Consider the following 230,686-nt stretch of genomic DNA (forward strand, 5'->3'; position numbering starts at 1 on the left):
TCCCTGCGGCATGCGCACTCTGTTCCAGAACAAAGATCACTCGCTCCCGGACTGCCGGAACACAGTCCAAGGAAGCGAGTAGAAAAACACCTACTCAGGGGTGCCGGTGAAGAACTCGGTCGACTCGACAGAGGTCACACGCATGGGGCTCCTACGAGTACGGGTGGAACCCCATCCTGACATCGAGAGGTGGTTCGATCAACCGAACACATGGTGCCCTGATGGTTCATCCATGCAGGTCGGGGGTGGGCTCAGTACGACCGCCGGGCCTTGGCGGTGTGCTGTCCGGCGATGTGGTCGGTCAACGCCAGTGCGGCGCTGGCCCGTTGGTAGGAGAGCTGGGCGACCCGGACGTACAGGCAGTCGATGAGGAGCAGCACCGAGTGGCGGGCGCCGATGACGCCGGTCGGGAAGCTGGTCTCCGGGGTGGACGAGATGAGGCGGATGTCGGCGGCGCGGGCGAGCGGGGAACGCGGGTCGGAGGTGAGGGCGATCGTCGTCGCGCCGCGCTCCCCGGCCGTCTCGAACGGCTCGGCCGTCTCGCGGGTCGATCCGGAGTGGGAGATGCCGAGCGCGACGTCGGCCGGGGTGAGCAGGGCGGCGGAGGTGACCGCGGCGTGCACCTCGGTCCAGCCGCGTACCGAACAGCCGATCCGGAACAGCCGGGTCTCGGTCTCCTGCGCGACCGCGCCGCTGCCGCCGACGCCGTAGACGTCGATCCTGCGGGCCCGCGCCATGGCCTGCGCGGCCCGCTCGACCGCGTCCAGGTCGATCCGGTCCAGGGTCTGCTGCACGGCCCGCAGGTCCGCGGTGCCGACCACCTTCACCACGCGCTCCAGGCTGTCGTCCGGGGAGACGTCCGGACCGATCTCGGCCGTGCCCCAGTCGGAGACCTCGCCGCGGCCCCGCTCCTGCGCGAGCGCGATCAGCAGGTGCTGGTAGGAGTCGAGTCCGACGGCCCGGCAGAAACGGGTGACGGTCGCCTGGGAGGTGCCGGTGCGGCGGCCCAGCTCCGCGGCCGAACAGTGCGTGACGGCGGCCGGATCCGCCAGGATCAGCTCGCCGACCTTCCGCAGGGAGCCGGCCAGGCGCGGCAGCTCGGTTCGGATCAGCATGGTGACGTCGGTCGAGGGCATGGAGAGACCGTACCCGCCACCTTACGGGTCGTCAGTTGAACACCGGCACCGGAAGGGCAGGCCAGTGCACCGCACGCCGGGCGCGTGGTCCATCGGTCGCGTGACCGTCGAGTCCGCCAACGGGTCCGGGACCGAGCCGGTGAACGCCGAACGCGTCGCCCGCGAGGGCCTCGCCGCGCTCCACCGGTGCACCGGGTCCGCCCGCGCCGAATCCGCCTGCACCGGGTCCGCCCGCGCCGACGTCGCCCGGGCTGCCGGACGGATCCGGCGCACCGCGGGCTGACAGGGCGTCAACCCACCGGCCGGCGGCGCCCGTTCCGGGGAGGTGGGCGTTCTCGGAGCGGCGGGATCACCGCCGCGAGTCGTCCGGCGTCGACGGGGTGTCCGGGCCCGGTGCCGTGGCCGGGCCGGCGGCTGCCCTGCGCACTCGGCGGTGCCGGATCCTCGCCTGGGCCCTGGCGGCCTCGGACAGGGCAGGCTGGAGGCGGCGGGCCGCGTCGACGTGGTCCTCGGTCCAGATGATCCGGACCGCGACGGGGGTGGCCCGGCCCTCCTCGTCGCTGAGTTCGGTGCGGACGGACTCCACGAGCCGCGCGGCGCCCTCGGGCTGGAGCGGGACCGCGTCGGGGACGGAGGAACGGCCGCCGAGGCTCGCCGCGAAGCCGTGGTACCAGGCGGTGACCCGGGCCGCCGAACCGAGGACGGCATGGTGCGCGTCGGCCCGGACGGCCTGGACCCGCGCCAGGTCCTCGCCCTGCCACAGGGAGACCACGGCGTCGGCGGCGAGCCGCAGTCCGACGACCCCGGTGACCAGAGTGGTCGCGCAGGACAGCGACAAGGGCTTGGCACCGCGTTCGGCGAGATAGTTGCGGAACGCGTCGTCGAGGCGGCGCGCGGCGGCGGCAGCCACCCGGCCCTGCGGATCGGGGTCGGCGGTGCCGCGGTGGCCCAGGGCGTAGTCCACGGCGTCCGCGAGGTAGCGGGCGCTGCCGTCGTACGCCTCGGCGAGTGCCTTGTGGACGGCGCCCCGGGCGCCGCGCGGCCAGAAGAACACGGCCACCACCACGCTGACCAGGCAGCCGAGCGCGATGTCCTGGACGCGCAGCAGGGCGATATGCCAGTTCGGGTCGTGGCCGATGTTGAACAGCACCACCAGCGTGACGGTGAACGCGGCCTGCCCGGCGGCGAAGGAGATGGCGGCGGGCGCGATCCCGGCGCACAGCACGGCCACCGGGAGCACGAACCAGAGCGCGGTGCCGTGGTGGCCGATCAGATGCAGCAGCGCGGCACCGATCACCGACCCGGCGACCGTGCCGAGGACGGCGCGGACCGCGTTCTGCCCGGTGCTGAGCGCGTTGGAGCGCAGCACGGACAGGGTGCCAAGGAGCACCCAGAAGGAGTGCCCCACCCCGGTCACCCCGGCCAGGAACACGGCGATGCCGAGGCCGACGGCGCCGCGCAGGCTGTTGTGCAGCCACACCGAGTCGGGCTCAAGATGGGCGGCGGCGCGTTCCCGCGCCGCCGCGAGGGGTGCGGTCAGCGCGCCCGGCTCCCGGCCGAGCAGCCGCTCGGGCCAGCTGCGCTGCCAGGCGGTGGCCGCCAGGTCGACGTTGTCGGCGATCTGCAGCACGGCGAAGCCGAGCTCCTGGGCCCGGAAGGACACGTCGAGCGTGGCGATGAACCCGTAGACCTCGGCCGTACTGGTGCCGCCCGGGTGCTCGGCGGGCACCTGGACGGTGGAGCTGTGCTCCATCCCGGCCAGGGCCGCCCGCAGATCGTTCCCGCGGGTCCGCAGCGGACCGGTGTCCCCGGTCAGGTCCGTCAGCAGATCGCAGGCCGCCTCCAGGACGTGGGCGGCGGCGCGGCGCACGGTGTGCGCGGCCGGATCGCAGGCCGGGGGTTCGTCGGTGTAGTCGGACCGGTCGACGAGGACGGCGCACAGCCAGGTGAGCTGGTCCACCAGCCGGACCAGGGCACGCGAGGTCGCGGACAGGCCGGTCGGGCGACACGTGGTGGCGTCGAAGACGCCGCGCAGCTCCGCGCCGGTCCGGGCGGTGTGCTCCGCCCCCGCCCGGCACCGCTCGGCGTCGGACCCCGGTCCGACCGGCCCGGGCAAGGCCGCACGGATCCGCAGATACCCGGCCGCGGCCCGGCAGACGGCCGCCGCCGGGGCGCTGAGCAGGTCGGCGACGGGACGCGGCCACAGCAGGGCGACGGCGGGCAGGGCCACCGCCCCCGCCAGGCCCGCGCCGGCCAGCCGCTCGGGCAGCTGGGACAGCGGCACGGGAGCGCTGACCGGCAGCACGAAGGCCAGCAGCAGCGCCGTCGAGCTGCCGGCCAGCACCGAGCTGACCACGCCGACGAAGAGGATCACGAACCCGACCACGACGGTGGCGGCCACGGCGAGCCAGAGCCAGGGCGCGGCCAGTGTGCCCAGGCAGATCAGCACCAGCCACGCCACCGCGAGTGCCGCCTGCGCCCGCAGCCGCTCCACCATCGGCCCGGAGTAGTCCACCAGCAGCAGCATCGAGAACGAGCCGAACGCGGCATAGCTCGCCATCGTCGGGGAGTGCAGCACCTCGCCGCACAGGGCGAACAGCGCGGGCATCACCAGCGCCGTACGCCCGGCCCGCCGGGTCGCCGCGAGATCCGGGTCCTTGCCGCGCAACCACGTCACCCACCGTGGTGCCCGCCCCGACATGTCCACCTCCCGCCGGCCCCGCGGCGGGCGGCCCCGACGCCGCACCGCCCACACCACCCATATGCGGTCACCGCCGGGCCGCCCGCAACATTTACCCGGGCCGTGGAGGCAGGCCCGTGCTCAGCGCACCGGGAAGCCGAACGAGTACCCCTGTCCCTTCAGCCACGGCAGCACCTCGCGCAGGGCGGCGACCGTCTCGGAGCGGTCCCCGCCGGCGTCGTGGAAGAGGATGGTCGGCCCGTTCGGCAGCTCCTCCTTCACGGTCGCGACGATGGCGGCGGCGCCGGGGCGCTCGAAGTCCTTCGAGTCGACGTTCCAGCCCAGCGGACGCATGCCGTGGGAGGCGGCGACCTTGCGGCTGTACGGGGTGAAGGCGCCGCCCGGGGCGCGGTAGTAGAGCGGCCGTACACCCCCGGACGCCTCGGTGATCATGCGCTCGGCGTCGAGGATCTGCCGGGACTGGTAGGCCTCGGGCTTGGTGTCCATGGTGACGTCGTGGGAGACCGTGTGGTCGCAGAGCCGGTGCCCGGCCGCCACCACCGCCTTGACCAGGTCGGGGTGGGCCTGCGCCTGCGGTCCGATCATGCAGAACGTGGCCTTCGCGCCGTACTCCTCGAGCACCTGGAGCACCTTGGGGGTCCAGACCGGGTCCGGCCCGTCGTCGATGGTGATGTTCACCCCCCGGGTGCCCCGGTCCGAGGCGTGCGCGATCTCCACCGACACCGCGGCCGGAGCCGCCTTCGGGGCCGGGTGGTGGACCGAAGTCCCGGCCTGCGTCGGCGAGTTGACGGGACCAGCCTGCGCGGTCCAGAGCGAGGCGGCCACGGTCACGGCCGTGACCCCGAGCGCCGCCGCGGCCATCTGGCCGTACCATCCCCGTCCGCCGTGCCGCGCCATGTCCGCCCCGATCCTGGTCGTTGTGTCGATCTCGTGCACCCGTCAGGACGGAAGGCGGCGGGCATCGGATCCCTCCGTTACCGATCACGGACAATTCCGCGTGCGTTCTGCGACAGGCTCTCTGCGAGACCTCTAACGGCGCGGGGGACGATGGGTGTTGGCGGTCCCCGTGGAGCGGGCCGGCCGGCCGAGTTAGTGAAACTACGTTGTGCTATCATCCCGGTCGTGAGTTCGACCCGTCCCCAGCGCGCCCGCAGCGCGGCGGCCAAGCAGCAGCGCGAGCGGGAGATCCTCGACGCCGCTCGGGCCCTCGGCACCGAGCGCAGCGTCCGCGAGGTGACGCTGACGGACATCGCCGCAGCGGTCGGCATGCACAAGTCCGCGATGCTGCGGTACTTCGAGACGCGCGAGCAGATCTTCCTGAACCTCACCGCGGAGGGCTGGCAGGACTGGTCGGCGACGCTGCGCACACGGCTGGCCGAGCGGCCCGGTGCCGGACCCGACGAGGTCGCGGCCATCGTCGCGCGGTCGCTCGTGACGCGGCCGTTCTTCTGCGACCTGCTCGCCCAGGCGCCGCTGAACCTGGAACGCAACGTGTCGCTGGAGTCCGCGTACGCGTTCAAGACGGTCGCTCTCGGCGAAGTCGCCGCCCTGGCGGCGGTGTTGCGCGAGCACCTGGGGATCACCGAGACCGCTGCCACGGACGTGGTCGCCACGGCCACCAGCATGGCCGGGGCGCTCTGGCAGATGGCCGCGCCCGGCACCCGGCTCCGTGAACTCTACGAGTCGCGCCCCGAGCTGGCGCATGCCGTCGTCGACGTCGAGCCCCGGCTCGCGCGCATCCTGACCGCGCTGCTGAACGGCATGAGCGCGGACGCGACTGCGCAGTCGGCCCGTCTGCGGCGGTGACACCCGCGAGCGGACGCGGGCCCGCCGCGTCGGCATGCGGTGACGCGGCGGGCCTGTGGTCCGGTCGGACCGGGAGCGTGGATCAGGCTAGGTGGTGTGCAGGGCCTCCCTGATGGAGTCGACGGCGAGGTGCCGGGCGACGTTCGTGGCGTTCGTGTCGCGCAGGCTGTCGAGCATCATGAAGTCGTGCACCATGCCCTGGACCCGCACCGCGGTGACCGGCACGTCGGCCTCGCGCAGATGGGCCGCGTAGGCCTCGCCCTCGTCGCGCAGCACGTCGGCCTCGTCGGTGATCACCAGGGCCGGCGGCAGCCCCCTGAGGTCGTCCACGGAAGCCTGCAGCGGGGCCGCGTACCGCTCCCGGCGCTGGGCCTCGTCGCTCGTGTACTGGTCCCAGAACCAGATCATGCCGTCCCGGGTGAGGTAGTAGCCGTCGGCGAACTGCCGGTAGGACGGCGTGTCGAAGTCGGCGTCGGTCACCGGGTAGAGCAGGATCTGCGCGGCGAGGTCGATGTCGCCGCGGTCCTTGGCCATCTGGGCGAGGACGGCCGACATGTTCCCGCCGACGGAGTCCCCGCACACGACCATGCGGGTCGGGTCGAGGCCGTACTCGCTGCCGTGCTCCACGATCCACTGGGCGACGGCGTAGTTCTGCTCGATCTGGGTCGGGTACTTGGCCTCGGGCGCCCGGTCGTAGACGGGGAACACGGCCGCCGCCTGCGCCCCGGCGGCCAGCTCCCGCACGAGGCGGTCGTGGGTGTTCTCGTCCCCGAAGACCCAGCCGGCGCCGTGGATGTAGAAGATCACCGGCAACGGCCCGTTGATGCCCTCGGGCTTGATGAGGTGGGCGCGTACGGTGCCCCACTGGCCGGCGTCGATGTCGATCCAGGTCTCGTCGGCGGGGGGTTTGGCCACCCCCTCGCCCGTCTGCAGACCGGCGAGGATGTCACGCCCCTGCGGGGGCGGTACCTCGTAGATCCGCGGGTGCGGTGCGGTGGCGTCGGCGAGTTCGCGGGCCGCGGGCTCCAGGTACGGGGTGGGCGGCGGGGGCAGATCCTTCATGACGAACCTCCAGACAGTGCCGATGCCGCGACGGTGGAGTTCGGCCGGCCGCTCGTCTCCGCGGGCCGCCACCTGGCGAGAGGGGCACCGCGGGTGCGTCGGCGGCGGGGCCGGGCAGGCGGCATCGTTCTCCAGCCTGACACCGGACCGCGCGGGCGGCATCACGTGGCCGGCGCCGTACGGTAGGCCCGCCGCCACGGACCGTGGGGGCGGCCGGACGGAGGCCGCGTGCGGCGTCCGCTCCCGCCGGGCCCCGGCCGGCCAGCGCGGCCGGCTCACCTCGGCGTGGTCCGGAACGCGAGCCACCGTTCGCGATGATCGCATGGAGATGTGCCGAAGGCCTCGGGTGGACCCGGCTCCGGACCGCCCGCGCCCCCTGAAACTGTCGACTGTCAGTCGGTGGCAGCCTGTTCGAGCAGCGTGTGCGCCCAGAGCCCGAGGGAGCAGTCATGAAGTCGCGCCTCCAGTGGACCCACGGCCGCGGCGAGCATGTCGTCGTCGCGCCCAAGAGGGCGTACGCGGCCGAGATCCTGGTCAAGTTCCTCGTCCTGGTCGGCCTGCTGTACCTGCCGGTCCTGCTCTTCCACTGGGGCGAGTGGATCCCGTTCGCCGCGGCCGGCGGCTACCTGCTCTGGGAACTGAGCCGCGTCAGCGACGCCCTCGGCGAGCTCGCCGGCCTCTGGAACGAGCGGCACCGGCAGCGGGAGGAGCCGGCCGGGGCCGAGGTCCGGGACTGACCCGGCGGGTTCGCTCAGTCGTCCCCGCCGACCTCGCGGACCAGTTCGATCGCCCGCCCCAGCGTGGTGAGCCGGTCCTCCAGGGTCTCGCCGGCCGGGTACAGGCGGACGGTGTCGACGCCGGCGTCGCGCCAGACGGCGAGGCGCTCGCGCACCATGGCCTCCGTGCCGAGCAGCGTCGTACCGAGCACCATCTCGTCGGTCACCAGACCGGCCGCGCCGTCCCGGTCGCCGGCCTGCCAGCGCTCGCGCACCTCGGCGGCGACCTCGGCCCAGCCCTGGCGGCTGTAGGCGCTGTTGTAGAAGTTGGTGGACGCCGACCCCATCCCGCCGAGGCTGAAGGCGAGTTCCTTCCTGCGCCCGGCGACCATCGCGCCGAGCGCCTCCTCGTCGGCGGCGAAGGCGACCTCGGCACCCTGGCAGACGTCCAGGTCCGCACGGGTACGACCGCTGCGGGCCAGGCCCTCGTCGAGGTGGGCGAAGTAGGCGTCGGCGGCCCCCTCGGGCACGAAGCTGGTGCCCAGCCAGCCGTCGGCGACCTCTCCGGTCAGCCGCAGCATGGCGGGGGAGAGTGCGGCGAGGTAGACGGGGATGTCGTGCTCGGCGCGCATCGACAGCCGCATCGGGACGGCCTCGCCGCCGGGCAGCGGAAGCGTGAACTCGGCGCCGGAGTACGAGAGCCGGCCGCCGTCGACCACCCGCCGGACGATCTCCACCGTCTCCCGCATGCGGCGCAGCGGCCGGGCGAAGGGGACGCCGTGCAGTCCCTCGATCACCTGCGGGCCGGAGGCGCCGAGACCGAGCAGGAACCGCCCGCCGGACAGGTTGGAGAGGGTGATGGCCGTCTGGGCAACCGCCGTCGGGGTCCGGGTACCGAGCTGCATGATGCCGGAGCCGAGCAGCATCCGGTCGGTGAGCGCCGCGTAGTAGCCGAGCGCGGAGGGCGCGTCGGAGCCCCAGGCCTCGGCGACCCAGCAGACGTCCAGGCCCAGCTTCTCGGCCTCGACGACGAAGTCGGCCGTCCCGGACCAGTGTTCGCCGCCCGAGGCCTCGATCGTGGTCGCCGTCCGCATCACGCCTCCGCCCGCTTCTTGAGCTGCGCGAGGGTGGCGGTGATGCCACGCTCGAACTCCCGCAGCCGTACGAACACGATCTTCTGCTCCTTGTCGGGCATCCGGTCGATGGCGACCGACAGACCGGAACGTCCGGGACCCAGCTGCATCCACTGCGACAGCTCGGTCCCGCCGTCCTTCGGGCGGAGCCGGAACCGCCAGACCGCGGAGGGCTCGGACGGGTCCTGCACCGCCCACGCGAACACCGACTCCGGCTCGCACTCGATCACATGGGAGGTGGTCTCCCACCTCCCGAGCGCCTCGTGTTCACTGCGGCCGACGAACCTGGCGCCCACCGCGGGAGCGGCGGCCCCGTCCAGCCAGGCGACGGACCGGAGCTCCTCGCTCATGTCCGGCATCAGGCCGATGTCGCTGACCAGTGCCCACACCGTGGCCGGTGGGGCGTCGATCCAGGTCCGCACCTCGATTGTGGGTTTGTCCGCGTAGCGTGCGCCCGTCCACTCCAAGACCGTCGGCCTCCTTGCCGTACAGGTTTCCGACCTCAAGAGTTGCTAGATAAGACTTAGCCTGTCAAGAGGGCGGAGGGGGTGTCGTGATCAGTCGGCGCCGAACCGCCGGCGGATGTCCGGCCGCTGCCGGAGCCGCTCGGGATAGCCGGGTCCCATCCGCATCGACGTCTCCTCGGATCTGAGCGGCGTACGGCACTGGGCGCAGACGACCTCGGGCGTGGTGTCGTGGTCGCAGGCCTCGTGGTGGAAGACCACGGGCACGCCCCGCTCCCCGGCCAGCCACCGGTCGCCCCACGCGGACATCGCCGCCAGCACCGCGAACAGGTCCCGCCCCTTCTCCGTGAGGACGTAGTCGTAGCGCGGCGGCTCGGCCTCGTACAGCCGCTTCTCCAGGATCCGCTCGTCCACCAGGCGGCGCAGCCGGTCGGTCAACGTGTTGCGGGCGATGCCCAGTTCCTGCTGGAACTCGTCGAACCGGCGGATCCCGTAGAACGCCTCCCGCACCACCAGCGGCGTCCAGTGGTCACCCAGCAGATCGACGGTCCGCGCGATGGAGCACGGCCACTTGGCGAACGACGTCCGTTTCATGGCACCACGATAGCGAGTCTTGTGAAGAAACCCTGCTGACAGTTGCGTTCTCGGATGTGAGCGGCCCGCGCAGGCCGCAGCATGAAGCGGGGGCCGGGCCGTCCACCGGGTGGCCGTGAACCGTGGATCGAGGTGTCCGACCATGAAGATCGAGGGATCGGTCGCGCTGGTGACCGGAGCGAACCGCGGGATCGGCCTGGCGTTCTGCCGCGCCCTGCTCGCCCGGGGCGCCGCGAAGGTGTACGCGGGCGTACGGCGGCCGGAGGACTTCACCGAGCCGGGGCCGGCGCCGCTCGCCCTCGACGTCACCGACCCCGGGCAGATCGAGGCCGCCGCCCGGACGGCGTCCGACGCGACCATCGTGATCAACAACGCCGGCATCCAGGCCGGGCCGGGCCTCCTTGAGGGCTCCCTGGACGGCGCACGGCAGGAACTGGAGGTCAACTACCTGGGCACCTGGGCCGTCTCGCGGGCCTTCGCGCCGGTGCTCGCGGCCAACGGCGGCGGCGCCCTGGTGAACATGCTGTCCGTCGCGTCGTGGCGCTCGACCTGGCGGTTCCCCAGCTATGCCGCCTCGAAGGCGGCGCAGTGGTCGGTGACCAACGCGCTGCGCGTCGCCCTGCGCGAGCAGGGGACGCTGGTCGTCGGGGTGCACGTCGGCTGGGTGGACACCGACGCCACCGCGAGGGTCGACGAGCCGAAGACGGATGCGGCCGAGGTGGCCGCGCAGACCATGGACGCCATCGCCCGCGACGAGCCCGAGGTCCTCGTCGACGAGACGGCACGCCAGGTCCGGGCCGCGCTGTCCGGCCCGCTGGAGCTCCTCTACCCGACCGGCTGATCGCGCGACCCGATCGTGCGACCGTGGAGTCAGCAGACCTTCGCGACACAACGGTGAGGTGGAGCCATGCAGACCGACTTCGACGTCGTCGTCCTGGGAGCCGGGCCGGGCGGCTACGTGGCCGCGATCCGCGCCGCCCAGCTGGGCCTGCGCACGGCCGTCGTGGAGGGCCGCTTCTGGGGTGGCGTCTGTCTGAACATCGGCTGCATCCCGGCGAAGGCGCTGCTGCGCAACGCCGAGGTCGCCCAGCTGATCCTGCACGACGCGGAGAAGTTCGGCGTGAAGATCAGCGGGGAGGTGGACCTGGACTACCGTGCCGCCTACGAGCGCAGCCGCGTGGTGGCCGACGGGCGCGTCAAGGGCGTCGGCTACCTCATGCGCAAGAACAAGATCGAGCAGTTCGACGGCCAGGGCACCTTCCTCGACCCGCACACCCTCCAGGTACGCATGCAGGACGGCGAGACCAGGCTGTCCTTCCGCTCCTGCATCATCGCGACCGGCTCGACCGTGAAGCTGCTGCCCGGTACGACGCTGGGCCGGCGCGTCGTCACCTACGAGGAGCAGATCCTCTCCGACACCCTCCCGTCCAGCATCGTCATCGCGGGTGCCGGGGCCATCGGCGTCGAGTTCGCCTACCTGCTGCGCTCCTACGGCGTCGAGGTCACGCTGGTGGAGTTCCTGGACCGCATCGCCCCGCTGGAGGACGAGGAGGTCTCGGCCGAGCTGACCAGGCGCTTCAAGCGGCAGGGGATCAAGGTTCTGACCTCCACCGCGGTGCGGTCCATCGAGGAGACCGCCGACGACGTCCGCGTGACCGTCCGTTCCGGCGACTCGGAGCAGGTACTGGAGGCGGAGAAGGTCCTGCAGGCCACCGGCTTCCAGCCGCGCACGGCCGGCTACGGGCTGAACAGCACCGGGGTACGCCTCACCGAGCGCGGGGCCATCGACGTCGACGGGTACTGCCGTACCAGTCAGCCGCACATCTACGCCATCGGCGACGTCACGGCGAAGCTGATGCTCGCGCACACTGCGGAGGCGATGGGCATCGTCGCCGCGGAGAGCATCGCCGGCGCGGAGACCATGGAGCTGGACTACCGCATGATCCCGCGCGCGACGTTCTGCCAGCCCCAGATCGCCAGCTTCGGCTGGACCGAGGCCGAGGCCCGCGCCCAGGGCTTCGACGTGCGGGTGGCGAAGTTCCCCTTCACGGCCAACGCCAAGGCGCACGGCCTCGGCGACACGGTCGGGTTCGTGAAACTCGTCAGCGACGCGCGGTACGGCGAACTGATCGGCGGCCACCTGATCGGACCGGACGTGACGGAGCTGCTGCCCGAGCTGACGCTCGCCCAGAAGTGGGACCTCACGGTGCATGAACTCGCCCGGAACGTGCACGCCCACCCGACGCTGAGCGAGGCGGTCCAGGACGCCCTGCACGGGCTCGCCAGCCACATGATCAACCTCTGACCGGAGGTCCCGGCACCGGTGTCCGCCGCCGGGGGCGGTTACGACGGCGGTCGTACTATGGCTTGACCGCCCAGCAGCCGCCCCGAGGAGTCACCGTGGCCCGCCCCCGTACCGCCGCCCGCACCGTGGAGCACCCCGAGCTGTCCGAGGTCGCGCTCCAGCAGGTGCTGGAGGCGCTGGTGGACCCGGTGCGGCGCACGGTGGTGTCGCAGCTGGCCCGCGCGGGGGAGGACCTGAGCTGCGGGACGTTCGTCGCGCCCGTCTCGCTCTCGACGCTGACGCACCACTTCGCCGTGCTGCGCGAGGCCGGCGTGATCCGGCAGTACTACGTCGGGACGACGAAGATGAACACGCTGCGCACCGACGAGATGGAGCTGCGGTTCCCCGGGCTGCTCTCCGCGGTGCTGTCCGCCGCGGCGCTGGAGGAGGAGGCGGGTGCGGGCCGGACCGGCCGATGACCTTATTTCGATGGTGTTCAAAATTTGATGGCCATCGAACCTTGGGGCAGGGTGAGAGAAGACGCGCGCGGGCTCCTGAGCCCTCCGGTGTCTCCCGCCGGCCGCCCGCGGTGGACCCGTGTGCGGGGTGCCGGCGCGACGGCCGTCAGTGCCCCGGACCCGCCGCCATCCGGGCGGCCGCGTCGTGGATGAGCCGGGCGTGCAGCTCGAACAGGGCCACCAGGTCGACCGAGTCGCCGTTGACCTCGCGGTGCACGAAGAGGCCGTCGGCGCCGGCGACCGCGTACGTGGTGAGGGTGTGCACGTCGTCCTCGGTCAGGGCCGGGAAGAGGCCGGCGATGATCTCGGCGATGCGCCGGTGGGAGATGTCGCGGACCCGGAGGAAGACGGTACGGCCACGGGGCTCGATGGGGCGGCGCTCCAGCGCGAGCATCAGCCCGAGACGCAGGAAGTCCGGGGCGGCGAGGAGGGACCTGGCCACGTTCGCCGCCATCAGGACGACCCGCTCCAGCGGGGTGCCCGCGTCGTCGCCGGGCAGGTCGACGGCCTTGAGCCAGGTCTCGAAGCTGCGCTCGATGACGGCCGCGATCAGGTCGTCCTTGTCCTTGAAGTGCCAGTAGATCGAGCTGGCCGGCAGCCCGCACCTGGCGCTGACGGCCGCGATGGAGGTTCCGTCGTAGCCGCGCTCGCCGGCGATCTCGACGGTGGCGTCCAGGATGCGCCGGCGCGACTCCACTCCGTTCGCGCGCTTCCTGCGCGCCGTCTGCGGCCCGGTCATCTCTGCGCCTCTCGGGGGATCGCGGCGGCCGGGGGCGGGCCGCCTCTGCAACGACCACTCTAATTGGAGCATCCCCTGCAGCAGGAACCGCCTGCCGGTCCCGGCCGCGGCGGCGGGACCGTGTCGCCGGCCGGACGCGCCCGGGTGTCAGCCGTGGCCCACGCGGGCCTCCATCGCCGCCACCAGCCGTCGCAGCGCCTCGGTCACCCGCTCGCGGTCCTCGCCCAGGCCGTCCAGCAGGCCGATCTCCACGGAGAGCTGCCGGGGGAAGAGGTCGTCGACCGCCTTCGCGCCGGCCTCCGTGATGGTGACCAGGGCGGCACGCCGGTCGGCGGGGTTGGGGGTGCGGGCGATGAAACCGCGCTGCTCCAGCCTGCCGAGGGTCTTGCTGACCCCCGCCCTGGACAGCCCCAGCCGCTCGGCGAGGCTCCGGGCGATGAACGGCTCCGTCGCGTGCCGCAGGGGGATCAGCATGTCGACCTCGGGCGCGGTGAGCAGGGCTTCGTTTTCGAGAACCTGCACGGCGTCTCGTCGACCACCTACTCTCTCATTTTCGCCACCAACGCCGTCGCCATGCTGGCCGCCGGCGCCGCCTTCGCCCGCCTGGCCGGCCGGGGCACCCGCCTCAACACCCTGCTCTCGGCCGGGGTCGGCATCGCCCTCCTCGGCGCGCTCGCCCAGGTCCTGCTGGCGGTGACCGTGGGCGAGTCCCTCGCGGGCACCTGGAGCACCCTGTTCGTGACCGCCGGCGGCATCGGCCTGGTCTTCCCGAGCGCCATGAGCATCGGCCAGACGGTGGGCCGTACGGCACCGGGCGCGGCCTCCGCGCTCCTCGGCGGTTTCCAGTTCCTCTTCGGCGCCCTGGCCGCGCCGCTGGTGGGCGTGTTCGGGGAGGACGGCTCCCGGCCGATGGCGCTCGTCATGCTGGGCGCACTGACGGCGGCGGGGCTGGCGCTGGTGGCGCTGGCCCGCCCCTGGGAGGGGCGCGGGGAGCCGGTGCGGGCGGCGTAGCGGGCGTCACGTGGGTCGGTCTCGGCACCGCACGGCGGTCAGGATGCGTGCGGCGAGGTCACCGGCTACTTCTGGATCGTCAAGGTGCTCCGTGTGACGGGCGGCGGGACCGCGGTCTGACCGGACACGCGGGAGGTGTTCAGGATCCGTTCAGGCAGATGCTGGCAAAGTCGGTCAAAGCGACCACTCCTCCGTGGCCGCTCACGGCAGGGCGCGCGTCTCCTCGTACCACTCGCGGAGCGCGCGCCCTGTGGCACGACCGAACAGGAGCCCCCCACCTTGGACCAGTCCGAAGTCCTCACCGGCGCCGCGGCGCAGGGCAGGATCTCGTCGGCGGCGAAGAAACTCCCGGAGGTGACACTGGCGTTCTGGATCATGAAGATCGCCGCGACCACCCTCGGCGAGACCGCCGGCGACCTCTTCGCGCAGACCCTGAAGCTCGGTTACTTCCTCACCACGATCGCGCTGTTCCTGCTGTTCGTGGTGACGCTCGCCGCCCAGCTCCGGTCCCGCCGCTACCACCCGTTCTTCTACTGGACGGTCATCCTGTCCACCAGCATGGCGGGCACCACCATGTCCGACTTCATGAACCGCGACGCCGGCGCCAAGTACCTCTCGGGCGGTGCCACGTCACTCGGCTGGGGACCCCAGGGCCTCGGCCTCGGCTATCCGGTCGGCGCGGCGATCCTGATCTCGATCCTGCTGGCCGTCTTCGCGGTCTGGAAGGCGACCGGCATGACCTTCCGGATCCGGGAGATCGTCACCCTCCGCGGCGAGGCCCTGTTCTGGACGGCGATCCTCGTCTCCAACACCCTCGGCACCTCCATGGGCGACTTCCTCTCCGACAGCTCCGGCCTCGGCTACGCCGGCGGCGCGCTGCTGGTGAGCGGGGGGCTCGTCGTCCTGGCCGCGCTGATGAAGATGCCCGCGGTCCCCAACGTCCTGCTGTTCTGGATCGCGTTCGTCCTCACCCGGCCGCTCGGCGCGACCGCGGGCGACTTCCTGACCAAGCCGGCCGCCAAGGGCGGACTCGACCTCGGTACGGCCGGTTCCTCGGCCGTGCTGCTGGCCGTGCTGCTCGGCCTCATGGCCTACGCGCAGGTCCGGGAACGCCGGACCCCCTCCGGGGCCACGAACTAGGTCACCGCAAAGGGCCGCCCGGCGGCTCATCCGGCGGGCAGGTCGGCCAGGAAGCGGGCCCCCGGGGTGTACGCGGGATCGTGGGACACCTCGCCCCCGACGGACCGGGCCAGGCGCCGCGCGAGCGGCAGTCCGAGGCCCGCGCCGTCGTGCCCGTCCCCGGGATCGGCCCGGCGGCCGGGCTGGAAGAGGTCGCCCACGAACGCCTCCGGTACGCCAGGACCGTCGTCGGTGACGGTGATCCGCACCCCGCCGGGCACCGGACGCGCGGACACGGTCACCGTGGAGTGCGCGTACCGGAGCGCGTTCGCCAGCAGCGGGCTGACGATGCGTTCGAGAAGGGCGGGCCGGACCCCCGCCGACGGCTCCGGATCGGCCGCGTCGACGACGGCCTTCACCCGCTCCGGCGTCCCGAGCCGGTCGACCAGCCGCCGCAGGACCGGTACGACCGCCGTGGCCCCCGGGGCCGTGCCGGTGGTGCGTGCCTCCGCACGGGCGTCGTCCAGGAGGGTGTCGCAGATGGCGCGCATGGCCTGGGCGGCCTCGGCGATCACCTCGTGCGTGGCCCGGGTCTCGGCGCCGGAGCGCGGCCGGGCCCGCCACCAGTCCAGCTCGATGATGATCCGGGTGAGCGGGGTGCGCAGCTCGTGGGACAGCTCCCCGGTCAGCTGCCGCTCGTGCCGCAGCACGGTCCGGATGCGGTCCAGCAGCGCGTCCAGCGAGGAGCCCAGGCCGGCGAGTTCGGCCGGGTGGCCGGCGGCGCCGAAGCGCTCGTCGGAGCCCGCCGCGCTCCACTCGGTGGCCTGGTCCGTCATGGTGCGCACCGGACGCAGTGCCCGCCCGACGGCGAGGCGGGTCAGCAGGTAGGTGCACGCGAGCATGACGGAGTCCAGGACCAGGGAGCCCAGCAGCACGGCGTCCGCCGAGTTGCGGTAGGGCGCGAGATCCAGGGCGGTGACGACCGTCGCCGAGCTCCGCGGCCCGGCCACGGAGTGGGCGCAGAGCCGGACGGACCGGGGATTCCCGGCCGCCACCGTCGTACAGACACCGTCCCCCCGTAAGGCGAGCCGGGCGGCGGCCTCGGTCAGGGTGCCGCCGGCGGTCGCGGACGGGGGCTTCTCCAGGAGCCGCGCCCCGGTGTAGATCCAGACGTTGGCGTCGAGGAGCCGGTCGTTGACGGTCTCCAGGACCCGTACCCGCGAGCCGCTGGTGTCCACGGTGGTGGCGACGGCCGCCGCGCGGTTGCCCAGCTCCGCGTCCGCCTGGTGCTGGAGGTGCCGGTCCATGACGGTGTTGAACGCCACGGTCAGGACGGTCATCAGCAGGGCCGCGGTGGTCACCGCCACGAGCGAGAGCCGACCGCGCAGCGTGCGCGGGGCCATGCGGAGCAGGAGGCCCTTCCTGGCGGAAGGCGCTTCATGACACAGGGCCGTCATGACAGCCGGTGGCCGATCCCGCGCGCCGTCCCGAGGCTCAGGCCGCTGTCCGCCTCGCGCAGCTTGCGGCGCAGCCGGCTCAGGTACTGGTCCAGGGTGTTGTCGCTGACCTGGGCCCCGTCCGGCCACGCCGCCCGTACCAGGTCCCGGCGGCTCACGATGCCCCCGCCCGCGGCCACCAGCGTGGCCAGCAGCCGGAACTCCGTCGGCGACAGCTCGACCAGGATCCCGCCGACGCGCGCGCTGTGCCGGGTCGCGTCCAGGACCAGGTTCCCGGCCGTGGCCACCGCCGGCGGACCGGACCGCTTGAGGGTGGCCCGCAGCCGGGCGGCGAGTTCGGCGAGGTGGAACGGCTTGGGGAGGTAGTCGTCGGCGCCCGCGGAGAACCCGGAGAGGCGGTCGGTGAGGTGGTGGCGGGCGGTGAGGAAGATGATCGGGGCCGCGAACCCGTTGGCGCGCATCGCCTGGCACACGTCCCGGCCGTCCGCGTCCGGCAGCCCGACGTCCAGGACGACCGCGCCGATGTCGTCGCCGGCCAGCCGCAGGGCGGTGGCGCCGTCGGCGGCGGGCACGGGCTCGAAGCCCTCGTCGGCCAGTCCGCGGCGCAGCACGTCCCGCAGGGCGTGGTCGTCCTCCACCACCAGGATCTTGTGACGCATGGTCCTCCGTCGCAGCTACGGCCTTGCCGCGGCCGGGGTCGGGACGGTCACCCGCGTCCCTCTTCGGACCCGGCGGCGCGCCGGCCCCGGTACACCTCGGAGAGGACGGGGACCAGCGACACGACCACGATCAGCGCCACCAGCGGCAGCAGGTACCGGTCGACGTTCGGGATCGACGAGCCCAGCGCGTAGCCCGCGAGGGTGAGGCCGAGACTCCACACGAGTCCGCCCACGACCTGCCACTGGGTGAACGTCCGCACCGGGACCTCCAGCGCGCCCGCCATCGGGTTCAGCACGGTGCGCACCACCGGCACGAAGCGCGCCAGGACGATCGCCTTCGCGTGGCCGTACCGGTCGAGGAAGTCCTCGGCGCGCCGCACGCCCTCGTGCAGGCGCCCGGAGCGGCTGCGTGCCAGCAGGGCCCCGCCCGCCTTCCGGCCGAGCAGGTACCCGAACTGCGCCCCGGCCAGCGCGCCCACGGCCGCGGCCACGAGCAGCGGTCCCAGGGACAGGTGCAGGCTCCCCTGCGCCGAGCCGGTGCACAGCAGGCCGGCCGTGAAGAGCAGGGAGTCGCCCGGCAGGAAGAACCCGATCAGCAGCCCCGTCTCGGCGAACATCACCACCCCGACGCCCAGCACGCCGAAGGCCGACAGCAGCGAATGAGCGTCGAGCACGTTCACGGCAAGCTGTGACGCCGCGACGATCGGTGTGGTCATGAACGGGGGCCCTTTCCGGCGGACGGTCTCACCTGAACACCTGAACGACTACAACTTTGTAGACGTCGTACGGAACTCTAGACGATCGCAGCCGGGCGGCGGGGCGCCCGCGGACGCGGCAATCACCGTCGAACACACCTGCGTACCACCTGCTCGACCACCGTGACCAGGGAGTTCCCTGCGGCATTCAGGTTGCGTTCAGGCCCGGCGCGCGGATCTGAAACTCATGCACCAGAGGCGCCAAAACATTGGCAAAGACATCTGTGGCACCGGGTGCGCGGCATGTCATCGTGCCGCTCATGACCACAGAGCACCTCCTCGACGACCGCTCCCGCGTTCCCCTGCGCACCATGGCGAACAAGGTCCCGGAAGTCACCGTCTACTTCTGGATCATCAAGGTGCTCACCACCGGGATGGGCGAGACCGCGTCCGACCTGCTGGCCCGGGTCCTCGGCCCGATCCCGGCCGTCGGCCTCGGCGCTCTCGCCCTGACGGTCTCCCTGGCCGTGCAGTTCGCGGTCCGCCGGTACATCGCCTGGGTCTACTGGACCGCGGTCGTCATGGTCAGCGTCTTCGGCACGATGGCCGCCGACGTCCTGCACGTGGGTCTCGGCGTGCCCTACGCGCTGTCCACCCCGTTCTTCGTCGTCGTGCTGACCGGAGTCTTCGCCCTCTGGTACGCCGTCGAACGGACCCTGTCCATCCACGGCATCCGCACCCGCCGCCGCGAGGCCTTCTACTGGGCGACCGTCCTCGCCACCTTCGCCCTCGGCACCGCCGCCGGCGACCTGACCGCCACCGCGGGCCTCGGCTACTTCGGCTCGGTGATTCTCTTCGCCGTGGCGATCTGCGTCCCCGCGATCGCCCACCGCGGCGGTGCCCTGAACGCCGTGGCCGCCTTCTGGACGGCCTACGTCATCACCCGGCCGCTCGGCGCCTCGCTCGCCGACTGGATGGCCGTCGGCCACGGCCGGGGCGGGCTCGCCCTGGGACTGGCTCCGGTGACCCTCGCCTGGACGGCCGCCATCGTCTGCTTCGTCGGCTACCTGGCCGTCTCCCGCCGGGACACGTCGGGACTCGACCCGGCCTGACCGGCCCGGCCCCGCAGGCCCCGCGGCGTCGGCCCGGGCACCGGTGTCACGCCGGGCGGAGCCGAGAACGCGTTTTCCGCGTCTTGCTCTCCGGGGAGTCTCCGCCCGCACCGCGCCGCCTGCCCGGCGCAGCCGGTGCGGCGGAGCGCGTGGCTTCGGCTCGAGGGGAACGGACGTTGCGCCGTGGGTACAAGTGGGTGGACCGTGAACGCGTCCGGCGCTCCGCACGCGTCCGGGCAGCCGGGCTCAACTGCAGGTGAGGCGGCCGGCGTTGACCTTGGCCGTGAGGATGCGGTGGACGGAGGCGGCGACCTTGGTACGGAAGGAGGCGTCCTTCGCCAGCTGGGCCTGCACCCCCTGGACCATCGCCGGCACGGTCGACGCCTTGACCGTGAGGACCATGTCGCCACCCGCGTTGATGAACTGCACCGCCCGCTGCGCCGGGGTGTAGGCGCGGACCGCGACGGCCTGGCCGAGGTCGTCGGAGATGACGACTCCCTTGAAGCCGAACTTGGTGCGCAGCAGCGAGTTGATGACGGTCGGTGAGAACGCCGCGATGTGCTTCGAGTCGATCTTCGTGTACTTCGCCGACGAGATCATCACGAACGGCGCCCCTGCCTTGATCCCGCTCTGGAACGGCTGGAGGCTCGAACTGGACGCGGTGGTCACGGAGTCGACGACGTTCGCGGTGGTGTCGGTGTTGCCGGTCACCTGGCCGAGACCGGGGAAGTGCTTGAAGGTGGTCATCACCTTGGCCGAGTGGAAGCCCGCGGCGAAGGCCCCGGTGTGCGAGGTCACGACGGCGGGAGTGTGGCCGTACTCGCGGTAGTAGCGGCCGATGGGCGCGTTGCGGGTGCCGAGACTCGCCGGCACCACATCGGCGACCGGGGCGAGGTTGAGGTCCAGGCCCGCCGCCTTGAGCTGCCCCGCCCAGGTCGCGGCGCGGCTGCGCAGGGTGGTCGTGCTCCACGAGCCCTGGGTCAGGGCGTTGGGGATGACCGAGAAACCGGGTCCGCTGAGCACCTGGACCTGGCCGCCCTCCTGGTCGGTGGAGACGAGCAGCCCGACCCGGTGCCCGCCGACCGTGTCGGCCTGCGTACGGAAGGCGTCGACCACCTTCCTCGTCGCGGTGGTCCCGGCGGTGCTGCGTCCGGTGAGCATCACGGACCCGACGTGGTAGGTGCGCAGCGTCTGCAGGTCCGCGGTGCTCGGGCGGGTGGCGTTGACCCCGCCCATGAACAGCTGGCCGACGCGCTGGGCCTGGGTCATCTTCGCGTAGACCGTGTCGGCGCAGCTCGCGGCGGAGACCGCGGACACGGGGTGCTCGGTCGCCCCCGCGGCCGGCACGGTGCACACACCGGCGGCGAGCACGGTGGTGACGAGTCCAACAGAGGTGCGGCGCACGGCGGATCCGCCGCGCGCGCGTCGACGAACAGGTGTCCCCACGATGCGCTCCTGACTGATGCGGGTGCACGCCACGGAGACCAACGGGCCGACGGACGACATCGGACCGCATGGCCCGCGACCGGTTCATTCGCACAACACGTTACGCCGTACGGGTGCCGTCAGCACCCGGGCGGAGCCGTTGTCGCGGGCCGCGAGGGCGTCCCGCGACAACGGCTCCCTACATCCGGCCGGGGCCGGGGTCAGGAGAGGCCGAGGCTCAGGGGATGAGCCGCCACTGCTCGATGTAGCCGACGTCGATCGCGGCGTGGTCCTGGACCCGGAGCTTCCAGGTGCCGCTCAGGGGCTGCGCGGAGGCGTCGACGGTAAACGTCTGGTCGACGTTGTCGGCGGAGCCGCCGCTGCGGTTCAGCAGCGAGTAGACCGTCCCGTTCGGGCCGACCAGGTCGACCGTCAGGTCACCCCGGTAGGTGTGGATGATCTTCACGTAGACCTTGGTGGTCGACGAGGCGTTCCCCGTGCGGTCGGTGACGGTGACCGGGGACTCCACCGCGCTGCTGTTGTCGGGGATGTCGACGCGGGTGGCGTTGGCGTAGACGTAGGCCACCTCCCACGCGAAGCTCACCGTGCTGCTCGCGCCGGTGTCGTCGGTGACCGTGACGGTGACGTCGCTGGTGCCGAGGGTGGTCGGGGTGCCCGAGATCAGGCCCGTGTCACTCATCGTCAGACCGTCCGGCAGGCCGGTCGCCGTGTACGTCAGGGCCGCGCCGGAGTTGGTGGTGTAGGCGTCCGTCTGGAGGGACACCGCCTGCCCGACGCCGCTGATCTGGTCCGCCACCGGCGCGATGTTGACGCCCAGCGCGATCCGGCTGCCCACGTTGATCGCCGCCCAGGCGTCGGCCACCGCGAGGTAGGAGGGGCTGTAGGCGCCGAACAGGTCGGCCGCGGCCTGGAGGGTGGCCGTGCGGGCGCCCGCGTAGTTCGTGCTCGACGTCATGTAGGTGGTGAGTGCCCGGTACCAGACGCGCTGGGCGTTGTCGATGCCGATGCCGGTCACCGGCCGGCCGTCGTAGGTGGGGCTGTCGTAGGAGACCCCGTTCACGGTCTTCGCCCCGCTGCCCTCGGAGAGCAGGTAGAAGAAGTGGTTGGCCGGGCCCGAGGAGTAGTGGACGTCGAGGCCGCCCAGCGAGGAGCTCCAGTAGTCGCTGGACGCACCGTCCTTGCTCGGCTTGTCCATGTAACGCAGCGGGGTGCCGTTGCCGTTGATGTCTATCTTCTCGCCGACCAGGTAGTCAGGGACGTCGGCCGGCAGGTTCTCGTAGAACTCCACGGCGGCGGCGAAGATGTCGGAGGTGGCCTCGTTGAGACCGCCCGACTCGCCGGAGTAGGTGAGGCCCGCGGTGGCCGCGGTGACGCCGTGGCTCATCTCGTGGGCGGCCACGTCGAGCGCGGTGAGCGGGTGGGTGTTGCCCGAACCGTCGCCGTACGTCATGCAGAAGCAGCTGTCCTGCCAGAAGGCGTTGACGTAGTTGCTGCCGTAGTGGGCGCGGCTGTAGGCGGCGACGCCGTCGTTGCGGATGCCGTTGCGGCCGAAGACGTTCTTGTAGTAGTCCCAGGTGGCCGCCGCGCCGAAGGCGACGTCCACGCCCGCGGTCTGCCGGTTGGCCGGGGTGCCGTCGCCCCAGACATCGTTGTCGTCGGTGAAGAGCGTGCCGGTGCCGGAGGTGCCCTGGTTCAGGTCGTAGGTGCGGTGTCCGGCGCGGTCGCCGTCGACGAGCTGGTACGTCGAACCGGAGAGCGTGGTGCTGAGCGGCACGGTCCCGTTGAACTGGCCGGTGCCGGTGCCGGTTTCGACGCCCTGGTAGCGGAAGAGCTGCTTGCCGGTGTCCGCGTCGGTGATCACGTGGAGTTCGTTGGGGGTGCCGTCGTCCTGGAAGCCGCCGACCACGGACTCCCAGGCGAGGGCGGGTTTGCCGGAGGCGGCCCAGACGACCAGGCGCGGGCTGCTGTGCACCGTGGGGCGCTCGGCGCCGGCCTTCGCCGCGGTGGTGAGCGCGTGGGCCTTCGCCGTGGCCGAGGAGATCTTCGCCTTGGTGGACGGGAGCGTGAGGGTCGCCTTCGTGGCGCGCGACACCGTGAGGCGGCCGGCGCTGTCGTGCACGATCAGGTCGCCGCCGAGGACCGGCAGGCCCGCGTACGTGCGTGCGTAGCGGGTGTGGATCGTGCCGTCGGCGTCCTGGGCCACGTCCTTGACGAGCAGTTTCTCGCCGGTGCCGAGGCCGAGGGTCCGTGCGGTGTCCGGGGCCTCGGTCGCGGCGGCCTTCAGCAGTGCCGTGCGCTTGGCCGGCGAGAGCGTGGCGGGGGCCGCGCCGGCGTCCGGGGTGGCCAGGATCTTCGCGGGGGCGTGGCCGCCGGGCGCGGCCACGGCGGTGCCGTTCTGGATCCCGGCCACGAGCATGGCGCTCGCGGCTGTCAGCGCCAGGGCCACGGTGTGTCTGGCGCGACGGTGGTGACGGTCCTGCCGGAGCATGCGTTCTCCTTCTGTGGGGTGATCGGGCCCTGGTGGGGCCCGGGAGAGCGGGTCGGCCTGGTGAGGCCGTCCGGCGGCGCGGGTGGGTGGCACGGCTCGAAGCGGGTCAGGTCTTCGCTGCCGTGCGGGGTGAAGTCAGGGAACGGACAGAGGAGTTGTGTGAGACACCTGTGAGCAGGCGGTGAACTTTCGGAGAGCAGATTGACACCCGGCGGTCGCGACTGTCATGACCGCATCAGAACAACGGCTTGAACTGGCGGTTGCGAGCGGCACGTTCGGGCGCCCCGACACCGCTTTTCGGCCGCTGTGCCGACGTGGATCCCCGAGTGCGGGGGCGCGGGACAATGGGGTGCGCAACGGCGCAACGGGTCATCGGACACGCCGACTTGGGAGCGATCAGCTTGGATCTCAGGGGGGAACGGAGAGCCGGCCGGCGAGCGACGGCCGGGCATCAGAGGCCCGTACCAAGTTCGTCGAACTGCGCGGACGGCACCGCCGGAACAACGTCTTCTGATCTAGCTCTCGACCCCCGCGTCATAGCGCTCGCGGGCATCGTGGACCTCTTCGATGTGGGCCTCCGCCCAGTTCTTCACGCCCGCCAGCAGCAGGGCGAGGCTCAGGCCGAGCGGGGTGAGCTCGTAGTCCACGCGGACCGGGACGGCGGGGGTCACCGTGCGGGCGAGGATGCCGTCGCGTTCCAGGGAGCGCAGGGTCTGGGTGAGCATCTTGGGGCTGACGCCGGCGATCTTGCGGGCGAGTTCGCTGTACCGCATGGGTCCGGGGACCAGGGCGCAGACGACCAGGCTGACCCACTTGTCACTGATCCGGTCGAGCAGTTGGTTGGTGGGGCAGGCCCGGATGAACGCGTCGTACTCCACGCGCGCCTGCTCGCGCCGCTGGGCCGCCGTCGTCGTCGGCATCGCTCACCTCTGGGGGGCCTAGGCACTTCCAGGTAACTACTTACCGTCGGATAGTAACTCTTCCTAGGGTCGAAGCCAGCTGAGGAGAGACCGAAGCGGGAAAGAAAGTCGTAGAGGGAGCAACGCGTCATGCGCGCAGCAGTGGTGAACACGTTCGGCGGACCCGAGGCCGTGGAGGTCGTGGCGACGGAGCGGCCGGAGCCGGGTCCGAGCCAGGTGCGGATCAAGGTCGCGGCGGCCGCGCTGAACCCCGTGGACGCGGGAGTGCGGGCCGGCTTCTTCGGCGGTGCGGGCAAGCGGATCGGGCTCGGCTGGGACGTGGCCGGAACCGTGGACGCGGCCGGCTTCGCGACCGCCTGGAGCGTCGGCGACCAGGTGGTGGCGCTGGACCCCGGCATCGTGCGGCCGCTCGGCACGCACGCCGAATACGTCGTGGTCGAGGCGGACGCGGCGGCCACGGCCCCGGCCACGGTGGACGCCGTGCACGCGGCGACGCTGCCGCTGAACGGGCTGACCGCCGTACAGGCCCTGGACCTGCTGGAGCTGACCGAGGGACAGTCCCTCCTGGTGACCGGCGCGGCGGGCGCGGTCGGCGGCTTCGCCGTGCAACTCGCGGCCCACCGGGGGATATCGGTGACCGCACTGGCCCGCGAGACCGACGCGGAGCTCGTACGGTCCCTGGGCGCCGCGCACTTCACGGCGGGCGACGCCGAGGCCGGGACCTTCGACGCCGTACTGGACGCGGCGGTCCTGGGCGAGCCGGCCCTGGAGTGGGTGCGGGACGGGGGCGGCTACGTCGGCGTCCGGCCCGGCGGCGAGCCCGCCCCGGTGCGTGGGGTGCGGACGACCGCGGTCGCCGTGACCGCCGACGGAACACGCCTGGCGGAGCTGGCGCGACTCGTGGACGAGGGCGTACTGACCCTCAGGGTGGCCGAGACCTTCCCCCTGGACGCCGCCGCCAAGGCCCATGCCCGCCTCGCCGAGGGCGGGGTGCGCGGGCGGCTGGTGCTGGTTCCCTGACGCTGGGCGCAGGCTCGCGACGGCGCGGGCCGGCCGGTCCGAAATGGCCGACGCCGCCGCGGCCACTGCCCGCTCACACCCGAACGCCATCGCCAGCACGCCGATCGGCCCCTGGTTGTTCAGTCTGGAAACTGCCGGGGGCATAGTCGGCTGGACGGGATGATGACGCTCAAGCTGTGGTTGCGAAGCGAAGAACGACCGACCGAGCGGCGTGCCGCCATCGTGCCGGACGATGCCCGGTCGCTGGTGGCCCGGGGCATCGGCATGACCGTCGAGAGATCACCGCACCGCGTCTTCCCGCTCGCGGAATACGCCGCCGCGGGCTGCCGGATCGTTCCGCGGGGCAGCTGGTCCGAGGCCCGCCCCGAAGACGTCATCGTCGGCCTCAAGGGCGTGCCCTCCCAGCCGTGGGCGTTGCGGAACAGGCATGTGGTGTTCGCGCACGCCTACAAGGGCCAGCCCGGTGGGCGGGAACTGCTGTCCCGGTTCACGGCCGGGGGCGGTGCGCTGCTGGACATGGAGTGCCTGGTCGACGACGACGGGCGGCGGGTGGCCGCCTTCGGCTACTGGGCCGGTTATGTGGGGGCCGCGTTGGCGGTACTGCACGCGCGTCGGGTCCTGCCCGCGCTGGTGGAGCCCCTGTCCCATGGGGAACTGCAGACGCGTCTTCGTTCCTCCCGGCGTGGCCGGGACCGCCGGGAGACCGCGGTGGTCGTGGGCGCGCGCGGCCGGTGCGGCCGGGGAGCCTGCGAGGCACTGGAGACCGCGGGCATCGCCCCTGCGCGCTGGGGCCGGCAGGAGACCGCGCGGCTGGACCGCGAGGCCCTGCTGGGCCACGACATCCTGATCAACGCGATCGGTGCCGAGCACGCCGTGCCCGCGCTGCTGACGGAGCAGGACCTCGATCACCCGGCGCGCCGCCTGTCGGTGGTCGGGGACGTCACCTGCGACGTGGGTGCCCCCACCCACGCCCTGCCCGTGTACACCGAGCCCAGCACCTGGGACCGCCCCGTGCAGCGCCTGTACGGCAGGGGCCGCCCCCTGGACGTGATCGGCCTGGACAACCTGTGCTCGCTGATCCCCGTCGAGGCCAGCCGTGACTTCTCCCGCGCCCTGTGCGCCCACCTGCCGTCGCTGCCTGACGGCTCCCCGCTCTGGCAGCGGGCGCAGGAGCACTTCCTGCGCCTGTCCGCCACCTCCGACCAGCCCCACTGAGCCCCACATCACCGAGCCCCACATCACGGAGCTCCGACGGCTCCTTCCGGGAAGGCAAGGCGCATCATGAACGATCCGCACCGCGGTACCCGGGCCATGGCCGAGGTCCGCGCCAGGTTCGGCAGTGTCCACGAGCAGATAGACGGCCGGCGTTTCGCCGGGAAACTCCTCCTGTTCGTCCTGCTCGTCGTGGCCGGCGCCATCCTGGTCCGGCACGGCTCGGTCTGGAGCATCGCCTGTGGTGTGATCCTGCTGGGCCTGATGTACGCGCATGCCCTGGAACTGCAACACGAGGCCCTGCACAGCATCGGCTTCCGTGGCCGCCGGGCCAACGTCGTCGCCGGTGTGCTCCTCGGCATCCCGATGCTCACCAGCTTCTCCGCCTACCGCGCCGCCCACATGCGCCACCACCGTTATCTGGGTACCCCGGACAACCACGAGTACTTCGACTACGGCGACCAGTACGGCCACGCCGAGCGCACTCGTGCCCGTACCGTGCTCGCCTGGGTCTACCGCTTCTCCATGATCAGCCTCTACCGGCAGTTCCTCGTCGACACGGTGCGCCTGGCCTCGGGCCGCCCCGTGCCCGGCGAGAAACCGGCCACGGTCCGGGACATCCGCCGCGACCATCTGCTCATCACGGCGGTTCTCGGCACGGCCGTCACCGTCTCGGTCGCCACCGGCAGCACCTTCGCCGTGTGGGCCTGGCTCGTGCCGGTCCTGCTCGTGGCCGGCCCCGTTCACGCGGCCGTCGAACTGCCCGAGCACTACCGCTGCGAGACCGGCACCACCGACGTCTTCCGCAACACCCGCACCATCCGCTCCAACCGGCTGATGGCCTGGTACACCAACGGGAACAACTTCCACGTCGAGCACCACCTCATGCCCTCCCTGCCCATCGCCCGTCTGAGCCGACTCCACCAGATCACGGCCCCCCGCGCCCTGCACTTCCACCGGACCTACCGCGACTTCTACCGCAGCCTGCGCACCCCCCGGAGCCGGGCGCCGCTCGCCGGTCCCCAGGCGGAGTACGACACTCCGCAGTGACAGCCCCGGGCACCTCCGTACCCGGTACCGCTCAGCGCTCGGCGCTCACCGCAGCGGTGGGCGGCCGAGGGTGCGCAGCGGGTCGATGCCCGGGAACTCGGCGCGCCACAGCCGGTAGAACGCGGCCTCCTCCTCGGCGTCCCGGGACGACGCCGGAGCCTGTACGGCCGTCAGCACGTCCTTGGCTCCGGTTCCGTGGCCGAACTGGAGCTTGCCGCGTTCCAGGATCTGCGTCGGCAGCCAGCCGGCGAAGGCCTCCCGCAGGAGCTGCTTCTCCTTGACGCCCGAATGGATCATCTTGTACTCGGGCGGGACCGACAGCGCCAGGTTGATCACGTCCCGGTCCATGAAGGGCACCCGTGCCTCCAGACCGAAGGCCATCGTCGTACGGTCACACCGCTGCAGGTTCTCCCAGTGCAGTCCCTCCACCGTCTCCACGAGCCTGCCCTGCAGGGCTTCCCCGGCGGAGTAGCGCTCCTGGTGGCAGTCCGGGTATCCGGCGAACAGCTCGTCGGCGCCCTCTCCGGTCAGCACCACGCGAACGTGCCGGGAGGCGTATTCGGCCAGCAGCACGTTCGGCACCGCGCTGCGCACCAGGTGCACATCGAAGTGCTCGATCGCCCGGATGGCCCGCGGGAGTGTGTCCACCGCCTCCTGGGGCGACATCACCACCTCGTGGTGATCGGTGCCGAGGTGGTCGGCGACCACCCGTGCGGCCAGCAGGTCCGGGCTGTCCGGGGTGCCGACGGCGAAGGTCGGAAGCGGCCGGCGATGTCCGTGGCGCCGTGCGTACTCGGCCGCCACCGCGGTGACGATCGACGAGTCGAGACCGCCGGAGAGGAACACCCCGATGCCGACGTCGCTCATCATCCGGTCCTCGACCGCGGTGACGACCGTCTCGCGGACCGCCTTCAGCAGGGACTCGTCCCACCGCCCCTCCGCCGACGCCCGTCTCGCCGGGCGCACCCGGGCGGGGACCGCGTCCGCGAAGCGCACCAGGCCGCCCCGGGGGCTCCAGCAACAGCCGGGCGGGAAGCTCTCCACCAGGGGCCGGTCGGCCTCGTCGAAGGCCCGCAGCTCACTGGCGAACAGCACGCAGCCGTCCCTGCGGACCCAGTAGAGCGGCTTCACCCCGAGGGCGTCCCGGGCGGCGAGGAACGCACCCTCCTCGTCGAGATACGCGAGCGCGAACATGCCGCGCAGCCGGGTGAGCCCGACGGGGCCGTCCACCAGCAGCACCTGCAGAGCCGCCTCGCTGTCCGAACCCGTCGAGAACCGCTCGACCCCCAACTCCTCCCTGAGCCGGAGGTGGTTGTAGATCTCGCCGTTGACCACGACGAAGGACGTGCCCCCTGGCCCCGCAAGCGGCTGATGACCGCCCGGGACATCCACGACCGACAGCCGCTGATGCCCCAGCCACACGTCGCCCCGCTGTAGCTCGCCGCTGTCATCGGGCCCGCGGTGGGCAAGCCGGTCCAGCATGGCGCGGCAGAGCCGCGCATCGACGTTCCCGACCGCGGCGACGATGCCACACATGAAATGTCCTCCACCTGCTGCCCGTGAGCTGGGGCCGTCCCACCTCGTCCGCCGCCAGAGTCGCAGGTCAAACCCCCGATTCCGCGGCAGCCCGAAGCAGCCCGGGCGCTGAACCACACGCCCGGTCGAACCCGTGGCCCGTCACTTCGGGCAGGGCGTCCGTGCGCGGTACGGCCCTTCGAGGAGACGCCTCCCCGCCGGTCAGTTCGCGCGGCCGGTCGTCGCGAAGCGTCTGCGGTAGTGGGTCGGGGTGGTGCCCAGGTGGCGGGCGAAGGCGCGGCGGAGGGTCTCGTCGGTGCCCAGGCCGCTGTGCCGGGCCGCCGCGGTCACGCTGTGGCCGTCCAGGAGCAGCTGCTGGGCCCGGTCCAGGCGGACCCGCTCCACCCAGCGCGCGGGCGTGATGCCCAGCTCGGCGGTGAACAGCCGGGTCAGGTGCCGGGGGCTGACGGCGGCGGACGCGGCCATGGCGGGCACGCTGTGGTCGGCGGTCGGATCGGCGAGGACGGACGCGATCAGGGTGCGGAGCAGGTCGCTGCGGGCGGGCGGCGTGGTGATGGCCGTGGAGAACTGCGACTGGCCGCCCGGGCGTTGCAGGAACACGACCAGTTCGCGGGCGACGTCCCGCGCCACGTCCGCGCCGTGGTCGTCCTCCACCACGGCCAGGGCGAGGTCGATGCCCGCGCTGATGCCGGCCGAGGTGACGTACCGCCCGTCGCGGATGTGGATGGCGTCCGGCTCGACCCGCACCCGGGGGTAACGGCGCGCGAGGGCCGCCGCGTGCCGCCAGTGCGTGGTGGCACGCCGGCCGTCGAGCAGGCCCAGCTCGCCCAGCACGAACGCGCCCGTGCACACCGAGGCGACCCGGCGGGCCCGCTCGGCCAGGTCGCGGGCCGTGGCGAGCAGCGCGTCCTCGATCGGCCGCTCGGCGAGCCGGTCGCCGCCGGCCACCAGGACCGTGTCGACCGGGCCCGCGTCGGCCGCCCGGACCGTGCCGGTCAGCGCCGGCCCGGCGGACGTGGTGACCGTGCCGCCCTCCGGGGAGACCAGCACCAGCTCGTAGGGGTCGGCATGCCGGCCCGCCTGGTGCAGCACCTCCGAAGGACCGCTGACGTCGAGCATGGTCACCCCCTCGAAGACCACAAAGCCCACCCGATGGGTCATGTCCGAATCCGTGGTTTTCCCGGCGGCAGAGACATGGCCCAGCCTACGTCCCCCGGAGAACCCTGGACGGAGACACATCACCCCACCGGCACGGAGGCCGAGAACGATGAGCGAAGAGATCGCAGGCGTGCGGATCCCCGACACCGCCCTGGTCCGGGAGGCCACCGAGCTGGTCCGGGACGCCGCCACCCCGCTGGTGTTCGACCACTCCCGGCGGGTCTTCCTGTGGGGCTCACTGCGCGGCCGCGCCCTCGGGCTGGGCTTCGACCCCGAGCTGCTGTACGTCGGCGCGATGTTCCACGACCTGGGCCTGACCAGGAGCCTGCGCCGCACCGACCAGCGCTTCGAGATCGACGGCGCCGACGAGGCCCGCGCCTTCCTGAACGCCCACGACGTCACCGGCGAGGCCGCCGACCGGGTCTGGACGGCCATCGCCCTGCACACCACCCCGGAGATCCCGCTGCACATGGCACCCGAGATCGCCCTGGTCACCCGCGGGGTCGAGCTGGACGTGCTGGGCATCGGCTACCACGAGGTCACCGACGGGCAGCGCGCGGCGGTCGTCGCGGCGCACCCCCGGCCCGACTTCAAGAACCGGATCCTCGCCGCCTTCACCGAGGGCATCCAGGACCGCCCCGGCACCACCTTCGGCAACGTCAAGGCCGACGTACTCGCCCACTTCGTCCCCGGCTTCCGGCGCGGCGACTTCGTCGACGTCGTCCGGGACTCCGCCTGGCCCGAGTGACCCGCCCGGGCGGGGCGGCCGGATCAGTCCGCCGGCGGTCCGAGCAGCCCCTCCACGACGTCCCGGAGGGGACCCAGGAGGTCGTCGGGTGTCGCGTCGGCCAGGGGCCGCAGGCCCACGGCGGAGCGTACGACGGCGACCCCGACGCCGAGGGCGACCAGGAGCTCCGCCCGCAGCTCGGCGTCGGGTGCCGAAGACGCGCCCGACGCTTCGAGCACCTGGCGGCCGAACTCCGCCAGGGCCCGCCGGCGCAGCTCCGCCACCTGTTCGTCCCCGGAGTCCCGCAGCAGCATCAGCACCGGGTGCTCGCCGAACTCCGCCCAGGCCCCGGCCGCCAGCTGCCGGCTGAGCGCCTCGGCCAGCGCGGCCCGGTCGCGCGGGAACTCGCCGTCACCGCCCAGGAACCGGGGCGTCGACGCCAGCGCCGCCTTGAACAGGCCCTCCTTGGAGCCGAAGTACCGCTTGATGAGCGCCAGGTTGACCCCGGCGTCCGCGGCGACGTCCCGGAGCGTCGTACGGTCGTAGCCCAGCTGTGTGAACCGGGTGCGGGCGGCCAGCAGCAGGGCCTGCCGGGTCGCCGCGGCATCCCGGCGACGGGTCCCGTCGGCGGCCTGGTCGGTCACGTCGTCCGATGACACAGCGGCTCCTCTCCTCGACGCCACCCCGGACCCTTCGGCGGACCGGGGCTCCGCGAATCCGCCACGAGGTAATCATGCGTTGACATGATCCCGCAGCGCGGTCTACGTTGCCAAGTAATCACTTGATGACTAACCGGGTCGCGTGGAACCGGGTCGCGTGGAAGGAACAGAGACGGTGCCTCAGCAAGCCCTCCTCGTCATGGATGTCCAGCAGGTCGTCGCCGACCGCTTTCCCGCCCCCGATTACCTCCCACGGCTGAGCAAGGCGATCGACGCGGCCCGCGCGGGCGGCATCCCGGTGATCTACGTGGTCGTCGGCTTCCGCCCGGGCTACCCGGAGGTCAGCGCCCGCAACAAGATGTTCCGCGGCCTCGTGGGCGCCGCGCCGCGGCCGGCCGGCGACGACCGGGCCACGCAGGTCCACCCGGACGTGGCTCCCGCGCCCGGCGAGCCGGTCGTCACCAAGCGGCGGGTCAGCGCCTTCGCCGGCAGCGACCTCGACATGGTGCTGCGGGCCGGCGGGATCGATCACCTCGTCCTCACCGGCATCGCCACCAGCGGCGTCGTGCTCTCCACCCTGCGTCAGGCCGCCGACCTCGACTTCGAGCTCACCGTCCTGTCCGACGGCTGCCTCGACGCCGACCCGGAGGTGCACCGGGTGCTCACGGAGAAGGTGTTCCCGATGCAGGCGGAGGTCACGACCGTCGACGAGTGGGCGGCGGCACTCTGACGCCGGCCGTCAGGCGAGGGTGACCTCGACCGGCAGCCTCTTGATGCCGTTGACGAAGTTGGAGCGCACCCGCGGCACCTCGCCGACCAGCCGGATGCCGGCCAGCCGGGGGATCAGCTCCTCGAACATGATCCGGATCTCGGTGCGCGCGAGCAGGTTGCCCAGGCACAGGTGCGGGCTGCCCTTGCCGAAGGTGACGTGGTCGTTGTGCTGCCGGGCCACGTCGAACTCGTACGGGTCGCCGAACACCTCCTCGTCGCGGTTGCCCGAGGCGTACCACATGACGACCTTGTCACCCGCCCCGATCCGCCTGCCGCCCAGTTCGACGTCGCGGGTCGCGGTACGGCGGAAGTGGTAGACGGGGGACGCCCAGCGCAGGAACTCCTCCACCGCCGTCGGGATCAGCGACGGGTCGTCCCTGAGCCGGGCCAGCTGGCCGGGATGCTGGAGGAGGGCCAGCATCGAGTGGGTGATGGTGTGCCGGGTGGTCTCGTTGCCGGCCACCACCAGCAGCAGGAAGTAGTTGTCGAAGTCCTGCGCGGACAGCGGGACTCCGTCGCGCGGGGTGCTGTTGACCAGTTTGGAGACCAGGTCCGTGCCCTCGCCGCCGCGCCGCTGCCGGGCCAGCTCCCGGCCGTACTCGAAGACTTCCAGCGAGGCGGGGGAGCGGAACGGCAGGTCGCGGTACTTCTCGCTCTCCGCGCTGTGCAGCAGGACGTCCGCGTAGTCGGGGTCGGTGTTGCCGATGATGCGGTTGCCCCAGTCGATCAACTGCTGGTTGTCCTCGGGCGGTACGTCGAGGAGGCGGGCCAGGACGTTGATGGGGAAGTCCGCGGAGACCTCCTTGACGAAGTCGAAGGTCCCCTTGGCCAGCGCCGCGTCCAGCGTCTTCGCCGTGAGGCCGCGCAGGAAGTCGGTGTAGCTGTTGATGACCCCCGCCCCGAACTGCCGCTGGATCACGCTGCGCAGGGCGCGGTGGCGCACGCCGTCCAGCTCCAGGATCGAGGCGCGTTTGCGGATCTGGTCCTCGTCGACCTCCTCCAGGTTCACGAAGCGGGTGGAGGTGAAGGTCTCTGCGTCCCGGTCCACCCGCGCGATGTCGGCGTGCCGGGTGACGGCCCAGAAACCGGAGTTGGGCGCCTCCTCCGGCTGCCAGTGCACCGGGTCCTCGTGGCGCAGGGTGTGGAACATCCGCCAGGGCGTGACCCCGTCGGTGAAGTTGTCGAGGTTCGCGAGGTCGACATCGGCGAGAGGCATGGGCTCGACGCCGGTGGTTGTGGTCATCGTCGGTCCTTCGAAGGTCGTCACGGGTGGCCGCGGGTGGTCACAGGTGGTAGGCGTACTCGGTGAACTCCCAGTCGGTGACGTGCCGTTGGAAGCGTTCGACCTCGTTGCGCTTGTAGCAGAGGTACGACGTGGTGAAGTCCTTGCCGAGCAGCTCGGACAGGGCGGTGTCCGCCTCCAGGGCGTCCAGGGCGGCGGGCAGGTCCATCGGGAGCACGGGCGCCTTCGCTGTGTCGTACCCGTAGCCCTCCAGCGGGGCGGGTGGCTCCTCGGCGGCCAGGACGCCGAGGAGCGCGGCGGCGGTGGTCGCGGCGATCGCCAGATACGGGTTGGCGCTCGCGTCACCCAGGCGCAGTTCGAGCCGGGCGCCGGCGCCGCGCTCGGGCGGCACCCGGACCATCGCGCTGCGGTTGTCGAGGCCCCAGTCGATCAGCCAGGGGGCGAGGGTGTCCGGCCCGAAGCGCTTGTACGAGTTGACGGTCGGGTTGAGGAGCGCGGCCAGGGCGGGCGCGTGGGCGAGGAGGCCGGCCATCGCGTGCCGGGCGGTGGCGGACAGGCCGTAGGCGCCGGACGGGTCGTCGAAGGCGTTGCGGCCCTCGGCGTCCGAACCGTCGGTACAGGAGAGGTGCAGGTGGAAGCCGGAGCCGCCCGCGTCGTTGAAGGGCTTCGCCATGAAGGTGGCGAGCCGGCCCTCGCGCCGGGCCAGTTCCTTCACCGCGGCCTTGAAGCGGAACGCCCGGTCGGCGGCGGACAGGGCGCCGGAGTGCAGCAGGTTGATCTCGAACTGCCCGCCGTCGAACTCGTGGTTCCCGCCCAACGCCCCGATGCGCAGGTCGCGCACCTGTCGCAGGGTGCGCAGCAGATGGTTGTCGGGGTCGGCGCGGAGCCCGGCCGTGTAGACGACACCGGGGACGCTGCCGTAGCGCCGCCAGCCGCCGGCCGGGTCCGGTTCGCACAGGAAGTACTCCAGCTCGGGCCCGACGACCGGGCTCAGCCCGTGCTCCCGGCACCGCTCCAGGACCGACCGCAGCAGGTCGCGCGGTGACTCGGCCGCGGGCGCCCCGGTGGCCGGGTCGGTGACGTCGGCGAGGCAGGCCGCCACGCCCGGCTCCCAGGGCAGCGCGACCAGGGTGGTGAGGTCCGGCCGTACGCAGACGTCGGGCAGCCCCGCGTCCAGGCCGCCGCCGACCGGCACCACGTCCCCCTGCGGACTCGTGTGGTACACCGCCCGGCAGAAGGCCAGCCCGTGCTCCAGGGCCCGGGGCAGCTCCTCCACCAGCACGTCACGCGCCCGGTCCGTGCCGATGAGGTCCGGATAGGTCACCCGGACGACGTCGATGCCGTCGGCGACGAGCCGGTCCAGGCGCCGGCGGACTTCTGCATGGTCTTGATCGCTCACCGTTGTCTCCTTGGGCGGACGGACGTCGGGACACCACGAAGAGCCAGGTGGTGTGGGAGGTGAGGGCGGGCGGCCGGGGTGCGGTGGCAGAGGCTCCCCGCAGCGCGACGGCCTGCTGTTTGAAGCCAAACGGTAGGCAGGGGTGCACCTTGCCGCAAGAGGGCGGCGCAAAGAATTTATCCATACGGATAGGTATTGACCAGGGGGTGGCGGCTGCCTACCTTGTTTGAAGCCAAACGAGTCCGGGCCGCGGTCCGCCGCAGTCCGTTGGCAGGGCCCGGTCGGCAGGACCGGCCGGGCCCACTTCTTCTCTCCACTCCCTTCGCTTCCGCTCCCTCAGGAGGACCGGCCATGAAGGTCGTCGTCGACATGAACAAGTGCCAGGACCACGGCCAGTGCGTCTTCGCGGCCCCCGACGTCTTCTCCCTCGACGACGCCGGCCACCTGGTCCACGTCTCCGACCCGGACGACGCGCTGCGCGACGAGGTCGAGGAAGCGGCCGACGTCTGCCCGCTCCAGGCGATCCGGATCGAGGGCTGACCGTGAACGCGCGCATCGTGGTGGCCGGCGCCTCCATGGCCGGCCTGCGCGCCGCCGAGCAACTGCGCGCGGCCGGCTGGAGCGGCGCCGTCACCCTCGTCGGCGACGAACCGCACATGCCCTACAACCGGCCGCCCCTGTCCAAGGAGGTCCTGGCCGGCAGGGCGTCCTTCGAGTCCCTCGCCTTCCGGCCGCGCGCCGGCGTGTCCGACGTGGAGTGGCGGCTCGGCAGGACGGTGGTCGCCGCGCGACTGGACGAACGGACGGTACGGCTCGACGACGGCACCGAGCTGTCGTACGACGGACTCGTCGTCGCCACCGGAATGCGCCCCCGGCGCCTGGACTGCCCGGGACCCCGGGCCGGACGCCACACGGTCCGCACCCTCGACGACGCGCGGGGGCTGCGCGCGGCGCTGACCCGGCCCGGTGCCAGAGTCGTCGTGGTCGGGGCCGGGTTCATCGGCTGCGAGGTCGCCGCGACCGCGGTGGGGCTCGGCGTCGCCGGGGTGACGGTCGTCGATCCGCTGCCACTGCCGATGGCCGGGCCGCTCGGCGAACTGCTGGGCCGGGCGCTGCTGAAGCGGCACGAGGAGCGCGGGGTGCGCTTCGCGCTGGGGTCCGGGGTGGCCGGGTTCGTGGGTGACGAGCGGGTGACCGGGGTGGAGTTGAGCGACGGTTCGGTGCTGCCCGCCGATGTGGTGGTCGAGTCGGTCGGCTCGGTCGCCAACACCGAATGGCTCGACGGCAACGGGCTCGACCTGACCGACGGGGTGCTCACCGACTCCTGCCTGCGGGCCGGCGGCAGACCGGACGTGGTCGCGGTCGGAGACGTGGCCCGGTTCCCCAACGCCCGCTACGACGGTGTGCCGCGCCGGGTCGAGCACTGGTCCATCCCCACCGACACCGCCAAGCACGCGGCGCGGACGCTGGTCGGCGACACCGCCCCGGCGCCCTTCGCGCCGTTGCCCACCTTCTGGAGCGACCAGCACGACTTCCGGCTCCAGTCCTTCGGGGCGCCCGTGCTCGGCAAGGAGGACGTCCGCGTCCTCGACGGCGATCCGGCGGGGGACGTGCTCGTCGGCTACCACCACGACGGCCGGCTCGTCGGTGTCGTCGCGCTCGGCGGGCAGGCCGTCGCCGCGTCCGCCGCCCGGTACCGCGCCGAGCTGCTGAAGCAGCCCGCCCTCACTGTGTAAGGAGCCCCAAGTGGCCAGTCTCCGCGGTTACTTCCATCCGAAGACGGCGAGCGGTGTCTCGTCGCTGATTCCCGCGCCGCCGTGGCGGTACTCCGGTGACCTGCTGACCGTCGAGTACCGGACGGATCCCGCACGGGTGCGTGAACTACTGCCCGAGCCACTGGAGTTGGCCGAGGAGGATCCTGGCGCGGTGGCGCTGATCTGGGCCGACTGGCAGTCCTGCGCGGCGTCGGGGGAGGAGCTGCTGGACCCGGTGCGCTCGCAGTACAAGGAGGCCTTCGCGGTCGTGCGCTGCACGTACCGGGGGCAGACGTACTCGCGGTGTGTCCACATCTGGGTCGACAAGGACTTCGCGATCGCGCGCGGGCTGCACCAGGGGTATCCCAAGAAGTTCGGGTCGATCCACCAGACGCGGCCGCATCCGTACGGGCCCGCTCCGCGGATCGAGGCGGGGGCGCGGTTCGGGGCGACGCTGGCGGCGGCCGACCGGCGGCTGGCCCAGGTGGTGGTGACGCTGCGGGAGCCTTCGGCGACGAACGGGTTCGTCAACGGGCATCCGATGGCTCATCACCGGTGGCTGCCGTCGATCGAGAAGGGGAAGGGGCTGGCGCTGGACGAGCTGATCGAGTCGGGGGCGGCGGACTTCGAGGGCGGTCAGGCGTGGGTGGGGGACGCGGAGTTGGAGCTGTTCGAGGCGCCTACGGAGGAGCTGGCGCGGCTGGAGGTGCGGGAGCCGATCGCCGCGTACTACCGGCAGGTGGGGGTGGTGTGGGACGGCGGGCGGCTTCTTGAGTCCGGAACGTCGGGAGCCACTGCCGAGTGAGCCCGGTGGGTCCCTGCGGGTGCGTGGGGGCTGGTCGCGCAGTTCCCCGCGCCCCTGAGTGGGTGCAGTTTCCCTCTTCTGAAAAGGAGCCCAAGTCATGAGCCACAACATCAACGTCGCCGGAGTTTCCGTCGACACCCGGCACTGGATCGGTGGTGAACGTGTCGCCTCTGCCGGGACGTTCACCGACAACTCGCCCATCGACGGAAAGTCGATCGGTGAGATCGCCCGTGGCGGCCCCGCCGAAGCTCAAGCCGCCGTCGCCGCCGCCAAGGCGGCCTTCCCGTCCTGGGCCGCCACCCCCCGTGCCGAGCGCGCACGCCTTCTCCATGCCGTCGCCGACGGGGTCGAGAAGCGGATCGAAGAGCTCGCGATCGTCGAGACCACGGACAACGGCGCGCTGCTGCGGTCCCACCGCCGGGGGGTCATGCCCCGCGTCGCGCACAACTTCCGGTTCTTCGCGGACTGGCTGCTGACGCTGGAGCACGACGACTTCGAGACCCGCGGGCACACCAACCGCGTCAGCTGGGACCCCGCCGGGCCCTGTGTGCTGATCACCCCGTGGAACGCCCCGCTCATGCTGGCCACCTGGAAGGTCGCCCCGGCCCTCGCCGCCGGGAACACGGTCGTCCTCAAGCCCGCGGAGTGGTCCCCGCTCACCGCCTCCCTGCTCGCCGACATCGCGGCCGAGGCCGGGCTGCCGGCCGGTGTCCTCAACGTCGTGCAGGGGTACGGCGCCGAGATCGGCGATGCGCTCACGTCCCATCCGGACGTGCGCCGGATCAGCTTCACCGGGTCCGTGCCGACGGCCAGGCGCATCGCCGCCTCGGCCGCCGCCAACCTGACGCCCCTGAGCCTCGAACTCGGCGGCAAGTCACCCCTGTTGGTGTTCGCAGACGCCGATCTCGACCTGGCCGTCGACCTCGCCGTGGAGCAGTACGACAACGCCGGGCAGGTCTGCCTGGCGGGTACCCGGCTGCTGGTGGAGGAGTCGGTCGTCGAGGAGTTCACCCGGCGGTTCGTGGCGAGGGCCACCGCGCTGCGGCAGGGCGATCCGCGCGACGAGGCCACCGACATCGGGCCCAACATCCACCCCCGTCAGCTGGAGAAGATCGACGGGTTCGTGCGGCGGGCGGTCGGCGCGGGGGCGCGTGCCGTGATCGGCGGGCACCGCCAGGACGGACAGTTCTACGAGCCCACGCTCCTCACCGACGTCGCACAGGACAGCGAGATCGTGCAGGAGGAGGTCTTCGGGCCCGTCCTCACCCTGCAGACCTTCGCCGGCGAGGAGGAGGGGGTCCGGCTCGCGAACGACACGAGGTTCGGGCTCGCGGCCACCCTCGTCACCGGCGACCCCGAGCGCGCCGTGCGGGTCACCGCGCGGCTGGTCGCCGGCACCGTGTGGGTCAACTGCTTCTTCGTGCGGGACCTCCAGGCGCCGTTCGGCGGCTCCCGGCTCTCCGGGGTCGGGCGCGAGGGCGGCACCTGGAGCTTCGACTTCTACTGCGACCTGAAGAACACCGTCACCGCACCGAAGGGCTGGAACGACCATGGGTGAGATCGTCGGGGCGGGCCTCCTCGCCCACGTCCCCACCATCGTGCTGCCGGAGGCCGAGCGGCTGGAGCTCAACGGGGGCAAGGAGATCACCCTCGTCACCGGCCTCCGGCAACTCCGGGCGGACGTCTTCGAGCGGGACGACTACGACACCGTCGTCGTACTCGACTCGCACTGGGCGACCACCGTCGAGTTCGTGGTCACGGCCCAGCGGCGCAGGGCGGGACTGTTCACCTCCGAGGAACTGCCGCGCGGGATGTGCCGGATGCCGTACGACTTTCCCGGCGACCCCGAACTCGCCCGCAACATCGAGAGGTTCGCCGACAAGCACGGCACCTGGATCACCGCGATCGACGACGAGTACCTGCCGGTCTACTACGCCACGATCAACCTCTGGAAGTTCCTCGGCGAGGGCCTGCCCGACAAGCGGTGGGTGAGCATCGGGGTGTGCCAGACCGGGGACATGGAGGACCATCTGCGGCTCGGGCGGGCACTCGCCGACGGCATCGCGGCCACCGAGGGGCGGCGGGTCCTGCTCATCGCCTCCGGTGCCCTCTCGCACACCTTCTGGCCGCTGCGCGAGCTGCGTGACCACGAGGCCAGTGACCCGGTGCACATCCGCACGCCCGAGGCGCGGGAGGCGGACCACGAACGCATCGGGTGGTTCAAGGAGGGCCGGCACGACAAGGTCCTCGACACCATGGACGCGTTCTGGAAGGTCAAGCCCGAGGCGAGGTTCTCGCACTACCTGATGATGGCCGGCGCCCTCGGCGAACAGGGCTGCGTGGCCGGGGCCCGCCAGTACGGCGAGTACGAGAACTCCGTCGGCACCGGCCAGGTCCACCTCTGGTTCGACCGGCCCGCGGACGGCTGGACCGGCACCGGCACACCCGCCCCGCGCACCCCGCACAGCCGCCACTAGGAGCACCCATGCCCGAGTACCGCCGCATCCTCCTCGACGGCGCCGCCGTCCAGGTCACCGTCGACGGGGACGAACTCGTCGCCGGGGACGGGCGCCGCGTCAGGACCGAGGACGCGAGGCATCTGCCGCCGGTCGTCCCCTCCAAGGTGATCGCCGTCCACCTCAACCACCGCAGCCGGGTCGAGGAGTTCCGGATCGGGCTGCCCGACACCCCGACCTACTTCCACAAGCCGACCTCCGCCCTCAACTCACACCGGGGTGCCGTCGTCCGGCCCGAGGGCTGCAAGTGGCTCAACTACGAGGGTGAGGTCGCCATCGTCATCGGGAGGACCGCGCGGAACGTCTCCCCGGCGGAGGCGGGGGAGTACATCGCCGGGTACACGGTCGCCAACGACTACGGGCTGCACGACTTCCGGGACACCGACGCCGGGTCCATGCTGCGGGTCAAGGGGTCGGACACGCTGTGCCCGCTGGGCCCCGGCCTGGTCACCGACTGGGACTTCCACGGCAAGCGGCTGCGCACGTACGTCAACGGCGAGGTCGTCCAGGACGGCTCCACCGACGAGATGAAGTGGGACATGCACTATCTCGTCGCCGACATCGCCCGCACGATCACCCTGTACCCCGGTGACGTGCTGCTCTCCGGCACCCCGGCCAACTCGCGGCCCGTGCGGCCCGGCGACGTCGTCGAGGTCGAGGTGGAGGGGCTCGGGCGGCTCACCAACCACATCGTCACCGGGCCCACCCCGATCCGCACCGACGTCGGCGCGCAACCCACCGAGTCCGAGGAGGTGCTGTCCACCGCGCTGGGCGGGGACTGGGAGTTCCGTGGCATCCGCGCGCCCCGCAGGTAGCCGCCACGGCAGGCGCCGGGAACCGGCGGGTAGGGTCGCGGCCATGACCGAATCCGCCGAGACCCCGCACCGGCCCGACGACCGGCCGCACGAGCGGCCGGAGGACCGGTCCGACGACCGGTCGCGCAGGCGGCTCGGGTACGGCGAGGGGCGCGAGGCGCTGCTGAAGGCCGCCGTCCGGGTCGTCGGCGCGCGGGGACTGCGGCACCTCACCTACCGTGCCGTGGCCGAGGAGGCCGGGGTCACCCACGGCCTGGTCGTCCACCACTTCGGCTCCCGGGACGCGCTGATCGAGGAGTCCCTCGCCTACGCCGTACGCCTCAGCCTGAGCAGCAGCCTGCTGGAGCCCGGCACCGGGGAGCCCGAGGACTTCGTGGCCGGTCTGACGGACATGGTCGAGGACGACGCGGACGGCCAGGCGTACCAGTACGAGCTGCTCCTGGAGGCCCGCCGCCGGCCCGAGCTGCTCCCGCAGGTCCGCGCCCTGTACGACGAGTACTTCGGCGCCTCCCAGCGCGAACTGGCCCGCATCCTGCCCGGCGGCGCGAGCCCCGCCTTCAACCGGCTGGTCTTCGCCGCGCTGGACGGTCTGGTGCTGCACCAGCTCACCGGCATAGGCGACCGCGCCGACACCGAGGCCGCCCTGGCCGAGCTGCGTTCCCTGCTGCGCGCCCTGGGCGAGCGGTCGCCGGACGGTCGCGCCTGAGCGTGCCCGGCCCGGAACCCCCTGTCGCGGTCGCGCCGGGGGGTTCGCCATGCCCTGGGCACGGCGGTTTCCCCGGCGTAAATTCCCCCTCCCACCCCCTTGCCAGATGGATAGTTCCGGCCCACCATGAGGCAACTCGTTTGGCTCAAAACGAAAACTCTCCCTTCCCCTCAGCAGGTGATCCGAGTGGACAGTCAGACGGTCGACGCCTCTCCGCAGGCCGGAGCGGGCGACCAGCCCGCGGCCACCCTCAAACGCAACGCCCTGGGTGTCCTGGGCATCCTCTTCTTCGTCCTGTCCGCCCAGGCACCGCTCACCGGCATCGCGGGCGCCGTCCCGATCGCGGTCGCCGTCGGCAACGGCGCCGGGGCCCCGGCCGCCTACGCCCTCGCCGGAGCGGTGATCCTGCTGTTCTCGGTGGGCTTCGTGGCCATGGGCCGGCACGTCGTCAACGCCGGCGCCTTCTACACGTACATCGGCAAGGGACTCGGCCGGACGACCGGCAGCGGCAGCGCCGCCGTCGCCCTGTTCGCCTACTGCACGGTCCAGGCCGCGATGTACGGCCTGTACGGCGCCACCGTCAGCGGGCTCGTCGAGCACTACTCCGGCGCGCACATCGCCTGGTGGGTCTGGGCCCTGGTGACCATGGCCGTGGTCCAAATGCTCGGCGCCGCCGGGATCGAACTGGGCGCCAAGGTCCTCGCCGTGTTCGTGCTCTCCGAGTTCAGCATCCTGCTCGCCTTCGCCGTGATCACCTTCGTCAAGGGCGGCGGACCCGAAGGACTCGACTTCGGCGGTACGTTCGCGCCGCACGCGGTGCTCCAGGGCGCGCCCGGCGTGGCCCTGATGTTCGCCGTCGCCTCGATGTTCGGCTTCGAGGCCACCGCCATCTACGGAGAGGAGGCCCGCGAACCGCGCAGGACCGTCCCCCGCGCCACCTACCTCTCGGTCGCCGTGGTCACCGGCTTCTTCGCCTTCGTCTCCTGGATGCTGGTCTCCTCGTACGGCCCCTCGAAGGTCACCGCCGCCGCGGGCAAGGCCCTCGCGGGCGGCGACTCCACCGTCTTCGTCTTCGCGCCCATCGCCGACCAGTTCGGCGGCTGGGTGAACGACGTCCTGCCGATCCTGCTCGCCACCTCCCTCTTCGCCGGCATCCTCGCCTTCCACAACTCCGCCAACCGCTACCTGTTCTCGCTCAGTCGCGAAGGCCTGCTGCCGGGCCGCCTGCGCACCCTCAACCACCGGCACTCGCCGCGGGCCGCGGGCCTGGTGCAGACGGCGATCGCCGTACTCCTGGTGATGCCCTTCGCCCTCGCCGGCAAGGACCCCGTCCTCACCCTCTTCTCCTGGTTCAGCGGCGTCGGGGTCCTCGCCTGCATGCTGCTGTACTTCCTGACCTCGGTCTCGGTGATCGTCTTCTTCCGCCGCGAACGCCTCGATACCCGGCTCTGGAACACACGGATCGCCCCGGCCCTCGGCGCCCTCGGCATCGCCGCCATGATCTGGGTCATCCTCGCCAACTTCACGACCCTCATCGGCGGCGCCACCACCACGGCCGTCTGGCTCGTCCTCGCCGTCCCCGCCGTCCTGCTCCTCGGGGCGGGCACCGCACGCCTCGTCCACCGCCGCTGACCCACCCCGCCGGGCCCGGCCCCGCACGGCCGGGCCCCCACCCATCGATGGGGAACCCCATGCTCGACCTCACCCCCGACGAACTGACCGGCCGGGCCAAGGCCCTCGACCTGCCCGCACACCACCACATCGACGGCATCGACGAACCCGGCGGAGGAGCAACCTTCGCCGTCGTCTCGCCCCGGGACGGACAACTCCTCGCCCAGGTCGCCGACGCGGGACAGGCCGAGGTCGACCACGCCGTGGCCGCCGCCCGCCGCGCCTTCGACGCCGGGCCCTGGCCGCGCATGGCACCCGCCGAGCGCGGCCGGATCCTGCTGCGCCTCGCCGACCTCCTCGAAGAGCGGCGGGAGGAACTCGCCCTCACCATCACCCTCGAGATGGGCAAGCCGATCACCGAGGCGTACGCCGTCGAACTGCGCGCCGCCATCAGCACCTTCCGCTGGTACGGGCAGCTGGCCGACAAGCTCACCGACGAGTCCCCGCACACCCCCTCCGACGCCCTCGCCCTGGTCACCCGCGAGCCGACCGGCGTCGTCGGGGCGGTGGTCCCCTGGAACTTCCCCCTCACCCTGGCGAGCTGGAAGGTGGCCCCGGCGCTCGCGGCCGGCTGCACGGTCGTCCTGAAGCCGTCCGAGTCCTCCCCGCTCTCCGCCCTGCTCCTCGGCCGCATCGGCACCGAGGCCGGACTCCCGCCGGGCGTGCTGAACGTCGTCACCGGCGACGGGCCGACGGCCGGACGGGCCCTCGGCCTCCACCCGGACGTCGACGTGCTGGCCTTCACCGGCTCCACCGCCGTCGGACGCCACTTCCTGCGCTACTCCGCCGACTCCAACCTCAAGCGGGTCTGGCTGGAGCTGGGCGGCAAGTCGCCCAACATCATCCTCCCGGACGCCCCCGACCTGGACCGGGCCGCCGCCACCGCCGCCTGGGGGATCTTCTTCAACCAGGGCGAGATGTGCACCGCGCCCTCCCGGCTCCTGGTCCACTCCTCGATCGCCGAACGGGTGACGGACGCCGTCGTGCGCCGCGCCGAGGAACTCCGCGTCGGCGACCCGCTCGACCCGGCGACCGAGATGGGCGCGCTGGCCGGGGAGGCGCATCTGGAGCGCGTGCAGGGGCATGTCGACGCCGGACGCGCGCAGGGGGCCCGGCTGCGCACGGGGGGCGGGCGCACCCTGGCGGACACCGGCGGCAGCTATCTGCAACCGACCGTCTTCGACCGGGTCGACCCGGGTATGCGGCTGGCCCGCGAGGAGATCTTCGGTCCGGTGCTCTCCGTCCTCGCCTTCGACGACCCGGACGAGGCGGTCCGGCTCGCCAACGCCACCGAGTACGGGCTCGCGGCCGGCCTGTGGACCTCCGACCTGTCCACCGCGCACCGGGTCTCCCGCGCCCTGAAGGCAGGCACGGTCTGGGTGAACTGCTACGAGGAGGGCGACCTCACCGTGCCCTTCGGCGGGATGAAGCAGTCCGGCAACGGGCGGGACAAGTCCGCGCACGCGATCGACAAGTACACCGAACTCAAGACCACCTGGATCCAGCTGTGACCCGTCCGCACCGCGGGCACCGCCCGCTCATCGCGGTGCCCGCCCGGTTCTCCGCCACCACCTCGGCCCTGCGCTTCGCCGCCGAGGTCAACGCCCGGGCCCTGATCGAGGCCGTCTGGCGGGCCGGCGGCGAACCCGCGAGCATCCACCCCGCCGACACCGACGTGGCAGGGCGGCTCGCCCGCTTCGACGGGGTGCTGCTGCCCGGCGGCGGCGACCTCGCCCCGTACCGCTACGGCGCCACCGACACCCACGACAGCGTCTACGACGTCGACGACCTCCAGGACAGCTTCGACCTCCAAGTCGCCCGCCACGCACTGGAGTCGGGGCTGCCGCTGCTGGCGATCTGCCGGGGACTGCAAGCCGTGAACGTGGCGCTGGGCGGAACCCTGGAACAGGACATGGGCGGCCCGGACCGCACCCACCGGCACCTGCGCCACCCGGTCACCGTCCGTCCCGGGTCGCGTGTCGAACAGGCGCTGGGGGAGGAGAAGGCGGACGCCTCCTGCTACCACCACCAGCGGGTCGACCGCCTCGGCACCGGCCTCACCGTCACGGCGACCGCGGCGGACGGCACGGTCGAGGGACTCGAACTCACCGACGGGCGGGGCTGGTTCACCGCCGTGCAGTGGCATCCCGAGGACACCGCGCACGAGGACCCGGTGCAGCAGCGGCTCTTCGACGCGCTGGTGCGAGCCGCCGCCTGATCACGCCTTCGGACGGCGCCCGCTGCGGCGCGGCGCGGGCTCGGCGCCGTCGAGCAGCTCCCGCCGCCGCTCCTCGCCGTGGTCCTCGACCTGGAGCACGACCCGCCGCAGCAGCTCCGCGAGGGTCCGGCACTCGGCGTCGCTGAGCCCGGAGGTCACGAAGGCCTCCTCCGCGTTGAACTCCGGGAACACCCGCTGCATCAGCTCCTCGCCCTGCTCGGTGAGGCTGAGCAGCACCAGGCGGCCGTCGTCCGGGTGCCCGGTACGGCCGAGCAGCCCGCGCGACTCCAGGGTGCGGGCCACACCGGTGAGGGTGCCCTTGGAGATCCCGGCCTCCTCCGCCACGTGCCGGGTCTCCGACTCGCCCCACACCCAGACGACCCACAGCACCACGAACGCGGTCCAGGTGAGGTCCGAGCCGCGCAGCACGGAGTTCTCCAGGTGCTGGCGCACGGCGGAGGCGGCCCGGTGGACGTTGGCGACGGCCGCCATCTGGTCCCGGCGGACCGGGATCCCGCCGAGCTTCGCCGAGGCGAGCTTCTCCGCTTCGGTGATGGACCGGTGACCGGGCACGGGTGGCTCCTTCTCGACTCTCGTTCGGCCTCAAATTGTACGGAACGAGGCCTGCCGTCAGCGCGTGGCCGGGTGGGGCAGGTCGTGGGCCTCCAGGCTGATCAGCTGCTCCGCCGTCGGGGCGGTGAGCTCGGCGACGCGCTGGGCCTGGCGCTCGGTCATCTCCTGGAAGATCTGGCGGGCCGAGCGGCCGTTGCCGAACCCCTCGCCCCGGGGCATCGTCTGGAAGAGCGAGAACAGTTCGGTGCGGGCCGTGGGGGTGAGTTCGTAGCGGTGCCGCCCCGCCTGGAACTCGACGATCGACACCAGTTCGCCCGGCTCGTAGTCCTCGAAGAGCAGGGTGCGGCCGAACCGGGAGGCGAGGCCGGGGTTGGAGCCGATGAAGCGGTGCATGTCGCCGGGGTAGCCGGCGGCGATGACCACCACGTCGTCGCGGTGGTCCTCCATCAGCTTCACCAGGGTCGCCACGGCCTCGGTGCCGAAGTCGTTGCCCGCGAAGGCCGGGGCCAGGGAGTAGGCCTCGTCGATGAAGAGCACACCGCCGAGCGCCCGGGTGAAGGCGGCGGTGGTCTTCGGGCCGGTGTGGCCGACGTACTCGCCGACGAGCGCGGTCCGGTCGACCTCGATCAGGTGGCCCCGGCGGAGCAGGCCGAGTGCCTTGAGGAGGCGGCCGTAGAGGCGGGCGACCGTGGTCTTGCCGGTGCCGGGGTTGCCGGCGAACACCAGGTGGCGGCTGAGCGGCGGGGCCGGCAGCCCGGCCTCCTCGCGGCGGCGGACCGTCTGCATCAGCTTGACCAGGGAGCCGACGTCCTGCTTCACGCGGTCCAGGCCGACCAGTTCGTGGAGTTCGCCGAGCAGGTCCTCCAGGTTCTCCTCCTCCGGCTCGTCGGAGTCGTCCGCGGTCCTGGCGGCGGAAGACGCGGAGGAGCCGGCCCCCGGCCTGCCGTTGGCCGGGGTCGCGGCCGGGGTGCCGAAGGTCAGCGGGGTGCCGTCGGCCGTGCAGTCCTCCAGGACCGGCTCGGCGCCCTCGTCGGTGCCCAGCGCCTCCGCGCACTCCCGGATCCGGCAGTGCCGGAAGACCGGGTCGGCGCCCTTGGCGACATGCAGGGCGGGGAAGCCCGCCCGGGTGACCTCGACCGCGGTGAACGTGCCGCCCGCGCCCTCGGCCAGGAACACCCCGTTCTTGCCCGGCCGGTCGATGTGCAGCCCGGTCACCTCGGGCCTGGCACCGGTCCACACGACGGCGCCGGAGCCCGCGCAGTCCTCCACCCGGCCGCCCGCCACCGTCGCCTGGGCGCCCTCGTCGACCACCAGACCGGCCGCCCCCGCACCGCTGATCCGGATCCCGGCGAGGGAGACGGCGGCGCCCTTGGCGACCTGCACGCCGATCTCCTTCGTCCCGGTCACCGTGGTCTCCGCGACCGTGCTGCCGGCGGGGGAGCCGATGCCGATCCCGGCCGTGGATCCCGCGACCCGGCAGCCGGTGAGCGTGGCCACCGCCCGCTCCAGGACACTGACCCCGGTCATGGCGACGTCGGTGATCCCGCAGTCGGTCAGCTCGATCCGGGCCTCACCGGTGGCGTGCACCCCGTGCTCGGAGCCGCCCCGCACCCGGCAGTCGGCGAGCCGCCCGACGGCCGTACCGGCCAGGTGCACCGCGCTGAAGGCGCTGCGGTCGATCCGGCAGTCGGCCAGGTCGGCCTCGGCCGAGCCCGTCACCAGGAGCCCGTTGGCCCCCGCGTCGGCCACCGAACACCCCGAGGCGCTCAGCCGCGCGGTCTCCTGCACGACCAGCCCGCTGGCGGCGGCGCCCCGGATCCGGCAGTCGGTCAGCTCGGCCCGCGCCGAACCGGTCAGATGCACCCCCGCCGCCCCGGCCGTCTCGATCCGCGACTCCCCGGCCGTGGCCTCCGTCGAGTCCTCCAGGAGCAGCCCCGCCCGGCCGCTGCCGGCCAGCACCGAGTCGGTCAGCCGCAGCCGGGACCGGCCGCGCAGCCGCATCCCGGACCCGGTCGTCCGCTCCAGCCGCAGCCGTACCGCGTCCAGGCTCGCGGTGCCGGACAGCACCACACCCGTGCCGTCGACGCCGGTCACCGCCGTGTCCTCCAGGCGGGCCCGGACACCGCCCGCCAGGTGCAGACCGGCCAGCCTGGCCCCCTCCAGACGGCAGCGGCGCAGCACGACGGCGGTCGTGCCGCCCTCCTCGTCCTCCGGGCCCTTCACCTGGACCCGGCCGCCTTCCACCGAGCACTCCTCCAGGACCAGCCCGGCGCCCGACGACACACTCACCGCGGGCAGACCCGCGTCCGAGCCCCACACCGTGATGTTGTGCAGGGCGCAGTCCGGCCCGTCCACGGTCACCGCGGCCGCCTCACCGGGCGGCGCCGCGATCACCACGCTGCCCCGGCCGTGCTCCGCCGTGAGCACGACCGCGCGGTCCAGGACCAGGCTCTCGGTCCAGGTGCCGGGGGCGATCACCACCAGATCGCCGGGCGACGCGGCGCGTATCGCCTCGCCGATGGTCCGGTAGGCGCCCCGGCCGCCCTGCCCCTTGGGCGCCACGGTGTGACGGGTGGTCATCTGCGTTCCTCAGTCCTCGGTGCTCGCCGCTGCCCGGTCACGGTGCCTGGTAGTACGTCGGGTTGATGCTCGCACGATACGTACTGGTCAGGTACAGCGACTGGATCGTCTTCTCGAAGATCTTGAAGGGTAGCTGGATCCAGAAGTCGGCGAAGCCCTGGCGGTGGAAGAGCCGGCTGCCCGCGCTCATCACGAACACGTTCTTGACCAGGCCGGTGGTGGCCGCCGTGGTGACCGAGGCGGCGGCGTTGATCCCGCCCTCCCAGACCGCGTCGCCGCCGTGCAGCTTCACCGTCTGCCCGTCCGCGTTGGTCACGCCCCACACGGCCGCGTTCATGCTGCCGTTGACCCAGCCGGACAGCGCACTGCTCAGGACACCGAACGAGAAGTCGTACGTACCGCCCCGCCAGCGGGTCGGCGTCTCGTTGCCCGCCCACTCGTTGACCCAGGTCTTGTCGTGGTTGAGCGGACGGCGGGTCCACGGCTTGCCGCCGTCGACGTTGGCGATGCCCGCCTTGAACTGGCCGAGCTTCTCGAACCCGAGGGCCCGGTTCTCGTGCACCGCCGTGCTCAGACCGGTCTTGACGGTCGCGCCGACCGCCGCGTTGGCGAACGACTTCAGCGCGTCCTTGCCGGTGAACGGCTTGTTCTGGACGGCGGCCACGATCCCGTTGACGGCCAGGTTCGCGCCGAACTCCAGGATGAACTCCTGGCCGAACTCCAGCGCCGCCTTCTTCGCCACCGACTGCCAGTACGGCTCGTAACGCGCCTCGCGCAGCGCCGCGTCGCCGTCCGGCAGCAGTGTGCCGGACCACGGCATGCGCTGGGCCTCACGGGTGGTACGGCCCCAGCCGCGGATCTCGGTCAGCGCGCCGCGGAAGTCGTACTCGTTGCCGGTCAGCCGCATCCGGCCGAAGCTGTCCCGCTCGAACACCAGGCCGTTGTCGGTGCGCTGGCCGATCAGATCGCCGTTCCTGCTGTAGCGGTTCCACTGGCCGCGCCAGGCGTCGGTCTCCAGGAACCCGCCCCCGTCGGCCTTGCGCTCCCGCACCACACTGCCGTGGTCGAACTCCTTCCAGACCGAACCGGCCGGGGTGTTCTGCGTGACGGTCGTGCTGTACGCCCGCACCCGCAGCGGACCGCCGTTGTGCAGTGGGGTCTCGCGCAGCACGGTCGGCGCCGCCTGACCCGGCACGCGCAGCTCGTCACGGAAGTGGCGGGCGCCGTCCGTCCACCGGTCCTGCCAGGCACGGCCGTCCCACCAGCGGCGGACCTGCTCGCCGTTGCCCACGGCGACGGGCGTGCCGTTGCGTTCGTGGGCACTGACGCGCCAGTCGCCCTGGTTGTCCCGCCAGGCGTCGACGTACCGGCCGGAGTCCAGCATCCGGCGCTCGCGGACCAGGTTCCCGTTGCCGTCGTAGTCCCGGTAGGAGTCGTCCCAGGGCAGCCGCGAGTCGTTCGAGCCACGGAAGAACTCCCGCCGCCCGCTGCCGAGTTCGGCGCCCTGGGCGTCCAGCTCACGCCAGGTCCAGCGGCCCGAGTCGGCGCGGCCGGAGCCCTCGACCACCCGCCCGGCGGTGCCGTCCGGGTTGGCGTGGCTCTGCCCGACGAGGTTGCCGTGCGGATCCCGGTCCACCCACGTGCGGTCACCGGTGAACTCCCGCACGACCCCGTTCGGGCGGCCCTCGCGGGCGGTCCGGGTGACACCGCCCGCGTCCTGGTAGACGTCCTGCCAGAGCCTGCCCTCCGCGTCGTTCGCGAGCGGTTGGCGATAACCCCTCAGGTCACCGGCCTGCCACGGGTGGTCGCCCGGGTCGGCCGGAGGGTGACCGGGGCGCGCCGCGTGATCGCCGACCTTCAGGGACGTGCCGTCGTACAGCTTGCCGCTGAAGCGCGCGAACGTGCCGTCGGCCGCCAGGTCCAGGGCGCTGCCGTCCATCCCGACGTACCGCACCCCGGAGGTGGTGGCACCGTCGCCCGCCTCCTTCGTCCAGGTGAACAACTGGTAGGTGTCGTCGGCCCGGACATGGGCGTACGGCGGCCGGACGTGCTCCGCGCCGGCCAGCCAGCGGGTGCGGACCAGAGTGGGCGGGCGCTGCTCGCGCCAGCGGTCGGTGGTCAGGAAGCCGTCGCCGAAGGCCTCGTGCTTGCCGACCTCCTTGCCGTGCGGGGAGTGCCGCTCCCAGGTGGCCCGGAGGGAGCCGTCGGCCGGGTTCAAGGCGTGTTCCTGGTACTGGCCGGCCCGCTCGGGCCATTCGGCCATGCCCCACTGCCGCTGGGCGATCCGGCCGTCCGCGGTGCGGTCGGTCCAGCCGCTCCCGACGTGCTCCCGGGTCCGCGGGCCCGAGGCGATCACCCTGCCGTCGCCGTCGTAACGGTGCCAGGTCCAGGCGCCGTTGCCGTCGTCGACGCCCAGGGTGTGGCCGGTGCGGCCGTTGAACTTCTGCAGCCCGTCGCGGTACTCGCGCACCGTGCGGCCCCAGCCGTCGGTGTCGCGCCAGCCGGTACCCGCCGTGTCGTAGCGCCGGCTGCCCGTGCCGACCGGAGTGCCGGTGTCGTCCCAGCGCACCCAGTGGGTACGGGGGTTGGTGCGGGCGAAGTCGATCGTGTCGGTCCGCCGGAAGGAGTCGACCACACCTCCCGGGGCACCGGGCAGCACCCGGCGCTCGAAGACCGGCACCTGCTTCTTGGTCGAACTGAGCAGCTTGACGTGGCCGCCCGCCGCGCCGGACAGGTCGGCGGTGCCGTGCTGGAAGGACCCGGTCGCCACCGGCGCACCGGACCTGGTGGTCCGCTCCCAGGTGTTCGTGGTGTGGTCGACGACGTACCGGTAGTCCGTCCGCCGCCCGTTGTCCAGCACGTTGAAGCCCTGCCGGGCCACGCTGCCGTCGGCGGCCAGGTGCACGAACTCGCCGTGCCGCGGGCTGGTCAGGTCGTTGAACCCGATCCGCGTGGTGCCGTCGGGCCGCCGGACGGCGTCCCAGTGCGCGAGCCGGCCGCCCGCCGCGTCCTCCAGCCAGGCGCCGGGGTGCTGCGCGGTCGGCGGCTCCACGACGAGGCGGCGTCCGCCGTGGCCCACGGGCAGCGGGGTGCCGGTGGCCGCGACGGCGCCCTGGCCGTCGTACCGGGTGAACGTCCCGTCGGCCAGGGTGGTTTGATGTCCACCCCCGGGCAGCTGGACCGTCTCCTGGACGAACCGCCCGGTGTTCTGGTCGAAGACCTGCCGGCCGCCACCCGGGCGGGCGATCTCGATGCGGCCGGCCGGGTCGAGGGTGACCGCCCGCGCCGGGTCCGCCGCGAAGGCGTCGTCCAGCCAGCGCGGAGCCGCGCCGACCGGCCGGTCGAGATGGCCGGCCGGTACACCGTCCCGTCCGGTCAGCCGCAGCCCGTCGCCCGCGAGGTCGCCGTTGGGCGCGAAGGTGCGGTGACCGGTGTCGTGGACCGTGCGGAAACCGCCGTCGTCCGGGAGCGCCGTGACGGTGTCGGGCAGCCGGTTGCCGTCGGCGTCGGTGAGACGGTGGCCGCCGACGCCGTCGGGCTCCGCGAACCGGGCGCCGCGCGGCCCGCCGGCCGGGTCCGCCAGCGCGGTCGAGGTGCTCACCGGACGGCCCTGGACGTCGTACAGCACGGATTCCCCGGTGACGTCGTGGATCGTGCGCGGCCGGTTGCCGCCGACCGCGACGACCCGCTCGGGCAGCGGCTGCCCCGCCGCGTCGGTGAGACGGTGACCGCCCGTGCCGTCCGGTACGACGACCCGGCCGCCGCGCGCGTTCGCCGCCGGGTCGAACAGCGCGAGGCCGGTGTCCCGGTAGCGGCCGTCGGCCGTGAACCTGCTGGTGGCGCCGCTCGTCCCGTCGGTCACCCGGAAGCCGGCGCCGTCGGGCAGCGCGGTGACCGTCTGGGGCTGCCGGGCACCGGACGGGTCGGTCAGCGTGAAGCGGCCCGGGCCGTCGTCGGCCAGGAACCGCTCCCCGCGCGCGCCCCGCGGATCGGCCAGCGAGACACCGGTCTCCTGGAGGCGGCCCCGGCCGTCGTGGCGTACGGACACCCCGGTCGTCTCGTCCGTGACCCTGACGCCGTTCCCGTCGCCCAGGTCCTGCACCCGCAGGTCGAGACGGTCGCCCGCGAGGTCGGTGACATGGACGTCGGCGCCGTCGGTGACCCGCACCCGGTCGGTCCCGGCGGGGACGCCGTCCCGGCCGGTGAGCTGGACGCCCTCGTCGAGCCGCAGGCCCAGGGCGTCCACGCGCCGGGTGACGCCGGTGTCGAGATGGGTGATCCGCGCGGCGTCGCCGGGCAGCGGGAACGCGGTCAGCCGATCCGCTCCGGGGCCGTTCACGGTCAGGGCCTGGCGCGTACCGTGGCCGTTGATGTCCGTGTGCAGGCGCAGCCCGGTCGGCCGGCCGTCGGCCCCGCGCAGCGGCATCTCGTAGGCCGTCCGGTCGCCGTTCGCGGTGTAGGTCTCGACGGTGTCCGACTGTGTGTTCCGGACGTCGAAACCGCCGTCCGGCCGGGCGACGACCGTGCGCGTCGGGTCCGGGTGCGACTGCTGGTCGACCACCCGCAGCGTCACCGTGCCGTCCTGGCCCACGCTCCGCTCTACGGTCAGGCCGTTCGGCCCGCTCACACCCGAGTTGTTCAGATCGACCCGATGGACCGCGGGCGGGGCGGTGTCGGGCAGCGTGTCGTGCGTGCCCGCGCCGAGCGTCGCGCCCCGGCGGGTGGCGTCCCTCTCGATCTCGCCGATCCGGGCCTCGATCTCGGTCGGCCGGACACCGAGGTCCTCAAGGTTCGTGTAGGCGGTACGGAACCGCTCCCGGGCGGAGACCAGTTCGTGGTTCAGCTGCACGTCGAATTCGCTGACACCCCGCGAGGTACTGGCTCCGCCCGGGGCGCCGCGCAACTCCTCGACCCGGTTCAGTTCGACCCGGGCGGACGACAGCTCGACCCAGGCCTCGCGGAACGGCCGGCCGTCACCGCCCAGCAGCGCGTCGAACCGCGCCGAATCCTGCGCCCACGGGGTCTCCCCGGGCCGGTGGGTGGGCGCGGTGAGGGTGGTGTCACCGGTGCTCCGGAACGGCGGCGGGGTGCCGTCCAGCAGGCTCAGGGCGTCGTTCTGCCGCTGGGCCTGCGCGGACCGGTCCATGCCGTCGAGCATCGTCTGGAGCCTGGTCTGCGTGTGCGGGGTCGTGCCGCCGGCGGCGAGCGCGGTACGGACGTGGCCGGCCAGCCCGTCCCCGTCGCCGCCGAGCCGCCGGAAGTCGTCGAGCAGCCGGTAGGCGTCCGCCTCGGCCCGCACCTGGTGCAGCAGCTGTGCGACGCCGTCCCTGCGGACCGAGTCCGGGCGGTCCCGCAGGAAGCGCTGGGCGGCTTCGGCCAGGTTATCGAGGGCCTCGGCCCGCCCAGCCAACCGGTCGGCGGGGACGCGGTGGAAGGCGTCGAGAGCACCGTCGACGTAACGGATCTGCGAGCGGGCGCGGATGCCGTTCTCGCGGTACGTGCTACGGCGGAAGGCGGCCCGGTCGAGGAGGTCGGCCGCGGCCGGGTGAGCGGTGCCGGGCGCGGTCGTTCCGGTGGTGTCGCCGGTCCGCCGGGGCGGCCCGAGCATGTCGTCCAGGACGGAGTCACCGAGCCGGGTGCCGTCCCGCGGGGGCACCGGGGAGAAGTCGCCGCCGTCGCCGTGGTGGGGCCCGGCCGGGTGGACGTCGTCGAGGTGCGTCGCGGCCTTGTCGGTTTCGGTGGGGTGGGGCGGGGTGGTGTCGGTGTCCGCGAGGCGGGGTGTGCGCGTGTCGGTGTCCGCGAGGTGCGCTGTCGTGGTGTCGGAGAGGTGCTGCGGCGCGCTCTTCGCGTCGAGGGGATGCGCGGCGGCGGCGTGGTCCGAGGAGTGCGAGACGGTGGTGTCGCCCTCCTTGACCGGCGGCGGGGCCGCCTCAGCGTCGACGGGATGCGGTGCCGGCGATTGCGTGTCGGTGCCGTGCGGCGCCGGGGACTTGACGTCCAGGTCGTGGGGTGCCGGGGACAGGGTGTCCGTGCCGGTGTGGTGCGGCGCCGGCGAGCCGGTGTCGAGGTCGTGCGGCGCCGGGAGGGTGGTGTCCGGGCTGTGGGTCGGGAAGCCGTCGTCGGTGAGGGCGGGGGCCTTGGTGTCGGGGCCCGACCGGCTGTGGGGAAGCTGGGGTCGGGCGTGGGCCGGGGCCGAGTGGACGTCGGTCGCAGCGGACACGGACGGCGCCGACGTCCTGGTCTCCGCGCCCGGCGGCAGGAACAGCGCGCGGCCCTTGTCCGTGAGGTGGAGGCCGTCGGCGTCACCGCGGACCAGCCCTTCGCCGGCGAGGTTCTTGAACGCCTTGCCGAAGGCGGTCCTGCCCAGGTCCACGGCCGCCGTGGTCTGCGCGCCGACCCTGGAGTCCGGGAGGGCCCGGAAGCCGTCCGAGTTGGCGAGTGCGCGGACCATCTTCTTCATATGGTCGGTGATTCCCGTTACCGCGTTCAGCGCGTTCTCGGCCGCCTGCGGCAGCGCGTTGAGGTTGGGGCCGTTCATCGGGGCGGCCGACGAGGAGGCCGCGGCGCCCTGGCTCCGGCCAGGCCTCGGCTGTGTCTTCACCGCGTCGGTGTCGGGCTGGCCCTTGAGGGCGCCGATACGACCGTTGATGTCGTCGAGGAGTTTCGTCCGCTCGTCGAGCAGCCCCTTCGCCATGTCCTTGCGGGCGCCCTGGGCGATGTCGTGGAACTCCTGGGTCAGTTTGACCGCCTGTTCGGCCAGGGGCTGCGCCTTGTTGAGGTTGTAGCGCTGCGCCTTCCTGTTGCCGCTGGAGACGGCGTTGTCGGCCTGGCGCACCTTGTCGGACGCCTCGTCGAACGCCTTGCCCGCGGCCCGCGCGGCCGGGTCCACCGTGCCGTCGGCGAGATAGCGACCGTCTCCCTCCGCGTCGTGGACCTGGAGCGGCTTCGGCCACCGGGACTCGACCTGGCTGGAGAACGGGTTGATCGGCAGCCCGGAGCCGAACTTGGCCTCGGGCCGGTACAGCTTGGAGACGACCGCGCCCATCTTCTCCACGTCGACCGGACCCTGGACGAGTTTGAGGACGTCGTCCTTGAATCCGCCGCCGATCCGGTGCACCTCACGCACCACGGACAGGGCCAGCGCCTCCTGGACGTGCGCGCCGTGGAAGACCTCCTGTTCGAAGGAGACCGTGCTGGACTCGGCGCCGCCCGGATACTCGTACGTCCAGCGGGCCCGCTTGCCCATCTCCTCGAAACCGTCGTCGTACTTGGCGCTGCGGACGGTGTCCTCGCCGAACTTCAGGTCACGCATCGCCTCGCGGTCCAGCGGGTGCAGCTGGTCGTGCAGCGACACCCAACCGCCCCGCTCCTCAAGGACCTTGGCGTCGAAGACGAGGGTGGTCGGCCCGTACCGGGTCGCCATCGGCTTGTCGCCGGCCTCCATCCGGAAGAAGACGAAGTCGTCGTTGCCGAGGTTGGAGGTGTTCTTCCCCGAACTCTTGCCGGAGGCCATGAACCTGATGCCCCGTCGGGTCAGGTCGCCCTGCGAGGACATCACACCGCTGTTGGCGATGGCGTGGTAGGCGGGCGTCGCGTGCTTGACGCGGTAGGGCAGGTTCTCCAGGCTGGTCAGCAGCTTCTCGAACTGTGCGCGCTCCGCCGGCGGCAGGCTGTCCAGCACCTCGCGGACGTCCTGGCGGAGCTGCGTGATGTTGCGTTCGGACAGCTCCTGCACGAAGTGCGTCTTCTGCGCGTCGGAGAGCTTCTCGAAGTCCTCGAACTCGGGGAAGACCTTCTTCCACTGCTCCTGCGAGCCGGGCAGTTCGGCCCTCCACTGGTTCCCGGTGTGCACCTCGGCGTACGCCTTGTTGCTGCGAAGGTGGCGGGCGACCTCCGGCATGTCGCGCTGGAGGCGGGAGATCGAGAACTCCGTGCCGTGGAAGCCCTTCAGGGCGATGGAGTCGCCGGGCCTCGCGGCCTTGACGGCGTCGTCGACCTTCCTGGCGAGCTCGTGGGCCACGGTGGAGACGGGGGAGTGTTCGTTGCGGAGGGTGTAGACACCGCCCAGCCCGGCGGCGTCCTTGACGAAACCCTTGAGGGAGGCGTCGAGGTCGTCGGCCGCCTTGTCGAGGGTCCGGGCGAGGCCCTGGAGCTCCAGCGGGGCCTTCTTGCCCGACGTGACCAGGTTCTCCAGCCGCTGGGTGAGCCCGCGCAGTTCGAGCGACTGCTGCTCGATCTCCTTGCCGGTCTTGATGAAATGGTCCGCGCCGGCGGTCTCGGGCGCGTGCCGGGCCTGGGCGTCCAGACTCAGGGCGTGCCGCTGGAACCGCAGGGCCCGCTGGATGTCACCGGCGCCGGCGAACTGGTCGACCAGCAGGTTGAGGTCACGCTGGGAGAGCCGGCCGTCGGTCAGCGCCTGCGTCATGTCCTCGTCCAGGCGGACCGCGATCCGGGACGCCTCGTCGTTCGCCTTGTCCAGGGCCGCCTGCATGGCCGGGCGCTGGTTGGCACCGGCGTTGGCGAGGTTGTTCTCGGCCTGCTGCACGCCGCGCTGGGCCTCGGTGTGCTCGCCGAGGGACTTGGACAGCTGCTGCGGAGGCGTCAGCGGGGCGGCGGCCTCCGTCTCACTGTGGAGGCCCGGAGCGGAGTGCGCGGGCGGGGGAGTCGCGTCGTCGGCGGGCAGGGACGTGCCGCCGAGCGCGCGGGGCCGCTCGTTCAGGCTGAGCTGACGCAGGTCGGAGAGCTGGGCCTCCATCCGCACCGGATCGATGCCGAGCTCGGCCAGCCGCCCGTGGGTGGCGTCGTACTGCTGCCGGGCGGTGTCGACGTTCTCGCGGGCGTGGATCTCGGCGGCGGTCGGGCCCTTGGAGCTGCCCGCGTGGCCGTTGTGCGGCAGCAGGTCCTCGGCCCGGCCCAGGTCGTAGCGCGCCTGGACGTGGTCCCGCCAGGCCTCGCGACGGGCCTGCCGCAGCGGGTCGTCCGCGTGGCCGAACAACGCGTCGACGCGCTGCCCGTCCCGGAACCAGGCCTCCTCGATCTGGGCCGGCGTGAGCCGCGGTCCCCGCCCCGGCAGCTCCTTGCCCCAGGACGTCGGGGTCGGCAGGGAACTGACCGTGCCCCCGTGGAGTTCGGGCGTGCCGCCGTGCGGGGCCTGGACCGCCGGCGGGTGGTCGCCGGGCACCCGGACGATGTCGGGGTCCTTCAGGAGCTGGTCGAGGCCGTCGGAGTGGGCGGCGGCCGGCGCGGCGTCGAAGGCGTCGCCGCCGTGGCCGGCGGAGCCGGACGGCATGTCGATCGTGAAGCCCTGTTTCTCGACCGTGTCCGCGAAGTCGACGCTCGCCCCGCTCAGGTAGGGGGCGCTCGTCCTGTCGGTGACGACCTTGACCCCGTCGAAGTCGTTCCCGACGTGGCCGAGGACGGACTCGTCGAACTGCAGCTTGTACTTGCCCGCCGAGGACGAGGACGAGGCGGAGGTGGAGGGCGGGGCCGAGGATCCGGCGCCCCGCTCCGGCAGGTGCTCCGGAGCGTGCCCGGACGTGCCGGTGGCCGAGCCGGCCAGGCCCTTGTCGGCGTCGGTGTGGGCGGGCGTGCCCGCGAAGGCGGGGCTGTCGGTGGCGCGGGCGCTGCGGCCGGTGTCGACGAGGTCGAGGGCCGAGCGGCTGTGGTCGCCGCCGGTGCCCGGGCGCCCGGAGCCGCCGACGGGCCCGGGAGCCGGCTGGTGGGGGCCGGCGGTGACGGTGAGCCGGTCGGAGGTGATCGGGTTCGCCGGGCTCGTCGTCAGCCGGTCCGGGGAGACCGGGGGGATCGTGAGCCGGTCCGGCGTCCCCGGCGCCGGGGACGGCGAGCCGTGCGGCAGCCGCTCCGCCGGGCTGCCGGGGCGTGGGGAGCCCGGCTGGTGGACGAGTTCGTCGAGGTGGAGGCGGGTCTGGTTGGCGTTGAGGGCGCTGGTGGTGCGGTCGGCGAGGGCGTCGCCGGTGCCGGGCGACACCGGGGAGTGCGGGGTGTTGTGGCGGGTGCCGGCGAGCAGGTCGAAGGCCGAGACCCCGGTGTCGACATGGCCCGGCCCGCCGTGCCCGAGGCCGGCCGGCGAGGGGTGGGCGACGGTCGTGGGGCCGGTGAGCAGGCTGTGCGGCGCCGTCACGTCGTGCGGGGCGCCGGGCGCCGGGGCCGAGTCGAGCGCCCTGTGGGCGATGTTCGTGCCCGGCGTGCCGGTCAGCGTGGTGGGGGCGGCGCCGATGCCCGGGGTGCCCGGCGCGTGCACGGTGCCCACGCCCGGGGTGCCGGTGAACGCGGAGTGCAGGGTGCCCGCGGTCGGGTTGGCGGTCGACAGGTCGCCGAGTGTGGCCGCGACCGGCGGCGGCGCGGAGTGGGTGCCGGTGAGGACGGTGCTGCCCGGCACATGGGTGGCGTTGTGCGCGCCGCCCGGCAGCAGCACGTCCGCGTGCGAGGTGAGGTTCGCGGGCGCCGGGGGCAGCCCGGTGAGCGTGGTGTGGGCGCCCCCGGAGACGGCGGTGACCGGGCTGTTGGTGATGCCGTGGGTGGCGCCCGGGACACCGGCGGAGGCGGGTACGTGCAGGCCGGACGCGGTGGTGACGGTCGGTGTGGCGCCGGCGCTCACCCCGAGCTCCGAATGGCCGCCCAGCGCCCCGAAGTTCTCCACGCGCACGGTGCCCAGCTGCACATGCGGCATGTCGACCAGCGCGTCCACCGTGCGCGCCGCGTGGACGCCGAAGTTGCCGCGGTGGGCGATCGCGCCCACGTCACCCAGGTTCAGCGACGGCGGACGCAGCGTCGAGGTGACGTCCAGATGCGTGCTCGGGATGTTCAGGTCGAGGTTGCGGATGCCGCCCGGCCCCGAACCCGCCCCGAACCGCACCTCGTTCAGCTGGATGCGGGGCATGTCGACCAGGGCGTCGACGGTGCGCGGGTCGACCGGGACCGAGCTGATCGTACGGCCGATGCCGCTGGTGATCGGGGCGCCGAAGACGTGCCGGCCGAGCACACCGCGGTCGAAGAGGCTGATCCGCAGGGCGCGCGCGAAGCCGTACTCGCCGATCTCCGCCGCGTCCACCGGCAGGAGGATCCGCAGCCACTTGGTGCCGCCGAACTCCTGGCCCACCCAGGTCTTGGTCGCCTGCCAGCCCCGGGAGAGCGTCTCCGGCAGCCCGCGCACGAACCCGGGGATCGCCTTGAAGCCCTGCACGACCGTCAGGCCGAGGGAGTTGACCCCGTGGCTGATGACGTTGGGCAGGTTGTGGATGCCGTCCAGCACCCACAGGCCGCCCTTGAAGACCCAGGTGCTGCCGAGCCGCACCAGGTCCTTGAGGCCGAGCAGCAGGGTGGTGGGGCGGAAGCCGTTGGTGAACAGGTTGCGCAGGGCCTGGAAGGTGCCCCGGGCGATGTTGGCGAAGCCCTTCGCGAAGGCCGTCGTACCGACGCTCTTGATGATCTGGAAGATCGGCAGCGCCTTGGTGGTGGGCGCCAGGATGCCCAGTCCGGCGAGGAAGAGGTCGAGGAAGCTGGCGTTGCCGTTGGCGAAGTCGACGATCGTCTTGATGAACAGGGTCAGGTTGACGCCGAGGGCGAGCAGCGCGATCGGGCCGCCGAAGATCAGCGCCGGCACGATCAGGATGATCGCCAGCCACTGGAACGCCTCCCAGAAGATCTGGCACTCCGAGATCGGCAGCTGGATGTTGGAGACGCCCGAGATGCTGCCCGCCGCGGCGGAGGCACCCTCGCCGTGCTCGGTGCCGGCCTGCCGGGCCGTGGCGGCGTAGGTCTCCCGGTCCGGGTCGTCCTCGGAGAGACCGCGGCCCGAGTTGAGCGCGCCGTCGGCCCGGGACTGGAGGTCGACCAGCTTGTCCGCCCAGGTGCTCAGCGCCGTCGCCGCGCTCTCGAAGGACTGCGCCACGTCCTCGATGTGCCCGCGCAGCCGGTCGTTGACCTTGCCGCGCAGGGCGTCCGCGGCCTCGCCGACGAAGACGCTGTCACCGGCGGTGTTCATCACCGCGTCGATCGCCGTGCTGATGCGCCGGGCCTCGGAACCCAGGTGGTTGAGCTCGGTGGACAGCGTCCGGATCTGGTCCGGCTCACCCGGAGTGGGGTCGCTGTCCAGCCCGATCGCGTTCCAGTCGGTCGGGCGTGGCATACGGGTTCCTCCCGGAAGCTGCGGGGCTCGGGGCGGTCGACTCCCCAACTGACCACGCCACAGCCATCCATGCGGTTCACGTGACCTGGGTTACAGCCGCCGTACCGGGTGAACCGGCGGGGCGCGTGCGGCGTGGTCCAACTGACCGGAGTCACGACTGGGAGGCCCACGCATGGCCGATGGCCTGAAAATCGAATACAACGTGCTCAACGACGCCAAACGGGACCTGGAGAACCTGGCCGGCGACATCGGTCCGCTTCTCGACAACAGCACGTTCTCCCGGCTGGGCCAGACGGACTACGACGGATACACCTCCGGCGAGGCCCTGACGGTCCTCGGCGACCAGTCCCTGGCCGACGCGCTCTCGGGCTTCTACTCCAACGCCAGCAGCACCATGTCCCACGCGGACAAGGGCCTCAAGGAACTGGCGGGCGCCTTCGGCTCGGTGGGCGAGGCGTTCCTGTCGTTCGACTCCGAACTCGCCCAGGGCATGGGCATCACAGGCAGCAACCTCGGCCTGCAGAACTACTTCCGGGACAAGGAACTGTGGGACTACAAGCAGTCCCACCTCGACCAGTGCGTGCCGGGCCCTGACGGCACGATGCCGGACTTCTGCTCCGCCACCGACCCCGGCGACCCGCCGCTGGACCAGACGATCACCACCGACCGCGGCAGCGTCCACACGCATCTCACGCTCGACGACCAGCACCACGTGATCAAGGAGGAGTCGACCGTCACCTACGACGGCAAGACGTACACCTCGGTCACCAACTACTCCAGCGACGGCAACCACTACACCACGGACACCTCGTACCCGGACGGCAGCACCGTGCACTCGGAGACCAACCTCAACTCCGACGGCAGCGGCACGATGGTGACCACCGGCAGTGACGGCGACACCACCCAGTACACCCGTGGTCCCAAGGACGCCAACGGCAACCAGCCGGACTGGCAGCAGGTGGGTGGCACCACCGATGACGACGACTGACGACTGACGACCCAACAGGAACGGACAGGAACCCCATGGCCAGCTACAACGGCATCAACCTCGACTACCACAAGATCGAGGAGGTCGTGAGCCTGCTGCACGACGCCCACGAGAACCTGCTGCCGGTGCTCAGCAACCTGCGCAACCGGGTCAACACCCTCGTCGACGACGGCATGGTCTTCCAGCAGTCCAGCGAGGTCATCCGCACGACCTACAACAACTTCGACACCAGCCTGCTGGCCGCCGTGAAGGGCATCAACGACTTCTCCGAGATGTTCAACGGCATCAAGGAGAACGCCATCCAGTTCGACCAGGGCATCAGCAGCAGCCTGCAGAACAACTCGTAACACCCGTAATACCCGTAATACCCGTACGCCAGAAGGGGCCTTCCCGGGAAGTCCGGGAAGGCCCCTTCTCGTGCCGTGCGGCGGGGGTCAGGCCCGCAGCGGGGTGAGCGGCACCTGGAGGGCGAGCAGCCCACCACCCGGACCGGCCGTCCACGCCCGGCCCGGGTGCGTCGTCGCCCGGACCACGCTCGGCATCAGCCGTACGCCGACCAGGTCGCCCTCGGTGAGGTTCTTCGGCGCCAGCAGCAGCCCGCGCCGGGCCCGCCGGGCCGCGAGCGTCCAGCCGCTCATCCCGCTCTGGAAGCCCTCCGCCGAAGCCGCGTAGACCAGACCCAGGCCCCGGTCGCGGCCCGAGACGGCGATCTCCTTGAGGAGCTTGTCCGCCGCCGAGCCGGTGAGCAGGTCGGCGTCGTCGATCACCACCGCCTTCGGCCCCGGCAGCGCGTCGAGCGCCGCCTGCACGGTGTCCGCCGACGGGTCGTTCTCGGTGAGCACGGTGGCCGTGGCATGCCGCTCCAGGGCACGCAGCGGCGACTCGCGCGGGGTGAGCACGACCAGCGAGGTACCGCCGGCCAGCAGGGACACCGCGATCGACGCGAGGGCGTTGCTGCGCCCCGACCCGGCCGGGCCGAACACGCCGAACGCCGAGGCGGAACCCGCCAGGTCCGTGCCGACGGGGCCGCCCTCGTCGCCGCCGACGCCGAGCAGTCCCCACATCGGCCGCCGGTCGCTCCGCGCGACCTTCTCGTAGGCCTCGGCGAACTCCACCGAGCGCGGCAGCACCGCGACCTGGAACGGCCGCCGGGCGTCCGGGACCTGCGCGTCCCGCTTGCGGGCGGCCTCGCCGATCGCGCGCAGCGCCTCCGCCTGCTCGGTGCCGCCGCCGGCCGCCAGCTGCGCCACCTGGGTCTCGGTGCCGCTGAGGACGTGCCAGCCCCGGCCCGGCGGGATGTCGGCGGGGATCTTGTTCGGCATCATGCCGACCGCCTGGTAGTCGCTGCGGTCGCCCTGCCGCAGCAGCAGCTTGTGGTCGTTGTGCGCGGCCATCCGCCCGCCCAGCAGGGAGCGTTCGGAGGTCGCGACGACATGGATGCCGGCGGCGGCACCCTCGCGGATGAGCCGGGTCACCTCCTGCACCAGCTGGCCGTGGTCATGCTCGTCGATGATGACCGAGAGCGAGTCCCAGCCGTCGATGAACAGCATGATGTGCGCGGGCCGCTGGGCCTTCGGCAGCAGCTTGCGCAGCTCGGCGATGCCGGTCGCGCTGTGCGTCTGCGCCAGGTCCTGCCGCTCGGTCAGTTCCCGGTTCAGGCGGTGCAGCATCCGGCCCAGCCGCTCCAGGTCGTGCCGGGAGACCACGCCACCGCAGTGCGGCAGCGCACCGAGCGCGGTGAGCCCGCCGCCGCCCGCGTCGATGCCGTAGATGTGCACGTCGGCGGTGCTCGCCGCGCGCGCCGCCGACCCGGCGATGGTCCGCAGCACCTGGGTACGGCCCGAGCGCGGGGCGCCGATCACGTACAGGTGCCCGAAGGTGGCCAGGTCGGCCACGGCGACGCGGCGCTGCTGGAGCTGCGGCACGTCCTCCAGGGCGTACGGGATCACCAGCCGGCCCTCGCGGGTGGCGCCGAGCTCGTCCAGGTCGTCCAGGGTCAGCTCGCGCCGGAGCGGGGGCAGCCAGGGGCTGGGCTGCGGGGTGAAGTCGTCCAGCAGGTCGGCCGCGGTGCGGATCTCCTCGACGAGCACCTGGAGGTCGGTCGGGGCCGGGCCCTGCGCGGCGGCGGTGGTCACCGTCCGCGTGTCGGCGGGGAGTTCGGCGGGGCGGCCGAGCGCGTCCCAGCCCACGTCCACCGCGCGCACCGGCTTGCGGGGACCTGCCTCCGGCTCGGCCGCGGCGGCGGGGGTCTCCCGGGGCCGCTCGGCGCCCACCCAGGCGGTCTGGAACGGGTCGGCCCGCTTCGGCCCGCGCCGGACCAGGGCCCGCCCGGGGGTGCCGGAGGAGATGTCGACGGCGTCCTTGACGTCGATGATGTCCTGGCTCTCGGTCATGTCGGTGACCCGCAGCGCGATCCGCAGGTTGGTGTTGGCGCGGATGTCACCGGTGACCACACCGGCCGGGCGCTGCGTGGCCAGGATCAGGTGGATGCCGAGCGAACGGCCGCGCTGCGCGATGCTGATCAACCCGGGCACGAAGTCCGGGACTTCACGGACCAGGGTGGCGAACTCGTCGATCACCAGCAGCAGTCGGGGCAGCGGGGCCAGCGACGGATCGGCGGCCCGCTTGGCCCGGTACTCCGGGTGGTCCTTGGCGTCGGCTGCGGCCAGCACCTGCTCCCGGCGCCGCAGTTCGGCACCGAGCGACTCCAGGGCCCGCTCCACGAGGTGGGCGTCGAGGTCGGTGACCATGCCGAGGGTGTGCGGCAGGCCGGCGCACTCCTTGAACGCGCTGCCGCCCTTGTAGTCGACCAGCACGAAGGTGAGTTCGTCGGGCCGGTTGGCGGCGGCCAGGGAGGCCACGAACGTCTGCAGCAGCTCCGACTTGCCGGAACCCGTCGTACCGGCGACCAGGCCGTGCGGGCCGTCCTGCACCAGGTCCAGGGAGAGCGGCCCGTCGAAGCCGGTGCCGATGAGGAAGGACGTGGAGGCGGGGTCGGCCTGCCAGCGGTTCAGCAGGGCCTGCGCGTTGGGCGGCTCCTGGTCGAGGAGGTCCAACAGCCGCACCCGCTGCGGCAGTCCGGCGTCGTGCTCGGGGCTGACGTCCCGGATCGGGGCCAGCGCGCGGGCCAGCTGCTCGCACCACTCGGGGGAGACCCGGTCGGCGCGCACCGCGGGCAGGTCCGGCGCACCGGGCCGCCGTACGGTCAGCCGGCCGTCGGCGGCGAGCACGACACCCGTGCTCTCCTCGGGCAGCAGCCGCTCCTGCTCGTCCAGGCAGATGCTGAAGATCCGCACCTGTGGCCCTTCCTTCAGCACCTGCACCATGCCGGGCACGTCCCGCAGCCGCCGTGCCCCGTCCGCGATCACCAGCACGTCGGGATCGGCGAAGACCACGTCCCGTTCGTTGCCGGCCTGCCGGCGGCGCGACTGCACCTGGGAGACCAGCTCGCTGATCCGGGCGGACGTGGACTCCGGGTCGTTGCCGATCAGCACCACGGGACCACCGGCCGTACCGGGCCGCAGATGCGGCAGCCAGCGCGTCCACGCCCAGTCCGCGACCCGGTCCGGCTCGGTCAGCACGACGATCCGCAGGTCGCGCGGGCTGTGCAGGACACCGGCCTGCGCCACCAGCCAGCGGGCCAGCGGCTGCACCTCGGCGGCCGGACCCGCGACGCCCACCACGCCGTGCGCGGTGATGTCGACGCCGATCGGCGTGTCGGGGATGTTCCAGCGGATCGAGCGGTGGTTCTCGTCCCGCGCCGGATCCTCCAGCTCCCGCACCGACGGCTGGTCCACCGTGCCCAGGCGCAGCACCAGATGGTCCGGGTCACGGCGCCGCCGCTCCCAGAGCCGGCCGCCGGGACCGGTCGCGATCAGGGCCACCGACGCCGGGTCAGGGCCGGTCTTGTCCCGGACCCGCCGCTCGCCCACCACCGCGTCCCGGACCTGCTCCTCCAGGACGTCACGGCGCCGCTCGTAGGCCGCCTCCGACTCCAGGAACTGCTTGCGGGCGGCCCGCCGGCCGGTCGCCCAGTTCGACAGCATCATCATCGGGCTGAGGAACAGGAACACCAGGAAGTAGTACGACTTGAAGATGCTGACCATGAACAGGCCGAGGACGATCGGGGAGATCATCATCACGGTCGGGAACGGCCGCTTCTGCGGCGGCGACGGCGGCTGCGGCAGCCGGACCCGCTCGGCGTCCAGGTGCGGGGCGATCCGCGGCGGCCGGTTGTAGTCCACGCCGTAGCCGTCGGCGGATTCTGTGACGGCGGCGTCCGGCTCCACCGGCCCGGTCATCCGCAGCAGTACCGGACCCACCGTCAGGTCCTCACCGGCCGGCCACGGCACCGGGCCGGGACCCGCCGGGCGTTCGCGGGGCGGCTGCGGGCGGGGGCGGCGCAGCTGGGTGATGGCGTCGTCGGGCGGCGGCGAGGCGAGCCGGGCCCGCACGGCGGCCTCGGGGTCGCTGTCGATGCGCTGCCAGGCCGCGGTGCCGTCCGCGCCGACGGTCACCCACAGCCCGTTCTCCGGCACGCCGTCGGCGGCGTCCAGGCGCAGGGCGCACAGCGGGTCGGTGCCGATCTCGTGGCTGCCGGGGCCGAGCCGCCAGGTGCGCCCGGCGCCGGGCCCGGAGACGAGGTGTACCTCGGCGAGGACCCCGTCCCGCCCGTCGTGGTCCTGGATCCGGACCAGGTCGGCCGGGCGGGCCGGGCCGCCGAGCCCGACAAGACCGCCGTCCCGGATCCCGCTGCCGGACACCGGCGCGCCGGGATCGAGCCGGTGGTCACCGGCGTAGAGGTTCCGGGCCCGCGGCGCACCGGCCGCCGCCCAGTCCGCGCCGCCGGTCGCGGCGGCCTCGTCCTGGCTCAGGGCGGCGGCGAGATCGCCGACGGTGGCGTTCGAGGGCAGCCGGACCTGGTGGTCGCGGCGCTGTCCGTCCGTGGCGTCCACGGTGGTGATGGTGAGGTTCACGGCTCCCAGCCGGGCATTCGTTCGTACGGGAAGGGGACGGGTACGGCGGTCGGGGGGCACACCCGCCGACGGGTACGGCGGCTACGGGACACGACCGCCGACGGTTAAGGCGGCTCCGGGACGCGCCCGCCGACGGATTCGGCGGTCACGGCGTCATGGCGTCACGGCGCCTGGGGCGAGGTCGCGGAGACCCCGGCCGCCTCGGAGGTGCTCGGTTCCGCGAAGTCGTCGTCGCTCTCGGAGGCCGCGGCCCGAACGGGCACCGGCACGGCGGCCGGCTCGGGCACGGCGGCCGGCCGGGTCGCGGAGACCCCGGTCGGCCCGGCGGCGGGGGCCGCGCCCGCGTCGAGGTCCGGCTCGTGCGGCAGCAGGTCGGGGTCGGCCGCGGACACGGCGTCCGCCGGACCCGCGGGCTCGTCGTGCGGGAGTTCCGGGCCCGGCGGCAGCGCGGCCAGCGTCCGGGCCACGGCCCGCGACAGCGGCAGCACGTCGACCCGGGCCGCGGCGGGGGCGCCGTGCACCGTGAGCACCGCGTCCGGGGCGATCTCCAGCAGCCGGGCCCGGCCCCGGGCCACGCCCAGGCTCAGCAGCCGGACACCGGACGGCAGCGGGTGTTCCAAGGGGTCGGCGCAGACCGCGACCTCGATGCCGGGCTGCCCGACGGCCGCCGCGGCCGGCATCCCCGGGTGCCGCGGGTGCACCCCGGCGGCGATGGCGACCCGGCCCTCCGGCAGCCGGGCGTCCAGCTGCGCGGCGAGTGCCTGGAGCACCGCGCGGGCCGAACGGGCGGCGCGCGACGGGCCGTACACGGACAGCGCGGGCGGTCCGGAACGCACGTCGAGCAGCACGGCGTGGCCCATGTCGTGGCCCACGCACACCAGCAGTGGCACGGCGGACTCCACGCCGTCGTCCGTCAGGTCGGCACGGTCGATCCACCACAGCCGCGGGTCGCTCTCGTCCGCCGCCCAGGGCTCCGGCGGCTCGCGCAGCGCGTCGCCGTCCGCCGCGACCAGCACGGCCATCCACTCCGGGCCCGCCAGCACGCCGTAGGGCCGGACCCCGGGCCGGACGGCCGCGGCCAGCGCCGTGGCGCGCTCGGCGTCGGCCCAGACGGCCGGGTCGCGCAGCAGCCGCACCAGCAGGCGCAGACCGCGCCGGTAGCGCAGCTCCGTGCGGACCGGGCCGGTGAACGCCTTCACGGTCAGGCCGATCTCGCGCCCGAGCCGGCGCCACAGGGCCTTCCAGCCGCCGCCGCGCCGGACCAGCCAGTGTGTGACGGCGAGGACCAGCACCAGGACGCCGACGAGGCCGAGCAGGGTGGTGATGGTGTCGGAGGTCATGAGGTCGTCTCTCCCCGGAGATGCTCGGTCCCGGCCGGGCGGCAGCCGTGTGCGTCGAGGGTGGCGCGCAGCGCGCGGATGCCGTGATGGGTACGGGACTTGACCGTGCCCGGGGGCAGCCCGAGCTGGCGGGCCACTTCGGCGCCGGGCTGGCCCAGCAGATGGACGCGGGCGACGGCCTCCCGGTGCGCGGGAGCGAGCGTGCGCAGGGCGGAGACCAGCACCCGCCGGTCACCGACCTGTTCGGCGTGGTCGGGCACCGGTGCGGGGGCGGCGCCGCCGAAGTCCGCCGCCGTGATCCCCACCGGGATGCTCCGGTCCCGGCGCCGGCCGTCGACCACGAGGTTGCGGGCCACCCGGAACAGCCACATCCGGATGGGCCGGTCCCGCCAGTCCAGCCGGCCGGCCGACTGCCAGGCCCGCAACAGGGTCTCCTGGACGACGTCCTCCGCGCCGTGGGGATCGCGCCCCATCATGCCGGTCACGAAGCGGCGCAGGCTGTCGCGCTCCGCGAGGAGGAGGCCGAGCGTCCGGTCCGCGCTGTCGGCGTGGTCATGGTCGAGGCTCACGGCCTCCGCCTTCCGGTGTCGGTGGTGCTGTTGTGCTGTCCTGCCGTGTTGCTCTGTGTCACTGCGCATCGTGTCAGGCACGAACGCTAGCGCGAATAAGCCCAGTTCCCGAAGTCGCACCCGTCCGCTACTTAACAGATTTGTCACAGACAACTCCGCTTAGGTGTACGGAAGGTGACGTTCGGCCGGATCTTCGTCAACGGGTGGGCGGATCAGTGCCGTGCCGTGGTTACTGTTCCTGTGCCCCACCTGTTCCGGGCGTTCCGAGACCCTCGCCAGACCTTCAGGAGACGACGTGCCGCCCCTTCGCAAACCCCGGCCCCCGGCGGAACGGCCCGGTACCCCGGCGGGACGTTTCAGCGACACCTTCGCCCGCCGTCCCGCCATGCCCCGCCGCGGGCTGGTGCCGGGCGCGCGGGTGTGGGCGACCGTCGGCGCTGCGGCCGGGCTCACCGTCGTCGTGGCCCTCGCCGTACCGCTGCTGAGCCGGGTGGACCTCTTCCCCGACCCGGACACCACCCCGGCCTCCGTGGTGGCGGCGGGGGAGCCGACGCCGCTGTCCGCCACCGGGGAGTCCGGGTCCCCGTCGCCGTCCTCGTCCCCGACGCCCTCGCACACCCCCTCCCACAAGACCGGCAAGACCACCTCCGGCGGTTCCGGGGCGGCCGGCGGCACGGGCACCGGTTCGACCGGTCAGCAGTCGGGAGGCGGCTCCGCCGGCTCCGGTTCGGACTCGGGCTCGGGCTCGGGTTCGGACTCGGGTTCGGACTCGAACTCCGGCTCCACGTCGTCCGGTTCGAAGTCCGGCGGCTCCAAGTCCTCCTCGTCGGGCACGTCCTCGTCCGGCGGCTCCGCGTCGGGAAGCAGCGGTACGAAGGCCCCCACCGTCCCCGGCGTGAAGCTCGTCGGCACCGGATCCGGCCGGTGCATAGACGTCACCGGCGCGGGCGGGGACGGCACCCGGCTGGAGATCCTGGACTGCTCGGGCGCCGCCAAGCAGAAGTGGGTCTTCCAGTCCGACGGCACCATCCGCTCGCTCGGCCTGTGCATGGACCTGGCCTGGGGCAACACCGCCAACGGCACCGCGATCCAGGTCGCCCGGTGCAGCGGCAACCGCGCCCAGCTGTTCTACCTCAGCGCGCAGGGCGACCTGGTCAGCGCCCTGGCCGACAAGTGCGTCGACGCCACCGACAACGCCACGGCCAACGGCACCAAGCTCCAGCTGTGGACCTGCTCCGGCACACCCAACCAGAAGTGGCACAAGAGCTGACCTCGGCCGGTCATCTGGTCCAGTAGCGGAGGTTGCGGAAGCGGGCCTCCGCACGGCCTGAACCGTGGTTGTAGACGCCGTTCTTGAAGTAGCGGGTCGCCGGGCCCCGGTCGTCGACGGTCAGGGCGAGGGAGTCGTCCAGGTAGACCTTGACGGTCCCGGTCCCGGTGCTCGCCTGATGGGCGATCTTGACGTTGAACCAGGTGTCGTACGCGTCCGTCCTGAGCACCGTGCCGTCGTAGCGCCGCACGGTGCCGCCGCCGGTGTCGTAGACGTCGAGCATGATGTCCGTGGCCGGGGTGCCCGAGGGGTGGACGCTCCGCAGGATCTGCACGAAGGTCGCGCCGTCGGTGCCGGACGGCAGATAGACGTCGGCGTCCCACATGTGGTCGCCCGTGCTGTAGTCGACCTTCCAGCGCATCTCCGTGCGCGGGTCGGTGTCGCTGCCCTCCTCGAACGGCTCGTCGGTGGCGTACACCCACATCCGCTCGACGCCACCGCTGGAGCTGTGCCGGTCGCTCAGATCGAGGTTCCAGGGCTTCTGCCAGCCGTAGGTGAACGAGGTCTGGGTCCACCCGTCGGTCGGGGCCGTGGCCGCGGCGGCCACGGCATCGGTCAGCGGAAGGGCGACCAAGGCTCCGGTGCCGGCTCGTAAGAAGGATCTCCGGTTCATCGACTGTCCTTTCCCGTGGAGGAGTCGCGAGAGAGTGACGCGACCGCAGGCAACTCCAATACATCGGAGGAGTCAAGGACCTGGGTAAAGGTTATTGATGTGAACGCTGAGCTCAAGCCCATCTGACGACCCAACTCGGCGTGATCGTTGCCGTGTTGGGGATATTGACAGGTGCAAGCCGGGTCCCTAGGTTCCGCGATACACCCGATGTATCGATGATCCGTCAGGCCTGGAGGACGATGATGACCTCGCACCCGGAGCAACGTTCGCAGGTACCCCGCAGAGCCGTGCTCGGCACCGCCCTCGGCGGAGCGGCGGCCGTGACCCTGCCCGGAACCGCCCACGCGACGTCTGCGGAACCGGCCGCCCAGGGAGCCCGCCACCCCTGGAAGCTGCGCGACACCATGACCACCGACGGCGCATGGGACCGATTCCTGCGCGGCCAGGACCTGCTGTGGAGCAGGCTGCCGACCCTCTGGTACGAGGGGCCGTTCCTCGGCGACGGGCTGCTCGGCAGCATGATCTACCAGGAGCCGGGCGCCAACCAGATCCGGCTGACCGTCCAGCACGGCCGGGTCCAGGACCACCGCCCGGAGTTCGGCAGCGGCTGGGGCACCGCCCGGCTGCCCGTCGGACACCTCACCCTCGAACCGGCCGGCACCATCACCGCCGTCGACTGGCGCCTCAGCCTGTGGAACGCCGAACTCACCGGCACCGTCACCACCACCGCCGGCACCCTCACCCTCGCCGCCCTCATCCACGACGAGGTCCTCGCCGTCCGCGCCACCGCCGCCGGCGGCGAGCGCGTCACCTGGACCTTCCACCCCGAGGAGGCCATCAGCCCCCGCAAGATCCAGGAGGCACCGCCGGCCGGCTACACCGCCAACCCGCCCTGGACCACCGGGACCACGGCCGACGGCACCGAGCAGGTCCTCCAACCTCTCACCGGCGGCGGCCAGACGGCCACCTCCTACCGCCGCAGCGGCGACGACCTGCTGCTGAGCGTCGGGCACAGCTTCCCCTCGGACAGCGCCGCCGAGGCGGACTCCCGGCGGCACCTGCGGAGTGCTATGTCATACAGCACACTCAGGCGCCGCCACACCCGCTGGTGGCACGCCTTCTACCGCAAGAGCTTCGTCTCGTTCCCCGACCAGCGCCTGCAGAGCTTCCACTGGATCCAGCTCTACAAGGTCGCCTCCGCCAGCCGCGCCGACGGCCCGGTCATGGCCACCTCCGGGCCCTGGCTGGAACCCACCCCCTGGCCCGCCGTCTGGTGGAACCTCAACGTCCAGCTCGAGTACTGGCTGATCCACGCCTTCAACCACCCGGAACTGGACTCCCTCGCGACCACCCTGCGCCAGAACCAGGAACAGCTCACCGCCAACGTGCCCGCCGCCTACCGCACGGACAGCTCCGGCATCGGCCGCAGCTCCGACATGTTCACCAACCGCGAGGTGGGACGCCCCGGCACCGGCGCCGAGACCGGCGACCTCACCTGGGCCCTGCACAACGTGTGGCTGTCCTACCGCCACTCCATGGACAGGTCCCTGCTGCGCGACACGATCTACCCGCTGCTGCGCCGCACGATCAACTACTACTGGCACTTCCTCACCCCGGGCAGCGACGGCAGACTGCACCTGCCGAGCACGCTCTCGCCCGAGTACCCGGTCGTCCCGCCGCAGGACACCAACTACGACCTCGCCCTGATCCGCTGGGGCTGCCAGACCCTCCTCGACTCCGCCGAACTGCTCGGCGTCGACGACGAGTTGAAGCCACGCTGGCAGGAGATACTGACCCGCCTCACCCCGTACCCGGTCGATGCCAACGGCTTCATGATCGGCGGCGACACCCCGTACGACCAGTCCCACCGCCACTACTCGCACCTGCTGATGGTGTACCCGCTGTACCTCGTCAACTGGGACCAGCCCGAGAACCGCGACCTGATCACGAAGTCCGTGGTCCGCTGGCACGCGCTGACCGGAGCCCACCGCGGCTACAGCTACACCGGGGCCGCCTCGATGTATGCGATGACCGGCGACGGCGACACCGCCATCGGCTACCTGCGGAAGTTCTTCGACCCCACGACCCGCTACCCCTGCCGGGCCAACACCCACTACACCGAGGCCGGTCCGGTCATCGAGACCCCGCTGTCCGCCTCGCAGTCCCTGCACGACATGTTCTGCCAGAGCTGGGGCGGGATCATCCGCGTCTTCCCCGCCGTCCCGACCGCCTGGGCCGACCTCACCCTGCACGACTTCCGCACCCAGGGCGCCTTCCTGGTCAGCGCGGTACGGAAGGCCGGCAGCACCCGCTTCATCCGGATCCGCAGCCTGGCCGGCGAGCCGCTCAGGCTCCGGCACGGCCTGACCGGCCGGCTCACCGTCCTGCTCGACGACGGCACCCCGGCCCGCACCCACGACCTCGGCGACGGCACCCTCGCCATCGACCTGCCCCGCGACCGCGAGGTCCTCGTGTACTCCGGCTCCCGCCCCGACCTCGTCATCGCCCCCGTCGCCGTCAGCGAACCGGGCGCGGCGTGGGGACTGCCGTAACCACCGACCCCACCGACCGGAAGGCAGCGTTCTCATGGCCGTTCCCCGCACCAGAACCATGGCCGCCGCGCTCTGTACCGGGCTGGCGGCCACCCTCCTCGCCACCGCGACCGGGCCCGCACGGGCCGAGCAGCCGAAGCCGCACACCTGGACCGTGACCGAGGCGGCGCACGCGCCCCGCGCCCGGATAGCCCTCGACGACACCACCGGCACCCTCAGCCTCTCGGTCACCCGCGAAGGCCGTACGGTCATCGAGCCGTCGCCCGTCGGCATCCTCACCCAACAGGCCGACCTCTCCCAGGGGTTGCGCTTCCTGCACCGCAAGGACCGCACGGTCGAGGAGCACTACCGGGCGAAGTCCGGCAAGCGCCTGGACCGCCGGGTACGCATGAACGAGACCCGGCTGTCCTTCGCCACCGCCGCCGGCGCCCGCCTCGACCTCGTGGTGCGCGCCGCCGCCGACGGCATCGCCTACCGGTACGTCCTGCCCGCCGGGTACGGCGACGTCCTCGGCGAGACCTCCGCGTTCAACCTGCCGGCGGACGCGGGCGCCTGGCTCAGCACCTACCGGGTCGACAACGAGGGCCAGTTCAACCAGTACACCGCCGCGACCGCCCCCACCGGCGAGTACTCGGACCAGGCCCTCTTCGCCACCGACGGCGGGTACACACTGCTCGCCGAGTCCGACCTCACCAGCGGCTACTCCGGCGCCCGGCTCGCCCACACCCAGGGCACCGGCACCTACCGCGTCCGGCTCGCCGACAGCCAGGTGCACACCGACGGGTCCCTGACCACCCCCTGGCGGGCGATGATCACCGGCGACCTCGCCACCGTCACCCGGTCCACCTTCACCGACGACCTCGCCCCCGCCTCCAAGGTCGCCGACACCTCCTGGATCCGCCCCGGCACCGTGCTCTGGACCTGGCTGGCCGGCGGCCGCACCGCGGGCCAGAGCCTCGACGCGCAGAAGGCGTACGTCGACTACGCGGCCGAGCGGCACTGGCCCTACGAGGCCGTCGACGCAGGCTGGTACTTCAAGACCGACGCCTGGGACACCACCGACCCCGACTGGCAGACCGACAGCTGGATGCCTCAACTCGTCGACTACGCACGGGCCAAGGGCGTCGGGATCGTCGTCTGGATCCACCAGCGCGACCTCGACACACCCGAGGAACGCGCCCAGTGGCTGCCCACCCTGGAACGCTGGGGCGTCAAGGGCGTCAAGATCGACTTCATGAACTCCGAGGCCCAGTCCATGCTCCAGTGGTACGACGCCATCCTCCCGGAGACCGCCGCGCACCACCTCATGGTCGACTTCCACGGCGCCACGCTGCCCAAGGGCATCCAGCGCACCTGGCCCCAGGTGATGAGCATGGAGGCCGTCGGCGGCGAGGAGAAGCGCACCAACACCGCCGCCCACCTCACGACCCTGCCCTTCACCCGCAACGTCATCGGCTCCATGGACTTCACCCCCGGCGGCTTCCAGCGCGTCGGGATGCGCCCGAACTCGGACGCGGCCGAGGTCGGGCTCACCGTCGCCTACGAGTCGGGGCTCCAGATGTTCGCGGGCACCCCCGAGTCGTACGACCAACGGCCCCTGGCCCGGGCCTTCCTCGACCAGGAGCCCGCCGCCTGGGACGACACCCGGCTGCTGGCCGGCAGCCCCGGACAGGAGGCCGTGCTCGCCCGCCGCAGCGGGGACCGCTGGTTCCTCGGCGGGGTCTACGCCGGTGCCGCCCACACCGCCACCGTGCCCCTGACCGTCGGCCCGGGCCGGTGGCTGGTGCAGACGATCAAGGATGGCACCGATGGCGCCGACGGCGCCGACGGCCTCGTCCAGGACAGTCAAGTCGTGCGCGCCGGTGCCGAGTTGAGCATCGACGTCGTCGACAACGGCGGCTTCGCCGGGATCGCCTGCCGCTGGCACCCGGGCATCACCACCTGCTACCGCTGAGCGCGCACCGCCGCCCGGCGGGCACCGAGCAACAGCCTGAGGGTGCCCGCCGTGGACGGTGACGCCGAACCCCGCAGCACGCCCGTGCCGCGGGCCAGTACCGCCTCGGCGGTCATCAGCTCGATCTCGACGAGGGCGCTCACCATCGGCCGGTGCGGCGCCGGCATGAGGGGCAGCACCTCCCGCCCCGACCGCAGATCGGTCCGGGCCGTCTCGACCTCGTGCTCCACCAGGGAGCGCAGCCCGGCGGAGGCCCGGCCCGCTTCCAGGTCCTCCACCGTGACCGAGAAACGCTTCAAGGTCTCCGCCGGGATGCCCAGATGCCCCTCCCGCAGGTCCTCGGCGAGGTCGTTGACGAAGTCCAGCCGCTGGCTGCCGTCGATGAGGGTGCGGCAACCCGCCCGGAACCGCCCGTCGGTGTCGCTCTCGGGCCCCAGCGGCCCGGCGATCGGCAGGAAGGCGGGCAGCGAGTAGGCGTCCACATAGGCCTGGTAGTCGGTCTCGGTGGCGAAGCCCTCGAACGCCAACTCCGCGGCGGCGGTGGCCAGATACGACTCCACGGCCGCCCGGTGCCGCGGGTACGCGGAGACGGTGTGCAGCAGGGTGCGGATCAGCGGATCGTCACTGGTCCCGGTCTCCAGCGCGGCGCGCACCCGCCGTTCCCAGGCGGCCCAGGCCACCGCCCGCTCCGGCTTCGGGCCGCTGTCCAGGAGAGTGTCCCCGTGGTGCATCACGGCGGTCGCGGCCACCACATGGGGCAGCACGGCGGGCGGCAGCAGCACCCGGCAGGCCAGGTAGGCGCTGCGCCGGTACTGCCGCACCGCCCGCCGCTGGACGCCGTAGTCCAGGCGCAGTTCCGGGTCCGTGATGCCCGCCGCGGTCAGGGTCTTGTTCCACGCGCTCACGAGAAGATCGTAGAGGTACGTCCGGACCGCCGGGCCCGGCCCCCGAGGGGCTCAGGAAAGGGACTTGAGGAAGTCCAGCAGCGCCGCGTTCACCTCGTCCGGCCGCTCCTGCTGGGTCCAGTGCCCGCAACCCGCCAGCTCCAGCGGCTCGCGCACCAGGTTGGGCATCAACTCGGGCAGCCGGGCGATGAGTTCGGGTGTGCCGGGGAACGCCGGGACCAGGTCGCGGTCGCCGTAGACGTACAGCGCGGGCGGGGTGACGACGGCGCCCTGCCAGGGGGCGGTCAGTTCCCAGTTGCGATCGAGGTTGCGATACCAGTTGAGGGCCCCGGTGAAGCCGTGGGCGAAACTCTCGGTGAGCGCGTCGAGGTCCGCATCGGTGAACCACCGCGGCAGGATCTCCGGATCCGGCATGTCCGCGAGCCAGCCGCGCTCGGGGTCGACCAGGGGCTGCCGGATCTCACCGGTGCCCGCGCCCTCCCCGGACGCCATGGTGAAGAACTTCCGCAGCGTGGTGCGCGGGTCGCGGCCGAACTCGGCGTCGGCGACACCCGGGCGGTCGAAGTAGTTCCAGTAGAAGCGCCCGCCGAACCTCCGGTCCATCGTCTCCAGCGGCGGCTGCGCACCGCGGAACGGCGGCGGCACGCTCAGCCCGGCCACCCCGCGCACCAGGTCGGGGCGGAACAGCGCGGTGTGCCAGGCGACCGGCGCGCCCCAGTCGTGCCCGACGACGAACGCCCGCTCCTCACCCAGCTCCCGGATCAGCCCGACGACGTCACCGACCAGGTGGAAGATGCTGTACGCCTCGACGTCCGCCGGATGGTCACTGCTGCCGTACCCGCGCTGGTCGGGGGCGACCACGTGGTAGCCGGCCGCGGCCAGCGGGCCGAACTGGTGCTGCCAGGAGTGCCAGGACTCGGGGAAGCCGTGCAGCAGCACGACCAGCGGGCCGGAACCCTCCTCGGCGATGTGCAGCCGGATCCCGTTCACGTCGACCATTCGATGCTGAACCATGTGCACGAGCGTACGCGCAACGATCTTCGGCTACCCGTCCTGACCGGCTCCGGCTCCGGCTCCGGAGGCGGGGGAACCGGAGGCCGGGGAGACGTCCGGAGCCGGCGGACGCGCGGGAGGCCGGTGGCCCCGCCCGGCGGCGACGGCGGCGTCGAAGGCGTGCGTCGCTTCGGGCGTGGTGCCCGGCAGCAGGAACGACCGGGCCCGCTCCTCGAAGCGCCGGTCGGTCACGGTCTGGCGGGTGTGGTGCTGGGCGAGGTGCTCCGCCCAGGACCCGACGAGGTAGTTCTCGATGAACCGGCCGGGCTCGGTGGCGTCCTCGTAAAGCCCCCAGGTGAGCGCCCCGGTACGGCGCCGGGAGCGGGCCACGTTCTCCATCGCCCCGGCGAAGGCCACCCGGTCGTCGGGGGAGACGTGGTAGACGACCGAGACGAGGACCGGACCGTCGGCCGGTCCCGGCTCGTAGACCAGGGGCGGGGTCGGCCAGTGGTCGGACGGCGTCGGGTCTATCCGCGCGGCGTCGTACAGCGGCCACAGCGGGACGGTGGCGGCGGTGACCACGAGCAGCCCCGCCGCCACGAGCAGGGCCGTGCCGAGCCCCGCGCCCTGGGCCAGCCCGCCCCAGAGCGGGGCCGCGAGGGCCTGGCCGCCCTGGAAGACCAGCAGGTAGACGGCGAGCCCGCGGGCCCGCACCCAGCCGGGCAGCCGGGTCTGGGTCGCGGCGTTCAGCGTGGACAGGACCGCGATCCAGGCCACCCCGGCGGGCAGCAGCGCGACCACGACCACCCACGTGACGTGGACCGTGGCAAGGACGGCCAGGACCGCGCCGAAGACGACGGCACCGGCGGCCAGGACACCGTTGGCGCCGAGCAGCCGCTGCAGCCGGGGCAGCAGGAACGCGCCGCCCACCGCACCGAACCCGACGGCGGCCAGCAGCAGACCGTATCCGCCGGAGCCCAGGTGCAGCGAGTCGCCGGCGACCAGCGGCAGCAGCGACCACACGGCGGCGGCCCCCGGGATGAACAGCGCGGTGCGCAGCAGCACGCGCCGGACCCCGGGCGCGTTCCACACGTAACGGCGGGCCGCGTACAGGGCGGTGAAGAAGCCCTCGCCCTCGGCGGCCGGGACGGACGCGCCCGCCGGACGCTTCCACAGCAGCAGTACGGCCGCGATGCCCAGGTAGGACAGCGCGTTGAAGGCGAACGTCCACCCCGCGCCGGCCGCCGCGACCAGCACACCGCCGACGGCCGGTCCGATGGCGCGGGCCAGGTTCATGTTGACCGCGCCCAGCGCGGAGGCCTGGCCGAGCTGGGCGCGCCCCACGAGTTCGGGCTGGATCGCCTGCCAGGCCGGGCCCATCAGGGCGGTGCCGCAGCCCAGCAGGAACGTCAGCGCGAGCAGCGCACCCGGGGCCAGCGCGCCGGCGAAGGCCAGCACGGCGAGGACCGCCGCCACCGCGCACATGGCGACCTGGGCGACGACGAGCAGGCCGCGCCGGTCGAACCGGTCGGCGAGCACTCCCGACGGCAGCGCCAGCAGCACGACCGGCAGGCTGGACGCGGTCTGCACGAGCGTGACCAGAGTCGCCCCGTGGCCGAGCAGCAGCCACTGCGCGCCGACCGTCTGCATCCAGGTGCCGGTGTTCGAGACGAACTGCGCGATCCACAGGGCCCGGAACACCGGCAGCGCCAGCGGCGCCCAGGCCGAACCGGGCGTCGGGGAACCACCGCCGACGTCGTCCTTCGTGGTGACTGCCATGCCGCCGCTCCCCGAGAGGTGGATGCCGGGCCGGACACCCCGGTCCCCGCCTTCCCCGCTGTTCCCAAGCGGCTTTCTTACGCGCCGGACCCGCACCCCCGCAAGCCGAGGCCGCGCCCCGGGACGGATCTGCCGGCCGGGATCTGCCAGGCTGGATCTGCCAGGCTGGATCTGTCGGCCTGGATCTGCCAGGCGGATCGATTGACCGGAATCCAGCGGCGGGAGAGATTGACGCCATGGAGCTGCGGCATCTGAAGTACTTCCTGGCGGTCGCGGAGACCCGCAACTTCACCCAGGCCGCGGCCCGCTGCTACGTGGCCCAGTCCGCGCTGAGCCAGCAGATCGCCCGGCTGGAGAACGACGTCGGCGCCCCGCTGTTCCACCGCACGAGCCGGTCGGTACGGCTGACCGCCGCCGGTGAGCTGCTGGAACCGCTGGCCCGGCGCATCCTGGCGGACGTCGACAACGCCCGGGCCGCCCTCGACGCCCTCGCCGGGCTGCGCCGGGGCCGGCTGCGGCTGGGCCTGGTGCAGTCGACGGTCGTGTCCGTCGACATGGTCGAGGTGGTGGCCGAGTACCGCGCCCGCCACCCCGGCATCGACCTGCGGGTGTCCAACGCGCCCAGCATCCGGATGGCCGCCGCGGTCCTCGCCGGCACCCTCGATGTCGCGGTGGTCAGCATGGCCGCCCGGGAGGTGCCGGAGGGCCTGGACCACCGGGTGCTCGGCAGCGCCCCGCTGGTCGCCGTCGTGCCCCGGGAGCACGCCCTCGCCGACCGGGAGGCCGTCGACCTCGCCGACCTGCGGGACAGCCACCCGCTGATCCAGTTCTCCCGCGGCAGCGGGCTGCGCCGGCAGGTCGAGGCGGCCTTCGCCCGGGCCGGCGTGGAGGCGGGCCAGGACTTCGAGGTCGGACTGATCCACGACATGATCCGGCTCGCCGTACGCGGAGTGGGCGTCACCGTCGTCCCCCGCTCCTCCGTCGTCGGCCCCGGTTCCCTGCTCGGCCTCGACACCGCCGACGAACTGCCCCGCGGCGCCCGGATGCTGCGTCTCGTGGACGAGGAGGCCATGCACCACAGCTGCGTGGTCTACGACGGCACCCGCCTGACGCCGGCCGCCGCGGCCTTCCTCGACGTGATCGACCTGCAGTTCGGCGGCCGATCGGGCTGAGCGATCGGTGCGAGCGATCGGTGCGACCGGATCCATATGTTGGACTGCACGACCGGACCGGCCGGACGCTGGACGGGACGCACCCCACCGGGCGCGTCGCCGCTCCCGACCCGAAGGGACCACCATGCCGATCATGGACGCGGTCCGGCCCCTGGCAAGAGACGTGCGGGCCACCGTGCTGCCCGACCCGGCCGACCGCCACGGCCCGCTGCCGCCGGTGATGCTCGCCCTCACCGTGGTCACCGGCCTCGTGGACTCCTTCAGCTACCTGACGCTCGGCCATGTCTTCGTCGCCAACATGACCGGCAACGTCGTCTTCTCCGGCTTCGCGCTGGCGGGCGCCGCCGGCTTCTCCCTGGCCGCCTCGCTGGCCGCGCTCGCCGCCTTCGCGGCGGGCGCCCTGCTGGGCGGCCGGACCGCCCACCGGCGCCGGGCCCACCGGGGCCGCGTCCTGCACCTGGCGCTCGTCCTGGAGACCGTCCTGGTCCTGGCGGCCTACGCCGTCGCCCGGTACCAGGCCCCGCTGCACGCGGCCGGAACCCGCTACCCGCTGATCGCCCTCCTCGGCCTCGCCATGGGCATCCAGAACGCGACCGCCCGCGCACTCGCCGTGCCGGACCTGACCACCACCGTCCTGACCATGACCATCACCGGCCTCGCCGCCGACAGCAGGGCCGCCGGCGGCCCCGGAGGGAAGAGCGGCCGCCGCGCCCTGTCGGTCCTGGCGATGTTCGCCGGAGCCCTCGTCGGCACCTTCGCCGTCCGCCACGGCGACCCCTCCCTGCCGCTGCTGCTCGCCACCGTCCTCCTTGTCGGCTGCACCCTGAACGCGTTCACCCTGACCCGCTCGGACGCGAGCTGGACCGACCCGCTGTGACCCGGGCCGGCCGGCTCCCGCCGTGCTCAGAACGGGTAGTGCGCCCGCTGGGTCGCGAGGGTCACCCAGCGCGTGTTGGAGAACGCCTCGATGCCCCACCGGCCGCCGAACCGGCCGTACCCGGAGGCCTTGATCCCGCCGAAGGGGGCATGCGGCTCGTCGGCCACGGACTGGTCGTTGATGTGGACGATCCCGGTACGGACCCGGCGCGCGACCGCCAGCCCGTGCGTCGCGTTCTCGGTGATGATGCCGCAGGTCAGCCCGTTGTCCGTGTCGTTGGCGAGGGCGATCGCGGTGGCGTCGTCGGTGAACGTCTCGACGACGCCGAGCGGTCCGAAGGCCTCCGCGTAGTACAGCTCGGCGTCCTTGGGGACGTCGGCGAGGACGGTCGCCGGATGCACCGCGCCCTCCGGCCGTCCGCCCCCGGTGAGCACGGTGGCGCCCTTTGCGACGGCGTCTGCCACCAGCCCGGCCACGCGCTCCGCGGCGGAGGCGGTGACCAGCGGGCCCACCACTGTGCGCGGGTCGCCCGGATCACCGGCCGGGAGGGCGGCGACCTTGGCGCTGAGCTTGCGGGTGAACTCCTCGGCGAGCGAGTCGTGGACGAGGATGCGGTCGCCGGACATGCAGATCTGCCCGGAGTTCATGAACATGCTGAAGGTGACGGCGTCCACCGCGTAGTCCACGTCGGCGTCCGCGAGGACGAGTACCGCGTTCTTGCCGCCCAGCTCCAGCACCGCCGGCTTGAGGTGCCGTGCCGCGTGGGTGCCGATGATCCGCCCGACGCCGGTGGAGCCGGTGAAGTTCACCGCCCGTACCCGCGGGTCGGCGATCAGCGCCTCCGCGATGCCGGCCGCGTCCTCGGGGGCGTTGGTGACCACGTTCAGCACCCCGTCGGGCAGGCCGGCCTCGCGGAGCACGTCCGCGACCAGCAGCCCGCAGGCGATCGGCGCGTCCTCGCTGGGCTTGACGACGACCGTGTTGCCGGCCGCGAGCGGCGCCGCCACCGCCCGGACGCCGAGGATGACCGGGGCGTTCCACGGGGCGAACGCCGCCACCACCCCGAGCGGCTCCCGTACCGCGAGCCCCAGCGCGCCCTCCTCCTGGGCGCTGAGCACCTCACCCCGCGGCGCGGTGATCGCGGCCGCGGCCTCGCGCAGGATGTTCGCCGCGAGACCCACGTTGAAGCCGGCCCACGGCCGGGTGCCGCCGACCTCCTGGGCCATCAGGTCGGCGACCTGCTCCGCGCGTGACTCCAGCAGGTCGGCGGCCTTCAGAAAGATCGCGCGGCGGGCGAAGGGAGCGAGCGCGGCCCAGGCCTCGAAGGCCGCGTCGGCGGCGTCCACGGCGCGGGTCACGTCCTCGGGCCCGGCCGCGGCGACCGTGGCGTAGACCTCGCCGGTGTAGGGGGCGATGTCCTCGGTGGTACGGCCGGACAGTGCGGGGACGTCCTTGCCGCCGATCAGAAGTTCGCGAATGAGGGGCATGGGCGCAACCGTAGGCACCGCATGTTTATGGTTCAAGCATTCGCGCTCTACTTCTCGACGGCCGCCACCCGGGTGGGCCGCCCCAGCGCCCAGAACAGGACACCGAGGAGCATGAACCCGACGAGCGGGATCAGCTCCGTCAGCAGGTACTTCCCGCGCTCGGCGTGGGTCCAGCCGTCCGGCGCGTACTCGGCGCCGAACCAGTGGTCGCCGGCCCCGGGCGCGACCAGCTGCACGCTGGCGAAGAGGATCAGCAGGGTGAGGACCCCGCTGATGACCCAGGGGAACGGGGCCCGGTAGGGGCGGGGCGTGTCCGGGTACTTGCGGCGCAGGAACGGCAGCGCCGGGAAGATGCCCAGGTAGCTGACGAGGGTGGTCGACACGGCGAGGCCGAGGACCGCGCCGAAGAGCTTGGCCGCGCTGCCGTTGGTCAGCTGGTGGGCCAGGATCAGGACGCCGGTGGAGACCAGGCCGCTGAGGATGTTCACCCGGACCGGGGTGCCGAACCGGCTGGAGATCACGCCGAGGAAGCGGGGCGCGGCGCCGTCGTAGCCGGAGACGGCCAGGGCGCGGTCCGAGCCCATGATCCAGGTGACGCCGGAGGACAGCACCGTGAGGATGAACATGATCGCGGCGAGGTCGCCGAGCACGGTGCCGAAGCCGCTGAGCGTGGGCGTGCCGTCGGCGGCGACGTGCCCGCCGTACACCGTGAAGACCTGCCGGATCGCGTCCACGAAACCGCCGAGGCCGGTGATCGCCTTCACCGGCAGGACGAGCAGGATGCCGAGGATCGGCAGCGCGTAGAGGAGGACGGAGAGGACGGCGCTGCGGAAGATGCCGTAGGGGACGTCCTTCTGCGCGTTCGTCATCTCGTCGCCCGCCGTGTTGGGCAGCTCGAAACCGACGTAGTTGAACATCAGGACCGGTACCAGGCCGACGAATCCGGCGTAGGTCGGCGAGAAGTCGCCGATGCCGAAGCCGTGCAGACCGTGCTGGATCCCGTACACCACGACCGTGACGGTGAACAGGCCGAGCAGCACGAACCGGCTCCAGGCGCCGATGGTCGGGATCCACTTGCCGACGTCGAAGGAGAGGATCGCGGCGAGCACGCCCACCCAGACGAAGACGACGGTGAAGACGTAGAAGGCGGGGGTGCTCAGCTCCTTCCCGTCGTTGAAGAAGGTGGTGTACGCCGTGACGGCGGAGACCGCGAGGGTGCCGCCCAGCCACACCGGGTTGGTGATCCAGTACAGGAAGTTGTTGACGGCACCGGCCAGCCGCCCGAAGGCCCGGCTGGTCCAGATGTAGGGGCCGCCCTCGTCGGGGAAGGCCGCCCCGAGCTCGGCGATCAGCAGCGCGGACGGCACGAAGAACACCACGGCGAGCACGATCAGCCAGGTGAACGCCTCCGCCCCGGACGAGGCCACGGCACCGATGGTGTCCACCCCGACGATGGTGCACAGCAGGAAGAACAGGATGTCGAAGCGGCCGAAGTGCTTGCGCAGCTTCTGCCGCTCCGCCTGGGCGGCGGCCGGTGCGTCGACCGGTTCGGGTGCGAGTGGGGCAGCGGTCACCGGGAGCTCCAGCGTGCTCGGGAGGGGCGCGATTCGGCCATGGTCCACGGCCCCGCACAACCGCACAAGCGCTCGGACCCAAGTCGTGACCATCGCTCCCGGCACTCACAGCCGCCGGAAATCTCCCGGAAACCGAGGCCCGGGTCACCTGCTCCCGATATCTTGCCGCCTTCGCAGCCTGCCGACGGACCCGGGCGAGCCGGGGGGCGCCGGGCCGGATAGGACCGCGCGAGGTGCCGCTCCGGGTACCGCGCTGCCCGGACGGCTCGACGTTCGTTGAGGGGACTAGGGGACTAGGGGTCTAGGGGTCTAGGGGACTAGGGGACTAGGGGACTAGGGGCGGATTCCCGCGGTCAGGCGGCGGTCATTCAGTTCTACGGTCTGCCAGTGCCGGGCCTGCTGCCGGGCGAGGTCCGCACGCCAGAGGTCCGGCCCTCCGTCACAGGGGTGGCGGGCCGGACCTCCGGGCGGGGCGTCAGTTGGTGTACACGGCCGGGGAGCCGCTGACGCTGCTGTCGACGACCGGTGCGTAGGCGGCCGTGAAGTATCCGCTTGCCGCGCACAGGGACGAACCGGACGCCTTGGTGAAGGCCTGGTTGGTGAAGGTCAGGCTGTTGGCGGTGTTGGAGCTCACCGCGGAGAGAGTGGACGCCCGGTAGACGCAGTTGACGGTGCCCAGCAGGGTCGAGAGGACCACCGTGGTCTGGATGGTGCTGCCCGAGGCCGGGGTCACGGTCACGGTGCCGCCCGAGGCGGCGGACGTGGTGTAGGGCAGGTTGTTGACGGTGACGCTCTGCACGCCGGTGACGCCGAGGACGTTGCTGGTGCAGCCGCTGAAGGTCTGGGCGGTCGCGGACTCGGTCGCGGTGCCCGGGGCGGCGGGGTTCGACGTCACCGTGGCGGACAGCGACGAGCCGGTGCAGGTGATGCCGCTGGAGCCGCCGCTGGCCGTGGCGAGGGTGGCCTTGGTGCCGCTCGCCAGCGACGCGGTGAGTACGTCGCCCACGGAGACCGCGTTGCCGCCGGCGCTGCCGTAGGTGAGCACGGAGCCGGCCGCCGATACCGAGGCGGCCGGAAGGAGGGTCAGGGCGGACAGAGCGGCGCTGACGGCTAAGGCGGAGACACCGATTCTGCGCATGCGGGATTCCTCTTTCGGGCGTGCGGGTGGTATGAGGGAAGGGCGCCCGTCCCGGACATGTAGAAGGACGGGCGCCCGGGCATGGCGGTCCCTGGTAACGGACTGCCGGACCGGTGCGCGTTGCTGATGGCTGATCCGGCGTCAGGGACGCCGGTGCACTTGTTGGCGCCTTGCGGGTGCGTGACACTGACGGCTCCAGCAGGTCGTCCACCGCAGGTCCGCGTGAGAAGAAAACCTGTGAAGGTTGTAAACCTGACGAGTATTCAACGTCAAGGCATGACACGTGACGTCGTGAGAAGGGGCCTGGAATGGCAGCAGGTTCGCCGGTGCCGCCGCCGCTGGTGTTGCCCGGTACCCGCAGGGCGCGCGACCCGGAGCGCTCGCTGCGGCGGGGTCCGCGCCGCACCTCGCCGGAGGCCGTCGCCGCCAACCAACGGGACCGGCTGCTCGACGGGTTCGTCCGCACCGTCGCCCAGGTCGGCTACGCCGGAACCCGGGTCAGCGACATCTGCCAGGCCGCCGGCGTGACCAGGCCGGTCTTCTACGAGCTCTTCAAGGGCAAGGAGGACGTCTTCCTCGCCGCTCACCACCACGGCACCTCGCTGGTTTTCGCCGCGATGGAGGAAGCCCGTGCGCAGGCCCGCGACTGGCCGGGGCAGATGCGCGCCGGCCTCGGCGCACTGCTGGTGATCCTCGCCGAGGCACCCGCGTTCGCGGCGATGGCGATCGTCGAGATCGACGCGGTGGGCCCCGCCGGACGAGAGGCCCGCGAACACCTGCTGACCCGCTTCCGGGACTACTTCACCGACCTGCCCGACCTCGAACTGCCCATTCCCGAGGAGGAGTTGGTGGACACGGTGGTCGGCGGCGTGTACTCCGCGATCTACCGCCGCATAGCCACCGGCCGGACCGCCGAACTGCCCGCACTCCTGCCGGGCCTGGCCTTCTCCGTACTCGCCCCGTTCCTGGGCCCGGAACGTGCCGCCGCCTGCCTGGCCGCCCCGCCCCCTGCCACGGGCCCCCTGCCGTCCTGCCTGAACCCGGAGCCCTGAGCCGGACACACCCACGCCGACCGAGCCGCCGAGGCGGCCCGTGCCCGGACCTAGAGGAACGGCGTCCCGGCGTCGAGCCCGGCCAGCACCCTGCCGTACAACTCCAGGTTGGCGGCGGGATTGACGAACGAATGCAGGTTCAGGGCGTTGAGGTCCCGCACGATCCGCTGGATCGGCACCTCCCGGTGCAGGGAAGAGGCACCCGAAGCGGACCCGACCAGGTCGGCGGCCTCCTTGCACAACCGCGCCAGATACCCGCACTGCGCCCTGATCCGGGACCGCTCCTGGGCCGTGTAGGGCTCTCCGTCGGCCACCCGGGATTCGATCAGCCCCACGAAGTCGGCGGCGAGCAGTTCCGCGGAGGAGACCTTCATCGCGGCCTCGGCGAGCTGGAGATGGGTCACCGGGGCCTCGTGCTGGCGCTCGTAGAAGGTGTACGTGATCCCGCGCCGATGGATGCGTTCGCCGAACTCCGTCAGAGCGGCCCGTGCCAGACCGAGGGCGTTCGCGGCCGTCCAGGCGCAGAACAGCATCAGCACCGGCATGTGGTAGAAGGGGTCCGCGCTCGCGCGCTGCGACGGAAACGTGCCCGCCAGCAGCGGCCCGACCGGCAGTACGCGATGGGCGGGTACGTGAACCTCCTGCGCGACGACGGTGTTGCTGCCGCTCCCGGCCAGGCCGGAGGCGTCCCAGTCGTCCAGGACCTTGAGATCGGTCATGGGGATCGCCAGCCACAGCATCTCCGGCGGCCCCTGTCCGGTGTCGGCCGACGCGGTCAGCAGATGCCAGTCGGCGTCCTGACAGCCGGTCGCGAACGGAGAGGTCCCGCTCACCACGTAACCGCCGTCCACCGCGACGGCCTTCGAGCCGGGGATGAGCGTGCCACCCACCCGTACATCGGGACGGGTGAAGATCTCGTCCTGTGCCCTGTCGGGGAACAGGGCCGCGATGAACGCGCACCCGGCCTGGATCAACGCCATGAACCCGGCCGACCCGCACGCGGCGGAGACCTCGCTCAGCGCGTCGACCTGCGTCCGCAGCGGGCTCTGGTAACCCCCGTGGCGGCGGGGGACGTTCATACGGAGAATCCCGGCGTCCGTGAGAGCCTCGACGACCTCCTCGGCGACTCGCCCCTGCCGCTCCGCGTGCAAGGCGTTTGAGCGGATGAGGGGTTGGAGCGCACGTACGCGTTCGACGAGATCGGTGTCCGAGCGAGGTGCTGACGAACCGGTCAAGTGACGACCTCCGCTCTCGGGGCCCAACAGGAACCCTCACCGTCGCGCCGATCCCGTCCACTGTCAACGCACCCTCGGAGCAACGTAGTTGAGCCGCCCCGCAGCCCCGCGACACCGCGAGCCGCCGCCGACCGGTGGGTGGCGGGAACCCTGTGCCCTGCGGTACATGGCGTCAGGTCGCGGCGGGCGGCAGGGGTGGGAGGCGGGTGTCGTAGAGCCAGGCGCGCAGCAGGGGCTCCGCTGTCGCGGGCATCGAGCGTGCGGCGTGGGCGATGAAGGTCGCGGTGTCGGCGCTGCTGCCGCGGTGGGCACGGTGCCAGCCGCGCAGCATCGAGAAGAACCGTTCGTCGCCCGCCGTCAGACGCAGAGCGTGCAGGGTGCACGCGCCGCCGGAGTAGACGCGGTCGTCGAAGAGACGGTCCGGTCCGGGGTCGGCGATCCGCAGGCCGTCGTGCCTCCTGTCCATGGTGTGCCAGGCCGCCCTGGCGATGGTGTCGGCGGAGTCCTCGCCGATGTGCTCCGACCACAGCCACTCCCCGTAGGTGGCGAAGCCCTCGTTGAGCCAGATGTCCCGCCAGTCCCGCAGGCTCACGCTGTTTCCGTACCACTGGTGGACGAGTTCGTGTGCGACGAGCGTCTCCCACGTCCGGTCGCCGTCTATGTGGTTGCGGCCGAAGACGGACGCCGTCTGGTTCTCGACGGGCTCGTCCAGATCGGCGTCCACCACGACCGCGCCGTACGTCTCGAAGGGGTACGGACCGAACCAGCCGGTGAAGGTCTCCACCATCTCGGGCTGACGGGCCAGGTCGTACGCGGCCTCCCGGGAGATGCGCGCGGGGTAGGCGTCGCGGCCGGTGACCCGGCGGCCGGTCGCCGTGTCGCGGGCCTGCCAGGTCCGCCGGGCGAACCGGCCGGTGTACAGCGCGGCGAGATAGGGGGCCATGGGACCGGGGTGATGGTACGTCCAGCACTCGCTCGAACCCGTGCCCCCGCGGTGCAGGAGCGTGCCGTTGGCGATGACCTGGTGGCCGCGGGGCACGGTCACCCGCAAGGTGAACTCGGCCTTGTCGTCCGGCCGGTCGTTGCACGGGAACCACGACGGGGCGCCGAGCGGCTGCGCGGCCACCAGAGTGCCGTCGTACGGGTCGCCGGTGCGGTCCCAGCCGATGAGGCCGAACGGCGTGCGCACCGGGCCCGGCCGGCCGCCGTAGCCGATCTCCAGGGTGAACGGCGTGCCCGCCCTGATCGGCCGCGGTGCGGGCAGCACCAGCTTGCGCCCCTTGCGGTACGGGCGCGTGGGGATCCCGTCGACCAGGGCGTCGTGCACGCTCAGCCCGGCGAGGTCGAGGTGGACCTGCCGCAGCGTCCGCGCGGCCACCGCGCGGATGTGCGCCCGGCCGTCGAGCGTGGCGGCGGCCGGGTCGTACGTCAGGCGCAGGTCGTAGGCGAGAGTGCGGTGGCCGTCGGTGCCGTGGCCGGCGAAGTAGCGCTCGGCCTCGCGGGACGGGCTGTCCATGGCCGTCGCCGCCAGGGGAGCGAGCGCCGCACCGCGCAGCAGCGCACGCCGGCTGCACCACGTCATGCCGCATCCCCTTCGCCGAAACCGGTCATGGTGCCGGTCGTGGTGCCCGTCATGGTGCCGGTCGCGGGGACCCCGGCGATGGGGTTGCCCGTCCAGCGTGTGCCCTCGGGCACCGTCTCACCGCGCATCACGAGGGAGGCCGCGCCGATGGACGCGCCGGCGCCGACCGTGGTGCCGGGCAGGGCGATGCTGTGCGGGCCGAGTGAGGCCCCGGCGCCCAGGCGCACGGTGTCCATCCGCATGATCCGGTCGTGGAACAGATGGGTCTGCAGAACACATCCGCGGTTGACGCTGACCCCGTCGCCGAGGCTGACCAGATCGGTCTCCGGCAGCCAGTACGTCTCGCACCACACCCCGCGGCCGACACGCGCCCCCAGCGAGCGCAGCCACCAGTTCAGCGCGGGCGTGCCGAGGTGCGCACCCGCTCCCCACGGCACGGCCAGCGTCTCCACGAACGTGTCGAACAACTCGTTGCGCCACACGAAAGACGACCACAGGGGCCGCTCGACCGCCTGGAAGCGCCCCACGAGCAGCCACTTGACGCCGGTCGTGATCAGGCAGGCCAGCACCGACGCGGCGAGCAGCAAGGGAACGCCGGCCACCGCGGCCAGGAGAAGTCCGCCCCGGTCCAGGGCCTCCTGCCCGGTCAGGAACAGGCACTCGGCCAGGAGCGTGCCCACCATCATCGGGAGCAGTCGGCACACCTCCACGGCCGCGCGGGCCGCCACCAGCCGACGGGGCGGAGCGAACGTCAGTGCGGGGTCGGCGCTGTCCGGAACGCGCGGCAACGGCATCACCGGCCGGCCGATCCAGGACATGCCCGGCCTGCCGTCGGCCGGCGCGTCGGACAGCACACCCACCAGCGCCCGGTCGGGGACGTCGCGGCCGGGCGCGACGATGCCCGAGTTCCCCGCGAACGCCCGCGCCCCGATGCGCACCGGGCCCAACAGCAGCCATCCGTCGCGCAGTTCGAACGGCGCGACGAGTGTGTCGTCGGCGAGGAAGGCCCCGTCGTCCACGCGGAGCAGGGACGGCAGCGGCAGGACGGTGGAGATCTCGGTGCCGCGGCCGACGCGTGCGCCGAGCAGCCGCAGCCAGTACGGCGTGGCCAGACTCGCGTAGAGGGGGAACAGGCTGCCGCGAGCGCCGTCGAGCATCCGGGTCACCAGCCACGCCCGCCAGGCTACGCCCCCGTCCGCGGGGTACAGGCCGGGCCTGATCGAGCGGCTCAGCAGCCGCACCGCGACCGCGGTGACGAGTATCCCGCACACCGTGGTCAGGACCGTGAACAGCGGCGCGGCGACGAGCAGATGCCCGGCCGCCTCCGGCAGCGTCGGCGTGTCCCGCACCAGCAGCCAGGCGGCGAACAGCGCGGGGGCCGCCGCGAGCAGGGACAGCAGGGGAAGCAGGGCGAGGGAGAGCGCGTAGGCCGACCGCCAGGCACGCGAGCGGTGCGCAGGCCGCGCGGGCCGGCCGACGCCCGCGAGGTGTTGCGCGGGCTCGGCCGGCCGGGCCGGCGAGCCGGTCCATACCCGGCCGTCGGGGATCCGGCCGTCGAGGCAGCTGCCGGCGGCCAGTTCCGCACCGCGTCCCACCACGGCGCCCGGCAGCAGGGTGCTGCGGTGGCCCACCCGGGCGCCCGCGCCGACGGTGACGGCGCCGATGTGCAGCGTGTCGCCGTCGAGCCACCACCCTGCGATGTCCGCCCCGGGCTCGATGCCGCATCCGTCGCCCAGTTCGGCCAGGCCCGTCACCGGGGGCATGGCGTGCAGTCGTACGTCCCGTCCGGTCCGGCAGCCGAGGATCCGGGCGTAGCGAACGGCCCACGGGGTGCCGAGCAGGGCGGGGACACCGAACGCGGCCACTGCCCGTTCCGCGGTCCACAGCCGCAGGTGGACCCGTCCGCCGCGCGGATGGTCCCCCGGGCTGATCGAGCCGGTCAGCGTACGGGCGAGGCCGGCGCCGATGAGGCAGCGCAGCGGCGCGCTGAAGAGCACCGCCCAGCCCACCAGGACCAGCCACCACGACGTGTGCGGGGCCCAGCGGTGCGGTGCGACCCAGCCGAGCACGTCGTCCGCCACCGCCAGGCCGACCAGCCCGCGCAGCGCGGTGATTCCGTAACCGGCCTGGACGACGGCGAACTGGACGACAGCGGTCCGCCGGGGCAGCGGCCTGACGGGGCGTACCTCCCGTACGGACCCGGCCAGCGAGTCGAGATGGTCCGCCATGTTCCGCAGCACGGGGTGCCGGTAGAGGTCGGCGACGGAGAGACCCGGATAGCCCCCGCGCAGCATCGAGGCCATCCGGGCGGCGGTCAGGCTGCTCCCGCCGAGTTCCACGAAGTGGCTGTCGGGGCCGGGCCGCAGGCCCAGCAACTGCTCCCAGACGTCCGCCAGCCGAGCGGCCGTGCCGTGCACCGGCTCCGTGGTGTCACCGTGGCCGGCGTCGGCCAGGGGCACCGGCCAGGGCAGCGCCTCGCGGTCGACCTTGCCCGACGCACGCGTGGGCAGGGCCGTCACCTCGGCCAGGACCGGTACCAGGGGCGCGGGCAGCCGTTCGCCGAGCAGCGCCCTGGCCTTGGCAGCCTCGAAGGCGCGGCCGCCGTCGGCCGCCTGCTGCGGAACGACGTAACCGACCAGCACCTGGGCACCGGCCGCGGTCGACCGAACGGCCGCGGCCGCTCCCCGCACGCCCGGCAGGGCAAGGAGGGCCGCGTCGATCTCGCCGAGTTCGACACGGCGCCCGCCGAGCTTGACCTGGTCGTCGATGCGCCCGAGGAAGACCAGTCCCTCGGCGTCGGCGCGCACCAGGTCGCCCGAGCGGTAGGCGCGCGGCGTGTCCAGCGCGGAGCATGGCCGGAAGCGCTCCGCGTCCTTGAGGGGGTCCAGGTAGCGCGCTGTTCCGGCGCCGCCGATGACCAGTTCGCCCCGCTCGCCGTGGACCACCGGCTGCCCGGCCTCGTTCACCACGGCTAACTCCCAGCCTGCCAGCGGCAGTCCGATGCGCACGGGTTGCCCAGGCCGCAGCGGGGCGGCACAGGCCACGACGGTGGTCTCCGTGGGGCCGTAGGTGTTCCACATCTCCGGGCCGTGACCGGCGAACCGTTCGACTAGGCCGGGAGGGCACGCCTCGCCGCCGAGGATCAGCAACCGGACCCGGTCCAGGGCCTCCTGGGGCCACATGGCCAGCAGGGTGGGGACGGTGGAGACGACGGTGATCCCGTGTTCCACGAGCCAGGGGGCCAACTCGTGGCCGGCCCGTACCAGGGCACGGTCGGCCGGCACGAGGCACGCACCGGAACGCCACGCGAGCCACATCTCCTCGCAGGAGGCGTCGAAGGCGACGGACAGCCCCGCCAGTACCCGGTCGCCGGGGCCGAGCGGACGGTCACGCAGGAACAACACCGCCTCGGCGTCCACGAAGGCGGCGGCGGAACGGTGGGTGACGGCCACGCCCTTCGGCGCGCCGGTCGAGCCGGACGTGAAGATGATCCACGCGTCGTCGCCGGGAGCGGGCACGGCTCCGGTCACCAGTCCCGCCACTGCTCCGGACGGCGGCACGAGGCCGACGGGCGGCAGGTGCGGACCCATCACGTGGCACACTCCGGCCTCGCGGAACACCGTGACGGCACGCTCTTCGGGGTCGTCGGCGTCGACCGGGACGTAGGCCGCCCCGCAGAACAGCACGGCGAGGATCGACAGATAGAGCTCGGCGCCGCCCGACGGCACCCGGATGCCGACCCGGTCGCCGGGGCCGATTCCCCGCTCCGTGAGGTGCCGGCCGCGTCGGCTGATCTCGGCGCACAGTGCGAGGTACGACAGCACCTCGGTGCCGGTGTCCAGGGCGGGTGCGTCCGGGTGCAGGGCGGCGGTGGCCCGCAGGACGTCGACGAGGGTACGGGGTGACGCGGCCGGGGAGGAGCGGAAGAGGGCCCGCTCCCCGGCGGGCTCGGGGGACGGTTCCGGGGTATCGAGTGCGGTCGATGTCAAGGTCGTGCCTCGTGCTTCCTGTACCGCGGGCTGCAAGCCCATTACAGGCTGTCAGAGGGCTGTGTGCGGCGAGGCGTTCGCCAACTCCGGGCAATTGATTGACTGCCCGTCCATGGGACGAAAATGACGAACCGTAGACCCTGAAGGTTCGATTCGCTCACCTTGCCCACGCTCTTTTCGAGTTCGGGAAGAACCGGACGAGAAAATGGTTCGTTTTCCCGTGGGAGTTCTTTCGGGACCGCAAAGGAAAAGGGATGGGGTGCGGTCACTTGGCCCCCCACGGGCCACCTGTGACCGGCATCCGGGCAGCCGTCGGGCCTTCCCCGGGCCTTCCCCGGGCCTTCCCCGGGCCTTCCCCAGGCTTTCCCCGGTCTTCCCGGGGACTTCTCCGGCGTGGCTCTTCTCGTACTGTTCGATTAATGAGGTGCGCTCATGATGTCGAGCCCGGAACCCGCCTTCGTCGATCACGGCGAAAAAGGCATTTCGCAAGCTCGCTCGCCGCGCCCGACCGAGACTGCGGCTACCGGCGTAAGAGGCGAACGCAATGTCGACGGGTCCGACGGTCGGCCGCGACTCCGTGCCCGCCTCGTGGGTGTGCTCGGCGGAGTCGGCACCGGTCCGGCGTACCGGCGTACGACGCCCGCGACGCCGGTGCGGGGTGTTACCGGTGCGTGTCCCGAGGTTAATTTCTGCGCCCGACGGGTTGGCTGGAAGTCGTCTCCTGGTTATCGTTCACGAACTCCACTCAATCGTTCCGTTGAACGAATAGCGAGAGAGACGGTCGGTCCATGCCCGACATCCACCTCCCGGGGCGCCTCCCGGGGCGCCGCTCGGTGCTCGCCGCGGGCGCGGCCGCGACGGCCTCGCTCGGCGCGTCCTGGCTGCTCACCGGCTGTACGGGGGCAGCCGCCGCCCCCGACCTGACGGCTGCCGCCCTGAAGGGCACCCCCGACCCCGGCGGCACCCTGCGCATCGCCCGGCCGCCGGCCTCCGACGCCGAGACCCTCGATCCGGCGAGCTCCCTGTCGGCGTACGAATACCTCGGCGCCCTCTACAACCGGCTGGTCCGCGTCGGCGCGGACGGCGAACTCGCCCCGGACCTCGCCGAGTCCTGGGAGTCCGACGCCAAGGCCCGCGCCTGGACCTTCCGGCTCCGCAAGGACGTCACCTTCCACGACGGCCGGGCCTTCACCGCCGCCGACGCCGCTTACACACTGCGGCACATCCTCGACAAGGCCACGGCCTCACCCCAGGCCGCCGTCCTCGCCCCGCTCGTCGACCCGAGCACCCTGCGCACTCCGGACGCCCACACCCTCGTCGTCCCCCTGAAGACCCCGAACGCCGAGTTCCCGAGCCTGCTCACGCACTACAACTGCTACGTCATCCCCGACGGCAGCGCCAAGGGCATCGGCCGCACCGGCATCGGCACCGGCCCCTTCAAGCTGGAGTCCTTCGCTCCGGCGGGCCCCGGCCGGGTCACCGCGAACAAGGACCACTGGGCAGGCCGCCCGGTCCTGGACGCCATCGCCTTCTACTCGGTCGCCGACATGTCCGCCCGCTCCAACGCCCTGCTCGCCGGACAGGTGGACCTGCTCTCCCAGACCAACCTCGACTTCGCCACCGCCCGGGTGGTCGCCGCCTCCGACCGGGCCACCGTCGCCCGGGTGAAGGACGCGCAGTGGTACGTGCTGCCGATGCTCACCACCGAGAAGCCCTTCACGGACGTCCGCGTCCGGCAGGCGATGAAGCTCGCCTACGACCCCGAGCACGTCGTGAAGGTGGCGTTGCAGGGCGCGGGCACCGCCGGGTGGGACAACCCCGTACCGCCGAGCGACCCCGCCCACATCTCCGCCCACCCCGCGCACGACCCCGAGAAGGCCCGCCACCTCCTCAAGCAGGCCGGACAGGAGGGGCTGAGCATCGACCTCTACACCTCTTCCTACGACCCCCTGTTCACGCCGATGGCCCTCGCCTACCAGGACTCCGCCAAGCGGGCCGGTATCCGGATCCGGGTGAAGACGGCCGCCGCGGACTCGTACTACACGCAGATCTGGATGAAGAAGCCGCTGATGGCCACCTACTGGTTCACCGGCAGGCCCGTCGACCAGCTGTTCACCCAGATCTTCCGCAGCGGCTCCTCCTATAACGAGACCGCCTGGTCCGACAAGGAGTTCGATGCCGTCCTGGACCGCGCCCGCGCCGAGACCGACGACGCGTTGCGCCGTGAACTGTACGGCGAGGCGCAGACGTTGGTGATCGAGCGGGGCGGGTCGATGACCCCGATGTTCGCGGACCGGCTCGTCGGCATCTCCCGGAAGGTCCGCGGCTACGCCGAGCACGGCTTCGAGTTCGACTACCTCGGCATCGGCGTGAAGGGGGCCTGAGCATGCTGTCGTTCACCCTGCGCCGGCTGGCCTCGGCCGTCGGCACGCTGTTCCTCTCCTCCGTCCTCGTCTTCCTCGCGGTGCAGGCCCTCCCCGGTGACGTGGCCACCCAGATCCTCGGCAAGGACGCCACCCCCGACGCCGTGGCCGCCCTGCGCGAGCAGCTCGGTCTCGACCGGCCCGCCTGGGAACGCTACTTCGACTGGATCAAGGGCGCCCTGCACGGCGACTTCGGCACCTCCCTCGTCTCCGGCAAGGGCGTCGGCGGCCAAGTCGCCCTGTACCTCGGCAATTCGGCGCTCATCGCCGTCGTCACCGTGCTGTTCGCGGTGACCGGGTCGATCGTCCTCGGCGTCCTCGCAGGGCTGTACCGGGACCGCTGGCCCGACCACCTCATCTCCACCGTCAGCCTGGTCGGCATGAGTGTCCCCGAGTTCGTGGTCGCCACCGTCCTGGTGCTGGTCTTCTCGGTCGCGCTGCCCTGGTTCCCGGCCGTCGTCCTTTACGGCCCCGAGGCGAGCGTCGGCCAACTCCTGCCCGCTGTATGGCTGCCCGCGCTCGCGCTCGCCGTGGTGATGGCCGCCTACATCGTGCGGATGGCCCGCACCTCCGTCATCGACGTGATGGCCGGCGAGTACGTCACCACCGCCCGCCTCAAGGGCCTGTCCACCTGGCGGATCGTCACCCGGCACGCGCTGCCCAGCGCCCTGCTGCCCACCCTGCACGTGATCGCCCTCAACGTCGCCTGGCTCGCGGGCGGGGTCGCGGTCGTCGAGAACGTCTTCAACTACCCCGGCATCGGAAAGCTGATGCTCTCCTCCGTACAGAACCGGGACCTGCCCGTCATCCAGGCCATCGCCCTCGTCAGCGCCGTGATCTACGTCGTCTGCAACCTCGCCGCCGACCTCGGCGCCATGGCCCTCAACCCCAGGCTCCGCACCCGAGGGAGGACCCGGTGACCGCACTCGACACCGCCCCGGCCACCGCCGGCGGGGCCCCGGCGGCCCCGCACGCGGCCGTCCGCGCCTGGCGCGGCCTGCGCTCGTCCCGCACCGCCCTCGTCGGCCTCGCCGTCGTCGCCGTGCACATCCTCGTGGCGCTGCTCGCCCCGCTGCTCACCTCCTACGACCCGATCGCCAACGACGCCTCGCACGCCCTGCTCGGCCCGAGCTGGGAGCACTGGGCCGGCACCGACCAGTACGGCCGCGACGTACTCGCCCGGGTGCTCTACGGCGGCCGGTACGGGCTCGGCGTCTCGGTCGCCGCCACCCTGATCACCGTCGCCCTCGGCACGGTCGTCGGCTGTGCCGCCGCCCTGCGCGGCGGCTGGTTCGACGACCTGCTCGGCCGGGTGCTCGACGCGATCCTGTCCGTGCCGTCGATCCTGGCCCTGCTCGTCATCGTCACCGCGCTCGGCACCGGGCCCGCGGTGATCGTCCTGGCCATCGCCGTCGTCTACGTCCCGCAGGTCGTCCGCGTGGTGCGCGGCGCCGCGCTGGCCGTGGTCCCCATGGACTACGTGACCGCCGCCCGGGCCCGGGGCGAGAGCACCTGGGCGATCCTGCGCCGGGAGGTGCTGCCGAACATCACCGACGTGGTCTGCGTGGAGTTCGCGATGCGCGCCTCCTGGGTGGTGCTGCTGATCTCCTCGCTGTCCTTCCTCGGCTTCGGCGCCGACCCGCCCACCCCCGACTGGGGGTTGATGGTCGCCGAGAACCGCACCGCCATCACCGTCGTCCCGATGGCGAGCCTTGCTCCGATCATCGCCCTGGCCACTCTCGTGGTCGGGCTCAACCTCGCGGCCGACGGCCTCTCCAAGGCGTGGGGCGTGGACCGGATCAGGGAGGGTTCCTGATGACCTCTGTCGTTTCCGTCGACTCCCTCTCCGTCGCCTACCGTTCCGGTGGCCGCGAGGTGCCGGTCGTGCACGAGGTGTCCCTGGAGGTGGAGCCGGGCCGTACCCTCGCCCTCGTCGGCGAGTCCGGCAGCGGCAAGTCCACCGTCGCCGCCACCCTGCTGGGCCATCTGCGGCACGGGTCCCGCGTCACCGGCGGCACCGTCCACGTGGACGGGCGGGACGTGTTCGCGCTGCCCGCACGGGAGTTGCGGCTGCTGCGCGGCGGGACCGTCGCCATGGTCGGCCAGAACGCCGGACGGGCGCTGACCCCGACCATGCGCATCGGGCGGCAGATCGAGGAGGCGGGCGGCGAGGTCCCGGTCGTCGACCTGCTCGACCAGGTCCGGCTGCCCCGCCCCGCCGAACTCGCCCGCCGCTACCCGCACGAACTCTCCGGCGGCCAGCAGCAGCGTGTCGCCATCGCCATGGCCATCGCCGCCCGCCCCAAGGTCCTCGTCCTCGACGAACCCACCACCGGCCTGGACGTCATCACCCAGCGCAGCGTCCTCGACCTGATCGCCGCCCTGCGCGACGAACTCGGCCTGGCCGCCGTCCTGGTGAGCCACGACCTCGGCGTCGTCGCGCACATGGCCGACGAGGTGTGCGTCCTGAACACGGGCCGGGTGGTGGAGTCGGCGGCCACCCGCCGGCTGTTCACCGCACCCCAGGACCCCTACACCAAGCGGCTGTTGGCGAGCGTGCCGCGCCTGGACGACGCCGGGCTCGCGGTCGTGGACGAGGCGGGGGAGCGGACGGTCCGCGCCAAGGTCGCCGTCGCCGACGGCGCGCCGGTCGCCGTCGCCGCGCACGACGTGACCATCGACTACGGCAGCACCCGTGCCGTGCACGGCGTGTCCTTCGACGTCCGCCGGGGCGAAGTCCTCGCCCTCGTCGGGGAGTCGGGCAGCGGGAAGTCCACGCTGGCCTGGACGCTGGCCGGGCTGCGCGCCCCCTCCGGCGGCACCATGACCCACGAGGACGGTGACCTGGCCCGCCCGGCGCCGAAGCGCCCGCTCTCGCTGCGGCGCCGGGTCCAGCTGGTCTTCCAGAACGCCGACACCTCCCTCAACCCCCGCCGCTCCGTCGGTGACGCGGTCCGCCGCCCGCTGCGCTTCTTCGGCACCGCGACCGGCCGTACCGAGGCCGCCGAGCAGGCCCGCCGGCTCATCGCCGACGTACGCCTGGACCCGGCCCTCGCCGACCGGCTGCCTGCCCAGCTCTCCGGCGGCCAGCGCCAACGCATCGGCATCGCACGGGCGTTGGCCGGAGAACCGGACGTCCTGATCGCCGACGAGATCACCACCGCCCTGGACGTCTCCGTCCAGGCCGAGGTGCTCCGCCTCCTGGACGACCTGCGCCGGGAACGCGACCTGGCCTGCCTGTTCATCAGCCACGACCTCGCCGTGGTGCGCGGCATCGCCGACCGGGTCGTCGTCCTGCGGCACGGGGTCGTGGTGGAGGAGGGGCCCACCGAGGCCGTCTTCGGCGCGCCCGGCCATCCCTACACCCGCCGGCTGATGGCCGCCGCCCTCGAACCCGACCCCGACGCACCGCCCCTCACCGACGACGCCCCCGACTGGGCGGACGCGACCGACGCGGACGCCGTCTGGACCGACCTCGGCGACGGTCACCGCGTCCGCCGCTGGACGCCCCTCAACACCCCCGTGGCCGAAGGAGTTTCGTGAAGTACCGCGAACAGTTCGAGCGCCAGGTCGTCCGCGAGGACGTCTGGATCCCCACCCGGGACGGCGCCACCCGGCTGCACGCACGGATCTGGCGGCCCGTGGACGCCGAGACCGACCCCGTACCCGCGCTGCTCGAATACCTCCCGTACCGCAAGAGCGACTGGACCGCGCCCCGCGACGCCCAGCGCCACCCCTGGTACGCCGGACACGGCTACGCCTCCGTCCGCGTCGACATCCGCGGCCACGGCGACAGCGAGGGCACCCCCGGCGACGAGTACGACGCGCGGGAACTCGCCGACGGCGTCGACGTCGTCAACTGGCTGGCCGCGCAGCCCTGGTGCACCGGCAAGGTCGGCATGTTCGGCATCTCCTGGGGCGGCTTCAACTCCCTCCAGATAGCCGCCCTCGCCCCCGAACCGCTCAAGGCCATCGTCACCGTCTGCTCCACCGACGACCGCTACGACAACGACGTCCACTACACCGGCGGCGCCGTCCTCGGCATCGACATGCTCGCCTGGGCCGGCACCATGCTCGCCTTCGCCTCCCGCCCGCCGGACCCGGCGAGCGTCGGCGCCGACCGCTGGCTGCCCATGTGGCAGGAACGCCTCGCTGCCCTCGCACCCTTCCTGCACACCTGGCTCGACCACCAGGAACGAGACGCCTACTGGAAGCACGGCAGCGTCTGCGAGGACTACGGTGCCATCGACGCCGCCGTCCTCGCGGTCGGCGGCTGGCACGACCCGTACCGCGACACCGTGCTCCGCCTCGTCGAGCACCTCCCGGCCGACCGCGTCCGCGGCCTCATCGGTCCCTGGTCCCACCAGTACCCCGACCGGGGGCTGCCGCCCGGCCCGGCGATCGGCTTCCTCCAGGAGACCCTGCGCTGGTGGGACCAGCACCTCAAGGGCGCCGACACCGGGGTGATGCGCGAACCGCTGCTCCGCGCCTGGATCAACGACCCGGTCCCGCCCGCCACTTCGTACGACGTGATGCCCGGCCGCTGGGTGGGCGACGACAACTGGCCCTCCCCGAGGACCACCTGGAGCGAGCGCGCCCTCGCCCCCGGAAGCGAGCCGGTCCTCGTCCGCTCTCCGCTCCACACCGGTCTCGACGCCGGCCGTTTCTTCCCCTTCGGCAACGCCAGCGACCTGCCGCCCGACCAGCGCGAGGAGGACGGCCGTTCGGTCTGCTTCGACTCCGGACCCCTCGCCGAACGCGTCGAGATCCTCGGCAGGCCCCGCGTCCGACTGCGCCTGGACAGCGCCACCCCGCGCGCCAACGTGATCGTCCGGCTCTGCGACGTCGCTCCCGACGGCTCCTCGACGCTGGTCACCCGAGGGGTGCTCAACCTCCTCAGCCGGCACGGCCGGGACCGGACGGTGGAGTGGACCCCGGGCACGTACGAGGACGTCGAGATCGAACTCACCGGCATCGGCTACGCCTTCCCGCCCGGCCACCGCGTCCGGGTCGCCGTCTCCGACGCCTACTGGCCGTGGGTGTGGCCGCACGGCGAGCGCGGCGAACTGCGGGTCGTACCCGCCGACAGCGCCGTACTCCTGCCCGTACGGGCGGCCGGAGAGGAACCGCCGATCGCCTTCGAGGAGCCGGAACAGGCGCCACCGCTCCCGGTGACCTACGACCGGCCCGCCGAGCCCCGTCCCGAACGGCTGGTCACGCACGACGTCGCGGCGGGGGAGTGGACCCTGGAGGTCGACCCCAACTACGGGGGATCACGGACGTACCCGGACGGGCTCCGCTACGAGGAGAGCGCCCGGGAGACGTACCGTGTCCGCGGCGACGACCCGCTGTCGGCGAGCGCCGTGTCCGAGTGGCGGATCCGGTTGCGGCGCGGCGACGAGTACGACGCTGAGATCATGGCGCGTACGGAGCTGCGCGCCTCGGCGGCGGACTTCGTCATGGACAGCCGCATCGAGGCACGGGCGAACGGAGAGACAGTGGTCAAGCGGTCCTGGCACCACACCAGCGCGAGGACGTCGGGATGACCGCCGGCAAGCCGCAGCGCGCCGCGAAGCCGCCGCGCCGGGCCGTCGCCGCCGCCGACCGCACCCGCCAGCCCACCGAGGTACGCCGACGGCTGATCGTCGAGGCGGCCATCCCGCTGATCGCCGAGCGCGGCTACGCCTCGGTGGGCGTCCGGGACGTGGCCGCCGCGGCCGGGGTCTCCGTCGGCACGGTCACCTATCACTTCGGCAGTGTCCAGGAGATCCTGTCCGAGGCGATGGTGCTGCACATCGAGCGCTACTACGCGGAGCTCAGCGAGGCCGCCGAGCAGGCGGGCAGCGGCGCCGAGGCGCTGCGGCTGCTCGTCGACGCCCTCTTCACCGAGGACACCGACCGGCACTGGCGGATGTGGTTCGACTACTGGCACGCCGGCGAACCGGCCACCGACGAGGCCTTCGCCCGCGGCCAGGCCGACCGCTACTCCGCCTGGCACCGGCAGATCCGCGCCCTGGCCCAACGGGGCGTCACGGACGGCGAGTTCGACGGCGACGACCTCGACGGCTTCACCGTCCGCTTCGCCGCCCTCGCCGACGGCCTCGCCCTCCAACGCCTGCGCCAGTCACCGCCGCTCAGCACCGAGGACGCCCGCCGCCACCTGAACCGGCTGGTGGAGACGGAACTCGCGGTGCGGACGGACCGCGGCTGACCGCAACGCTGACGGCAGACGGCCGGTGCGCTGCCGACGGGGCAGCGGCCGATGGCCGGGGCCCCGCGCGCCGTGCCGCCCGGGGCCCGCCCGCCGATCCGCCGTACCGCTCAGGCCACCGTGCGGATCAGCTTCTTGTTGGTGAACTCCTCGATGCCGAGACGGCCGAGCTCCCGGCCGAAGCCGGAGCGCTTCACGCCGCCGAAGGGCAGCTCGGCGCCCTCCGCGCCGACACCGTTCACGAAGACCATGCCGGCCTCGATGCGGTCGGCGACCCGCGTGGCCTGCTCCGGGTCGGTGGTGAAGACATAGGAACCGAGGCCGTAGGGGGTGTCGTTGGCGATCCGTACGGCGTCGGTCTCGTCGGCGGCCGGGAAGACCATGGCGACCGGTCCGAACAGCTCCTGGCGGGCCGCCGTGTGCTCGGTGGTGAGGCCGGTGAGGACGCCCGCCGGGAAGTAGGCGCCCTGCCGCTCAGTGGAGCCGTGGAGGGTGGCGCCCTCCGCGACCGCCTGGCCGACCTGCCGGGCGAGGGTCTCGGCGGCGGCCGCCGAGGAGAGCGGGGCGCCGGTGGCGGAGTCGAGGAGCCGGGCCGTGAACTTCTCCACGAACGCGTCGTACAGGTCCGCCACGACCACGAACCGCTTGGCGGCGTTGCAGGCCTGGCCGGTGTTGTCGAGGCGGGCGGCGACCGCGGCCTCGACGACGGAGTCCAGGTCGTCCGTGGACAGCACCACGAACGGGTCCGAGCCGCCGAGCTCCAGCACGACCTTCTTCAGGTGCCGGCCGGCGATCTCGGCGACGGCGGCCCCGGCCCGCTCGGAGCCGGTGAGCGAGACACCGTGCACCCGGGGGTCGGCGATCACGTCGGCGATCTGCTCGTTGGTGGCGTACACGTTGACGTACGCGCCCGCCGGGAAGCCGGCCTCGGCGAACAGCCGCTCCAGCAGCGCCGCCGTGGCGGGACACTGCGGGGCGTGCTTGAGGACGATGGTGTTGCCCACGGCCAGGTTGGGGGCCGCGAACCGGGCGACCTGGTAGGCCGGGAAGTTCCACGGCATGATGCCGAGCAGGACACCGACCGGACCGCGCCGCACCACGGCGGTGCCGGGGCCGGAGGTGACGTCGAGCACCTCGTCGGCGAGGAACTCCTCGGCGTGGTCGGCGTAGTAGTGGTAGATGTCGACGCAGAAGCCGACCTCGCCCTCCGCCTCGGCGAGCGGCTTGCCCATCTCCCGCACGATGCTCGCGGCGAGTTCGCCGCTGTGCTCGGCGTGCAGGTCGCCCAGGCGGCGCAGCAGCGCGGCACGTTCGGCCACGGAGCTGGACCGGCCCCAGGCGCCGGCGGCGTGCGCGGCGTCGAGGGCCGCGGCGATCTCGGCGTCGGTGGCGGTCGGGTAGGTCTCGACGATCTCGCCGGTGGCCGGGTCGGTGACCGCGTACATGGTGCCTCCAAGTGGCAGGGGATGAGAGGGGGGAAGGAAGCTGGTCAGGGTTGGAGGACGGTCTGCCGGAGGCGACGATCACCGCCCGCATCCACGTGGGGCCCGCGGAGACGGCCCAGCTCACCGGCACCGGTGGGGGAGTCGTTCACGTGGGTCTCCTGACGGTGCTGCGCCGGCCGGGGTCCGCGGCGAGCGGTGGTCTCGGGCGGACATCGGCGCCGCTGTGAGCGTCGGTTTCCGGTCGATCCCACTTATTGGGCATGCGACCAATTGCTTTATTGGTCGCCCACTCAATAACATTAGTCGTATGACGTCAAGAGCCCCCGGCAAGCGTGTCCGCAAGGCGCCCGCCGAACGCCGCGGCGAGATCGTCGCCACGGCGTCGCGGATCGGGCTCACCGAAGGCCTGGAGTGCGTCACCCTGCGCCGGGTCGCCGACGAGCTCGGAGTCCAGCCCGGACTCGTCGGCCACTACTTCCCCGCGGCGGACGAGCTGGTGGCCGAGGCGTTCACCCACGCCACGATGAAGGAACTCGACAGCCTGCTGCCGCCCGAGCCGGGCGACCCCCTACCGGCCTTCCGGAGGTTCTTCGGCCTCACGTCGAGCACCGATTTCGACGACGTGAGCAAGCTCTGGCTCAACGCACGGCACCTGTCGCGCTACCGTCCGGTACTGTGCGAGCACGTGACGAAGCAGGAACTGCTGTGGTGCCGGCGCCTGGAGGAGCTCATCGCCGCCGGGGCCGCGGCCGGGGTCTTCGTCTGCGCGGATCCCTGGGGAGCCGCCACCCGCGTCCTTGTCGCGATCGACGGCGCCAGCGCGTACATCAACACCAGCGCCGACCACCGCAGGGCCCCCACGGAGGACATGCCGCGCACCGTGGCCGAGTCCGAACTCGGCCTGCGACGCGGCCTGCTGCTCACCGACTGAGCTCTCCCGCCGGCGAAAGCCGCTCGGCGCAGAGCCCGTTCAGGGGTCGGGGGCGGGCGGGCCCCGCTCAGCAGTCGGGTGCCGATCGGCGGCGCGGTCGTTTCACGCCTGGAACTCCGTCAGGTCGATGGAGTGAACGCGGAGGGGGTGGCCGTACACCGGGTGCACCGTCTCTCGCTCGGGAGCCATGCCGAGCTTGCGGATGACGTTCTCGGAGGCGCTGTCCCCCACCCGGGTGATGCTGATGACGCGGTCGAGGCCGCGGTCCTGGAGGGCGAACTCCAGCGTGGCGTGGGCGGCTTCGGACGCGTATCCCTGGCCCCAGAACTGTGAGCCGAACCGCCAGCCGACCGCTACGGCGGGCATCACCTCCGGCAGGAAGCCGGGCACGGACAGACCGGTGAATCCCGCGAGCTCACCCGAGGCCAGCAGTTCGACGGCGAAGAGTCCGAAGCCTTCCTCGTCCCACTCCTCCTCCCACTCTTCGATGGCCGTGGCCGTGTCCTCCAGGTCGCGCACCGAGCCGTCGTCGACCCACCGCATGACGCGCGGGTCCGCGTTGATGTCGGCCATCGGCGCGAGGTCGTCGTCGTACCAGCGACGAAGGAGCAGGCGGGGGGTGCGGATCTCGGTCATGGCGCCCATCCTGCCGAAGAAGAGGGCCGGGCCGGAAATCCGGTGCCCCGCAGTCGACCGGCTCGCCTCCGCGCCTGGTCCGCGAGGGTATGGACCGTTTGACGTGCTTATTGTGTTTTGTGTCCCGTTCTTGCGCAGGTGTGTGGGCTCGCAGGTGAGGAGGGGCCGTGAACGCGGTCGTGAAGAGCGTGCGGATACCCGTGGCAGAGGTGTGGCTCGATGCCGACGTGACCGTTCCCGAGGGGGCCGAGGGGGTCGTGCTGTTCGCGCACGGCAGTGGCAGCAGCCGGCACAGCCCCCGCAACCGCTTCGTCGCCGGTGAACTGCAGGCGGCCGGGATCGGCACCGTCCTCGCCGACCTGCTCACCCCCGAGGAGGAGCGGGCCGACGCGGCCACAGGGGCGCTGCGCTTCGACATCGGGCTGCTCGCCGCCCGCCTGACCGGCCTCACCGACTGGCTCCGGGAGTACCGGCCCGCCGCGGGCCTCGGGTGCGGGCTGTTCGGCGCCAGCACGGGTGCGGCCGCCGCGCTCGTCGCCGCCGCCGCGCGCCCGGAGACGGTCCGCGCGGTCGTCGGCCGGGGCGGACGGCCGGATCTGGCCGCGGACGCGCTGGCGTCCGTCCGTGCGCCGACGCTCCTGATCGTCGGCGGACGAGACCGCGAGGTCCTGCGGCTCAACCGGGCGGCGGCGCGGCGGATCCCCGGCGAGACCCGCCTCGAAGTCGTCCCCGGCGCGACCCACCTGTTCGAGGAGCCCGGCACCCTGGAACGCGTCGCCAGCCTGGCCCGCGACTGGTTCACCCGCCGGCTGCCGGTCTGACGCCGCTCAGGGCGTCGAGGGGCGGATCCTGAGGAGGGCAGGCGTGCGGACATGCGTCGATCCGTCTATTGGACAGGTGTATAAAAGAGCTGTCCGGAGTGACCGCGCACCGGCGAGACGCAGGAGGGCAGTGCGCTGAACGAGCGGATCGATCCGCGTGTCACCCGCACGGTCCACGCCTTCGAGGAGGCCGTCGTGGCACTGGCCTCGGCGCGTCCCGTCTCGCAGATCACCGTCGCCGAGCTCGCGGACCGGGCCGGCGTCACCCGGGCGACCTTCTACAACCGCTACAGCACCCCGCTGGACCCGCTCATCCAGGTGCTCCACGACGACCTGGAACGCGGCCACCGCCGGGAGGAGGAGCTGCGGGCCCGGGGCGGGCACTCCGACCGGGAACTGCTCCGCCTCGCCACGGCAGAGGTCGCCGACCACGTCGAACGGTTCCTGGACATCTACCGCAACTCCCTCGCCGACCCCGCGGACAGCGGTGTCTACGAGGCACTCGTACGGCACTTCGGCGACTACACCCTGGCGTTCCTGGCCCGCGGCGAGCAGCCCGGCCGCCCCGGCGCCGACCGCAAGGTCGTCGCCCGGTTCATGGCCCACGGGTTCGCCGGGGCCGTCAAGGCCTGGCTCGACGACCCGTCCGTGACCAAGGACGACCTGGTCGACGCGGCCGTGGCCTGCGCCCCCGCCTGGTGGACGTCCGGCCCCGCGCCGGACGCCGCCTCCCAGCAACGGAGATCCTCGTGAACGTCGTCGTGTTCGGTGCGTCCGGCATGGTCGGACAGGGCGTCCTGCGCGCCTGCCTCCTGGACCCCACGGTCGGCAGCGTCCTGGTGGTGGGCCGCCGCCCGCTCGGCATCACCCACCCGAAGCTGACCGAGGTCCTCCACGACGACTTCACCGACCTGTCCGCCCTCGCCGACCGGCTGACCGGCCTGGACGCCTGCTTCTACTGCCTCGGTGTGTCCTCCGCGGGCATGAGCGAGGCCGAATACACCCGCGTGACCCACGACTTCACGCTCGCCGCGGCCCGCGCGGTGCTCGCCGCGAGTCCCGGCCCGACCTTCGTCTACGTCTCAGGCGAGGGCACCGACAGCACCGAACAGGGCCGCACCATGTGGGCCCGGGTGAAGGGCCGCACGGAGAACGCGCTGCTCGCCCTCCCGGTGAACGCGTACATGTTCCGTCCCGGCTACATCCAGCCCCGGCACGGCGCGGTCTCCCGGACCCGCTCCTACCGCGTCATGTACACCCTCACCTCCTGGCTCTACCCCCTGCTGCACCGCCTCGTCCCCGCCCACAGCACGACCACCGAACACCTGGGCCGCGCCATGCTGGCGGTGACCCGCCCGGGCGTGACCGAGAGCCGGGTGCTGTACAGCAAGGACATCAACCGCCTGGGCGCCTGACGGCCACCTCAAACGCCGCGTCCCGCGGACGACACGGCTCCGCGCGCGGCGACGACCATGACCACCAGCGCCGCGAGGGTGAGAGCGGCGCCGGTGTACAGCGGCGCCGCGTAGCCGAGGCCCGCGGTGATGGCCAGGCCGCCGAGCCAGGCGCCGAGGGCGTTGCCGACGTTGGACGCGGACACGTTGGCGCTCGCGGCCAGCGCCGCGCCCCCGGCCGCGTCGGTCACCCGGGTGATCATGCCGGGTACGGCGGCGAACCCGGTCACCCCCAGCAGGAACACCAGCAGCACGGAAGCGGGGGCGCTGCCGGCCAGCAGACCGAACACGGCCAGGGTGACGGTCAGTCCGAGCAGTGCGAGAACCAGCGCGCGGTCCCGGTCGCGGTCCGCCGCCCGCCCGCCGATCACGTTCCCGACGACCAGGCCGACGCCGTACACCATCAGCAGCCAGGCGACGTCGGCCGAGGAGAACCCGGCGACCTCGGTGAAGGTGTAGGCGAGGTAGCTGAACGCGCCGAACATCCCGCCGTAGCCGAGCGCGGTGGCGGTGAGGGTGAGCCACACCTGCGCGGACCGGAACGCCCGCAGCTGCTCCCGCAGGCCGCCGCCCGCCGCGTCCCCCGGCACCGCACCGGCTCCGGCGGGCACGAGGGCGATGATGCCGGCCAGCGCGAGCACGCCGATCGCGGTGACGGCCCAGAACGCCGCCCGCCATCCCCAGCGTTCGCCGACCAGCGCGCCGAACGGCACACCCAGCACGTTCGCGAGCGTCAGCCCGGCGAACATGACGGCCACCGCGCGGGACTTCCGCTCCGGCGCGACCAGGCTCCGGGCGACGAGGGAGCCGACGCCGAAGAACGAGCCGTGGCAGAGGGCGGCGACGATCCGCCCGAGCAGCAGCACGCCGTACGTGGGCGCGACCGCGGACAGCAGGTTGCCGGCGACGAACAGCACCACCAGGCCGACCAGGACCCGCTTGCGCGGCAGCCGTGCCGTCGCCGCGGTGAGCGCGATCGCGCCGACGGCGACACTCAGCGCGTACCCGGAGACCAGCCGCCCCGCGGTCGCCTCCGACACCGCGAAACCCGACGCCACCTGCGGCAGCAGCCCGGCTATCAGGAACTCGGTCAGCCCGATGCCGAACCCGCCCAGTGCCAGCGCGACAAGCCCGCCCGGCATCCGCCCCCGCACCGGCACGCGCCTCTCCTCGACCACGGATTCACCCATGCACCGACCCTTGCCGCCGACGGATGCGCCGTCCATGGACAAAGACCGGCGCCCCTTGGACACAGCGTGAGCGACGTCGTGTGCCGCACCCGCGACGGCGGCTGCGTCACCGTTCTCGGCAACGGCAACGGCACCCACAGCAGGGTCCGGGTCACCGTCGGCGGTCGGAGCTTCGTCACGACCGTACCGGCGGGCTCCTACGCCACCCACCGCCGGCAGGGCCGGGCGTAGGGCTGACCCCCGGGGTGACGGCAGGCCTGCCGGATGGTGACGGCCCGGTCCGACCGCAAAGCTGAACGGAGCCGCGGAACACGCGCAGTCGGCGTGGTCGGCCCGGTCCGCGCAGCCAAGGAGGCCTGTCTTGCTCACCCGCCGTACCGCTCTGCTGTCGGCCGTCGCCGCCACCGCCCTGTCCGCCGTCTCCGCGCGCACCGCCTCCACCGAGCCGCGCGCGGCAGGCCCGGTGCGGCTGACCCTGCCCGAACCCGGCGGACCGTATCCGGTCGGGACGACTGCCCTGCGCCTCGTCGACACCGCACGCGCCGATCCCTGGATCACCGCACAGCCGTACCGGGAGCTGATGATCAGCATCCGGTACCCGGCCCGGGACACCGGCGGCCACCCCCGGGCACCGCAGATGCTGCCGGGGGAGGCCGCCGGCTTCGCCGCCGTCAACAACCTCACCGGCGTGCCCGCCGACCAGGTCGACTGGGCCGCCACCCGCACCCACGCGCACGCAGACGCCCCCGTCGACCGGGACCGCGGCCCCCACCCGGTCGTCTGCTACTCACCCGGCACCGGCGACCCGCGCTCCCTCGGCACCACCCTCTGCGACGACCTCGCCTCCCGCGGCTACGTCGTGGTGATGCTCGACCACACCTACGACGCCACGGCCGTCCAGTTCCCCGACGGCAGGGTCGAACGCACGGTGCTGCCCGCCGAGTTCGACAAGGCCTACCCGGACAAGAGGCGCATCGCGGCGCTCCTGAAGAAGACGGTCGACGTACGGGTGGCCGACACCCGCTTCCTGCTCGACGAGCTGCCGCGCGCGCTGCCCCGTGACCTGCACGGCGTGCTCGACCTGGACCGCGTCGGCATGTTCGGCCACTCGGCAGGAGGCTTCACCGCACTCCAGACCATGCACGACGACCGGCGCATCGCGGCCGGCGCCAACCTGGACGGCGTCGTCGCGTACGTCCAGAACGACGACGAGTCCGGCCACCTCTCCACCGTCGCCGCCGACGGCCTCGACCGGCCCTTCCTGCTGATCGGCAAGGACGGCAACGACCTGAGCACGGTCCCGTCCTGGAACGCCCTGTGGCGGCACAGCCGGGGCCCGCGCGAGGGCCTGACCCTGTGCGGCGCCGAACACGCCACGTTCACCGACGAGGAGGCGATGATCCCGCAGCTCGCCCGCCGGCTGGGCCTGCCCCGCGAGACGGTCGAGCTGAACATCGGCACCATCGCCCCGGCCCGCGCGATCCCCGCCGAACGACTCTGCCTCGCCTCCTTCTTCGACCGCCGGCTGCGCGGCCGGAAGGCAGCGGACCCGTCGGCCTCCGTGCCCGAGGTGCGTCCCTTCGGCCGGTGATCGGCGCTCCGCCCGGGGCCGCCGGTGTCACCCCGGGAGCCAGGACAGACCGTCCTCGGTGACCCCGAGCCTGCCGGCGCCGGACGGCGACGGGACCGGGCCGTCCAGCGGGGCGCCGTACAGGGCCTGCTCCTGGAGGTCGTTGCCGGTGCGGAAGGTCTCCGCGACGACCCGGGTGGCCAGCAGCGGGTTCGTGCGGTCGCCGGTCCCGGCCAACCGGCCCACCGCGCCTTCCAGTTCGGCCGCCGACCCGCTCCACCGGACACCGAGGCCGCCGGCGCCCGGAATCCCGGTGTCACCCGACGCCACACCCCCGGCCAGCTCGGCGAAGGCGGCGGCCTCGCCGACGTCCACCCGGGTGATCTTCTTCGCCGACCAGAAGTACGAGTCCTCGTCCCGCTCCATGTCGTAGAACGCGACGAGGAACTCGTAGAACACCCCGTACTCCCGGCGGTAACGCGCCTCGAACTCGGCGAAACCGCGTCCCTCCGGCACGGTGCCCTCCAGGGCCGCGTTCACCGCGCGGGCCGCCAGCAGGGCGCCGTAGGTGGCCAGATGGACGCCCGAGGAGAGCACCGGGTCCACGAAGCAGGCGGCGTCGCCGACCAGCGCCATGCCCGGGACCCACAGGGACGTCTTCCAGTACGAGTAGTCCTTGCGCACCCGGACCCGGTCGTACGGCGGCTCCGTCGCGACCGGTACGTCCGTGAGCAGCCGGCCGACCTCGGGGCAGGCCTTGATCATGTCCTGCCACGCGGCACGCGGGTCGTTCTGGACCGCCGCGTAGTGCTCGGGCGAGACGACGGCACCGACACCGGTCAGGTCGTCGCGCAGCGGGATGTACCAGAGCCAGCCGGCGTCGAACGCGGCGCAGAGGATGTTGCCCTCGTTCGGCGCCGGCAGGCGCCGGCCGCCCGCGTAGTAGCCGAACACGGCGAGGTTGCGGAAGAAGTCCGAGTACACCCGTGCCCCGCCCACCCGGCCGTGGATCCGGCTGGTGTTGCCGGACGCGTCGACGACGAACCGGGCGTGCGCGGTGCGCGGGGTGCCGTCGGGGTCGCTGTACTCGACACCGCGCACCCGCTCGCCCACGGTCAGCACCCGGCGCACCGGACTGCGCTCCCGTACCTCGGCGCCGGCCCGTTCGGCGTTGCGCAGCAGGATCTCGTCGAACCGGGAGCGCTCCACCTGGAAGGCGGTCGCGGTGGGCTCCGGCAGCCGTGGTGTCGTCGCGAAGGAGAACTGCCAGGGCTCCGGATCCCGGCCCCAGCGCAGGGTCCCGCCCCGCTTGAGGGTGAACCCGGCCGCCGCGACCTCGTCGGCGACACCGAGGAGGCGGCACAGGCCGTGGACGGTGGCGGGCAGCAGCGACTCGCCGATCTGGTACCGCGGGAAGGCCTCCCGCTCCAGCACGAGTACCCGGTGCCCGCGCCGGGCCACGGCCGTCGCGGCGGTCGCCCCGGCCGGCCCGCCGCCGACGACGATCAGGTCGTACTCCCCGCACGCCCCGTACGCGTTGTCCCGGTGCCGCTCGTCTCGCGAAGTCATCAGGGAACCCCTTTTCCGAACAGGCCGGCGTGGTCACTTGGACGGGTGGTCGGGAACGGCCGCCGCGGTGCCGGCCTCCGTTCCCGGCAGGGCGCCCGCGTCGAGCAGTACCCCGTGGACGTGGTCGGTCAGCTCGGGCAGCGTCGGGTACTCCAGTACGACGGTCGGTGACAGGCGGACCCGGGTGAACGCGCTGAGCCGGTTGCGGACCTGTACGGCGGACAGGGAGTCGAAGCCGAGCTCGCTGAAGGCGCGTTCGACGGGGAGGTCGGCCGGGTCCGTGAAGCCCAGGACGGCCGCGATCTCGACGCGGATCAACTCGGCCAGCAGGGGGAGACGTCCGGGTGCCGCGACGGCGGCGAGCCGCTCCCGCCAGGCACCGGGCGTCCGTGCGGCGCCGTCCGGGGGCGCCGCGTCGACCGCGGCCGGGCCGCGCACCGACAGGTCGGCGAGGACGGCCGGCGCGCCGGGCCCCGCCGCGGCCGGCAGGTCCAGTGGCAGCGGCACCAGCACCGGTTCCGGACGGCGCATCGCGGCGTCCAGGAGGGCGATGCCCTCCCGCTCGCCGACGGGCAGCACCCCGCCCTCCCGCAGCCGGTCCGGCGCCACCCGGCCCGCCATGCCCGGCGCGCCCGCCGTGTCCCACGGCCCCCAGGCCAGCGACTGCGCGGGCAGGCCGCGGGCCACCCGGTACCGGGCCAACGCGTCGAGGAACCCGTTCGCCGCGGCGTAGTTCGACTGCCCCGGCCTGCCGAGCACACCCGCGGCCGAGGAGTAGAGCACGAAGGCGGCCAGACCGAGGTCCTTCGTCGCCTCGTGCAGATGCCAGGCACCGTCCGCCTTCGGCGCGAGCACGGCACCGAGCCGTTCGGGCGTCATGGCGTCCGCCACGCCGTCGTCCACCACCCCGGCCAGATGGAAGACCGCGGTGAGCGGCGGCCGGCAGGACGCGACCAGCGCGTCCACGGACGCCCGGTCGCCCACGTCACACGCCACCACGCCCACGTCGGCGGCCAGTTCCCCCGCCCAGTCCGGGACCTTCCCGGTCCGGCCGGCCAGCACCAGACGCCGGACCCCGCGCTCGGCGACCAGGTAGCGGGCCAGACTCGCCGCGAGCGCGCCGGTGCCGCCCGTGATGAGCACGGTCCCTTCGGGATCCAGTTCGACGGGCTCCCCGGTCGGCGGGCCGGCGAGGGCCAGCCGGGGCGCCACGGCGACCCCGTCGCGCAGGGCCACCTCCGGCTCTCCGGTGCGCAGGGCCGCCACCAGGTCCGCCGACGTCGCCGCGGCGCCGCCCTGCCGGTCGACCAGCACGATCCGGCCGGGATGCTCCGACCCGGCACTGCGGACCAGCCCGGCGACGGCGGCCTCGGCCAGGTCGGGGACGTCTCCGGTGGCGTTCCCGGTGAGCACCACCAGCCGGCCCGGCCGTGCGTCCGCGGTCCAGGCGCGCACCCGCTCCAGCACGACGCCGAGCAGCCCGCGCACCCGCTCGGGCAGGGGCGTGTCCGGGGGCAGCGCGGCGGCCGACCGTGCCACGTCGAGCACCTCGTACTCCGGGCTCGCGGGGTCGATGGGCGGCATGGTGCCGGTCGGTGACGTGGCGCCGACCGGGGGCATGCTGCCGACCGGGGGCATGGTGCTGACCGCGGGTGCGGCGTCGACCGGTGGCACGGTGCCGACCGAGGGCACGGTGCCGATTGGGGGTACCGGACGCCAGACGAGACGGTAGGTCTCGGCCGCGGGGCGCGTCGGCGCCGGGATCGGCCGGGTGACGACGGACTCCACGGCGGCCAGCGGCTGCCCGGTCCCGTCGGTGAGGGTGACGCTGAACTCGTCCGGGCCCAGTCGTCGTACGACCGCGCGCCCCGCGGCGGCACCGGTGGCGTGCACCGTCACCCCGGAGCAGGCGACCGGCGCCCTCGGCTCACCCGGCTCCTCGGCGAGCAGCGCGGCGTGCAGTGCCGCGTCGAACAGGGCCGGGTGCAGGGTGTACGAGCGCGCGGTCACCGCCTCCCCGGGTGGCAGCGTCAGTTCCGCGAAGGTCTCGCCGTCCCGGCGCCACAGCGCGGTCACCGCGCGGAACGCGGGCCCGTAGCCGTGGCCGTGGGCGGCGAGGCGCCGGTAGTCGACGGCGATCGGTTCCGCGTCCACCGGTGGCCAGGCGTCGGACGTGTCCGCGGGCGGTGCCTCGGCCGGGGCGGTCGTGGCGGTGGCGTGCCGGGTCCACGGTCCCGGCGTGTCCGCCGGCCTCGCCCAGACGGTCACCGGCCGTCCGCCCGTCCCGTCCGGTGCCCCGGCCACCACCTGCACCTGCGTCTCCTGCCCCGGCGCGAGGACGAGCGGTGCGTGCAGGGCCAGTTCGGCCAGCCGCACCGGCCCGGCGGAGCCGTCGGCCCGGGCCGCCAGCTCGGCGAAGGCGGTCGCGGGCACCACCACCCGGCCGCCGATCACGTGGTCGGCCAGCCAGGGATGCCGGTCGGCGGACAGCACGGCGGTGTGCCGGATCGCGGGCCCGTCGGCATCGGGCACCGCCTCGCCCAGCAGCGGATGGCCGGACCCGCTCGGCAGCGGGTGGCCGGACGCGGTGGGCAGCGCATGGCCGGACCCGGTCGGCCGCGGGGCGGCGTCCAGCCAGTAGCGCTGCCGCCGGAAGGGATGCGTGGGCAGCGGGCGCCGCCGGGCACCGGACCCGGCGTACACCGACCGCCAGTCCACCTCCGCGCCCCGCACGTGCAACGCGGCCAGTGTCTCCACCGTCGTCCGGGCGTCGGCGCACGTTGCGAACACCGCTCCCGCGTCCGGCCCGACGCACTCCTCGGCCGCCACGCCGAGCGCGGCGGACGGCCCGGCCTCGACGAAGGCCGTGACGCCCTCTCCGGCGAGTACTCCCACCGCGTCGGCGAACCGGACCGTCTCGCGCGCCTGCCGCACCCAGTGTTCCGCGGTGGCGAGCGCGTCCGTCTCCGCGCGTCCGGTGAGCGTGGACACGACCGGCACGGGCGGCCGCCGGTAGGTCACCGACTCGGCGACCGCACGGTACTCGGCCAGCACCGGGTCAAGGAGCGGCGAGTGGAAGGCATGGCTGACCCGCAGCCGGCGCTGCGGCCCTCCCACGGCGGCGGCCACCGCCGTCACCGCGTCCTCGGGCCCGGAGAGCACGACCGACCTAGGCCCGTTGACCGCCGCGACCGCGACGGACCGCCCGGGCACCTGGTCCAGCAGCGGCGTCACCTCGGCCGGCGACGCCCGCACCGCGATCATCGCGCCGCCGGCCGGCAGGGCCGCCATCAGCCGGCCGCGCGCGGCGACCAGCCGTACCGCGTCGGCGCGGGAGAACACCCCGGCGACATGCGCGGCGGCCAGTTCGCCGACCGAGTGCCCGACCAGACGGTCCGGCCGTACGCCGAAGCCGGCGAGGAGCGTGTGCAGGGCCACCGCGTAGGCGAAGAGCGCGGGTTGCGCGTAGTCGGTGCGGTCCAGCAGGTCCGGGTCGTCGACCGCCGCCGGCAGGGGGCGGTCCAGCCATGGGGCGAACTCCTCGCACAGGCGGGTGAACGCCGCGTCGAAGGCCGGGAACGCCGCCCGCAGGTCGCGGCCCATTCCCGGGCGCTGGGCTCCCTGGCCGGGGAAGAGAAGGGCCACCTTCGGGCGGGCGCGCGCGGTGCCCCGCAGCAGCGCCGGACCGTCGCCGCCGGCGGCCAGGTCGCGCACCCCGTCGAGCAGGCCCGCGGCGTCCGGGGCCAGGACGGCCGCCCGGTGGGTCAGCGGCGCCCGGGTCGTGGCCAGCGAGAACGCGACGTCCAGGGCGTCCGTGTCCGCCCGTACGCCGGCCAGTTCCGCCGCCAGCCTCGCCGCATGCGCGCGCATCCCGGCCTCGTCACCGCCGCCGACCAGCCAGGGCATCACCGGCAGCCGGGAGGCCCGCGGCGCGGCCGTCGCCGTACCTCCGGACGCGTCGGCGTCCGGCGGCTCCTCGATGATCACGTGGGCGTTGGTGCCGCCGATTCCGAACGACGAGACCGCCGCCCGGCGCGGACGGTCGCGGCGCGGCCACGGGCGGGCCCGGTCGAGCAGCCGTACCGCACCGCCGGACCAGTCGACGTGCGGCGACGGCCGCTCCGCGTACAGCGAGGCGGGCAGCTCGTCGTGGTGCATCGCCTCGATCATCTTGATCAGGCCCGCCATCCCCGACGCCGCCTGCGTGTGCCCCAGGTTCGACTTCACCGAGCCCAGCCAGAGCGGGTCGGCCGGGTCACGGCGCTGTCCGTAGGTCGCGAGCAGGGCGCCCGCCTCGATCGGGTCGCCGAGCGCGGTGCCGGTGCCGTGCCCCTCGACCGCGTCGACGTCCGTCCCGTCCAGCCCCGCGTCGGCCAGCGCCCGCCGGATCAGGTCCCGCTGGGCCGCGCCGCTGGGGGCGGTCAGGCCGTTCGACGCGCCGTCCGAGTTGACGGCGGAACCGCGCAGCACCGCCAGCACCGGATGGCCGTTGCGGCGGGCGTCCGACAGCCGTTCCAGCAGCACCAGACCGACGCCCTCGGCCCACGCCGTACCGTCCGCGCCCGCGGCGAACGACCGGCAGCGCCCGTCCGGCGACAGCCCGCGCAGCCGGCTGAACACGATGAACGGCTGCGGGGTCGACAGCACCGTCACCCCGCCCGCCAGCGCCAGCGAACACTCCCCGGCCCGCAGCGACCTGGCCGCCAGGTCCAGCGCCACCAGCGAGGACGAACACGCCGTGTCCAGCGTCAGCGCGGGGCCGCGCAGCCCGAGGGTGTACGCGATCCGGCCGGACGCCACGCTCGGCGACGAACCGATGCCGAGCTGGGCCTCCAGCTCGCCGTGCGCCCCTCCGCGGCCGTACCCGTCGGCGTGCATCAGGCCGACGAACACGCCGGTGTCGGTGCCGCGCAGCTCCGGCGCCGGGACACCCGCCCGTTCGAAGGTCTCCCAGGCGACCTCCAGCAGCAGCCGCTGCTGGGGATCGGCGGCCAGCGCCTCGCGGGGCGACATCCCGAAGAACAGCGGGTCGAAGTCCGCGACCCCGTCGAGGAACCCGCCACGGCGGGTGTACGTCGTCCCGGGCCGGTCGGGGTCGGGATGGTGCAGCGACGCGAGGTCCCAGCCCCGGTCACCCGGGAACTCACCGGTGGCGTCCCGCCCTTCGGCCACCAGCCGCCACAAGTCCTCCGGGGAACCCACACCCCCCGGAAAGCGGCACCCGGCCGCCACGATCGCCACAGCCTCGGCCCCCGCCCCGCGCCCCGCCCCGCCACGGGCCGCCGCGCCCCGTGCGGGCTCGGTGGTCGTGTCCGGCCCGGGTCCGGCGGTCGTGTCCCGTACGGGCTCGGTTGTCCGGTCCGGTTCGGGCTCGGCGGTCGTGTCCGGCCCGGGTCCGGCCGTCGCGCCCCGTGCGGTCCCGGTTGTCCGGTCCGGCTCGGGCTCGGCCGCCCCGTCCCGCGCGGTTCCGGCGGTCCCGTCCCGCATGGCTCCGGGCGCCGTCGTCTGCCAGGCGGGCCCTGCGGTCCCCTCCCGTGTGGCCCCGGCCGTCCCGTCCTGTGTGGCCCCGGCCGTCCTGTCCGGCCCGGGCCCGCTCGTCACGTCCGGCGGGGACCCCGCCGCCCCGTGCAGCAGGGTGTCCAGGTGGATGGCGACCGCGGTCGGGCTCGGGTGGTCCCAGACCAGCGTGGCCGGGAGGCGCAGCCCGGTGCGGGTGGTGAGCCGGTGCCACAGGGTCATGGCGTCCAGTGACGTCAGGCCGAGATCGGCGAACGCCGTGCCCGGATCGGCTGCACCGCCCCGGATCGCCGCCGTCTCCCCGCACACCAGGTCGGTCAGGGCGGCCCGCCGCTCACCGGGCGTCCGCCCCGCCAGTTCGGCCAGCCCCGGATCGGCCGGGCGGTCGGTGAGGGCCCCGCGCAGCAGGGCCCGGCGCGGCTTGCCGCCGGAGGTGCGCGGTACCGCCGGGATCAGCAGCACCTCCTCGGGCACCTTGTGCGCGGAGAGCACCGCCGCGCAGCCGCGCAGCAACGGCACCGGATCGAGGTCCGGGCGGTCCGGGACCACGAACGCCACCGGTACCTCGCCGAGCAGCGGATGGGCCCGCCCGACCACGGCCGCGTCCCGCACCCCCGGCAGGCCGCACAGCACCCGCTCCACCTCGGCCGGGTCGACGTTCTCGCCGCCGCGCACGATGCGGTCGCCGGCCCGGCCGGTGACGGTCAGGAACCCGTGCTCGTCGAGCCGGCCCAGGTCACCCGTGCGGTACCAGCCGTCGCGCAGCGCGGTGGCGGTCTCCTCGGGCCGGGCGTGGTAGCCGAGCATGACACCGGGGCCGCGGACCCAGATCTCGCCGTCCGGTCCGGCGCCCTCCACCGGGGCGATCCGGACCTCCATGCCGGGCAGCGGCGCCCCGCTGCTGCCGCGCGCCCGGGGCCCGGCGGGCGACTCCACGGCGATCTTGCCGCAGGTCTCGGTGCTGCCGTAGCCGTCCAGCAGCGGGGCACCGAACCGTGCCTCGGCCTCCTCGCGCAGCGCCGGGTCGCTGGGCGCGCCGGCGGTGACGCACAGCCGCAGCGAGGGCACCGCGCCCAGTCCGGCGTCCAGCAGCTGCCGGTAGGTGACCGGTACCCCGGCGAGGACGGTCGGCGCGTACTCCTCGGCCAGCCGGACCAGGGCCGCCGGCTCCCGGGCCGCGGTGATCCGGGCGCTCGCCCCGGCCATGGTGGTGCCGAGGACGCAGAGCGAGTGGGCGTACGCGTGCGTGAGGGGCAGCGGCCACAGGACGCGGTCCGCCGCCGACAGCCCGAGCCGGGGCAGATAGCAGGCGGCCGAGGACCACAGCGCCGACCGCTGGCTGGAGACCGCGGCCCTGGCGGTGCCGGAGGTCCCGGAGGTGTAGAGCAGCCAGGCCGGCTCGTCCAGGCCGAGGTCGTCGGGGGGAGCGGACGACGGCCGCGCGGCCAGCGCCTCCCAGGCGGCCGCGCCGACGGGCACCGGCCCCTCGCCGGTGACCAGCAGCCGGACGGGCTGCCCTGCCGTCAGCCGCGTGATCCGTGGCAGGTTGCGCCGGTCGGTGACCAGCACGGCCGGACCGCAGTCGGTCAGCAGCCCGGCGAGCTCGGCGTCCGTGGCGCGGGCACTCAGCGGCACCCCGACCGCACCGGCCCGGACCGTGGCGAGCAGCCCCTCGACCAGCTCCACGCCGTCGCCCAGGCAGAAGGCCACCCGGGCCGCGCGCCCCACCCCCAGCCCGGCCGCCAACCGGCCGGTCCTGCGCTCCAGCTCGGCCCAGCCCACCGTCCGCCGGTCGTCGGCGAAGGCGACCTTCCCGCCATGCCGCACGGAGTTCTCGACGAGCAACTCCGCAACGGGCCGCACGGCCACCGCGCGCTCCACTCCCACCAGGCCCCCCCTTGGTGCAACGACCTTGCCGGCCACCCCTGTTGGCGACCCTACGGACGACCGCACCGCGGACGTACGCGGCTCGCTGGGCCGGGCGTTCTCCCAGTAGGAGGGCCCCGCGGGGGCCGGGGTTGCAACGCCTGCGCGACCGGCGTTTTCTGGATGTATCCGATGGTGAAACAAGAGCGCCCAGGGTTGCGGCACGGACCGGGGGCTCTGTCCCGGCTGTCTGCCACGGCCAGGCCTCGGTCCGCGTGGTCCGCCGTAGCCCGGTGTTCGACGCGGAGGTGAGCCTGGTGAAAGCCGTCGTCTACGAGAAGCCCTTCTCTGTCACGATCAGGGATGTCGACGATCCGCGGATCCAGCACCCGAACGACGTTCTGGTACGGGTCACGTCGACCGCCATCTGCGGATCCGACCTGCACATGTACGAGGGGCGTACGGCTGCCGAGGCGGGGATCGTCTTCGGGCACGAGAACCTCGGCATCGTCGAGGAGACCGGCTCCGGCGTGACCTCGCTGTCCGAGGGCGACCGGGTGGTCATGCCCTTCAACGTCGCCTGCGGTTTCTGCAAGAACTGCCTGGCCGGCAAGACCGGCTTCTGCCTCACGGTCAATCCGGGCTTCGCCGGCGGAGCCTACGGCTATGTGGCCATGGGTCCCTACAAGGGCGGCCAGGCGGAGCTGCTGCGCGTGCCGTTCGCCGACTTCAACTGCCTGAAGCTGCCGCCGGGCAACGAGTTCGAGACCGACTTCGTGCTGCTCGCCGACATCTTCCCGACCGGCTACCACGGCTGTGAGCTGGCCCGGGTGTCCCCGGGCGAGAGCGTCGCCGTCTTCGGAGCCGGCCCGGTCGGGCTGATGGCCGCGTACTCCGCGCTGCTGCGGGGTGCGGCCAAGGTGTTCTCGGTCGACCGCGTGCCCGAGCGGCTCGCCAAGGCCGAGCAGATCGGGGCGATACCGATCGACTTCACCCAGGGCGACCCGGCCGAACAGATCAAGGCACAGACCCGGGGCGAGGGCACGGACAAGGGCGTCGACGCCGTCGGCTACCAGGCCCAGTCGCACGACGCGAGCCACGAGGAGCCCGCCGTCGTCCTGAACACCCTCGTCGAGACGGTACGGCCGACCGGCATGCTCGGCGTACCGGGGCTGTACGTGCCCTCCGACCCGGGCGGACCCGACGAGCACGCCAAGCACGGCCAGCTGCTGGTGTCCATCGGCCGGATGTTCGAGAAGGGGCAGCAGATGGGCACCGGGCAGTGCAACGTCAAGCAGTACAACCGCCAGTTGCGCGACCTGATCATCGCGGGGCGGGCCAAGCCCAGCTTCGTGGTCTCCCACGAACTGCCGCTCGAGGACGCACCCGGCGCCTACGAGAAGTTCGACCAGCGGATCGAGGGCTACACCAAGGTCGTCCTGCACCCTGGGCACGCTCTCGCGGCGTAGCACCGACCTGGCGGGAGAGGGGCCCGAGGCCAGCCCTGCGGCTTCCCCCGGACCCCTCCCGCCCCTTCCCGTTCCCGTACCCGACCGCGACCGGGCTCGCTTCGTCAGCCGCGGCGCCCCGCCGGCGTGTTCCGGTCCTCCCCGGCCGCCGGCGTGTCGCCGTCGGGTTCCGGGCCCGTGACCGCCGCCGGCTCCGCCCGGTCGGCGTGGCCCGGCCACCAGGCCGCGTGGCCGATCAGCGCCGTGAGGCTCGGGGTGAAGAACATCGCCATGACGAAGGCGGCCACCGCGATACCGAAGGAGACCGCGAAACCCATCTCCGTGAGCAGCGCGTTGCCCGCCAGCATCATCGTGGCGAAGGTCGCCGCCAGGATGAAGCCCGCCGCGGCCACGGTCGGCCCGGCGTGCCGCAGCGCCATGCCGGCCGCCTCGCGCGGGTCCCGGCCCTCGCGGGCCTCCTCGCGGAGCCGGGCGATCATGAGGATGTTGTAGTCCGTGCCGATGGCGACCACGAACAGATACATGATCACCGGGAGCATGAACATCAGACCCGGCTTGTTCTGCGCGTCCTGGAAGATCCAGACCGTGGCACCGAGCGTCGAGCCGAAGCCGAGCCCGACCGAGGCGATCAGGTACCAGGGAGCGACCACGCTGCGCAGCAGCAGCCCCAGGATCACCATGATCAGCAGAGCGGCGACGGGGAACACCGTCCGGTAGTCGTGGTTGACCGCCGAGTCGATGTCCTTGTAGATCGACGACATGCCGCCGACCAGCGCCTCGGTCCCCCCGGGGGCATCGGCGTGCGCGACGTCCCGCACCCGGCCGACGGCGTCTATCGCCTTGTCCGTGGACGCCTCGTACTTGAGGGTGACGGTGAAGTCCGCCGTGGTACCGGCCTTGTTCACCTGGGCCATCCGGGCGCTCGCCACGCCGTCCACGGCCCCCAGCTTCGACGCGTACGCGTCGAAGGAGGACGTGTCCAGCGGCTTGCCGTCGGTGCTGGAGAGGTAGACGTCGGTGGGCGCGGCGGCACCGGCCGAGTACGCCTTCTGCATCTGGTCCTGGACGACCATGGACTCCTTGGTCTTGGGCATCGAGCCCGAGGCCAGGTCGAACGTGGCGTGGTAGCCCAGGGTGCCCAGCGACAGCACGACCAGGACCAGTCCCGAGGCCGCCGCGGTCAGCCCCGGACGGCGCCGCACACCCCGGCCCAGGGCAGCGAACCGGGCGTTCGTCGGCTCCTGCTGCCAGGACTTGGACGGCCAGAACACCTTCGGGCCGATCAGCGAGACCACGGCCGGGATCAGCGTCAGCCCCGCGATCAGGGTGACCGAGACCGCGATGGCCAGGGCCGGGCCCATCTGCTTCAGGAAGCCCAGCGTGGAGAGCACCAGCGCGAGGAAGGCGATGATGACGGCGCCGGCCGCGGAGGCGATCGCCTCGCCGACCCGGCCGACCGCGTTGACCATGGCCTCCTTGGGTTCGTCGCCGCCGCGCAGCCGTTCGCGGTAGCGGAACATCAGGAACAGGAAGTAGTCCGTGCCCACGCCGAACAGCACGACGATCAGGATCGACGACACGGAACTGTTGGCCTGCAGGTCGAACAGCTTGGTGGCGTACGCGATCAGCCCGTTGGCGATGGCCGACACCACGCCGATCACCACCAGGGGCAGGAACGCCAGGATCGGCGCCCGGAAGATGATCAGCAGCGTGACCAGGATGATCACGAAGGTGCCGATGCCGATCAGCGCCTCACCGCGCTTGGACGAGTCCTGCTGGTCGAGGGCCTGCGCGGCCGAACCGCCCAGCTTGACCTCCAGACCGGTGCCCTTGGCCAGTTGCTTGACGTCGTCGCGCAACACCTTGGCCGCGTCGGCCTGTACGGGCTGACCGGCCTTCTTGCTGTCCATCTGCACCAGGATCAGGTCGTACCTGCCGTCCTTCGACGGCTGGCCGGGGACGACCTTCTGCACCTGGTCGATGTGCTTGCCGCCCAGTTCGGTGGCGAACCGGGCGACGTCCTTCTTGTCCGCGGCGGTGAGCTTGCCGCCGTCGGTGCGCTGGTACAGCGCGATCGCGGACGGGGTGAAGGCGCTGGGGAACGCCTTCGCCTGGAGATCGGCGGCCTTGATGGACTCGTAACTCTTGGGCAGGAAGCTGCTCTCGTCGCTGTTCGAGGGCAGGCTCGGGGCGGTGGCGACGATCGCCACCGCCGCGATCAGCCATGCCACGATCGTCCAGACTGGATGTCGGACGACGGCACTGCCAATTCGTCGGAACATGCGGAAGGTCCTCCTGGGTAGGAAGATCACCGCAGCCCGGGGAGCGGACCCTGGCATCGGCGACCCCGACCGGCCCGCATCCGACGAGCCGGTCGACTGGTTGTCTTGACGCCATATGTTAGGGATCAGCTGTGAAGATCGGTCCAGTGGGTTTTCCGCGGCGCCCGTAACTGCGCCTTTCCGGACGTCTCTTCCCGAGGTGTCCTCCGGGCGTTTTGCGGACGTTCGCAGGCGGCCCCGTCGTCTGTACGGCGGCGGCCCGGTCGGCGACCATCGAAGACGTGATCGCCGCACCGCCGCCCGTCACCGAAAGGCCGAACCATGCCGACGACCGGTCAATGGCAGCTGCGGGCCGCGTTCGCGGCGCGGCTGTCGGAGATGTACGGGCGGGAGGTGCCCGCCTACACGACGCTGGTGGACGTCTCCCGCGAGGTCAACGAGGACGTGCTGCGCGCCCGCGGCGCCGACGCCGAACGCCTCGGCTCCATCGGCCGGGTCACCGCCGAGCGGCACGGCGCCATCCGCGTCGGCACACCGCGTGAACTGCGCCAGGTCGCCCGTGTCTTCGGCGCCCTCGGCATGCACCCGGTCGGCTTCTACGACCTGCGGGAGGCCGCGGCCAGCGCCGTCCCCGTCGTCTCCACCGCCTTCCGCCCGGTCGACGGCGAGGAACTCGCCCGCAACCCCTTCCGCGTCTTCACCTCCCTGCTCACCCCGGCCGACCCCCGGTTCTTCGACGCGGACCTGCGCGCCCGCCTGGAGACCTTCCTCGCCGCCCGCGAACTCTTCCCGCCGGAGCTGCTCACGCTGGCCGACCGCGCCGCGGCCGACCGCGGACTGCCGGCGCAGGACGCCGAACGCTTCCTGCAACTGGCCGTGCACGCCTTCGAGTTGTCGGCCGAACCGGTGGACCGCGCCTGGTACCGGACCCTGGAGAAGGTGTCCGCCGTCGCGGCCGACATCGGAGGCGTGCGCAGCACCCACATCAACCACCTCACCCCGCGCGTCCTGGACATCGACGAGCTGTACCGCCGTATGACCGACCGCGGCATCGAGATGATCGACACCATCCAGGGCCCGCCGGCCTGGCCGGGCCCCGACGTCCTGCTGCGCCAGACCTCCTTCCGCGCCCTGGCCGAACCCCGCGCGATGCGCACCGAGGACGGCAGCGTGGTCAGCGGCGCCCTGCGGGTCCGCTTCGGCGAGGTCGAGGCCCGCGGCATCGCCCTCACCCGGACGGGACGCGCCCGGTACGACGAACTCCTCGGCCGCGTCGACGAACAGGCGGCCCGGCACCCCGAGGCGGCCCGCGGCGACCTCGCACGCGCCGTGTGGGAGCGGCACCTGCCCGGCAGCGAGGAGGAACTCGCGGCCCAGGGGCTGGCGTACTTCACCTACCGCGTCGCCGACGACCGGCCGCTCGACGGCCGCACCCCGCCCACCGGCATCGCCGAACTGGTGCGGCAGGGCTGGGTGCGCGCCGAACCCGTCGTCTACGAGGACTTCCTGCCCCGCTCGGCCGCCGGCATCTTCCAGTCCAACCTCGGCGCCGAGGGCACCCGCGACAACAGCCGGGAGGGCACCGCCTACGACGCCGACTGGCTCTCCGGAGCCGTCGGACGCGAGGTCCTGGACCCCTTCGCCCTCTACGAGCAGCAGCAGAACCGCTCCCTCGCCCGGGCCGCCCGGACCCTCGGCCTGACCGACCCCATCCGCTGACCCCTCACCCCCTCGGAGGACCAGGATGACCAGCACCGCGCTGCCCACCACGGACGAGTTGCGCGCCCGCGCCCGGGCCTGCCTGCGGAACATCGGTGCGGAGGCCGCCGAGGGCGACGACTTCCCGGCCCGCACCCCCGTCACCGGCGAGCACCTCCTCGGCCTGCGGGCCGCCACCGCCGCCGACGTCGACGAAGCCCTCTCGGCCGCCCGTGCCGCCTTCCTGACCTGGCGCACCACCCCGGCCCCGCGCCGCGGTGACCTGGTCCGCCGCCTCGGTGAACTGCTGCGCGAGCACAAGGGCGACCTGGCCGACCTCGTCACCGTCGAGGCCGGCAAGATCCGCTCCGAGGCGCTCGGCGAGGTCCAGGAGATGATCGACATCTGCGACTTCGCGGTCGGCCTGTCCCGCCAGCTGTACGGCCGTACCATCGCCTCCGAACGCCCCGGCCACCGCCTGGCCGAGACCTGGCACCCGCTCGGCGTGGTCGGTGTCGTCTCGGCCTTCAACTTCCCCGTGGCCGTCTGGTCCTGGAACACCGCCGTCGCCCTGGTCTGCGGCGACACCGTGGTCTGGAAGCCCTCGGAACTCACCCCGCTGACCGCCCTGGCCTGCCACCACCTCCTGGCCCGCGCCGTCGAGGAGACCGGCGCCCCGCGCGACGTCCACCGCCTGCTGCTCGGCGACCGCACGGTCGGCGAGCGGCTCGTCGACGACCCGCGGGTGGCCCTCGTCAGCGCCACCGGCTCCACCCGGATGGGCCGCGAGGTCGGCCCGCGCGTCGCCGCCCGCTTCGGCCGCAGCCTGCTGGAACTCGGCGGCAACAACGCCGCGATCGTCGCCCCCTCCGCCGACCTCGACCTCGCCGTCCAGAGCATCGTCTTCGCCGCGGCGGGCACGGCCGGCCAGCGCTGCACCACCCTGCGCAGGCTCATCGTCCACCGCTCCGTCGCCGACACCCTCGCCGAGCGCCTGACCGCCGTCTACGCCAGGCTCCCCGTCGGCAACCCGTTCGACGCCGCGACCCTGGTCGGCCCGCTCATCACCACCGGGGCCCTCGACCGCATGCGGCACGCCCTCAGCCGTGTCCAGGCCGAGGGCGGCAAGGTGCTGGCCGGCGGCAACCGGCGGCTGGCCGAGGCGGCACCCGCGGCGGCCTATACCGAGCCGGTCCTGGTCCGCGTCGACGAACAGACCGACGTCGTACGGGAGGAGACCTTCGCACCCATCCTGTACGTCCTCGCCTACGACACCCTCGACGAGGCGATCGCCCTCCACAACGACGTCCCGCAGGGCCTGTCCTCCAGCATCTTCACCCGCGACCAGCAGGAGGCCGAGCTCTTCCTCTCCGCCGCCGGCTCCGACTGCGGCATCGCCAACGTCAACATCGGCACCTCCGGGGCCGAGATCGGCGGCGCCTTCGGCGGCGAGAAGGACACCGGCGGCGGCCGGGAGTCCGGCTCCGACGCCTGGAAGGCGTACATGCGCTCCGCCACCAACACGGTCAACTACTCCGGCGCACTCACCCTGGCCCAGGGCGTCAGCTTCCTCTGACCCCGGAGCCGCGCCGTGCCGGCCGTCACTTCCCGGGGAGCTGCCGCGCGGTACCCTCACCACGCCCCTCAGGGCAGCGGTTCGCCGGATGCCTCGGCGTCCGGATCGCCGTGACCGTCCCCGGTCGGCCCGGCCGCTGCCTCGGGCAGCAGGAAGGCGGTGAGCGCGGCCGTGTCGTCCTGCAACTGGTCGTGGCTGTAGGCCAGCAGGTCCTGGTGGAGCCGTTCCAGCAGCTCCGGAGGCGGCATCGGACCCCACGAACGCAGCCGCTGGAGCAGCGGGTAGAAGTCGCCGGCGGGATCCCGGGTCTCCGTGACCCCGTCCGTGTACAGGAGCAGCTGGTCGCCGGGGCCGAAGGAGTAGGTCTCGGTGCGGTAGGGATCCCCGACGAGCATGCCGAGGTTCAGCGGTGGACCCGGCCGTCCCCGGTCCAGTTCGCTCACCTCGCCGGGGCGGATGAGCAGCGGGGGCGGATGGCCGCAGTTGAGGATGCGGACGATCCGCTCGCCCTCGGGGATCTCGGCGAAGGCGGCGGTCACGAACCGCTCGCCCAGCTCGGTCCCGCCCAGCCAGTCGGCCCGGCGGCTCATGCTGGTGTCCACCCGCTCCACCAGCGCACGCAGGTCGGGTTCGTCGTGGGCGGCCTCACGGAACGCGCCGAGCATCGCCGCCGCGGTCTCCACCGCGAGCAGCCCCTTGCCCCGCACGTCCCCGATGAGCAGCCGTACCCCGTACGCGGTGGGGACCGCCTCGAAGAGGTCGCCGCCGATGCGTGCCTCCGCGGCGGCCGACAGGTAGAAGCTTTCGAGGAGCAGGTTCCCGATCCGGTGCGGGACCGGTCTGAGCAGGACGCGTTGCGCGATCTCGGCCACGAACCGGACATCGGCCAGGGTGCGTTCACGGCGGATCCGGTGCGCCGCCAGAATCGTGCCGAGCGCGCCCACCAGGGCCGTGCACGCGTAGGCGGCCACGTAGTGCCGTTCCCAGACGTAGCCGACGGAGCGCCCCGCGCAGCACGGGGTTCCGGCCAGTAAAAGTTCGAGGCCGATGGCGAAGGCGGTGGCGACGGCGACGACGACGGGCGGGTGCGCGAAGGCGGTCACCAGGGGCAGGGCGATCAGTACGAAGCTCACCGGCCACTGCACCGGGGTCACCGGTTCGATCAGCAGTACGGCGGCCACGTACAGGACCGGCAGCCAGCGCATCCACGCGGGGGGCGCGGGCAGTGGAGGGTTGGGACCGTCGTACCTCACCCGGGACTCCTGGCATACGAATCTAGACAAGACACCCAGCCTCCCGGGCCGCCGCCCGCAATGCCGGTGATTGCTCCACTCAGCGGCATGTTACGAACCCCGCGGCAGCATTCGGGCCACCCATCGAAACATTCGAGGATTCGATCGTCCTTCAATTGATCTCTGGTGTGCCTCACTTCGATGCCGGCGATCTTCGATGTGTTCCATGCGCGCTCTAACAGCAAAGACGGTCGACCTGGTGAACCGAAGGTTTCGAAATAACTACCGAAACTGTTGACAGGTGACATGCGCAGACCAACACTCCCGACCAGGCCACACCCGCACAGGCCACACGAGGAGGCATCCCATGAACCCGCTCGACCACGCCCTGAGCCGCAGGAGTGCCGGCGCCCTGCTGCTGGGCGCCGCCGCCGGACTGGCCCTGCCCGGCACCGCCCACGCCGCCACGGTCGTCACCACGAACCAGACCGGCACCAACAACGGCTACTACTACTCGTTCTGGACCGACGCGCAGGGCACGGTCTCCATGACCCTCGGCTCCGGCGGCAACTACGCCACCAGCTGGAGCAACACCGGCAACTTCGTCTGCGGCAAGGGCTGGAGCACCGGCGCCCGCCGCAATGTCACCTACTCCGGCAGCTTCAGCCCCTCCGGCAACGGCTACCTGTCCCTCTACGGCTGGACCTCCAACCCGCTCGTCGAGTACTACATCGTCGACAACTGGGGCACCTACCGGCCCACCGGAACCTACAAGGGCAGCGTCACCAGCGACGGCGGCACCTACGACATCTACCTGACGACGCGGTACAACGCCCCGTCCGTCGAGGGCACCAAGACCTTCAACCAGTACTGGAGCGTCCGCCAGTCCAAGCGGACCGGCGGGACCATCACCACCGGCAACCACTTCGACGCCTGGGCCCGGGCCGGCATGTCCCTCGGCAGCTTCAGCTACTACCAGCTCCTCGCGACCGAGGGCTACCAGAGCAGCGGCAGCTCGAACATCACGGTGGCGTGATGAGCGCCGCAGTGGAACGCCCCTTACGACCCCTGGTCGCGACCGCCGCCGCCGTCGCGCTGGCCGCCGCGGGCACCCTCGCCGCCGGCGCCGTCCCGGCCCACTCCGCCACCTGCGCCGGCTACGTCGGCCTCACCTTCGACGACGGGCCGTCCACCGCCCACACACCGGGCCTGCTCAGCGCCCTGAAGGCGAACGGACTGCGGGCCACCATGTTCAACGAGGGCCAGTACGCGGCGGCCTACCCCGCCCAGGTCAAGGCGCAGGTCGGCGCGGGCATGTGGGTCGGCAACCACAGCTACACCCACCCGCACCTCACCCAGGAGACCCAGGCGCAGATCGACTCGGAGATCTCCCGCACCCAGTCGGCCGTCGCGGCGGCCGGCGGCGGGACACCGGTCCTGTTCCGGCCCCCCTACGGCGAGACCAACGCCACCGTGCGGGCGGTCGAGGCCAAGTACGGGCTCACCGAGATCATCTGGGACGTCGACTCCCAGGACTGGAACGGCGCGAGCACCGACGCGATCGTGCAGGCCGTCTCCCGGCTCACCGGCGGCCAGATCATCCTCATGCACGAGTGGCCGGCCAACACCCTGGCCGCGATCCCGCGCATCGCACAGACCCTCGCGGTCAAGGGACTCTGCTCCGGGCGGATCTCCCCGCAGACCGGCCGCGCGGTCGCACCCTGAGACGGCGGTGGCACGAGTGGCGCGGCGGCTCGTCAACCGCCGCGCCATCCTCACGACTTCGGATGAACGGGCATCGCCCGCCCGCACCGCGTCGATAGGTTCGCGACCGTGGACTACTACGACCTGGGCAGTCACGGCCGGCGCGTGACGACTTCGTCCGCCGCAGCGCAGACCTGGTTCGACCGGGGGCTGAACTGGACCTACGCCTTCAACCACGAGGAGGCCGTCCGCTGTTTCGAGGCGGCCGGCGCGGCAGACCCGGACTGTGCCATGGCCGACTGGGGCCTCGCCTACGCCCTCGGCCCCAACTACAACAAACCCTGGGAGTTCTTCGACCCGGACGACCTGGCGCACACGGTGCGGCGGACCCATGCCGCCGTGGAACGCGCCCACGCCAAGGCCGCGCACGCGACCCCCGTCGAACGCGCCCTGATCGAGGCGCTGCGCGCCCGCTACCCGCAGTCCGCGGCCCCGGACGCGGCGGCCTGCTCGGTGTGGAACACCGGCTACGCCGACAGCCTGCGCACCGCCTACGCACTGGCGCCCGACGACCTCGACGTCGCGGCCCTCTACGCGGACGCCCTGATGAACCTCACCCCCTGGCAGCTCTGGGACATCCGTACCGGCCGGCCGGCCGACGGGGCCCGCACGCAGGAGGCGAAGGCCGTGCTGGAGCGGGCCCTCGCGACCGAGGCCGGCACCCGGCACCCCGGGCTGCTGCACCTCTACATCCACCTCATGGAGATGTCGCCCACGCCCGAGACCGCCCTCCCGGTCGCCGACCGGCTGCGCGACCTCGTGCCCGACGCCGGACACCTCCAGCACATGCCCTCGCACCTGGAGGTCCTCTGCGGCGACTACCGGCGCGTCGTCGCCGACAACGCCGCGGCCGTCGCCGCCGACGAGAAGTACCTCGCCCGCGCCGGCGCGATGAACTTCTACACCCTCTACCGCTGCCACAACCTGCACTTCGGGATCTACGGCGCGATGTTCCAGGGCCGCCTCCAGGACGCCCTCGCCACGGCCGAACGGCTCGAAGCCGCCGTACCGGAGGAACTGCTGCGGGTGCAGAGCCCGCCGATGGCCGACTGGCTGGAGGGGTTCCTGGCGATGCGGGTGCACGTCCTGGTCCGCTTCGGCCGCTGGGACGACATCCTGCGCCTGCCGCTGCCCGCCGACCCCGGGCTGTACTGCGTGAGCACCGCGATGCTGCACTACGCGCGCGGTGTCGCCCACGCGGCCACCTGCCGGATCGCCGAGGCCGAGACCGACCGGGCCCGCTTCCGCGACGCGGTCGCCGCCGTCCCGGAGACCCGCATGCTGTTCAACAACACCTGCGCCGACATCCTGACGATCGCCTCCGCCATGCTCGACGGCGAACTCGCCTACCGCAAGGGCGACTTCGACACGGCCTTCACCGAGCTGCGCCGGTCCGTCGACCTGGACGACAAGCTCCCGTACGACGAGCCCTGGGGCTGGATGCAGCCCACCCGGCACGCCTACGGCGCCCTGCTCCTCGAACGCGGCCGGATCGCCGAGGCCGAGGCGGTCTACCGGGCCGACCTCGGGCTGGACGACACCCTGCCCCGGCCGTTGCAGCATCCGGGGAACGTCTGGGCGCTGCACGGCTTCCACGAGTGCCTGCGGCGGCTGGGGCGGGACGGCGAGGCGCGGATCGTGGCCCAGCAGCTGAAGCTGGCGGTCGCTTGCGCGGATGTGCCGATCAGGGCGTCGTGCTTCTGTCGGGCGGAGTGCTGCGGGGGGTAGCGGGCGCCGCGGTCTGCCGTCGTTCGTCCGCGGCGCCGTCGTGGCTGGTCGCGCAGTTCCTCCCCCAGCCTTCGGCCGGGGGACCCCCAGCGCCCCTTCGGGGCACAGGTCGTTGTCAGAGGGCCCTGGCTATCAGGAGGGCCACGTCGTCGTGGTCGTCGGGGTGGCGGAGGCCGTGCAGGAGGAGGTCGCAGGTTTCCTCCAGGGGGCGGTGGGGCTCGTCGAGGAAGCCGAGGAGGACGTCGAGGCGGTCGTCGATGGGGTGGCGGCGGGTCTCGACCAGGCCGTCGGTGTACAGGACCAGCAGGTCACCCGCGTCGAAGCGGACGGTCGTCGTCTCGAAGGGAATGCCGCCGACCCCGAGCGGGGCGGCGGCCGGCAGCTCCAGCAGGGCCGGTGGCCGGTCGCAGTGCACCAGGGCGGGCGGCATGTGGCCCGCGTTGGCGATCTCGCAGGTTCTGGAGTGCGGGTCGTACACCGCGTACAGGCAGGTGACGATGTAGTGCTCCAGGTCGCAGGTGATCCGGTCCAGGTGCCGGAGCACCGCGTCCGGGGGCAGCTCCAGGTCGGCGTAGGCGCAGGTGGCGGTGCGCAGCCGGCCCATGGTGGCGGCCGCGTCGATGCCGTTGCCCATCACGTCGCCGACGACCAGCGCCGTCCTGTCCTGCGACAGCGGGATCACGTCGTACCAGTCGCCGCCCACCTCGCTCGTCGCCTGCGCCGGTTCGTAGCGGGAGGCCAGCTCCAGGCCGGTGTGCTCGGGCGGATGGTCGGGCAGGAGGCTGCGCTGGAGGGTGAGGGCGGTGTTGCGGACGCTCTGGAACCAGCGGGCGTTGTCGATGGCCACGGCGGCCCGCCCGGCCAGCTCGGTGGCGAGGACGACGTCGTCCTCGTCGAAGGGGAGCGGATTGCGGGTCCGCTTGAGGTCGAGGGCGCCGAGCACCTCGCCGTGCGCGATCAGCGGCACCGCGAGATACGAGTGCACGCCCGCCTCCTCCAGCAGGGCACCGCCCTCCGGGCTGCGGGCGATGCGCGGCAGGTCGTGCTTGCCGACCCGCGGGACCAGCACCGGGCGGGCGGAGTGCACGCACAGCGTGACCAGCCGGTCGCCGTCGTAGGAGGCGAGGTCACCGGGCGTGTCGGCGGCCCGCAGGGCGACCGTGGGATGAGCGGCCTTGAGGGCGAGGGCCCGGAACAGTTCCGGGCCGTTGTCGGGGCGGCGCGAGCGGCGCAGGGCCAGCGCCGCGTCCAGCACGTCCACCGCGACCACGTCCGCGAGCACCGGGGTGGCGATCTCGGCCAGTTCGTGCGCGGTGCGCTCCACCTCCAGCGAGGTGCCCACCCGGGCCGAGGCGTCGGCGATCAGGGCGAGGCGGCGCCGGGCCCGGTCGGCCTCGGCCGCCGCGCGGTGCCGTTCCGTCACGTCGACCACCGAGATCGCGGCGCCCAGGACCCGGCCACCGGAGTCCTCGAGCCGGTAGAACGACAGCGACCAGGCGTGCTCCTGCTCCGGATCGGCGGGCGGACGGCCCACGTGGTACTGGTCGAGCAGCGGCGTGCCCGTGGTGAGCACCTGGCGCAGCGCCGACTCCACGGTGTCGATGTCGGGCAGCGGCAGCGTCTCCCGCAGATGGCGGCCGATGTGCTCCTCGGCCGGGACGCCGTCGATCCGCTCCAGCGCCGGATTCACCAGCAGATAGCGCAGATCGGGATCGAGCAGGGCCAGACCGATCGGGGACTGGTTGATCAGCCGCTCGCACAGCGCCAGGTCGGTCTCTAGGCGCTGGAGCAGGTTGTGGTCGGCGACGATGCCCAGGGCGTAGACGTCGCCGTGATCGTCCAGCAGCCGCATGGTGCGGAACTCCATCAGCCGGCTGCTGCCGTCCTTGTGCCGCACCGGGAAGGCGCCGGCCCAGCTGTGCCCGCTCTCCAGCACGTCCGCGAAGACCTTCACCGCGGCCTTCAGATGCTCCGGCTGAATGAGCAGCCGCGCCGCGTTCCTGCGCAGGGCCTCCTCGGACGTGTAGCCGAAGAGTTCCTCGGCCTGCGGGGTCCAGAACACGATCCGGCCCTGCGAGTCCAGCGCCACCGCGGCCACGCTCAGCAGATCCAGCAGGCCGGTCGGACGCGGTCCGCCGGGGCCGTACTCCTCACCGCCGGAGCCGTCGGCGCCACCGGTCCGCAGGGAACCCACAGCCATCCCTCAACCACCTCCACCGGCCGCCGGGCCGATGCCGATGCCGCTGCTACGGCCCTTCCATGCTGCCCCGGCTCGCGGCTCACCCCAACTCCAGACCGGGTACCCCGGTCCGCGCCGGTCTCACGCACCGTGTCCGGCCACGCGGTCCCGCGCCCGTCAGGGGCCGTGCGCAACGGGTGGACAAGCAGGAACATGGGGGTACGTACAGGATGTAGCCAATGGATTCTCCGCGAGAAGATTTCGAGGTGCCGACCACCGTGGGGCCGCACGAGCTCCTGGACGCCTCCAGCGACGCCGCGGCGGTGCTGTCGGCAGCGGGCGACGTGATCGGCTGGACCCGTGGCGCCGAGGCACTGCTCGGCCATCCGGCCGCCGCCGTGCTCGGGCACCCCGCGGCGCGGCTGCTCGCCATGCGCGTCGACCCGGCCCGGGCCGCCGGCGTCGCCGAGCGCTGCCGCTCGGGCATGGGATGGAGCGGCCTCGTCCCGGTACGGCACCTCGACGGCCGCAGCGTCGTCGTCGACCTGCGGGTCTCCGCGTCCTTCCCGATCGGCGGCGCCGAGTGCTTCCTGGTCTCGGCGCGGGAGCAGCGCCCGCAGTGGACGGTGGGCCAGTCCGTCCTCGACGGGTTCCTCACCCGGTCGCCGATCGGTATGGCCGTGATGGACCTGGAGCTGCGGTACGTCTGGCTGAACGACACCCTGGAGCAGTTCGGCGGGGTCCCCCGCGAGCAGCGCCTGGGACGCAGGCTGAGCGAGCTGCTGCCCGGACTGCAGGGGACCACCATCGAGGGCCTGATGCGCAAGGTGCTGACGACCCGGGAGCCGGTCACCGAATACGAGTACATCGGCTGGAGCTGGTCGGATCCGCACCGCCAGCGCGCCTACTCGACGTCGTTCTTCCCGCTCGTCGACCCCGACGACTCGGTGACCGGCGTCTGCTACATGGTCTCCGACGTGACCGAACGCTGGAACGCGCGGCAGCTGCTGTCGATGGTCAACGAGGCCGGCACCCGCATCGGCACCACCCTCGACGTGCTGCGCACCGCCCAGGAACTCGCCGACTTCGCCGTCCCGCGCTTCGCCGACTTCGTCATCGTCGACCTCCTGGAACCCGTCCTCAGCAACGAGGGACACGGCGCCTGGCTGCCCGACGCGGGCCCGGCCCCCGCCCAGGCGGTGATGCGGCGCGCCGCGCTGCGTTCGGTCCGCGAGGGCAGCCCCGAGGCCGTGGCGCGGATCGGCGACCGGGTCGACTTCCTGCCCCCGCCGCACGGCGTCGGCCTGCTCATCGACGGCGAGCCGGTCCTCATCCCCGAACTCGACCCGGACGACCATCTGTGGATCACCGAACAGCCCGCGCGGGCCGACCGAATCCGGGAGTTCGGACTGCACACCCTGATCTCGGTGCCGATGCGGGCGCGCAACACCGTTCTGGGCCTCACCACCTTCGCCCGCTCGCTCAACCCGCTCTCCTTCGCACCCGACGACGTCCTGCTCGCCCAGGAACTGGTCGCGCGCGCCGCCCTCTGCGTCGACAACGCCCGCCGCTACACCAGGGAGCACACGGCCGCCGTCACCCTCCAGCGCAGTCTGCTGCCCCAGGCGCTGACCGGCGGCACGGCCCTGGACGTGGCCTCCTCCTATCTGCCGGCCGACGCGACGGACGGTGTCGGCGGCGACTGGTTCGACGTGATCCCGCTCTCCGGCGCCCGGGTCGGGCTGGTCGTCGGCGACGTCGTCGGGCACGGCCTCGCCGCGGCGGCGAGCATGGGCCGGCTGCGCACCGCCGTGCAGACCCTCGCCGACATGGACATGCCCCCGGACGAACTCCTCGCCCACCTCGACGACCTGGTGCTGCGGCTGGGGGAGGAGGGGACCGCGAGCGGGCCGGCGGAGGGCGGTGTGGACACGTTCGTCGGGGCGACCTGCCTGTACGCCGTCTACGACCCGGTGACCCGGCGGTGCGCGATGGCCCGCGCCGGGCACCCGCCACCGGTGGTCGTCTCGCCCGACGGGCACGTCCACTTCCCCGAGATCCCCGCCGGACCGCCGCTCGGGCTCGGCGGCATGGCCTTCGAGGCCACCGAGATCGAACTGGCCGAGGGCAGCCTGTTCGGCCTCTACACCGACGGCCTCATCGAAGGCGCCGACCAGGACGTCGAACTGGGCATGGCCCGGCTCCGCGGCGCGCTGTCCGTCCCCGGCGCCGATCTCGACACCCTGTGCACGTCGGCCGTCCAGCAGCTGGTCCCCGTTCCCCAGCCCGACGACATCGCCCTGCTGCTGGCCCGCACCCACGCCCTGGGCGCCGACCACGTCGTCTCCTGGGAGGTGCCGGTCGACCCGGCCGCCGTCGCCGACGTCCGCGCCGAGGCGGTCCGCCAGGTGGTCGCGTGGGGCTACGACGAACTGGCGACGACCACCGAACTCATCGTCAGCGAACTGGTCACCAACGCCATCCGCTACGCCGAACCGCCCATCCGGCTACGGCTGTTGCGTGACGCCTGGCTGACCTGCGAGGTCGCCGACGGCAGCAGCACCGCGCCCCGGCTGCGGCACGCCCGGAGCACCGACGAGGGCGGCCGGGGCCTCTTCCTGGTGGCCCAGCTCGCCCACCGGTGGGGCGCCCGCTACACCGGGGAAGGCAAGATCATCTGGGCCGAGCAGGAGATTCCCGGGGCGTGACCGGGCGTATACCGACCGTCCTTGCCCCCCTGTCGAATTCGCACGTATGGCCGTACGCTGTCAATTCACAAGGATTCGGCAGCAATTGGGGGAGCCGCCATGTCCGGGGACGGCGTGTACGGTCCGCAGCAGGAACCACCGCACCAGGGCCCGCAGAACCACGGCTTCCCGGGCCGGGGCCTGCCGAACCAGGGCTTCCCCGGCCCGGGTTTCCCGGCTCCGGGCCCGTTCGTGCCGCCCATGCCGTCGGCTCCGCCGCCCGCGCCGCCGGACCCCCTGCGCGCCACCGCCGTCGCCCTGCTCAACCTGAGCGGCCTCGGCCTCGGCTACCTGCTCCTGCGAAGATGGATCCCGATGGCCGTGTGCCTGGCGGCCACCGTCGTCCTGCTGCTCGTGGCCCTGCCCGCGGACGCCGACGGCGTGCCCGGCACCGCGCTCGTCCTGTACGCCGTTCTCCTCCTGGCGGCCGCCGTCCACGGCTGGTTCGTCGGACTGCGCACCCGCCTGGTGTGGCCGGGACAGCGGCCCGTCGCGCTCGTGCTGGGCGTCGTCCTGCTCGCCGTCCCGGTGGGCGGCGCGCTCTGGTACGACAGCGCCCGGCACGAAGCCGTCGAACGCGCCCTCCTCGCCCGTCTCGACCGCGCCGACCGGCAGGTCGACGCGGCCTCAGGACAGGACTTCGGCACCGCCAAGTCCGGCTACCGGGACGCCCTGGCCGTCTACCGCGACCTCGCCGTCCACCACTCCGGCTCGCGCGCCGCCGCCCAGGTCCCCGACCGCCTGAAGACCTACTACACGACGGTCGCTGCGGCCTACAGCCACCGCGACTACTGCTCCGCCGTCGAACCGCTCCGGTTCCTGCGGACCGTGCCCGACTCCATGCCGAAGGACCAGCTCGGCACGCTCGCCCACTGGCCCGACGACCGGCTGGCCACCTCGCTCTACGAGTGCGGCGCGCAGGGCCTCGCCACCGGCGGGACCGACTGGACCGGCCGGTTCGGCGACCTGCTGAGCACCTTCCCCGACTCCGGCCAGGCCGCCAAGGTCGTACCCGCCGTGGACGCCGCGGAGAAGAAGGCGGCGAAGGCGGTCTCCGGGAAGGATCCCTGCGGCGCCGTCAAGCAGCTGGGCACCCTGAACACGCAGATCACCCAGCTGTCGAACGGGTCGGGCGCCGAGGCCGACGGTCTCGGCAAGGTCGCCGGCCGCGCCGAGCGCAGCGGGAACGCCGGGGAGTACCAGTGCGGCGTCAAGCAGTACCGGGACGGCGACTACGCGCAGGCGCAGGAGACCATGCAGCAGTTCGTCTCCGACAACCCGCACGACGGCAACCGCGACCGCGCCCGCAAGATCGCCATCGGCGCCGAGGTCGCCCAGACCCTCCCCGCCGCCGGCAAGAAGCTGCCCACCACCGCCTCCGGCGGCGGCATCTCCGTGACCGTCAAGAACGACAGCCCCGACGACATCACCGTCCTGTACACGGGCCCGGTCACCGGCAGCTTCACCCTGAAGGCGTGTGGCAGTTGCAAGGCGTACTCGTTCGCCAGCCCGCTCATCAGCGGCTGGGAGCCGTGCAGCGACAGCGGCAAGAACTACCCGCAGCACACGATCAGCCTCCCGCCCGGCACCACGTACTTCGTGCACAAGCCGAAGAACGACAGCACCGCCAGCCCGGGCTCCGACACCGCCAAGCTGCGCTACGGCTACATCTACACCGAGTGCGCGTACACGACGCAGACGCTGGGGTCCACGTACTGAGCGGGGTGCGAGGCTGTCGGACCGGCCAACTAAGCTCCCGCGCATGAACGACGAGGGCAGGGACGACCCCGCGAGACGGGTCGTCGACGGGCGGTTCGAGCTGGTGGCACGGCTCGGTGGCGGCGGCATGGGCACGGTGTGGCGGGCCACCGACCTGGTGCTGCGGCGCAGCGTCGCCGTGAAGGAGGTACGCCCGTCCGACCCCGGGCTCGCCGAGTGGGACCCGGAGGCCGCGCGGCTGCTGCGGGAACGGGTGCTGCGGGAGGCCCGCGCCCTGGCCCGGGTCGACCACCCCAACGTGGTGACGATCCATCACATCGTCGACGGCGGCCCGGGGACCTACCCGTGGATCGTCATGGAACTGGTGACCGGCGGCTCGCTGGCCGACCGGCTCGCCGCCGGCCCGATGAACCCGGTCGAGGCCGCGCGCATCGGCCGCGAGGTGCTGGCCGCGCTCCGCGCCGCCCACGAGGCCGGCATCGAACACCGCGACGTCAAACCGGCCAACGTCCTGCTGCGTCCCGACGGGCGCCCCGTGCTCACCGACTTCGGCATCGCCGCCGTCCGCGAGTCGACCGCGCTCACCGCCACCGGTTCGGTCATCGGCACCCCCGACTACATGGCGCCGGAACGCGTCTCCGGCAAGGACGGCGGGTCGGCCGCGGACCTGTGGTCGCTCGCGATGATGCTGTACGTCGCCGTCGAGGGCCACCATCCGCTGCGCCGGGGCACCACCCTCGCCACGCTCGCCGCGGTCCTCGCCGAGGACGTCCCGCCGCCGGTCCAGGCCGGGCCCCTCACCGACGTCCTCACCCGCGTCCTCGTCCGCGACCCGGCGGCCCGCCCCGACGCCGCCGCGCTGGAGCGGATGCTGGCCCGCGCCGCCCGGCAGACCGAGACCCCGACGTCCTTCCCGCTGCAACCCCCGGCCGCACCGCCGCAGGATGCCGGGCCGCAGGACATGCGGCCCCGGACCACGGCGCCCATGTCCCCAGGCCCGGCCCCGCGCCGCCGCCGGGCACTGCTCCTGCTGCCCGTGGCCGCGGTGGCCCTGGCCGGCACGCTGACGTGGACGCTGCTGCCGGACTCGGGCGACCAGGCCTCCGGGGCCACGGACTCCGGCACCGGCCCGGCCACGACCTCGCCCTCGGCCCGGAGCACCGGCTCACCCACGGCCGCGGAGCAGACCGCCACGTCCGACCTGCTGACCCCGCAGGGCATCCGCACCGCCGTCGCGGCCTTGGAGAAGGCGACCGGCCGGGACCGCTTCGGCAAGCTCACCGTGTACCCCGAGTACGTCATCGCCTACCTGATGGTGAAGGGCAGCGACACCGCGTACGACATGTACACCTACCGCTCAGGACAGGGCGTGCAGAAGGACATCATCTCGGGCAGCCTGACCGGCGACGACAGGCCCGTCAGCGTCGACGGCTTCGACTGGGGCAAGGTCCCCTCGCTGCTGGTCCAGGCCCGCAAGCAGCTCAAGGTGCCCGATCCCGACAGCCGTTACCTCGTCGTCGTCCTGCCCGGCAACGCCTTCGGCGACCCCGCCGGCATGTCCGTGTACCTCAGCAACAAGTACAACCAGGGCGGCTACCTCCAGACGGACAGCAAGGGCAAGGTCGTCAAGGTGATGCCGTACGACGGCTGAGCGGACCGCGGTGAACGCCCGCGGTGGACTCACCCCGTGAGGGTCCGCACCGGCGCTCCGGCCTGCCACGCCGCGATGTCCTCGACCGCGTCCCGGTAGAACACCTCGTACAGATCCCGGCTGACATAGCCGATGTGCGGGGTCACCACGGCGTTCGGCAGGGACCGCAGCGGGTGGTCCGACGGCAGCGGCTCGCGGTCGAAGACGTCCAGCGCCGCGGAGGCGATACCGCCCTCGGTGAGCGCCCTGATCAGCGCCGCCTCCTCCACCACGGGCCCGCGTGAGGTGTTCACGAGGATCGCGGTCGGCTTCATGAGGTCCAGCTCGCGGGCCCCGACCAGACCCCGGGTGCGCTCACTGAGCACGACGTGGACGCTCAGCACGTCCGAGCGCTCGAACAACTCGTCCCGTGCCACGTAGCTCACCCCTTTCGCCTGCGCGTCCGCCGGCGTCAGGTGCTGGCTCCAGGCGATGCACCGCATCCCGAAGGCGCGTCCCACCTCCGTCACCGCCGTCCCCAGCCGGCCGAGGCCCAGCACGCCCAGCGTGGCGCCCCGCAGGCTCACCCCCAGGCCCTCCTGCCAGCCGCCCCGCCGTACCGAGTCCACCTGCTGCGGGATCAGCCGCGCCGCGGACAGGATCAGCCCCCAGGTGAGTTCGGTCGTCGGGTGGGAGAAGTACCCGGTCCCGCAGACCGTGATCCCCAGCCGGCGTGCGGCGTCCACATCGATCGCCGCGTTGACCGGTCCGGTCGTGACCAGCAGCTTCAGGTGCGGCAGCCGGTCCAGGGCCGACGCGGGAAAAGGGGTCCGCTCACGCATGGCCACGACCACCTCGAAACCGGCGAGCGCGGCCACGACTTCGTCCTCGCCGTCGAGGGGCTCCGAGAAGACCCGTACGTCGGCGCGGAGCGACGCCCAGTCCGCCAGACCCAGCGCCACACCCTGGTAGTCGTCCAGGATCGCGATCCGCATCCGCATTCCTCTCGCTCTCGGCCCCGCTCCTCAGGGTGTCACCCGAGCCGCCGGGTCAGGCCGTCCCGGCGCGGGCCGGCGGCCCCAGCCCGCTCACGACGGCCCGGAGGGACTCGGGGCCCCGGCTGTTGACGATGACCACCTCATGGCCGCGGCGGACGGCCTGCCCGGCGACCGCCCGGCCCACCTCGCCCGCGCCGAGGACACCGATGGTGCCGTGCGTGGCCATGCCGCTCATCCTCCGTCTCCGAGGTCCACGTGCCGTTCAGACGTAACGGACGTCGCTCAGATCGATACTGACCATGAGGTGATCGTGGTCGGGCCGTCCGTCCGGCTGGCGCAGATACGCGCGGCGCCTGGTGGGGAACCTGATCCCGTCCGCCTCCCGGATGTCGTGGACGTACTGTGCGGCCGCGAAGCCTCCGGCGATGTCGACGTGGTAGTCGTGGCGCCTGAGCAGGCGGTCGTCCCCGAAGTAGAAGTGCTGGACCGTGCTGTGGCTGGCGACGTCCTCGGGGAAGGTGACCCGCAGACAGCGCCAGCGTTCGGTCGGCGACTCGTCCCAGGGGTCGGCCTCCGCCACGCGCATGCCGGGCATCAGGGTGAAGAAGGGCGTGGTCAGGTACGTCCACAGGGCGTACCCGTTGAAGTAGGCGCGGTCCAGCGGATCCCAGGGAGTCTCCAGGGTGTGTCCGGCGAACGCCGTGCGCGGAGTGAGGCGTTCGGCCACGACCGTGCCGTCCGTGCGTTCGATCGCGATGCGGCCGGGGGTGAAGTCCGTCCGCTGGCCGGGGGCTCCGAAGGGACGCACGGACGCGTGTTCGTCGTGCAGGGCGACGGTCATCCGCCGCGGCTGGAGGTCCCGCGGCAGGCCCTTGGCCGCGAAGAGCTCCCCGTCGCTGACGATCGTGGCGGTCACGGTGCTCAGCCGGTCCCAGCGTGCGGCGCCGCCGTGGGCCTCCAGAACCTCCGTGAGCAGGTCGGTCATGTCTCCTCCAGCGATGTCCGGGGCGCGTACATGCGCCCGAACCGCACAGGCGGGTGCAGCTTCCGCAGGGCACCTCCGGGAGACGCCGTCATGTCCACGGTGCTGCACCCGGCCGCCCACGGCATCCCGTGCGGTCCGTGGTCCGCGGTCGCCCCGACCCCGCGCGCCGTCCCGCACCGGCGTTCACACCCGTCACGCGCACGTGGCCTGCACCATCGACTTGGTCTGCACCATTGACATGTACGCGCGCCGGGGCCTTCAATGCGGCTCACCCGCATATGTATCCGACGGTCACGTATGAGGAAGGCCCCCGCATGAACACCCCCCACCCGCACCTCACCTGGCCCCGCACCCTGTTAAGACTCCTCGCCCTGGTCGCCGTCGTGCTCGGCGTCCAGACCGGCCCCGCCCACGACGCCCGCGCCGCCACCACGATCAACGTGATCGCCTTCTACGACGGCACCTACGACGCGGCCCACATCAGCTTCGACCACGAGGCCAACACCTGGTTCCCGCAGACCGGCGCCCAGAACGGCTTCACCTACACCGCGACCACCGACTGGAGCCGGCTCAACGCCTCCACCCTGGCCGGCTACCAGGTCGTCATGTTCCTCGACAACTACCCCCACACCGCCTCCCAGCAGGCCGCCTTCCAGACCTACATGGCGAACGGCGGCGGGTTCATCGGATTCCACGTCTCGGCGTACAACGACGACACCAGCGACTGGCCCTGGTACCACAACACCTTCCTCGGCACCGGCACCTTCAAGAGCAACTCCTGGGGGCCGACCCAGGAGACCCTGCAGATCGACGACCCCTCGCACCCGGCGACCGCGAACCTCCCGTCCACCATCACGTCCTCGGTGAGCGAGTGGTACAGCTGGCAGAACGACCTGCGGCAGAACCCCGCCATCGACATCCTCGCCTCGATGGCCCCGTCCACCTTCCCGATCGGCACCGACCCCAACCAGACCTGGTACAGCGGCTACTACCCGATCGTCTGGTCCAACCGCAACTACAAGATGGTCTACAACAACTTCGGCCACAACGCGATGGACTACTCGACCAACACCACGCTGTCCTCGACGTTCGCGAGCGCCCAGCAGAACCAGCTCCTGCTCCAGGAGATCAAGTGGGCGGCCGGCCAGTCCGGCCCGGTCACCCCGCCCACCGGCGCCACCGGACCGATCCACGGGTACGGCGGCAAGTGCGTGGACGTCGCGGGCGCCGCCACCGCCAACGGCACCGCCGTACAGCTCTACGACTGCAACGGCACCGCCGCCCAGAACTGGACGGTCTCCGGCACCGGCACGCTCACCGCGCTCGGCAAGTGCATGGACGTGACCGGGGCCGGCACCGCCAACGGCACCAAGGTCCAGCTGTACGACTGCAACGGTTCCGGCTCGCAGGTCTGGCAGGCGGGCTCGAACGGCTCGCTGGTCAACCCGCAGTCGGGCAAGTGCCTCGACGCCACCGGACCTAGCTCGGCCAACGGCACCCGGCTCCAGATCTGGTCCTGCTCGGGAGCCGCCAACCAGAACTGGACCCTCCCGTCCTGACCCACCCGACACCCCGGTGCGACGCGGGCATGCCGACACCCGGCATGCCCGCGTCCGCGGAAAGCGGCGGCAGGCGTCAGCGCCGTTCACCTTAGGTTGCGGGTCCAAGGGCATCTCCGCAGGCGGCACGTCGGTATACGGTCCGAAGCGCTCGCCCCGACAGAAGTGGCTCACGTCAACGGAGATTCCGGCCGAACCCGCCGCGCAGGCGCCGCGCGGACGGCAACCGGGACCGACCTGACGCGGCTCCCGCTGTCGGCCCGGCGGCAGAGCCGCGGTGCACCGGTCGATCGGGAGTCGACAGGTCACCCCAGCGCCGCCCCCGGACGTCGCCCTGTCACTCCACTGCCCCGAGGTGCCCTGTGGCCATGCCTTCTCCTGCCTCGTCCCCGTCGTCCGCGCCGCCCGACACCGGTACCGGCGGCCGGCACATCACGGCCACCGTCGTGCTGGCCTGCCTCGGCGTGTTCGTCTCCTACCTGCCGGTCGTCGGCGTCTCCGTCGCGCTGCCGGTCATGCAACAGGCCCTCGACGCCTCCACCGAGGGCCTGCAGTGGATCACCGACGCCTTCATCCTGCCGACCGCGGCACTGCTCCTGACCTGCGGCATGGTCGGCGACCTGTACGGCCGCAAGAAGACGTATCTCGCGGGGCTCGCGCTGTTCTGCATCGGCTGCCTCGTCTGCCTGACCGCCGGCAGCGTCGTGCAGGTCTGCGTGGGCCAGGCCCTCACCGGCGTCGGTACCGCCGCGCTGCTGCCCGCCACGCTCGCCCTGATCGGCCACGTCATCCCCGACCCCCGCAAACGCGCTCGCGCGATAGCCCTCTGGACGGCCGCCCTCGGCCTCGGGCTGACCCTCGGCCCGGTGGTCAACGGCGTGATCGTCGCGCACACGAGCTGGCGGTGGATCTTCCTGCCCTCGCTGGTCCTCGCCGTGGTCACGGCCGTGATCGGCGCTGTCGTCCTCACCGACTCCCGCGCCGAGCGCGAGCGCCACCTGGACATCCCCGGCCAGCTGCTGGCCGTCGTCGCCGTCACCGGCCTCGTCTACGGCGTCATCGAGGGCGGCAGCGCCGGCTGGTCCTCGGCCCAGGTCGTGATCGCCCTGGTGGCCGCCGCCCTCGGCGCGGCCGGCTTCGTCCTCGTGGAACTCCGCTCCGCCTGCCCGATGCTCGACATGCGCCTGTTCACGTCGCGGGCGTTCTCCGGCGCGGCGCTCGTCATGGCCGTCACCCTGTTCGCCCAGGTCGGCCTGGTCTTCGCGCTCAGCGAGTACTTCGGGCTCGTCCACCACGCCTCGACGCTGGACATCGGCATCCGGCTCATCGCCATCAACGGCTTCACCGTGGTCCTCGGCCCGCTGGTCGGGCGGCTGATGAACCGGGCCACGCCCGGACTGCTCCTGGTCACCGGCCTGGTCGTCGGCGGCATCGGCGCGCTCCTCATGAACGCCTTCCAGGCCGACACCGGCACCGGCGAGGCCGCCCTGATCATCGGCGTCCTCGGCATCGGCATCGCGCTCGCCATGGCGCCGATCACCACCATCGCCATGGACGCCCTGCCGCACCGGCTCGCGGGCACCGCCGCCGCGGCCAACAGCGCGCTCCGCCAGATCGGCAGCGCCCTCGGCCCCGCCGTCTTCGGCGTCGTCCTCACCCACCGCACCCTGGCCACCCTGCCCGGCCACCTCGCCTCGTCCGGGCTGAGCCCCGCCGACCAGGGCCAGGTGAGCGGCCTGGTGTCCAACGTCGGCATCCAGGCGGGCGCCTTCCTGCACCTGAAGACCCCGGCGAGCACCGGACAGGCGCAGGCCGCCTACGGCGCGAGCTTCACCGACGCCCTGCACACCTGTGCCCTCGTAGGCGGCATCGGGATGCTGGTGGCCGCGGTGATCGCCGCGGTCCTCATCGGGATCCGCCCGGCACGCGCCCCGCAGGCGGCGCCGGAGGCGGCGGTGCACCCGGCCGGCGCCACCGGCTGAACCACGGAGCGGAGCGGTCGGCCACCGCACGGTGACCGACCGCTCCGCTCTTCGACATCCGTCAGCGCGCGAGCAGTTCGAGCGTGTCGATCACCCGGTTCGAGAAGCCCCACTCGTTGTCGTACCAGGCGACCACCTTGACGTGGCGGCCGTCGACCCGGGTCAGGGCCGAGTCGAAGATCGACGAGGCCGGGTTGCCGGTGATGTCCGAGGACACCAGCGGGTCCTCCGAGTACTCCAGGACGCCCGCGAGCGGCCCCTCGGCCGCCGTGCGGTAGGCGGCCAGCACCTCGTCGCGCGTCACGTCACGGGACACGGTCGTGTTGAGCTCGACGATCGAGCCCACCGGCACCGGCACCCGGATCGAGTCGCCCGACAGCTTGCCGTCGAGGTTCGGCAGCACCAGACCGATCGCCTTGGCGGCGCCCGTCGTGGTCGGCACGATGTTGACCCCGGCGGCACGGGCGCGCCGGGGGTCGCGGTGCGGGCCGTCCTGCAGGTTCTGCTCCTGCGTGTAGGCGTGCACCGTGGTCATGAACCCGTGCTCGATACCGGCGAGTTCGTCGAGGACGGCGGCCAGCGGCGCGAGCGCGTTGGTCGTGCACGAGGCGTTGGAGACGATCGTGTGCAGCTCCGCGTCGTAGGCGTCCGTGTTCACGCCGTACGCCAGTGTGACGTCCGCGCCGTCCGCCGGCGCGCTGACCAGCACCTTCCGGGCGCCCGCGTCGAGGTGGGCGCGGGCGGCCTTCGCCGAGGTGAAGCGGCCGGTCGACTCCAGCACGATGTCCACGCCGAGTTCGGCCCACGGCAGCTGCGCCGGCTCGCGCTCGGCGAGGACCTTGATGCGGCGGCCGTCGACGACGAGGACGTCCCCGTCGACGCTCACCGGGCGCCCGAGGCGGCCGGCCGTGGAGTCGAAGGCGAGCAGCCGCGCGAGGGCTGTCGGCTCCGTGAGGTCGTTGACGGCGACGATCTCCAGGTCGCTGTCCCGCTCCAGCAGGGCGCGCAGCACGTTGCGTCCGATGCGGCCGAATCCGTTGACGGCGATACGAGTCATGAATGGTGTCCCTTCGCTACGCCACCAGGTTCGCGGCCCGCCCGCGGCCGGGACAGCGGCGAGAACGCCACGGTTCGAAAGGATCCCGCCAGGCGTCACCCGGGCGGCCCTACTCGCCCTTGGTGAAGGTGCGCCGGTAGTCGCTCGGCGTCGTGCCGAGGATCCGCTGGAAGTGCAGCCGCAGGTTCGCGCCGGTGCCGAGGCCGACGTCGCCGGCGATCTGCTCGACGCTCCGCTCCGACCGTTCGAGGAGCTCCCGGGCCAGGTCGATCCGGGCGCGCATCACCCACTGCATCGGCGTGTACCCGGTGTCCTCCACGAACCGTCGCGAGAACGTCCGCGCCGACACCCCCGCGTGCCGCGCGAGCACGTCGAGGGTGAGCGGTTCGCCGAGCCGGTGCAGCGCCCACTCGCGGGTCGCGGCGAACCGCTCCCCGAGCGGCTCGGGCACGCTGCGCGGCACGTACTGGGCCTGGCCGCCGCTGCGGTAGGGGGCCGCCACCAGCCGCCGGGCCGCGTGGTTGGAGGCGGCGACGCCCAGGTCGCCACGGAGGATGTGCAGGCACAGGTCGATCCCGGAGGCCGCGCCGGCCGACGTCAGCACGCTGCCCTCGTCGACGAAGAGCACGTTCTCGTCCACCTTGACCAGCGGATGCTTCTCGGCGAGGGCGCGCGTGTAGTGCCAGTGCGTGGTGGCGCGCCTGCCGTCGAGCAGCCCGGTCGCGGCCAGCGCGAAGGCCCCCGTCGAGATCGCGGCCAGCCGTGCGCCCCGCCCGTGCGCGCCGAGCAGCGCGTCGACGACGGCCGGCGGCGGGTCGTCCCGGTCCGGGAACCGGTACCCGGGCACGAACACGATCTCCGCCCACTCCAGCGCGTCCAGGCCGTCGGCGACGTGGTACGACAGCCCGTCGCCGCCGGTGACCAGACCGGGTGCCGCACCGCACACCCGTACCTCGTACGGCATGCTCGCCCGGGTCGTGAACACCTGCGCCGGGATGCCGACGTCGAGGGGTTTCGCCCCCTCCAGCACAAGGACGGCGACGCGATGCAGACGGACCGGAGACACATCGGACAGGGTACGAGGCCCCGGCCGCGGCCCTCGGTGCGGGCGGGCACCCGTTCGGGTGCATGCCCGTGGTCGGTGACGGCGGCCGGCCGCCGGGGCCCGATGATGGAGCCATGCCTGGAGCGGACGCAGAGGTGCCGGTGCTGATCGTCGGCGGGGGGCCGGTCGGGCTCACCGCGCGGGCGCTGCTGGGCCGCTGGGGGGTGCCGTCCTTGCTGGTCGAGAAGCACCGGGAGCTGTCCCCGTTCCCCCGGTCCCGGCTGGTCAACGTGCGGTCCATGGAGATCTTCCGCCGGCTCGGGGTCGCCGAAAGGATCACGGCGGACGCGTTCGCACGCGAGTACGGGCGGGTGCGCTTCCGGGACACCCTGTGCGACCCGGACTTCGCCAGCGCCGCCATGGTCGGGGTCCGCGCCGTCGTCGCCGAGAGCCCGGTCGTCGGGGTGGTCACCTCGCAGGACCGGCTGGAGCCCACCCTGCTGGCCGCCGCCGGGGGAGAGGTGCGGTTCGGCACCGAACTGGTCGGCCTGGAGGAGGACGCGGAGGGTGTCGTCGCGGCGCTCGCCGACGGCGAGAACGGCGTGCGGACCCGTGTCCGGGCCCGGTACGTGGTCGCCGCCGACGGCGCGAACTCCACCGTCCGCGAGCGGCTGGGCATCCCCGCCTCCGGTCCCGGAGCGCTCGGCGACTACACCACCGTCGTGTTCGACGCCGACCTGGGCCGCTGGTGCGCGCACCAGCCCGCCGGGGTCTACTTCACCGCGTTCGGCACCTTCACCCCGCTCTACCCGGAGGGCGGCTGGGCCTGGTTCGGCGCCACGCCCGAAGGCAACGGGCAGACCGACTGGTCCGCCCGCGTCTCGCACGCCCTGGGTCCCGGTGCCGGCGTCCGTGCCGACGTGGTCCGGGTCCAGCACTGGTCGATGACCGCGCATGTCGCCGAGAGCTTCCGGCGGGGCCGGGTCCTGCTGGCGGGCGACGCCGCGCACGCGGTCCCGCCGATCGGCGGCCTCGGCATGAACGCCGGTGTCGCGGACGCGCACAACCTGTCCTGGAAACTGGCCGGCGTGCTGCGGGGCTGGGCCGGACCCGCCCTGCTGGACACGTACGAGACGGAGCGCCGGCCGGTGGCCGACGAGACCCTCCGCCAGGCGGTCGCCAACACCCGGCTGCTGCTCCAGGTGCAGGACCTGCGCAAGGAGCAGTTGCGCAGCGGCTCCCCGGCGCCGGTCGAACTGCCCTGGTCGGAGCGGTACTTCGCGCAGCTCGGCCTGGTGCTCGGTACGGCGTACGAGTCGGCAGCCGTCCTCGGCGCCGGCGCCGGCCATGGCAACGGCGACGGCCGGCCGGAGGCCCCCGGGACCGAGTACGTGCCCACCGCGCGGCCGGGCCACCGCATGCCCCACCACTGGCTCGCCCCGGGCCGCTCCACGCTCGACGCGCTCGGCGAGTGGTTCACCGTGCTCACCCCGGACCCCGGGCGCTGGCGGCGGCACACCGCCGGACCCTGGCCGGTGCGCGTCGAGCCGATGCCCGGCGAACCCGCGGGACGGTACGGCCTGAGTCCGCACGGCGGTGCGCTTCTCGTCCGCCCCGACGGCCACATCGCCGCCCGCTGGGACGGGCCCCCGCAGGCCGGCTCGGCGCTGCGCGACGCCCTGACCGCGGTCACGTCGTGCGCGGCGGGGCGGTGCTCTCCCTGACCACCAGGCGGGCCGGGACGAGGTCGGTGCCGGGACGGGAGTCGTCGCCGGTGCGCAGCTGGCGCAGGACACCCTCCACACAGCGGCGGCCGACCTCGGCGAAGTCCTGGTGGACGGTGGTGAGGGGCGGGATGAAGAAGGCCGTGTCCGGGGTGTCGTCGAAGCCGACCACACTGATGTCCGCGGGCACGGACCGGCCCCGCTCGTGGAAGGCCCGCAGCACACCCAGGGCCATCTGGTCGTTGGCCGCGAACACGGCCGTGCACTCCGGCTCCTCGGCGAGCGCGAGCCCCGCCGCGTAACCGGACTCGGCCGACCAGTCGCCGCGCAGCGGCCCCGGGACCGGGCACCCCGCCTCCGCCAGCACCGCCTCCCAGGCCTGGGCCCGGCGCTGGGCCGCGTACGAGGACCCGGGCCCTGCCACATGCCACACCGTGCGGTGCCCCAGGTCCAGCAGGTGCCGCACGGCCCTGCGCGCGCCGTCGGCCTGGTCGGTGTCGACCACGCCGTAGCGGTCCCCGGCGTCCGAGTCCACGACCACCACGTGGACGCCGGGCGGCAGGTGCACGGTGGCGGCGTCGAGCAGATGGATCTCCATGATGACGATGACGGCGTCCACCGCCAGCTCGCCCATCCGCGTGAATGCGCCCAGCACGTTGTCCTGCGTGGCCACGTCGATGGGGATGAGGGTGATCGCGTAGCCCTCGGCCGCGGCATGCGTGGCGATTGCCTCGACCGTGCGGCTGCTGCCCGTGGAGGAGAGGCTGAACAGGATCACGCCGATGGTGTTGAACCGCCCGTAACGCAGGGCGCGGGCCGCGCTGTTGGGCCGGTAGCCGAGCTCCCGCATCGCGGCCAGCACCTGCTCCCGGGTGGAACCGACCACCCCGGGATGCCCGTTGGAGACGCGCGAGACCGTCTGCGAGGAGACCCCGGCGAGTTCGGCGACGTCGGCCATGGAGACACGCTGCTTGCGGCGCCCGCCGGGCACCCCGGAACCGTCCCGCCGCGCCCCGCCCGCGGCCGGCGCGACCGGCTGCTCCGGCTCGTTCAGGACCATCGCCCCACCCCTCAATTCTCCTTCATGCACGGGAAGTCGGGACCGGGAATCTTGACGGCCGCAGGAGCGGGTGCCACGATTCCGACGCTTTCGAGTTTACGTAAACATCGCCTCGTGACCAGCCCCGACGGAGATCCCGTGGGCATGGTCGCGGAGTGGATGTTCACGTGAACATGCCGCGTCGATGTTTACGTGAACACGTGCGTGGGCCCACTGGCCCACGCGTCGAGCCGCCGTCTTCCGAAAGGTCACGTTGATGCGCAGGACCCCCGCCAGAACCCGTATCGCCCCCCGCACCCGTGCCGCCCTCGCGGCGGTCGCGATCGCCGCGGTCGGCGCCACGACCCTCACCGGCAGCCCCGCCTCCGCCGCCGTACCGGGCCACGGCACCAGCCAGTTCAAGGGCGTCAACTGGGCCGACCCGCGCGACAACTACGCCGACGACCCGGTGGTCCTCTCCGGCCTGTCGCTCTCCGACAGCTACGCCCAGACCTACGCCAAGGCGACCCGGGTGATCGCGGCCTTCCGCGCCAACCTCGGGGCCAACACCGTACGGCTGCCCATCAACCCGTACACGGTGAACGGCTCCTACTGGAAGTCCTACCGCGGGGTCATCGACGCGGCCTCCGCGCAGGGCTTCAAGGTGATCGTCTCCTACTGGGAGGGCACCGGCGCCGACAAGGACGGCTTCATCGACGACGAGGCCACCTACTGGCCCATGTGGAACACGGTCGTCAAGGCCTACCGGCACGACCCGCACGTCTACTTCGAGCCGATGAACGAGCCGCACGGCTACACCGACGCCGAGTGGGCCGACCTCGCGGCGAAGTGGCTGGCCACCTACCCGTCCGTCCCGCACGACCGGGTCTTCGTCAGCGGCGCCGGCTACAACGACCATGTCACCACCGTCTGCGCCGACCCGCGGCTGAAGGGCACCTACCTCTCCCTGCACCACTACGGCTTCTGGAAGAGCTACGCCACCTACGACCAGTGGGTGTCCGACCTGAAGGAGCGGCTCGGCGACTGCGCGAACCGCACGGTCGCCGACGAGTTCGGCGCCCCGATGACGACAGGCCTGGACTACGACAAGCCCGCTCCCGACGACAACTCCGTCAACTTCATCCAGGCCGACACCGACACCTTCCGCAAGCTCGGCATGGGCTCGGTCTACTGGCCGGGCCTGCGCACCGACGACACCTACTCGATCCAGAAGCTCATCGGCGACGCCTCCCGCCCCTGGCTGGCCACCACCAACCAGTCCGGCGCCGACCGCCTCGCCTGGGCCTGGGGCCGCGGCAGGCCGGTCAACGGCTGACCGCCACCGGGGCGGCCGCGGCGCCCACGAGCACCGCGGCCGTGGCCGCGCCCCGATAGGGGCGCGGGGAACTGCGCGACCAGCCACGACGGCGCCGCGGACACATGACTGCGGCACTCCAGCGGAGCGGCTAGGGCTGCAGACGCAGCACATACGTCAGCCCCGGACCACGGGAGAGCCGCGTCTCACCGTTCACGGTGAACCCCGTCCGGGCGAGGACGGCCCGGGACGCCGCGTTGCGGAGGTCGGCGGCGGCCCGCAGGGTGGTCAGCCCGTAGGTGTTGACGGCGCGTCGGCACACCTGGCGTACGCCCCACGTGGCGAGCCCCCGCCCGGCCGCCCGCTCCGCGATCCGGTACCCCAGGTCGGCGCCGCCGTCCGCGACGTCCACCAGGTTGACCCGCCCCAGCACCTCGCCCGCCGGGTCGACCAGCACATGGAAGTAGCAGGTCCCGGCCTCCTGCTCGGCCAGCCGCGCCCGGTGCACCTCGTCGAACCGGGCGAAGTAGTCGTCACCGCGGTCCGGGATGGCCGCCGCGAAATAGGCGCGGTTCGCCGATTCGAAGGCGAGCAGCGCCGCGGCGTGGTCGGCGCGGAGCAACTGGAGTTCTGGCATGGGAAGGACGGTAGGCACTCCGGCCGTCCGCCCGCCAACGCATTAGTCCCCGCGCAGGTCCTTCACCCGGCGCAGCTTGCCGAGCGAGCGCTCCAGCGTCTCCGGTTCGACGACCGCGACCTCCACGGTGATGCCGACGCCGTCCTTGATGCCCTGGGCGATCGTCCTCGTGGCGGCCGTACGGTCGTCGAGGGTGGCGTCGGGCCGCGCCTCGACCTGGACCGTCATGTGGTCCATGCGTCCGCGCCGGCTGATCTGGATCTGGAAGTGCGGGGCCACCCCCGGCGTCCGCAGCACGATCTCCTCCACCTGGCTGGGGAAGACGTTGACCCCCCGAAGGATGATCATGTCGTCGGACCGGCCGGTGATCTTCTCGATCCGGCGGAACCCGGGACGCGCCGTGCCGGGCAGCAGCCGGGTCAGGTCCCTGGTGCGGTAGCGGATGACGGGCAGCGCCTCCTTCGTCAGTGAGGTGAAGACCAGTTCGCCGCTCTCGCCCTCCGCCAGCACCTCGTCGGTCAGCGGATCCACGACCTCCGGGTAGAAGTGGTCCTCCCAGACGTGCAGCCCGTCCTTGGTCTCCACGCACTCCTGCGCGACCCCGGGGCCGATGACCTCGGACAGCCCGTAGATGTCGACCGCGTGGATGTCCAGGCGCTCCTCGATCTCGCGGCGCATCTCCTCGGTCCACGGCTCCGCGCCGAAGATGCCGACCTTCAGGGAGGTGGAGCGCGGGTCGACGCCCTGGCGCTCGAACTCGTCCAGCAGGGTCAGCATGTAGGACGGCGTGACCATGATGATCTCGGGCCGGAAGTCCTGGATGATGTGCACCTGGCGAGCGGTCATGCCGCCGGAGGCGGGGATCACCGTGCAGCCGGCGCGTTCGGCGCCGTAGTGGGCGCCCAGGCCGCCGGTGAACAGGCCGTAGCCGTAGGAGACATGGACCTTGTGCCCCGGGCGGCCACCGGCGGCCCGGATGGAACGGGCGACGACGTCCGCCCACATGGACAGGTCGTTGTCGGTGTAGCCGACCACGGTGGGCCGGCCGGTGGTACCGCTGGAGGCGTGCACGCGCCGCACCTCGGACATCGGCACGGCGAACATGCCGAAGGGGTAGGTGTCCCGCAGGTCCGCCTTGGTCGTGAAGGGGAAGCGGGCGAGGTCCGCGAGGGTGCGGCAGTCGTCCGGACCCACGCCGGCCGCGTCGAACTTCTTGCGGTACAGCTCCACGTTGTCGTACGCGTGCCGCAGCGTCGTGCGCAGCCTGGTGAGCTGGAGCGCCCGGACCTCCTCGCGGGACATCCGCTCGGCCTCGTCGAGCAGGGCCTCGGGGAGCGGCTCCCCCCGGCGGGTGCCCCTCGGCCCGGGCGCGATCACTTCGCTGCTCATTGCGGCTCCTGATTCTGCGTGCGGAGGGTGCGACTACGGCCGCGGAACTCCGCGATCACCTCGTCGCCGCGCACGACACTCACGTCGTAGACACCGCTGCGGCCGAACCGGACGCGCTCCCGCGCGCTGGCGACCAGCACGTCGCCCTCGTAGGCGGGCGCGACGAAGTCGATGTCGGCCCCGGCGGCGACGGTCACCGGCCCGTGGCTGTTGCAGGCGCAGGCGAACGCCGTGTCGGCGAGCAGGAAGACGTGCCCGCCGTGGGCGATGCGGTGTCCGTTGACCTGCGAGGCGGTCACGGTCATCCGGAGCACGGCCGTCCCCTCGCCGTGCTCCAGCAACTCGATCCCGAGCCGCCGGGACGCCTCGTCCGCGGCGAACATCGTCTCGACGGGGCCAGGTGTCGTCCCGGGTACCTGGGTCGTCATTTCCACCACCTTGTGACCCGACCGAACATTCGGTTAGCGTGCGGCGTGGTCAAGTAATCCAGCAACACACCTGCATGTCAAGAGGTGGAGCGCAGGCCGCGGACGTGCCCGCGCCACCCCGTCCGACACCCCTTCGCCACCGGCCGCCACGCCGTCCCGCAGCCGCGGCGGACCGCGCATCCCGAAGCCGAGGAGACCGCCCGATGTCCGACGTCTACCTGATCGACGGGGCCCGCACCCCGCAGGGCCGCTACGGCGGAGCCCTGGCCGCCGTACGCCCCGACGACCTCGCCGCCCTCGTCGTCGGCGAGGCCGTCCGGCGCTCCGGCGTCCCCGGCGAAGCCGTGGACGAGGTCGTCCTGGGAGCCGCCAACCAGGCGGGCGAGGACAACCGGGACGTGGCCCGCATGGCGGTGCTGCTCGCCGGGCTGCCGCACACCGTGCCCGGCTACACCGTCAACCGCCTGTGCGCCTCGGGCCTCACGGCCGTCGCCTCGGCCGCCCAGACGATCCGCGCCGGCGAGGCGGAGCTCGTGGTCGCCGGGGGAGTGGAGTCCATGACCCGGGCGCCCTGGGTCATGGAGAAGCCCGGTACCCCGTGGGCCAAGCCCGGGCAGGTGCACGACACCGCCCTGGGCTGGCGGTTCACCAACCCGTGCTTCACCGCCGCCGACCGCGAAGTGCCCGCGGACGCCGGACCCGGGGCGGTCAGGCTCACGCTGTCCATGGGCGAGACCGCGGAGGAGGTCGCCGCTCTGGACGGCATCACCCGCGCCGACTCCGACGCCTTCGCCCTGCGCAGCCACCAGCGGGCGGTGGCCGCCCGGGAGGCGGGCCGCTTCGACCGCGAGATCGTCCCCGTGCCGGTGCGCGACGGCGAGGTCACCCGGGACGAGGGCCCCCGCCCCTCCACCACCCTGGAGAAGCTGGGCTCCCTGCGCACCGTCTTCCGCGCGGACGGCATCGTCACGGCGGGCTCCTCCTCACCCCTGTCCGACGGCGCCGCCGCCCTCGTGGTCGCGAGCGCCGAGGCGGTGGAGCGGTACGGTCTCACCCCGCGCGCCCGGATCGTCGCCTCGGCCTCCGCCGGTGTCCAGCCCAACCTCATGGGTCTTGGCCCGGTCCCCGCCACCGAGAAGGCCCTGGCCCGCGCCGGCTGGCAGACCGGCGACCTGGACGCCGTGGAGCTCAACGAGGCGTTCGCCGCCCAGGCGCTGGCGGTGATCCGCCGCCTCAAGCTCGACGGGGACAAGGTCAACGCCGACGGCGGCGCCATCGCCCTCGGCCATCCGCTCGGCTGCTCCGGCGCCCGCATCCTGCTCACCCTGCTCGGCCGCCTCGAACGCGAGAACGGCCGCCGCGGCCTGGCCACGCTCTGCGTCGGCGTGGGCCAGGGCGTCGCCCTCCTCGTGGAGCGGGTGTGACCACTTCACCGTCGTACGACACCCTGCTGGTAGAGGAGCGGACCGACCTGGTCGTCGTCACCCTCCACCGGACCCGCTCCTCGGCCACCGCCCCGCGGCTGACGAAGCTCTTCGCCGACTCGCCCGGCGCCCACCCGGTCGCCGACGACCTGGCACAGACCGTGCCCCTTGAGGGGTAGGGCAAGAAGGGCCGCATGACACGTCTCCTGGAGCGGAGGAGCCGCGCATGACCTCGGCACCGGCACCCGGGACCGGCGCGGTCGTCGTCGTCGGCGGCCGGCCGCTTGCCGGGGTCCGTCGGGCCGGTCCGGGTACTGATCGGCGCAGACCCTTGCCAGACCGGGGAGGGCGCCCCTTATGATGAACCGAACGAATGGTCGGTTGGGAGATGGTGGAGATGACTGAAGCGGCCGGAAGGGACGCCGGGCCCGATCTGGAGTCCCACTTCGAGGCGACGATCGCGCGTGACCAGCGGATCGAGCCGCGCGACTGGATGCCGGAGGGCTACCGCAAGACGTTGATCCGGCAGATCGCCCAGCACGCGCACTCGGAGATCATCGGCATGCAGCCGGAAGGCGACTGGATCACCAGGGCGCCCTCGCTGCGCCGCAAGGCGATCCTGTTCGCCAAGGTCCAGGACGAGGCCGGCCACGGCCTGTACCTGTACTCGGCCGCCGAGACCCTGGGCGCCGACCGCGCGGACCTCACCGAGCGCCTGATCGAAGGCCGCCAGAAGTACTCGTCCATCTTCAACTACCCGACGCTCGGCTACGCGGACGTCGGCGTCATCGGCTGGTTCGTGGACGGCGCGGCCATCTGCAACCAGGTGCCGCTGTGCCGCAGCTCGTACGGCCCCTACGCCCGCGCGATGGTGCGGATCTGCAAGGAGGAGTCCTTCCACCAGCGGCAGGGCTACGAACTGCTGATGACCATGATGCGCGGCACCGACGCCCAGCGGGAGATGGTGCAGGACGCCGTGGACCGCTGGTGGTGGCCCTCCCTGATGATGTTCGGCCCGCCGGACGACGAATCGCCCAACTCCGCCCGTTCGATGGCCTGGAAGATCAAGCGGCACAGCAACGACGAACTGCGCCAGCGCTTCGTGGACATGACCATGCCGCAGGCCGCCAAGCTCGGCGTGACCCTGCCCGACCCCGAGCTGCGCTGGAACGAGGAGCGCGGCCACCACGACTTCGGCACCCCCGACTGGGCCGAGCTCAAGGACGTCATCAGCGGCAACGGCCCCTGCAACGCGGAGCGCGTCGAGCGCCGGCGGGCCGCCCACGAGGAAGGCGCCTGGGTGCGTGCGGCCGCCGGTGCCCACGCCGCCAAGCAGGCCGCCCGAGCCCGCGAGGAGGCGGTGGCATGAGCGACACCGGGAACTGGCCCCTGTACGAGATCTTCGTCCGCGGCAAGCGCGGCCTCAACCACGTCCACGTCGGCTCGCTGCACGCGGCCGACGACCAGATGGCCCTCACCCACGCCCGCGACCTGTACACCCGGCGCAACGAGGGCGTCAGCATCTGGGCCGTGCGCTCCGAGCACATCGCCGCCTCCAGCCGGGACGAGAAGGACCCCTTCTTCGACCCCAGCGCCGACAAGGTCTACCGCCACCCGACCTTCTACGACATCCCCGACGATGTCCCGCACATCTAGGAGCCGGAGATGAGCGACGACCACGTCTACCTGAGCCTGGCCGAGGGCCACGACGACAGCGACGCCCGCTGGGCCTTCGGCACCGGCTTCGAGGACCCGCTGTACGGCGTCGACACCTCCGTGCCCGAGGGCGTCGACGCCGCCGCACTGGCCGCCCGCTGCCTGGCGCTCGGCGACGACGCCCTGGTGCTGGCCCAGCGGCTCGCCGAATGGATCACCCGCGCCCCCGAGCTGGAGGAGGAGGTGGCACTGGCCAACATCGGGCTCGACCTGCTGGGCCAGGCCCGCCTGCTCTACTCCCGCGCCGGCCAGACCGACGGCACCGGCCGCACGGAGGACGCCTACGCCTACTTCCGGGACGCCGCCGACTTCCGCAACGTACGCCTCGCCGAACTCCCCAACGGCGACTTCGCCTTCTCCGTCCTGCGGCTCCTGGTGTTCGCGAGCTGGCGGCTCGCCCACTTCACCGCACTGGCCTCCGCGCCCGACCCGGTCCTCGCGGCCATCGCGGCCAAGGGCGTCAAGGAGCTCACCTACCACCGGCAGTACGCCGCCGAGTGGGTCGTACGCCTCGGCGACGGCACGGAGGAGTCCCACGCCCGGATGCTGACCGCCCTGGAGGCGCAGGCCCCGTACTGGGAGGAGCTGTTCGCCGCCCACGACGTGCGCGACGCGGTGCTGGCCGACCTCCACCAGGTCCTCGACGCCGCCGGACTCCCCATGCCGAGCGCCCCGCCGCTGCCCGGCCAGGGCCGCGACGGCGAGCACACCGGCCACCTGGCCCCGCTCCTCGCCGAGTTGCAGAGCGTGGCCCGCGCCCACCCGGAGGCGACATGGTGACCGTTCTGACCGACGCCCGGCGGGCCCGGCACATCGCCGAACAGGTGCCCGACCCGGAACTCCCCATGCTCACCCTCGCCGACCTCGGCGTGCTGCGGGACGTCACCGTCGAGCCCGACGGCACGGTGGTCGCCGACCTCACCCCGACCTACTCCGGCTGCCCCGCCATGGCCGAGATGCGCGCCGGAGTCGCCGCCCGGCTGCGGGCCGCCGGCTTCGGCCGCGTGGAGATCCGCACGGTCCTCGACCCGCCCTGGACCAGCGACTGGATCACCCCCGAAGGCCGGCGCAAGCTCGCCGACCACGGCATCGCGCCGCCCCACGCCGCGCCCCGGCGTCCCGCGGGCCCCGTCCCGCTGGACCTGTCGCCGACCCGGCGCACGGTTCCGTGTCCCCGCTGCGGATCGTCCGCCACCGAGGAGACCTCCCGGTTCGCGGCCACCTCCTGCAAGGCGCTGTGGCGCTGCCTCAGCTGCCGGGAGCCGTTCGAGTACGTCAAGGAGATCTGATGGCAGAGCTGACGGCACCGACCGCCGGTGCCCCCGCGACGACAGCACGCCGACGCCGCCCTGCCTTCCACCCCCTGCGCGTCGCCGCCGTCCAGCCCCTGTGCGAGGACGCGGTGGCGGTCGCCTTCGACATCCCCGCCGCCCTCGCGGAGGAGTTCGCGTTCGGCCCCGGCCAGTCGCTCACCCTCCGCCGCGAGGTCGACGGGCGCGACGAGCGGCGCTCCTACTCGATCTGCTCGCCGGCCGGCACCGCGCCCCGCATCGGCGTCCGCGAGGTGCCCGGCGGACTCTTCTCCTCCTGGCTGGTCCACGAGGTGCGCCCGGGCGACACCGTCGAGGTGATGGCCCCCACCGGAGCCTTCACCCCCGACCTCACGGTCCCCGGCCACCACGTGCTCATCGCGGCCGGCTCGGGCATCACCCCCATGATGTCCATCGCCGAGTCGGTCCTCGCCGCCGACGACCGCTCGACGGTGACGCTGTTCTACGGCAACCGCCGCACCGACACCGTGATGTTCGCCGACGAACTCGCCGACCTGAAGGACGAGTACCGCACCCGCTTCCACCTCGCCCACGTCCTCTCCCGCGAGCCCCGGGAGGCCGAACTCCTCTCCGGCCGCCTCGACGGCGACCGCCTCGGCGCGCTCGTCGACGGCCTGGTCGACGTCGAGGGCGCCGACCACTGGTGGCTGTGCGGCCCGCACGGTATGGTCCTCGACGCGCAGAAGGTGCTCGCCGGACTGGGTGTCCCGGCCGGCCGGATCCACCAGGAACTCTTCTTCGCGGACGAGCCGATCGAGCCCGTCCGCCACGAGGACGCGGCGGCGACCGGCCCCGCCAGCGAGGTCACCGTCACCCTGGACGGCCGCTCCACCACCGCCCGCCTCCCGCGCGAGCGCACCATCCTCGACTCCGCCGCCCGCGTCCGCCCCGACCTCCCCTTCGCCTGCAAGGGAGGCGTCTGCGGGACCTGTCGCGCGCGCATCACGGACGGCGAGGCGGACATGCGCCGCAACTACGCCCTGGAGCCCGCCGAGGTCGACGCCGGGTACGTCCTGACCTGCCAGTCCTACCCGGTCTCCGAGTCGCTGACAGTCGACTACGACAGCTGACCGGCCCGGCGGGCCACGCTCCCTGGGGGGCGTGGAAATCCCTCGCGCCCCGCACGGGCGGCCCGTCGACCTCCGCCCGAGCACGGCCGGCCGGCTGACCGTGAGCGAGTACACCGAGGCGGCCCGCCAGGTCGACGCCGGCCTGACCCTCGCCCAGGTCACCGATGACTGGAGCGTCGGCGGCGAGCGGGGCGAGGAGATCCTCGCCGGCGCCGCCCGTGACCGACGACCGCCTGGACACCATCTGCTTCTCGCAGTACGCCGCCCGGTCAGGAACCGCCGCGCTCGCGCGGGATCCTCTGCCCGGCCTCGACCGCCACCGGCAGCCGGTTCTCGGCCGGTGGCAGCGGGCAGGTGGCCAGGTCCGTGTAGGCGCACGGCAGGTTCGCGGCGCGGTTGAAGTCCAGGACCACCGTGCCGTCGGCGGCGGGCGGGCCGACGGACAGGGAGCGGTTGGCGGCGTAGGTGGTGACCCCGGAGGTCGCGTCGGTGAACAGCACCATCAGCGCGCCCGGACCGTGTCCGGGGAACGCGGTCAGGGACAGGTGCCGCCCCGCCAGCTCGAACTCGATCCGGCCCGGGGCGTCGTAGACGTGCTCAAGGCCCTCCACCGCGGCGCCCACCGTGGTCGGCCGCGGCTCGTCGAAGGGGACGTACCGGCCTGCCACGGCCCAGCGCGGGTCGGGGGCGTAGGCGGGGGTTCCCGTGAAGGCGGTGCGCAGTGGAGCGTCCGGGTGCCGGGGGCGCACGATGTCGTTCCCGCCGCGCTTGGCGATCTCGATGACCGCGTCGCCCCAGACCGCTTCGACACCGCTGCGCTCGGCCAGCACACCGAAGCGGTGCTCACCCCGCACCGGCACCCCCTCGACGACCAGCTCCTCGCCGTCGTCCAGGGCGACGACCACTCCGTCCGGGCCGGTGCGCCATGCGCCCGGGGCGTCGGGGAAGCGCTGCGGCCGGTCGTCGAGCCAGTGCAGACCGGTGATGGCCAGGAACCCGTGCGGGGCGGAGATCCGTGCCTCCTGCGCGCGGTACCAGTCCTGCCAGCTCTCGATGAAGACCTGGAGATCCGTCGTGGTGGCCTCAGTCGTCATGCGTCGTCCTCTTTCCTCGGTCGAGGCTCTGCAACAGCCATGTCCGTCAGAACGGGGGCGGACGAACCCGCATTCCGGACCGTGTGTGACAGCTTCTTGGCAGTCGTGTGTCACGGGAGCCCGGACCGAGGAACCGGGTGGTGCGTCGGTGATCGCCGCGGAGGTGTTCCTATCGGTCAGAGTGGGTTGACGCGGTACATCGGGAAGTACGATCCGATCTTTCCGTTCGCGTAGTCGTCGGCCAGGTCGGGTACCCGGTCGAAGTCGTAGACGACGGTCGAACCCTCGGGTGTCATCCAGCCGTCGGCCTCCATGAAGTCCCGGATACGCGGCGAGTCGGGCAGCCGCCACACGTGTGTGTTCACATGGATGTGCCGGGCGATGGATTCGGCGCCCCGCAGATGCGACAGGCGCATTCCGGCCTTCCAGCCGCACGTGGCGACGACCCCCTCCCGGGCCAGGGCGTTGAGGGTGACGTCGTACAGGGGCTCGCCGATGTTGTCCACGAAGATCGCGACGCCGTGGCCGTCGCTCAGGTCCTTGACCGTGTCGATAAAGGCCGCGACGGATGCACGGCGCCGCCGGTGACGGTCCCGGTCGGACCGTTCCTGCCTGGTGGGCAGCGAGAGGTCGGGAAACCGGCGGCGGTCCACCGGAGTGATGCCGTGGTCGTGGAGGAAGGCGACACGTTCGTCCGATCCCGCTGCCATCGCCACCCGGAATCCGGCCCGCTTGGCCAGCATCAGCTCGGCGAAGGCCACGCCACCGCCCCACCCGAACACCAGATGGTTGGCGGGATCGTCGTCGGCGACCTGAGTGCGCCAGCACCCGTACGCCTTGCTCCAGTTGTCCCAGGCGGTGAAGTACCGCCCGTACGCGGCCCACTGCGGCAGCGAGTGCGCCGTGGCCTCGGGGATCGGCAGGAGCAGCCGTACGTCCATCTTCGAGTGTCTGGCCAGCAGGCCGATGGTGCGGGGGCAGTCGTAGGCGTAGGCCAGTTCGGCGTAGTCGAAGCGGTCCAGCTTGCCGAACGGCAGGAGCAGGCACAGATCCCCTTCCCCGACCCGGGCGTGCCTGCTCTCCGGGTGGACCTTGAGCACGCGCACCACACCGAGGTTGCCGAGGACCACCGCGTCCTCGCCGCGACTGCTGCACACGTCGATCGGTGAACGGGCGAGCGCATGGTCCATGTTGGCCTCCCAGGAGCCGAGGATCGGCTCCACCAGCGCCTCGCCCTCCTCCAGCGGGCCGAAGACGAACCGGTCACGGTGCAGTGCGCCGCCGGGTCCGCCCGCGTGCGGGCCGGTCGTGGCACCGGACCGCAGGACCCAGGCCTCCGTCGAGTAGATGACAACCTCCTGTGTTCGAGCGGGCGTCGGATACGGTCAGGAGGCCGCGGCGGACGGCACCCGGTAGTCGAGCGAGACGGCGCCCCAGGCTTCGCCTGCTCCGTAGGCCACGGCTCCGAGCCGTCCCGAGGGAGGCAGCGAGCCGGCCTGCAACTCCTCGGCGAACGCCAGCGGTATCGAGGCGGACGACGTGTTCCCGGAGTTCTCGATCCGGTTGACGAAGGGCACGCCGAGAGGGGAGGCGAAGCCGCGGATCTGTTCCAGGATGCGTCCGTTGGCCTGGTGGCCGACCAGGACGGTCGGCGCCGGACCATGGTCGAACAGGTACCGCGCCGACTCCGACATCCGGCGCACGGCGCGGTCGTACACCTGCATCCCGTCCAGACGGATGCCGCCCGCGTCGGTCTCCCGCATGAGCGCCTCCTGGGCGCCGTCGCAGCCGGAGGTCTGGCGAAAGCCCGCGAACTCGGCACGGTCCTCCAGCAGCACGGCCGCCGCGCCGTCGCCGAAGAGGCACGCCGTCTGCCGGTCCGTGCGGTCCACCATCCGGGACATGGCCTCCACCGAGCACACCAGGACCGACCGCGCCTGGCCGGCCTCGCAGAGCGAGGCCCCGGTGACCAGCCCGTACACGAAGCCGCAGCAGGCCGCGTTCATGTCGAGGGCGAGCAGCGCGGGCCCCAGCCCGGCGAGTTGCGCCACCTTCGGTGCGATCCCCGGGATGCGCTGCCGCGACGAGGTGCTGACGACGATCAGGGCGTCGACCGACGAAGGGTCGTCCATCCTGGTCACGATCGGCGCGCAGGCCTCCGCCGCCACCTCCGCCAGCGGGGTCTCCTCCGGCAGCCAGGAACGAGCGGAGATACCGCTGCGGCGCCGGATCCACTCGTCCGTGAGACCGATCGACGCGAAGTGGTCGTTGTCGATCCGCCGGCCCGGTTTCGCGGTGGCGATGTCGACGATGCCCGCGCTCATCCCTCGCTCGCCAACTTCATGAAATAGGCGCTGAAGTCGTTGAGGAACGCGAAGCCCGCCGTCTCCCTCAGGTCCCCCTTGACCTGCAGTTCACGTTCCAGCTGCTGGTGCAGCTCGACGAGGTCGAGGGAGTCGAGGTCGAAGTCGGCGACCGGGCGGGCGAGGTCGGCCGGGCCCAGGGAGGGCTCGCGCTCGCGCAGTTTGGCCAGCATGACGTCCGCGATACGGCTTTCGACATCGCTCATGTTCGTTCTCCGTCCACATGACTGGATCCCTGGATGCCGGGGTGCGCGGCGGCTAGTCGGCCGCCAGCCGGTACAGCACCTCACCGGACCGGAGGATCGCGCCGGCCTGCGCGGCGAGGGCCGTGACCCGGCCGCCGCGTTCCGCCACGATCTCCGTGCTCGCCTTGTCGGTCTCGACGACCGCGATGACGTCCCCGCGCTCGACGTGGTCGCCGACAGCGGCGACCCACTCGATGAGCAGAGCCTCGCCGAGACCGTGCCCGAAGCCGGGAACGCACATGTCCGCGGCGGAGTCGCTCACTTCGTCATCACCAACACCTCGTCCTTGATCTCCTGCACATCGATCAGGTAGTCCTTCTCGAAGTTCGCCGGGGGGTACGCGCGACGGCCGGGCGCGAGCCGGCGCACCGGGCCGCGCAGCGTGTCGAAGCCGTACTCGGCCACCGAGGCGGCGATCTCCGCACCGATACCGACGTCCTTGACCCCCTCGTGCACGACCAGCAGCCGGCCGGTGCGGGCGACGGAGCCCAGCACGGTCTCCATGTCGAGCGGAGCCACCCAGCGCAGGTCCACCACCTCGACGTCGACATCGGGGGCAAGCGCGTGGGCCGCCTCCAGCACCTCGTGGGTGATGGCGCCGAACGTGGCGATCGTCAGGTCCCCGCCGCGCCGTACGATCCGGGCCGCGGTCGGCGATCTCGGCGGCTCGGGGTCCCGGACGGGTGAACTCCGCCGGAAATACAGGCGGATCGGTTCGTACACGACGACGGGCGAGCCGAGGGTCACCGCGTGCCTCAGGATCTGGTCGGCGTCCTCGCCGGTGGACGGACAGGCCACCGAGATCCCCGGGAAACGGGCGAAGAGCGCCTCGTTCGACTCGCTGTGGTGCTCGACGCCCCGGAACCCGCCGCCGGTCGGGATGCGGACCACCAGGCTGGGGCTGACCTGCCCGTTCCACCGGTAGCCGACGCGGGCCGCCTGGGTCACCAGTTGGTTCACCGCGGGATAGGTGAACCCGTCGAACTGGATCTCGCAGACCGGCACCAGCCCGCTCAGCGCCATGCCGACGGCCTGGCCGACGATGGTGGACTCGGCCAGCAGGGAGTCGCGCACCCTGTCCTCGCCGAAGCGCTCGCGCAGGCCCCGGGTCACCCGGAACACCCCGCCCAGGCGTCCGATGTCCTCACCGAGCAGCAGAAGTCTCGGATCCTTGTCGAGCAGGTCGGCGAGGGTCGCGTTGATCGACTCCGCCAGGCCGGCGGACGGTACCGCACTCAACACGCGTACTCCTTGATCAACTGCTCGCGCAGCTCCCGCAGTTCCCTGTCCACGGCGTCGAGCCACGCGGTGTCCACGACGCCCAGGTCGCTCAGCCGGGCGGCATAGGCGGCCACCGGGTCCGCGGCCCTGGTCCGCCTGATGTCGTCGCGACTGCGGTACACCTCCTGGGCGTCGGAGGTCGAGTGACCGTTGATACGCCCCACCTGGATCTCGACGAGGAAGGGCGCCCGCTCCTCGCGGACCCGGGCGACGGCCCGGGAGCAGGCGGAGAAGACCGATTCCGGATCCCGGCCCTGCACCAACGCGGACTCGATGCCGAACCCCCCGGCCCGCTCGGCCACCGAGGTGCGCATCTGTTCCGCGGCCGGCTTCGAGATGGCCCAGCCGTTGTTCTGACAGACGAACAGTACGGATGCGGACTCGACGGCGGCGAGATTCATCGCCTCCGACATGTCGCCCTCGCTGGTGGCGCCGTCGCCCACGTACACGACGACCAGGTCCTCGCGGCCCTGCAACCGTTGTCCGACCGAGTAGCCGACGGCGTGCAGCGTCTGTGCGGCGAGGACGAGGGTGTAGGGGAAGAACCGCATGCGGTGCGGGTCCCACCCACAGTACGTACGGCCCGCCCACTGCGCGAACAACTCGACCGCCGTGACACCCCGCAGGAGCGCGACCGCGTGCTCGCGGTAACTGGGGAACACGGTCGGCTCGGGTCCCACGGCGAGGGCGGAGCCGACCTGCGCCGCCTCCTGCCCCCGGCAGGACGGCCAGAGGTCGAGTGCGCCCTGCTTCTGGAGCTGGTGGGCTTCCTCGTCGATGCCTCTCGACACCAGCATGTGTCGCAACAGCAGTCGTCGGGTGTCGTCGTCCGGCCCCGACTCGTACTCGGATTCTGACTCAAAGGCCATTGATCACCAGTCGCAGGTCTGTCGATGGGCTTTCTGTCAACGTGTATGTGCCAACGTGTATATCGGCCGTGCGCGTCTGGACGCCTCGGCGGAAGAAGACCGACTGAGCCCGAATTAGAGCCGATGCATTCACGAGCCGCTGATCGGCCATGGTGGCACAGAACCCCAGACGGATACAGGTCCCGATGGAAGGCCCGAGTTCCGTGATTCTTTCGCCGTTGTGGCATTGACGGCCCGGTCCTGCGGTCCCCTACCGTGGGATCAGCGTTCCAGGGGGCCTGCGGATGCCGGGTGTCCCGTCGACAGGACAACGCCGATCGGCGAACCTGCCCGGTCCCGGTGATTTCCCATTCCGCGTAGCCCTGTTTTCTCCTCCCGTGTCAGCCCGAGACCGTAAAGGACGGTGCCAGTGAGCACGAACCCCTTCGACGACGAGAACGGCCGCTTCTTCGTCGTGGTCAACGACGAGGAGCAGCATTCCCTGTGGCCGGTGTTCGCCGATGTGCCCGCGGGCTGGCGGGTGGTCTTCGGCGAGGCGGCCAGAGCAGAATGCCTGGAGTACGTCGAACGGAACTGGACCGACCTACGCCCCAGGACCCTGCGGGAGGCCATGGCGGCGGACTGAGCGCCCGGTGGACCGGCACGGTGATGCGGGCGAAGTGCGAGGAGGGCGTTCCGCGCAGCGCGATGCGGTGCTGCCCTTCGCGGGGTACCGGGCGCAGGTGCAGAAGTCGGGGATGACGTTCCCGCAGGACCTTTCGCAGCAGTCGTGGGAGCGCATCGGAGAGGGCCTGCGCGAGCTCGCGAACTCCTCGGTGTGGTGGCTCGCCGACTGGTTGATCTTCGGGGAGACCGCCTACGGTGTGCGGCGCTACCGTGAGGCGATCGACAGGACGGGGCTCGACCACCAGACCCTGCGCAACTACGCCTGGGTGGCCCGGCGCTTCGAGCACCGGCGCAGGCGGGACTGTCTCAGCTTCGCCCACCACGCCGAGGTGACCCGGCTGTCGCCGCCCGAGCAGGACTACTGGCTGCGCCGGGCCGAACAGCAGAAGTGGTCGCGCAACGAACTCCGCAGAGCGGTCCGGGCCGGCCTGGCCGAGCAGCGTTCCCCCACCGGCGACGACGGGCACGAGGCTCGCCGGCCGGACGGGCCGGACGGGCCGGACGGGCCGGACGGGCCGGGAGGCGCCGCAGCGCTCCGGCGCGGGGTCGCCACGCTCACGATCGAACTGTCCGTAGGCCAACTGGACCACTATTCGAGGGTGGCCGCCGCACACGGCCTTCCTGTCGCCACATGGGTGAGCCAGGTGCTCGCCGCCGCCGACCGGCATCCCGCTTAGAGCACCTTGCCGAGCGGTGCCCGTCCTGGGCGGCGGCCGGGTGACGCGCCCGACCGGACACCCGTCACATCGGAGTCAGCTGATGATCCTTGCGGGAAAGCGGGTGGCCCTGCCCTCGACGCCCGTCGTCCACAAGCAGTTCGAGGCGCATGCCCGGGCGGCCCCCGACGCCGTCGCCGTGGTCTGTGCCGGACGGCGGGTGACCTACGGAGAACTGGACGCGCAGGCCAATCGGTTCGCGCACTTCCTCGTCGGGCGCGGGCACGGCCGGGGCGCGAAGGTCGGCATCTGCCTCGACTACTCGGTCGACATGGTCGTCGCCGTCCTCGGCACGCTGAAGGCGGGCGCGGCCTATGTGCCGTTCGACCCGTCCTACCCCGCGGGCAGGCTCCGGCTGCTACTCGGACAGATCCCCGGGCTCGGCCTGATCGTGGCCTCGCCGGCGACGGCCGGCCTCGTCGGCTCGGCGACCGCCGAGGTCGTCGGGTTCGAGGAGCTGTCCGGTCACCTCGCGGGGCTCTCCACGGCCGCTCCCGACGTCCCGGTCACCGGCGACGACGTGTGCTACGCGGTCTTCACCTCGGGATCGACCGGTATGCCGAAGGTGACCGCCGTACGCCACGAGGGCTGGTACAACCTGTTGAACTGGCTGACGGCCGAGTTCGGTCTGCACTCCGGTTCGCACAACCTGGTCGTCAGCGCGTTCGGGTTCGACCTCTCCCAGCGCAGCCTGATGACGCCCTTGTTCTGCGGCGCCACCCAGTACCTGATGGCGAGTCGCAACTTCGACGCCGCGATGGCCTACCGCATGCTGACCGAGCACGGGATACGTACCGTGCACTGCGCTTCCAGCACGCTGTACCTGCTGGTGGACTGGGAGAGCGCGCGCGGTGGCGAGGCGCTCGCCCGGCTCGACCACGTCCTGTTCGGCGGCGAGCCGCTGCACGCCGAGCGGATCGCGGACTGGGCACGACGCGAGGGAAACGCCTGCACGCTCCTGCACCAGTACGGCGTCGCCGAGTGCACGGACGTCGCGACGTCGTACGACCTGGCCGGCCACTGGTCCGCCGGACACGACATCGCACCGGTCGGCAGGCCGCTCTTCAACACCGACATCCACATCCTCGACGAGCGGATGCGCGGTGTCGGGGCGGGCGAGTACGGCGAGATCTGCATCTCCGGGGCCAGCGTCGGCGCCGGCTACCTCAACGGCACGGGACCCGAGTCCGCACGGTTCACGACCGTCCTGGCCGACGACGGCACGCCGCGCAGGCTGTACCGCACGGGCGACCGCGGCCACGTGAACGAGGCCGGTGACCTCGTCGTCGCCGGCCGCATGGACGCGCAGGTGAAGGTGCGGGGCATGCGCATCGACCCCGCCGACGTCGAGCGCGCGCTCGGCAGGCTGCCCGGGGTCCGGCAGGCCGCCGTCATCGTCGCTCACACCGACTCCGGCGAGGCCGAACTGGTCGCGTTCGTCGTCCCGGCGGGGCACGGGCTCGCGGAGCACGACATACGCGCCCGCCTCCTGGAGACCCTGCCGCGGAACATGGTTCCGGCCAGGTGCCTCAACATCCCGCGGATTCCACTGAGTCCGCATGGAAAAGCGGACCGCGCGGCACTGGCCGAGGAATTCAGAATGCAGTACGCCGGCAGCGGGCGGACGTCATAGCCGACGGACCTTGATTACGAACGAAAGGGCTGTGATGATTGCCGAAAGCGTGCGCGCCATCTGGTGCCGGGAACTCCAGCGCGACGACATCTCGCTCGACGACAATTTCTTCGCCCTGGGCGGCCAGTCCGTGATCATGGCCACCATTCAGCGGCATCTCATCGAGGAACTGGGCGTCGAAGTCCCTATGGACCAGATGTTCCTCAATCCCACGGTGGCGTCGATTTCCGCGTACATCGAATCCACGGGTGCGATAACCCAGCAGTAAGAGGGGGCCATGTACGACGTAGTTGTGACAGGTGCGCGTTGCGCGGGTTCGCCGGCGGCCATGCTGTTCGCGCGACAGGGATACCGGGTCCTGCTCCTGGAGAAGGCGCGGTTCCCGCAGGACACCCTTTCCTCGCACTACATCCACCAGCCCGGCGTGGCGCTGCTCGACCGGTGGGGGCTGCTCGACGAACTGCGCACCGCGGGCTGCACCCCGATCGACCACCAGAGCTTCGAGGCCCCCGGAGTCCGGCTGGACGGCTTCTCCCTGCCGGTCGACGGCCACCGGACCACCTACGCGCCCCGGCGGTTCGTGCTCGACCCGATCCTCGCGCGCGGTGCCGTGGCATCCGGCGCGGAGTTCCGGGAGGGCTGCACGGTCAACGACCTGCTCTTCGAGGACGACCGGGTCGTCGGGGTGCGGTACACGACACCCGGCGGCGCCGAGGCGACGGAACGCGCACGGCTGGTCGTCGGCGCGGACGGCATGCGATCCCTGGTGGCCCGCAAGACCGGCGCGCCCAACGTCATCCAGCACCCGCGGCTTACCTGCACCTACTACACCTACTGGTCCGGCGTACCCGCGCACTTCGAGTTGTACGAACGACCGGGGCGCTGGATCGGCGTCATCCCCACCAACGACGACCTCAAACTGATCATGGCGTACTTCCCGCAGGAGGAGTTCGCCCAGGTCCGCACGGGGGTGGCGGACGCCTTCCTCGAAGCCGTCCGCACCACGACTCCCGAGTTGTACGAGCGGCTGTCCGCGGGCCGGAGGGTGGAGCAGTTCTACGGCACCGGGCGCCAGGAGAACTATTTCCGCAAGGCTCATGGGCCCGGCTGGGTGCTGCTCGGCGACGCGGCGCACCACAAGGACTCCATCACCGCCCGGGGGATCACCGACGCCTTCATCCAGGCCCAGTTGCTCACCCGGCACATCGGCGACGGACTGCACGACGACGCCGCGCTCAACGCGGCGCTGAAGCGGTACGAGACCGACCTGGTCGACACCTTCCTCACCTTCTACCAGGGCGCCCTCAACGTGGCCGAACTCAGGCCGGAGGGCCAGACGGAAATGCTGCGGAGCCTGGTCGGTCACCAGCACCTGATCGACCGGTACTTCTCGACCCTGTCGGGCGCGTGCACCTTCGACGACTTCTACAACGAAGAGCTCCTGGCGGTACTCGATCAGAGCTGAGTGGCGGATCGCTCCCCGGTGGTTCCGCCGATTTGGAGACAGATGATGATCCCGTTGTCGTTCGCGCAACGCCGGCTCTGGTTCGTGGACCGGTTCGAAGGCCCCTCACCGACCTACAACGCCGCCTTCGCCCTGCACCTCACCGGTGAGCTGGACGTGGCCGCGCTGGAGTCGGCGCTGCGCGACGTCGTCGACCGGCACGAGATCCTCCGCACGGTGATCGTCGAGGACACCGACGGCGTCCCGCACCAGCAGGTACTGCCGTCCGGGCAGACTCCGTCCGGCCTCAGGGTCGTCGACGTCGGCGAGGACGACCTGGCGGCGGCGGTCGACGAGGCCGCCACCGAGCCCTTCGACCTGGCGGCCGACGTTCCGGTCCGCGCCCGGCTGCTGCGCCGCGGACCGCGTGCGCACACCCTGGCGCTGGTGGTGCACCACATAGCCATGGACGGCGAGTCCCTCGGCCTGCTCCTCCGGGACCTCGCCACGGCGTACTCGGCCCGCAGGCAGGGCGCCGCCCCGGCATGGCAGCCGCTCCCGGTGCAGTACGCGGACTACACGCTGTGGCAGCGGGACGTCCTCGGCGACGAGTCCGAGCCGGGAAGCCTCGCGGCGGGGCAACTCGCCTACTGGGGTGAGACCCTGGCCGGCCTGGCGCAGCCGCTGAACATGCCGACGGACCGCCCGCGCCCGAGAGCCATGAGCCACCGCGGCGACCAGGTCGCGCTGTCGATCGACCCCGACCTGCTGGGAGCCGTGGCGAAGCTGGCCACCGAGCAGGACACCACCGTCTCGATGATCATGCACGCGGCGCTGTCGGTGGTCCTGCACCACCTCGGCTGCGGCGACGACATCCCGCTCGGCGCGCCGATCGTGGGCCGCACCGACGAGAGCCTGCGTGACCTCGTCGGGTTCTTCGCCAACACCTGGGTGCTGCGCGTCGACCTCTCGGGGAACCCGACCTTCGGCCAACTGCTCCGGCGGGTACGGGACCGGGCCCTCGCCGCCTACGACAACCAGGACATGCCGTTCGAGCGGCTGGTGGAGCTCCTCAACCCGGACCGGTCCACCGCCTACCACCCCTTCTTCCAGGTGATGCTCGCCTGGCAGGAACCCCTGGGGAACCTCGAACTCACCGGCCTGGACGTCGAGGCGGAGGCGGTCGCCACCGGCACCGCGAAGTTCGACCTGTTCTTCAACATGGTCCCGAACGGGTCGGGCGGGGCCGCAGGGCACCTGGAGTACGCCACCGACCTGTTCGACAGAACCACGGTCGAGACGCTCGCGGACCGGTTCGTGCGGGTCCTGGGCCGGCTGGTGGCCGACCCGGGGCGCCGGATCGGTGCCGTCGACGTGCTGGACGCGGCGGAGCGGGACCGGCTGCTCGCCCGTTTCGACGAGAACGCCACCGACGTGTCCCCGCTGACGATCCCGAAGCTGTTCGAGAGCCAGGCGGCCAGGACACCGGACGCCGCGGCGGTCGTCTGCGAGGACCTGACCCTCACCTACCGGGAGCTCGACGACCGGGCGAACGCCGTCGCGTGGGAACTGGTCCGGCGTGGCGCCGGACCCGAGGACCTCGTGGTGCTGGCGCTGCCGCGCACGGCGGATCTGGTGGCCGGGCTGCTCGGGATCCTCAAGTCCGGGGCCGGATACCTGCCGATGGACCCGCAGTACCTCGGCGGCCGGGCCGGGAGCGTGCTGTCCGAGGCCCGCCCGCGCTTCGCGGTCACCTCCGCCGCGACCTGGCAGAACATGCCGGCGAACGGCATCTCCACGGTCGACCTCGATCGGCGCGCGGACTGGGACACGCCGGCCGGGGCGCCGGACGACGCGGGCCGGGTCTCCCCGCTGGGCCCGGACAACCTGGCCTACGTGATGTACACGTCCGGCTCCACGGGCAAGCCGAAGGGCGCGGCGATCACCCACCGCAACGTCGTCAACGGAGTGCGGGAGCTGGCCAAGGTCCTCGACGCCCGGCCCGGCCTGCGGATGCTGGCCGGCACCTCGGTGAACTTCGACGTCTCCGTCTTCGAACTGCTGACCACCCTGTCCACCGGCGGCACGGCCGAGGTGGTGGAGAGCACGCTGGCGCTCGGCGAACGGGAGGGCTGGGACGGCCATGTCATCAGCGCCGTTCCCTCGGTGCTCGCGGAACTGGTCGGTCACCTGGAGAAGGCGCCTGCCGTGCACACGGTCGTCTTCGCGGGCGATGTGCTCCCCGCCCGCCTCGTACGCCAGGTGCGTGCGGCCCTTCCCGGCGCGCAGATCGTGAACGCCTACGGGCAGAGCGAGAGCTTCTACGCCACCACGTTCTCCCTCGCGGCGTCCGAGGAGTGGACCGACCACGACGTCGCCCCCATCGGCACCCCGCTGGGCAACATGCGGGCCTACGTGCTGGGGCCGGGGCTCGCCCCGGTGCCGCAGGGCGTGATCGGTGAGCTGTACGTGGTCGGCACCTGCCTCGGCCGCGGCTACCACGGCCGCCCGGACCTGACGGCCGAGCGCTACGTGGCGAACCCCTACGGACCCGCGGGCGAGCGGATGTACCGCACGGGCGACCTGGCGCGTTGGAACGCGCGTGGCCGGCTGGAGTGCCTCGGCAGGAGCGACGGCCAGGTGAAGGTGCGCGGCTTCCGCATCGAGACCGCCGAGGTCGAAGCGGCGATAGCCCGGCACCCCGGCATCAGCGAGGCCGTGGTGATCAGCCGGGAGGCACCCCCGGGAGGGCGGCGGCTCGTCGCCTACGTGGTGCACACCGGTGCCGGCGCCGTCGGCGCCGACGGAGCCGGCGGGATCGGCGACGTGGACGTGCAGTCCGGTGCCTCGGCCGCCGAACTGCGCAGGTTCGTCGCCGACCGGCTGCCCGACTACATGGTGCCGTCGGCCTTCGTGGTCCTCGGCCGGATGCCGCTCGGCCCGACGGGCAAGCTGGACCGCTCGGCACTGCCGGAACCGGAGTTCACGGGCGAGACCTACCGGGCGCCGCGCACGGCGGCCGAGGAGGTCGTCACCGCCGCCTACGCGGACGTGCTCGGCGTGGAACGGGTCGGCGTCGACGACGACTTCTTCGCGCTGGGCGGGGACAGCCTGCGGTCCATCCAGGTGGTGGCGCGGGCCCGGGGCCGGGGACTGGAACTCACCACGCGGGAGATCTTCGAATGCCGTACGGCGGCCCGGCTGGCCGAGACGGCCGCCGCCCGCCGGGACCGGGCACCCGCGCTCGCGGAGGACGAGGACGGTGGCATCGGCCCGATGCCGCTGCCGCCCGTGGCACGGCAGGTGTTCGAGCACGGCCGGGGGACGGCCCGGTTCGCCATGGCGATGACGCTGGAACTGCCGACCGGCGTCGACGAGAGCGCACTGGCCGCGACCCTGGACGCTCTGATCGACCGGCACGACCTGCTGCGCGCCCGGCTGGTGGGCGGCGAGGACCCCACCCTCGTCGTGCGTGCGCGGGGCACCGTACGGGCGAGGGACCTGATCCACCGCGTCGACTGCGACGGCGCATGGGACGACCCGTCCCTGCTGCGGGCGGCGAAGACGCGGCTGGACGAAGCGGTCGGGCGACTCGCCCCGGAAGCCGGGACCATGGCGGATGCCGTCTGGTTCGCCGCGCGGTCGGGTGCCGGCCGGCTGCTCCTGGTACTGCACCACCTGGTGGTGGACGGTGTCTCCTGGCGCATCCTCATGGCGGACCTCGCCGAGGCATGGCAGCAGGTCCGGTCCGGCCGCACCCCCGCGCTCCCCGCGGTCCGTACATCGGCCCGCCGCTGGGTGTCGGAGCTGGAGAAGGAGGCGCTCTCCGAGCAGCGCGCGGCGGAACTCGTGTTCTGGCAGGACATGCTCGCCGCGCCGAACCCCCCGCTGGGCTCAAGGCCGTTCGACCCCTGTGCGGACGTGTGGTCCACGGTCGACACCGTGCGGCTGGAACTGCCCGCGGAGGTCACCGAAGCCGTGCTGACCAGCCTCCCTGCGGCCTTCAAGGGCACCGGCACCGACGTGCTGCTCGCCGCGCTGGCCCTGGCGGTGGGCCGGTGGCGTGGCGTGGACGGCTCGACCCTGGTCCGGCTGGAGGGACACGGCCGCGAGGAGGCCGTCGTCCCCGGTGCCGACCTCTCCCGCACCGTCGGGTGGTTCACCAGCATGCATCCGGTCCGGATCGACGTGCGCGGGGTCGACCTCGACGAGGTGCTGGCGGGCGGCCCCGCGGCCGGAGGGGCCGTCAAGCTCGTCAAGGAACAACTGCGCGGCGTCCCGGACAAGGGCCTGGGATTCGGACTGCTGCGGTACCTCAACCCGGACACGGCCCCGCGGCTCGCCGGGTGTCCGGCGCCGCAGATCGGCTTCAACTACCTGGGCCGGATCTCCGGCGCCGACGTGCCCGAGCACCTGCGCGCGGACGGCTGGGGACCGGCGTCCTGGTCCGCCGAACTCGCCCCCGCACCCGACCCGGACCAGCCCGCCCTGTCCGCCCTGGAAGTCAGCGCGGTCGCCACCGAAACCGCCGAAGGCACCCGGTTGCAGGCGGCCTTCATGTTCCCCACCGGCGTGCTCTCCCGCGAGCGGACCTCCGAACTGGCCGCGCTCTGGGCCGAGGTGCTGCACGGCATGGCCGCGTACGCCGCGCGGCCGGAGACCGGCGGCCTGACGCCCTCCGACGCCCCGCTGATCCGGGTGCGGCAGGACGAGATCGAGAGCTGGGAACGGCGCTACGGCCGGCTCGCCGAGATCTGGCCGCAGGCCCCGGGTCAGTCCGGGATCCTCTTCGAGGCCGCGCTCGCCGACGGCTCCTTCGACGTCTACCACATGCAGTTCGTGCTGCACCTGTCCGGGCACGTGGACCCGGCGCGCATGCGGTCGGCCGGGCAGGCACTGCTCGACCGGTACCCCAATCTCCGCTCGGCGTTCGTCACCGGAGCCGACGGCGACCCGGTGCAGGTCGTCGCGGAACACGTCACGATGCCCTGGCGGCATGTCGACCTGAGGGGCCTGACCGAAGCCGAACAGGACGCCGCACTCGACGCGTACCTCGCCGAGGACCGGACCGACCAACTCGACCCCGTCAGGCCGCCCCTGATGCGGCTGGCTCTGCTCACTTCCGGGCCGCAGCGGGCGAGACTCGTCATCACGGCGCATCACGCCCTGTTCGACGGCTGGTCGTCACCGTCGGTGATCACGGACCTCGTCCGGCTGTACTCCGGGACCCGCGAGCTTCCTCCGGTCCGGAACTACGGCGACTACCTGGCCTGGCTCTCCGCGCAGGACCGGGCGGCCTCGGCCGGCCGGTGGGCCGCGGAACTCGCCGGATTCGACCAGCCGACCCTGGTGGCCCCGCACGCGTCGCTCCAGGGGACGGCGTCCGCCATCGGCCGGGTCGAGGTACCGCTGTCGATCGACCGGGGACGCGCCCTCGCCCGGCGCGCCGCCGAACTCGGGGTCACGCTCAACACCCTGCTGCAGGGCGCGTGGGCGATCCTGCTCTCGAAGCTGACCGGACAGCAGGACGTGGTCTTCGGAGCCGCCGTCAACGGCCGCCCGGCGGAGCTGCCCGGCTCGGACGAAATGGTCGGCCTGTTCATCAACACCCTGCCGATCAGGGTGCCCTGCCCACCGGACCAGCGGGTGGCAGACCTGGTCACCGCGTTGCAGCAGAGGCAGACCGCGCTGCTCGACCACAACTACTACGGGCTGGCCGACATCCAGCGCGGCGTCGGACTGCCCGCCCTGTTCGACACGATCGTCGTCTTCCAGTCCTACCCGATCGACCGCGAGGGCATCACCGACGCGAACACCTCGGCGGGACTCACGATCGACGGCATCCGGCCGTTCGCAGGCTCCCACTACCCACTCACCCTCAACTCCTCCGACCCCTACCTGCGGCTCTCCCTCGACTACCAGAACAACCTCTACGACCGGGCCTCGGCGGAGACGATCGCCACCCGGCTGGTCCGGGTGCTGGAGCAGCTGATCGCCGACCCGGCGCTGCCGGTCGGCGCCGTCGACGTCCTGGCGGCCGAGGAGCGGGACCGGCTCCTGCGGGGGGCCAACGACACGGCGTGTGCGGTGGCGGCGGAGACGTTGCCGGAGGCGTTCGAGGCGCAGGTGGTGCGGGATCCGGACCGGGTCGCGGTGGTCGGTGAGCACGAGGTGCTGTCGTACGGGGAGTTCAACGGGCGGGCGAACCGGCTGGCGCACTGGCTGGTGGAGCGTGGTGCCGGTCCGGAGTCGATCGTGGCGGTGAGGATCCCGCGGTCGGTGGACCTGATGGTGGCGGTCTATGCGGTGGTCAAGGCGGGTGCGTCGTATCTGCCGGTGGACACGGACCTGCCGGAGGAGCGGGTGCGGCAGGTCCTGGACCGGGCGAGGCCGTTGTTGGTGCTGGACGAGGTGCTCCCGGACGTGTCGGCGTGTCCGGAGACGAATCCGGTGCGTGTGCTGTCGCCGGACAACGCCGCCTACGTCATCTACACCTCAGGTTCGACGGGCGGTCCGAAGGGCGTCCAGGTGTCGCACCGGTCGATCATGAACCGGATCAAGTGGGGTCTGGCGCACTTCGACGTCACGGTCGAGGACCGGATGCTGCTGAGCACGTCGGCTAGCTTCGACGTGTCGGTGCCGGAGCTGTTCGCCCCCTTGCAGGTGGGGGCGGCGGTGGTGGTGGCGCGTGCGGACGGGCGCAAGGACCCGGCCTATCTGGCCGAGTTGATCCGGCGGGAGGGGGTGACCGGTGCGGACTTCGTGCCGTCGCTGCTGGAAGCCTTCGTCGCGGAGCCCGCGGCCGCCCGGTGTACCACCCTGCGCTGGATCGAAGTCGCGGGCGAGGCGTTCCCGGCCGCCCTGGCCAACAAGGTCGTCGGCCTGCTGCCGGACTGCGAGGTCCACAACCTGTACGGTCCGACCGAGGCGGCCGTCGAGGTCACGGGCTGGCAGCACGTGCCCGGCGCGGACCGCGTGCCGATCGGCAGGCCGGTCTGGAACACCCAGGTGTACGTACTGGACGCGGCACTGCGCCCGGTCGCGCCCGGAGTCACCGGGGAGCTGTACCTCGCCGGCAGCGGGCTGGCGAGGGGCTACCTCGGACAGAGCGGGCTCACCGCGAACCGCTTCGTGGCCGGCCCGTTCGGCGAGCCGGGCTCCCGGATGTACCGCACCGGGGACCTGGTGCGCTGGAGCGAGGACGGCCAGGTCGAGTACCTCGGCCGCACCGACTTCCAGGTCAAGGTCCGCGGGTTCCGCATCGAACTGGGCGAGATCGAGCAGGTGCTGACCGGGCATCCGGCGGTGGCCCAGGCGGCGGTCCTGGTGCGCGAGAACCAGAACGGCGACCAGCGGCTCGTGGCCTACGTGGTGCCGGCCGGCGGGCCGGACCGGGCCGAACCCGGCTCCGGGGCCCTGACGGACCTGGTCCGCGAGCACCTGCCGGAGTACATGGTGCCCGCGGTGATCGTGCCGATCGCCGCACTCCCGAGGACACCGAGCGGGAAACTCGACCGCTCCGCGCTCCCCGACCCCGGCCGTGCCGAGGCCGCCCTCGGAGGCGGCCCGCGCAACCACAAGGAGGAAGTCCTCTGCCGGCTGTTCGCCGACCTGCTCGACGTGGACGAGATCGGCATCGACGTCGACTTCTTCAGCCACGGCGGGCATTCGCTGCTGGCCACCCGGCTGATCGGCCGCATACGCAACGAGCTCGGCGTCGACGTGAAGGTCACGACGGTGTTCGCCAATCCGACCGTCGCCCAGTTGGCGGCCCGGCTCGGGGAGCCGGCCACGTCGAAACGTCCCCAGCTGCGCCAGATGACCGTCGAGGAGTCGCGTCGATGATCCCGTTGTCCTTCGCCCAGACCCGGCTGTGGTTCCTCTACCGCCTGGAGGGACCGACCCCCACCTACAACATCCCGTTCGTGCTGCGTCTGGAGGGCGAGCTGGACACGGCCGCGCTGGCCTCGGCGGTGAGTGATGTCGCGACGCGCCACGAGAGTCTGCGCACCCTGATCGTGGAGAGCTCGGACGGCACACCGGAGCAGCGGGTCCTGCCGCCCGAGGAGGCGGTGATCCGGTTCGGGGTGACCGACGTGGCCGCGGACGCGGTGGACACCGCGCTGCAGGAGGCCGTGTGCGAGGGCTTCGCCCTGGACCGGGAACTCCCCCTGCGGACGGTCGTGTTCCGGGTGTCACCGCAGGAGCACGTGCTGGTGTTCGTGTTCCATCACATCGCCGCGGACGGGGCGTCGATGGCGCCGTTCCTGCGGGACCTGGTGTCGGCGTACGCGGCTCGCCGGCAGGGGGACGCTCCGGTGTGGGAGCCGCTGCCGGTGCAGTACAAGGACTACACGCTGTGGCAACGGCAGTTGCTCGGGGACGAGGAGGATCCGGAGAGCGTCGCCGCCGAGCAGCTCGACCACTGGCGGCGGGAGCTGGCGGACGTGCCGCAGCCGGTGCAGCTGCCGCTGGACCGGCCGCGGCCGACGGCGGTCGACCACCGAGGCGGCGACGTGTCGTTCGAGCTGGAACCCGAACTGCTCTCCGGACTCCAGAAACTGGCCGTCGACCGAGGCGCCACGGCGCCGATGGTGGCCCAGGCCGCGCTCGCGGTGCTGATGCACCACCTGGGCGCCGGCGACGACCTGACGATCGGCAGCCCCATCGAGGGCCGCGCCGACGAGCAACTCGACGATCTGATCGGGTTCTTCGCCAACACCTGGGTGCTGCGCGTCGACCTGTCGCGGAACCCGTCCTTCGGCGACCTGCTGGACCAGGTGCGGGGCAAGGCCCTGGCGGCCTACGACAACCAGGACATGCCGTTCGAGCGTCTGGTGGGGCTGCTCAACCCGGAGCGCTCCACCTCGTACTCACCGCTGTTCCAGGTGATGCTGGCCTGGCAGTTCGCCTGGACGGGGATCGACATCCCGGGGCTGCGGGTCACCCCCGTCGGGACGGGCACCGACACGGCGAAGTTCGACCTGTTCTTCAACATCATTCCGGACGCGGCGTCGGGACGGGCGTACGGCCGGCTCGAATACGCGACGGAACTGTTCGACCACGCCACCGCCGTGAGCTTCGCCGACCGCTTCGTCCGGGTGCTGCGGCAGGTGGTCGCCGATCCCGGGACGCGGCTCGGCGGGGTGGACGTGCTCGCAGACGCAGAGCGGGACTGGCTGGCACAGCTGAACGAGACCGCCGCCCCGGCGCAGGTCGCGACACTGCCGGAGCTGGTCACCGCCCAGGCGCTGCGCACCCCGGACGCGACGGCCGTCGTCGCCGGGCGGACCGAGCTGTCCTACGGGCAGTTGAACGCCCGCGCCGGCCGGCTCGCCGCCGTGCTGCGCGAGCGTGGCGTGGGACCGGACACGGTGGTGGCCGTGGCGTTGCCACGCTCGGCGGACCTGGTGGTCGCGCAGCTCGGGGTGCTCAAGGCGGGCGGCGCCTACCTGCCCATCGATCCGGACCATCCGGCCGCCCGCGTCGACCTCCTGCTCACCACGGCCGAACCGGTCCTGGTGCTGACCGATCCCGCCACGGCGGCGGCCCTCCCGGAGTGCCGGCAGCCGGTACTCCACCTGGACGACCTGCACCTCGACGCCCTCGACACCGGCGCGGGCCCCGCGGCCGAGGCCGCGGACACCCCGGTCAGGCCGGACAACCTCGCCTACCTGATGTACACCTCCGGCTCCACGGGCAGACCCAAGGGCGTCGCGATGACCCACGCCACGGTGGCCAACGGCGTGTGCTACTCGCGGAGCATGGCGCAACTGGAGCCGGGGGCGCGGATGCTGGCCGCGACCTCGGTGAACTTCGACGTCTCGGTGTTCGAGATCTTCACCGCGCTCACCGCAGGAGCCAGTGTCGAGATCGTCCGCGACGTGCTCGAACTCGCCGAACGGGACAGCTGGTCGGGAACCACCGTCTGCGCCGTCCCGGCGGTCTTCACCGCACTGATCGCGCCGATCCTCGCCAAGGAGCCGGGCGCCCTCGACCTCGACCTGCGCACCGCGATCCTCGGTGGCGACCCGCTCACGGCCGACGTGGTCCAGCAGGTGCACCAGGCGTTCCCGGACGTCCGTGTCGTGCACGCGTACGGACAGACCGAGAGCTTCTACGTCTCCAGCTTCCCGGTCCCGCAGCAGTCCGCCGCGACCGGCGTGACACCGATCGGCAGACCGCTCGCCAACATGCGCACCTACGTGCTGGGACCGGAGCTGACCCCGGTGCCGCCGGGAGTGATCGGCGAACTGTACGTGGCCGGTCATCTCGCCCGCGGCTACCACCGCGGCGGCGGGGCCACCGCGGAACGGTTCGTCGCCTGCCCCTTCGGGCCCGCCGGCGCCCGCATGTACCGCACCGGGGACCTGGCGAGATGGGACGAGAACGGTCAGCTGAAGTACGAGGGGCGGGCCGACACCCAGGTCAAGGTGAACGGGATCCGCGTAGAGCCCACCGAGATCGAGATGGCCCTCGCCCGGCATCCGGCGGTCGGCCAGGCAGTGGTCACGGCCCGGCGGGACCACACCGGCAGTACACGGCTCGTCGGCTACGTGACGCCGGCGGACGGCGCCACGGACGGCATCGCGGACGGCGGCAGCGACCGGCAGGGCGCTGTGCCGGTGGCTGAGCTGCGGCGGTTCGTGGCCGAGCGGATGCCGGACTACATGGTGCCCGCCCTGCTCGTGGTGCTGGACCGGCTGCCTCGCACCACGACCGGAAAGCTGGACCGGGCGGCCCTGCCGGAGCCGGAGTTCGCCGGTACCGCCTACCGGGCGCCCCGCAGCGCCGCGGAGCGGGTCCTTGCCGAGGTGTACACCGATGTCCTGGACGGCCGGCGGATCGGGGTCGACGACGACTTCTTCGCGAGCGGCGGGGACAGCATCCGCTCCATCCAGGTGGTGGCGCGGGCCAAGGCACGCGCTGTCGTGGTCAGCACGCGGGAGATCTTCGAACAGCGCACGGTCGCCCGGCTCGCGGAACTGGTCGAGGGACGGGCCGAGTCCGAGCGGGTGACGCTGGCCGAGCTGCCCGGAGGCGGCGTCGGCCGGGCGCCGCTGCCGCCGGCGGCGGCGCATGTGCTGGCCCTCGGCGGTGGCATCGGCCGGTTCTGCATGTCCGCGATGCTGACGCTGCCGACGGACATCGACCGTGCGGGACTGGTCGCGACGCTGCAGGCGGTCCTGGACCGGCACGACGTGCTGCGCGCCCGGCTGGACCGGACCGGCCCCGGCCTGTTGATGGGACCGGTGGGCAGCGTGGACGCCGGTGCGCTGGTGCGGGAGGTCGTGCAGGGCACCGCGGACGTGACGGCGGAACTGGACGCGGCCGCCGGCCGGCTGGATCCGGACGCGGGCGTGATGGCCCAGTTCGTATGGTTCAACCCGGACCCGGACCCGGACCCGGACCCGGGGCCGGAGGCCGGGCGGCTGCTGATCGTGGTGCACCATCTGGTGGTCGACGGGGTCTCCTGGCGGATCCTCGTGCCGGACCTGGCCTCCGCCTGGCAGCGGGTCCGTGCGGGTCTGTCCCCGGAACCGCCCGCGGCGGGAACCTCGCTGCGGCGCTGGGCGCACGCCCTGGCCGACGACGCCGTCAGCCCGGAGCGGGAGGCCGAGCTGCCGGTCTGGGAGGAGATCCTGGCCGGAGCCGAACCCGTCCTGGGGACACGGGAGCTGGACCGGGCACGGGATGTGGCGGCCACCGTGGACACCGTACGGGTCGAGGTGCCCCCGGAGGTCACCGAGGGACTGCTGAACACGGTGCCCGCGGTGTTCCGCGGCGGCGCCGACGACGGGTTGCTGGCCGGCCTCGCCCTGGCACTGGCCCGTTGGCGCCGGACGCGGGGGGTGACCGGGTCCGCGGCTCTGGTCCGGCTGGAGGGGCACGGCCGCCAGGAGCATGTGGTGCCGGGCGCGGACCTGTCCGGTTCGGTCGGATGGTTCACCGCCACGTTCCCGGTGCGCCTGGACGTGGCCGGGATCGACGTGGCGGAGGCGTTCGCCGGCGGACCGGCCGCCGGACGGGCGGTCAAGGCGGTCAAGGAGCAACTGAGGGCGGTCCCGGACAACGGCCTGGGCCACGGACTGCTGCGCCACCTCAACGCCCGGACCGCGCCGGTCCTGGCCTCGGCGCGCGAACCGCAGATCGGGTTCAACTACCTGGGCCGCACCTCCGGCGCCGACCTCCCGGACGAACTGCGCGGGCTGGGCTGGACCCCGGACACCGACCACCGGGACCTGAGCGCTGTCCCCGATGCCGACATGCCGGTGCTGTCCGCACTGGAGATCAACACGGTGGCCACCGCGGCCCCCGGCGGCGGCGAGCGGCTGACCGCCTACTTCGGCTTCCCCACCGGCGTGCTCTCCCGTGCCGAGGTCGGCGAGCTCGCCGACCTGTGGGTCGAGGCGCTGACCGGCCTGGCCCGGCACGCGGCGACGGCCGACGCCGGCGGACTGACCCCGAGCGACGCCCCCCTGGTCGGCGTAGGGCAGGAGGAGATCGACGGCTGGGAGGACCGCTTCGGCAGACTGGCCAAGGTGTGGCCGGCGACACCGGCGCAGTCCGGGATCCACTTCCACACGATGCTGGCCGGTGAATCGGCGTACGACCCCTACCACGTGCAGCTGGCCTTCCAGCTGTCCCGTGCGGTCGACCCGGAGCGGATGCGCCGGGCCGGGCAGGCACTCCTGGACCGCTACGCCTGCCTCCGCGCGGCGTTCGTCGACCGGGCGGACGGCGAGGTGGTGCAGGTCGTGCCGGAGCGGGTGACCCTGCCCTGGCAGCACCTGGATCTGACCTCCGCCGACGAGCCCGGGCGGACCGAGGCCTTCGAGCGGTTCCTGGCGCGGGACCGGGCCGTCCACTTCGACGCGGGCACCCCACCGCTCTTCAGGCTCTCGCTCGTCGTCGTCGAACCCGACCGACCCGAACTCGTGCTGACCGCTCACCACACGCTGTTCGACGGCTGGTCCACCCCCGTGCTGATGCGGGACCTGCTGCTGCTCTACGCGTCCGGGGGTGACCCGGCCGGTCTGCCCGCCACCCGTGACTACGACGACTTCCTCTCCTGGCTCGCCCGCCAGGACCAGGAGGCGTCCGCACGGGTGTGGGCGGCCGAACTCGACGGGATCGAGGAGCCGACCCTGCTCGCTCCCGGCGCCGCGGGCACCGAGGCCGAAGGCCGTGACCAGGTCGACATCACGCTCCCCGCCGACGACGCAAGCGCACTGCGCCGCCGCGCCGCCGAGCTGGGCGTCACCGTCAACAGCCTGGTCCAGGGCGCCTGGGCGCTGCTGCTGGGGCGGCTGACGGGCCGGCAGGACGTGGTGTTCGGCGCCACGGTCTCCGGGCGGCCGCCCGCGGTGCCGGACGTCGAGTCGATGGTCGGGATGTTCATCAACACCGTCCCCGTACGGGTCTCGTACACGCCGGGGGACACCGTCGCCGAGGTCCTCACCCGGCTGCAGAGCCGGCAGGCCGCCCTCGCGGAGCACTACTCCTACGGACTCGCCGAGATCCAGAAGTCCGTCGGACTGCAGTCCCTCTTCGACACGCTGGTCGTCTTCGAGTCGTACCCCATCGACCGGGAGGGCCTCAGCGCGGCAAGTGCCGCCGCCGACGGGATCACCTTCACCGGCTTCCGCCCCTCCGCGGGCAACCACTACCCGCTGTGCCTGGCGGCGGCGGTGGACCCGCACCTCGAACTCGTCCTCCAGTACACCCCGGAGGTCTTCGACCGCGCCACGGTGGAGCTGTACGCGGCCCGGCTCGTCCGTGTCCTGCGGCAGCTGGCCGCCGACCCGGAGCTGAGGGTCGCGCAGCTCGACGTCCTGGACCCGGCAGAACGCGACCTGCTGCTGGGCCGGTTCGACGCCCCGGCCGCGGAGGCCACGATCACCGCCCGGGTCGCGGCACAGGCGGCCCGGACCCCGGACGCGCTCGCCGTGGTCGGCCCGGACGAGTCGCTCACGTATTCCGAACTGGACGCCCGGGCGGAGCGGTTCGCGGCCACGCTGGCCGGGCACGGGGTGGGCCCGGAGGCCGTGGTGAGCACCGTCCTGCCGCGCACCGCGACCGCGGTCGCGGTGCTCCTGGGCATACTCAAGGCGGGCGGGGCCTACCTGCCCGTCGACCCCGCCTTCGCCGCCACCCGCCTCCCGCACATCCTCCCCGGCGCCCGGCCCCACCTGGTCCTGACCGACGCGGACACCCGCGCTCTCGTCCCCGCCACGGACATCCCGGTGCTCGTGCTCGACGGTGCCGGCTTCCGGACCCCGACGCCCACCGCCCAGGACGCCACGGAAGCGGCGCCACGACCGGCCGCCCGCCCCGAGAACCTCGCGTACGTCGTGTACACCTCCGGCTCCACGGGCGTGCCCAAGGGGGTGAGCGTCACCCACGCCACCGTCGTCAACGCCGTGGACGCGCTCGTCGCGCACGCCGGCATGGAGTCCGGGCGACGCGTGCTGCTCGCCGCCTCGTTCGGCTTCGACGTCGCCACCTTCGAACTGTTCTCCGCCCTCACCACGGGCGGCAGCGTCGAGATCGTGCCCGACGTGCTGGAACTGGCCGAACGGGACACCTGGGACATCGACGTCGTCTGCTCGGTGCCGTCGGCGTTCACCGAACTCGTCGACCAGCTCGGCGAGCGCATCACGCCCACCGCGCTGAACATCTCCGGGGAGGTGCTGACCCCGGCCCTCGCGGACCGCGTGCGGACGCTCTGGCCGCGGGCTCACGTCATCAACAGCTACGGCCCCAGCGAGACCTTCTACGCCACCGCCCACCTCCTGCGCCCCGACCGGTCCTACCCCGACGGCGTGCCCATCGGCCGCCCCTTCCCCGGAGTGCGTGCCTACGTCCTCGGGCCGGGTCTGACGCTGTCGCCTCCGGGCACACCGGGCGAGCTCTACCTGGCCGGGGCCGGACGCGGCTACCAGGGCCGCCCCGACATGACCGCGGACCGCTTCGTCGCCGACCCCTACGGGCCACCCGGCTCCCGCATGTACCGCACCGGCGACCTCGTCAGCGTCTCTCCCGACGGCGACCTGCACCACCTGGGCCGTATCGACACCCAGGTCAAGATCCGGGGCTACCGCGTCGAACCCGGCGAGGTCGAAGCCGCCCTGACGGCTCATCCGGGGGTGGCCCAGGCGGCCGTCGTCATCCGCCAGTCGGGCACCACCCGCTATCTGGCCGCCTACCTCGTCCCGGCCCCCGCGCAGACCGTCCCGGACCCCGCCGACCTGCGCACCCACCTGGCGGAGCGGCTGCCCGACTACATGATCCCCGCCGCCTACGTGCCGCTCGACCGGCTGCCGCTGTCGCCCAACGGCAAGCTCGACCACAAGGCCCTGCCCACCCCCGGCCTCACCCCCGCCACCCACTTCCGCGCCCCCGGCACGCCCCGCGAGGAAGCCCTGGCCGGACTGTTCGCCGAGGTGCTCGGCGTCGAACGGGTCGGCGTCGACGACGGCTTCTTCGCCCTCGGCGGGCATTCCCTGCTCGCCACCCGGCTGATCACCCGTGCCCGCGCCGAGCTGGGCATCGAGATCCCCATCCGCAAGATCTTCGACCTGCCGACAGTGGCCGCGCTCGCCGCGTGGTCGGAGGAATCGGCTGTTCCGCTTCGTCCCGGTCTGCGCAAGATGCTCGTAGAGGAGTGAACCCAGTGATTCCGCTGTCGTACGCACAACGCCGCATGTGGCTCACGTACCAACTGGAGGGTGGCGCGGAGACCTACAACATCTCCCCGACCTTCCGTCTGACGGGGCCACTGGACCAGCCGGCCCTCGTCGCGGCGATCCGGGACGTGGTCGACCGGCACGAGATTCTGCGCACCGTGTACGTGACGAACGAGGACGACGAGCCCCGCCAGCGGATCCTGCCCTCGGCGGAGGCGGCGGTCCGGGTGCCGGTCGTCGACGTGGCGCCCGAGGACCTCTCCGGCGCGGTCGACGAGGTCATCGCCCACCACTTCGACCTGGCGACCGAGCTCCCGTTGCGGGCCACCCTGTTCCGCTGTGCCCCCCAGGAACACCTGCTGGTCCTGCTCATCCACCACATCGCCTCGGACGGCGTCTCGGGCGGTGTGCTGGCACGGGACCTGACCGCCGCGTACACCGCGCGCCTGGACGGCCGGGCGCCGGACTGGGAACCGCTCTCCGTGCAGTACAAGGACTACGCGCTGTGGCAGCGCGAGCTGCTCGGCGACCCGGCGGACCCGAGCAGCCTGGCCGGCGTCCAGACCGCGTACTGGCGCGCAGAGCTGGAGGGCGTACCGCAGCCGCTCACCCTGCCTCTGGACCGCCCCCGGCCCCCGGAGCGGAGCCTGGACGGCGACACGGTCGGCCTCGTGGTGGAACCCGAGGTGGCGGCCGGACTGCAACGGCTGGCCGACGAGCGCGGAATGACCATGTCGATGGTCCTGCAGGCCGCGCTCGCGGTACTGCTGCGCAAGCTCGGCGCCGAGGACGACGTGACGATCGGCAACCCGATCGCCGGCCGGACCGACGAAGCGCTGGCCGACCTGGTCGGTGTCTTCGTCAACACCCAGGTGCTGCGGGTCGACCTCTCCGGCGACCCGACGTTCACCGATCTGCTCGCCCAGGTGCGGGACAAGGCGCTGGCGGCCTACGAGCACCAGGACGTGCCGTTCGAGATGCTGGTCGAGGAGCTCAACCCCGAGCGGTCCGCGGCGTACCAGCCGCTGTTCCAGGTGACCTTCGCCTGGCAGAACTTCGCCAAACAGGACTTCGAACTCCCGGGCCTCAAGGTGGAGTTCGAGCAGCACCTGGTGTCGGCCGCGATGTTCGACCTGTTCTTCAGCATGGCCATGGACGAGAGGGGCGCGCTGCGCGGCGACGTCATGTACGCGACCCAGCTGTTCGACCGTGACACGGTCGAGGCCGTCGCCGCCCGGTTCGCGCGGGTGCTGGAGCAGCTGGCCGCCGACCCGCTGTCACCGGTCAGCAGGATCGAGGCGCTCTCTGAGGCGGAGCGGGACTGGGTGGTACGGGGACTGAACGACACGGCGTGTGCGGTGGCGGCGGAGACGTTGCCGGAGGCGTTCGAGGCGCAGGTGGTGCGGGATCCGGACCGGGTCGCGGTGGTCGGTGAGCACGAGGTGCTGTCGTACGGGGAGTTCAACGGGCGGGCGAACCGGCTGGCGCACTGGCTGGTGGAGCGGGGTGCCGGTCCGGAGTCGATCGTGGCGGTGAGGATCCCGCGGTCGGTGGACCTGATGGTGGCGGTCTATGCGGTGGTCAAGGCGGGTGCGTCGTATCTGCCGGTGGACACGGACCTGCCGGAGGAGCGGGTGCGGCAGGTCCTGGACCGGGCGAGGCCGTTGTTGGTGCTGGACGAGGTGCTCCCGGACGTGTCGGCGTGTCCGGAGACGAATCCGGTGCGTGTGCTGTCGCCGGACAACGCCGCCTACGAGATGTACACCTCGGGTTCGACGGGCGGTCCGAAGGGCGTCCAGGTGTCGCACCGGTCGATCATGAACCGGATCAAGTGGGGTCTGGCGCACTTCGACGTCACGGTCGAGGACCGGATCCTGTTGAGCACCTCGGCGAGCTTCGACGCGTCGGTGCCGGAGCTGTTCGCCCCCTTGCAGGTGGGGGCGGCGGTGGTGGTGGCGCGTGCGGACGGGCGCAAGGACCCGGCCTACCTGGCCGAGTTGATCCGGCGGGAGGGGGTGACCGGTGCGGACTTCGTGCCGTCGCTGCTGGAAGCCTTCGTCGCGGAGCCCGCGGCCGCCCGGTGCACCACCCTGCGCTGGATCGAAGTCGCGGCCGAACCCTTCCCCGCCTCGCTGGCCAACCGCTTCGTCGACCTGCTGCCCGGCTGCTCCGCCAACAACCTCTACGGTCCGACCGAGGCGACCGTCGAGGTCACGGGCTGGCAGCACGTGCCCGGCGCGGACCGCGTGCCGATCGGCAGGCCGATCTGGAACACCCAGGTGTACGTACTGGACGCGACACTGCGCCCGGTCGCGCCCGGAGTCACCGGGGAGCTCTACCTCGCAGGAGCCTGCCTGGCCCGGGGCTACCTCGGGCAGACCGGGCTCACCTCGGAGCGGTTCGTGGCGTGCCCGTTCGGCGAGCCGGGCTCCCGGATGTACCGCACCGGGGACCTGGTGCGCTGGAGCAAGGACGGCCAGGTCGAGTACCTCGGCCGCACCGACTTCCAGGTGAAGATCCGCGGACTGCGCATCGAACTGGGCGAGATCGAGCAGGTGCTGACCGGGCATCCGGCGGTGGCCCAGGCGGCGGTCCTGGTGCGCGAGAACCAGAACGGCGACCAGCGGCTCGTGGCCTACGTGGTGCCCGATCCCGAGACCGCGGTCGCCGACGCCGACGTACAGGTGGACGAGTGGCGGCAGGTGCACGACGACACCTATGCCAAGTCCGCCGACGAGGCGCTGGGCGAGGACTTCGAGCTGTGGAAGTCGGCATACGACGGCGAGCCGATTCCCCGTGAGCAGATGCTGGAGTGGCGGGACGCGGCCGTCGCCCGGATCCTGGAGTTCGCGCCGCGCCGGCTGCTGGAGATCGGCGCGGGCGCCGGCCTGCTGCTGTCGGAGATCGCCGGTGCGGTCGACCAGTACCGGGGCACCGACATCTCGGCGACCGTGGTGGACCGCGTCCGGGCCCAGGCCGACGAGGCCGGGTACGGCGACCGGGTCCGGCTCGATGTCCAGGCGGCCGACGACGTCTCGGGACTGCCCGAGGGCGGCTTCGACACCGTGGTGCTCAACTCCGTGGTGCACTACTTCCCGAGCGTCGAGTACCTGGACGAGGTGCTGCGCAAGGTCATGGGCCTCCTCGCGCCGGGCGGCCGTGTCGTCATCGGCGACGTCCGCAACGCGACCACCCTGCGCCTGCTGCTGACCGGGGTGCAGCGTGCGGCACGGCCGCACGCCTCGCAGGAGGAGCTGCGGGCGATGGTGGACCAGGCGGTCCTCGCCGAACGAGAGCTGGTGGTCGCTCCCGAGTGGTTCGGCGAGTGGGCGGCGGAGCACGGCGCCGGGTGCGACATCCGGCTGAAGACGGGCCGCGCGCACAACGAACTGACCCGGCACCGCTACGAGGTCGTCCTCCACAAGGACCCGGCCGGCCTCCTCGACCTGGCGGACGTGCCGGCCGTGCAGTGGGGCCGGGAGGCGTCCGACCTCGCCGCACTGGACGGCCGTGTGGAGGGGGCCTGCGGACCGTTGCGGGTGACCGGGATACCGAACGCGCGGCTGGTGGAGGAGGCCGCCGCCGCGACGTCCGCGGGCGTGCTGAGCGGGGCGGCCCCGGCGGGCCGGCCGCTCGATCCGGAGGACCTGGCCACATGGGCGCGCCGGCGCGGCCTGGACGCGGTCCTCACCTGGTCGGGTGAGAGCGTCCAGGGCTTCGACGCGGTGCTGCTGCCCGCCCTCCCGGCCGGCCGGACGGCGGTGACGGGAGGGTTCGTGCCCGGTGGCGTGGCCGGCCGGACGCGGGCCAACGCCCCCGCTCTCGCCAAGTCGATCGGCCCGCTCACGGTCGAACTGCCCCAGTACCTCCGCGAGCGGCTCCCGGACTACATGGTCCCGGCCGCGGTGGTGCCGCTTCCCGAACTGCCGTTGACCCCGGCCGGAAAACTCGACCGGCGAGCACTGCCGGCGGAGTCCACGACCACCACGAGCAGCGGAGCGCCGCGCAACGCGCACGAGGAGAAGCTCTGTGCCCTCTTCGGCGAGCTGCTGGGCGTGGAGAACGTCGGTATCGACGACGACTTCTTCCTGCTCGGCGGGCACTCACTCCTGGCCACCCGGCTCAGCGCCCGCATCCGCAAGCAGTTCGGTGTCGACATGCCCGTCCGGACGATCGTCCGCTACCCGACGGTGGCCGAGCTGGGCTCGCTGGTGCTCATGGGCGGCATCCCCGACGACCACCTCGACTCGTTCGCCGTGGTGCTGCCGCTGCACCGGGACCCCGGCACCGGGAAGGCGCCCGTGTGGTTCTTCCACGGTGGCGGCGGTCTCGGCTGGGCCTTCTTCACCTTCGCGCCGTACGTGCCGGACCGGCCGGCCTACGCACTGCAGTCCCGGGGTTCCGGCGGGGTGGACGAACCGGCCGGATCGGTACCGGAGATGATCGACGACTACCTCACCCAGATCCTGCGGACCCAGCCCGAGGGCCCCTACAACCTGGTCGGCTGGTCCTACGGCGGCCCGCTCGCCCACGCGGTGGCGGAGGCCCTGGACCGGCAGGGTCACGAGGTCGGCCTGCTGGCGATCCTCGACTCGAAGTCGGCGGGCGGGTTCCGCAACCTCTCGGGGACGGTGCCGGCGGTCTACCGCAAGGAGGTCGAGGACGTCTTCGGCCAGTTCATGAACACCGCCAACATGGACCTCTTCCTGGAGACCATGTCGAAGGTGGGGGCCAACAACCTCGCCAAGATGGAGGAGTTCAGCTCGCCGGTCTACCGCGGCGACATGCTGTACTTCAACGCCAGGCTGGACAAGGACGACGAGGGCTCCTGGGCCCCCGACTGGCGGCCCCACGTCCTCGGCTCCATCGAGGAGTACGACGTGGACGCCACCCACCACGACCTGCACATGCCCAAGCCCGCCGGCCAGATCATGAAGGTCATCGCGCGCAGACTGGCGCAGGGGTGACCGGGGTTGGCCGAGGTGACTGAAACCGGCACCGCCGGGGACGGCCGGGACCGGACCGCGCTGGTGTGCGTGCCGTTCGCGGGAGCGGGGCCCTCGTTCTTCCACCCCTGGCGGGCGCTGTCCGCCGGACGGTGGCGCGTGGTCCCGGTCGAACTGCCCGGCAGGGAACGGCGGATTCTGCAGACCCCGTACCGGAACGTCGTCGAGGCGGCGGAGAAGTCGGTCGACGACGTCACGGCGGAGCTCGGCGAGGGGACGCGGGCCGTGCTGTTCGGGCACAGCCTGGGCGCCGTGCTCGCCTACGAACTGGTGCATCTGCTGAGCAGCCGCGGCGTTCCCGTCGAACGGCTGGTGGTCAGCGGTTCGCCGGGACCGTGGACACAGCGGGCGCGCAGGGCGACGGGACTTGCGGACGACGAGTTCCTCGCCCGGGTCGAGGAGTTCGCGGGGTTCCGGCACGAGGCCCTCGACCACCCGGAGATGCGTGAACTGATTCTGCCGGTGCTGCAAGCGGACTGCGAAATGCACGAGAACTACGTTCCGAGCACCGACGAACCGGTGTCGGTGCCGATCTGCTCCCTTCGGGGCACTTTCGACGGTCTGGTCAGCGCGGACCAGGCGCAGGAGTGGCGGAAGGCGACCACGGCCGAATTCACCAGTGCGGAGATCCCGGGCGATCACATGTATCTGGTCGATCACGCCCGGGAGGTGCTGGACCTGATAGCGGCGGAATCCTCCCGCGATCGATAGTGCGCCGAGAGGACTCCGGCCGAAGAGAAGACTGCGTTCGTCACAAACGTCAAGGAGACGACGATTATGGCTGATCCGGTTGTGAGCCTGCTGGATCCTGAATTCGAGGACGATCCCATAGGCGCCTTCGCGCGGCTGCGTGAGATGGCTCCACTCGTTCCCGTCGGATTTCCCGGCGGGCCGCCCGTCTGGCTGATCACGCGCAGCGAGGAGTTCAAGGCCGCGTGGAGCGACCCGCGGCTCGTCACCAATGTCAGCAATGTGCCGGGCCACCAGGGGCCCAGCATCGCGGACCAGGCGCTCACGTCCCTGGATGTCCCGGCGGAGCTGCTGCGCTATTTCACGTCCAACCTGATGCTCCAGGACGGCAAGGAGCACGCCCGGCTGCGCCGGCTCGTGGCCCCCGCGTTCAGCGTCCGGCGTATCAAGGCGCTGCGGCCGCGCATCGAGGAGATCTCCACCCAACTCGTCGAGGCGTTCGCCGAGCGGGGATCCGGTGACCTCCTCAAGGAGTACGCCACCCCGCTGACCGGTGCCGTCATCTGCGAGCTCGTCGGCATCGACAGGGACGACCAGCCGCAGATACGGCAGTGGATGGACGAGTACGCCAACATCGACGCGGACTTCACCACCAGTGCCAAGGGTTTGTTCGACTACACCCGGAAACTCATCGCGCGCCGTCGGGCCGAGCCCGCGGACGACATGATCTCCACCCTGGTGCGGACGACGGACGCGGACGGCGGCCACCTGAACGAGGACGAGATCATCTCGATGGTGGGCGTGCTGGTCAACGGCGGATACCACTCGACGGCCCACTTCATTCCGAACGCGGTGCTCACGCTCCTGGAGAACCCGGACCAGCTGGCTCTGCTGCGCGCCAGGCCGGAGGCCCTGCCGCACGCCATCGACGAGCTGATGCGGATCGCGAACCCGATCCCGAGCGCCGGACCGCGGTACGCGTCCGAGGACATGGAGCTCGCCGGCGTCCCGATCTGCAAGGGCGACGCCGTGACGGGCTCGCTCCAGTCGGTCAACTACGACCCCCGGGTCTTCGCCGAACCCGACCGGTGCCAGGTGGAGCGGGTGCTCAAGCGCGGTGAGGGGCACCTCGCCTTCGGCGCGGGTCCGCACCGCTGCATCGGCGCGGCGCTCGCCGAACTGGAGGGCGAGGTCGCCATCGACCACCTGTTCCTCCAGCGGGAGACTCTCGAACTGGCCGTCAAGAGAAGCGAGTTGAGGTATCGCGAGATCATTCCCGGCGGGGCACGGCTGTTCTCCGCGTTCCCCGTGCGCCTGTGAGGGCCGGCCCTGCGGGTACATACGGGCGCCCCCGAACACGATGTGTTCGGGGGCGCCCGTATGTGTGTGGTTCCGACGGCCGCGGCCGCGATCAGCGTTTCACGGTGCCTTCGCGCAGCCGGTCGATCATGTGCCGGGTCGAGTCGATCGGGCTCTCCTCGGGAAGCTCCCGGGAACGCGGCGGCAGCGCCGCGTTGAGCACGGCCACCTTGTCGCTCCACGCCTCCTGCCCGGCGAAGGGAACCGTCTCGCCGTCCTGCCAGGCGGGGAACGGACGGTAGCTGTTGCGGCCGTCGGCGTCCGAGCCGCGTACGAGCAGCGGGTCGAGGTAGATGCCCTCGCTGTGGATCCGCGTCGTCGTCGCGATGTAGCCGATGTCGAGACCGCAGCGTCGCTTGGCGGAGGTGTTCGCCTCCGAGCAGTGCAGCAGCCGCGGATGGTGGATCGAGACGTCGCCCGGCTGCAGTTCGATGTCCACGACGCCGCGCTTCTCCGCCCACTCCCGCACCAGGGTCTCGTCGGAGGAGGAGAACAGCATGTTGGGTTCGTCGGTGCGCACCGACGGTTTGTGCAGGGGCAGTTCGTGACTCCCCGGGATCATGCGCAGGCAGCCGTTCTCCGCAGTGCTCTCGTCGACGGCGAGCCACACGGTGAGCGCTTCCATCGGGCTCAGCGTCCAGTACGCGCCGTCCTGGTGCCACAGCACGGGCTGCCCGTCGTACGGGGGCTTGCAGATGTAGTGGGCGGTGAAGCACGCCACGTCGGGACCGAGGAAGAACTCCGCGATGTCCACCAGCCGGGGCTCCGACACCAGACGCGCCCAGAAGGCGTCGTTGCGGATCAGCGGATGATGGAAGTGTTCGGGGCGCAGCTCCGGGTACTTACGGGTGAGCCAGTCGACGTGGGCGCGCGCCTCGTCCAGGAGATCCGGTGGCACGACGTTGCGGATGATGGAGAAACCCTGTTCGGCGTATTCCGCCGCGGCCCTCTCCAGAACGCCATCGCCAAGTGTGTTCATGCGTCGGCTCCTTCTCAGGTCTGCCAGGTGCTTGCCGTGCGGAACGAGTTGGTGGAGCCGCCACGGCTAATCGTCTGCCGGCCCCTGGAATTCGGCTTCATATGCGGGGAGGTGGCCGAACCCGGGTGTCGACGCGGCAGGTCTGACGATGGACACGATTCCAGTGGCTCGTCTGGCTCCGGAAGCGACGCTCACGCCGAACCGCGATTCGGAGGAGCCGGCCGCCGACCGCCCAGGACGTCAAGCCCTGGGCTATTTCCGCGTTTCCTCGGCAGTTCAATACTCTGCCCGGCGCGCAGGGGAGTGTCAATCGTGGGCCTGCCGTCGGCATATCCGGGTCCACCGGAGAAGTGCCGCCTTGATTCGGCCCTGTTTACGACGCGGTGGTCCGGTGGAAGACAGAGAGGAGCATGCGTGACGTGACACCGTTGCTGCCGACTCGATGCGCCCGTCGATTTCCGCCGACACCAGGGCGGTTTCTTGGCGATCATTCCGCCCTGTCCCGCTGACGGGACAGTCACGGTTGTGCGACGTCCGACGGTGCCACTCCGAAATCGGTTCTCAAATTATGGACATCCGACCCGGTGAGGGGAGCAGGCCGTGCCCCGGCGATATCTCATGTGCCGCCCGCTGTACTTCGACGTCACCTACTCGATCAATCCGTGGATGGACCCGGACCGCCCGACATCCATACAGGCCGGACTGGCCCAGTGGAAAGGGCTGTTCGACACCATCGTGGGTCTGGGCCACGACGTACGCCTGATCGAGCCCGTACCGGCCCTGCCCGACATGGTCTTCGCCGCGAACGGAGCGATCACCGTGGGCGGCAAGGCGCTCGTCGCCCGGTTCCGGCATCCCCAGCGCAGGCACGAGTCCGCGGCCTATCTGGAGTGGTTCCGCCTCGCCGGCTGGTCCACGGTCCGGCAGGCGGAGTACGTCAACGAGGGCGAGGGCGACTTCCTCTTCACCGGCGGGGAGATTCTGGCCGGTACCGGCTTCCGTTCGGAGTCGCGGGCCCACGACGAGGTGCGGGAGTTCTTCGGGTGCCCCGTGATCGGTCTGACCCTCGTCGATCCCCGGTTCTACCACCTCGACACCGCACTGGCGGTGCTGGGGAACGGCGACATCATGTACTACCCGGGTGCGTTCTCCGCAGAGAGCAGGACGGCGCTCGCCGACCGGTTCCCGGACGCGATCCTCGCCGAGGAGGCCGATGCCGCCGTGTTCGGGCTCAACGCGCTGTCCGACGGCCGCAACGTCGTTCTTCCCCGCGCGGCCGGCCGCCTGGCCGCGCGCCTGCGCGAACGCGGCTACCACCCCGTCGGCGCCGACCTGACCGAGCTGCTGAAGGCCGGCGGCAGCGTCAAGTGCTGCACCCTCGAACTCCGGGACTGAGACGCGCGGTCACGCATGCGCCGGGGGCGGCGTGCGCCGGTGGTGCCGGTGCACGCCGCCCCCGGGGGAAAGGGCGGGTCGCGGGGGAGGTCCGCTCGCCGCCTACTTCGGATCGCGGTTGAACAGCGACTTGGACCAGTAGTAGCCGAGGACGGTGAGCGCCAGGCACCAGGCGATGGCGATCCACCAGTTGTGTCCGATGGCAGTGCCGAGGAGCAGGCCGCGCAGGGTCTCGATGGCCGGCGTGAACGGCTGGTACTCGGCGATCGGCCGGAACCAGCCCGGCATCGCGTCGAGGGGGACGAACGCGCTGGAGATGAGCGGCAGCACGATCAGCGGCATCGCGCTGTTGCTGGCGGCCTCGGCGTTGGGACTGCTCAGGCCCATACCGACCGCGATCCAGGTGAACGCGAGCGCGACCAGCGCGAGCAGGCCGAACGCCGCCAGCCACTCCAGGACGGTGGCGTCGGTGGAGCGGAATCCGATGGCCACGCCCACGGCGCCGACGAGGACCACGCTCAGGATCGACTGCAGCACGCTGCCGATCACGTGCCCGATGAGGATGGAGCCGCGGTGGATCGCCATGGTGCGGAAGCGGGCGATGATGCCCTCGGTCATGTCGGTCGCCACGGAGACGGCGGTGCCGATGGTGGTGGAGCCGATGGTCATCAGCAGGAGCCCCGGAACGATGTACGCGATGTACACGGAACGGTCCGGACCGCCGCCGCTGATGCCCGCGCTCATGGTGTCGCCGAAGATGTACACGAAGAGCAGCAACAGCATGATCGGGGTGAGCAGGAGGTTCAGGGTGAGTGACGGATAGCGCCGGGCGTGGAGGAGGTTGCGCCGCAGCATCGTGGAGGAGTCCCGCACGGCGAGGGAGAGCTGGGACGGGCGGGCGGTGGCCGGGGCGCTCATCGGGAGTTCTCCTTGGACTGGCCGAGCATGTTCATGCCGCCGGTGAGGGCGAAGAAGACGTCGTCGAGGTCGGGGGTGTGCACGGTCAGTTCGTCTGCCACGACGGCCGAGGCGTCCAGCCAGTCGAGGATGGCGCGCAGCTCGCGCTGGCTGCCGCCGCTCGGGATCTGCAGGGTCATCGACTCGTCGTCGTGGGAGGCCTCCTTGAGCGCGGAGACCGCGTTGCGGTACGCGACCGGGTCGTTGAAGCGGAGCCGTACGTGACCGCCCGGGACGAGGCGCTTGAGCTCGCCGGCGGTACCCTCGGCGGCGATCTTGCCGTCGTGGAGCACCGCGATGCGGTCGGCGAGCTGGTCGGCCTCCTCCAGGTACTGGGTGGTGAGGAAGACGGTGGTGCCGCCGGAGACCAGCTCGCGGATGATCTGCCACATGGTGTGGCGGGAGCGCGGGTCGAGTCCGGTGGTCGGCTCGTCGAGGAAGATGATCCGCGGGCGGCCGACCAGGGTCATGGCGATGTCGAGGCGGCGCTTCATGCCGCCGGAGTAGGTGGAGGCGGGCTTCTTCGCGGCCTCGGTGAGGTCGAACCGCTCCAGTAATTCGGCACTGACCTGCCGTCCCTCGCTCTTGGAGAGGTGGTGCAGGTCGGCCATGAGGAGCATGTTCTCCTCGCCGGTGATCAGCCCGTCCACCGCGGAGAACTGGCCGGTGACCCCGATCGCGGCGCGCACGGCATGGGCGTCGGCCGCGATGTCGTGGCCCCCGACCTGGGCCTGCCCCCCGTCGGCGGAGATGAGGGTGGAGAGGATGTTCACGGTGGTGGTCTTGCCGGAGCCGTTGGGCCCGAGCAGTGCGAACACGCTCCCGGCCGGGACGCGCAGGTCGATGCCGTCGAGCACGGTCTTGTCGCCGAACGACTTGCGCAGGCCGACGGCCGAGATGGCGGCAGGCTGGAGTGGATCTTCACCCTGCCTGGGAGTGGGCACGGCAGAAGAAGACATGGATCCTCCTGTGCTGAGGATGGAGGCGGATGGGGGAATCTGAAGCGGCGAAGCCGGTGCTGCTGATGAGGAAGATCAGGACTTGGCGCGGCGGATGTCGATGTTGCCCCAGGTGGTCCGCACCCGCACCGAGACGGTCTCCTCGCTCTCCTCGGGAGTCTCGGACGCGTCGAGGGTGTTGCGTACCTGCCCCTTGGTGGTCCTGACGTCGAGCCAGGCGGCGGTGCCCTTGCGGACGCCGATCTCGACATTGCCGTTTGAGGTGTCCAACTGGACGCTCCCGCGCGCGACTTCGGCGATGCGGACGACTCCGTTGGTGGTGGTGCCGGTGATCGACGCCTCCGCGCGTCCGATGTCGACGCTGCCGTTGGCGCTGTTCACGCGCAGTTCGCCGGTGACGGTGCCGACCGTCGTGGTCCCGTGCGAGTTCTTCAGGACGGCGGGGCCGTCGACGAGGCTCACGCGCACGTTGCCGGTGCTGCTGGTGATCTCGGCCGGGCCCTCGACCCGGTCCACGGTGGTCGAGCCGTGCTGTGCCTTCAGCTGCAGCGGGCCGGTGGTGTCGAGGCGGACGTCGCCGGCCTCGGTCTTGACCACGACCTCACCGAGCCGGCCCTCGCCGATCACGGTGGTGCCGGCGCCGGTCACGTCGATGTTCGAGCCCGTGGGCAGTTCCACCGTGATGTCGACACTGCCGCCGCGCCCGAGCACGTTGGCCTTGGGCGTGGTGACGGTCAGGACGCCGCTCGCGAAGGCGACCTCGGTCTGGTCGGCCGCTCGTGTGTCGAGGTCCCGCTTCTGGTCGCGGGGCCGGACCTCGACCGCGGTGTCGGTGCGGTCGCCCGTGGTGAACTGGATGGAGCCGGCGTACACGTAGGCGGTGACCGAAATCGGTTCCGAAGTGTCGAAAGAAGGCATGGCTGTACCGTCCTCATGGGTCCGTGGGGCGTCTCCGCAGGCGGGACGCGGTGGGTGAAGTGCTGTGCGGTACGGGTGGGCCGGTCGCGACTAGCGCACCCAGCCCGTGAAGCTCTGGCCGACAGTGCGGGCGCGCTGTGCGACGGGCGGCTGGGTACCACCGTCGACCGCGGCCGACACCGCTCGCACGAGCCATGCGTTGACGGACAGCCCCTCGCGGCTCGCGGCCTCCTCGGCACGCGTCTTGAGGTAGGCCGGCAGTCGCAGGTTGACGCGGGCGGTGCCACCCTCGTCGCCCTCCGCGGGGGCCGGTGCCGGTGCCGGCGGCTCGGCGGGCTGGGCGGGCTCCGCGGGGGTTTCGACGGGGGGCCGGGTCACCACGAAATCGGGGTCCAGGCCGCGCAGCCGTACGTCGACCGAGCCGGGGGCGAGTTCACGGGTGATCTCGTCCATCGCGGCGGAGAGCACGTTGAGCAGGGTCAGGCGGGTCGCCGACTCCAACGGAGCGGTGAGGCGCTCGGCCAGCTCGCGAGCTTCTTCCCCGCCGGCATCGGCGGCCACCGCGAGTTCGCGCCGCAGTGTGTCGACATACGGAGTGAGGTCCATGACGCCATGATGGCACCACAGTGATGCCATACGCAAGGCCGAATGGTGCCGCCGTGCCGCCGGTGGCCTTGGGGACCTTCTGAGCTGCGTAAACGTGGAGATGGGAACCCGATTGCGGGACGTGTCGGGCGCGCCGTGTCGTCCGGTCGAGTGCGGCATGGCGTCTTGTGATGCCAGGTGGTGTCAGGTGGCGCCGCATGGTGCCATCGGTGGCGCCATGCGGCGCCGGACGTGCCCTCCCTCGTGGACACAGCGCGAGAAGGTGCCCCTGCGCGGCAGGGGCACCTTCTCGCGACGGCCCGCTACCCGACCTTGGGTGCGGAGTCCAGTTGCACGGCGACGGACAGATAGCTCGATGCGAAGGAGAAGTAGCGGAACTCGACGTCGAACGCGTCGACGAACTCGGTGAAGGCCCGGTACTCGTGCCGGCGCCAGCCGGGGTAGCTGAGGAACTCGTCGAAGACGATCACCGACCCCGGCCGCAGCCGCGGGGCGAGTCCGAACAGTACCGTGCGCGCGCTGGAGTACAGGTCCGAGTCGATGTGCACGAGGGCGACCGGCTCGTCCGTGCCGGCCAGGTACGTCGGCAGCGTGTCCTCGAACAGGCCGACGTGCAGCTTCGCGTTGGACGGGAGGCGGGCCGGCACCTTCCCCGCCGTGCTGTAGGTGCCGCTCGGACTGTCGTGGGTCCAGTCCTCGGGGAGCCCTCTGAACGAGTCGAACCCGTGCACGGTCCGATCGCTGAACTCGTCGCAGAGGATGGCCAGGGTCTGCCCGCCCATGACGCCGAACTCGAGCACGTCGCCGTCCAGCATCAGCGAGAAGCAGGCGTGCCGCAGAAGGCTCTCGCGGTCCCCGAGGTTCTGCGCCGACGCGAAGTGCTCCTCCATGAAGCGGGCGGCATCGATGACCGACACGAATTTCGCCATGCGCGCGTAGTCGGTCAGCAGGCTTGTGATGTCCATGCCACCCAGGTTCGGCAGCAGACCACTGAGCTCCGGTAGTACCGGCCGTAGTCCTTCGGCGATGCCGTCGTCCATGTTCCTCCTCGACTCGATGTCCCGAACAGGGCGTCTCCGCGGTCGGCCCGCGGACCGCAGTCCTCGGGCCGGACCGTGCCGCTCACCAGTCGAAAACCTCTCCGTCCGCCCGCTTCTCGACGCAGTACCTGCGGAACGCCTCGGCCTTCGCCACCACGCCGGCGTCTCCGGTACGCCGTGCGGCCTCCTCGTACCAGTCGAATGTCTCGACAGCGTGCGCGCGCCGCTCGAAGTGCAGCGCGGCGAATCGGCGGAATCCCGAGCGCATGGTGTCCGGAGTCATCTCCTGACCGGAGGCGATGAGTTCTTCGAGCTCCGCCTGCGTCGCTTCGGGCCGCTCGATGACGCGGATCGGCGCGGTCGCCGGAATGTCGCCGCGGACGGCGACGGGTTCCTCGGCGTCCGAGAAGTCGAGGCAGAGGGAGAGCCTGGCGGTCCGGGAGGAACTGGACGCGGAATGAGGGGCCGTCGTGTGTATCTTCCACACCTCGCCGCGGCGGAGGTGATAGACGATGTCGTCCTCGGAGTGCAGCGACTCCTCGCTGGTACGCAGCGGAATCTGCAGCCGGGTGCCTGCCTTTGCCCATTCGAGGAAGTCCACGTGCGGGGCCATGAGCCCGTCACGGAGGCTGAAGATGCGCACCCATTGCAACCGGTCGAGGGAAAAGTGCTCGGTTACCAGGGACATGATGTTCGGCAGTTGTGTGCCCAGTTCGGTCAGGGTCAGCCGGGCGTCATGGGGGCGGAAGGCTATGTCCGATTCGGCGCCGCTGCCATTGGCCAGCACATGGCACGACCACGACCCGAAGGTGAGCGCGTCGTATTCGCCACCGTATTCGTGGCGGTCGACGACGGACAACTCGGAGGCCAGGTCGTAGGAGTCGATGGGCAGCACGGCGAGCCGTTGCGACTTGAGCAACGAGATCCCCTTCAATGCGTGGTTGTTTGACACGCCCGGAACCTGCTGAGCGTTCGTCCGGATCGTCACCGTAATTCTTCGGTGGTGTGCTGGCAACGGCAATGCGGGTTTTGGCCGGAGAATGCGATACCGACTGGCGCGGACGCTCGACCGGGCCGCGGAGACGGGTTCGGCATGGTGCCGGCGATCGGGTTTCGGCGGCGTCGGAAGAGTGCATTGTTGTCCTGTCGGCGGGACATCCGATGCGGTGGGACGCCCTCACTTGCCCACCTTGCAGCGGGTTTCGGGCTCCGGATCCGTGGGGTAGGGTCCGACCCCGTGGAGCACTCCGACGCGGAACCGCGCGGAATTCTCGGTCGAGCTCCGGATTCCGTTTGTTCCCGATCGCGCGGCCGCTTTCCGGTTCGTCAACCATGACACCGCCGTACAAAGGCTTCGGTGTGCGTACCCGTTCGCTGGAGAAGGAAAGGCAGGCAATGGAATTGGGGCCGCAGATCCCGCTCGTACAGGAGGTCTCCGAGCTGTGGGGGGAGTTCCTCGGCGGTTGCGAGGTCGGGGCGGACGACGACTTCTTCGCGCTCGGCGGAAATTCACTGATCGGGATCCGGATCATCGACCGGGTGCTCCAGGACTACGGCGTCGCACTGTCCGTACGCGCCTTCTACCTCGCGCAGACCCCCGCCCGGGTCGCCGAACTGATCGCTCAGGGAAGGGAACAGCCGTGAGGTTGACCCCGGACCCGGGGACCGACGTCGACCTCGGTCGCGTCGACCTGTTCGACCTGGACCTCTACACGTTCGGCGACCCGCACGCGATCTGGACCGTGATGCGGGCGAAGGCGCCCCTGCACCACCAGGTCCTGCCGGACGGCAGGGAGTTCTGGTCAGTGACACGCTACGCCGACGTCTGTCGCGTTCTCGGTGACCATCGGGAGTTCACCTCCGAGCGCGGCACGGTGGTCACCCACCTCGGGACCGACGACGTCGCCGCGGGCAGACTGATGACGTCCACCGACCCGCCGCGGCACACCCAGGTCCGCAGGGCGATCGGTACCAGGCTCACGGCCCGGGCGGTCGCCCCCTGGGAGGACCGGATCCGGCAGGCGATCGTCCGTTTCCTCGAACCCGCTGTCGACGGCGGAGTCTGGGATCTGGCCGAGCAGGCGCTGCGGCTGCCCGCACTCGTCACGGGCCCGCTGCTGGGGATCCCGGAACGGGACTGGGACGAACTCGTGCAGCTGACCGCGATGGTGACGGCCCCCTCGGACCCGAACTTCCAGCACGGCAGCGAGGCCGCGACACTGGCCATCTCCCACCACGAGCTCGTCACCTACGTCACCGAGTGGGTCAGGAGGCGACGGGCGACCGGAGAAGAGGACGGGAGCCTGCTCGACCACCTCATGAGCGTGCGCGCGGGAGACGCGCCGTTGACCGACGAGGAGATCGCCCTCGACGGATACAGCATCCTCCTGGGCGCCAACGTCACGACGCCGCACACCGTCTCCGGCACGGTGCACGCCCTCATCGAGCGGCCCGAGCAGTTCGACAAGGCGCGGTCCGATCCGTCACTCGTCCCCAACCTGGTCGAGGAAGGGCTGCGCTGGACGTCGGCCGCCTGCAACTTCATGCGGTACGCGGTGCACGACACCGCCGTCGGCGGGGGTACGGTCCCGGCCGGCGGGGCGGTCGTCGCGTGGATCGGGTCGGCGAACCGGGACGAGTCCCAGTTCCCCGATCCGCACGAGTTCGACATCGCGCGCGGCAGCGCGAAACGCCAGGTCGCGTTCGGGTTCGGGCCGCACTTCTGCATCGGGGCGCCGCTGGCCAGGCTGACCCTGCGCGTCTTCTTCGAGGAGCTGCTCCGGCGGTTCGGACCGATCGACCTCGCCGGGGCACCGCAGCACCTGCGGTCGTACTTCATCGCCGGCATGACCCACCTCCCCGTCGTCGCCCAGAAACGAAGGACGTCATGACAACCGGCCCCATCGCCGCCGCGTCGCCGTGGTTCGTCCGGCAGCCGTCCACGGAGCACTCCGCCCGGATCTTCTGCTTCCCCTTCTCCGGGGCCGGGGCCTCGGCCTTCAGCGCATGGCCTGCCGAGATCGACGACATCGAGGTGTGTCCGGTGCAGTTCCCCGGCCGCGAGAACCGGCTGGGGCATCCCCACTACGGCACCTACGAGAACCTCGCCGCCGAGCTGGCCGACACCCTGAAGCCCTTCCTCGACCGGCCGTTCGCGTTCTTCGGGCACTGCGCGGGCGCGCTGCCCGCGTTCGAGACCGTAGTGCGCCTCGACGACCTCGGTCTGCCCGGGCCGCACCACCTGTTCGTGTCGGGACAGCCGGCACCGCACGACGCCTCCCACGACCGGATGCTCACCATGACGGAGTCCGAACTGCGCGCCGAGGTCGAGACGTTCGTCCGGGACCGGGGGATCGACCCCCGGCCCGACATGATCGACATGGGACTGTCCGTGCTGCTCCGCGATCATGCCGCGGCGCGTGCCTACCGGCGGGCGGAGCCGGTCGCCGTGCGCTGCTCCATCACCGTGCTGCACTGGCGGGACGACCCGGACGTGAGCCTCGATCTCCTCCAGGGATGGCGTCGGTACTCGGACGCCGTCGACTTCCAGGCCGTCGACGGCGGCCACCACGACTTCGCGGGAGCGCCCGACGCGTTGCTGCGGTCGCTGACCCGTTGGCGCTGAGCTCGGTGCGGCCCGCAGCAGCCATGTGCCGAGGAGACCGAAGGAGGGTCGCATGAGCGGCGCAACCGCCGGCATCGCCGTCGTAGGCATGTCGTGCCGTTTCCCGGGCGTGCCCGACCTGACCGGGTTCTGGCGCCTGCTCCGGGAGGGGAGGTCGACCGTCGGAAGGCTTCCCGCACACCGGGCGGTCTCCTCGACCCTCGCCTCCCACCCGGATGCCGCCACCCTGACATCGGGTTCGTTCTTCGACCACATCGACGGGTTCGACGCGCAGTTCTTCGGAACGGATCCGGTCGAGGCGACCGCGATGGACCCCGTGCAACGGCTGGGCCTCGAACTCGCCTGGGAGGCCGTCGAGGACGCACGCATCCCGGCGAGCGCACTCGCGGGCCAGGAGATCGATGTCCTGGTCGGTGCCGCGCCCTCCGGCTACGACCTGCTGCGCAGGCTCTCCGGCAGCGACCGGGACGACCACTACGCCGCGCTCGGTTCCAGCGGCACACTGATCGCCAACCGGATCTCCGCTCTGTTCGACGTCCGCGGCATGAGTCTCTGCGCGGACTCCGGTCAGTCCTCGTCCCTGGTGTCCTTGGCGCTGGCCTGCGAACGGATCCGCGGCGGCGGCGCCGGCATGGCGATCGTGGGCGGCGTGCACCTGATCGCCGACCCGGAGGCGGGCGCGGGACTGGCGAACCTGGGCGCCCTCTCGCCCGACGGCCGCTGCTTCGCCTTCGACGACCGGGCCAGTGGTTTCGTCCGCGGTGAGGGCGGGGCGTTCGCCCTCCTGAAACGACTCGACCTCGCCGCGGCGGACGGCGATCACATCTACGCGGTGGTCCGCGGCTGGGGCGTGGGCAACAGCGGTGCGACCTCCCGGATGCCGGATCCCAGCCCCGGTGCGCAGGCGGCGACGGTGCTGTCCGCCCTCGAACGCGCGGCTGTTCCGTTCGAGAGCGTCGACTACGTCGAAGCCCATGGCACCGGCACGCGGCTCGGCGACCCGGCCGAGATAGCCGGCCTGCGCGAGGTGTTCCGTGCAACCGGCCGGAGCAGACCGCTGCCGATCGGCTCGGTCAAGACGAACGTCGGGCACCTGGAGCCGGCCGCGGGAATCGTCGGCTTCGTGAAGGCGGCACTCTGCCTGGACCGCGCTCATCTGGTACCGAGCCTGAACTACCGGTCACCCAACCCCGCCGTCCCGGACTTCCGGAAGGACTTCGAGGTCGTTCGCACCGCGCGGTCCTGGACCGGCACGCGGGGCCGCCCGCGACGGGCGGGCGTCTCGGCCTTCGGGATGGGCGGCACCAACGCGCACGTGATCCTCGAAGAGGCCCCCCGGGAGCAGCCGCCCGCATCGTCGCGAGCCCGGGACGCGGATCCGGTCCCGGTCGGCCTCCGCGGGCCACTGCCCTGGCTGCTGTCGGCGCGTTCGGAGTCCGCGCTGCGGGCCCAGGCCGCGCGGCTGCACGCGTTCGTGACGGCGGACGACGCGCCCCCGGCGGCAGCCGTCGGGTATGCCCTGGCATCGACGAGGTCGTCGTTCGAGCACCGGGCGGTCCTGCTGGACGGCGGCGACGGAGCGCCGGCCGGACTGGACGCGCTCGCGACGGGCGCGAGTTCGGCCCGTGTGATCCGCGGAGTGGCCGGGGGTCCGGTGGGTCCGGTGGTCTTCGTCTTCCCCGGCCAGGGCTCGCAGTGGCCCGGCATGGGCAGCCGGCTGTACGCCGAGTCACCTGTCTTCGCACGCGGGATCGACGAGTGCGCGAAGGCCCTGGCGCCCTGGGTGGACTGGTGGCTGCCGGACGTGCTGACCGGTGCGGACCCGGCCGTCCCGCCGGACCGGGTGGACGTCGTACAGCCGGTGCTGTTCGCCGTGATGGTGTCACTGGCGCGGGTCTGGCGGTCGCTGGGCGTGGTCCCCGAGATCGTGGTCGGGCACTCGCAGGGCGAGCTCGCCGCGGCGTGCGTGTCGGGTGCGCTCACCCTCGCCGACGCGGCCCGGGTCGTCGCCCTGCGCAGCCGTGCCCTGACCGAACTGGCCGCTCTGGGCGGTGGGATGAGCGCGGTGTCCGCCCCTCCCGGCTGGGTGCGGGACCGGTTGGGCCCGTGGTCCGGGCGGCTGTCCCTGGCCGCGGTCAACGGTCCGGCGTCCGTGGTGATCTCCGGCGACGGCGAAGCGCTCGACGGCTTCGCCGGGCAGGCGGCGGGTGACGGAGTCCGGGTCCGACGGGTCAAGGTGGACTACGCCTCGCACTCGCACCACGTGGAACGCATCCGCGAACGCCTGCTCGCGGACCTCTCGGGGGTCTCGCCCGGAGCGACGGCGGTGCGGTTCCACTCCACCGTCACCGGTGGCCTGCTCGACCCGCAGGCACTCACCGGCGGTTACTGGTACGACAACCTCCGCTCGATGGTGCGTTTCGGTGAGACCGTCGAGCAGCTGATGCGCGAGCGGGGCGGCGCGTTCGTGGAAGTCGGCCCGCATCCGGTGCTCACCGTCGCGATGGCGGAGACGGCCGACGCCCTGGGCGCCTCGCCGCCGGTGGTGGGCACCCTGCACAAGGACGACGGGAGCGCGGGCGCGATCGTGGCGTCGCTGGCCGAACTGCATGTGCGGGGTGTACCGGTGGACTGGGCGGCGCTGTCCGCGCCGGACCGGCCGCGCCGGATCGGCCTGCCGACCTACCCGTTCCAGCGCCGCCGGTACTGGCTGACGGCACCCGGCGACGCGGTCCTCGACGACGCGGTCCCCGGCGGCTCCGGATCGGTGGAACCGGGTTCGCAACGGTCCGTTCTGCGTCTTGTCTGCGCCGAAACGGCGGCCGTGCTCGGTGAGAAGGGCGCGGACCCGACCGGTGCCGATCTCGCGGCCAGGTCCGCCGAGACCTTCAGGGATCTCGGCTTCGACTCGTCGATGGCCGTCCGGCTCCGCAACCGGCTCGCCACGGCGGCGGGAGTGCGCCTCCCGGCCACCGTCGCGTTCTCCTACCCGACGCCGCAGACCCTCGCCCGCCACCTCTTCTCGCTCCTGGAGCCGAAGACGGCCGACGCGCCGAACCCGGTCGGTCCGGAAAGTCGCAGTGACGAAGAATTGTACGAATTGATCGATCGTGGCTACGTGTAGCACCACCCGCACCGTCCAAGTAACCGTTCCGGGAGGCCCTGGTGGAGGACGTCGACAAGCTCCGGTCCTACCTGCGACGCGCTGTCGGCGACGCGCGGGCCCTGCGCGAGCGGGTTCGCGAACTCGAAGAGGGGGCGCGCGAACCCGTCGCGATCGTCGGTGCGGGCTGCCGCTTCCCCGGTGGGGCGACGTCACCCGAAGGACTGTGGGACCTCGTGTCCGACGGCGTGGACGCGACAGGCGGGTTCCCGCTCGACCGCGGGTGGGACGTGGCGGCGCTGTACGACCCGGACCCCGCGGCGCGCGGGAAGACGTACACGCGATCAGGCGGATTCCTGCCCGGCCTCGCCGAGTTCGACGCGTCGTTCTTCGGCATCAGCCCGCGCGAGGCGCTCGCCATGGACCCCCAGCAGCGGCTGATGCTGGAGACGTCGTGGGAGGCGCTGGAACGGGCCGGCATCGACCCGGCCCTGCTGCGGGGTTCGGCGACCGGGGTGTTCACCGGGATCTACGGGGTCGACTACGGCCCGCGGATGGGCGGCGGCGCGGCCGGGGAGACGGAGGGTTTCTCCCTCGCGGGCACGTACACCAGCGTGGCCTCGGGCCGCGTGGCGTACGTGCTCGGACTGCAGGGTCCGGCGCTGTCGGTGGACACGGCGTGCTCCTCGTCGCTGGTCGCCGTCCACCAGGCGGTGCGGTCCCTGCGGTCCGGTGAGTGCGGGCTGGCACTGGCCGGCGGGGTGTCCGCGCTGCCGACTCCGGGGCTGTTCGTGGAAGCCGCCCGGCAGCGGGGCCTGTCCGCGGACGGACGGTGCAAGTCGTTCGCGGCGGCGGCCGACGGAACCGGCTGGGGCGAGGGCGCCGGCGTGCTGGTGCTGGAGCGGCTGTCGGACGCGCGGCGCAACGGGCGGCGGATCTGGGCGGTGATCCGGGGCTCGGCGGTCAACCAGGACGGGGCGTCCAACGGCCTGACCGCACCCAGCGAGCCGGCGCAGCAGCGGGTGGTCCGGGCGGCCCTGGCCGATGCCGGACTGTCACCCGCCGACGTGGACGCGGTGGAGGCACACGGCACCGGTACGAAACTGGGTGACCCCATCGAGGCACAGGCGCTGCTGGCCACCTACGGTCAGGACCGGGACCCCGGCAGCCCGCTGTGGCTGGGCTCGCTGAAGTCGAACATCGGTCACACCCAGGCCGCCGCGGGCGTGGGCGGCGTCATCAAGATGGTCATGGCCCTGCGCCACGGGGTGCTGCCCCGGACCCTTCACGTGGACCGTCCGACCCCGCACGTGGACTGGTCGGCCGGGACGGTGGCGCTGCTGACCGAACCCCGCGACTGGCCGGGCACACCGCAACGGCCGCGGCGCGCGGGAGTCTCGTCCTTCGGGGTCAGCGGCACGAACGCGCACGTCATCCTGGAGCAGGCGCCCGGCTCCGAGGGGGAGCAGGGGGAGCAGGGGGAGGAGGGGGAGGAGACCGCCGTTCCTCCCGGCACGGGCACCGCGACCGGCCCGGTGCCGTGGGTCCTGTCGGCCCGGTCGCCGCAGGCGTTGCGCGCGCAGGCACTCCGGCTGCGGGACCACATGGCGGCGGCCCCGGACCTGCCCGTCGCGCAGGTGGGCTATTCGCTGACGGCGACGCGCGCGCTGTTCGACCACCGCCAGGTGGTGATCGGCGCGGACCGCGACGAGTTGCTCGCCGGCCTGGCCGCGGCGGCGCACGACGGGGGGCACCGCCCCGGCGTGGTCTCCGGCCTCGCCGGACCGGTGGACAGAACGGTGTTCGTGTTCCCGGGCCAGGGGTCGCAGTGGGCCGGGATGGGACGGGAACTCTGGCAGTCGTGCCCGGTGTTCACCGAGCAGATGCGCGCGTGTGCGGAGGCGCTCGCGCCGTGGGTGGACTGGTCGGTCGTCGACACCGTGTCCGGGGGACCGAAGGCGGCCGGCCTGGACCGGATCGACGTGGTCCAGCCACTGCTCTTCGCGGTGATGGTGTCGCTCGCGCGGGTGTGGGGTTCGCTCGGAGTGACACCGGACGCGGTGATCGGCCACTCCCAGGGGGAGATCGCCGCGGCCTGTGTCGCGGGTGCGCTGACTCTGCGGGACGCGGCCAGAATCGTGGCCCTTCGGTCGCGGATGCTCGCCACGGTCGTCCACGACGGCGGCATGGCCGGGATCGTGGCGCCCGAGGACCGGGTCCGGGAGCTGCTGCGGCCCTGGGAACATCGGGTCGCGGTCGCCGCGGTCAACGGCCCGTACTCGACGACGGTCTCGGGTGAGACCTCGGCGGTCAGGGAACTGGTCGCGGCCTGCGAGTCCCAGGGCATCCGTGCGCGGTGGATCCCGGCGAGCGTTCCCGGACACTCGCCGCTGATGGACCGGTTCAAGGACCGGCTCCGGGACGAGCTGGGCGGGATCACCCCCGCGGCAACGGCGGTGACGTTCTACTCGACGGTGACCGGCGGACCGATCGACACCGAGGAGCTGGACGCGGCCTACTGGTTCCGCAACATGCGGGAACCCGTGCAGTTCGAGGCCGCCATGCGGCACCTCGTCGAACCGGAGCGCTGCGCGTTCATCGAGGTCAGTCCGCACCCGCTGCTCACGATCAACATCCAGGAGATGCTCGACGCCGCCCCCGGTGCCGCCGGGGTGGTGGTGGGATCGCTGCGTCGCGGCGACGGCGGACCGGCGCGGCTGTACCGTTCGGCGGCCGAGGCCTTCGTGGCGGGCGTGCCGGTGTCCTGGGAGGCGGCCTTCCCGGGCTGGGAGGGCCGCTGGGCCGAGTTGCCCACGTACCCGTTCCAGCGGCAGCGCTACTGGCTGGACACCCCGTTCGAGACGACCACCGAGAGCACCTCGGAGCATCCGCTCCTCGACGCCGTGATCGACCTTCCCGATGACGGGGAACACGGTGCACTGGTGGGCAGCGGACACCTGTCGCTGCGGCGCCGGCCGTGGCTGGCGGACCACGTGGTCCACGGAGCCTTCCTGGTGCCGGGAACCGTGCTCGTGGAGCTCGCGGTGTGGGCGGCCCGGAAGGCGGGCTGCGACGTCGTCGAGGAACTCACGCTGGAGACGCCGCTGGTGCTGTCCCGGACGGCGGACCGCGAGATCCGCGTCGTGATCGACGGCAGGCGGGCGATCAGCGTGCACTCCCGGGCCGAGGGCGAGCCCGAGTGGACGCGGAACGCCGTCGGGGCCGCCGGATCGGACCGCACGGGGACCGGCCTGGACCGAGATCCGGCCGCGTGGCCGCCGGCAGGGGCCGCCGCGGTGCCCTGCGAGGACGCCTACGCCAGGCTGACCGCCCTCGGATTCGGCCACGGCCCCCTGTTCCGCGGTCTGCGGCATCTGTGGCGCCACGGGGACGTCCTGTACGCGGAGGCGGAGCTTCCCGAGCACCACGACGCGGATCCGGGCCGGTACGGGTGCCACCCGGCCCTGCTCCACACGGCGTTGCTCCCGGCCGCCCTGGGGCGCGCTGCCGGCGCCTCCGAGCCCGACGGACGGCTGCCGTACCGCTGGACCGGCATCCGCCTGTACCCCGCCGAGCCGACCGTCCTGCGCGCCCGGCTCGCGCCCGCGGGTGAGAACGCGCTGTCCGTGACCCTCGCGGACCAGAACGGAAACCCCGTCGGCGGCGTCGAGTCGCTGAGCCTGGGCCCCGTGGACGTGGACAGGCTCACCGAGCTGGGCCTGGACCGCCGGGACTCGCTCTTCCACGTGGAGTGGACGCCCCTCACGGCCGCCGCCGGACAGGCCGTGCCCCCGCACGCGGTGATCGAGCCGACCGGCACGGCCACCGCTCTCTCACCAGGGGCCCCGGCGGTCTTCGCCGACTTCGCCGCACTCGCCTCGTCCGCAGAGCCGATACCCGCGCTCGTCGTCCTCCGCGCCGAACCCCCGGATGCCGACGACCGCGACGACACACCCACCGCCGTCGAGCGCAGTCTCCACCACGTGCTGCGCCGGACGCAGGAGTGGCTTGCCGACGACCGGTTCGCCGGGTCACGGCTGGTCGTCGTGACCCGCCACGCGATCCACGACGACGGGACTTCCCGCACGGATCCGGCGGGGGCCGCGGTCTGGGGATTCGTGCGCACCGCACAGACCGAGAACCCGGGCCGGTTCACCCTCGTCGACACCGACGGCCGGCCTGCCTCATGGGCAGGCGTTCCCGCGGCGGCGGCAACCGGCGCACCCCAGATCAGGATCCGGGCCGGTGCGCCTGCCACCCCCCGGCTGACCGCTGCGCGCATGCCCCGCGGCCGGGCGGAGGGCGTCGCCGCACCGGAGTCCGGGACGGTGCTCGTCACCGGCGGCACCGGCGGACTGGGGACGCTGCTGGCCCGGCATCTCGTCGAGCGGCACGGGGTGCGCCGACTGCTCCTGGCCGGTCGACGCGGGCCGGCGGCTCCGACGGCCACCGGGCTGCGGGAGGAGCTGACCGCGGCGGGGGCCCGGGTCGAGATCGTGGCGTGCGACGTCACCGACCGGCAGTCGGTCGCCGAGCTGATCGCCTCGGTGCCGGACGAACACCCGCTCACGATGGTGATCCACTGCGCCGCCGCGCTGGACGACGGGGTGGTCGAGTCGCTCACCGAGGCGAGCGTCGACGCGGTACTGGCGCCGAAGGCGCGCGGTGCCTGGCACCTGCACGAGCTGACCAGGCACCTGGACCTGTCCGAGTTCGTGCTGTTCTCCTCGGTCGCGAGCGTGCTCGGCACGGCGGGACAGGCCAACTACGCGGCGGCCAACGCGTTCCTCGACGCACTGGCGGAGAACCGCAGGGCCGCCGGGCTGCCCGCCCGCTCGCTGTGCTGGGGCTACTGGGCGGAACGCGGCGAGCTCGGCGCCGGCCTCGGCGACGCGGACATCGACCGCCTGCGACGACAGGGCATCCACCCGATGACGTCGGACGAGGGACTGGCGCTCTTCGACGCGGCGCTCACCCGGCCCGAGCCCGTGCTGGTACCGGCACGTCTGAACACGGGGGCGCTGGGCGCGCCATGGGCCGGGCGGCAGGGTTCACCGCTTCCGTCCGGTCCGAACGGAGCCCCTCCCAGCGGCTCCGGCGGTCCGGGAGGCCGCGAGACCACCGGCGCCCGACTCGCCCAGCAGGCCAGATCCGTGCCTCCGGCCGACGCCGAGGCCCTGCTGCTGACCGCCGTCCGGGAGCAGACCGCGATCGTCCTCGGCCAGACGGCGGCCGGACGCGTCGGGCCCGGCACGGCATTCAGGGATCTGGGAGTCGATTCGCTCATGGCCCTGGAACTGCGCAACAAGCTGGCGGACCTGACCGGACTGCAACTGCCCGCCACCCTCGCGTTCGACCACCCGAACCCGACCGCGCTGGCCCGCTTCCTGAACACGCGGGTCAACCCCGACCCCGGTGGTGACGCGGAGTCGGCGGTCGGCCGCCTGGTCGAGGAGATCGAAGGACTGGGCGCCCGGCTGGAGAAGGCGTTCACCGAACTGGCGGACGAGGACAAGGCCGTCCTCACCACACTGCTCGGCGAGCTGCCGGGCCGTGTCCGTCCGCCGGCCGACGCCGGATCACCGGCCGGCCTGCGCGACCGGATCAGTGCGGCGTCGGCCGGCGAGCTCCTCTCGCTGCTGGACGAAGAACTCGGCTAGGGGAGAGCGATGACGAACGACGACGACGCCGGACTTCTCGACTATCTCAAGCGGACCTCGATCGAACTGTTCGATACCCGTCGGCGGCTCGAAGAGCTGACGGCGGCGACCGCCGAGCCCGTCGCGGTGGTGGGGGCCGCCTGCCGTTTTCCGGGCGGGGCGACGTCCCCGGAGGCGCTGTGGGAGCTGGTGCGGGCGGGCAGGGACGCGGTGTCCGGCTTCCCGGAGGACCGGAACTGGGACCTGCGGGCGCTGTACGACCCGGATCCGGACCGGCCGGGGACCTGTTACACGCGCTCAGGCGGCTTCGTGCACGACGCCGGCGACTTCGACGCCGAGTTCTTCGGGATCCACCCACGAGAGGCACTGGCGGCCGACCCCCAGCACCGGTTGCTGCTGGAGACCTCGTGGGAGTCGCTCGAACGGGCCGGCATCGACCCGCACAGCCTGCGCGCCACCGCCACCGGCGTCTTCGCCGGTCTGGCGTACTTCGGATACGGGAACCACCACGTCACCCCCGAGGCCATCGCGGGCTACGGGCAGACGGGTTCCCTGCTGAGCGTGGCGTCCGGGCGCGTGGCGTACGCGCTGGGCCTGGAGGGCCCCGCGGTCTCGCTGGACACGGCGTGCTCGTCGTCCCTGGTGGCGGTGCACCAGGCGGTGCAGTCCCTGCGGCAGGGCGAGTGCACGCTGGCCCTGGCCGGAGGCGTCACCGTCATGGCGACGACACAGGTGTTCCGGGAGATGTCCCGGCAGCGGGGCCTGGCGGCGGACGGCCGATGCAAGGCGTTCGCCGACGCGGCCGACGGCACCGGCTTCTCCGAGGGGGCCGGGGTCCTGGTGCTGGAGCGGCTGTCGGACGCGCGGCGCAACGGGCGGCGGATCTGGGCGGTGATCCGGGGCTCGGCGGTCAACCAGGACGGGGCGTCCAACGGCCTGACCGCGCCGAGCGGACCGGCACAACAGCGGGTGATCCGGGCGGCGTTGGAGAACGCCCGGGTGCGGGCGAGCGACGTCGACGTGGTGGAGGCACACGGGACCGGGACGACCCTCGGCGATCCGATCGAGGCGCAGGCGCTGCTGGCGACCTACGGCCAGGACCGGGATCCCGACCGGCCACTGTGGCTCGGATCCCTGAAGTCCAACATCGGTCACGCGCAGGCGGCGGCGGGTGTCGGCGGGCTGATCAAGATGATCATGGCGATGCGGCACCGGACGATGCCCAGGACGCTGCACGTGGACCGCCCGACCACCCGTGTGGACTGGTCGGCCGGGGCGGTGGAACTGCTGACCGGGGCGATGAAGTGGCCGAGTGCCCCGGGACGGCCCCGACGCGCGGGCGTGTCCGCCTTCGGGGCCAGCGGCACCAACGCGCACGTGATCCTGGAGGAGGCGCCCGCGGCGGAGACGGCGGCCGGCGTCGGCGGGCCGGTGCCGGGCGGGCTGGTGTCCTGGGCGGTGTCGGCTCGGTCGGAGGCGGCGCTGCGGGAGCAGGCCGCGAAGCTGCGCGACTTCGCGGTCGACACGGAGGCCGACCTCGCGGACGTCGGGTGGTCGCTGGTGTCGGCCCGGGCCGGGTTCGAGCACCGCGCGGTGGTCCTGGGCCGGGGCCGGGAGGAGCTGCTGGACGGTCTGGCCGCGCTGGGTGAGGGAGCGGAGTCCGCCGGGGTGGTGCGCGGTGTCGCGCGAGACCTGGGCGGCACGGTCTTCATGTTCCCCGGGCAGGGGGCGCGGTGGGCCGGTGTGGGACGGCGCTTGTACGACGCCTTCCCCGTCTTCGCGCAGAGCGTCGACGACGTGTGCGAGCGTTTCGACACCCACCTGCCCTTCGCCCTGAAGCCCCTCCTGCTCGCCGACGAGCTCGCACAGGCCGAGGCGCGGCGCACCGACATCGCGCAGCCGGCGCTGTTCGCCCTGCAGGTCGGCCTGTACCGGCTCATGGAGCACTACTGCGGCCGGCCGGATCACCTGATCGGCCACTCGGTGGGCGAGATAGCCGCCGCCCATGTGTCCGGCGCCCTCGACCTGGAGAGTGCGACCAGGCTGGTGGCCGCCCGCGGCCAGATCATGCAGACGGTCACCGAACCCGGTGCCATGCTGTCGGTGCGTGCCACCGAAGCACACGTGAACGCCCTGCTCGGCCCGTACGACCGCATCGGGGTCGCCGCCGTGAACGGCCCGGAGTCCGTGGTGGTCTCCGGCAGCCGCGACGAGATCGTCGCCCTCCGGGAGCGGCTCGCCGCCGAAGGCGTCCCGGCGAAACCGCTCGACGTCGACCACGCGTTCCACTCCCCGCTCATGGACACGATCCTGGACGAGTTCACCGAGGCGGTCGGCGACCTCCCCGCCGGCCGCACGACGATCCCGGTCGTGTCGACGAGACTGGGCCGCGAGGCCACGCCCGCGGAACTCACCTCCGTGTCGCACTGGGCGCACCACGTCCGTGAGCCCGTCCTCTTCTCCGCCGCGGTGGAGCACGCCCGAGCGGCCGGCGCCGACGTCTTCCTCGAACTGGGACCGGGATCGTCCCTCGCGGGCATCGCCAAGGAGATGTTCGCCCGGTTGGGGGCGGACGACGCCGTGGTCCTGTCGGCGTCGCGCCGCGACCGTGACCCCGTGCGGACGGTGGTGAGCGCGCTGGCCCGGTTCCATGTCCGTGGCGGCGCCGTGGACTGGGCCGCCTGGTTCGGAGCCCGCAGCAGGGTCGACCTGCCGACGTACGCGTTCCAGCGGCACCGGTACTGGCTGGACCTCCTCGCCGGCACGGACCGGGCCGGCGTGGCCGCGGCCGGGCTGACGGCCCCCGGGCATCCGCTGCTCGGCGCCGTCGTGGACCACCCCGGCACCGACGAGGTGGCGTTCACCGGTCTGTGGTCCGTGCGGACCCATGAGTGGCTGGCCGACCACGCCGTGTTCGGCGCGGCCGTCGTACCCGCGACGGCCCATCTCGACCTGGCGCTGTGGGCGGGCGGCCACGTGGGGTGCGAGGCCGTCGAGGAGCTGACCCTGGAAGCACCCCTGACCCTGCCCGCGACGAGCGAGGTGCGGGTGCGGGTCGTCGTCGGAGTCCCGGACACGACAGGACGCCGCTCCCTGGTCGTGCACTCGCACCCGGGGGAGGACGGCCGAACCGCCGACGGCTGGACCCGGCACGCGAGCGGGTACCTGGCACCCGGCGCCGCGCGGACCGGGGACACACCCTCCCTCGGGGTATGGCCACCTGCCGCGGCGGAGCGGGTCGGCATCGACGACCTCTACGAGACCTTCGCCGAGGCGGGTTTCGACTACGGGCCTGCCTTCCGCGGGCTGCGCGAGGTGTGGCGGCGCGGCGACGACCTCTTCGCGACGGCCACGCTGCCGCCGACCGCCGACGGCACGGCCGACGACGGCACGGCCGACGACGGGTTCGCCCTGCATCCGGTCCTGTTCGACTCCGTCCTGCACGCGGTGGTGGCCGGCGGCGTCGTCGACACGGCGGACGGCCGGGGTTGGCTGCCCTTCTCCTGGTCCGGGGTGGAACAGGTCGGGCCGTGCGGGGCCACCGTGCGGATCAGGATCTCCCCGGCCGGCGAGGACGCGGTGTCCGTGGCGGTAGCCGACGAGCACGGCCGGCCGGTCGCCCAGGTCGGAGCGCTGACGTTCCGGCCGGTGAACGCCGGACAACTGCGCGCGCTGCGCGGCGGACCGGAGCAGCCGCTGTACGAACTGGGCTGGCAGCCGGTCCAGATGAGCCGGTCGGAGTCCGGCGCCGGGCGGTGGGCCCTGCTCGGCGCCGAACACGGCCTGGCCGCGCGACTTGGCGACGCGGTGGGCGAGCAAGTGCCGGTCCACGCTTCCATGGACGAGGTCCTCACCGGCGAAGCGCCCCCGTACGTCGTCCTCTGCCTGGACGACTTCGTCACATCCGGCCCCGATCTGCTCGGCACGGTCGAGGGCGCGGACGCGCGGGTACTGGACTGGATCCAGCGGTTCCTCGCCGCGCAGCGGCTCGCCGGAACCACCCTCGTGGTGCTCACCCGGCTGGCGCTCGACACCGGTGGCGGCGAGAGAACCGAAAGCCTGGCCGGCGCCTCGGTGTGGGGCTTGGTCCGGTCCGCGCAGACCGAACACCCCGGCAGGTTCCGGCTGGTGGACATCGACGACGCCAAGGAGTCGTGGGCAGGAGTCCCGGGCGCGCTCGCGTTCGGCGAGGACCAGCTGGCCCTGCGCCACGGCACGTGCCTCGCCCCCCGCATGACCCCGGCCGCACCCGTGGACAACCGGATCGAGCCACCCGCGGCCGGTGCCCACCGGCTGGGCATCCTGCGCAGGGGAACGCTGGAGAACCTGACGTGGCTGCCCTGTCCCGAGGTTGCGGAGCCTTTGTCGAGCGGGCAGGTCCGCATCGCCGTGCACGCCGCAGGGCTCAACTTCCGGGACATCACGATCGCCCTGGGACTGGTGGAGCGGACGGGCATCGACGCCGGCCTGGGCAGCGAGGGCGCCGGAAGCGTGCTGGAGGTGGCGGACGACGTCACCGATCTGGCGCCGGGCGACCGCGTGATGGGCATCTTCCCGGGCGCCTTCGGCGCTGTGGCCGTCGCCGACCGGCGTCTGCTCAGGCCCGTACCCGACGGATGGAGCTACGCCGAGGCCGCCTCCGTTCCGGGCGCCTTTCTCACCGCCTACTACGCGCTCTTCCACCTGAAGCGACTCGAAAAGGGACAGCGGATTCTCGTGCACGCCGCGGCGGGCGGCGTCGGGACGGCCGCCGTTCAGCTGGCGAGACACGTCGGTGCCGAGGTGTACGGCACCGCGAGCCCCGCCAAGTGGCCCGCCCTGCGCCGGCTGGGTCTGGACGACCGGCACCTGGCCTCGTCGCGGAGCCTCGACTTCGAGCAGAGGTTCCTGGAGTCCTCCGGCGGCCACGGCGTGGACGTGGTGCTGAACTCCCTTGCGCACGGCTTCGTCGACGCCTCGCTGAGGCTGCTGCCCGAGGGCGGGAGCTTCATCGAGATGGGCAAGACGGACATCAGGGACCACCGGCAGGTCGCGGCCGACCACCCGGGAGTCGACTACCGGGCCTTCGACCTCTACGACGCGGGCCCGGACCTGATCGGGCAGATGTTCCGGGACGTCATGGAACTCTTCGCCGACGGACGGGTACGGCTGAACCCGATCGCCGTCCGGAACGTCCGCGACGCGCGCAAGGCGTTTCGCGAGATGAGCCAGGGCCGCCATGTCGGGAAGATCGTCCTCGACCTGGGCAGCGGCTTCGGCGGCGGCACCGTCCTGGTCACCGGCGGGACCGGGGGAGTGGGTTCGGTCGTGGCGCGCCATCTCGTCGCCGAACACGGGGTACGGAGCCTGGTGCTGGCGAGCCGTCGGGGCATGTCCGCCGACGGAGCACCCGAACTGGTCGCGGACCTGGAGGGGGCGGGAGCGACCGTCGGGGTCGTGGCTTGCGACGTCGCCGACCGGGCCGCCGTGGCGGACCTGCTGGCGAGCATGCCCCCCGGGTACCCGCTGACGGCGGTCGTGCACGCGGCGGGCGCGCTGGCGGACGGTACGGTCGAGTCGCTGACGGGCGAGAGCCTCGGCCGCGCGCTGCGCGCCAAGGTCGGCGGCGCGGTCAACCTGCACGAGCTGACCCGGGATCGTCCGCTGTCGGCGTTCGTCCTGTTCTCCGCGCTGGCCGGCACGCTCGGGACCGGAGGGCAGGCGAACTACGCCGCCGCGAACGGGTTCCTGGACGGCCTGGCGGCACTGCGCAGGGCGTCAGGACTGGTCGGCATGTCGCTCTGCTGGGGCTGGTGGGAGCAGCGCAGCGGCATGACCGGGCACCTGGACCATGCCGACCTCGCACGGGTGCGGCGGATGGGCGTCGCCGAGATGCCCACGTCCGAGGCCCTGGGCCTCTTCGACTCGGCGTGCGTGCTCGACAAACCCGTGCTCATCCCCGCCCGGATGGACCTCCCCACGCTGCGGAAGAGGACCGGCGGCGACCTGCCGGACATCCTGAGCGGCCTCACCGGAGGCGGCCGCCGACGCCCCGACCGCCCGCGCGGGGCCCGGGGCGGCGGAGCCCTCGGCCTGCCCGCCCGGCTGGCGGGCCTGTCCGAGGGCGAGGCGGAGGCGGCCGTGCTGGAGTGGGTCCGGGAGCAGGCCGCCGTCGTGCTCGGGCACTCCTCCAGCGCGGCCGTCGACGCCGACCAGCCGTTCACCCAGCTCGGATTCGACTCGCTGACCTCTGTCGAACTGTGCAACCGGCTGGCCTCCTCGACCGGGCTGCGGCTGCCGTCCACCCTCGTCTTCAGCTACCCCACCCCACGCGAGCTGGGCGCACACATCTGCGACCGGCTGCGGCCGGAACGGACCACGGGCCCCGACGACGACGCGGAGATCCGGGAAGCGCTGCGGAACGTCTCGATCGACAGGCTACGGAGCGCGGGTGTCCTGGAACTGGTCCTGGCGTGCGCCGCCCCGGCCGGGGCGCAGCCCGACGGACAGCCGGCGGCCCCGTCGGCCGCCGGTGGCGAACTGGCCGCGATGGACCTGGACGCACTGGTCGATCTGGCGCTGGACGAGAGGGGCGAGTGACATGGAAACCTCCGCGGATCACCCGGCGGACGGCCGGGACCGGGTCGAACGGGCGCTGCGCACGGTGTTGCGGGAGCGGGACCGCCTCCGGCAGGAGGTCGACGCGCTGAAGTCCGGCCGCGGCGAGCCGATCGCCCTGGTGGGCATGGCGTGTCGCTTCCCGGCGGGGGTGGCGTCGCCCGAGGATCTGTGGGAGCTGGTCCGCGGCGGCGTGGACGCCGTGGACGAGTTCCCGGCGGATCGCGGCTGGCCGGACCTGTACGACCCGGATCCCGACACCGTCGGCGGTTCCTATGTACGGCACGGCGGTTTCCTGACCGACGTGGCCGGCTTCGACGCCGACTTCTTCGGCATCAGTCCGCGTGAGGCGTTGGCCATGGACCCGCAACAGCGCCTGCTGCTGGAGACGTCGTGGGAGGCCCTCGAACGGGCGGGCATCGTTCCCGCCGCCGTGCGCGGTGCCGACGTCGGTGTCTTCGTCGGGGTGAGCTCCTCCGAGTACGGGTCCCGCTTCCTGGAGGGGAGCAAGAGCGAACTGGAGGGCTACCTGCTGCACGGCAGCGCTCCGAGTGTCGCCTCCGGGCGGGTGGCATACGAACTGGGTCTCACCGGACCTGCGGTGTCGGTGGACACGGCGTGCTCGTCGTCGCTGGTGGCCCTGCACATGGCGATGCGGTCGCTGCACTCGGGCGAGTGCTCGCTCGCGCTGGCGGGCGGTGTGTCGGTGATGTCGACGCCCGCGATCTTCGTGGAGTTCTCCCGGCAGCGCGGCCTCTCGGCCGACGGCAGGTGCAAGTCCTTCGCGGACGGTGCCGACGGTACCGGGTGGGCCGAGGGGGTCGGCATGCTGCTGCTGGAGCGGCTCTCCGACGCCCGTCGCAACGGCCACCCCGTACTGGCCGTCGTCCGCGGCTCCGCGGTGAACCAGGACGGCGCCAGCAACGGCCTGACCGCACCCAACGGCCTCGCCCAGGAGAAGGTGATCAGGAAGGCGTTGGCGAGCGCGGGCGTGGCCGCCGCGGAGGTGGACGTGGTCGAGGCCCACGGCACCGGAACCGTGCTGGGGGATCCGATCGAGGCGGGCGCCCTGCTCGCGGCCTACGGGCAGGACCGGGCCGAGGGCAGGCCCCTGTGGCTGGGATCCCTGAAGTCGAACATAGGTCATGCCCAGGCGGCGGCCGGGGTCGGCGGGATCATCAAGACGGTGATGGCCATGCGTCACGGCTTCCTGCCGCGGACGCTGCACGCGCAGGTGCCCTCACACCATGTGGACTGGTCCACCGGTGCGCTCCGGTTGCTGGTGGAGGGGCGTGTGTGGGAGAGGGCGGACGGACCGCGCCGGGCCGGAGTGTCGTCGTTCGGCGTCAGCGGTACCAACGCGCACGTGATTCTGGAGGAGGCGCCCGAGGAGGACGCGGCACAGCCGGCGGGGGCCGCGGTCGTGGGGCGGGTTCCGGGCGGGGTGGTGCCGTGGGTGCTGTCGGGGCGGTCGGAGGAGGCGCTGCGGGCGCAGGCGGTGCGGCTGCGGGATCACGTGGCCGGTGGGGCGGCGGATGTCGCGGACGTGGGCTGGTCGTTGGTGTCGGAGCGGTCGGGGTTCGAGCATCGCGCCGTGGTGCTGGGCGGGGGCCGGGAGGAGTTGCTCGGTGGTCTGACGGCGCTGGGCACGGGTGCGGAGTCGGCCGGGGTGGTGCGGGGGGTCGCCCGGGATCTGGGCGGCACGGTCTTCATGTTTCCGGGGCAGGGGTCGCAGTGGGCGGGTATGGGGCGGCAGTTGTACGAGACCTTCCCCGTCTTCGCCCGGAGCCTGGACGCGTGCGCGGATGCCCTGGCCGAGTGGGTCGACTGGTCGCTTCTCGATGTGGTGCGCGGTGCCGAGGGCGCGCCGACCCTGGAGCGGGTGGACGTGGTGCAGCCGGCGCTGTTCGCGGTGATGGTGTCCCTGGCCGGGCTGTGGCGTTCGTGGGGTGTGGAACCGGCCGCGGTGGTGGGGCACAGCCAGGGCGAGATAGCCGCCGCCCACGTGTGCGGTGCGCTGTCGCTGCGGGACGCGGCGCGGGTCGTGGCGCTCCGCAGCAAGGCTCTGGAGACCTTGATCGGGCACGGTGGGATGGCATCGGTCGCGGAGTCGGCGGACGTGGTGGCGGCACATCTCGCTCCGTGGCAGGACCGGCTGAGCGTCGCCGTCGTCAACGGACCCCGCTCGGTCGTGGTCTCCGGGGAGACGGACGCACTCGACGAATTCGTCGCGAAGATGAAAGCCGAGGGGACGCAGGCCCGCAGGATATCGGTTGACTACGCCTCGCATTCGGTCCAGGTGGACCGGGTCCGCGACCAGGTCGTCGGACTGCTCTCCGAGGTGAGTCCGAAGACGTCGGAACTTCCCTTCTATTCGACTCTGTACGGCGCGACAACCGACACCGCGGAGCTGACCGGTGAATACTGGTACAACAACCTGCGGGAAAAGGTTCTCTTCGAGTCCTCGGTCCGGCGACTGACCGAGGACGGCTTCCGGGTGTTCATCGAGATGAGCCCGCATCCCGTTCTGACGCTGCCGGTGCAGGAAATGGTCGAGGAATTGGACGACGCCGTGGTCCTCTCCTCGTCACGACGGGACCGGGGGGAATCCGAGTCCGTGGTCGGCTCACTGGCCCAACTGCACACCCAGGGCGGGCACGTGGACTGGCACGCCGTGTTCGGGGACCGCAGCAGGGTGGAACTGCCGACCTACGCGTTCCAGCGGCGCCGCCACTGGCTGAACTCCGCGCGCACCGCGGTCGACGTGGAGGCACCCGCGGCGGAGCCGCCCCCGGACGGCGATCACCTCGTTCCGCTGCGGGACAGGATCACCGCCCTTCCCGACGGGGAGCGGGACACACTCGTGCTGGACCACGTGCTCGAAAGGGTCGCCGTCGTCCTCGGGCACCCCTCCGCACAAGCCGTCGACCCCGACCGCGAGTTCAAGGACCTCGGATTCGACTCGCTGCTGTCGGTGCAGCTGAGCAAACGCCTGGCCGCGTCGACCGGACTCAGGCTGAGGGCGAATCTGGTGTTACGGTACCCGTCCCCGAGAAGGGTCGCCGCGTACATCGTGTCCTCGATGACCGAAGGCGATTCGCGGTGATCCCACCGCATGCCGGCCGCCTTTCCGTCCCGCAGGGCCGTCCCGTCGACGGGACACCGTGAGTTCCTGATCGGGGTGTCCGGCACCCGCACCCTGTTGTCTTGACCGGGCGTGCCGCACCTGTGAGGGTGGAATTGATCTATGAATTCCCATGGAATCCGCGCCAGTCTGCTGAGGAGATGATCCGTGTGCGTTCGCTCGGTACGTCGTCTGCGCAAAAAGGGTTGTGGCTGGCGCAGAAAATGTCCCCCGACACGCTGAACCACGCGCTGTTCATGTGGGATGTGGACGGAGAGCTGGACGCCGCGGTGATGGATTCCGCATTCCGTCATGTTCTGGCGGAGGCCGAGGTACTGCGTGTCAACTTCGTCGACGAAGACGGCGAACTGCGCCAGGTGCCCCGGGAGCTGGGGCCCTGGCGCCCGTTCTTCATGGATCTCAGCGACTCGGCCGACCCGGAGGAGGCGGCCCGCGGCGCGCTGGCCGACATCGTGGGGCAGCCGTTCGACCTCGAGAACGATCTGCTGCTCAGACTGGGCGTGGTCAGGCTCTCGGCGGCCCGCTCTCTCGTCGTGATCGGCTACCACCACCTCGTCTCGGACGGGTACGGCGCGGGCGGCCTGCTGTCGCGGCGCCTCGCCGAGGTCTACACGGCGCTGGCGCGGGGCTCGCAGGTACCGGAACTGCCGCATCCATGGGATGCCGAGTCGTTCGCCGCCCAGGCGACCGAGTACCGCGCCTCGCAGACGTTCGCCGACGACCTGGAGTTCTGGCGCACCTACCTGGCCGACGCGCCCGCGCCCGCGCGGATTCCGGGCGTCGCCCTGTCCGAGGCGCTGCGCTCCGCGCTCTCCGAACCGGTGAGCGACGCCGACCGCTGGTCGCGGTTGGCCGACTCCATCGGCATGACGAGCCGGACCCTGAGCGTTCCGCGTGCCGAGGCGGACGCGTGGACGGAGACCGCGAAGTCCATGGGCGTGTGGACGGCGTCGCTGTTGGCCGCCGCGGCGGCGGTGTTCTTCCGGCACCGTTGCGACCGTCCGGAGTTCCTGCTCTCCCTGGCCGTGGCCAACCGGGCCGGGGCGGCGGGCAGGACGCCCGGTCTGGCGGTGAACGTGGTGCCGGTACGGGCGAAGGTTCCGCTCGACGCGGCCTTCACCGAGATCGCCGACGCGATCGTCGACGAGACGTACGAGGTCTTCGACCACACCGCCTGCCACTACTCGGACATCCAGCGCGCGAGCGGAACCGTCCTGAGCGGCCGCAGTGGATTCGGCGTCGTCCTGAACGTCGTCGAGTTCGCGGAACAGCTCCGTTTCGCCGGCAGCCCGGCGCGTCACCTCGGGGCGACGATCGGCGCCTTCGACGAGCTGTCGATCGGCGTCTATACCGACGGGAGTGCCGACAGCGACCTGTTCATCCGTCTCGACGCCCCCGCGGGCCTCTACTCTGGCGCGGAGCTGCGTGTCGTCGGAGAGGACCTGATCGCGTACATCCGGGCCGTGACGGCCGCGGTCTCCCGGCCGGTCGGCGCGCTCGACGCGCCGGCCGGCGCCGGCCGGGAGCAGGTGCTGTCGGTGTCCGGCGACACGCGGGCTCAGGTGCCGGGGCTGACGGTACCGGAGCTGACGGTGCCGGAGCTGTTCGCCCGCCAGGCGGAACGGGATCCCGAGGCCGTCGCGGTGGTCACAGGCGATTCCGCCGTCACCTACCGGGAGCTGGACACGCGGTCGAGTCGCCTGGCCGAGACGCTGCGCCGGCGGTACGGCGTCGGAACCGAGACGGTCGTGGCGGTGGCGATGCCGCGGTCGGTGGACCTCGCCGTCGCGCTGCTCGGGGTGGTGAAGGCCGGCGGGGCCTACCTGCCGGTCGACCCCGGGTCCCCCGCGGACCGGATCCGGCCGGTGGCCGCAGACTCCGGAGTCCGCATGCTGCTCACGGACGCGCCGACCGCCGAACGGCTCTCGGCCGATCTGGACGTGCCGACGGTTCTGTTCGACGATCTCCGGTCGCGGACCGCCGACGGTGACGGTGACGCTGCCGGGGAGACGCGGCTCTCCTTGCGCGGTGACGGTCTGCTGGCCGTGATGTACGGCTGCGACCCAAGCGGTGCGGTCACCGGAGTGGCCGTCACCCACCGGAACATGGAGCGCTTCGTCATGGATCGCCAGTGGCGCGAGGGCGGCCGTGGCACCGTGCTGTGGCACTCGCCGCCCACCTCCGATGCGCTCCCTCTCGAACTGTGGGTGCCGCTGCTGAACGGCGGCCGGGTGCTCCTGGCTCCCGAGGGTGAGCCGGACGGCGATGCGCTCAGCGGGTTCCGGGCAGAGCCCGAGTGCACCACGGTGTGGCTGCCCGCGGCGCTGTTCTCGGCCGTCGCGGCGGAACGCCCCGCCGGCGTAGCCGGGTTGCGCGAGGTCTGGACCGGCGGCGACCACGTCTCCGCGACCGCGGTACGGCGGGTGCGCGAGGCCTGTCCCGAGCTGACGGTCGTGCACGCTCACGGTCCCGCGGAGACGACCGTGTTCGCCGCCGCCCACCGCCTGGCTCCGGGCACACCGTCGCCCCACGCGGGCGCGGTCGGCCGCCCGATGGACGGCACCGCCCTCTACGTGCTGGGGCCGGGCCTGGCGCCGGTCCCCGTGGGTGTGACCGGCGAGCTGTACGTCGCCGGCGCAGGTGTGGCGCGTGGCCGCCCCGGGCGCCCCGGAGCGACCGCGGAGCGGTTCGTCGCCTGTCCGTTCGGTCCGCCCGGCGGGCTGATGTACCGAACGGGGGACCGGGTGCGCCGGGGTGCCGACGGCGTCGTCGAGTACGTGGGCCGAGCCGGCACCCCGACGGAGATACGCGGTGTCCGGGTCGAACCGGCCGAGATCGAGGAGGTGCTGTCCGGGTACCCGGGACTGGCACAGTCGGTGGTGGTCGGCAGCGGGGACGACGTCGGTCAGCAGCGGCTGGTGGCGTACGCGGTCCCGGCCGGAGGCGCCGGGCAAGCGGCCGGCCTCGCGGACGGACTGCGCCGCTTCGCCGCGGAGCGGCTGCCGGAGTTCATGGTGCCGTCGGTGTTCGTCGTGCTGGACCGTCTGCCGGTCACCCCCGCAGGGAGGGTGGACCGGGCCGCACTGCCGGATCCCGCGTTCGACGACGGACGGTACCGGGCACCGCGCAACCGGACCGAGCAGGTCCTGGCCGACGCGTTCGCCGACGCGCTCGAACTGGACCGGGTGGGCATCGACGACGACTTCTTCGACCTGGGCGGCAACTCGGTGCGCGCGATCAGGCTGGTGGGGCTCATCCGCGCGGAGCTGAACCTCGAGGTGTCCATCCGTACCTTGTTCGCGGCACGCACCATCGCCGGCCTCTCGGACCGCCACCAGGGGTTCGCCCGGTCCGACAGGCCGGCCCTCGGCAGGAGGACGAAGGACGGCGAACTCCTCTGAGAACGGAATTACGTGTGTATTCGTGTCCCGCTGACGGGACACGAATACACCGGCCGAAAACGGCGTACTTGAACGGTTCACAGCGCCGGGTCTAGGTTGACCGGACGACCGATGGAAATGTCAGCTCGCCCGGACGTGGGCCATTCTTGGAGCGGATGATTACCGGTCGGAGACAGGAACGCGCACCGCGCACCGTGCAGCCATGCCAGCGGGAGAATTCTGTATGAGGAATCGTGAGCACGAGATCTACGATGTGGTCGGCATCGGGTTCGGTCCCTCCAACCTGTCGCTCGCCATCGCCCTGGAAGAGTATGCGGCGAGCGGTCCGGGCAACGAGATGAGCGCCGTCTTCTTCGAGCGCCAGAGCTCTTTCGGCTGGCACCGCAACATGCTGCTGCCGTCCGCGACCATGCAGATATCCTTCCTCAAGGATCTGGTCACCTTCCGCAATCCGACGTCGAGTTTCAGCTTCATCGCCTTCCTGCACGCGTCGGGCCGGCTTCCGCGGTTCGTCAACAACCAGGACTTCTTTCCCACCCGCCAGGAGTTCCACCAGTACCTCGAGTGGGCGCAGGCACGGGTCGCCGACCGCGTCGTGTACGGCTCGGAGGTGACGTCGATCCGGCAGCCGTCGAGTACCGCCACCTCTCCGGACCGGCTGCTGCTGGAGGTGACGGATGCCACCGGCCGGGCCGGCCGCGTGATCGAGGCGCGGAACGTGGTGATCTCGACGGGTCTGGTACCGAGCATGCCCGCGGGGACCGAGCGCGACGAGCGGGTCTGGCACAGTTCCGAGTTCCTGGAGAAGTACCGCCGTACCGACCCGCGGGAACTGCGCCGGGTCGCGGTGGCCGGAGCGGGCCAGAGCGCCGCCGAGATCACCAGGTTCCTGTACGACGACCTGCCGCACGCCCAGGTGTTCGCGGCCGTCCCGTCCTACGGGTACTCCGTCGCCGACGACACCCCGTTCGCCAACCAGATCTTCGACCCCGGAGCCGTCGACGACTACTACTTCGGCACCGAGCAGACGCGGGGGGCGTTCTGGCGCTACCACCGCAACACGAACTACTCGGTCGTCGACGGCGACGTGATCAGGGAGCTGTACCGCAGGTCGTACGACGAGGACGTGCACGGCGTCAGCCGCCTGGAGTTCCTCAACCTGACCATGGTCACCGGGGTGAAACGGGTCGGCACCGAGACCCGCGTCTCGCTGCAGTCGGGCCCTGACGCCGAGGTACGCGAGCTCAACGTCGACGTACTCGTCTGCGCGACGGGCTACGACGCGATGGAGCCCACGGGCCTGCTCGGCGATCTGGACCGGTTCTGCCTGCGTGACGAGGCGGGCCGCTACCGGGTGGAGCGCGACTACCGCATCGTCACCTCCCCCGAGTCGCGGTGCGGCATCTATCTCCAGGGCGGCACCGAGCACACCCACGGTCTGACCTCCTCGCTGCTGTCGAACATCGCGGTGCGAAGCGGCGAGATCGTCGACTCCATCGTCGCCCGGCGCACGGCGTGAGACGCCGAGGGAAGGCGATAGAAGACGAGAGAAAGGGAGCCCCTCGATGAGCAGTGCGGTGGAAGAGCGGTGGGTGCGCCGCTACCGCGACGACGACCGGTGCGAGACGAAGCTCGTCTGCTTCCCCGCCGCCGGCGCCGGGGCGAGCGCATACCGCACGTGGGCCGGGCGCCTGTCGTCGGACGTCGGCGTGCTCGCCGTCCGGTACCCGGGCCGGGAGGACCGGTTCGGTGATCCGTTCCCGCCACGGCTGGAGGCCCTGGCGGACGACATCGCCGACGCGCTCCAGGAGCTGACCCGGCACCGCCTGGTGCTGTTCGGGCACAGCATGGGTGCCTCACTGGCGCACGAGGTCGCGCTGCGCTTCCAGGAGCGGGGGTGCCCGCCGGCCGCCCTGTGCGTGTCCGGGAGGCGGCCCACCCATGCGCTGGCCGGCCGTCAGATGATCTCGGGCACGGACGAGGAGATCATCGCGCATGTCGTGAGCTTCGACGCGAGTCGCGCGGCGGTCTTCGCGGACCCGGACCTGCGGGAGATCGTCCTGCCCGCGGTCCGTGCGGACTACCACCTGGTCGACGACTACGCCGGTGGTCGCCGGCCGCTGCTCGACTGCCCGGTCTACGGCTACACCGGTGACAGCGACTCCGAGGTGACACCGGAACAGATGCGCAGGTGGGCGGAACTGACGCGCGATTCCTTTCGGCTCAGAGTGCTGCCCGGCGGGCATTTCTACCTGAGAGCAGAGGAGCCCGGACTCCTGGCGGATTTGAGCGCGGTATTGGGCGACCTCAAACTCCGCGCCGAAGTCGTCTGATATTCGGCCTTCGGGACCGTGCAAGACCCCTGCGGGAGTTATTCTCGCCGGACACTCGTGCTAGGCTCCTTTTGACGGTCATGGAATTCGCGAGGGATTCGCGGCACAAACTGCGCCGTGGCAGCACGAGTGATTGCCGGACGTGCTGAAAATCCGGGGCAAGGAAAATTCGACGGAACACCTGTGCACGGAACACCTGTGCCCGGAAATCCGCGGCTGATTGAGCAGTGCCACGTTGACGAACTCACCCGCAGCCCGCCCGTATCGCCCAGGCGGCAGATCGGCGGTCTCATGAGCGACCTCGGCCCAGGGATGGCAGATGGCAAGTAAATCGACAGCGCTGACCGCGCCCGGCCTGCTCCCCCCGCTGTGGGGCGGGCCGGCGGATCCGCCGTGCCTGCTCGAGGCACTGGCCATGACCGCTGCCACTCGGCAGGACGACATCGCGGTCCGTGACAACGACCGCGAACTGACCTACGGCGATCTGACCCTCTGGATCAGGAACATCGCCGCGGTCCTGGTGGAACAGGGAGTCCGCCCGGGCGACCGAGTGGCGATCACCGGTGTACGCAGTGCCGCGATCGTCTCGGCGATGCTCGCCACGGTGCACATCGGCGCCACGTACGTGCCGCTGGACGCCGAGTACCCGGTGAAGCGACTGGAGTACATGAAGACCGACAGCGGGGCCAAGGTGCTGCTGTTCGCCGACCACGAGCCCGAGTTCGCGGTCGGCGTGCCGTCCCTGCGCATACCACCGGCTCCCGGCCGGCCGGCCGCGGTCACGCCCGGCGACGGGTCCATGCCCCGGCACCCGTGCCGACCCGACCTCCCCGTCTACATCATCTACACCTCCGGGTCCACAGGCCTGCCCAAAGGGGTCGCGCTGCCGCACCGTTCCATCGACAACATGGCGGCATGGCAGCGGAGTCACTCGGTGCGGCCGGACCTGCGCACCGCCCAGTTCACCCCGCTCAACTTCGATGTCTGGTTCCAGGAGGTCCTCGGCACACTGTGCGGCGGCGGAACACTGGTGATCATGCCCGAGCCGCTGCGCCGTGACCCGATCGCGTTGCTCGACTGGCTGGCGGACAACCGGATCGAGCGCCTGTTCCTGCCGTACGTGGCGTTGAACATGCTCACCGTCGCCGCTGCCGCCGCCGATTCACTCGACGGTCTCGCGCTCCGGGAGGTCAACCTCGGTGGCGAGCAGCTCGTCTGCACCCCGGCGGTCCGGGACTTCTTCGACCGCTTGCCGGAGTGCCGGCTGAACATCCATTACGGGCAGAGCGAGTCCGCCATGGTCACCGCCTACACGCTGCCGGACCGGCCGGAGAACTGGCCGACACTGCCACCGATCGGACGTCCGCTGCCGGGCTGTGAGCTGATCGTCGATCCGGTCGACCGGAGCGAGCCCGACGTGGGGGAGCTCCTGGTGGCCGGCCGGCCCCTGTCGCTCGGGTACCTCAACCAGCCGCGCCTCAACGCGGCACGGTACGTCCCCCTGGACCGCACGGTTCACGGCCACAACCGGGCCTTCCGTACCGGAGACCTGGTGCGTGTCGAGGACGACGTCATCCACTACGTCGGACGTGCCGACAACGAGGTGAAGATCCGCGGAGTGCGGGTGAACCCGCTGGAGGTGGACGCCTGCCTGCTGGAGCAGCCGGGTGTCACGGAAGCCGTGTGCGTTCCGATCGAGGTGACCGAGGGGTCCCGCCAGCTGCGGGCCGCCGTCACCGTCGACGCGGAGCAGGCCGCCTTCGACGCGGGCCGGGCCCTGGCCGCCCTGACCGAGCTGTTGCCCGGTCCGTCCGTACCCGTCTCCGTCACGGTACTGCCGGAACTGCCCCGGACACCCAGCGGCAAGGCGGACCGCAAGGCCGTCGCACGGACGCTCGCGGGAATGTACCTGCACGGCCAGGAGTACCCGGGCCGCTGACCCGGGGGAGTGACCCCGGCCGTACGACCCCCGCGGTCCTCGGCCACGACCACGCCGTCCGACGGACGCATGAACGCATGGGCGACCCGGGCAGGACGGTGTCCGCCCGAGCAGGCGAGCCGAGTGTGGCCAGGACGCCACCGCAGACAGGGGTATCAAATGGTAGGCGACTTCGAGACGCAGACGGAAAGTCGGCTGGCGACGATCTGGGCCGACGTCCTCAAGCTGGACAAGGTCGGGCGAGACCAGGACTTCTTCGGCCTCGGCGGGGATTCGCTGCTGGCCACCAAGGTGGTGCTCGAAGCCCGCCGGGTCTGGAACATCGACTTCACGGTGCGGGTGCTCATCGACACACCCGTCCTCGCCGAACTGGCGGCACGCATCGACATGTGGGCGGATCGCGACGCCGGCCCGTCCGCGTCCTGAAAGGCCTGCGACCGGCCTGCACACTCGCACGGATCGACGACACAGCGGCTCAGAACTCGGGGCGGGAGGTCCACCATGCTCATCGAAAGCATCCCGACAAGGACCGGGAACGGCAACCAGGAGCGTAGAAAGGTCGTACTCGTCGAGATTCCCACCTACGAGAACATCCTGCCGCTGGCGTCCGGCTACATCCAGGCGTGCGCGCAGGAGGACATCGAGGTGGGGGCCTCCCATGCCTTCGAAATAGTCTCGTACCCGGTGACCGACGACCGGCACAAGCTGCTGGAGGAACTGGCCGGGAAGTACGCGGATGTCTACACGTTCAGTTGCTACATCTGGAACATGAGGCTGGTCAGCTGGCTGCTGAAGGAACTGCGCGAGCGCCAGCCGGACGCCCATTACCTGCTGGGCGGCCCGCAGGTCATGAACCACGCCGCGACCTATCTGGCGGATGCCCCGGCCAACGTCTACGTGTGCAACGGCGAGGGGGAGCGGACGTCGGTGGAGCTGTTCAGGCAGCTCAACAGCGCGACGCCCGACCTGCACAAGGTCCCCGGCATCAGCTTCTGGTCCGGCGGCGAGCTCGTCACCACGGAAGCCGCGCCGCGGATCAGCAATCTCATGGAGATTCCCTCCCCCTTCCTCACCGGCGTCTTCGACGGCCGCGAGTTCAGCATGGGGATCCTGGAGACGAACCGCGGGTGTCCCTTCCGCTGCACGTTCTGCTACTGGGGCGCGGCCACCAACTCGAAGGTCATCAAGTTCGAGGAGGAACGGATCAGGGCCGAGCTGGACTGGATCGCCCGGAACGGCCTCTCCGGACTCTTCATCGCCGACGCCAACTGGGGGCAGTCGCCCCGCGACGTGGCGATGACCGAGCACATCGTCGAGCGCAAGAAGGAGTTCGGCTACCCGCTCGTCGTGTACATGGCCGCCACGAAGAACCGGCCCGAACGCATGGCCCAGATCACCGAGATATTCGTGCGCGGCGACCTGATGGTGACTCAGCCCATCTCGCTCCAGACGCTGAATCCCGAGGCCCTCAAGCTCATCGATCGGTCCAACATCCGTGAAGAGACCTTCGTCGAACTGCAGCGCACGCTCAGGGAAAAGCAGATCAGTTCCTACGTGGAACTGATCTGGCCCCTCCCGGGCGAGACCTCCGAGTCGTTCCAGGACGGGTTGACGAAGCTGTGCCGGTCCTATGCCGACACCGTCATCGTCTACCCGCAGCTGCTCCTGCACAACACGCCCATGTACCACCAGGTGGAGGAGTACGGCCTGACCACGGAGCCGGTGCCGAGCGACGTCTCCGAGGCGGAGGTCGTGGTCGCCACGAACTGGGTGACCAAGGAGGAGTGCCGCGACGCGTACTGGCTGTACAACGCGATGCACACCACCTACAACATGCGCGGTCTCTTCCTGCTCTCCGGCTACCTCGACGCGGCCGGCGTCATCTCCTACGGCGACCTGTTCGCCGACGTCGCGCGCTACCTCCGGCAACGGACGGAGTCCGAGGTGCTCCGGCTGATCAGCACGTCACTGGCCGATCTGACCAACTACGACGTGCTGCTCAGCGGCAAGATCGGACACATGATCCTCAGCACCCACCGTGAGGAGTTCGACGCGCTGCTGGCCGACTACGTCACCGCCCAGGAGTGGTGGTCCGACCCGATGGCCCGGCAGGCGTTCGAGATGGACCTGATCGCACGGCCCTACATCTACCGGGAACCGGTGAGCGTGCCCAGGTACGAGTTCACCGAGATCACCGTGCACGGGCTGGGTGACGCCGAGACCTTCATCGTGGACGTCTCCCCTGAGCTGGCGGGGCTGCTGGCGGAGCGCGAGATGCTCGACGCCGACGCCCTCACCGATGCCGGATCCGGCCGGGTCACCCTGCACGTCAACCACCACGCCCGGCAGAAGATGCCCTACATGCCGCAGCGGAGCCTGGAGCACAACGCGAACTACTGCCACGGCACCGTGTTGCGCTTCCGCGAGATCCTGCCCTTCGTCGAGGTCCACCCGCCCCACGTCGCGCAGACTCCGGCCGCCGACTGACCGTCCCGCAGACCTGGGAGAGGACGCCACTCCGTGCAGTTGTCCCGATCCGGAACCAAGATGGCCAGTCTGTCCGGCCTACGGCTCATCATGGAGGACATCGCCACCACCACCGGCTCCGCCGACGGAAGGGAGTGGCTCAACCTCGGCATAGGAAATCCGGCGGCCATACCCGAGGTCATGGACACCTGGCACCGGCTGACGGCCGAGGCGCTGGTCGCCGGTTTCGGGGAGGTCAGCTGCAGGTACGGGCCGTCCCGCGGACTGCCGGAACTCGTCGAGGCGATCGCCGACTACTTCAACAGGCACTACGGCTGGGGCATCGGGCCGGGCAACATCGTCGTGGGGCCCGGCAGCCAGATGCTCTGCTTCGTCGCCGCGGCCCTCTTCACCGGAGCCGGTGCG

Annotated in this window: 156 protein-coding genes and 1 pseudogene (1 of these 157 cut by a window edge); 90 read left to right on the plus strand and 67 right to left on the minus strand. The window is 72.3% G+C overall.

What is annotated here, in order from left to right:
* Positions 1–251: 251 nt before the first annotated feature.
* Positions 252–1,136 carry a MurR/RpiR family transcriptional regulator gene (locus ACGF5O_RS26435; RefSeq protein ID WP_393812348.1) on the minus strand — a complete coding sequence of 295 codons (885 nt, stop codon included), beginning with the start codon at positions 1,134–1,136 and terminating at the stop codon, positions 252–254.
* A gap of 100 nt (positions 1,137–1,236) precedes the next feature.
* Between ACGF5O_RS26435 and ACGF5O_RS26440 the strand changes: the two genes are divergently transcribed.
* Positions 1,237–1,419 carry a hypothetical protein gene (locus ACGF5O_RS26440; RefSeq protein WP_393812349.1) on the plus strand — a complete coding sequence of 61 codons (183 nt, stop codon included), beginning with the start codon at positions 1,237–1,239 and terminating at the stop codon, positions 1,417–1,419.
* Positions 1,420–1,485: 66 nt separating this feature from the next.
* On the opposite strand, the gene ACGF5O_RS26445 is transcribed toward ACGF5O_RS26440, so the two are convergent.
* Together ACGF5O_RS26445 and ACGF5O_RS26450 are read right to left on the minus strand one after the other, a co-directional pair.
* The gene (locus ACGF5O_RS26445) at positions 1,486–3,813 is read right to left on the minus strand and encodes an FUSC family protein (protein WP_393812350.1); all 2,328 of its coding nucleotides are present in this window, start codon (positions 3,811–3,813) and stop codon (positions 1,486–1,488) included.
* Between the two features lie 144 nt (positions 3,814–3,957).
* Positions 3,958–4,734: a polysaccharide deacetylase family protein gene (locus ACGF5O_RS26450; RefSeq protein WP_393812706.1), complete on the minus strand. Its 777-nt coding sequence runs from the start codon at positions 4,732–4,734 to the stop codon at positions 3,958–3,960.
* A gap of 225 nt (positions 4,735–4,959) precedes the next feature.
* Between ACGF5O_RS26450 and ACGF5O_RS26455 the strand changes: the two genes are divergently transcribed.
* The gene (locus ACGF5O_RS26455; RefSeq protein ID WP_393812351.1) at positions 4,960–5,643 is read left to right on the plus strand and encodes a TetR/AcrR family transcriptional regulator; all 684 of its coding nucleotides are present in this window, start codon (positions 4,960–4,962) and stop codon (positions 5,641–5,643) included.
* 87 nt (positions 5,644–5,730) lie between these two features.
* Here ACGF5O_RS26455 and ACGF5O_RS26460 read toward each other — a convergent pair whose 3' ends face one another.
* A complete protein-coding gene (locus ACGF5O_RS26460) occupies positions 5,731–6,705 on the minus strand; it encodes an alpha/beta hydrolase (protein WP_393812352.1) in 975 nt (324 codons plus the stop codon).
* 449 nt (positions 6,706–7,154) lie between these two features.
* On the opposite strand from ACGF5O_RS26460, the gene ACGF5O_RS26465 reads away from it, so the two are divergent.
* Positions 7,155–7,442 (plus strand): hypothetical protein, encoded by a 288-nt coding sequence (locus ACGF5O_RS26465; RefSeq protein ID WP_393812353.1) that lies wholly within the window; start codon positions 7,155–7,157, stop codon positions 7,440–7,442.
* Between the two features lie 14 nt (positions 7,443–7,456).
* On the opposite strand, the gene ACGF5O_RS26470 is transcribed toward ACGF5O_RS26465, so the two are convergent.
* The 3 genes from ACGF5O_RS26470 to ACGF5O_RS26480 form a co-directional block, all read right to left on the minus strand.
* A complete protein-coding gene (locus ACGF5O_RS26470) occupies positions 7,457–8,515 on the minus strand; it encodes an LLM class flavin-dependent oxidoreductase (protein WP_393812354.1) in 1,059 nt (352 codons plus the stop codon).
* Positions 8,515–9,021, minus strand: a complete 507-nt coding sequence (locus tag ACGF5O_RS26475; protein ID WP_393812355.1) for an SRPBCC family protein — start codon at positions 9,019–9,021, stop codon at positions 8,515–8,517. The genes ACGF5O_RS26470 and ACGF5O_RS26475 overlap by 1 nt, the downstream gene beginning before the upstream one ends.
* Before the next feature lie 90 nt (positions 9,022–9,111).
* Positions 9,112–9,612 (minus strand): winged helix-turn-helix transcriptional regulator, encoded by a 501-nt coding sequence (locus ACGF5O_RS26480; protein ID WP_393812356.1) that lies wholly within the window; start codon positions 9,610–9,612, stop codon positions 9,112–9,114.
* A 142-nt stretch (positions 9,613–9,754) separates the two neighbouring features.
* On the opposite strand from ACGF5O_RS26480, the gene ACGF5O_RS26485 reads away from it, so the two are divergent.
* The 3 genes from ACGF5O_RS26485 (at position 9,755) to ACGF5O_RS26495 (ending at position 12,375) form a co-directional block, all read left to right on the plus strand.
* Complete coding sequence (locus ACGF5O_RS26485) at positions 9,755–10,453, plus strand: SDR family oxidoreductase (RefSeq protein ID WP_393812357.1); 699 nt, start codon at positions 9,755–9,757, stop codon at positions 10,451–10,453.
* A gap of 66 nt (positions 10,454–10,519) precedes the next feature.
* Positions 10,520–11,917: a dihydrolipoyl dehydrogenase gene (lpdA, locus tag ACGF5O_RS26490; protein ID WP_393812358.1), complete on the plus strand. Its 1,398-nt coding sequence runs from the start codon at positions 10,520–10,522 to the stop codon at positions 11,915–11,917.
* Positions 11,918–12,012: 95 nt separating this feature from the next.
* The gene (locus ACGF5O_RS26495) at positions 12,013–12,375 is read left to right on the plus strand and encodes an ArsR/SmtB family transcription factor (RefSeq protein ID WP_393812359.1); all 363 of its coding nucleotides are present in this window, start codon (positions 12,013–12,015) and stop codon (positions 12,373–12,375) included.
* Between the two features lie 145 nt (positions 12,376–12,520).
* On the opposite strand, the gene ACGF5O_RS26500 is transcribed toward ACGF5O_RS26495, so the two are convergent.
* A complete protein-coding gene (locus ACGF5O_RS26500; RefSeq protein WP_393812360.1) occupies positions 12,521–13,153 on the minus strand; it encodes a TetR/AcrR family transcriptional regulator in 633 nt (210 codons plus the stop codon).
* Positions 13,154–13,300: 147 nt separating this feature from the next.
* Positions 13,301–13,675 (minus strand): MarR family winged helix-turn-helix transcriptional regulator, encoded by a 375-nt coding sequence (locus tag ACGF5O_RS26505; RefSeq protein ID WP_393812361.1) that lies wholly within the window; start codon positions 13,673–13,675, stop codon positions 13,301–13,303.
* Between the two features lie 51 nt (positions 13,676–13,726).
* Between ACGF5O_RS26505 and ACGF5O_RS26510 the strand changes: the two genes are divergently transcribed.
* Positions 13,727–14,164, plus strand: coding sequence for a hypothetical protein (locus ACGF5O_RS26510; RefSeq protein ID WP_393812362.1), 438 nt, complete (start codon positions 13,727–13,729; stop codon positions 14,162–14,164).
* Positions 14,165–14,443: 279 nt separating this feature from the next.
* Entirely contained in the window at positions 14,444–15,304 is an 861-nt protein-coding gene (locus ACGF5O_RS26515) for a hypothetical protein (RefSeq protein WP_393812363.1), read from the plus strand.
* A 26-nt stretch (positions 15,305–15,330) separates the two neighbouring features.
* On the opposite strand, the gene ACGF5O_RS26520 is transcribed toward ACGF5O_RS26515, so the two are convergent.
* From ACGF5O_RS26520 to ACGF5O_RS26530, 3 genes are read right to left on the minus strand one after another with little or no spacing between them, the layout of a single operon-like run.
* Positions 15,331–16,740 (minus strand): sensor histidine kinase, encoded by a 1,410-nt coding sequence (locus ACGF5O_RS26520; protein ID WP_393812364.1) that lies wholly within the window; start codon positions 16,738–16,740, stop codon positions 15,331–15,333.
* Entirely contained in the window at positions 16,737–17,399 is a 663-nt protein-coding gene (locus ACGF5O_RS26525) for a response regulator transcription factor (RefSeq protein WP_393812365.1), read from the minus strand. The genes ACGF5O_RS26520 and ACGF5O_RS26525 overlap by 4 nt, the downstream gene beginning before the upstream one ends.
* A 47-nt stretch (positions 17,400–17,446) precedes the next feature.
* Positions 17,447–18,115, minus strand: a complete 669-nt coding sequence (locus ACGF5O_RS26530) for a DedA family protein (RefSeq protein WP_393812366.1) — start codon at positions 18,113–18,115, stop codon at positions 17,447–17,449.
* A 299-nt stretch (positions 18,116–18,414) separates the two neighbouring features.
* Between ACGF5O_RS26530 and ACGF5O_RS26535 the strand changes: the two genes are divergently transcribed.
* Complete coding sequence (locus tag ACGF5O_RS26535; protein WP_393812367.1) at positions 18,415–19,206, plus strand: hypothetical protein; 792 nt, start codon at positions 18,415–18,417, stop codon at positions 19,204–19,206.
* A gap of 246 nt (positions 19,207–19,452) precedes the next feature.
* On the opposite strand, the gene ACGF5O_RS26540 is transcribed toward ACGF5O_RS26535, so the two are convergent.
* The 3 genes from ACGF5O_RS26540 to ACGF5O_RS26550 all read right to left on the minus strand — a co-directional run bounded on the left by ACGF5O_RS26540 (position 19,453) and on the right by ACGF5O_RS26550 (position 24,060).
* Complete coding sequence (locus ACGF5O_RS26540; RefSeq protein WP_393812368.1) at positions 19,453–20,610, minus strand: glycoside hydrolase family 3 N-terminal domain-containing protein; 1,158 nt, start codon at positions 20,608–20,610, stop codon at positions 19,453–19,455.
* Positions 20,611–20,869: 259 nt separating this feature from the next.
* Complete coding sequence (locus ACGF5O_RS26545; RefSeq protein WP_393812369.1) at positions 20,870–23,140, minus strand: M4 family metallopeptidase; 2,271 nt, start codon at positions 23,138–23,140, stop codon at positions 20,870–20,872.
* Between the two features lie 515 nt (positions 23,141–23,655).
* The gene (locus tag ACGF5O_RS26550) at positions 23,656–24,060 is read right to left on the minus strand and encodes a winged helix-turn-helix transcriptional regulator (protein ID WP_393812370.1); all 405 of its coding nucleotides are present in this window, start codon (positions 24,058–24,060) and stop codon (positions 23,656–23,658) included.
* A 129-nt stretch (positions 24,061–24,189) separates the two neighbouring features.
* Here ACGF5O_RS26550 and ACGF5O_RS26555 point away from each other — a divergent pair, with 129 nt between their 5' ends.
* The 3 genes from ACGF5O_RS26555 to ACGF5O_RS26565 all read left to right on the plus strand — a co-directional run bounded on the left by ACGF5O_RS26555 (position 24,190) and on the right by ACGF5O_RS26565 (position 27,342).
* Complete coding sequence (locus tag ACGF5O_RS26555; protein ID WP_393812371.1) at positions 24,190–25,080, plus strand: NADP-dependent oxidoreductase; 891 nt, start codon at positions 24,190–24,192, stop codon at positions 25,078–25,080.
* 159 nt (positions 25,081–25,239) lie between these two features.
* Complete coding sequence (locus tag ACGF5O_RS26560; RefSeq protein ID WP_393812372.1) at positions 25,240–26,295, plus strand: saccharopine dehydrogenase; 1,056 nt, start codon at positions 25,240–25,242, stop codon at positions 26,293–26,295.
* Between the two features lie 66 nt (positions 26,296–26,361).
* The gene (locus tag ACGF5O_RS26565; protein WP_393812373.1) at positions 26,362–27,342 is read left to right on the plus strand and encodes a fatty acid desaturase family protein; all 981 of its coding nucleotides are present in this window, start codon (positions 26,362–26,364) and stop codon (positions 27,340–27,342) included.
* Between the two features lie 45 nt (positions 27,343–27,387).
* Here the strand turns inward: ACGF5O_RS26565 and asnB are convergent, their stop codons facing one another.
* Together asnB and ACGF5O_RS26575 are read right to left on the minus strand one after the other, a co-directional pair.
* Entirely contained in the window at positions 27,388–28,878 is a 1,491-nt protein-coding gene (gene asnB, locus ACGF5O_RS26570) for an asparagine synthase (glutamine-hydrolyzing) (protein ID WP_393812374.1), read from the minus strand.
* Between the two features lie 201 nt (positions 28,879–29,079).
* On the minus strand, positions 29,080–30,039 hold the full coding sequence (locus tag ACGF5O_RS26575) for a GlxA family transcriptional regulator (protein ID WP_393812375.1): 960 nt from the start codon (positions 30,037–30,039) through the stop codon (positions 29,080–29,082).
* A 106-nt stretch (positions 30,040–30,145) separates the two neighbouring features.
* Between ACGF5O_RS26575 and ACGF5O_RS26580 the strand changes: the two genes are divergently transcribed.
* Positions 30,146–30,784 carry an HD domain-containing protein gene (locus tag ACGF5O_RS26580; protein WP_393812376.1) on the plus strand — a complete coding sequence of 213 codons (639 nt, stop codon included), beginning with the start codon at positions 30,146–30,148 and terminating at the stop codon, positions 30,782–30,784.
* A 23-nt stretch (positions 30,785–30,807) separates the two neighbouring features.
* Here the strand turns inward: ACGF5O_RS26580 and ACGF5O_RS26585 are convergent, their stop codons facing one another.
* Positions 30,808–31,422 (minus strand): TetR/AcrR family transcriptional regulator, encoded by a 615-nt coding sequence (locus ACGF5O_RS26585; RefSeq protein WP_393812377.1) that lies wholly within the window; start codon positions 31,420–31,422, stop codon positions 30,808–30,810.
* 175 nt (positions 31,423–31,597) lie between these two features.
* On the opposite strand from ACGF5O_RS26585, the gene ACGF5O_RS26590 reads away from it, so the two are divergent.
* Positions 31,598–32,152 carry a cysteine hydrolase family protein gene (locus ACGF5O_RS26590; RefSeq protein WP_393812378.1) on the plus strand — a complete coding sequence of 185 codons (555 nt, stop codon included), beginning with the start codon at positions 31,598–31,600 and terminating at the stop codon, positions 32,150–32,152.
* A gap of 9 nt (positions 32,153–32,161) precedes the next feature.
* Here the strand turns inward: ACGF5O_RS26590 and ACGF5O_RS26595 are convergent, their stop codons facing one another.
* Positions 32,162–33,436, minus strand: coding sequence for a cytochrome P450 (locus tag ACGF5O_RS26595; RefSeq protein ID WP_393812379.1), 1,275 nt, complete (start codon positions 33,434–33,436; stop codon positions 32,162–32,164).
* A 40-nt stretch (positions 33,437–33,476) separates the two neighbouring features.
* Entirely contained in the window at positions 33,477–34,835 is a 1,359-nt protein-coding gene (locus ACGF5O_RS26600) for a glutamine synthetase family protein (protein ID WP_393812380.1), read from the minus strand.
* A gap of 351 nt (positions 34,836–35,186) precedes the next feature.
* On the opposite strand from ACGF5O_RS26600, the gene ACGF5O_RS26605 reads away from it, so the two are divergent.
* From ACGF5O_RS26605 to ACGF5O_RS26650, 10 genes are all read left to right on the plus strand, one after another.
* Positions 35,187–35,375: a ferredoxin gene (locus ACGF5O_RS26605; RefSeq protein ID WP_046730411.1), complete on the plus strand. Its 189-nt coding sequence runs from the start codon at positions 35,187–35,189 to the stop codon at positions 35,373–35,375.
* Positions 35,376–35,377: 2 nt separating this feature from the next.
* Positions 35,378–36,571 (plus strand): NAD(P)/FAD-dependent oxidoreductase, encoded by a 1,194-nt coding sequence (locus ACGF5O_RS26610; protein WP_393812381.1) that lies wholly within the window; start codon positions 35,378–35,380, stop codon positions 36,569–36,571.
* A 10-nt stretch (positions 36,572–36,581) separates the two neighbouring features.
* Complete coding sequence (locus tag ACGF5O_RS26615) at positions 36,582–37,394, plus strand: acetoacetate decarboxylase family protein (RefSeq protein WP_393812382.1); 813 nt, start codon at positions 36,582–36,584, stop codon at positions 37,392–37,394.
* Between the two features lie 97 nt (positions 37,395–37,491).
* Complete coding sequence (locus tag ACGF5O_RS26620) at positions 37,492–38,952, plus strand: aldehyde dehydrogenase (protein WP_393812383.1); 1,461 nt, start codon at positions 37,492–37,494, stop codon at positions 38,950–38,952.
* Positions 38,945–39,871 (plus strand): 3,4-dihydroxyphenylacetate 2,3-dioxygenase, encoded by a 927-nt coding sequence (locus tag ACGF5O_RS26625; RefSeq protein WP_393812384.1) that lies wholly within the window; start codon positions 38,945–38,947, stop codon positions 39,869–39,871. The genes ACGF5O_RS26620 and ACGF5O_RS26625 overlap by 8 nt, the downstream gene beginning before the upstream one ends.
* A gap of 8 nt (positions 39,872–39,879) precedes the next feature.
* Positions 39,880–40,725 (plus strand): fumarylacetoacetate hydrolase family protein, encoded by an 846-nt coding sequence (locus tag ACGF5O_RS26630; RefSeq protein ID WP_393812385.1) that lies wholly within the window; start codon positions 39,880–39,882, stop codon positions 40,723–40,725.
* Between the two features lie 43 nt (positions 40,726–40,768).
* Positions 40,769–41,431 (plus strand): TetR family transcriptional regulator, encoded by a 663-nt coding sequence (locus ACGF5O_RS26635; RefSeq protein ID WP_362597051.1) that lies wholly within the window; start codon positions 40,769–40,771, stop codon positions 41,429–41,431.
* A gap of 186 nt (positions 41,432–41,617) precedes the next feature.
* Positions 41,618–43,063, plus strand: a complete 1,446-nt coding sequence (locus ACGF5O_RS26640; RefSeq protein ID WP_393812386.1) for an APC family permease — start codon at positions 41,618–41,620, stop codon at positions 43,061–43,063.
* A gap of 59 nt (positions 43,064–43,122) precedes the next feature.
* Positions 43,123–44,613: an aldehyde dehydrogenase gene (locus ACGF5O_RS26645; protein ID WP_393812387.1), complete on the plus strand. Its 1,491-nt coding sequence runs from the start codon at positions 43,123–43,125 to the stop codon at positions 44,611–44,613.
* Positions 44,610–45,320 carry a gamma-glutamyl-gamma-aminobutyrate hydrolase family protein gene (locus ACGF5O_RS26650; RefSeq protein ID WP_393812388.1) on the plus strand — a complete coding sequence of 237 codons (711 nt, stop codon included), beginning with the start codon at positions 44,610–44,612 and terminating at the stop codon, positions 45,318–45,320. The genes ACGF5O_RS26645 and ACGF5O_RS26650 overlap by 4 nt, the downstream gene beginning before the upstream one ends.
* On the opposite strand, the gene ACGF5O_RS26655 is transcribed toward ACGF5O_RS26650, so the two are convergent.
* From ACGF5O_RS26655 to ACGF5O_RS26665, 3 genes are read right to left on the minus strand one after another with little or no spacing between them, the layout of a single operon-like run.
* Positions 45,321–45,893, minus strand: coding sequence for a MarR family winged helix-turn-helix transcriptional regulator (locus tag ACGF5O_RS26655; protein ID WP_393812389.1), 573 nt, complete (start codon positions 45,891–45,893; stop codon positions 45,321–45,323). It abuts the gene before it with no gap.
* A gap of 57 nt (positions 45,894–45,950) precedes the next feature.
* Positions 45,951–48,473 (minus strand): right-handed parallel beta-helix repeat-containing protein, encoded by a 2,523-nt coding sequence (locus ACGF5O_RS26660; protein WP_393812390.1) that lies wholly within the window; start codon positions 48,471–48,473, stop codon positions 45,951–45,953.
* Between the two features lie 37 nt (positions 48,474–48,510).
* Positions 48,511–60,621: a hypothetical protein gene (locus ACGF5O_RS26665; RefSeq protein WP_393812721.1), complete on the minus strand. Its 12,111-nt coding sequence runs from the start codon at positions 60,619–60,621 to the stop codon at positions 48,511–48,513.
* A gap of 172 nt (positions 60,622–60,793) precedes the next feature.
* Between ACGF5O_RS26665 and ACGF5O_RS26670 the strand changes: the two genes are divergently transcribed.
* Complete coding sequence (locus ACGF5O_RS26670) at positions 60,794–61,609, plus strand: hypothetical protein (RefSeq protein WP_362597034.1); 816 nt, start codon at positions 60,794–60,796, stop codon at positions 61,607–61,609.
* A 35-nt stretch (positions 61,610–61,644) separates the two neighbouring features.
* The gene (locus ACGF5O_RS26675) at positions 61,645–61,956 is read left to right on the plus strand and encodes a hypothetical protein (protein WP_046730425.1); all 312 of its coding nucleotides are present in this window, start codon (positions 61,645–61,647) and stop codon (positions 61,954–61,956) included.
* An 87-nt stretch (positions 61,957–62,043) separates the two neighbouring features.
* On the opposite strand, the gene ACGF5O_RS26680 is transcribed toward ACGF5O_RS26675, so the two are convergent.
* The 3 genes from ACGF5O_RS26680 to ACGF5O_RS26690 form a co-directional block, all read right to left on the minus strand.
* Entirely contained in the window at positions 62,044–66,585 is a 4,542-nt protein-coding gene (locus ACGF5O_RS26680) for an FtsK/SpoIIIE domain-containing protein (RefSeq protein WP_393812391.1), read from the minus strand.
* A 161-nt stretch (positions 66,586–66,746) separates the two neighbouring features.
* Positions 66,747–67,925 (minus strand): hypothetical protein, encoded by a 1,179-nt coding sequence (locus ACGF5O_RS26685; protein WP_393812392.1) that lies wholly within the window; start codon positions 67,923–67,925, stop codon positions 66,747–66,749.
* Complete coding sequence (locus ACGF5O_RS26690; protein ID WP_393812393.1) at positions 67,922–68,494, minus strand: sigma-70 family RNA polymerase sigma factor; 573 nt, start codon at positions 68,492–68,494, stop codon at positions 67,922–67,924. Before ACGF5O_RS26690 ends, ACGF5O_RS26685 begins: the two co-directional genes overlap by 4 nt.
* A gap of 295 nt (positions 68,495–68,789) precedes the next feature.
* Here ACGF5O_RS26690 and ACGF5O_RS26695 point away from each other — a divergent pair, with 295 nt between their 5' ends.
* A complete protein-coding gene (locus ACGF5O_RS26695) occupies positions 68,790–69,764 on the plus strand; it encodes a ricin-type beta-trefoil lectin domain protein (RefSeq protein WP_393812394.1) in 975 nt (324 codons plus the stop codon).
* 10 nt (positions 69,765–69,774) lie between these two features.
* Here ACGF5O_RS26695 and ACGF5O_RS26700 read toward each other — a convergent pair whose 3' ends face one another.
* On the minus strand, positions 69,775–70,437 hold the full coding sequence (locus ACGF5O_RS26700) for a polysaccharide lyase family 7 protein (RefSeq protein ID WP_393812395.1): 663 nt from the start codon (positions 70,435–70,437) through the stop codon (positions 69,775–69,777).
* A 242-nt stretch (positions 70,438–70,679) separates the two neighbouring features.
* Here ACGF5O_RS26700 and ACGF5O_RS26705 point away from each other — a divergent pair, with 242 nt between their 5' ends.
* Both ACGF5O_RS26705 and ACGF5O_RS26710 read left to right on the plus strand, forming a co-directional pair.
* Entirely contained in the window at positions 70,680–72,989 is a 2,310-nt protein-coding gene (locus ACGF5O_RS26705) for a Tat pathway signal sequence domain protein (protein WP_393812707.1), read from the plus strand.
* Between the two features lie 34 nt (positions 72,990–73,023).
* Positions 73,024–74,943, plus strand: a complete 1,920-nt coding sequence (locus tag ACGF5O_RS26710) for a glycoside hydrolase family 97 catalytic domain-containing protein (RefSeq protein WP_393812396.1) — start codon at positions 73,024–73,026, stop codon at positions 74,941–74,943.
* Here the strand turns inward: ACGF5O_RS26710 and ACGF5O_RS26715 are convergent.
* Genes ACGF5O_RS26715 through ACGF5O_RS26725 form a run of 3 tightly spaced genes read right to left on the minus strand, consistent with a single transcriptional unit; the run spans position 74,934 to position 78,620 of the window.
* The gene (locus tag ACGF5O_RS26715) at positions 74,934–75,848 is read right to left on the minus strand and encodes a squalene/phytoene synthase family protein (RefSeq protein WP_393812397.1); all 915 of its coding nucleotides are present in this window, start codon (positions 75,846–75,848) and stop codon (positions 74,934–74,936) included. The two genes, ACGF5O_RS26710 and ACGF5O_RS26715, sit on opposite strands and share 10 nt — an antisense overlap.
* A 51-nt stretch (positions 75,849–75,899) precedes the next feature.
* Entirely contained in the window at positions 75,900–76,862 is a 963-nt protein-coding gene (locus ACGF5O_RS26720) for an alpha/beta fold hydrolase (protein WP_393812398.1), read from the minus strand.
* Positions 76,863–76,892: 30 nt separating this feature from the next.
* Positions 76,893–78,620, minus strand: a complete 1,728-nt coding sequence (locus ACGF5O_RS26725; protein WP_393812399.1) for an MFS transporter — start codon at positions 78,618–78,620, stop codon at positions 76,893–76,895.
* A 236-nt stretch (positions 78,621–78,856) separates the two neighbouring features.
* On the opposite strand from ACGF5O_RS26725, the gene ACGF5O_RS26730 reads away from it, so the two are divergent.
* Positions 78,857–79,792, plus strand: coding sequence for a LysR family transcriptional regulator (locus ACGF5O_RS26730; RefSeq protein WP_393812400.1), 936 nt, complete (start codon positions 78,857–78,859; stop codon positions 79,790–79,792).
* Between the two features lie 124 nt (positions 79,793–79,916).
* Positions 79,917–80,669, plus strand: coding sequence for a YoaK family protein (locus ACGF5O_RS26735; protein ID WP_393812401.1), 753 nt, complete (start codon positions 79,917–79,919; stop codon positions 80,667–80,669).
* A 26-nt stretch (positions 80,670–80,695) separates the two neighbouring features.
* Here ACGF5O_RS26735 and ACGF5O_RS26740 read toward each other — a convergent pair whose 3' ends face one another.
* From ACGF5O_RS26740 to ACGF5O_RS26750, 3 genes are all read right to left on the minus strand, one after another.
* Positions 80,696–82,156, minus strand: a complete 1,461-nt coding sequence (locus ACGF5O_RS26740; protein WP_393812402.1) for an aldehyde dehydrogenase family protein — start codon at positions 82,154–82,156, stop codon at positions 80,696–80,698.
* Between the two features lie 47 nt (positions 82,157–82,203).
* Positions 82,204–83,730, minus strand: coding sequence for an APC family permease (locus ACGF5O_RS26745; protein WP_393812403.1), 1,527 nt, complete (start codon positions 83,728–83,730; stop codon positions 82,204–82,206).
* 475 nt (positions 83,731–84,205) lie between these two features.
* Positions 84,206–84,868, minus strand: a complete 663-nt coding sequence (locus ACGF5O_RS26750; RefSeq protein ID WP_393812404.1) for a Tat pathway signal sequence domain protein — start codon at positions 84,866–84,868, stop codon at positions 84,206–84,208.
* Positions 84,869–85,176: 308 nt separating this feature from the next.
* On the opposite strand from ACGF5O_RS26750, the gene ACGF5O_RS26755 reads away from it, so the two are divergent.
* Positions 85,177–85,920: a TetR/AcrR family transcriptional regulator gene (locus ACGF5O_RS26755; protein WP_393812405.1), complete on the plus strand. Its 744-nt coding sequence runs from the start codon at positions 85,177–85,179 to the stop codon at positions 85,918–85,920.
* A gap of 50 nt (positions 85,921–85,970) precedes the next feature.
* On the opposite strand, the gene ACGF5O_RS26760 is transcribed toward ACGF5O_RS26755, so the two are convergent.
* From ACGF5O_RS26760 to ACGF5O_RS26770, 3 genes are all read right to left on the minus strand, one after another.
* The gene (locus ACGF5O_RS26760) at positions 85,971–87,182 is read right to left on the minus strand and encodes an acyl-CoA dehydrogenase family protein (RefSeq protein WP_393812406.1); all 1,212 of its coding nucleotides are present in this window, start codon (positions 87,180–87,182) and stop codon (positions 85,971–85,973) included.
* Positions 87,183–87,327: 145 nt separating this feature from the next.
* Positions 87,328–88,737, minus strand: a complete 1,410-nt coding sequence (locus ACGF5O_RS26765) for a M1 family metallopeptidase (RefSeq protein WP_393812407.1) — start codon at positions 88,735–88,737, stop codon at positions 87,328–87,330.
* Entirely contained in the window at positions 88,734–92,768 is a 4,035-nt protein-coding gene (locus ACGF5O_RS26770; RefSeq protein ID WP_393812408.1) for a Pls/PosA family non-ribosomal peptide synthetase, read from the minus strand. Before ACGF5O_RS26770 ends, ACGF5O_RS26765 begins: the two co-directional genes overlap by 4 nt.
* A 746-nt stretch (positions 92,769–93,514) precedes the next feature.
* On the opposite strand from ACGF5O_RS26770, the gene ACGF5O_RS26775 reads away from it, so the two are divergent.
* Genes ACGF5O_RS26775 through ACGF5O_RS26800 form a run of 6 tightly spaced genes read left to right on the plus strand, consistent with a single transcriptional unit; the run spans position 93,515 to position 101,360 of the window.
* Positions 93,515–95,110, plus strand: a complete 1,596-nt coding sequence (locus ACGF5O_RS26775) for an ABC transporter substrate-binding protein (protein ID WP_393812409.1) — start codon at positions 93,515–93,517, stop codon at positions 95,108–95,110.
* Positions 95,111–95,112: 2 nt separating this feature from the next.
* Complete coding sequence (locus ACGF5O_RS26780; RefSeq protein ID WP_393812410.1) at positions 95,113–96,069, plus strand: ABC transporter permease; 957 nt, start codon at positions 95,113–95,115, stop codon at positions 96,067–96,069.
* Positions 96,066–96,965 (plus strand): ABC transporter permease, encoded by a 900-nt coding sequence (locus ACGF5O_RS26785; RefSeq protein ID WP_393812411.1) that lies wholly within the window; start codon positions 96,066–96,068, stop codon positions 96,963–96,965. The genes ACGF5O_RS26780 and ACGF5O_RS26785 overlap by 4 nt, the downstream gene beginning before the upstream one ends.
* Positions 96,965–98,692 carry a dipeptide ABC transporter ATP-binding protein gene (locus ACGF5O_RS26790; protein ID WP_393812412.1) on the plus strand — a complete coding sequence of 576 codons (1,728 nt, stop codon included), beginning with the start codon at positions 96,965–96,967 and terminating at the stop codon, positions 98,690–98,692. Before ACGF5O_RS26785 ends, ACGF5O_RS26790 begins: the two co-directional genes overlap by 1 nt.
* The gene (locus ACGF5O_RS26795) at positions 98,689–100,695 is read left to right on the plus strand and encodes a CocE/NonD family hydrolase (protein ID WP_393812413.1); all 2,007 of its coding nucleotides are present in this window, start codon (positions 98,689–98,691) and stop codon (positions 100,693–100,695) included. Before ACGF5O_RS26790 ends, ACGF5O_RS26795 begins: the two co-directional genes overlap by 4 nt.
* Positions 100,692–101,360 carry a TetR/AcrR family transcriptional regulator gene (locus ACGF5O_RS26800; RefSeq protein WP_393812414.1) on the plus strand — a complete coding sequence of 223 codons (669 nt, stop codon included), beginning with the start codon at positions 100,692–100,694 and terminating at the stop codon, positions 101,358–101,360. Before ACGF5O_RS26795 ends, ACGF5O_RS26800 begins: the two co-directional genes overlap by 4 nt.
* A gap of 110 nt (positions 101,361–101,470) precedes the next feature.
* Here the strand turns inward: ACGF5O_RS26800 and ACGF5O_RS26805 are convergent, their stop codons facing one another.
* On the minus strand, positions 101,471–102,805 hold the full coding sequence (locus ACGF5O_RS26805) for an NAD-dependent succinate-semialdehyde dehydrogenase (RefSeq protein ID WP_393812415.1): 1,335 nt from the start codon (positions 102,803–102,805) through the stop codon (positions 101,471–101,473).
* A gap of 50 nt (positions 102,806–102,855) precedes the next feature.
* On the opposite strand from ACGF5O_RS26805, the gene ACGF5O_RS26810 reads away from it, so the two are divergent.
* Together ACGF5O_RS26810 and ACGF5O_RS26815 are read left to right on the plus strand one after the other, a co-directional pair.
* Positions 102,856–103,032 carry a hypothetical protein gene (locus ACGF5O_RS26810; RefSeq protein WP_393812416.1) on the plus strand — a complete coding sequence of 59 codons (177 nt, stop codon included), beginning with the start codon at positions 102,856–102,858 and terminating at the stop codon, positions 103,030–103,032.
* An 80-nt stretch (positions 103,033–103,112) separates the two neighbouring features.
* A complete protein-coding gene (locus ACGF5O_RS26815) occupies positions 103,113–103,736 on the plus strand; it encodes a TetR/AcrR family transcriptional regulator (RefSeq protein WP_393812417.1) in 624 nt (207 codons plus the stop codon).
* Between the two features lie 102 nt (positions 103,737–103,838).
* On the opposite strand, the gene ACGF5O_RS26820 is transcribed toward ACGF5O_RS26815, so the two are convergent.
* Entirely contained in the window at positions 103,839–104,372 is a 534-nt protein-coding gene (locus ACGF5O_RS26820) for a GNAT family N-acetyltransferase (protein ID WP_393812418.1), read from the minus strand.
* Between the two features lie 167 nt (positions 104,373–104,539).
* On the opposite strand from ACGF5O_RS26820, the gene ACGF5O_RS26825 reads away from it, so the two are divergent.
* The 3 genes from ACGF5O_RS26825 (at position 104,540) to ACGF5O_RS26835 (ending at position 106,608) form a co-directional block, all read left to right on the plus strand.
* Positions 104,540–105,193 (plus strand): dienelactone hydrolase family protein, encoded by a 654-nt coding sequence (locus ACGF5O_RS26825; RefSeq protein WP_393812419.1) that lies wholly within the window; start codon positions 104,540–104,542, stop codon positions 105,191–105,193.
* Between the two features lie 195 nt (positions 105,194–105,388).
* Complete coding sequence (locus tag ACGF5O_RS26830; protein WP_393812420.1) at positions 105,389–105,946, plus strand: TetR/AcrR family transcriptional regulator; 558 nt, start codon at positions 105,389–105,391, stop codon at positions 105,944–105,946.
* Positions 105,943–106,608, plus strand: a complete 666-nt coding sequence (locus ACGF5O_RS26835) for an epimerase (RefSeq protein WP_393812421.1) — start codon at positions 105,943–105,945, stop codon at positions 106,606–106,608. Before ACGF5O_RS26830 ends, ACGF5O_RS26835 begins: the two co-directional genes overlap by 4 nt.
* Before the next feature lie 8 nt (positions 106,609–106,616).
* On the opposite strand, the gene ACGF5O_RS26840 is transcribed toward ACGF5O_RS26835, so the two are convergent.
* Positions 106,617–107,789: an MFS transporter gene (locus ACGF5O_RS26840; protein WP_393812708.1), complete on the minus strand. Its 1,173-nt coding sequence runs from the start codon at positions 107,787–107,789 to the stop codon at positions 106,617–106,619.
* 114 nt (positions 107,790–107,903) lie between these two features.
* Between ACGF5O_RS26840 and ACGF5O_RS26845 the strand changes: the two genes are divergently transcribed.
* Together ACGF5O_RS26845 and ACGF5O_RS26850 are read left to right on the plus strand one after the other, a co-directional pair.
* A complete protein-coding gene (locus tag ACGF5O_RS26845) occupies positions 107,904–108,068 on the plus strand; it encodes a hypothetical protein (protein WP_393812422.1) in 165 nt (54 codons plus the stop codon).
* Between the two features lie 130 nt (positions 108,069–108,198).
* Positions 108,199–109,428 carry an alpha/beta hydrolase family protein gene (locus ACGF5O_RS26850; RefSeq protein ID WP_393812423.1) on the plus strand — a complete coding sequence of 410 codons (1,230 nt, stop codon included), beginning with the start codon at positions 108,199–108,201 and terminating at the stop codon, positions 109,426–109,428.
* Positions 109,429–109,455: 27 nt separating this feature from the next.
* Here ACGF5O_RS26850 and ACGF5O_RS26855 read toward each other — a convergent pair whose 3' ends face one another.
* A complete protein-coding gene (locus tag ACGF5O_RS26855) occupies positions 109,456–110,976 on the minus strand; it encodes a tryptophan 7-halogenase (protein WP_393812424.1) in 1,521 nt (506 codons plus the stop codon).
* Positions 110,977–111,009: 33 nt separating this feature from the next.
* Positions 111,010–118,380, minus strand: a complete 7,371-nt coding sequence (locus ACGF5O_RS26860; protein ID WP_393812425.1) for an SDR family NAD(P)-dependent oxidoreductase — start codon at positions 118,378–118,380, stop codon at positions 111,010–111,012.
* A gap of 296 nt (positions 118,381–118,676) precedes the next feature.
* On the opposite strand from ACGF5O_RS26860, the gene ACGF5O_RS26865 reads away from it, so the two are divergent.
* On the plus strand, positions 118,677–119,828 hold the full coding sequence (locus ACGF5O_RS26865; RefSeq protein ID WP_362597151.1) for a glutathione-independent formaldehyde dehydrogenase: 1,152 nt from the start codon (positions 118,677–118,679) through the stop codon (positions 119,826–119,828).
* A gap of 104 nt (positions 119,829–119,932) precedes the next feature.
* Here ACGF5O_RS26865 and ACGF5O_RS26870 read toward each other — a convergent pair whose 3' ends face one another.
* Positions 119,933–122,110, minus strand: coding sequence for an MMPL family transporter (locus tag ACGF5O_RS26870; protein WP_393812426.1), 2,178 nt, complete (start codon positions 122,108–122,110; stop codon positions 119,933–119,935).
* A 321-nt stretch (positions 122,111–122,431) separates the two neighbouring features.
* Between ACGF5O_RS26870 and ACGF5O_RS26875 the strand changes: the two genes are divergently transcribed.
* Both ACGF5O_RS26875 and ACGF5O_RS26880 read left to right on the plus strand, forming a co-directional pair.
* Positions 122,432–123,829, plus strand: a complete 1,398-nt coding sequence (locus tag ACGF5O_RS26875; protein WP_393812427.1) for a 2-oxoadipate dioxygenase/decarboxylase family protein — start codon at positions 122,432–122,434, stop codon at positions 123,827–123,829.
* A 25-nt stretch (positions 123,830–123,854) separates the two neighbouring features.
* Entirely contained in the window at positions 123,855–125,384 is a 1,530-nt protein-coding gene (locus tag ACGF5O_RS26880; RefSeq protein ID WP_393812428.1) for an aldehyde dehydrogenase family protein, read from the plus strand.
* Between the two features lie 68 nt (positions 125,385–125,452).
* Here ACGF5O_RS26880 and ACGF5O_RS26885 read toward each other — a convergent pair whose 3' ends face one another.
* Positions 125,453–126,589, minus strand: coding sequence for a PP2C family protein-serine/threonine phosphatase (locus ACGF5O_RS26885; RefSeq protein WP_393812709.1), 1,137 nt, complete (start codon positions 126,587–126,589; stop codon positions 125,453–125,455).
* A gap of 394 nt (positions 126,590–126,983) precedes the next feature.
* Between ACGF5O_RS26885 and ACGF5O_RS26890 the strand changes: the two genes are divergently transcribed.
* From ACGF5O_RS26890 to ACGF5O_RS26900, 3 genes and pseudogenes are all read left to right on the plus strand, one after another.
* The gene (locus tag ACGF5O_RS26890; RefSeq protein WP_393812429.1) at positions 126,984–127,652 is read left to right on the plus strand and encodes a glycoside hydrolase family 11 protein; all 669 of its coding nucleotides are present in this window, start codon (positions 126,984–126,986) and stop codon (positions 127,650–127,652) included.
* A pseudogene (locus ACGF5O_RS26895) lies at positions 127,652–128,338 on the plus strand (polysaccharide deacetylase family protein); the annotation flags it as partial. The gene ACGF5O_RS26890 and the pseudogene ACGF5O_RS26895, both read left to right, overlap by 1 nt.
* 111 nt (positions 128,339–128,449) lie before the next feature.
* Positions 128,450–130,108 (plus strand): hypothetical protein, encoded by a 1,659-nt coding sequence (locus ACGF5O_RS26900; RefSeq protein WP_393812430.1) that lies wholly within the window; start codon positions 128,450–128,452, stop codon positions 130,106–130,108.
* A 115-nt stretch (positions 130,109–130,223) separates the two neighbouring features.
* Here the strand turns inward: ACGF5O_RS26900 and ACGF5O_RS26905 are convergent, their stop codons facing one another.
* Complete coding sequence (locus ACGF5O_RS26905) at positions 130,224–132,308, minus strand: SpoIIE family protein phosphatase (RefSeq protein ID WP_393812431.1); 2,085 nt, start codon at positions 132,306–132,308, stop codon at positions 130,224–130,226.
* A 218-nt stretch (positions 132,309–132,526) separates the two neighbouring features.
* On the opposite strand from ACGF5O_RS26905, the gene ACGF5O_RS26910 reads away from it, so the two are divergent.
* The 3 genes from ACGF5O_RS26910 to ACGF5O_RS26920 all read left to right on the plus strand — a co-directional run bounded on the left by ACGF5O_RS26910 (position 132,527) and on the right by ACGF5O_RS26920 (position 138,404).
* Positions 132,527–134,995 carry a SpoIIE family protein phosphatase gene (locus ACGF5O_RS26910; protein WP_393812432.1) on the plus strand — a complete coding sequence of 823 codons (2,469 nt, stop codon included), beginning with the start codon at positions 132,527–132,529 and terminating at the stop codon, positions 134,993–134,995.
* Between the two features lie 240 nt (positions 134,996–135,235).
* Positions 135,236–136,753, plus strand: coding sequence for a hypothetical protein (locus tag ACGF5O_RS26915; RefSeq protein ID WP_393812710.1), 1,518 nt, complete (start codon positions 135,236–135,238; stop codon positions 136,751–136,753).
* 43 nt (positions 136,754–136,796) lie between these two features.
* Positions 136,797–138,404, plus strand: coding sequence for a serine/threonine-protein kinase (locus ACGF5O_RS26920; protein ID WP_393812433.1), 1,608 nt, complete (start codon positions 136,797–136,799; stop codon positions 138,402–138,404).
* A gap of 29 nt (positions 138,405–138,433) precedes the next feature.
* Here the strand turns inward: ACGF5O_RS26920 and ACGF5O_RS26925 are convergent, their stop codons facing one another.
* Genes ACGF5O_RS26925 through ACGF5O_RS26935 form a run of 3 tightly spaced genes read right to left on the minus strand, consistent with a single transcriptional unit; the run spans position 138,434 to position 140,366 of the window.
* A complete protein-coding gene (locus ACGF5O_RS26925; RefSeq protein WP_393812434.1) occupies positions 138,434–139,378 on the minus strand; it encodes a D-2-hydroxyacid dehydrogenase family protein in 945 nt (314 codons plus the stop codon).
* A 55-nt stretch (positions 139,379–139,433) separates the two neighbouring features.
* Positions 139,434–139,607 (minus strand): NAD(P)-binding domain-containing protein, encoded by a 174-nt coding sequence (locus ACGF5O_RS26930; protein WP_393812435.1) that lies wholly within the window; start codon positions 139,605–139,607, stop codon positions 139,434–139,436.
* Between the two features lie 36 nt (positions 139,608–139,643).
* Complete coding sequence (locus ACGF5O_RS26935) at positions 139,644–140,366, minus strand: hypothetical protein (protein WP_393812436.1); 723 nt, start codon at positions 140,364–140,366, stop codon at positions 139,644–139,646.
* Between the two features lie 314 nt (positions 140,367–140,680).
* On the opposite strand from ACGF5O_RS26935, the gene ACGF5O_RS26940 reads away from it, so the two are divergent.
* Together ACGF5O_RS26940 and ACGF5O_RS26945 are read left to right on the plus strand one after the other, a co-directional pair.
* The gene (locus tag ACGF5O_RS26940; protein WP_393812437.1) at positions 140,681–141,925 is read left to right on the plus strand and encodes a ThuA domain-containing protein; all 1,245 of its coding nucleotides are present in this window, start codon (positions 140,681–140,683) and stop codon (positions 141,923–141,925) included.
* A 368-nt stretch (positions 141,926–142,293) separates the two neighbouring features.
* Positions 142,294–143,907 (plus strand): MFS transporter, encoded by a 1,614-nt coding sequence (locus ACGF5O_RS26945; RefSeq protein WP_393812438.1) that lies wholly within the window; start codon positions 142,294–142,296, stop codon positions 143,905–143,907.
* A gap of 61 nt (positions 143,908–143,968) precedes the next feature.
* Here ACGF5O_RS26945 and gap read toward each other — a convergent pair whose 3' ends face one another.
* Positions 143,969–144,964, minus strand: coding sequence for a type I glyceraldehyde-3-phosphate dehydrogenase (gene gap / locus ACGF5O_RS26950; protein ID WP_393812439.1), 996 nt, complete (start codon positions 144,962–144,964; stop codon positions 143,969–143,971).
* Between the two features lie 109 nt (positions 144,965–145,073).
* Positions 145,074–146,030, minus strand: coding sequence for a GlxA family transcriptional regulator (locus tag ACGF5O_RS26955; protein ID WP_393812440.1), 957 nt, complete (start codon positions 146,028–146,030; stop codon positions 145,074–145,076).
* Between the two features lie 113 nt (positions 146,031–146,143).
* Here ACGF5O_RS26955 and ACGF5O_RS26960 point away from each other — a divergent pair, with 113 nt between their 5' ends.
* Positions 146,144–147,733 carry an FAD-dependent monooxygenase gene (locus tag ACGF5O_RS26960; RefSeq protein ID WP_393812441.1) on the plus strand — a complete coding sequence of 530 codons (1,590 nt, stop codon included), beginning with the start codon at positions 146,144–146,146 and terminating at the stop codon, positions 147,731–147,733.
* Here the strand turns inward: ACGF5O_RS26960 and ACGF5O_RS26965 are convergent.
* On the minus strand, positions 147,699–148,793 hold the full coding sequence (locus ACGF5O_RS26965) for a LacI family DNA-binding transcriptional regulator (protein WP_393812442.1): 1,095 nt from the start codon (positions 148,791–148,793) through the stop codon (positions 147,699–147,701). The two genes, ACGF5O_RS26960 and ACGF5O_RS26965, sit on opposite strands and share 35 nt — an antisense overlap.
* Positions 148,794–149,049: 256 nt before the next feature.
* Between ACGF5O_RS26965 and ACGF5O_RS26970 the strand changes: the two genes are divergently transcribed.
* Positions 149,050–150,108 (plus strand): glycoside hydrolase family 5 protein, encoded by a 1,059-nt coding sequence (locus ACGF5O_RS26970; RefSeq protein WP_393812443.1) that lies wholly within the window; start codon positions 149,050–149,052, stop codon positions 150,106–150,108.
* Between the two features lie 130 nt (positions 150,109–150,238).
* On the opposite strand, the gene ACGF5O_RS26975 is transcribed toward ACGF5O_RS26970, so the two are convergent.
* Genes ACGF5O_RS26975 through paaI form a run of 3 tightly spaced genes read right to left on the minus strand, consistent with a single transcriptional unit; the run spans position 150,239 to position 152,541 of the window.
* The gene (locus ACGF5O_RS26975) at positions 150,239–150,724 is read right to left on the minus strand and encodes a GNAT family N-acetyltransferase (RefSeq protein WP_393812444.1); all 486 of its coding nucleotides are present in this window, start codon (positions 150,722–150,724) and stop codon (positions 150,239–150,241) included.
* A gap of 42 nt (positions 150,725–150,766) precedes the next feature.
* Complete coding sequence (paaK, locus tag ACGF5O_RS26980; protein ID WP_393812445.1) at positions 150,767–152,113, minus strand: phenylacetate--CoA ligase PaaK; 1,347 nt, start codon at positions 152,111–152,113, stop codon at positions 150,767–150,769.
* Positions 152,110–152,541, minus strand: a complete 432-nt coding sequence (gene paaI / locus ACGF5O_RS26985) for a hydroxyphenylacetyl-CoA thioesterase PaaI (protein WP_393812446.1) — start codon at positions 152,539–152,541, stop codon at positions 152,110–152,112. Before paaI ends, paaK begins: the two co-directional genes overlap by 4 nt.
* A 203-nt stretch (positions 152,542–152,744) precedes the next feature.
* On the opposite strand from paaI, the gene ACGF5O_RS26990 reads away from it, so the two are divergent.
* The 7 genes from ACGF5O_RS26990 to paaE all read left to right on the plus strand — a co-directional run bounded on the left by ACGF5O_RS26990 (position 152,745) and on the right by paaE (position 158,082).
* Positions 152,745–153,965 (plus strand): thiolase family protein, encoded by a 1,221-nt coding sequence (locus ACGF5O_RS26990; RefSeq protein WP_393812447.1) that lies wholly within the window; start codon positions 152,745–152,747, stop codon positions 153,963–153,965.
* Positions 153,962–154,144: a hypothetical protein gene (locus ACGF5O_RS26995; protein ID WP_393812448.1), complete on the plus strand. Its 183-nt coding sequence runs from the start codon at positions 153,962–153,964 to the stop codon at positions 154,142–154,144. Before ACGF5O_RS26990 ends, ACGF5O_RS26995 begins: the two co-directional genes overlap by 4 nt.
* A gap of 218 nt (positions 154,145–154,362) precedes the next feature.
* Positions 154,363–155,334: a 1,2-phenylacetyl-CoA epoxidase subunit PaaA gene (gene paaA / locus ACGF5O_RS27000; protein WP_393812449.1), complete on the plus strand. Its 972-nt coding sequence runs from the start codon at positions 154,363–154,365 to the stop codon at positions 155,332–155,334.
* On the plus strand, positions 155,331–155,621 hold the full coding sequence (paaB, locus tag ACGF5O_RS27005; protein WP_393812450.1) for a 1,2-phenylacetyl-CoA epoxidase subunit PaaB: 291 nt from the start codon (positions 155,331–155,333) through the stop codon (positions 155,619–155,621). Before paaA ends, paaB begins: the two co-directional genes overlap by 4 nt.
* A gap of 9 nt (positions 155,622–155,630) precedes the next feature.
* Entirely contained in the window at positions 155,631–156,461 is an 831-nt protein-coding gene (paaC, locus tag ACGF5O_RS27010; RefSeq protein ID WP_393812451.1) for a 1,2-phenylacetyl-CoA epoxidase subunit PaaC, read from the plus strand.
* A complete protein-coding gene (paaD, locus tag ACGF5O_RS27015) occupies positions 156,455–156,970 on the plus strand; it encodes a 1,2-phenylacetyl-CoA epoxidase subunit PaaD (protein ID WP_393812452.1) in 516 nt (171 codons plus the stop codon). The genes paaC and paaD overlap by 7 nt, the downstream gene beginning before the upstream one ends.
* A complete protein-coding gene (gene paaE, locus ACGF5O_RS27020) occupies positions 156,970–158,082 on the plus strand; it encodes a 1,2-phenylacetyl-CoA epoxidase subunit PaaE (protein ID WP_393812453.1) in 1,113 nt (370 codons plus the stop codon). The genes paaD and paaE overlap by 1 nt, the downstream gene beginning before the upstream one ends.
* Before the next feature lie 269 nt (positions 158,083–158,351).
* On the opposite strand, the gene ACGF5O_RS27025 is transcribed toward paaE, so the two are convergent.
* The 7 genes from ACGF5O_RS27025 to ACGF5O_RS27055 form a co-directional block, all read right to left on the minus strand.
* Positions 158,352–159,176, minus strand: a complete 825-nt coding sequence (locus ACGF5O_RS27025) for a DUF1684 domain-containing protein (RefSeq protein WP_393812454.1) — start codon at positions 159,174–159,176, stop codon at positions 158,352–158,354.
* 176 nt (positions 159,177–159,352) lie between these two features.
* Complete coding sequence (locus ACGF5O_RS27030) at positions 159,353–160,399, minus strand: zinc-binding alcohol dehydrogenase family protein (RefSeq protein ID WP_393812455.1); 1,047 nt, start codon at positions 160,397–160,399, stop codon at positions 159,353–159,355.
* Positions 160,400–160,561: 162 nt separating this feature from the next.
* Positions 160,562–161,500, minus strand: a complete 939-nt coding sequence (locus tag ACGF5O_RS27035; protein WP_393812456.1) for a ketoacyl-ACP synthase III — start codon at positions 161,498–161,500, stop codon at positions 160,562–160,564.
* The gene (locus ACGF5O_RS27040; RefSeq protein WP_393812457.1) at positions 161,497–161,745 is read right to left on the minus strand and encodes a phosphopantetheine-binding protein; all 249 of its coding nucleotides are present in this window, start codon (positions 161,743–161,745) and stop codon (positions 161,497–161,499) included. Before ACGF5O_RS27040 ends, ACGF5O_RS27035 begins: the two co-directional genes overlap by 4 nt.
* 52 nt (positions 161,746–161,797) lie before the next feature.
* Complete coding sequence (locus ACGF5O_RS27045) at positions 161,798–162,046, minus strand: biotin/lipoyl-containing protein (RefSeq protein WP_393812458.1); 249 nt, start codon at positions 162,044–162,046, stop codon at positions 161,798–161,800.
* Entirely contained in the window at positions 162,043–163,026 is a 984-nt protein-coding gene (locus ACGF5O_RS27050) for an alpha-ketoacid dehydrogenase subunit beta (RefSeq protein ID WP_393812459.1), read from the minus strand. Before ACGF5O_RS27050 ends, ACGF5O_RS27045 begins: the two co-directional genes overlap by 4 nt.
* Positions 163,020–163,862 (minus strand): thiamine pyrophosphate-dependent dehydrogenase E1 component subunit alpha, encoded by an 843-nt coding sequence (locus ACGF5O_RS27055; RefSeq protein ID WP_393812460.1) that lies wholly within the window; start codon positions 163,860–163,862, stop codon positions 163,020–163,022. Before ACGF5O_RS27055 ends, ACGF5O_RS27050 begins: the two co-directional genes overlap by 7 nt.
* Positions 163,863–164,343: 481 nt before the next feature.
* Between ACGF5O_RS27055 and ACGF5O_RS27060 the strand changes: the two genes are divergently transcribed.
* The 10 genes from ACGF5O_RS27060 (at position 164,344) to ACGF5O_RS27105 (ending at position 191,098) form a co-directional block, all read left to right on the plus strand.
* A complete protein-coding gene (locus ACGF5O_RS27060) occupies positions 164,344–164,559 on the plus strand; it encodes an MbtH family protein (protein ID WP_393812461.1) in 216 nt (71 codons plus the stop codon).
* A 112-nt stretch (positions 164,560–164,671) separates the two neighbouring features.
* Positions 164,672–165,277, plus strand: a complete 606-nt coding sequence (locus tag ACGF5O_RS27065; protein WP_393812462.1) for an LmbU family transcriptional regulator — start codon at positions 164,672–164,674, stop codon at positions 165,275–165,277.
* 82 nt (positions 165,278–165,359) lie between these two features.
* A complete protein-coding gene (locus ACGF5O_RS27070; protein WP_393812463.1) occupies positions 165,360–166,949 on the plus strand; it encodes an amino acid adenylation domain-containing protein in 1,590 nt (529 codons plus the stop codon).
* A gap of 34 nt (positions 166,950–166,983) precedes the next feature.
* Entirely contained in the window at positions 166,984–167,217 is a 234-nt protein-coding gene (locus ACGF5O_RS27075; RefSeq protein WP_362587699.1) for an acyl carrier protein, read from the plus strand.
* 9 nt (positions 167,218–167,226) lie between these two features.
* Complete coding sequence (locus tag ACGF5O_RS27080; RefSeq protein WP_393812464.1) at positions 167,227–168,414, plus strand: NAD(P)/FAD-dependent oxidoreductase; 1,188 nt, start codon at positions 167,227–167,229, stop codon at positions 168,412–168,414.
* Positions 168,415–168,456: 42 nt separating this feature from the next.
* Positions 168,457–176,238, plus strand: a complete 7,782-nt coding sequence (locus ACGF5O_RS27085; protein WP_393812465.1) for an amino acid adenylation domain-containing protein — start codon at positions 168,457–168,459, stop codon at positions 176,236–176,238.
* Positions 176,235–184,064: an amino acid adenylation domain-containing protein gene (locus ACGF5O_RS27090; protein WP_393812466.1), complete on the plus strand. Its 7,830-nt coding sequence runs from the start codon at positions 176,235–176,237 to the stop codon at positions 184,062–184,064. The genes ACGF5O_RS27085 and ACGF5O_RS27090 overlap by 4 nt, the downstream gene beginning before the upstream one ends.
* Before the next feature lie 5 nt (positions 184,065–184,069).
* On the plus strand, positions 184,070–189,049 hold the full coding sequence (locus ACGF5O_RS27095; RefSeq protein WP_393812467.1) for an amino acid adenylation domain-containing protein: 4,980 nt from the start codon (positions 184,070–184,072) through the stop codon (positions 189,047–189,049).
* Positions 189,050–189,064: 15 nt separating this feature from the next.
* Entirely contained in the window at positions 189,065–189,799 is a 735-nt protein-coding gene (locus ACGF5O_RS27100; protein WP_393812468.1) for a thioesterase II family protein, read from the plus strand.
* A 66-nt stretch (positions 189,800–189,865) separates the two neighbouring features.
* Positions 189,866–191,098, plus strand: coding sequence for a cytochrome P450 (locus tag ACGF5O_RS27105; RefSeq protein ID WP_393812469.1), 1,233 nt, complete (start codon positions 189,866–189,868; stop codon positions 191,096–191,098).
* Between the two features lie 91 nt (positions 191,099–191,189).
* On the opposite strand, the gene ACGF5O_RS27110 is transcribed toward ACGF5O_RS27105, so the two are convergent.
* Positions 191,190–192,116 carry a phytanoyl-CoA dioxygenase family protein gene (locus ACGF5O_RS27110; protein ID WP_393812470.1) on the minus strand — a complete coding sequence of 309 codons (927 nt, stop codon included), beginning with the start codon at positions 192,114–192,116 and terminating at the stop codon, positions 191,190–191,192.
* Between the two features lie 600 nt (positions 192,117–192,716).
* On the opposite strand from ACGF5O_RS27110, the gene ddaH reads away from it, so the two are divergent.
* Complete coding sequence (ddaH, locus tag ACGF5O_RS27115) at positions 192,717–193,511, plus strand: dimethylargininase (protein WP_393812471.1); 795 nt, start codon at positions 192,717–192,719, stop codon at positions 193,509–193,511.
* A 102-nt stretch (positions 193,512–193,613) separates the two neighbouring features.
* Here ddaH and ACGF5O_RS27120 read toward each other — a convergent pair whose 3' ends face one another.
* The 6 genes from ACGF5O_RS27120 to ACGF5O_RS27145 all read right to left on the minus strand — a co-directional run bounded on the left by ACGF5O_RS27120 (position 193,614) and on the right by ACGF5O_RS27145 (position 198,979).
* Positions 193,614–194,429 (minus strand): ABC transporter permease, encoded by an 816-nt coding sequence (locus ACGF5O_RS27120; protein WP_362587726.1) that lies wholly within the window; start codon positions 194,427–194,429, stop codon positions 193,614–193,616.
* A complete protein-coding gene (locus ACGF5O_RS27125; protein WP_393812472.1) occupies positions 194,426–195,427 on the minus strand; it encodes an ATP-binding cassette domain-containing protein in 1,002 nt (333 codons plus the stop codon). Before ACGF5O_RS27125 ends, ACGF5O_RS27120 begins: the two co-directional genes overlap by 4 nt.
* A 75-nt stretch (positions 195,428–195,502) precedes the next feature.
* On the minus strand, positions 195,503–196,345 hold the full coding sequence (locus ACGF5O_RS27130) for a DUF4097 domain-containing protein (RefSeq protein ID WP_393812473.1): 843 nt from the start codon (positions 196,343–196,345) through the stop codon (positions 195,503–195,505).
* Positions 196,346–196,435: 90 nt separating this feature from the next.
* Complete coding sequence (locus ACGF5O_RS27135; protein WP_393812474.1) at positions 196,436–196,951, minus strand: hypothetical protein; 516 nt, start codon at positions 196,949–196,951, stop codon at positions 196,436–196,438.
* Between the two features lie 302 nt (positions 196,952–197,253).
* Positions 197,254–197,916: a TylF/MycF/NovP-related O-methyltransferase gene (locus ACGF5O_RS27140; RefSeq protein ID WP_393812475.1), complete on the minus strand. Its 663-nt coding sequence runs from the start codon at positions 197,914–197,916 to the stop codon at positions 197,254–197,256.
* A 157-nt stretch (positions 197,917–198,073) separates the two neighbouring features.
* The gene (locus ACGF5O_RS27145; protein ID WP_393812476.1) at positions 198,074–198,979 is read right to left on the minus strand and encodes a putative nonproteinogenic amino acid hydroxylase; all 906 of its coding nucleotides are present in this window, start codon (positions 198,977–198,979) and stop codon (positions 198,074–198,076) included.
* Between the two features lie 407 nt (positions 198,980–199,386).
* Here ACGF5O_RS27145 and ACGF5O_RS27150 point away from each other — a divergent pair, with 407 nt between their 5' ends.
* From ACGF5O_RS27150 to ACGF5O_RS27215, 14 genes are all read left to right on the plus strand, one after another.
* Positions 199,387–199,635, plus strand: coding sequence for a phosphopantetheine-binding protein (locus ACGF5O_RS27150; protein ID WP_393812477.1), 249 nt, complete (start codon positions 199,387–199,389; stop codon positions 199,633–199,635).
* Complete coding sequence (locus ACGF5O_RS27155; RefSeq protein WP_393812478.1) at positions 199,632–200,882, plus strand: cytochrome P450; 1,251 nt, start codon at positions 199,632–199,634, stop codon at positions 200,880–200,882. Before ACGF5O_RS27150 ends, ACGF5O_RS27155 begins: the two co-directional genes overlap by 4 nt.
* Positions 200,879–201,616 carry a thioesterase II family protein gene (locus tag ACGF5O_RS27160; RefSeq protein ID WP_393812479.1) on the plus strand — a complete coding sequence of 246 codons (738 nt, stop codon included), beginning with the start codon at positions 200,879–200,881 and terminating at the stop codon, positions 201,614–201,616. The genes ACGF5O_RS27155 and ACGF5O_RS27160 overlap by 4 nt, the downstream gene beginning before the upstream one ends.
* A gap of 52 nt (positions 201,617–201,668) precedes the next feature.
* The gene (locus tag ACGF5O_RS27165; protein WP_393812480.1) at positions 201,669–204,740 is read left to right on the plus strand and encodes a type I polyketide synthase; all 3,072 of its coding nucleotides are present in this window, start codon (positions 201,669–201,671) and stop codon (positions 204,738–204,740) included.
* Between the two features lie 41 nt (positions 204,741–204,781).
* Positions 204,782–210,379: a type I polyketide synthase gene (locus ACGF5O_RS27170; protein ID WP_393812481.1), complete on the plus strand. Its 5,598-nt coding sequence runs from the start codon at positions 204,782–204,784 to the stop codon at positions 210,377–210,379.
* A gap of 9 nt (positions 210,380–210,388) precedes the next feature.
* Positions 210,389–216,958 carry a type I polyketide synthase gene (locus tag ACGF5O_RS27175; protein ID WP_393812482.1) on the plus strand — a complete coding sequence of 2,190 codons (6,570 nt, stop codon included), beginning with the start codon at positions 210,389–210,391 and terminating at the stop codon, positions 216,956–216,958.
* Position 216,959: 1 nt separating this feature from the next.
* Positions 216,960–220,082, plus strand: a complete 3,123-nt coding sequence (locus tag ACGF5O_RS27180) for a type I polyketide synthase (RefSeq protein WP_393812483.1) — start codon at positions 216,960–216,962, stop codon at positions 220,080–220,082.
* Positions 220,083–220,261: 179 nt separating this feature from the next.
* On the plus strand, positions 220,262–223,522 hold the full coding sequence (locus tag ACGF5O_RS27185) for an AMP-binding protein (RefSeq protein ID WP_393812484.1): 3,261 nt from the start codon (positions 220,262–220,264) through the stop codon (positions 223,520–223,522).
* A gap of 223 nt (positions 223,523–223,745) precedes the next feature.
* On the plus strand, positions 223,746–225,041 hold the full coding sequence (locus ACGF5O_RS27190) for a lysine N(6)-hydroxylase/L-ornithine N(5)-oxygenase family protein (RefSeq protein WP_393812485.1): 1,296 nt from the start codon (positions 223,746–223,748) through the stop codon (positions 225,039–225,041).
* A 46-nt stretch (positions 225,042–225,087) separates the two neighbouring features.
* Positions 225,088–225,855, plus strand: a complete 768-nt coding sequence (locus ACGF5O_RS27195) for a thioesterase II family protein (protein ID WP_393812486.1) — start codon at positions 225,088–225,090, stop codon at positions 225,853–225,855.
* A 415-nt stretch (positions 225,856–226,270) separates the two neighbouring features.
* Positions 226,271–227,794, plus strand: coding sequence for an AMP-binding protein (locus tag ACGF5O_RS27200; protein WP_393812487.1), 1,524 nt, complete (start codon positions 226,271–226,273; stop codon positions 227,792–227,794).
* Between the two features lie 159 nt (positions 227,795–227,953).
* Positions 227,954–228,220: a phosphopantetheine-binding protein gene (locus ACGF5O_RS27205; protein ID WP_393812488.1), complete on the plus strand. Its 267-nt coding sequence runs from the start codon at positions 227,954–227,956 to the stop codon at positions 228,218–228,220.
* A 75-nt stretch (positions 228,221–228,295) separates the two neighbouring features.
* The gene (locus ACGF5O_RS27210; RefSeq protein ID WP_393812489.1) at positions 228,296–230,281 is read left to right on the plus strand and encodes a B12-binding domain-containing radical SAM protein; all 1,986 of its coding nucleotides are present in this window, start codon (positions 228,296–228,298) and stop codon (positions 230,279–230,281) included.
* Between the two features lie 33 nt (positions 230,282–230,314).
* Positions 230,315–230,686 carry the 5' end (the start) of a valine--pyruvate transaminase gene (locus ACGF5O_RS27215; protein ID WP_393812490.1) on the plus strand. 903 nt of this gene lie beyond the right edge of the window, so only the first 372 of its 1,275 coding nucleotides appear in the window; it begins with the start codon at positions 230,315–230,317; its stop codon lies beyond the right edge, outside the window.

This window comes from Streptomyces sp. NPDC048291 (genome assembly GCF_043201715.1).
Lineage (GTDB): Bacteria > Actinomycetota > Actinomycetes > Streptomycetales > Streptomycetaceae > Streptomyces.

Coding starts and splice junctions, on each gene's coding strand:
- ACGF5O_RS26435 (WP_393812348.1), bottom strand. CDS start 1,136: ATGCCCTCGACCGACGTCACCATGCTGATCCGAACCGAGCTGCCGCGC.
- ACGF5O_RS26450 (WP_393812706.1), bottom strand. CDS start 4,734: ATGGCGCGGCACGGCGGACGGGGATGGTACGGCCAGATGGCCGCGGCG.
- ACGF5O_RS26460 (WP_393812352.1), bottom strand. CDS start 6,705: ATGAAGGATCTGCCCCCGCCGCCCACCCCGTACCTGGAGCCCGCGGCC.
- ACGF5O_RS26465 (WP_393812353.1), top strand. CDS start 7,155: ATGAAGTCGCGCCTCCAGTGGACCCACGGCCGCGGCGAGCATGTCGTC.
- ACGF5O_RS26470 (WP_393812354.1), bottom strand. CDS start 8,515: ATGCGGACGGCGACCACGATCGAGGCCTCGGGCGGCGAACACTGGTCC.
- ACGF5O_RS26480 (WP_393812356.1), bottom strand. CDS start 9,612: ATGAAACGGACGTCGTTCGCCAAGTGGCCGTGCTCCATCGCGCGGACC.
- ACGF5O_RS26485 (WP_393812357.1), top strand. CDS start 9,755: ATGAAGATCGAGGGATCGGTCGCGCTGGTGACCGGAGCGAACCGCGGG.
- lpdA (WP_393812358.1), top strand. CDS start 10,520: ATGCAGACCGACTTCGACGTCGTCGTCCTGGGAGCCGGGCCGGGCGGC.
- ACGF5O_RS26500 (WP_393812360.1), bottom strand. CDS start 13,153: ATGACCGGGCCGCAGACGGCGCGCAGGAAGCGCGCGAACGGAGTGGAG.
- ACGF5O_RS26510 (WP_393812362.1), top strand. CDS start 13,727: ATGCTGGCCGCCGGCGCCGCCTTCGCCCGCCTGGCCGGCCGGGGCACC.
- ACGF5O_RS26520 (WP_393812364.1), bottom strand. CDS start 16,740: ATGACGGCCCTGTGTCATGAAGCGCCTTCCGCCAGGAAGGGCCTCCTG.
- ACGF5O_RS26525 (WP_393812365.1), bottom strand. CDS start 17,399: ATGCGTCACAAGATCCTGGTGGTGGAGGACGACCACGCCCTGCGGGAC.
- ACGF5O_RS26530 (WP_393812366.1), bottom strand. CDS start 18,115: ATGACCACACCGATCGTCGCGGCGTCACAGCTTGCCGTGAACGTGCTC.
- ACGF5O_RS26535 (WP_393812367.1), top strand. CDS start 18,415: ATGACCACAGAGCACCTCCTCGACGACCGCTCCCGCGTTCCCCTGCGC.
- ACGF5O_RS26545 (WP_393812369.1), bottom strand. CDS start 23,140: ATGCTCCGGCAGGACCGTCACCACCGTCGCGCCAGACACACCGTGGCC.
- ACGF5O_RS26550 (WP_393812370.1), bottom strand. CDS start 24,060: ATGCCGACGACGACGGCGGCCCAGCGGCGCGAGCAGGCGCGCGTGGAG.
- ACGF5O_RS26555 (WP_393812371.1), top strand. CDS start 24,190: ATGCGCGCAGCAGTGGTGAACACGTTCGGCGGACCCGAGGCCGTGGAG.
- ACGF5O_RS26560 (WP_393812372.1), top strand. CDS start 25,240: ATGATGACGCTCAAGCTGTGGTTGCGAAGCGAAGAACGACCGACCGAG.
- ACGF5O_RS26565 (WP_393812373.1), top strand. CDS start 26,362: ATGAACGATCCGCACCGCGGTACCCGGGCCATGGCCGAGGTCCGCGCC.
- asnB (WP_393812374.1), bottom strand. CDS start 28,878: ATGTGTGGCATCGTCGCCGCGGTCGGGAACGTCGATGCGCGGCTCTGC.
- ACGF5O_RS26575 (WP_393812375.1), bottom strand. CDS start 30,039: ATGACCCATCGGGTGGGCTTTGTGGTCTTCGAGGGGGTGACCATGCTC.
- ACGF5O_RS26580 (WP_393812376.1), top strand. CDS start 30,146: ATGAGCGAAGAGATCGCAGGCGTGCGGATCCCCGACACCGCCCTGGTC.
- ACGF5O_RS26595 (WP_393812379.1), bottom strand. CDS start 33,436: ATGACCACAACCACCGGCGTCGAGCCCATGCCTCTCGCCGATGTCGAC.
- ACGF5O_RS26605 (WP_046730411.1), top strand. CDS start 35,187: ATGAAGGTCGTCGTCGACATGAACAAGTGCCAGGACCACGGCCAGTGC.
- ACGF5O_RS26620 (WP_393812383.1), top strand. CDS start 37,492: ATGAGCCACAACATCAACGTCGCCGGAGTTTCCGTCGACACCCGGCAC.
- ACGF5O_RS26625 (WP_393812384.1), top strand. CDS start 38,945: ATGGGTGAGATCGTCGGGGCGGGCCTCCTCGCCCACGTCCCCACCATC.
- ACGF5O_RS26630 (WP_393812385.1), top strand. CDS start 39,880: ATGCCCGAGTACCGCCGCATCCTCCTCGACGGCGCCGCCGTCCAGGTC.
- ACGF5O_RS26635 (WP_362597051.1), top strand. CDS start 40,769: ATGACCGAATCCGCCGAGACCCCGCACCGGCCCGACGACCGGCCGCAC.
- ACGF5O_RS26645 (WP_393812387.1), top strand. CDS start 43,123: ATGCTCGACCTCACCCCCGACGAACTGACCGGCCGGGCCAAGGCCCTC.
- ACGF5O_RS26660 (WP_393812390.1), bottom strand. CDS start 48,473: ATGACCACCCGTCACACCGTGGCGCCCAAGGGGCAGGGCGGCCGGGGC.
- ACGF5O_RS26665 (WP_393812721.1), bottom strand. CDS start 60,621: ATGCCACGCCCGACCGACTGGAACGCGATCGGGCTGGACAGCGACCCC.
- ACGF5O_RS26670 (WP_362597034.1), top strand. CDS start 60,794: ATGGCCGATGGCCTGAAAATCGAATACAACGTGCTCAACGACGCCAAA.
- ACGF5O_RS26675 (WP_046730425.1), top strand. CDS start 61,645: ATGGCCAGCTACAACGGCATCAACCTCGACTACCACAAGATCGAGGAG.
- ACGF5O_RS26685 (WP_393812392.1), bottom strand. CDS start 67,925: ATGACCTCCGACACCATCACCACCCTGCTCGGCCTCGTCGGCGTCCTG.
- ACGF5O_RS26700 (WP_393812395.1), bottom strand. CDS start 70,437: ATGAACCGGAGATCCTTCTTACGAGCCGGCACCGGAGCCTTGGTCGCC.
- ACGF5O_RS26705 (WP_393812707.1), top strand. CDS start 70,680: ATGACCTCGCACCCGGAGCAACGTTCGCAGGTACCCCGCAGAGCCGTG.
- ACGF5O_RS26710 (WP_393812396.1), top strand. CDS start 73,024: ATGGCCGTTCCCCGCACCAGAACCATGGCCGCCGCGCTCTGTACCGGG.
- ACGF5O_RS26720 (WP_393812398.1), bottom strand. CDS start 76,862: ATGGTTCAGCATCGAATGGTCGACGTGAACGGGATCCGGCTGCACATC.
- ACGF5O_RS26725 (WP_393812399.1), bottom strand. CDS start 78,620: ATGGCAGTCACCACGAAGGACGACGTCGGCGGTGGTTCCCCGACGCCC.
- ACGF5O_RS26730 (WP_393812400.1), top strand. CDS start 78,857: ATGGAGCTGCGGCATCTGAAGTACTTCCTGGCGGTCGCGGAGACCCGC.
- ACGF5O_RS26735 (WP_393812401.1), top strand. CDS start 79,917: ATGCCGATCATGGACGCGGTCCGGCCCCTGGCAAGAGACGTGCGGGCC.
- ACGF5O_RS26740 (WP_393812402.1), bottom strand. CDS start 82,156: ATGCCCCTCATTCGCGAACTTCTGATCGGCGGCAAGGACGTCCCCGCA.
- ACGF5O_RS26750 (WP_393812404.1), bottom strand. CDS start 84,868: ATGCGCAGAATCGGTGTCTCCGCCTTAGCCGTCAGCGCCGCTCTGTCC.
- ACGF5O_RS26755 (WP_393812405.1), top strand. CDS start 85,177: ATGGCAGCAGGTTCGCCGGTGCCGCCGCCGCTGGTGTTGCCCGGTACC.
- ACGF5O_RS26765 (WP_393812407.1), bottom strand. CDS start 88,737: ATGACGTGGTGCAGCCGGCGTGCGCTGCTGCGCGGTGCGGCGCTCGCT.
- ACGF5O_RS26770 (WP_393812408.1), bottom strand. CDS start 92,768: ATGGGCTTGCAGCCCGCGGTACAGGAAGCACGAGGCACGACCTTGACA.
- ACGF5O_RS26775 (WP_393812409.1), top strand. CDS start 93,515: ATGCCCGACATCCACCTCCCGGGGCGCCTCCCGGGGCGCCGCTCGGTG.
- ACGF5O_RS26780 (WP_393812410.1), top strand. CDS start 95,113: ATGCTGTCGTTCACCCTGCGCCGGCTGGCCTCGGCCGTCGGCACGCTG.
- ACGF5O_RS26790 (WP_393812412.1), top strand. CDS start 96,965: ATGACCTCTGTCGTTTCCGTCGACTCCCTCTCCGTCGCCTACCGTTCC.
- ACGF5O_RS26800 (WP_393812414.1), top strand. CDS start 100,692: ATGACCGCCGGCAAGCCGCAGCGCGCCGCGAAGCCGCCGCGCCGGGCC.
- ACGF5O_RS26805 (WP_393812415.1), bottom strand. CDS start 102,805: ATGTACGCGGTCACCGACCCGGCCACCGGCGAGATCGTCGAGACCTAC.
- ACGF5O_RS26815 (WP_393812417.1), top strand. CDS start 103,113: ATGACGTCAAGAGCCCCCGGCAAGCGTGTCCGCAAGGCGCCCGCCGAA.
- ACGF5O_RS26820 (WP_393812418.1), bottom strand. CDS start 104,372: ATGACCGAGATCCGCACCCCCCGCCTGCTCCTTCGTCGCTGGTACGAC.
- ACGF5O_RS26840 (WP_393812708.1), bottom strand. CDS start 107,789: ATGCCGGGCGGGCTTGTCGCGCTGGCACTGGGCGGGTTCGGCATCGGG.
- ACGF5O_RS26855 (WP_393812424.1), bottom strand. CDS start 110,976: ATGACTTCGCGAGACGAGCGGCACCGGGACAACGCGTACGGGGCGTGC.
- ACGF5O_RS26870 (WP_393812426.1), bottom strand. CDS start 122,110: ATGTTCCGACGAATTGGCAGTGCCGTCGTCCGACATCCAGTCTGGACG.
- ACGF5O_RS26875 (WP_393812427.1), top strand. CDS start 122,432: ATGCCGACGACCGGTCAATGGCAGCTGCGGGCCGCGTTCGCGGCGCGG.
- ACGF5O_RS26880 (WP_393812428.1), top strand. CDS start 123,855: ATGACCAGCACCGCGCTGCCCACCACGGACGAGTTGCGCGCCCGCGCC.
- ACGF5O_RS26885 (WP_393812709.1), bottom strand. CDS start 126,589: ATGCGCTGGCTGCCGGTCCTGTACGTGGCCGCCGTACTGCTGATCGAA.
- ACGF5O_RS26890 (WP_393812429.1), top strand. CDS start 126,984: ATGAACCCGCTCGACCACGCCCTGAGCCGCAGGAGTGCCGGCGCCCTG.
- ACGF5O_RS26905 (WP_393812431.1), bottom strand. CDS start 132,308: ATGGCTGTGGGTTCCCTGCGGACCGGTGGCGCCGACGGCTCCGGCGGT.
- ACGF5O_RS26910 (WP_393812432.1), top strand. CDS start 132,527: ATGGATTCTCCGCGAGAAGATTTCGAGGTGCCGACCACCGTGGGGCCG.
- ACGF5O_RS26915 (WP_393812710.1), top strand. CDS start 135,236: ATGCCGTCGGCTCCGCCGCCCGCGCCGCCGGACCCCCTGCGCGCCACC.
- ACGF5O_RS26920 (WP_393812433.1), top strand. CDS start 136,797: ATGAACGACGAGGGCAGGGACGACCCCGCGAGACGGGTCGTCGACGGG.
- ACGF5O_RS26925 (WP_393812434.1), bottom strand. CDS start 139,378: ATGCGGATCGCGATCCTGGACGACTACCAGGGTGTGGCGCTGGGTCTG.
- ACGF5O_RS26930 (WP_393812435.1), bottom strand. CDS start 139,607: ATGGCCACGCACGGCACCATCGGTGTCCTCGGCGCGGGCGAGGTGGGC.
- ACGF5O_RS26935 (WP_393812436.1), bottom strand. CDS start 140,366: ATGACCGACCTGCTCACGGAGGTTCTGGAGGCCCACGGCGGCGCCGCA.
- ACGF5O_RS26940 (WP_393812437.1), top strand. CDS start 140,681: ATGAACACCCCCCACCCGCACCTCACCTGGCCCCGCACCCTGTTAAGA.
- ACGF5O_RS26945 (WP_393812438.1), top strand. CDS start 142,294: ATGCCTTCTCCTGCCTCGTCCCCGTCGTCCGCGCCGCCCGACACCGGT.
- gap (WP_393812439.1), bottom strand. CDS start 144,964: ATGACTCGTATCGCCGTCAACGGATTCGGCCGCATCGGACGCAACGTG.
- ACGF5O_RS26960 (WP_393812441.1), top strand. CDS start 146,144: ATGCCTGGAGCGGACGCAGAGGTGCCGGTGCTGATCGTCGGCGGGGGG.
- ACGF5O_RS26965 (WP_393812442.1), bottom strand. CDS start 148,793: ATGGTCCTGAACGAGCCGGAGCAGCCGGTCGCGCCGGCCGCGGGCGGG.
- ACGF5O_RS26970 (WP_393812443.1), top strand. CDS start 149,050: ATGCGCAGGACCCCCGCCAGAACCCGTATCGCCCCCCGCACCCGTGCC.
- ACGF5O_RS26975 (WP_393812444.1), bottom strand. CDS start 150,724: ATGCCAGAACTCCAGTTGCTCCGCGCCGACCACGCCGCGGCGCTGCTC.
- paaK (WP_393812445.1), bottom strand. CDS start 152,113: ATGAGCAGCGAAGTGATCGCGCCCGGGCCGAGGGGCACCCGCCGGGGG.
- paaI (WP_393812446.1), bottom strand. CDS start 152,541: ATGACGACCCAGGTACCCGGGACGACACCTGGCCCCGTCGAGACGATG.
- ACGF5O_RS26990 (WP_393812447.1), top strand. CDS start 152,745: ATGTCCGACGTCTACCTGATCGACGGGGCCCGCACCCCGCAGGGCCGC.
- paaA (WP_393812449.1), top strand. CDS start 154,363: ATGACTGAAGCGGCCGGAAGGGACGCCGGGCCCGATCTGGAGTCCCAC.
- paaB (WP_393812450.1), top strand. CDS start 155,331: ATGAGCGACACCGGGAACTGGCCCCTGTACGAGATCTTCGTCCGCGGC.
- paaC (WP_393812451.1), top strand. CDS start 155,631: ATGAGCGACGACCACGTCTACCTGAGCCTGGCCGAGGGCCACGACGAC.
- paaD (WP_393812452.1), top strand. CDS start 156,455: ATGGTGACCGTTCTGACCGACGCCCGGCGGGCCCGGCACATCGCCGAA.
- paaE (WP_393812453.1), top strand. CDS start 156,970: ATGGCAGAGCTGACGGCACCGACCGCCGGTGCCCCCGCGACGACAGCA.
- ACGF5O_RS27025 (WP_393812454.1), bottom strand. CDS start 159,176: ATGACGACTGAGGCCACCACGACGGATCTCCAGGTCTTCATCGAGAGC.
- ACGF5O_RS27035 (WP_393812456.1), bottom strand. CDS start 161,500: ATGAGCGCGGGCATCGTCGACATCGCCACCGCGAAACCGGGCCGGCGG.
- ACGF5O_RS27040 (WP_393812457.1), bottom strand. CDS start 161,745: ATGAGCGATGTCGAAAGCCGTATCGCGGACGTCATGCTGGCCAAACTG.
- ACGF5O_RS27055 (WP_393812460.1), bottom strand. CDS start 163,862: ATGCTGGTGTCGAGAGGCATCGACGAGGAAGCCCACCAGCTCCAGAAG.
- ACGF5O_RS27065 (WP_393812462.1), top strand. CDS start 164,672: ATGACGTTCCCGCAGGACCTTTCGCAGCAGTCGTGGGAGCGCATCGGA.
- ACGF5O_RS27070 (WP_393812463.1), top strand. CDS start 165,360: ATGATCCTTGCGGGAAAGCGGGTGGCCCTGCCCTCGACGCCCGTCGTC.
- ACGF5O_RS27075 (WP_362587699.1), top strand. CDS start 166,984: ATGATTGCCGAAAGCGTGCGCGCCATCTGGTGCCGGGAACTCCAGCGC.
- ACGF5O_RS27080 (WP_393812464.1), top strand. CDS start 167,227: ATGTACGACGTAGTTGTGACAGGTGCGCGTTGCGCGGGTTCGCCGGCG.
- ACGF5O_RS27085 (WP_393812465.1), top strand. CDS start 168,457: ATGATGATCCCGTTGTCGTTCGCGCAACGCCGGCTCTGGTTCGTGGAC.
- ACGF5O_RS27090 (WP_393812466.1), top strand. CDS start 176,235: ATGATCCCGTTGTCCTTCGCCCAGACCCGGCTGTGGTTCCTCTACCGC.
- ACGF5O_RS27105 (WP_393812469.1), top strand. CDS start 189,866: ATGGCTGATCCGGTTGTGAGCCTGCTGGATCCTGAATTCGAGGACGAT.
- ACGF5O_RS27110 (WP_393812470.1), bottom strand. CDS start 192,116: ATGAACACACTTGGCGATGGCGTTCTGGAGAGGGCCGCGGCGGAATAC.
- ACGF5O_RS27120 (WP_362587726.1), bottom strand. CDS start 194,429: ATGAGCGCCCCGGCCACCGCCCGCCCGTCCCAGCTCTCCCTCGCCGTG.
- ACGF5O_RS27125 (WP_393812472.1), bottom strand. CDS start 195,427: ATGTCTTCTTCTGCCGTGCCCACTCCCAGGCAGGGTGAAGATCCACTC.
- ACGF5O_RS27130 (WP_393812473.1), bottom strand. CDS start 196,345: ATGCCTTCTTTCGACACTTCGGAACCGATTTCGGTCACCGCCTACGTG.
- ACGF5O_RS27135 (WP_393812474.1), bottom strand. CDS start 196,951: ATGGACCTCACTCCGTATGTCGACACACTGCGGCGCGAACTCGCGGTG.
- ACGF5O_RS27140 (WP_393812475.1), bottom strand. CDS start 197,916: ATGGACATCACAAGCCTGCTGACCGACTACGCGCGCATGGCGAAATTC.
- ACGF5O_RS27150 (WP_393812477.1), top strand. CDS start 199,387: ATGGAATTGGGGCCGCAGATCCCGCTCGTACAGGAGGTCTCCGAGCTG.
- ACGF5O_RS27160 (WP_393812479.1), top strand. CDS start 200,879: ATGACAACCGGCCCCATCGCCGCCGCGTCGCCGTGGTTCGTCCGGCAG.
- ACGF5O_RS27165 (WP_393812480.1), top strand. CDS start 201,669: ATGAGCGGCGCAACCGCCGGCATCGCCGTCGTAGGCATGTCGTGCCGT.
- ACGF5O_RS27175 (WP_393812482.1), top strand. CDS start 210,389: ATGACGAACGACGACGACGCCGGACTTCTCGACTATCTCAAGCGGACC.
- ACGF5O_RS27180 (WP_393812483.1), top strand. CDS start 216,960: ATGGAAACCTCCGCGGATCACCCGGCGGACGGCCGGGACCGGGTCGAA.
- ACGF5O_RS27185 (WP_393812484.1), top strand. CDS start 220,262: ATGATCCGTGTGCGTTCGCTCGGTACGTCGTCTGCGCAAAAAGGGTTG.
- ACGF5O_RS27190 (WP_393812485.1), top strand. CDS start 223,746: ATGAGGAATCGTGAGCACGAGATCTACGATGTGGTCGGCATCGGGTTC.
- ACGF5O_RS27195 (WP_393812486.1), top strand. CDS start 225,088: ATGAGCAGTGCGGTGGAAGAGCGGTGGGTGCGCCGCTACCGCGACGAC.
- ACGF5O_RS27200 (WP_393812487.1), top strand. CDS start 226,271: ATGACCGCTGCCACTCGGCAGGACGACATCGCGGTCCGTGACAACGAC.
- ACGF5O_RS27205 (WP_393812488.1), top strand. CDS start 227,954: ATGGTAGGCGACTTCGAGACGCAGACGGAAAGTCGGCTGGCGACGATC.
- ACGF5O_RS27210 (WP_393812489.1), top strand. CDS start 228,296: ATGCTCATCGAAAGCATCCCGACAAGGACCGGGAACGGCAACCAGGAG.